Annotated in this window: 218 protein-coding genes, 1 tRNA gene, 1 other RNA gene, 2 pseudogenes and 1 other annotated feature (1 of these 223 only partly in view); of the genes and pseudogenes, 107 read left to right on the forward strand and 115 right to left on the reverse strand. The window is 55.9% G+C overall.

Going from position 1 to position 230,075, the window contains the following annotated elements; all coding sequences use genetic code 11:
* From Q1L34_RS19835 to Q1L34_RS19850, 4 genes are all read left to right on the forward strand, one after another.
* A protein-coding gene (locus Q1L34_RS19835; RefSeq protein ID WP_004859034.1) for a carbohydrate porin crosses the window boundary here: on the forward strand, positions 1-432 show its 3' portion. It extends 1,086 nt beyond the left edge of the window; only the last 432 of its 1,518 coding nucleotides appear in the window; its start codon lies beyond the left edge, outside the window; the stop codon is at positions 430-432.
* Between the two features lie 136 nt (positions 433-568).
* Positions 569-1,939 carry a sucrose-specific PTS transporter subunit IIBC gene (locus tag Q1L34_RS19840; RefSeq protein ID WP_004859031.1) on the forward strand — a complete coding sequence of 457 codons (1,371 nt, stop codon included), beginning with the start codon at positions 569-571 and terminating at the stop codon, positions 1,937-1,939.
* On the forward strand, positions 1,939-3,339 hold the full coding sequence (locus Q1L34_RS19845; RefSeq protein WP_327204252.1) for a sucrose-6-phosphate hydrolase: 1,401 nt from the start codon (positions 1,939-1,941) through the stop codon (positions 3,337-3,339). Before Q1L34_RS19840 ends, Q1L34_RS19845 begins: the two co-directional genes overlap by 1 nt.
* 30 nt (positions 3,340-3,369) lie before the next feature.
* Complete coding sequence (locus Q1L34_RS19850) at positions 3,370-4,374, forward strand: LacI family DNA-binding transcriptional regulator (protein WP_004859026.1); 1,005 nt, start codon at positions 3,370-3,372, stop codon at positions 4,372-4,374.
* Between the two features lie 196 nt (positions 4,375-4,570).
* Here the strand turns inward: Q1L34_RS19850 and licT are convergent, their stop codons facing one another.
* From licT to Q1L34_RS19870, 4 genes are all read right to left on the reverse strand, one after another.
* Complete coding sequence (gene licT / locus Q1L34_RS19855; RefSeq protein ID WP_004859023.1) at positions 4,571-5,410, reverse strand: BglG family transcription antiterminator LicT; 840 nt, start codon at positions 5,408-5,410, stop codon at positions 4,571-4,573.
* Entirely contained in the window at positions 5,407-6,831 is a 1,425-nt protein-coding gene (locus tag Q1L34_RS19860; RefSeq protein WP_004859020.1) for a glycoside hydrolase family 1 protein, read from the reverse strand. The genes licT and Q1L34_RS19860 overlap by 4 nt, the downstream gene beginning before the upstream one ends.
* Positions 6,828-8,708, reverse strand: a complete 1,881-nt coding sequence (locus Q1L34_RS19865) for a beta-glucoside-specific PTS transporter subunit IIABC (protein WP_015584973.1) — start codon at positions 8,706-8,708, stop codon at positions 6,828-6,830. The genes Q1L34_RS19860 and Q1L34_RS19865 overlap by 4 nt, the downstream gene beginning before the upstream one ends.
* 211 nt (positions 8,709-8,919) lie before the next feature.
* Positions 8,920-9,849 (reverse strand): LysR substrate-binding domain-containing protein, encoded by a 930-nt coding sequence (locus Q1L34_RS19870; protein ID WP_004859015.1) that lies wholly within the window; start codon positions 9,847-9,849, stop codon positions 8,920-8,922.
* A 207-nt stretch (positions 9,850-10,056) separates the two neighbouring features.
* On the opposite strand from Q1L34_RS19870, the gene Q1L34_RS19875 reads away from it, so the two are divergent.
* The 8 genes from Q1L34_RS19875 to Q1L34_RS19910 all read left to right on the forward strand — a co-directional run bounded on the left by Q1L34_RS19875 (position 10,057) and on the right by Q1L34_RS19910 (position 18,472).
* On the forward strand, positions 10,057-10,971 hold the full coding sequence (locus Q1L34_RS19875) for a branched-chain amino acid ABC transporter permease (protein WP_224262546.1): 915 nt from the start codon (positions 10,057-10,059) through the stop codon (positions 10,969-10,971).
* 10 nt (positions 10,972-10,981) lie between these two features.
* Positions 10,982-12,088 carry a branched-chain amino acid ABC transporter permease gene (locus Q1L34_RS19880; protein WP_004859008.1) on the forward strand — a complete coding sequence of 369 codons (1,107 nt, stop codon included), beginning with the start codon at positions 10,982-10,984 and terminating at the stop codon, positions 12,086-12,088.
* On the forward strand, positions 12,085-12,852 hold the full coding sequence (locus Q1L34_RS19885; RefSeq protein WP_015584976.1) for an ABC transporter ATP-binding protein: 768 nt from the start codon (positions 12,085-12,087) through the stop codon (positions 12,850-12,852). The genes Q1L34_RS19880 and Q1L34_RS19885 overlap by 4 nt, the downstream gene beginning before the upstream one ends.
* Complete coding sequence (locus tag Q1L34_RS19890) at positions 12,845-13,564, forward strand: ABC transporter ATP-binding protein (protein ID WP_004859000.1); 720 nt, start codon at positions 12,845-12,847, stop codon at positions 13,562-13,564. Before Q1L34_RS19885 ends, Q1L34_RS19890 begins: the two co-directional genes overlap by 8 nt.
* 25 nt (positions 13,565-13,589) lie before the next feature.
* Positions 13,590-14,747, forward strand: coding sequence for a branched-chain amino acid ABC transporter substrate-binding protein (locus Q1L34_RS19895; RefSeq protein WP_004858995.1), 1,158 nt, complete (start codon positions 13,590-13,592; stop codon positions 14,745-14,747).
* 17 nt (positions 14,748-14,764) lie between these two features.
* A complete protein-coding gene (locus tag Q1L34_RS19900) occupies positions 14,765-15,247 on the forward strand; it encodes an L-2-amino-thiazoline-4-carboxylic acid hydrolase (protein WP_004858992.1) in 483 nt (160 codons plus the stop codon).
* On the forward strand, positions 15,244-16,470 hold the full coding sequence (locus Q1L34_RS19905) for a Zn-dependent hydrolase (protein WP_015584979.1): 1,227 nt from the start codon (positions 15,244-15,246) through the stop codon (positions 16,468-16,470). Before Q1L34_RS19900 ends, Q1L34_RS19905 begins: the two co-directional genes overlap by 4 nt.
* Before the next feature lie 304 nt (positions 16,471-16,774).
* Positions 16,775-18,472 (forward strand): GGDEF domain-containing protein, encoded by a 1,698-nt coding sequence (locus Q1L34_RS19910; RefSeq protein WP_032716796.1) that lies wholly within the window; start codon positions 16,775-16,777, stop codon positions 18,470-18,472.
* A gap of 100 nt (positions 18,473-18,572) precedes the next feature.
* Here the strand turns inward: Q1L34_RS19910 and Q1L34_RS19915 are convergent, their stop codons facing one another.
* Genes Q1L34_RS19915 through Q1L34_RS19925 form a run of 3 tightly spaced genes read right to left on the reverse strand, consistent with a single transcriptional unit; the run spans position 18,573 to position 22,056 of the window.
* Positions 18,573-19,595: an ABC transporter permease gene (locus Q1L34_RS19915; protein WP_172418225.1), complete on the reverse strand. Its 1,023-nt coding sequence runs from the start codon at positions 19,593-19,595 to the stop codon at positions 18,573-18,575.
* Between the two features lie 19 nt (positions 19,596-19,614).
* Positions 19,615-21,099 carry a sugar ABC transporter ATP-binding protein gene (locus Q1L34_RS19920; protein WP_004858981.1) on the reverse strand — a complete coding sequence of 495 codons (1,485 nt, stop codon included), beginning with the start codon at positions 21,097-21,099 and terminating at the stop codon, positions 19,615-19,617.
* Between the two features lie 33 nt (positions 21,100-21,132).
* On the reverse strand, positions 21,133-22,056 hold the full coding sequence (locus Q1L34_RS19925) for a sugar ABC transporter substrate-binding protein (protein ID WP_004858977.1): 924 nt from the start codon (positions 22,054-22,056) through the stop codon (positions 21,133-21,135).
* Positions 22,057-22,756: 700 nt separating this feature from the next.
* Here Q1L34_RS19925 and Q1L34_RS19930 point away from each other — a divergent pair.
* Complete coding sequence (locus Q1L34_RS19930; protein WP_044352453.1) at positions 22,757-23,287, forward strand: phospholipase D family nuclease; 531 nt, start codon at positions 22,757-22,759, stop codon at positions 23,285-23,287.
* A gap of 72 nt (positions 23,288-23,359) precedes the next feature.
* On the opposite strand, the gene Q1L34_RS19935 is transcribed toward Q1L34_RS19930, so the two are convergent.
* The 3 genes from Q1L34_RS19935 to Q1L34_RS19945 form a co-directional block, all read right to left on the reverse strand.
* Positions 23,360-23,773, reverse strand: a complete 414-nt coding sequence (locus Q1L34_RS19935) for a hypothetical protein (protein ID WP_004858972.1) — start codon at positions 23,771-23,773, stop codon at positions 23,360-23,362.
* A 62-nt stretch (positions 23,774-23,835) separates the two neighbouring features.
* Positions 23,836-24,795 (reverse strand): LysR substrate-binding domain-containing protein, encoded by a 960-nt coding sequence (locus tag Q1L34_RS19940; protein ID WP_004858969.1) that lies wholly within the window; start codon positions 24,793-24,795, stop codon positions 23,836-23,838.
* A 156-nt stretch (positions 24,796-24,951) separates the two neighbouring features.
* Positions 24,952-25,446, reverse strand: coding sequence for a DUF1097 domain-containing protein (locus tag Q1L34_RS19945; protein WP_044352006.1), 495 nt, complete (start codon positions 25,444-25,446; stop codon positions 24,952-24,954).
* 257 nt (positions 25,447-25,703) lie between these two features.
* Here Q1L34_RS19945 and Q1L34_RS19950 point away from each other — a divergent pair, with 257 nt between their 5' ends.
* From Q1L34_RS19950 to Q1L34_RS19975, 6 genes are all read left to right on the forward strand, one after another.
* Positions 25,704-26,309 (forward strand): ankyrin repeat domain-containing protein, encoded by a 606-nt coding sequence (locus Q1L34_RS19950; protein WP_004858963.1) that lies wholly within the window; start codon positions 25,704-25,706, stop codon positions 26,307-26,309.
* Positions 26,310-26,348: 39 nt separating this feature from the next.
* Positions 26,349-27,212, forward strand: coding sequence for an oxamate carbamoyltransferase subunit AllH family protein (locus Q1L34_RS19955; RefSeq protein WP_069476168.1), 864 nt, complete (start codon positions 26,349-26,351; stop codon positions 27,210-27,212).
* Positions 27,202-28,749, forward strand: a complete 1,548-nt coding sequence (fdrA, locus tag Q1L34_RS19960) for an acyl-CoA synthetase FdrA (protein ID WP_086817154.1) — start codon at positions 27,202-27,204, stop codon at positions 28,747-28,749. The genes Q1L34_RS19955 and fdrA overlap by 11 nt, the downstream gene beginning before the upstream one ends.
* A complete protein-coding gene (locus Q1L34_RS19965) occupies positions 28,749-30,167 on the forward strand; it encodes a YlbE family protein (protein WP_004858953.1) in 1,419 nt (472 codons plus the stop codon). The genes fdrA and Q1L34_RS19965 overlap by 1 nt, the downstream gene beginning before the upstream one ends.
* A 100-nt stretch (positions 30,168-30,267) precedes the next feature.
* Positions 30,268-31,218, forward strand: a complete 951-nt coding sequence (locus tag Q1L34_RS19970) for a carbamate kinase family protein (protein ID WP_015584985.1) — start codon at positions 30,268-30,270, stop codon at positions 31,216-31,218.
* Between the two features lie 30 nt (positions 31,219-31,248).
* On the forward strand, positions 31,249-32,637 hold the full coding sequence (locus Q1L34_RS19975; RefSeq protein ID WP_327204253.1) for an amidohydrolase family protein: 1,389 nt from the start codon (positions 31,249-31,251) through the stop codon (positions 32,635-32,637).
* 173 nt (positions 32,638-32,810) lie between these two features.
* Here the strand turns inward: Q1L34_RS19975 and lysS are convergent, their stop codons facing one another.
* The 7 genes and pseudogenes from lysS to Q1L34_RS20005 form a co-directional block, all read right to left on the reverse strand.
* On the reverse strand, positions 32,811-34,328 hold the full coding sequence (gene lysS / locus Q1L34_RS19980; protein ID WP_004858943.1) for a lysine--tRNA ligase: 1,518 nt from the start codon (positions 34,326-34,328) through the stop codon (positions 32,811-32,813).
* 9 nt (positions 34,329-34,337) lie between these two features.
* Positions 34,338-34,427: pseudogene (locus Q1L34_RS28505) on the reverse strand (hypothetical protein); the annotation flags it as partial.
* 292 nt (positions 34,428-34,719) lie between these two features.
* Positions 34,720-36,195 carry a dipeptide permease DtpD gene (dtpD, locus tag Q1L34_RS19985; RefSeq protein ID WP_004858940.1) on the reverse strand — a complete coding sequence of 492 codons (1,476 nt, stop codon included), beginning with the start codon at positions 36,193-36,195 and terminating at the stop codon, positions 34,720-34,722.
* 57 nt (positions 36,196-36,252) lie between these two features.
* Positions 36,253-38,400: a lysine decarboxylase CadA gene (gene cadA / locus Q1L34_RS19990; RefSeq protein WP_004858936.1), complete on the reverse strand. Its 2,148-nt coding sequence runs from the start codon at positions 38,398-38,400 to the stop codon at positions 36,253-36,255.
* A gap of 82 nt (positions 38,401-38,482) precedes the next feature.
* A complete protein-coding gene (cadB, locus tag Q1L34_RS19995; protein ID WP_004858934.1) occupies positions 38,483-39,820 on the reverse strand; it encodes a cadaverine/lysine antiporter in 1,338 nt (445 codons plus the stop codon).
* Between the two features lie 365 nt (positions 39,821-40,185).
* Positions 40,186-41,718: a lysine decarboxylation/transport transcriptional activator CadC gene (cadC, locus tag Q1L34_RS20000; RefSeq protein ID WP_015584987.1), complete on the reverse strand. Its 1,533-nt coding sequence runs from the start codon at positions 41,716-41,718 to the stop codon at positions 40,186-40,188.
* Positions 41,719-42,263: 545 nt separating this feature from the next.
* Complete coding sequence (locus tag Q1L34_RS20005) at positions 42,264-42,902, reverse strand: CatB-related O-acetyltransferase (protein ID WP_015584988.1); 639 nt, start codon at positions 42,900-42,902, stop codon at positions 42,264-42,266.
* 261 nt (positions 42,903-43,163) lie between these two features.
* On the opposite strand from Q1L34_RS20005, the gene Q1L34_RS20010 reads away from it, so the two are divergent.
* Entirely contained in the window at positions 43,164-43,331 is a 168-nt protein-coding gene (locus tag Q1L34_RS20010; protein ID WP_155075085.1) for a hypothetical protein, read from the forward strand.
* A gap of 40 nt (positions 43,332-43,371) precedes the next feature.
* On the opposite strand, the gene Q1L34_RS20015 is transcribed toward Q1L34_RS20010, so the two are convergent.
* From Q1L34_RS20015 to Q1L34_RS20030, 4 genes are read right to left on the reverse strand one after another with little or no spacing between them, the layout of a single operon-like run.
* Entirely contained in the window at positions 43,372-44,781 is a 1,410-nt protein-coding gene (locus Q1L34_RS20015; RefSeq protein WP_127673494.1) for an amino acid permease, read from the reverse strand.
* A gap of 11 nt (positions 44,782-44,792) precedes the next feature.
* On the reverse strand, positions 44,793-45,986 hold the full coding sequence (locus Q1L34_RS20020; RefSeq protein ID WP_015584990.1) for an amino acid aminotransferase: 1,194 nt from the start codon (positions 45,984-45,986) through the stop codon (positions 44,793-44,795).
* A 54-nt stretch (positions 45,987-46,040) separates the two neighbouring features.
* The gene (locus tag Q1L34_RS20025; RefSeq protein ID WP_004858918.1) at positions 46,041-46,412 is read right to left on the reverse strand and encodes a RidA family protein; all 372 of its coding nucleotides are present in this window, start codon (positions 46,410-46,412) and stop codon (positions 46,041-46,043) included.
* A complete protein-coding gene (locus tag Q1L34_RS20030; RefSeq protein ID WP_015584991.1) occupies positions 46,400-47,203 on the reverse strand; it encodes an alpha/beta hydrolase in 804 nt (267 codons plus the stop codon). The genes Q1L34_RS20025 and Q1L34_RS20030 overlap by 13 nt, the downstream gene beginning before the upstream one ends.
* A gap of 396 nt (positions 47,204-47,599) precedes the next feature.
* Between Q1L34_RS20030 and Q1L34_RS20035 the strand changes: the two genes are divergently transcribed.
* Positions 47,600-48,466 carry a GNAT family N-acetyltransferase gene (locus Q1L34_RS20035; RefSeq protein ID WP_004858913.1) on the forward strand — a complete coding sequence of 289 codons (867 nt, stop codon included), beginning with the start codon at positions 47,600-47,602 and terminating at the stop codon, positions 48,464-48,466.
* Between the two features lie 110 nt (positions 48,467-48,576).
* Here Q1L34_RS20035 and Q1L34_RS20040 read toward each other — a convergent pair whose 3' ends face one another.
* Positions 48,577-48,741, reverse strand: coding sequence for a YnfU family zinc-binding protein (locus Q1L34_RS20040; protein ID WP_213672526.1), 165 nt, complete (start codon positions 48,739-48,741; stop codon positions 48,577-48,579).
* Between the two features lie 471 nt (positions 48,742-49,212).
* On the opposite strand from Q1L34_RS20040, the gene Q1L34_RS20045 reads away from it, so the two are divergent.
* On the forward strand, positions 49,213-49,485 hold the full coding sequence (locus Q1L34_RS20045; protein ID WP_004858909.1) for a hypothetical protein: 273 nt from the start codon (positions 49,213-49,215) through the stop codon (positions 49,483-49,485).
* Between the two features lie 9 nt (positions 49,486-49,494).
* Here Q1L34_RS20045 and Q1L34_RS20050 read toward each other — a convergent pair whose 3' ends face one another.
* The 3 genes from Q1L34_RS20050 to ymcF all read right to left on the reverse strand — a co-directional run bounded on the left by Q1L34_RS20050 (position 49,495) and on the right by ymcF (position 50,355).
* A complete protein-coding gene (locus Q1L34_RS20050; RefSeq protein WP_004858906.1) occupies positions 49,495-49,707 on the reverse strand; it encodes a hypothetical protein in 213 nt (70 codons plus the stop codon).
* A 141-nt stretch (positions 49,708-49,848) separates the two neighbouring features.
* A complete protein-coding gene (locus Q1L34_RS20055; protein ID WP_004858901.1) occupies positions 49,849-50,079 on the reverse strand; it encodes a hypothetical protein in 231 nt (76 codons plus the stop codon).
* A gap of 87 nt (positions 50,080-50,166) precedes the next feature.
* Positions 50,167-50,355, reverse strand: a complete 189-nt coding sequence (ymcF, locus tag Q1L34_RS20060) for a cold shock small protein YmcF (RefSeq protein ID WP_071824640.1) — start codon at positions 50,353-50,355, stop codon at positions 50,167-50,169.
* 554 nt (positions 50,356-50,909) lie between these two features.
* On the opposite strand from ymcF, the gene Q1L34_RS20065 reads away from it, so the two are divergent.
* The 3 genes from Q1L34_RS20065 (at position 50,910) to Q1L34_RS28435 (ending at position 51,743) form a co-directional block, all read left to right on the forward strand.
* Entirely contained in the window at positions 50,910-51,143 is a 234-nt protein-coding gene (locus tag Q1L34_RS20065) for a hypothetical protein (RefSeq protein WP_032716782.1), read from the forward strand.
* Positions 51,144-51,353: 210 nt separating this feature from the next.
* Positions 51,354-51,590 (forward strand): hypothetical protein, encoded by a 237-nt coding sequence (locus Q1L34_RS20070; protein WP_004858894.1) that lies wholly within the window; start codon positions 51,354-51,356, stop codon positions 51,588-51,590.
* A 39-nt stretch (positions 51,591-51,629) separates the two neighbouring features.
* On the forward strand, positions 51,630-51,743 hold the full coding sequence (locus Q1L34_RS28435) for a YnaM/YnfT family protein (protein ID WP_350340430.1): 114 nt from the start codon (positions 51,630-51,632) through the stop codon (positions 51,741-51,743).
* 189 nt (positions 51,744-51,932) lie between these two features.
* Here the strand turns inward: Q1L34_RS28435 and Q1L34_RS20075 are convergent, their stop codons facing one another.
* Entirely contained in the window at positions 51,933-53,219 is a 1,287-nt protein-coding gene (locus Q1L34_RS20075; protein WP_044349758.1) for a citrate synthase, read from the reverse strand.
* 172 nt (positions 53,220-53,391) lie between these two features.
* Here Q1L34_RS20075 and Q1L34_RS20080 point away from each other — a divergent pair, with 172 nt between their 5' ends.
* Positions 53,392-53,742 carry a DUF1304 domain-containing protein gene (locus Q1L34_RS20080; protein WP_004858886.1) on the forward strand — a complete coding sequence of 117 codons (351 nt, stop codon included), beginning with the start codon at positions 53,392-53,394 and terminating at the stop codon, positions 53,740-53,742.
* A gap of 294 nt (positions 53,743-54,036) precedes the next feature.
* A complete protein-coding gene (locus Q1L34_RS20085; protein WP_065905924.1) occupies positions 54,037-54,315 on the forward strand; it encodes a hypothetical protein in 279 nt (92 codons plus the stop codon).
* Between the two features lie 152 nt (positions 54,316-54,467).
* On the opposite strand, the gene Q1L34_RS20090 is transcribed toward Q1L34_RS20085, so the two are convergent.
* Complete coding sequence (locus Q1L34_RS20090; protein ID WP_044349760.1) at positions 54,468-54,653, reverse strand: hypothetical protein; 186 nt, start codon at positions 54,651-54,653, stop codon at positions 54,468-54,470.
* A gap of 42 nt (positions 54,654-54,695) precedes the next feature.
* Here Q1L34_RS20090 and Q1L34_RS28400 point away from each other — a divergent pair.
* Positions 54,696-54,886 (forward strand): annotated as a pseudogene (locus tag Q1L34_RS28400) (integrase); the annotation flags it as partial.
* Positions 54,887-54,903: 17 nt separating this feature from the next.
* On the opposite strand, the gene Q1L34_RS20095 reads toward Q1L34_RS28400, so the two are convergent.
* A tRNA-Arg gene (locus tag Q1L34_RS20095) sits at positions 54,904-54,980 on the reverse strand.
* A gap of 356 nt (positions 54,981-55,336) precedes the next feature.
* On the opposite strand from Q1L34_RS20095, the gene folD reads away from it, so the two are divergent.
* Positions 55,337-56,203 (forward strand): bifunctional methylenetetrahydrofolate dehydrogenase/methenyltetrahydrofolate cyclohydrolase FolD, encoded by an 867-nt coding sequence (gene folD, locus Q1L34_RS20100; protein WP_327204254.1) that lies wholly within the window; start codon positions 55,337-55,339, stop codon positions 56,201-56,203.
* Position 56,204: 1 nt separating this feature from the next.
* Positions 56,205-56,417, forward strand: a complete 213-nt coding sequence (gene ybcJ / locus Q1L34_RS20105) for a ribosome-associated protein YbcJ (RefSeq protein ID WP_004858878.1) — start codon at positions 56,205-56,207, stop codon at positions 56,415-56,417.
* An 89-nt stretch (positions 56,418-56,506) separates the two neighbouring features.
* Here ybcJ and cysS read toward each other — a convergent pair whose 3' ends face one another.
* Positions 56,507-57,892, reverse strand: a complete 1,386-nt coding sequence (cysS, locus tag Q1L34_RS20110; RefSeq protein WP_004858875.1) for a cysteine--tRNA ligase — start codon at positions 57,890-57,892, stop codon at positions 56,507-56,509.
* Between the two features lie 174 nt (positions 57,893-58,066).
* Here cysS and ppiB point away from each other — a divergent pair, with 174 nt between their 5' ends.
* The 5 genes from ppiB to mnmH all read left to right on the forward strand — a co-directional run bounded on the left by ppiB (position 58,067) and on the right by mnmH (position 62,242).
* A complete protein-coding gene (ppiB, locus tag Q1L34_RS20115; protein WP_004858873.1) occupies positions 58,067-58,561 on the forward strand; it encodes a peptidylprolyl isomerase B in 495 nt (164 codons plus the stop codon).
* Between the two features lie 3 nt (positions 58,562-58,564).
* The gene (lpxH, locus tag Q1L34_RS20120) at positions 58,565-59,287 is read left to right on the forward strand and encodes a UDP-2,3-diacylglucosamine diphosphatase (RefSeq protein WP_004858872.1); all 723 of its coding nucleotides are present in this window, start codon (positions 58,565-58,567) and stop codon (positions 59,285-59,287) included.
* A 119-nt stretch (positions 59,288-59,406) separates the two neighbouring features.
* Complete coding sequence (gene purE, locus Q1L34_RS20125) at positions 59,407-59,916, forward strand: 5-(carboxyamino)imidazole ribonucleotide mutase (protein ID WP_004858870.1); 510 nt, start codon at positions 59,407-59,409, stop codon at positions 59,914-59,916.
* Positions 59,913-60,980 (forward strand): 5-(carboxyamino)imidazole ribonucleotide synthase, encoded by a 1,068-nt coding sequence (gene purK, locus Q1L34_RS20130; protein WP_015585002.1) that lies wholly within the window; start codon positions 59,913-59,915, stop codon positions 60,978-60,980. Before purE ends, purK begins: the two co-directional genes overlap by 4 nt.
* 185 nt (positions 60,981-61,165) lie before the next feature.
* On the forward strand, positions 61,166-62,242 hold the full coding sequence (gene mnmH / locus Q1L34_RS20135; protein WP_004858865.1) for a tRNA 2-selenouridine(34) synthase MnmH: 1,077 nt from the start codon (positions 61,166-61,168) through the stop codon (positions 62,240-62,242).
* A 104-nt stretch (positions 62,243-62,346) separates the two neighbouring features.
* Here the strand turns inward: mnmH and Q1L34_RS20140 are convergent, their stop codons facing one another.
* Positions 62,347-63,492: a porin gene (locus tag Q1L34_RS20140; protein WP_044346317.1), complete on the reverse strand. Its 1,146-nt coding sequence runs from the start codon at positions 63,490-63,492 to the stop codon at positions 62,347-62,349.
* 209 nt (positions 63,493-63,701) lie between these two features.
* Here Q1L34_RS20140 and Q1L34_RS20145 point away from each other — a divergent pair, with 209 nt between their 5' ends.
* Positions 63,702-64,010 (forward strand): monooxygenase, encoded by a 309-nt coding sequence (locus Q1L34_RS20145; RefSeq protein WP_004858861.1) that lies wholly within the window; start codon positions 63,702-63,704, stop codon positions 64,008-64,010.
* Positions 64,011-64,161: 151 nt separating this feature from the next.
* Here Q1L34_RS20145 and ybbP read toward each other — a convergent pair whose 3' ends face one another.
* Positions 64,162-66,576 carry a putative ABC transporter permease subunit YbbP gene (gene ybbP, locus Q1L34_RS20150; RefSeq protein ID WP_104895451.1) on the reverse strand — a complete coding sequence of 805 codons (2,415 nt, stop codon included), beginning with the start codon at positions 66,574-66,576 and terminating at the stop codon, positions 64,162-64,164.
* Positions 66,573-67,259, reverse strand: coding sequence for a putative ABC transporter ATP-binding protein YbbA (gene ybbA, locus Q1L34_RS20155; protein WP_032716774.1), 687 nt, complete (start codon positions 67,257-67,259; stop codon positions 66,573-66,575). The genes ybbP and ybbA overlap by 4 nt, the downstream gene beginning before the upstream one ends.
* Here ybbA and tesA point away from each other — a divergent pair.
* From tesA to Q1L34_RS20170, 3 genes are read left to right on the forward strand one after another with little or no spacing between them, the layout of a single operon-like run.
* Positions 67,230-67,853, forward strand: coding sequence for a multifunctional acyl-CoA thioesterase I/protease I/lysophospholipase L1 (tesA, locus tag Q1L34_RS20160; RefSeq protein ID WP_032689237.1), 624 nt, complete (start codon positions 67,230-67,232; stop codon positions 67,851-67,853). The genes ybbA and tesA overlap by 30 nt on opposite strands.
* A complete protein-coding gene (locus Q1L34_RS20165; protein WP_160873212.1) occupies positions 67,843-68,652 on the forward strand; it encodes an SDR family oxidoreductase in 810 nt (269 codons plus the stop codon). The genes tesA and Q1L34_RS20165 overlap by 11 nt, the downstream gene beginning before the upstream one ends.
* A gap of 58 nt (positions 68,653-68,710) precedes the next feature.
* Positions 68,711-69,565, forward strand: a complete 855-nt coding sequence (locus tag Q1L34_RS20170) for a co-chaperone YbbN (protein WP_004858849.1) — start codon at positions 68,711-68,713, stop codon at positions 69,563-69,565.
* Between the two features lie 113 nt (positions 69,566-69,678).
* Here Q1L34_RS20170 and fetB read toward each other — a convergent pair whose 3' ends face one another.
* Entirely contained in the window at positions 69,679-70,461 is a 783-nt protein-coding gene (gene fetB, locus Q1L34_RS20175; RefSeq protein WP_044346325.1) for an iron efflux ABC transporter permease subunit FetB, read from the reverse strand.
* Positions 70,448-71,125: an iron efflux ABC transporter ATP-binding subunit FetA gene (gene fetA / locus Q1L34_RS20180; protein WP_065905912.1), complete on the reverse strand. Its 678-nt coding sequence runs from the start codon at positions 71,123-71,125 to the stop codon at positions 70,448-70,450. Before fetA ends, fetB begins: the two co-directional genes overlap by 14 nt.
* 139 nt (positions 71,126-71,264) lie before the next feature.
* On the opposite strand from fetA, the gene Q1L34_RS20185 reads away from it, so the two are divergent.
* Positions 71,265-72,182 (forward strand): SPFH domain-containing protein, encoded by a 918-nt coding sequence (locus Q1L34_RS20185; protein WP_004858844.1) that lies wholly within the window; start codon positions 71,265-71,267, stop codon positions 72,180-72,182.
* Positions 72,179-72,643 (forward strand): NfeD family protein, encoded by a 465-nt coding sequence (locus Q1L34_RS20190; protein WP_004858842.1) that lies wholly within the window; start codon positions 72,179-72,181, stop codon positions 72,641-72,643. The genes Q1L34_RS20185 and Q1L34_RS20190 overlap by 4 nt, the downstream gene beginning before the upstream one ends.
* Here the strand turns inward: Q1L34_RS20190 and cueR are convergent.
* Positions 72,640-73,050 (reverse strand): Cu(I)-responsive transcriptional regulator, encoded by a 411-nt coding sequence (cueR, locus tag Q1L34_RS20195; RefSeq protein WP_004858840.1) that lies wholly within the window; start codon positions 73,048-73,050, stop codon positions 72,640-72,642. The two genes, Q1L34_RS20190 and cueR, sit on opposite strands and share 4 nt — an antisense overlap.
* Positions 73,051-73,342: 292 nt before the next feature.
* Between cueR and Q1L34_RS20200 the strand changes: the two genes are divergently transcribed.
* The 7 genes from Q1L34_RS20200 to ybaK all read left to right on the forward strand — a co-directional run bounded on the left by Q1L34_RS20200 (position 73,343) and on the right by ybaK (position 81,766).
* Positions 73,343-74,737 carry an MFS transporter gene (locus tag Q1L34_RS20200; RefSeq protein ID WP_004858838.1) on the forward strand — a complete coding sequence of 465 codons (1,395 nt, stop codon included), beginning with the start codon at positions 73,343-73,345 and terminating at the stop codon, positions 74,735-74,737.
* Positions 74,738-74,843: 106 nt separating this feature from the next.
* The gene (locus tag Q1L34_RS20205) at positions 74,844-75,875 is read left to right on the forward strand and encodes a LacI family DNA-binding transcriptional regulator (RefSeq protein WP_004858836.1); all 1,032 of its coding nucleotides are present in this window, start codon (positions 74,844-74,846) and stop codon (positions 75,873-75,875) included.
* Between the two features lie 10 nt (positions 75,876-75,885).
* The gene (locus Q1L34_RS20210) at positions 75,886-76,869 is read left to right on the forward strand and encodes a nucleoside hydrolase (RefSeq protein ID WP_015585007.1); all 984 of its coding nucleotides are present in this window, start codon (positions 75,886-75,888) and stop codon (positions 76,867-76,869) included.
* A 60-nt stretch (positions 76,870-76,929) separates the two neighbouring features.
* Positions 76,930-77,643, forward strand: a complete 714-nt coding sequence (locus Q1L34_RS20215) for an MgtC/SapB family protein (RefSeq protein ID WP_004858832.1) — start codon at positions 76,930-76,932, stop codon at positions 77,641-77,643.
* A gap of 93 nt (positions 77,644-77,736) precedes the next feature.
* The gene (gene copA, locus Q1L34_RS20220) at positions 77,737-80,238 is read left to right on the forward strand and encodes a copper-exporting P-type ATPase CopA (protein ID WP_015585008.1); all 2,502 of its coding nucleotides are present in this window, start codon (positions 77,737-77,739) and stop codon (positions 80,236-80,238) included.
* A gap of 51 nt (positions 80,239-80,289) precedes the next feature.
* Complete coding sequence (locus Q1L34_RS20225) at positions 80,290-81,084, forward strand: TraB/GumN family protein (RefSeq protein WP_004858828.1); 795 nt, start codon at positions 80,290-80,292, stop codon at positions 81,082-81,084.
* Positions 81,085-81,286: 202 nt separating this feature from the next.
* Positions 81,287-81,766 (forward strand): Cys-tRNA(Pro)/Cys-tRNA(Cys) deacylase YbaK, encoded by a 480-nt coding sequence (gene ybaK / locus Q1L34_RS20230; protein ID WP_004858826.1) that lies wholly within the window; start codon positions 81,287-81,289, stop codon positions 81,764-81,766.
* Positions 81,767-81,906: 140 nt separating this feature from the next.
* Here ybaK and ushA read toward each other — a convergent pair whose 3' ends face one another.
* The gene (gene ushA / locus Q1L34_RS20235; RefSeq protein ID WP_004858825.1) at positions 81,907-83,559 is read right to left on the reverse strand and encodes a bifunctional UDP-sugar hydrolase/5'-nucleotidase UshA; all 1,653 of its coding nucleotides are present in this window, start codon (positions 83,557-83,559) and stop codon (positions 81,907-81,909) included.
* 163 nt (positions 83,560-83,722) lie between these two features.
* On the opposite strand from ushA, the gene Q1L34_RS20240 reads away from it, so the two are divergent.
* Together Q1L34_RS20240 and ybaL are read left to right on the forward strand one after the other, a co-directional pair.
* Positions 83,723-84,943, forward strand: a complete 1,221-nt coding sequence (locus Q1L34_RS20240) for an MFS transporter (RefSeq protein WP_004858822.1) — start codon at positions 83,723-83,725, stop codon at positions 84,941-84,943.
* A gap of 347 nt (positions 84,944-85,290) precedes the next feature.
* Positions 85,291-86,967, forward strand: a complete 1,677-nt coding sequence (ybaL, locus tag Q1L34_RS20245) for a YbaL family putative K(+) efflux transporter (protein ID WP_004858820.1) — start codon at positions 85,291-85,293, stop codon at positions 86,965-86,967.
* A 95-nt stretch (positions 86,968-87,062) separates the two neighbouring features.
* Here the strand turns inward: ybaL and Q1L34_RS20250 are convergent, their stop codons facing one another.
* The 9 genes from Q1L34_RS20250 to Q1L34_RS20290 form a co-directional block, all read right to left on the reverse strand.
* Positions 87,063-88,367, reverse strand: a complete 1,305-nt coding sequence (locus Q1L34_RS20250; protein ID WP_327204255.1) for an inosine/guanosine kinase — start codon at positions 88,365-88,367, stop codon at positions 87,063-87,065.
* Between the two features lie 63 nt (positions 88,368-88,430).
* Positions 88,431-89,393, reverse strand: coding sequence for a ferrochelatase (gene hemH / locus Q1L34_RS20255; RefSeq protein ID WP_015585010.1), 963 nt, complete (start codon positions 89,391-89,393; stop codon positions 88,431-88,433).
* Positions 89,394-89,520: 127 nt separating this feature from the next.
* A complete protein-coding gene (adk, locus tag Q1L34_RS20260; RefSeq protein WP_004858815.1) occupies positions 89,521-90,165 on the reverse strand; it encodes an adenylate kinase in 645 nt (214 codons plus the stop codon).
* 208 nt (positions 90,166-90,373) lie between these two features.
* Positions 90,374-92,248 (reverse strand): molecular chaperone HtpG, encoded by a 1,875-nt coding sequence (htpG, locus tag Q1L34_RS20265; protein ID WP_004858812.1) that lies wholly within the window; start codon positions 92,246-92,248, stop codon positions 90,374-90,376.
* Between the two features lie 111 nt (positions 92,249-92,359).
* Entirely contained in the window at positions 92,360-92,965 is a 606-nt protein-coding gene (gene recR / locus Q1L34_RS20270) for a recombination mediator RecR (RefSeq protein WP_004858810.1), read from the reverse strand.
* Entirely contained in the window at positions 92,965-93,297 is a 333-nt protein-coding gene (locus tag Q1L34_RS20275; protein ID WP_004858807.1) for a YbaB/EbfC family nucleoid-associated protein, read from the reverse strand. Before Q1L34_RS20275 ends, recR begins: the two co-directional genes overlap by 1 nt.
* A 57-nt stretch (positions 93,298-93,354) precedes the next feature.
* Entirely contained in the window at positions 93,355-95,265 is a 1,911-nt protein-coding gene (gene dnaX / locus Q1L34_RS20280; protein ID WP_327204256.1) for a DNA polymerase III subunit gamma/tau, read from the reverse strand.
* Positions 93,961-94,025, reverse strand: a sequence feature (DnaX frameshifting element). Its footprint overlaps the gene before it by 65 nt.
* Before the next feature lie 92 nt (positions 95,266-95,357).
* Positions 95,358-95,909, reverse strand: a complete 552-nt coding sequence (gene apt, locus Q1L34_RS20285) for an adenine phosphoribosyltransferase (RefSeq protein WP_004858802.1) — start codon at positions 95,907-95,909, stop codon at positions 95,358-95,360.
* A gap of 150 nt (positions 95,910-96,059) precedes the next feature.
* Positions 96,060-96,437, reverse strand: coding sequence for a DUF454 family protein (locus tag Q1L34_RS20290; RefSeq protein WP_004858799.1), 378 nt, complete (start codon positions 96,435-96,437; stop codon positions 96,060-96,062).
* A gap of 69 nt (positions 96,438-96,506) precedes the next feature.
* Here Q1L34_RS20290 and priC point away from each other — a divergent pair, with 69 nt between their 5' ends.
* Positions 96,507-97,034 (forward strand): primosomal replication protein N'', encoded by a 528-nt coding sequence (priC, locus tag Q1L34_RS20295; RefSeq protein WP_004858796.1) that lies wholly within the window; start codon positions 96,507-96,509, stop codon positions 97,032-97,034.
* Positions 97,035-97,048: 14 nt separating this feature from the next.
* On the forward strand, positions 97,049-97,225 hold the full coding sequence (rsmS, locus tag Q1L34_RS20300) for a pleiotropic regulatory protein RsmS (RefSeq protein WP_004858795.1): 177 nt from the start codon (positions 97,049-97,051) through the stop codon (positions 97,223-97,225).
* A gap of 50 nt (positions 97,226-97,275) precedes the next feature.
* Here the strand turns inward: rsmS and mscK are convergent, their stop codons facing one another.
* Together mscK and acrR are read right to left on the reverse strand one after the other, a co-directional pair.
* Positions 97,276-100,623: a mechanosensitive channel MscK gene (gene mscK / locus Q1L34_RS20305; protein WP_004858793.1), complete on the reverse strand. Its 3,348-nt coding sequence runs from the start codon at positions 100,621-100,623 to the stop codon at positions 97,276-97,278.
* A gap of 132 nt (positions 100,624-100,755) precedes the next feature.
* Entirely contained in the window at positions 100,756-101,406 is a 651-nt protein-coding gene (gene acrR, locus Q1L34_RS20310; RefSeq protein ID WP_004858790.1) for a multidrug efflux transporter transcriptional repressor AcrR, read from the reverse strand.
* Positions 101,407-101,548: 142 nt separating this feature from the next.
* Here acrR and acrA point away from each other — a divergent pair, with 142 nt between their 5' ends.
* The 5 genes from acrA to maa all read left to right on the forward strand — a co-directional run bounded on the left by acrA (position 101,549) and on the right by maa (position 107,776).
* Entirely contained in the window at positions 101,549-102,742 is a 1,194-nt protein-coding gene (acrA, locus tag Q1L34_RS20315; RefSeq protein ID WP_004858789.1) for a multidrug efflux RND transporter periplasmic adaptor subunit AcrA, read from the forward strand.
* A 22-nt stretch (positions 102,743-102,764) separates the two neighbouring features.
* Complete coding sequence (acrB, locus tag Q1L34_RS20320) at positions 102,765-105,911, forward strand: multidrug efflux RND transporter permease subunit AcrB (protein WP_004858787.1); 3,147 nt, start codon at positions 102,765-102,767, stop codon at positions 105,909-105,911.
* Positions 105,912-106,438: 527 nt separating this feature from the next.
* Positions 106,439-106,813: an Hha toxicity modulator TomB gene (gene tomB / locus Q1L34_RS20325; RefSeq protein WP_004858785.1), complete on the forward strand. Its 375-nt coding sequence runs from the start codon at positions 106,439-106,441 to the stop codon at positions 106,811-106,813.
* 26 nt (positions 106,814-106,839) lie between these two features.
* On the forward strand, positions 106,840-107,058 hold the full coding sequence (gene hha / locus Q1L34_RS20330; RefSeq protein WP_004858783.1) for a hemolysin expression-modulating protein Hha: 219 nt from the start codon (positions 106,840-106,842) through the stop codon (positions 107,056-107,058).
* A gap of 151 nt (positions 107,059-107,209) precedes the next feature.
* Complete coding sequence (gene maa, locus Q1L34_RS20335; protein WP_004858781.1) at positions 107,210-107,776, forward strand: maltose O-acetyltransferase; 567 nt, start codon at positions 107,210-107,212, stop codon at positions 107,774-107,776.
* Here the strand turns inward: maa and Q1L34_RS20340 are convergent.
* Positions 107,748-107,882 (reverse strand): hypothetical protein, encoded by a 135-nt coding sequence (locus Q1L34_RS20340; protein WP_223306663.1) that lies wholly within the window; start codon positions 107,880-107,882, stop codon positions 107,748-107,750. The two genes, maa and Q1L34_RS20340, sit on opposite strands and share 29 nt — an antisense overlap.
* On the opposite strand from Q1L34_RS20340, the gene Q1L34_RS20345 reads away from it, so the two are divergent.
* A complete protein-coding gene (locus Q1L34_RS20345; RefSeq protein ID WP_004858780.1) occupies positions 107,876-108,346 on the forward strand; it encodes a YlaC family protein in 471 nt (156 codons plus the stop codon). The genes Q1L34_RS20340 and Q1L34_RS20345 overlap by 7 nt on opposite strands.
* On the opposite strand, the gene pdxR is transcribed toward Q1L34_RS20345, so the two are convergent.
* A complete protein-coding gene (gene pdxR, locus Q1L34_RS20350; RefSeq protein ID WP_088911991.1) occupies positions 108,321-109,772 on the reverse strand; it encodes a MocR-like pyridoxine biosynthesis transcription factor PdxR in 1,452 nt (483 codons plus the stop codon). The genes Q1L34_RS20345 and pdxR overlap by 26 nt on opposite strands.
* Positions 109,773-109,876: 104 nt before the next feature.
* On the opposite strand from pdxR, the gene Q1L34_RS20355 reads away from it, so the two are divergent.
* Entirely contained in the window at positions 109,877-110,587 is a 711-nt protein-coding gene (locus tag Q1L34_RS20355) for a GNAT family N-acetyltransferase (protein ID WP_015585015.1), read from the forward strand.
* On the opposite strand, the gene ykgO is transcribed toward Q1L34_RS20355, so the two are convergent.
* From ykgO to Q1L34_RS20370, 3 genes are all read right to left on the reverse strand, one after another.
* Complete coding sequence (gene ykgO / locus Q1L34_RS20360; RefSeq protein ID WP_003859006.1) at positions 110,584-110,724, reverse strand: type B 50S ribosomal protein L36; 141 nt, start codon at positions 110,722-110,724, stop codon at positions 110,584-110,586. The two genes, Q1L34_RS20355 and ykgO, sit on opposite strands and share 4 nt — an antisense overlap.
* Positions 110,725-110,726: 2 nt before the next feature.
* Positions 110,727-110,987, reverse strand: a complete 261-nt coding sequence (locus Q1L34_RS20365) for a type B 50S ribosomal protein L31 (RefSeq protein WP_004858777.1) — start codon at positions 110,985-110,987, stop codon at positions 110,727-110,729.
* Positions 110,988-111,104: 117 nt separating this feature from the next.
* Positions 111,105-112,178 carry a LacI family DNA-binding transcriptional regulator gene (locus Q1L34_RS20370; protein WP_004858776.1) on the reverse strand — a complete coding sequence of 358 codons (1,074 nt, stop codon included), beginning with the start codon at positions 112,176-112,178 and terminating at the stop codon, positions 111,105-111,107.
* A gap of 269 nt (positions 112,179-112,447) precedes the next feature.
* Between Q1L34_RS20370 and Q1L34_RS20375 the strand changes: the two genes are divergently transcribed.
* A complete protein-coding gene (locus Q1L34_RS20375) occupies positions 112,448-113,719 on the forward strand; it encodes a maltoporin (protein ID WP_004858775.1) in 1,272 nt (423 codons plus the stop codon).
* A 139-nt stretch (positions 113,720-113,858) separates the two neighbouring features.
* Here the strand turns inward: Q1L34_RS20375 and Q1L34_RS20380 are convergent, their stop codons facing one another.
* The 6 genes from Q1L34_RS20380 to Q1L34_RS20405 form a co-directional block, all read right to left on the reverse strand.
* Positions 113,859-114,173 carry a PTS sugar transporter subunit IIB gene (locus Q1L34_RS20380; RefSeq protein ID WP_015585016.1) on the reverse strand — a complete coding sequence of 105 codons (315 nt, stop codon included), beginning with the start codon at positions 114,171-114,173 and terminating at the stop codon, positions 113,859-113,861.
* Between the two features lie 69 nt (positions 114,174-114,242).
* On the reverse strand, positions 114,243-116,300 hold the full coding sequence (locus tag Q1L34_RS20385) for a beta-galactosidase (RefSeq protein WP_015585017.1): 2,058 nt from the start codon (positions 116,298-116,300) through the stop codon (positions 114,243-114,245).
* A 31-nt stretch (positions 116,301-116,331) separates the two neighbouring features.
* On the reverse strand, positions 116,332-117,534 hold the full coding sequence (locus Q1L34_RS20390; protein WP_064357433.1) for a glycoside hydrolase family 53 protein: 1,203 nt from the start codon (positions 117,532-117,534) through the stop codon (positions 116,332-116,334).
* A gap of 4 nt (positions 117,535-117,538) precedes the next feature.
* A complete protein-coding gene (locus tag Q1L34_RS20395; protein WP_004858771.1) occupies positions 117,539-118,390 on the reverse strand; it encodes a sugar ABC transporter permease in 852 nt (283 codons plus the stop codon).
* A gap of 10 nt (positions 118,391-118,400) precedes the next feature.
* Complete coding sequence (locus tag Q1L34_RS20400) at positions 118,401-119,708, reverse strand: carbohydrate ABC transporter permease (RefSeq protein WP_004858770.1); 1,308 nt, start codon at positions 119,706-119,708, stop codon at positions 118,401-118,403.
* Between the two features lie 120 nt (positions 119,709-119,828).
* Positions 119,829-121,061: an extracellular solute-binding protein gene (locus tag Q1L34_RS20405; protein ID WP_015585019.1), complete on the reverse strand. Its 1,233-nt coding sequence runs from the start codon at positions 121,059-121,061 to the stop codon at positions 119,829-119,831.
* Positions 121,062-121,415: 354 nt separating this feature from the next.
* Between Q1L34_RS20405 and Q1L34_RS20410 the strand changes: the two genes are divergently transcribed.
* From Q1L34_RS20410 to Q1L34_RS20420, 3 genes are all read left to right on the forward strand, one after another.
* Positions 121,416-122,525 carry an ABC transporter ATP-binding protein gene (locus Q1L34_RS20410; RefSeq protein WP_004858768.1) on the forward strand — a complete coding sequence of 370 codons (1,110 nt, stop codon included), beginning with the start codon at positions 121,416-121,418 and terminating at the stop codon, positions 122,523-122,525.
* Between the two features lie 261 nt (positions 122,526-122,786).
* The gene (locus Q1L34_RS20415) at positions 122,787-124,370 is read left to right on the forward strand and encodes an EAL domain-containing protein (protein WP_064367774.1); all 1,584 of its coding nucleotides are present in this window, start codon (positions 122,787-122,789) and stop codon (positions 124,368-124,370) included.
* Positions 124,371-124,385: 15 nt separating this feature from the next.
* Positions 124,386-124,931, forward strand: a complete 546-nt coding sequence (locus Q1L34_RS20420) for a flavin reductase family protein (RefSeq protein WP_015585021.1) — start codon at positions 124,386-124,388, stop codon at positions 124,929-124,931.
* 47 nt (positions 124,932-124,978) lie between these two features.
* Here Q1L34_RS20420 and Q1L34_RS20425 read toward each other — a convergent pair whose 3' ends face one another.
* A complete protein-coding gene (locus tag Q1L34_RS20425; protein ID WP_004858763.1) occupies positions 124,979-125,332 on the reverse strand; it encodes a DUF1428 domain-containing protein in 354 nt (117 codons plus the stop codon).
* A gap of 92 nt (positions 125,333-125,424) precedes the next feature.
* Complete coding sequence (yczE, locus tag Q1L34_RS20430; protein WP_004858761.1) at positions 125,425-126,039, reverse strand: membrane protein YczE; 615 nt, start codon at positions 126,037-126,039, stop codon at positions 125,425-125,427.
* A gap of 92 nt (positions 126,040-126,131) precedes the next feature.
* Here yczE and yczR point away from each other — a divergent pair, with 92 nt between their 5' ends.
* Entirely contained in the window at positions 126,132-127,559 is a 1,428-nt protein-coding gene (gene yczR, locus Q1L34_RS20435) for a MocR-like transcription factor YczR (protein ID WP_044351770.1), read from the forward strand.
* 132 nt (positions 127,560-127,691) lie between these two features.
* Here the strand turns inward: yczR and Q1L34_RS20440 are convergent, their stop codons facing one another.
* From Q1L34_RS20440 to ffs, 3 genes are all read right to left on the reverse strand, one after another.
* The gene (locus Q1L34_RS20440) at positions 127,692-127,907 is read right to left on the reverse strand and encodes a hypothetical protein (RefSeq protein ID WP_004858752.1); all 216 of its coding nucleotides are present in this window, start codon (positions 127,905-127,907) and stop codon (positions 127,692-127,694) included.
* Positions 127,904-128,161, reverse strand: a complete 258-nt coding sequence (locus Q1L34_RS20445) for a hypothetical protein (protein ID WP_015585023.1) — start codon at positions 128,159-128,161, stop codon at positions 127,904-127,906. Before Q1L34_RS20445 ends, Q1L34_RS20440 begins: the two co-directional genes overlap by 4 nt.
* A 394-nt stretch (positions 128,162-128,555) precedes the next feature.
* Positions 128,556-128,652, reverse strand: an RNA gene (gene ffs, locus Q1L34_RS20450) — signal recognition particle sRNA small type.
* Positions 128,653-129,134: 482 nt separating this feature from the next.
* Here ffs and Q1L34_RS20455 point away from each other — a divergent pair.
* Positions 129,135-129,446: an MGMT family protein gene (locus Q1L34_RS20455; RefSeq protein WP_004858749.1), complete on the forward strand. Its 312-nt coding sequence runs from the start codon at positions 129,135-129,137 to the stop codon at positions 129,444-129,446.
* A 37-nt stretch (positions 129,447-129,483) separates the two neighbouring features.
* Here Q1L34_RS20455 and Q1L34_RS20460 read toward each other — a convergent pair whose 3' ends face one another.
* Complete coding sequence (locus Q1L34_RS20460) at positions 129,484-129,996, reverse strand: YbaY family lipoprotein (protein ID WP_004858747.1); 513 nt, start codon at positions 129,994-129,996, stop codon at positions 129,484-129,486.
* Positions 129,997-130,215: 219 nt separating this feature from the next.
* On the opposite strand from Q1L34_RS20460, the gene tesB reads away from it, so the two are divergent.
* The gene (tesB, locus tag Q1L34_RS20465; RefSeq protein ID WP_004858746.1) at positions 130,216-131,079 is read left to right on the forward strand and encodes an acyl-CoA thioesterase II; all 864 of its coding nucleotides are present in this window, start codon (positions 130,216-130,218) and stop codon (positions 131,077-131,079) included.
* A 98-nt stretch (positions 131,080-131,177) separates the two neighbouring features.
* On the opposite strand, the gene amtB is transcribed toward tesB, so the two are convergent.
* The 5 genes from amtB to Q1L34_RS20490 form a co-directional block, all read right to left on the reverse strand.
* Positions 131,178-132,464: an ammonium transporter AmtB gene (gene amtB, locus Q1L34_RS20470; protein WP_004858745.1), complete on the reverse strand. Its 1,287-nt coding sequence runs from the start codon at positions 132,462-132,464 to the stop codon at positions 131,178-131,180.
* Positions 132,465-132,497: 33 nt separating this feature from the next.
* On the reverse strand, positions 132,498-132,836 hold the full coding sequence (gene glnK / locus Q1L34_RS20475; protein WP_004858743.1) for a P-II family nitrogen regulator: 339 nt from the start codon (positions 132,834-132,836) through the stop codon (positions 132,498-132,500).
* 242 nt (positions 132,837-133,078) lie between these two features.
* On the reverse strand, positions 133,079-134,857 hold the full coding sequence (locus Q1L34_RS20480; protein WP_032716758.1) for a SmdB family multidrug efflux ABC transporter permease/ATP-binding protein: 1,779 nt from the start codon (positions 134,855-134,857) through the stop codon (positions 133,079-133,081).
* Positions 134,850-136,622, reverse strand: a complete 1,773-nt coding sequence (locus Q1L34_RS20485; RefSeq protein WP_069476200.1) for a SmdA family multidrug ABC transporter permease/ATP-binding protein — start codon at positions 136,620-136,622, stop codon at positions 134,850-134,852. Before Q1L34_RS20485 ends, Q1L34_RS20480 begins: the two co-directional genes overlap by 8 nt.
* 42 nt (positions 136,623-136,664) lie before the next feature.
* On the reverse strand, positions 136,665-137,123 hold the full coding sequence (locus Q1L34_RS20490) for an Lrp/AsnC family transcriptional regulator (RefSeq protein WP_004858739.1): 459 nt from the start codon (positions 137,121-137,123) through the stop codon (positions 136,665-136,667).
* Between the two features lie 115 nt (positions 137,124-137,238).
* On the opposite strand from Q1L34_RS20490, the gene Q1L34_RS20495 reads away from it, so the two are divergent.
* The gene (locus tag Q1L34_RS20495; protein WP_069476201.1) at positions 137,239-138,291 is read left to right on the forward strand and encodes a PLP-dependent cysteine synthase family protein; all 1,053 of its coding nucleotides are present in this window, start codon (positions 137,239-137,241) and stop codon (positions 138,289-138,291) included.
* 45 nt (positions 138,292-138,336) lie between these two features.
* Here the strand turns inward: Q1L34_RS20495 and cof are convergent, their stop codons facing one another.
* Positions 138,337-139,155, reverse strand: coding sequence for an HMP-PP phosphatase (gene cof / locus Q1L34_RS20500; protein WP_004858732.1), 819 nt, complete (start codon positions 139,153-139,155; stop codon positions 138,337-138,339).
* 837 nt (positions 139,156-139,992) lie between these two features.
* Between cof and Q1L34_RS20505 the strand changes: the two genes are divergently transcribed.
* Positions 139,993-141,693: an SgrR family transcriptional regulator gene (locus tag Q1L34_RS20505; RefSeq protein WP_327204257.1), complete on the forward strand. Its 1,701-nt coding sequence runs from the start codon at positions 139,993-139,995 to the stop codon at positions 141,691-141,693.
* Positions 141,694-141,759: 66 nt separating this feature from the next.
* Positions 141,760-142,455 (forward strand): 7-cyano-7-deazaguanine synthase QueC, encoded by a 696-nt coding sequence (gene queC, locus Q1L34_RS20510; RefSeq protein WP_004858727.1) that lies wholly within the window; start codon positions 141,760-141,762, stop codon positions 142,453-142,455.
* A gap of 215 nt (positions 142,456-142,670) precedes the next feature.
* Here queC and Q1L34_RS20515 read toward each other — a convergent pair whose 3' ends face one another.
* From Q1L34_RS20515 to bolA, 9 genes are all read right to left on the reverse strand, one after another.
* Positions 142,671-143,072 carry a YbgC/FadM family acyl-CoA thioesterase gene (locus Q1L34_RS20515; protein WP_004858725.1) on the reverse strand — a complete coding sequence of 134 codons (402 nt, stop codon included), beginning with the start codon at positions 143,070-143,072 and terminating at the stop codon, positions 142,671-142,673.
* A 110-nt stretch (positions 143,073-143,182) separates the two neighbouring features.
* A complete protein-coding gene (locus Q1L34_RS20520) occupies positions 143,183-143,551 on the reverse strand; it encodes a helix-hairpin-helix domain-containing protein (protein ID WP_004858724.1) in 369 nt (122 codons plus the stop codon).
* A gap of 148 nt (positions 143,552-143,699) precedes the next feature.
* On the reverse strand, positions 143,700-145,574 hold the full coding sequence (ppiD, locus tag Q1L34_RS20525; RefSeq protein WP_004858720.1) for a peptidylprolyl isomerase: 1,875 nt from the start codon (positions 145,572-145,574) through the stop codon (positions 143,700-143,702).
* Between the two features lie 213 nt (positions 145,575-145,787).
* Positions 145,788-146,060 (reverse strand): nucleoid-associated protein HU-beta, encoded by a 273-nt coding sequence (gene hupB, locus Q1L34_RS20530; protein WP_002444653.1) that lies wholly within the window; start codon positions 146,058-146,060, stop codon positions 145,788-145,790.
* 207 nt (positions 146,061-146,267) lie between these two features.
* Positions 146,268-148,622 carry an endopeptidase La gene (gene lon, locus Q1L34_RS20535; protein ID WP_004858717.1) on the reverse strand — a complete coding sequence of 785 codons (2,355 nt, stop codon included), beginning with the start codon at positions 148,620-148,622 and terminating at the stop codon, positions 146,268-146,270.
* A gap of 183 nt (positions 148,623-148,805) precedes the next feature.
* Positions 148,806-150,080, reverse strand: a complete 1,275-nt coding sequence (gene clpX, locus Q1L34_RS20540; protein WP_004858716.1) for an ATP-dependent protease ATP-binding subunit ClpX — start codon at positions 150,078-150,080, stop codon at positions 148,806-148,808.
* 132 nt (positions 150,081-150,212) lie between these two features.
* A complete protein-coding gene (gene clpP, locus Q1L34_RS20545) occupies positions 150,213-150,836 on the reverse strand; it encodes an ATP-dependent Clp endopeptidase proteolytic subunit ClpP (protein ID WP_004858713.1) in 624 nt (207 codons plus the stop codon).
* Positions 150,837-151,194: 358 nt separating this feature from the next.
* The gene (tig, locus tag Q1L34_RS20550) at positions 151,195-152,493 is read right to left on the reverse strand and encodes a trigger factor (protein ID WP_004858711.1); all 1,299 of its coding nucleotides are present in this window, start codon (positions 152,491-152,493) and stop codon (positions 151,195-151,197) included.
* Positions 152,494-152,835: 342 nt separating this feature from the next.
* Positions 152,836-153,153 carry a transcriptional regulator BolA gene (bolA, locus tag Q1L34_RS20555; RefSeq protein ID WP_015585028.1) on the reverse strand — a complete coding sequence of 106 codons (318 nt, stop codon included), beginning with the start codon at positions 153,151-153,153 and terminating at the stop codon, positions 152,836-152,838.
* A gap of 427 nt (positions 153,154-153,580) precedes the next feature.
* On the opposite strand from bolA, the gene Q1L34_RS20560 reads away from it, so the two are divergent.
* The 7 genes from Q1L34_RS20560 to cyoE all read left to right on the forward strand — a co-directional run bounded on the left by Q1L34_RS20560 (position 153,581) and on the right by cyoE (position 160,946).
* Positions 153,581-154,159 carry a lipoprotein gene (locus tag Q1L34_RS20560; RefSeq protein ID WP_004858708.1) on the forward strand — a complete coding sequence of 193 codons (579 nt, stop codon included), beginning with the start codon at positions 153,581-153,583 and terminating at the stop codon, positions 154,157-154,159.
* Between the two features lie 43 nt (positions 154,160-154,202).
* Entirely contained in the window at positions 154,203-155,678 is a 1,476-nt protein-coding gene (gene ampG / locus Q1L34_RS20565) for a muropeptide MFS transporter AmpG (protein WP_004858707.1), read from the forward strand.
* A 480-nt stretch (positions 155,679-156,158) separates the two neighbouring features.
* A complete protein-coding gene (gene cyoA, locus Q1L34_RS20570; RefSeq protein ID WP_004858705.1) occupies positions 156,159-157,106 on the forward strand; it encodes a cytochrome o ubiquinol oxidase subunit II in 948 nt (315 codons plus the stop codon).
* A gap of 19 nt (positions 157,107-157,125) precedes the next feature.
* Positions 157,126-159,117, forward strand: coding sequence for a cytochrome o ubiquinol oxidase subunit I (gene cyoB, locus Q1L34_RS20575; RefSeq protein ID WP_004858703.1), 1,992 nt, complete (start codon positions 157,126-157,128; stop codon positions 159,115-159,117).
* Positions 159,107-159,718: a cytochrome o ubiquinol oxidase subunit III gene (locus tag Q1L34_RS20580; RefSeq protein WP_004129790.1), complete on the forward strand. Its 612-nt coding sequence runs from the start codon at positions 159,107-159,109 to the stop codon at positions 159,716-159,718. The genes cyoB and Q1L34_RS20580 overlap by 11 nt, the downstream gene beginning before the upstream one ends.
* The gene (locus Q1L34_RS20585) at positions 159,718-160,047 is read left to right on the forward strand and encodes a cytochrome o ubiquinol oxidase subunit IV (RefSeq protein ID WP_004858696.1); all 330 of its coding nucleotides are present in this window, start codon (positions 159,718-159,720) and stop codon (positions 160,045-160,047) included. Before Q1L34_RS20580 ends, Q1L34_RS20585 begins: the two co-directional genes overlap by 1 nt.
* A gap of 11 nt (positions 160,048-160,058) precedes the next feature.
* Complete coding sequence (gene cyoE / locus Q1L34_RS20590; RefSeq protein WP_004858694.1) at positions 160,059-160,946, forward strand: heme o synthase; 888 nt, start codon at positions 160,059-160,061, stop codon at positions 160,944-160,946.
* 51 nt (positions 160,947-160,997) lie between these two features.
* Here cyoE and Q1L34_RS20595 read toward each other — a convergent pair whose 3' ends face one another.
* Entirely contained in the window at positions 160,998-161,756 is a 759-nt protein-coding gene (locus tag Q1L34_RS20595) for an IclR family transcriptional regulator domain-containing protein (RefSeq protein WP_004858693.1), read from the reverse strand.
* 152 nt (positions 161,757-161,908) lie between these two features.
* Between Q1L34_RS20595 and Q1L34_RS20600 the strand changes: the two genes are divergently transcribed.
* The 9 genes from Q1L34_RS20600 to Q1L34_RS20640 all read left to right on the forward strand — a co-directional run bounded on the left by Q1L34_RS20600 (position 161,909) and on the right by Q1L34_RS20640 (position 172,882).
* Complete coding sequence (locus Q1L34_RS20600) at positions 161,909-162,730, forward strand: shikimate dehydrogenase family protein (protein ID WP_327204258.1); 822 nt, start codon at positions 161,909-161,911, stop codon at positions 162,728-162,730.
* Complete coding sequence (locus Q1L34_RS20605; RefSeq protein ID WP_327204259.1) at positions 162,727-164,421, forward strand: FAD-dependent oxidoreductase; 1,695 nt, start codon at positions 162,727-162,729, stop codon at positions 164,419-164,421. The genes Q1L34_RS20600 and Q1L34_RS20605 overlap by 4 nt, the downstream gene beginning before the upstream one ends.
* Positions 164,418-164,738 (forward strand): NIPSNAP family protein, encoded by a 321-nt coding sequence (locus tag Q1L34_RS20610; protein WP_327204260.1) that lies wholly within the window; start codon positions 164,418-164,420, stop codon positions 164,736-164,738. Before Q1L34_RS20605 ends, Q1L34_RS20610 begins: the two co-directional genes overlap by 4 nt.
* Positions 164,739-164,748: 10 nt before the next feature.
* Complete coding sequence (locus tag Q1L34_RS20615; RefSeq protein WP_327204261.1) at positions 164,749-166,452, forward strand: FAD-dependent oxidoreductase; 1,704 nt, start codon at positions 164,749-164,751, stop codon at positions 166,450-166,452.
* Between the two features lie 66 nt (positions 166,453-166,518).
* Entirely contained in the window at positions 166,519-167,337 is an 819-nt protein-coding gene (locus tag Q1L34_RS20620; protein ID WP_004858682.1) for a sugar phosphate isomerase/epimerase family protein, read from the forward strand.
* A gap of 10 nt (positions 167,338-167,347) precedes the next feature.
* Positions 167,348-168,712, forward strand: coding sequence for an MFS transporter (locus Q1L34_RS20625; RefSeq protein ID WP_004858680.1), 1,365 nt, complete (start codon positions 167,348-167,350; stop codon positions 168,710-168,712).
* A complete protein-coding gene (locus Q1L34_RS20630) occupies positions 168,709-169,737 on the forward strand; it encodes a Gfo/Idh/MocA family protein (protein ID WP_015585033.1) in 1,029 nt (342 codons plus the stop codon). The genes Q1L34_RS20625 and Q1L34_RS20630 overlap by 4 nt, the downstream gene beginning before the upstream one ends.
* Positions 169,738-170,182: 445 nt before the next feature.
* Positions 170,183-171,361 (forward strand): Gfo/Idh/MocA family protein, encoded by a 1,179-nt coding sequence (locus tag Q1L34_RS20635; protein WP_004858665.1) that lies wholly within the window; start codon positions 170,183-170,185, stop codon positions 171,359-171,361.
* Positions 171,362-171,517: 156 nt separating this feature from the next.
* Positions 171,518-172,882 carry an MFS transporter gene (locus Q1L34_RS20640; protein ID WP_004858655.1) on the forward strand — a complete coding sequence of 455 codons (1,365 nt, stop codon included), beginning with the start codon at positions 171,518-171,520 and terminating at the stop codon, positions 172,880-172,882.
* Between the two features lie 69 nt (positions 172,883-172,951).
* On the opposite strand, the gene Q1L34_RS20645 is transcribed toward Q1L34_RS20640, so the two are convergent.
* A complete protein-coding gene (locus Q1L34_RS20645; protein ID WP_004858653.1) occupies positions 172,952-173,443 on the reverse strand; it encodes a YajQ family cyclic di-GMP-binding protein in 492 nt (163 codons plus the stop codon).
* A gap of 198 nt (positions 173,444-173,641) precedes the next feature.
* Between Q1L34_RS20645 and panE the strand changes: the two genes are divergently transcribed.
* Both panE and yajL read left to right on the forward strand, forming a co-directional pair.
* Complete coding sequence (panE, locus tag Q1L34_RS20650) at positions 173,642-174,553, forward strand: 2-dehydropantoate 2-reductase (RefSeq protein ID WP_064368311.1); 912 nt, start codon at positions 173,642-173,644, stop codon at positions 174,551-174,553.
* Positions 174,516-175,109: a protein deglycase YajL gene (gene yajL, locus Q1L34_RS20655; protein WP_004858649.1), complete on the forward strand. Its 594-nt coding sequence runs from the start codon at positions 174,516-174,518 to the stop codon at positions 175,107-175,109. The genes panE and yajL overlap by 38 nt, the downstream gene beginning before the upstream one ends.
* A 66-nt stretch (positions 175,110-175,175) precedes the next feature.
* Here yajL and thiI read toward each other — a convergent pair whose 3' ends face one another.
* Positions 175,176-176,624 carry a tRNA uracil 4-sulfurtransferase ThiI gene (gene thiI / locus Q1L34_RS20660; protein ID WP_004858647.1) on the reverse strand — a complete coding sequence of 483 codons (1,449 nt, stop codon included), beginning with the start codon at positions 176,622-176,624 and terminating at the stop codon, positions 175,176-175,178.
* Between the two features lie 302 nt (positions 176,625-176,926).
* Here thiI and xseB point away from each other — a divergent pair, with 302 nt between their 5' ends.
* From xseB to Q1L34_RS20680, 4 genes are all read left to right on the forward strand, one after another.
* A complete protein-coding gene (gene xseB, locus Q1L34_RS20665) occupies positions 176,927-177,169 on the forward strand; it encodes an exodeoxyribonuclease VII small subunit (RefSeq protein WP_004858644.1) in 243 nt (80 codons plus the stop codon).
* Positions 177,170-178,069 (forward strand): (2E,6E)-farnesyl diphosphate synthase, encoded by a 900-nt coding sequence (ispA, locus tag Q1L34_RS20670; RefSeq protein WP_004858640.1) that lies wholly within the window; start codon positions 177,170-177,172, stop codon positions 178,067-178,069.
* Between the two features lie 16 nt (positions 178,070-178,085).
* Positions 178,086-179,948, forward strand: a complete 1,863-nt coding sequence (gene dxs / locus Q1L34_RS20675; RefSeq protein WP_044347619.1) for a 1-deoxy-D-xylulose-5-phosphate synthase — start codon at positions 178,086-178,088, stop codon at positions 179,946-179,948.
* Positions 179,949-180,015: 67 nt separating this feature from the next.
* A complete protein-coding gene (locus Q1L34_RS20680) occupies positions 180,016-180,990 on the forward strand; it encodes an aldo/keto reductase (RefSeq protein ID WP_004858633.1) in 975 nt (324 codons plus the stop codon).
* 49 nt (positions 180,991-181,039) lie between these two features.
* Here the strand turns inward: Q1L34_RS20680 and pgpA are convergent, their stop codons facing one another.
* From pgpA to nrdR, 6 genes are all read right to left on the reverse strand, one after another.
* The gene (gene pgpA, locus Q1L34_RS20685) at positions 181,040-181,507 is read right to left on the reverse strand and encodes a phosphatidylglycerophosphatase A (protein WP_004858630.1); all 468 of its coding nucleotides are present in this window, start codon (positions 181,505-181,507) and stop codon (positions 181,040-181,042) included.
* Positions 181,508-181,535: 28 nt separating this feature from the next.
* Positions 181,536-182,510 carry a thiamine-phosphate kinase gene (thiL, locus tag Q1L34_RS20690; RefSeq protein WP_004858626.1) on the reverse strand — a complete coding sequence of 325 codons (975 nt, stop codon included), beginning with the start codon at positions 182,508-182,510 and terminating at the stop codon, positions 181,536-181,538.
* Positions 182,511-182,586: 76 nt separating this feature from the next.
* Positions 182,587-183,006 (reverse strand): transcription antitermination factor NusB, encoded by a 420-nt coding sequence (gene nusB, locus Q1L34_RS20695; protein ID WP_004858621.1) that lies wholly within the window; start codon positions 183,004-183,006, stop codon positions 182,587-182,589.
* 22 nt (positions 183,007-183,028) lie between these two features.
* Complete coding sequence (gene ribH / locus Q1L34_RS20700; RefSeq protein ID WP_004858618.1) at positions 183,029-183,499, reverse strand: 6,7-dimethyl-8-ribityllumazine synthase; 471 nt, start codon at positions 183,497-183,499, stop codon at positions 183,029-183,031.
* Positions 183,500-183,711: 212 nt separating this feature from the next.
* Positions 183,712-184,815: a bifunctional diaminohydroxyphosphoribosylaminopyrimidine deaminase/5-amino-6-(5-phosphoribosylamino)uracil reductase RibD gene (gene ribD / locus Q1L34_RS20705; RefSeq protein ID WP_064357448.1), complete on the reverse strand. Its 1,104-nt coding sequence runs from the start codon at positions 184,813-184,815 to the stop codon at positions 183,712-183,714.
* Positions 184,816-184,818: 3 nt separating this feature from the next.
* Positions 184,819-185,268 (reverse strand): transcriptional regulator NrdR, encoded by a 450-nt coding sequence (gene nrdR, locus Q1L34_RS20710; protein WP_004858609.1) that lies wholly within the window; start codon positions 185,266-185,268, stop codon positions 184,819-184,821.
* 148 nt (positions 185,269-185,416) lie between these two features.
* On the opposite strand from nrdR, the gene Q1L34_RS20715 reads away from it, so the two are divergent.
* Both Q1L34_RS20715 and Q1L34_RS20720 read left to right on the forward strand, forming a co-directional pair.
* Complete coding sequence (locus tag Q1L34_RS20715) at positions 185,417-185,959, forward strand: SadB/YajI family lipoprotein (protein ID WP_004858607.1); 543 nt, start codon at positions 185,417-185,419, stop codon at positions 185,957-185,959.
* A 292-nt stretch (positions 185,960-186,251) separates the two neighbouring features.
* Positions 186,252-187,136, forward strand: a complete 885-nt coding sequence (locus Q1L34_RS20720; protein ID WP_004858604.1) for a nucleoside-specific channel-forming protein Tsx — start codon at positions 186,252-186,254, stop codon at positions 187,134-187,136.
* A 51-nt stretch (positions 187,137-187,187) separates the two neighbouring features.
* Here Q1L34_RS20720 and Q1L34_RS20725 read toward each other — a convergent pair whose 3' ends face one another.
* The 8 genes from Q1L34_RS20725 to queA all read right to left on the reverse strand — a co-directional run bounded on the left by Q1L34_RS20725 (position 187,188) and on the right by queA (position 195,362).
* On the reverse strand, positions 187,188-187,883 hold the full coding sequence (locus Q1L34_RS20725) for a helix-turn-helix transcriptional regulator (RefSeq protein ID WP_032716748.1): 696 nt from the start codon (positions 187,881-187,883) through the stop codon (positions 187,188-187,190).
* A 47-nt stretch (positions 187,884-187,930) separates the two neighbouring features.
* Positions 187,931-188,308, reverse strand: coding sequence for a VOC family protein (locus Q1L34_RS20730; RefSeq protein ID WP_015585038.1), 378 nt, complete (start codon positions 188,306-188,308; stop codon positions 187,931-187,933).
* An 87-nt stretch (positions 188,309-188,395) separates the two neighbouring features.
* Positions 188,396-189,787 (reverse strand): M24 family metallopeptidase, encoded by a 1,392-nt coding sequence (locus Q1L34_RS20735; RefSeq protein ID WP_327204262.1) that lies wholly within the window; start codon positions 189,785-189,787, stop codon positions 188,396-188,398.
* 113 nt (positions 189,788-189,900) lie between these two features.
* Positions 189,901-190,872 (reverse strand): protein translocase subunit SecF, encoded by a 972-nt coding sequence (secF, locus tag Q1L34_RS20740; RefSeq protein ID WP_004858587.1) that lies wholly within the window; start codon positions 190,870-190,872, stop codon positions 189,901-189,903.
* A 10-nt stretch (positions 190,873-190,882) separates the two neighbouring features.
* On the reverse strand, positions 190,883-192,730 hold the full coding sequence (secD, locus tag Q1L34_RS20745) for a protein translocase subunit SecD (RefSeq protein ID WP_015585040.1): 1,848 nt from the start codon (positions 192,728-192,730) through the stop codon (positions 190,883-190,885).
* A gap of 25 nt (positions 192,731-192,755) precedes the next feature.
* Positions 192,756-193,088, reverse strand: a complete 333-nt coding sequence (yajC, locus tag Q1L34_RS20750; RefSeq protein ID WP_004099423.1) for a preprotein translocase subunit YajC — start codon at positions 193,086-193,088, stop codon at positions 192,756-192,758.
* 22 nt (positions 193,089-193,110) lie between these two features.
* The gene (gene tgt, locus Q1L34_RS20755) at positions 193,111-194,238 is read right to left on the reverse strand and encodes a tRNA guanosine(34) transglycosylase Tgt (protein WP_044347607.1); all 1,128 of its coding nucleotides are present in this window, start codon (positions 194,236-194,238) and stop codon (positions 193,111-193,113) included.
* A 53-nt stretch (positions 194,239-194,291) separates the two neighbouring features.
* Positions 194,292-195,362, reverse strand: a complete 1,071-nt coding sequence (gene queA, locus Q1L34_RS20760; RefSeq protein ID WP_032689270.1) for a tRNA preQ1(34) S-adenosylmethionine ribosyltransferase-isomerase QueA — start codon at positions 195,360-195,362, stop codon at positions 194,292-194,294.
* A 252-nt stretch (positions 195,363-195,614) separates the two neighbouring features.
* On the opposite strand from queA, the gene acpH reads away from it, so the two are divergent.
* The 7 genes from acpH to fba all read left to right on the forward strand — a co-directional run bounded on the left by acpH (position 195,615) and on the right by fba (position 201,596).
* Positions 195,615-196,196: an ACP phosphodiesterase gene (acpH, locus tag Q1L34_RS20765; protein WP_004858570.1), complete on the forward strand. Its 582-nt coding sequence runs from the start codon at positions 195,615-195,617 to the stop codon at positions 196,194-196,196.
* Between the two features lie 169 nt (positions 196,197-196,365).
* Complete coding sequence (locus Q1L34_RS20770) at positions 196,366-196,968, forward strand: peroxiredoxin (RefSeq protein ID WP_004858569.1); 603 nt, start codon at positions 196,366-196,368, stop codon at positions 196,966-196,968.
* A 428-nt stretch (positions 196,969-197,396) separates the two neighbouring features.
* Positions 197,397-197,852, forward strand: coding sequence for a PTS sugar transporter subunit IIA (locus tag Q1L34_RS20775; RefSeq protein ID WP_004858568.1), 456 nt, complete (start codon positions 197,397-197,399; stop codon positions 197,850-197,852).
* A complete protein-coding gene (locus tag Q1L34_RS20780; RefSeq protein WP_004858566.1) occupies positions 197,846-198,133 on the forward strand; it encodes a PTS sugar transporter subunit IIB in 288 nt (95 codons plus the stop codon). Before Q1L34_RS20775 ends, Q1L34_RS20780 begins: the two co-directional genes overlap by 7 nt.
* A 168-nt stretch (positions 198,134-198,301) precedes the next feature.
* Entirely contained in the window at positions 198,302-199,693 is a 1,392-nt protein-coding gene (ulaA, locus tag Q1L34_RS20785; protein WP_004858563.1) for a PTS ascorbate transporter subunit IIC, read from the forward strand.
* 62 nt (positions 199,694-199,755) lie between these two features.
* The gene (locus Q1L34_RS20790; RefSeq protein WP_327204263.1) at positions 199,756-200,718 is read left to right on the forward strand and encodes a carbohydrate kinase family protein; all 963 of its coding nucleotides are present in this window, start codon (positions 199,756-199,758) and stop codon (positions 200,716-200,718) included.
* Positions 200,719-200,735: 17 nt separating this feature from the next.
* Complete coding sequence (gene fba / locus Q1L34_RS20795; RefSeq protein ID WP_004858561.1) at positions 200,736-201,596, forward strand: class II fructose-1,6-bisphosphate aldolase; 861 nt, start codon at positions 200,736-200,738, stop codon at positions 201,594-201,596.
* 89 nt (positions 201,597-201,685) lie between these two features.
* On the opposite strand, the gene Q1L34_RS20800 is transcribed toward fba, so the two are convergent.
* The 3 genes from Q1L34_RS20800 to Q1L34_RS20810 form a co-directional block, all read right to left on the reverse strand.
* Positions 201,686-203,554 (reverse strand): amidohydrolase, encoded by a 1,869-nt coding sequence (locus Q1L34_RS20800; RefSeq protein ID WP_015585046.1) that lies wholly within the window; start codon positions 203,552-203,554, stop codon positions 201,686-201,688.
* A 24-nt stretch (positions 203,555-203,578) separates the two neighbouring features.
* A complete protein-coding gene (locus Q1L34_RS20805) occupies positions 203,579-204,124 on the reverse strand; it encodes an antibiotic biosynthesis monooxygenase (RefSeq protein ID WP_004858556.1) in 546 nt (181 codons plus the stop codon).
* A 182-nt stretch (positions 204,125-204,306) separates the two neighbouring features.
* Complete coding sequence (locus Q1L34_RS20810) at positions 204,307-204,948, reverse strand: hydrolase (RefSeq protein ID WP_004858552.1); 642 nt, start codon at positions 204,946-204,948, stop codon at positions 204,307-204,309.
* A gap of 337 nt (positions 204,949-205,285) precedes the next feature.
* On the opposite strand from Q1L34_RS20810, the gene Q1L34_RS20815 reads away from it, so the two are divergent.
* Complete coding sequence (locus Q1L34_RS20815) at positions 205,286-206,188, forward strand: LysR substrate-binding domain-containing protein (RefSeq protein ID WP_004858549.1); 903 nt, start codon at positions 205,286-205,288, stop codon at positions 206,186-206,188.
* On the opposite strand, the gene malZ is transcribed toward Q1L34_RS20815, so the two are convergent.
* The 5 genes from malZ to phoB all read right to left on the reverse strand — a co-directional run bounded on the left by malZ (position 206,179) and on the right by phoB (position 213,375).
* Positions 206,179-208,002: a maltodextrin glucosidase gene (gene malZ / locus Q1L34_RS20820; protein ID WP_327204264.1), complete on the reverse strand. Its 1,824-nt coding sequence runs from the start codon at positions 208,000-208,002 to the stop codon at positions 206,179-206,181. The two genes, Q1L34_RS20815 and malZ, sit on opposite strands and share 10 nt — an antisense overlap.
* Positions 208,003-208,138: 136 nt before the next feature.
* On the reverse strand, positions 208,139-209,512 hold the full coding sequence (gene proY / locus Q1L34_RS20825) for a proline-specific permease ProY (protein WP_004858545.1): 1,374 nt from the start codon (positions 209,510-209,512) through the stop codon (positions 208,139-208,141).
* A gap of 122 nt (positions 209,513-209,634) precedes the next feature.
* On the reverse strand, positions 209,635-210,954 hold the full coding sequence (gene brnQ, locus Q1L34_RS20830; RefSeq protein ID WP_004858542.1) for a branched-chain amino acid transporter carrier protein BrnQ: 1,320 nt from the start codon (positions 210,952-210,954) through the stop codon (positions 209,635-209,637).
* 414 nt (positions 210,955-211,368) lie between these two features.
* Positions 211,369-212,664 carry a phosphate regulon sensor histidine kinase PhoR gene (gene phoR, locus Q1L34_RS20835; RefSeq protein ID WP_004858536.1) on the reverse strand — a complete coding sequence of 432 codons (1,296 nt, stop codon included), beginning with the start codon at positions 212,662-212,664 and terminating at the stop codon, positions 211,369-211,371.
* A 21-nt stretch (positions 212,665-212,685) separates the two neighbouring features.
* Complete coding sequence (gene phoB, locus Q1L34_RS20840; RefSeq protein ID WP_004204861.1) at positions 212,686-213,375, reverse strand: phosphate response regulator transcription factor PhoB; 690 nt, start codon at positions 213,373-213,375, stop codon at positions 212,686-212,688.
* 209 nt (positions 213,376-213,584) lie between these two features.
* On the opposite strand from phoB, the gene sbcD reads away from it, so the two are divergent.
* The 3 genes from sbcD (at position 213,585) to Q1L34_RS20855 (ending at position 218,630) form a co-directional block, all read left to right on the forward strand.
* Complete coding sequence (sbcD, locus tag Q1L34_RS20845; protein WP_213894750.1) at positions 213,585-214,787, forward strand: exonuclease subunit SbcD; 1,203 nt, start codon at positions 213,585-213,587, stop codon at positions 214,785-214,787.
* Entirely contained in the window at positions 214,784-217,942 is a 3,159-nt protein-coding gene (sbcC, locus tag Q1L34_RS20850; protein WP_327204265.1) for an exonuclease subunit SbcC, read from the forward strand. The genes sbcD and sbcC overlap by 4 nt, the downstream gene beginning before the upstream one ends.
* A 325-nt stretch (positions 217,943-218,267) precedes the next feature.
* Positions 218,268-218,630 carry a hypothetical protein gene (locus Q1L34_RS20855; protein ID WP_004858526.1) on the forward strand — a complete coding sequence of 121 codons (363 nt, stop codon included), beginning with the start codon at positions 218,268-218,270 and terminating at the stop codon, positions 218,628-218,630.
* A 48-nt stretch (positions 218,631-218,678) separates the two neighbouring features.
* On the opposite strand, the gene mak is transcribed toward Q1L34_RS20855, so the two are convergent.
* A complete protein-coding gene (gene mak / locus Q1L34_RS20860; protein ID WP_015585050.1) occupies positions 218,679-219,584 on the reverse strand; it encodes a fructokinase in 906 nt (301 codons plus the stop codon).
* Positions 219,585-219,675: 91 nt separating this feature from the next.
* Between mak and rdgC the strand changes: the two genes are divergently transcribed.
* Positions 219,676-220,587, forward strand: a complete 912-nt coding sequence (rdgC, locus tag Q1L34_RS20865) for a recombination-associated protein RdgC (RefSeq protein WP_004858522.1) — start codon at positions 219,676-219,678, stop codon at positions 220,585-220,587.
* Between the two features lie 65 nt (positions 220,588-220,652).
* Here rdgC and ppnP read toward each other — a convergent pair whose 3' ends face one another.
* The 4 genes from ppnP to aroL form a co-directional block, all read right to left on the reverse strand.
* Positions 220,653-220,937, reverse strand: coding sequence for a pyrimidine/purine nucleoside phosphorylase (gene ppnP / locus Q1L34_RS20870; protein WP_002890284.1), 285 nt, complete (start codon positions 220,935-220,937; stop codon positions 220,653-220,655).
* Between the two features lie 87 nt (positions 220,938-221,024).
* Positions 221,025-221,702 (reverse strand): AroM family protein, encoded by a 678-nt coding sequence (locus tag Q1L34_RS20875; protein ID WP_004858517.1) that lies wholly within the window; start codon positions 221,700-221,702, stop codon positions 221,025-221,027.
* Between the two features lie 251 nt (positions 221,703-221,953).
* A complete protein-coding gene (locus Q1L34_RS20880; protein ID WP_004858514.1) occupies positions 221,954-222,145 on the reverse strand; it encodes a YaiA family protein in 192 nt (63 codons plus the stop codon).
* Between the two features lie 98 nt (positions 222,146-222,243).
* Positions 222,244-222,801, reverse strand: a complete 558-nt coding sequence (aroL, locus tag Q1L34_RS20885; protein ID WP_004858511.1) for a shikimate kinase AroL — start codon at positions 222,799-222,801, stop codon at positions 222,244-222,246.
* A 334-nt stretch (positions 222,802-223,135) separates the two neighbouring features.
* Here aroL and Q1L34_RS20890 point away from each other — a divergent pair, with 334 nt between their 5' ends.
* Positions 223,136-223,837 carry a DUF2076 domain-containing protein gene (locus tag Q1L34_RS20890; RefSeq protein WP_004858508.1) on the forward strand — a complete coding sequence of 234 codons (702 nt, stop codon included), beginning with the start codon at positions 223,136-223,138 and terminating at the stop codon, positions 223,835-223,837.
* On the opposite strand, the gene Q1L34_RS20895 is transcribed toward Q1L34_RS20890, so the two are convergent.
* Positions 223,834-224,292, reverse strand: a complete 459-nt coding sequence (locus tag Q1L34_RS20895; protein ID WP_004858502.1) for a YaiI/YqxD family protein — start codon at positions 224,290-224,292, stop codon at positions 223,834-223,836. The two genes, Q1L34_RS20890 and Q1L34_RS20895, sit on opposite strands and share 4 nt — an antisense overlap.
* A gap of 116 nt (positions 224,293-224,408) precedes the next feature.
* Here Q1L34_RS20895 and proC point away from each other — a divergent pair, with 116 nt between their 5' ends.
* Entirely contained in the window at positions 224,409-225,218 is an 810-nt protein-coding gene (proC, locus tag Q1L34_RS20900) for a pyrroline-5-carboxylate reductase (protein WP_004858499.1), read from the forward strand.
* 75 nt (positions 225,219-225,293) lie between these two features.
* Here the strand turns inward: proC and psiF are convergent, their stop codons facing one another.
* From psiF to Q1L34_RS20925, 5 genes are all read right to left on the reverse strand, one after another.
* Positions 225,294-225,614 (reverse strand): phosphate starvation-inducible protein PsiF, encoded by a 321-nt coding sequence (psiF, locus tag Q1L34_RS20905; RefSeq protein ID WP_004858496.1) that lies wholly within the window; start codon positions 225,612-225,614, stop codon positions 225,294-225,296.
* A 91-nt stretch (positions 225,615-225,705) separates the two neighbouring features.
* Positions 225,706-227,136, reverse strand: coding sequence for an alkaline phosphatase (phoA, locus tag Q1L34_RS20910; protein WP_032724335.1), 1,431 nt, complete (start codon positions 227,134-227,136; stop codon positions 225,706-225,708).
* An 87-nt stretch (positions 227,137-227,223) separates the two neighbouring features.
* Complete coding sequence (gene iraP, locus Q1L34_RS20915; protein WP_004858488.1) at positions 227,224-227,484, reverse strand: anti-adapter protein IraP; 261 nt, start codon at positions 227,482-227,484, stop codon at positions 227,224-227,226.
* Positions 227,485-227,713: 229 nt separating this feature from the next.
* On the reverse strand, positions 227,714-228,706 hold the full coding sequence (gene idnR, locus Q1L34_RS20920) for a DNA-binding transcriptional regulator IdnR (RefSeq protein ID WP_004858486.1): 993 nt from the start codon (positions 228,704-228,706) through the stop codon (positions 227,714-227,716).
* Between the two features lie 65 nt (positions 228,707-228,771).
* On the reverse strand, positions 228,772-230,061 hold the full coding sequence (locus tag Q1L34_RS20925) for an MFS transporter (protein WP_015585052.1): 1,290 nt from the start codon (positions 230,059-230,061) through the stop codon (positions 228,772-228,774).
* Positions 230,062-230,075: the final 14 nt, after the last annotated feature.

Raw genomic sequence — 230,075 nt, forward strand, 5'->3', positions numbered from 1 at the left:
AGCTACGGCACCACGCCGCTCAGCGAGAACTGGTTTATCGCCCCGGCGGTGCTGGCGCAGAGCAGTAAAGATCGCTATGTCGATGGCGACAGCTACCAGTGGGCGACGCTCAACCTGCGTCTGATTCAGGAGATCACTCAGAACTTCGCCCTTGCTTACGAAGGCACCTACCAGTACATGGATCTCAAACCCGAAGGCTACAACGACCGCCATGCGGTGAACGGAAGTTTCTATAAACTCACCTTCGCCCCCACCTTTAAGGTCGGTAGCATTGGCGATTTCTTCAGCCGTCCGGAGATCCGTCTCTACACCTCGTGGATGGACTGGAGCAAAAAACTGGATAATTACGCCAGCGATGATGCCTTAGGCAGCAGCGGTTTTAAATCAGGCGGTGAATGGTCGTTCGGTATGCAAATGGAAACCTGGTTCTGACGGTTAGCGCCTGATGCCAGAAACACCGGGGCGGCGGCGAGTCGGCCATCGCCCCGGACACAATAACGACGCAGAGACTGCGCCCCCGTAAACCCGGGACCACAACACGATAATTATTACGCATTCAGAGGGTACTATGGATTTTGAACAGATTTCCCGCTCGCTGCTTCCGCTTCTGGGAGGTAAGGAAAACATCGCCAGCGCCGCGCACTGCGCCACGCGCCTGCGTCTGGTGCTGATCGATGATGCGCTCGCCGACCAGCAGGCTATCGGCAAAATTGAAGGCGTAAAAGGATGTTTTCGCAACGCCGGACAGATGCAGATTATTTTTGGCACCGGGGTGGTGAACAAAGTTTACGCCGCGTTTATTCAGGCCGCCGGCATCGGCGAATCCAGCAAGTCGGAAGCCGCCGATATCGCGGCGAAAAAGCTTAATCCGTTCCAGCGTATCGCCCGTCTGCTGTCAAACATCTTTGTACCCATTATTCCGGCTATCGTGGCCTCCGGTCTGCTGATGGGCCTGCTCGGCATGGTGAAAACCTACGGCTGGGTCGACCCGAGCAACGCTATCTACATTATTCTGGATATGTGCAGCTCGGCGGCGTTTATTATTCTGCCGATCCTGATTGGCTTTACCGCCGCCCGCGAATTTGGCGGTAACCCCTACCTTGGCGCGACGCTCGGGGGCATTCTGACCCACCCGGCGCTCACCAACGCCTGGGGCGTGGCCGCCGGTTTCCATACCATGAACTTCTTCGGCCTTGAGATTGCGATGATCGGCTATCAGGGTACGGTGTTCCCGGTGCTGCTGGCGGTATGGTTTATGAGCATTGTTGAGAAGCAGCTGCGCCGCGTCATCCCCGATGCGCTGGACCTGATCCTGACGCCGTTCCTGACGGTGATTATTTCCGGTTTTATCGCCCTGCTGATTATCGGTCCGGCGGGCCGCGCGCTGGGAGACGGCATCTCATTCGTGCTCAGTACGCTGATTACCCACGCCGGTTGGCTGGCTGGGCTGCTGTTTGGCGGTCTCTATTCGGTTATCGTGATTACCGGTATTCACCACAGCTTCCACGCTATCGAAGCCGGACTGCTGGGCAACCCCGCCATCGGCGTCAACTTCCTGCTGCCGATTTGGGCGATGGCCAACGTTGCTCAGGGCGGCGCCTGCCTGGCGGTGTGGTTTAAAACCAAAGATGCCAAAATCAAAGCCATTACCCTGCCATCGGCGTTTTCTGCCATGCTGGGTATCACCGAGGCGGCGATTTTTGGTATCAACTTACGCTTTGTGAAGCCGTTTATTGCAGCGCTGATCGGCGGCGCAGCGGGCGGCGCATGGGTCGTCTCCATGCACGTCTATATGACCGCGGTCGGCCTGACGGCGATTCCAGGCATGGCTATCGTGCAGGCCAGTTCGCTGCTGAACTACATTATCGGGATGGTCATCGCCTTCGGCGTTGCCTTTGTCGTCTCCCTGCTGCTGAAATACAAAACGGACGCGGAATAATGTCACTTCCATCACGCCTGCCTGCGATTTTGCAGGCCGTTATGCAAGGCCAGCCGCGCGCGCTGGCCGACAGCCACTATCCCCGCTGGCACCACGCGCCGGTCACCGGGCTGATGAACGATCCCAACGGCTTTGTCGAATTTGCCGGGCGCTATCACCTGTTCTATCAGTGGAACCCGCTCGCCTGCGATCACACCTTCAAATGCTGGGGGCACTGGAGTTCTGCCGATCTGCTGCACTGGCGGCATGAACCGATTGCGCTGATGCCGGACGAAGAGTATGACCGCAACGGCTGCTACTCAGGCAGCGCGGTGGATAACAACGGGACGCTGACCCTGTGCTACACCGGCAACGTCAAATTTGCAGACGGCAGCCGGACCGCCTGGCAGTGCCTGGCGACGGAAAATCCCGACGGCACCTTCAGCAAAACCGGCCCGGTCCTGCCGCTGCCAGAGGGCTATACCGGCCACGTGCGCGACCCGAAAGTCTGGCAGCATGAAGGCCGCTGGTACATGGTGCTGGGTGCGCAGGATCGGCAAAAGCGCGGCAAGGTGCTGCTGTTCAGCTCCGCAAATCTCCATGAGTGGACGAGCGAGGGCGAAATCGCCGGCGCCGGCATCAACGGACTGCACGATGCCGGTTATATGTGGGAGTGTCCGGACCTGTTCCCGCTTGGCGACCAGCATATTCTGATTTGCTGCCCGCAGGGGATTCCCGGCGAGGAAGCGCGCTACCTCAACACCTATCCGGCGGTGTGGATGGCCGGCGGCTTCGATTACGCCAGAGCCGCCTTCACGCACGGCGAGTTGCACGAGCTGGATGCCGGATTTGAGTTCTATGCCCCGCAAACCATGCAGACAGCCGACGGCCGTCGGCTGCTGGTTGGCTGGATGGGCGTACCGGACGGCGAGGAGATGCGCCAGCCGACGCGGGCCAACGGCTGGATCCACCAGATGACCTGCCTGCGCGAACTGGAGTGGGTGGACGGCAAACTCTATCAGCGCCCGCTGCGCGAACTGAGCGCCCTGCGCGGCGAAGTCCGCAGCTGGCAGGGCAACGTTCTGCCGCTGGCCCCGCTGGAAATCGCCCTCGATACCGCCGCTGACGACGCGTTTAGCCTCGATTTCGGCGGCGCGTTGACTCTCGAGCGCGATAGCCACGGCCTTCGTCTGGCGCGGCGCAGCCTCGCCAGCGACGAAATGCTCTATCGCTATTGGCGCGGCACGGTTCGCTCGCTGCGGATCTTCATCGACCAGTCGAGCGTGGAGATTTTCATTAACGACGGCGAAGGGGTGATGAGCAGCCGCCTCTTCCCGGACTATCCCGCACAGCTGGTTTTCAGCGGCGCGACGCCGGTAACATTCTGCTACTGGTCGCTGGAGCCATGCATGGTAGAATAAGCGTTTTAAATTCAGGCGCATGTTGTCGTGATGAAAACCAAACGCGTTACCATTAAAGATATCGCCGAGCTGGCGGGTGTCTCGAAAGCCACCGCCAGCCTGGTGCTGAACGGTCGTGGCAAAGAACTCCGCGTGGCGCAGGATACCCGCGAGCGCGTGCTGGCCATCGCGCGCGAACAACATTATCAGCCCAGTATTCACGCCCGCTCGCTGCGCGATAACCGTAGCCACACCATCGGTCTGGTGGTGCCTGAAATTACCAACTACGGGTTTGCCGTCTTCTCTCATGAGCTGGAAATGCTCTGCCGCGAGGCGGGCGTTCAGCTGCTGATCTCCTGTACCGACGAAAACCCCGGCCAGGAAACCATGGTGGTCAATAATATGATTGCCCGCCAGGTTGACGGGCTGATCGTCGCCTCCTGTATGCACAACGACGCCGATTACCTCAAGCTCAGCGAACAGCTGCCGGTGGTACTGTTTGACCGCTGTCCCAGCGACAGCACGCTGCCGCTGGTGATGACCGACTCCATCAGCCCAACGGCGGATCTGATTTCCCGCATCGCGCCTCAGCATCGCGACGAGTTCTGGTTTCTCGGCGGGCAGCCGCGTCTGTCGCCCTCCCGCGATCGTCTGGCAGGGTTTACTCAGGGGCTGGCAAACGCCGGTGTCGAACTGCGTCCCGAGTGGGTGATTAACGGCAACTATCATCCGAGCTCCGGCTACGAGATGTTCGCCGCTCTCTGCGCGCGTCTCGGGCGGCCGCCAAAGGCGCTGTTCACCGCCGCCTGCGGTCTGTTGGAAGGGGTGCTGCGCTATATGAGCCAGCACCATCTACTGGATTCCGATATTCATCTGGCGAGCTTTGACGATCACTATCTCTACGATTCGCTATCGCTGCGTATCGACACCGTCCAGCAGGATAATCGTCAGCTGGCCTGGCACTGCTACGATCTGATAAGCCAGCTGATCGACGGCAACACGCCTGAGCCGCTACGGCGCTACCTGCCCGCGACGCTGCAGTTCCGCCATCGTTGATTCGCCAGGCGTTTTTTAAATCACCAACTTGAATGAGACCGTGCGCGCGTATCTCTGCCGGGTGGCGGCTAACGCCTGACCCGGCCGACGAAAACCAAACACCGACCCGGCAAGGCATTAGCGCCACCGGGTGATAGCAGAGAGGGTCTCTTGAATGGAACATCCCTGGCCTTTACCTCCCGTTAATAGAACACGCTCACGCATCCAGCCCGCTAATCCGCACCAGATGCACGGTGAGCCACAGCAGCTCGTTGCCGCCGAGGGTGATATCGAGCTGGGCCTTGACGTAATCGCGGATCCGCAGCGCGCAGCGGTAGGCCTCCGGATACTCCTTAATCACCTGCACCAGCAGAAAACTGTCCCGCGCGTCGTCCAGTTCCCCCTCCTGTAAACGCTGGAGGAAGAACTGCATATGGACCAGAAAGCGCGAGTAGTTAATCGATTCGGTGTCTATCTGCTGCTTAAAGTGGTACTGCACGAGATTAAAAATATCCTTCAGCATCTTCACCGACTGCATGGTCTGCGCCACGTCGTCACCCTCGCTCTGGCCGTTAACCAGATGAAAAGCGATATTTCCGGCCTCCTCCTCCGGCAGTTCAATCCCGTACTGCTGGCGAATAATCGTCACCGCGTCGCTGGCGACGCGGAACTGCTGCGGATAAAAACGTCTCACTTCCGGCAGCAGACGGTTTTGAATGGCGATCCCTTTGCGGCTGCGTTCGATGGCGAAGGTCAGGTGGTCGGCGAGGGTAAAGAAAATCTGCTCGCGAACCTTGCTGGCAAGCTGCATATTGGCGCGGGAAATAATCATCGCGGCCATTTCGATGACCTCGTCCGGGATGGCGGAGAGCGCCTCGAGATAGCCGCTGCGCGCGCCAAGCGCCTGGGTCACGAATCGCTTCTCTATCTTCTCCGGATCAATCTCATCCCCGGGTCTGCTGTTGAAGCCAATGCCTTTCCCCATGACGATAACCTCCCGGTCATCGTCATCCATAGAGAGCACGAGGCTATTATTGAGCACCTTCTGAACAATCATCTCTGCGACTCATCGTGGTTGCCGTTTTGCGCGATGACATCCTTATACCACCAGAAGCTGCGTTTACGGATCCTTTGCAGACGCTTCAGGTCATCCTCACCGCGATCGACATAAATAAAACCGTAGCGCTTGGCATATCCCTGATGGGTGCTGACCACGTCAATTGCCGCCCACGGGCAGTAGCCCATCAGCTCGACGCCGTCGGCAATCGCCAGGCGCATTTGCTCAATATGCGCCTGTAAGAAGGCGATGCGGTAATCGTCATTCACCGTCCCGTCATGCTCGAGTTTATCCGGCGCGCCCATGCCGTTTTCGCTAATCAGAACTGGCAGACCGTAGCGCTCGCACACTTTGCGCAGCGTCAGGCGCAGCCCCACCGGGTCGACGACCCAGCCGTAGGGGGTTTTGCCGACCCACGGGTTTTCCGCCGGGCGATAAACCCCCTCTTCGCCCAGCATAATTTGCTGGTCGCCCGCGCGAGGCGCAACGTCTGCACCGTCGCCCCGACTGGCGGCAATAGTGGCGGTGGAGTAGTAGTTAATGGCGATAAAGTCCGGCCGCCCCTGCTGCAAAATCAGCGCATCCTCTGGCTGCACTTGCGGCGCGAGGCCGCGATCCTGCATATAGGCCCACGCCAGGGCGTTGTAGCGGCCATGCACCGCCACATCCAGAAAGCTCCAGCAGCGCAGTGTCTCCCAGTTATGCGCGGCAATGGCATCCTCCGGTTTACAGCTTTCGGCGTACATCGAGGTGGTATTTATCGCCGGGCCGATACGCACTCCGGGAAACTCGCGGTGGCACAGGGCGAAGATCTGCGCCTGGGCCAGCATCATATGGTGATTTTGCTGGTACAGCGCCTTCTTGTCCGGCAGTGGGCGATCGGCGGGCACGCCAATCGCCCCGGGGTGGAGGATCATGGTGTTTTGTTCGTTAATCGTCAGCCAGAGCGGGACTTTAGCGGCAAACTCGCTGAACAGCAGCCGGGCATAGCGCACGAAGGCCTCCCCGGTGTTGCGGTTCAGCCAGCCGCCTTTGAGCTCCAGCGCCCACGGCAGGTCGAAGTGGTACAGCGTCACAATGGGGGTGATCCCGTGGCGCGTCAGGGCGTCGATCAGCCGATGATAAAAGGCCAGCCCGCCCGGATTCACCGGGCCGTCGCCGTCCGGGATCACCCGCGACCAGGCTACCGAAAAGCGGTAGGCCTTCAGCCCCATCTCCGCCATCAGCGCGACGTCCTCCTCCACGCGATGGTAGTGGTCGCTGGCGATGCGGAAGTCCGCCGTTCCCGGCGGATGGCTGAGCATATCGACCACCGACGGCCCTTTACCGTCTTCATTCCACGCGCCCTCAACCTGATAAGCCGAAGTGGACGCCCCCCACAGAAAACCATCCGGGAACCGGGCCTGCTGTTGATAAATCATGCCTGCGCCTCCTTAGCGGATTGCACCATCAGCGGTTCACCGTAATCCACCTGCGCGGCGGCGGTGAGGCGCAGAGAGTGCCGCTCATCGCCGTTGACCACAATCACCGGGGTAATCAGGTCGTACCCGGCCTGCTCGATGGCCGAAATATCGAAGCGGATCAGCGCCTGCCCGGCCTCCACGCTATCGCCCACCTTCAGCGCCGAGCTAAAGTGCTGGCCGTTAAGATTGACGGTGTCGATACCAATATGGATCAGCAGCTCAAGACCGCTGTCGCTCTGCAGGCCAACCGCGTGGCAGGAGGGCAGAAACATCATCACCTTGCCGCTAAACGGCGCGCGCAGCACCCCTTCCTGCGGACGAATCGCCACGCCCTCGCCCAGCAGACCGCCGGAAAAAACATCGTCGTTCACTTCGCTGAGCGCTACCACCTGGCCGCGCAGCGGGCTTAATACTTCAAACTCGCCCTCGCTTTTCGCGCTGACCGCGGGCTGCGGCGCCTCGCTCACCTCCTCTTGCTCCTGCGGAACCTCTTTGAAGGCGATAAACCAGGTCAAGGTAAAGGTCACCACGATGGAAATCGCGCAGGTCACCAGCGCATGGACGATATTCATCGGGTTTTCGCCGATAAACGCCGGCAGCGCCGCCAGTCCCGGGGAAACAAAAGCGTAGCGTACCAGCCCGCTCACCCCGGCGTAGACCCCGGCACAGCCGCCGCCGATCATCGCGGCAATCAGCACCCGGCGGAACTTGAGCAGCACCCCGTACAGCGCCGGTTCGGTGATCCCCAGCAGCGCGGTAAAGCCCGACGAAGAGGCCAGCTGGCGCAGGTTGCTATTTTTGGTTTTCAGCGCCACGCACAGCGTCGCCGCGCCCATCGCCACGTTTGATGCCAGCATCCCCGGCCCGTTAATCATCTCGTAACCGCTTTTACTCAGCTGACCGGTGGCGATCGGCGTCATCGCCCATGCGGTACCGGTAATGATCAGGAAGGGCTGCAGGGTGCCCATCAGCATCGGGATCAACCAGCTGGCGTGGCGATCGATAGCCCCCGCCCCCGCGGCAACCAGGTCGTTAAGCAAAATGCCCGCCGGGCCGACAACCACCAGCGCCAGCGGCGCGGTAATCAGCAGAATCAGCATCGGCTTGACGAAAAACTTGATAATCGATGGCGACACTTTTTCGGCAAAACGCTCCACCCACGACATCAGCCACACGGTCAGAATGATCGGCAGCACCGACCCGGCGTAATCGGAAAGCAGGACGTTGATACCGACAAAATCGACCGCTTTACCGGCCGCCAGCATCTGGCCGATGCCGGGATGCAGCAGCACGCCCGCGAGAGTCATCGCCAGAATCGGGTTGCATTCAAACTTCAGCGACGCCCCGTAGGCCAGCAGCACCGGCAGGAAGAAGAAGGCGGCGTCGGCAATGATATTGAGCAGTTGCCAGGTCGAGCTGGTTTCGCTAATCACGCCGGTAAGCTTGAGAATGGCCAATAGCGCTTTAATCATCCCCGCGCCGGTGATCGCCGGGATTACCGGAGTAAACGTGGTCGAGATGACGCTGATAACCCGCGCAACAATGCCGGTCGGTTTGGCGTTTTTATCGCCGCCGGTCGGGCTTTTCTTCTCAGGCAGGGCCTTATTGAGCAGGCGATAAACCCGCTGCACCTCATTGCCGATAACAATCTGGAACTGGCCGCCCTTCTCCACGACGCTGATCACGCCGGGGATAGTGCCAATCTGCGCATCGTTAACCTTCGCGCGGTCGTTGAACTCCATGCGCAGCCGGGTCGCGCAATGGGTGAGCATGCGGATATTCTCCGCACCGCCCACCGCGTGGAGGATTTTGTCTGCTGTTTCGTTATAGTTCATAGTGTTCCCTGGTGTTGGGGCAAAAAAAAAGACCAAAACAGAGACGCTCCCCTTGGCGGGAGAGCATTTCTATTTTGGTCTTGCCTGCTTTCGCAGTAGCACGCCATCATAAAAATGGGTTATTTCGGCGGATTATCTAAGCGTCCCTGCGCAATGACAACGGCGACCGGACAAAAGTGTGAGCTGGATTAAGTAAATTCTTAAGTGAAGTTCATCCGAGGGCCTGCTGACGCAGCCAGCTCTGTAATAGCTTACCGTTGGGGGTCATATCGCTATCCTGACGCACGCAGAGATAGTAATCCCGGCCATCATCTATCGCCGTATCGAAGATTTTCACCAGCTCGCCGCTCTTCAGATAGGGGGCGATCAGCGGCTCGCGCATCAGCGCACAGCCCAGCCCGGCCTGCACCCCCGCCAGGGTCAGCAGGCCATCTTCAAACAGCGGCCCCGTCGAGCGCGGCGGCCGTTTAACCCCCTGCTGCACAAACCACTGGTTCCATGTCGTGCGCTCCTCGTCGTGCAGCAGCGGCATCTGCAGCAGCTGCTCCGGGGTATCGATATGCCCGTGCAGACGCAAAAAGGCCTGACTGCATACCGGCACCATTTTACCGGAAATCAGCTTTTCGCTTTGATAGCCCACCCAGTGACCGTTGCCAAAGCGAATCGACATATCGGAAGCATCGCTAAGGTAGTTGCGGTGGTTCGCGTAAACCACGTTGATTTCAGTATGCGGATTGGCGTGCACGAACGACGGCAGACGGGGAATAAACCAGCCCATGCCAAACAGCGGGATCAGGCTGATCGTCACCTGCTGGGTTTGCACCTGATCGACCAGATGTTCGGTGGCCTGGCGCAGCACGTTAAACGCCGCGCGGATCGAGCGGTAATACTCCCGCCCCTGCTGGCTGAGGGTCAGCCGCCGCCCCTGGCGTTCGGTAAGCGGGATCTGCAGATAGCCTTCCAGCACCTTCAGCTGGTGGCTTACCGCCGAGGGTGAAATCGCCAGCTCCTGCGCCGCCAGGGTCACGCTGCCCAGGCGGGCGATCGCCTCGAAGGCGCGCACCGCCCGCAGCGGCGGATCGTTGGCTAACGTACTCTCAGACCAGCTAACCGGCCCCTCTGACTGTTCTGTTTTTTTCATATATTGATTTTCTTAGCGTATTTCACTACTCGATGCTTTATTTAATTATATTAAAAATCATAAAGATAGTTAACAACGCATTTATCATAAGAAAGAATATATGCGTATTTTACAATTTAATTCATTTGTTGGATGGTAGCTATTATTTGAGCATCTTGTCGGAAGAACCAGTTGGACACACTCATACAACAAATCATCAACGGGGTCATGCTCGGCAGCATCTACGCCCTGATCGCGCTCGGCTACACCATGGTGTACGGCATTCTGCGCATTATTAACTTTGCCCACGGCGATATTCTGATGGTCGGCGCGTTAACCACCCTTTCCGGGATGAACGCGCTGAATGCCCATTTCCCCACTCTGCCGCCGCTGGCGCAGCTGGGGCTGGCGCTGCTGCTGGCCATGGCGGTCTGCGCCCTGCTGGCGATGGCGGTCGAGCGCTTTGCCTACCGCCGCCTGCGTAACGCTCCGCGCCTGGCGCCGCTGATCTCCGGGATCGGCGTCTCGGTACTGCTGCAAACCGTAGCGATGATCGTCTGGTCGCGCAATCCGCTGATGTTCCCGCAGATCCTGCCGATGGATCCGATCGCCGTGACCCGCGGCAGCGAAGCGCATCCTCCGGCGCTCATTACCGTCACCGGTATCGTCACCGTCACGCTGGCTCTCGCGGTAATGCTCGGCCTGTGGCTGCTGGTGGAGTACACCCGCTTAGGTCGCGGTATGCGCGCGGTGGCGGAAAATCCGCGCATCGCCACGCTGATGGGGGTGAACCCCAACGCGATTATCATCCTCACTTTCGCCATCGGCGGCGTATTCGCCGCGCTGGCTGGCGTGATGATGGCCAGCAACTACGGCAGCGCCAGCTTCTCCATGGGCTTTCTGCCCGGCATTAAAGCTTTCACCGCCGCGGTGCTCGGCGGCATCGGCAATATTCGCGGCGCGATGGTCGGCGGCCTGCTACTGGGCCTGATCGAATCCCTGGGGGCCGGCTATCTCGGCGACCTGACCAACGGCGTCTTTGGCAGCAACTACCAGGATATCTTCGCCTTTATGGTGCTGATTCTGGTGCTGGTCTTCCGCCCTGCCGGTTTACTCGGCGAACGCGTCGCGCACCGGGCCTAGGAGAAATATTATGACAACGGCACAACTCGATACGCCCGTCGTCTCCCGCCGCTTCTGGTCCGGGATGACCCTGTTCGTCTGCGCGCTGCTGGTGGCGCCGATGGTCGCCAGCCAGCTCGGCGGCAACTACTGGGTGCGGGTCATCGACTTCGCCCTGCTCTACATCATGCTGGCGCTGGGGCTGAATATCGTGGTCGGCTACACCGGCCTGCTGGATATGGGCTTTATCGCCTTCTATGCCGTCGGCGCATACCTGGCCGCTCTGCTGGCCTCGCCGCATCTGCTGGAGGTGTTCCCGCTGTTAAATAACCGGTTCCCGGACGGCCTGCACACCTCGTGGCTGGTGATTATTCCGCTTGCCGCGCTGGTGGCGGCAGGCTGCGGTATCGTGCTGGGGGCGCCGACGCTGAAGCTGCGCGGCGACTACCTGGCCATTGTCACGCTCGGTTTTGGTGAGATTATCCGCATCCTGATGCGCAACCTCGACCGCCCGGTCAACATCACCAACGGCGCAAAAGGCATTTCCGGGGTCGACTCGCTGAACCTGTTCGGGCTGAAGTTTAGCGGCGTCTATCACTGGTTTGGTTTTAAAGTCCCGGCGCTGTGGCTGTGGTACTACCTGCTGATGCTGGTGATTGTGGCGATTATTTTCGTCTGCCTGCGGCTACAGCATTCGCGCATCGGCCGCGCCTGGCACGCCATCCGCGAGGATGAAGACGTCGCCCGCGCAATGGGCATCAATCTGCGTAACTACAAACTGCTGGCTTTCGCTATCGGCGCCTCGTTCGGCGGCGTGGCGGGGGCGCTGTTCGGCGCATTTCAGGGCTTCGTTTCGCCGGAATCCTTCACGCTACAGGAGTCAATTGCGGTACTGGCGATGGTGGTGCTGGGCGGAATGGGTCATATCCCCGGGGTGATCCTCGGCGCGGTGCTGCTGACCGCGCTGCCAGAGCTGCTGCGCAGCCAGGCGGCGCCGCTGCAGCAGGCGCTGTTTGGCGAAGTGCTGATTGACCCGGAAGTGCTGCGCCAGCTGTTCTACGGCCTGGCGCTGGTGCTGGTCATGCTCCTGCGCCCTCAGGGCATCTGGCCCGCACGTCATCAGGGAGTCAAAGCATGAGTCTGTTAAGCGTACGCCACATGTCAAAACGCTTTGGTGGCCTGACGGCGGTCGATGACGTATCGCTGACCATTAATGAAGGTGAAATCTACGGCCTGATCGGCCCCAACGGCGCGGGGAAAACCACCTGCTTTAACCTGATTACCGGGCTGTACCCGGCGGACAGCGGCGAGTTCGCTATCGCCGGAGAGCCCTACTTCCCGAAGAATATCGAGAAAGTCACCGCCGCCGGCATCGCCCGCACCTTCCAGAACGTGCGGCTGTTTAACCAGATGTCGGTACTGGAGAACGTGATGGTCGGCCGCCACGTGCGCACCCGCAACGGTCTGTGGGCCGCGCTTACCCGCCATAAACGCGCCCGCGCCGAAGAGGCGCAGACCCGCGAGCTGGCATGGCACTGGCTGGACTACACCGGCATTGCGCAGTTCGCCCACTACCGCGCCTGCGACCTCGCTTACGGCCACCAGCGGCGGCTGGAGATTGCCCGTGCGCTGGCTACCGATCCGCGCCTGCTGGCGCTGGATGAACCGGCGGCCGGGATGAACGCCGCCGAGAAGATGGCGCTGGGCGAACTGCTGCTGCGCATTCGCGATGACGGCAGAACGCTGCTGATGATTGAGCATGACGTCAAGCTGGTGATGGGGATCTGCGATCGCCTGATGGTGCTGGATTACGGCAAAACATTAACCAGCGGCACGCCGGAGACCGTGCGCCGCGATCCGGCGGTGATTGCCGCCTGGCTGGGAGGCAATGTCCATGTCTGATCTGTTAACCGTAACCGGCCTCAGCGTGCACTACGGCGGCATCCAGGCGGTACGCGACGTCTCATTCAGCGTTAAAGCGGGTGAGCAGACGACGTTGATCGGCGCCAACGGCGCGGGAAAAAGCTCCACCGTCCGCGCCATTACCGGGCTGGAACCCTTTAGCGGCGAGATTATTTTCAACGGTCAACCGGTTCGTCGACGCAAAGCGGAGTCGCTGCTGCGCGAAGGGCTGGTGATGGTACCGGAAGGCCGCGGCATCTTTACCCGCATGACGGTACTGGAAAACCTGCAGATGGGCGCCTGGCTGCGTCGCGATAGCGCGGCGGTCCGACAGGAGATGGACGAGATCTTCGCCAACTTCCCGCGCCTCGCCGAACGCCAGCACCAGCTGGCCGGGCTGCTCTCCGGTGGCGAACAGCAGCTGCTGGCGCTCAACCGCGCCCTGCTCAGCCAGCCGCGCCTGCTGATCCTCGATGAGCCCTCGATGGGGCTGGCGCCGCTGATGGTCGAGAACGTTTTCCGCGTGATCGCCACTCTCCGTCAGCGCGGCGTGGCGCTGCTGCTGATTGAGCAGAACGCGCGTCTGGCGCTGGAGGCCACCGACAGCGCGTGGGTGATGGACAGCGGCAGCATTGTGGAACGTGGTGCCTCGCAGGCGCTGCTGGCCGACGACCGTATCGCACAGATTTATTTGGGCGAAGTGCCCGCATAACACTAACCAGCATCAGGGAAAAACAATGAAAACAGTCAAAATCAGTGCGCTCAGCGCCGCTATTCTGCTCAGTGGCTTCGCCTCATCCGCCGCATGGTCTGCGGCCAGCGAAACCGTGATTATCGGCCTGGCGGGCCCGCTGACCGGCCCTTCCGCGCGTATCGGCAAGGATCTCGAAAACGGCGCGCAGCTGGCGATTGACGATATCAACAAGCAACACCCGACCATCGGCGGCAAGGCGGTAACCTTTAAACTGCAATCTGAAGACGATCAGTCCGACCCGCGTACCGCCGTTGCCGTCGCTCAGCGTCTGGTGGATAGCGGCGTCGCCGGCGTCGTCGGCCACTGGAACACCGGCACCAGCATTCCCGCCGCACGGGTTTACCACGATGCCGGCATCGCCCAGGTCGCGCCGGTCGCTACCGGACACGCCTATACCAGACAGGGTTTCGACACCAGCTTCCGCGTGATGGGCCACGACGATGACGGCGGCCAGTTTGCCGGGCAGTACGCGGTACAAACCCTGAAGGCCAAACGCATCGCGGTGATCGATGACCGTACCGCTTTTGGTCAGGGGCTGGCGGACGAGTTTATTAAGTCGCTGGACGCGCAGGGGATCAAAATCGTCGATCGCCAGTATGTTGACGACAAAACGGTGGACTTCAGCGCCGTACTGACCGCCATCCGCAGTAAAAATGCCGATCTGATTTTCTTCGGCGGCGTCGATAGCCAGGCCGCTCCGCTGGCGCGTCGTATCAAACAGCTGGGCATGAACGCCACCCTGATGGGCGCCGGCGGTTTCGTCAGCCAGACCTTCCTGCAGCTGGCGCAAAAAGAGGGTGACGGCGTGGTGGCGCTGGAGCCGGGACTGCCGGTTGAACAGATGCCGGGCGGCAAAGCCTTTGAGCAGGCCTACCAGGCGCGCTATCACACCCATATCGAGCTGCACGCGCCGTTCGCCTATGACGCCACCCGCGTGCTGGTGGCGGCGATGGAAAAAGCTGACTCCGTCGACCCGGCCAACTATCTGCCCGCGCTACGCGCCATTAACTACTCCGGGGTCACCGGACACATCGCCTTTGATAAAGAGGGCAACCTGAAATCGCCAACCTTTACCGTCTACAAAGTCGTCGACGGCAAATGGCAGCCGCAAACCGTACTCGGCGGCGCAACAACGAAGTAACGCAGTGAGGCAATGTGATGAGTGATAATAATGAGCTGGGCATTCTCGCCCGCCGCAAAATTGAAGCCGAAATTATTAAGCCGATTTACGACATCCTGGTGCGCGAGATAGGTAAAGCTCGTGCCCAGGCGGTCATCGGCGAAGCCATTGAAAACGCCGCGATTGAGGCGGGAAAAACGTTTGCCCGCCAGGAGCCGAACGGCGCGAACATCCAGAGCTTTGTCGCCCTGCAATATCTGTGGGAAAAGGACAATGCCCTGGAGGTCAAGGTGCTGGACGCCGATGACCAGCAGTATAACTACAACGTCAACCGCTGCCGCTACGCCGAGATGTACCACGAGATGGGCCTCGGCGAGATTGGCCACCTGCTCTCCTGCGCCCGCGACGACAAGTTTATCGTCGGCTACGCGCCGGAGGTGGAGCTGACCCGCACCACCACCATCATGCAGGGCGGAAAGTGCTGCGACTTCCGCTATCGCGTGAAGAAGGACAAGCCATGATAGCCATCAACGCTGAACGTCTGTGGTCAACCCTCAACGAGATGGCGAGGATTGGGGCGACGCCGGCCGGCGGCGTCACCCGGCTGACGCTGAGCGACGAGGACCGCCAGGCGCGCGACCTGCTGCGCCAGTGGGCACAAGAAGCCGGTTTTCCCTGCGCAGTCGATAGCATGGGCAATATGTTTATCCGCCGCGCCGGAAAAAATCCGCAGCTGGCTCCGGTATTGACCGGTTCGCACGTCGATTCCCAGCCGCTCGGCGGCCGCTATGACGGGATTTACGGCGTGCTCGCCGGGCTGGAGGCGCTACGCACGCTGAACGAACGCGGCATTGAGACCGAACGCGATATCGTGCTGGTGAACTGGACCAATGAAGAAGGGGCGCGCTTTGCCCCGGCGATGCTGGCATCCGGCGTCTGGGCCGGGCAGTTCAGCGAAGCTTTCGCGCTGGCCCGCAAAGATCGCGACGGCATCAGCGTCGGCGCGGCACTGGAGGCGATCGGCTACCGCGGCGAGCGTCCGACCGCCGCGTTCCCGGTTCATGCCTGTTATGAGGTGCATATCGAACAGGGACCGATTCTGGAAGAAGAAGACGTTGATATCGGCCTCGTCCACGCGGCAATGGGCCAGCGCTGGTTCAACGTCACGCTGGAGGGCTTTTCCGCCCACGCCGGCACCACGCCGATGGGCAGCCGCCGCGATGCATTGACCGCTTTCGCCGAGCTGGCGCTGGCGGTGGAGCAAATCGGGATCGCCCACAACCCCGACGGACGGGCGACCATCGGCATGGCGCAGGTGATACCGGGATCGCGCAACGTGGTGCCGGGGCGCGTCGAATGCAGCGTGGAATTCCGCCATCCGCAAAGCAGCGCGCTGGAGGCAATGGAACAGGCGTTGCGTCACGCTGCCGACACGCTGGCCAGACGCGGGGTGCAGGCGCAGATCGAGCGCATTTTTGACTACGCGCCAATCGCCTTCAACGCCCAGTGTCTGGCGCGCAGCGAGCAGGCGGTTCAGATGCTCGGCTACAGCGCCAGACGCATGGTCTCCGGCGCCGGCCACGATACCTGCTATATCAGCAAGGTCGCGCCCGCCAGCATGATTTTCATCCCCTGCGAGAAGGGAATTAGCCATAACGAGGCGGAGAATATTCTGCCCACGTGGGCAGAAAAAGGGGCCAACGTACTGCTGCATAGCGTACTGCTCGCCGCCGGGGAAAAGTAAGCGCCCTTCTGCTGGTCGTTCTGGCGCCGCGCGGTGCCAGAACGACAGCTCACCGCCGTGACGGTACGCCGGCTCCTTCCGGGAAGGAGATAACTGCAGGCATAACCAAATTAAAACAATATCTTAGATTGTTTACCCGCGCGGACAAAAAGCCATTTATTTGTGGATTATCTGCTAAAATCAGCCAATAGATCGCATAGAGCAGGCAGGTATGCGGACATAACGGCATGACATTCCGTTGTATTTCAGTTCAATTCAATGATTTTCGAATCGCTTCTTTTTTACTGCTGACGCCCGGGTACGTGTGAAAACGAAAAAGAGATCCTCAGCATCGTCCAATATTCTCCGCTATATCTGGGGATCCGCGCTGGCGACGATTTTTTTAACCACCATTCTCTCCTTCTGGCTGCTTTCCGGCTCGTGGGGAACGTGGAAAAGCGCGCATAACAATGTTACCCAGTTCGATATTTTCTACCGGGTACTGCAGGTCTCTAATGACCTGGCCGGTGAGCGCGCCTTCGTTAACGAGCTGATATTAAGCTCGCCTGAGGAGAAAGAGTCACGCTGGCAGGCGCTGGTCGCCCATCGCGACATCACCGACCGCGACATGCAAAAGATCCCGAAAAACCTGCTCTCTCCGGCGCTGATGGGCGAAATGATGCAGCAGCTGGAGCGTTCCCGTCGTATTGCCGACCGCTTTCGCACCCAGGTGCTGAGCGACCCGCAGTCCGCAGATTTGGCCATTCACGATATGGTGGTGGCAACGGATTTCTATCATAAGGCGCTGTTCGAGCGCACCACCGAGTTTCTGCTGCTGGAGCCCAGCGCGCTGGGTCCGATTCTGCGCGCGCAGGCGCTGGGCGAGCTGCGCGATGCAACGGGTCGACTCGGTTCTCAGGTGCTGATTCCGCTGGCCACACACACCCCGATTCCGCGGGCCAACCGGGAAGGATTGATTCGCGGTATCGAACGGATCAATACCGCGTGGTGGCTGCTGCAAACGCAGGGCAATGAGGCCACCTATCTTCCCCACTTCCAGAAAACGCTGGAAAACACGCGCCGGGACTTTGAACATCAGGGCATTGCGTTAATCAATCAGTTAAGCGCTGAGAGCGACAGCGGTAAGCCCTATAGCGTGAGCGCCGAACAGTTTGCCGTCGATTATCACGCCAGCCTCAGTTCGTTTGATGATCTCCTCAATACCTATATGAACGGAGTAAAGGAGCACTACACCGCCGCCGAACATCGGGCCTTAGAGAATTTCCTGCTACGGCTGGTGGTGCTTGGGCTGGTGTATACCCTGACCATTGCGATGATTTTCTATATTCGCTCTCGCGTTTTACGCCCCATTCTGCGCTTAAATGAGCTCGCCGCGGCGCTGATTGCCGGAAAACAACTCCACGTCCAAATCGATGACGATACGGCAGAAGAGGTGCAGAGCCTGTTTTCATCCCTCGGGACCCTCGGGAAAAAACTCCGTGAAGATGCCCGCATCAGCCGCCAGTACCAGCGCCAGTCGGAAGAGGATCCGCTGACCCATCTGTTTAATCGCCGGGCATTTAACGCCCGGGCTGATGCGCTATTAAGTCAGTCCAGCAAGGCGCTTCCGGCCTGGTTAGTGATGCTCGACGTTGACCGCTTTAAGTCGATAAACGATAACTGGGGACACCCGATGGGTGACGAGGTGCTGGTTGCCCTGGCCAAAACCCTGAGTAAGTTGAGCCGCCCGGAAGACGTGGTGGGGCGCCTCGGCGGAGAAGAGTTCGCGGTCCTGTTTCTGGCCGCTTCGTCAGACGAAGTCGCCAGCTATACCGCGCGGATTCAGCAGGAAATCCGCAAGCTGACCCTCCATACGACCGGCGATATCACCTTTAAGATCACCGCCAGTTTCGGGGTAGCTAAAGGCTGGCAGTGCCCGCTGCAAGAGCTGATGTCGCGGGCCGACAGGGAGCTGTATAACGCCAAGAACAGCGGGCGTGACCGGATTTGCGGCCTCTCCTGAGCGCACCGGCGCCTGCGTGCCTTGCCATTTTAATCATCCCCCGGTTTAACAGCGCGAAGAGATAACCCTGATATCACCTCAGGGCTCTCTCTGCATTCGCTTAGTGCTTCTTACGGTTACGGCGCATGTCTATCGTCACCGCCGCAACAATAATAATCCCTTTGATAATATCCTGAACGTAAGCGTCGACGCCGACGAAGGTGAAGCCGCTTTTGATTAAGCCGAGAATCATCGCCCCAATCAGGGTGCCGGTGATGCGGCCTACGCCGCCCATCAGGCTGCTGCCGCCGATAACGGCCGCGGCGATAGCGTCCAGTTCGTAGGACATCCCCATACTGGACTGCCCGCTGCTGACGCGCGCCGCCAGCACAACCCCGGCCAGCCCCGACAGCGCGCCGGCGATGGTGTAGACGATAACCAGATACTTATTCACATTGATGCCGGATACTTTTGCCGAGGTCATGTTGCCGCCGATGGCGTAAACATATTTACCGTAGCGGGTATGTTTCAGCGCGATGTGAAACAGAGCGGCAATCACGAAGAAAATAATCACCGGCATCGCCCCCTGACCAATCGACGTAAAGCTATCGGACAAGAAACTGATGGGATTTCCCTGGGTGTAATATTGCGCCAGACCGCGGGCAGAGACCATCATCCCGAGAGTGGCGATAAACGGCGGAATCCCGGTACGGGTGACCAAAAAGCCGTTGGTTAATCCACAGATCAGCCCGACGCCAATCCCGGCGCAAATGGGAATGACCGCCGGTAGGTTAACCAGTGACGGGAACATCGGCGACAGGCTATCCGAGGTTTGTGCCAGGCTTGCCGCCACCACGGCAGCAAGGGCAATGACCGAGCCGGAGGAGAGGTCAATCCCGGTAGTGATAATGACCTGCGTGACGCCGACGGCGATAATCCCGATAATGGCGACCTGCAGGACAATCAACACCAGGCGGTTGGTGTTCATCAGGAAAGACTGGTCGCGGACAAACCAGCCGGCAATTTCAAAGGTCAGGGCGATGACCACCATAACAATAAAGATACCGGTATCTTTCGGTAATTTATGCCGTAAATTACCAAGGAAAGAGGATCGCGCATTTGCAGCTGTTGCGGTCAGTTTCATATTGCTCATTCTCTACACCTCAGTGGGATGCCAACGACAAAATGGTTTCCTGATCGGCCTCGTCTTTGTCGAGGATGCCGGTAATACGTCCTTCGTGCATGACCATAACGCGATCGCTCATGCCCAGAATTTCCGGCAGTTCAGAAGAGACCATAATCACCGCAACGCCGCGATTCGCCAGTTCGCTAATCAGGTGATAAATTTCAGCTTTCGCCCCCACGTCAATCCCGCGGGTTGGCTCATCAAGAATTAATATTTTGGGCTGCGCTAAAAGCCAGCGGGCAATTAAGACCTTTTGCTGATTACCGCCGCTCAGGTTATTAATAATCTGATCCATGGTCGGGGTTTTAATATTCAGACGACGGATCTGTTCCATGCAGTCTTGCGCCATCTTCATATGTTTGACAAACCCGCTCTTGCCGATATATTCCGGCATATTGACGATACTCATGTTTTCCATCACCGAGAGCACGAGGAACAGTCCGGACTTTTTGCGGTCTTCGGTCAGCAGCGCCATCCCTTTTTCGATGGCCACGGAAGGCGAGTCGATGATCACCGGCTGGCCGTCAATCAACACTTCGCCACTGTCAAAGCGCTCCATCCCGAACAGGCTCTCCATCACTTCACTGCGCCCGGCGCCAACCAGACCCGCAACGCCGAGAATTTCGCCACGGCGGACGCTGAAATTCACCTCCTCAAAATAGCCTTTGCGCGACAGATTACGGACCGTCAGCACCTCTTCGCCAATGGTATTATTGAATTTCGGGAACAGCTGAGTTAATTCGCGGCCCACCATCTGGGTAATAAGCGACTGACGGGTAAATTCGCCCGTCTGCCGGCTGCCCACCCAGGTCCCGTCGCGAAAGACGCTAATTTCATCGGTAATCGCGAAAATCTCATCCATCTTGTGGCTGATATAAATAATGGCTTTACCCTGTTCGCGTAAATCGCGAATGATGGTGAACAGGTGGGCCACTTCACTTTCCGTCAGTGCCGAGGTGGGTTCATCCATAATGACAATATCCGCGTTCCACGATACCGCTTTGGCTATTTCCACCATTTGCTGGGCGGCAATGCTGAGCTCGCCCACCAGCCGGTCGGCGGATAAACGGATATTCAGTTTATTGAGCAGTGTCTGCGTCTGGCGGGCCAACTGTCGATGGTCGACAAAGCCGTATTTCATCGGCTCGCGCCCCAGCCAGATATTTTCTGCCACCGTCATATGCGGCACCAGATTCAGCTCCTGGTGGATCATGGAGATCCCCGCGCGCAGCGCATCCATCGTATCCTGGAACTGCACCGGTTCGCCCTTCACCCGGATCGCGCCCTTATCGGGACGGTAAATCCCGATAAGGCACTTCATTAACGTCGACTTTCCCGCACCATTCTCCCCCATCAGGGCGTGCACCGTCCCCGGGCGCACGCGTAATGAGACATTATCGAGCGCCTTCACGCCAGGAAAGAACTTACTGATACCTTCGGCTTCAAGTGCAAAAGCGTTCATACCTCCCCCTCCGTACCGCTGAGCCAGAAATGATTATTTTTGATTACGGCTGACAAATTCAGACATATTCTCTTTGGTAATCAGCTGGTAAGGGACATCGATGACTTTTTCGACTTTTTCCCCGTTCGCCAGTTTGACGGCTGCATCCACCGCCCCTTCCCCCTGGCCTTTAGCATCCTGGAAAATGGTGGCGATCATCTTGCCGTTTTTCAGCATCTGCAGTGCGTCAGGGGTCCCATCGACGCCGGCAATCAGAATGTGCTTCGGATTGCTCCCCAGCGCCTGCAGCGCGCCAATCGCCATTTCATCGTTATTGGAGGCGATCGCCTGAATATCTTCCCCACTGGTCATCCAGTTACTCACCACATCTACGGCATCGTTACGCATGAATTTCGCCGTCTGCTTCTGAACGATCTTGATATCCGGGTATTTCGCAACCACCTCTTCTACGCCTTTGGTACGATCGCGAGTTGATTCGTTCGCCAGGTCGCCCAGCAGAATCGCCACGTTGCCTTTGCCGTTCATCGCCTTCGCCAGCGCTTCCATCTGCAGACGGCCGGCCAGCACCGAATCCGAACCGACATAGGCCATTTTGTCGGTCAGCGTAATCTGCGGACGGCGGTTAACGAAGACCAGCGGAATGCCGGCTTTGGTCGCCTGATCGATAATCGGCTTCACGGCGTTGGTATCGACCGGGTTGACGATGATGGCATCGACGCCCTGACCAATAAAGTTCTGCACCTGCTGCAGCTGCTGCGCGACATCACCCTTGGCATCCTCTACCTGCGACTTCACCCCCTCTTTTTGCATCTCTTTTTGCATCGCGGTACGCAGGATAGTCAGGAAGTTATCGTCGAAAAGCGCCATGGAAACGCCGACGGAGAGATCTTTTGCCATCACCGCAGCGGGCAACATACAGACTAACAAAGAGGCAACAATCGTTTTCTTGATGTTCATAGTTGTTCCTTGGGGTTCAGTGATATGCCAGTTCATTGAGATGAAATGAAAGATTCATTTCGTAAATGCGTGTTGCTGATACCTGCCGGATCGCCAGCCAGAAGTTTCACTTCTGAGCGCGCTGTTTTTGCACATGTTTATCAGAACCACCTAATTCAGTGGTTTTTTAGTGAATTATTAAAACAGTAGTTCATAAAACATACGATTTATCACCCGGAAAATTTCAGACGTTTTATTTCATTAACAACACATATGAAACTTTTATAATTAAATAACTGAAATGAAAATTTTAAAACTGTCTGATAACAGAACTTTGACAGATATCTAACATTGCGGCATAAACGCGCAAAAAATGAGAGGCGCCCAGCAGTTTGCAGACAAGTCACAGGCCCGCCGCTGGCAATCCGCCAGAGAAGATTTTCCGCCTAAAGAAGAGGGGGATTTGAAACGTCAGCGATCCTTTCAGGAGGGCCGTTACAAATTGATCCGATTTTCACTCCCGTCATGATGAGAGGAAAAGAGCGCCCGCTTTGTCATCCGCTGCCGGTATCAGGCTAACGGTTTCAACATGTTAGCGTGATGACCACGCTCACCTGGCTCGCACACGCCGCCGTGTACCGCCCGGCAGGTCTATTCCCATGACCATCGCAGGGGCATAGACTGCTCACATCTTTCATTGTGCCCCGCAAGGCAACCCGATATGTCGCGTCTCCTTTCGCTGAAATTCGCCCTTCCGGCGCTCGCACTTTCCCTCTCTTCGCAGGTTGCGGCGGCGCCCGATATAGAGGTAGGTTTTTCCCCCGAAGGCTCTGCCCGCCAACTGGTATTAGAGACCATTAATCAGGCACAAACCTCGATCCAGATGATTGCCTACTCTTTTCAGGCGCCTGATATTGCGCGGGCGCTTGTCGCCGCCCATGACCGCGGCGTCAAGGTGCAAATCGTGGTCGATAAAAGACGCAACGCGGTGGAAGCCAGCCAAAAGATAATGAAGTATGTTGCGGAGCACGGGGTGGCATTACGTATTGATGGCCACTATCACATCCAACACGATAAGACGATTATTGCCGATGGGGCGACGGTTGAAACCGGGTCATTTAACTATGCTCCGTCCGCCGAAACAAAAAATAGTGAAAACGTCGTGGTGATACGTCATCAGAAAGCCGTGGCCTGCCAGTATATCGCCCACTGGCAGTCGAGATGGGAGCTGGGTGTCCCTTATGCGGGGTAAATACGCGTAAAAAACGCCGTCTTCACCCGGCCCGCGGCGCAGCGTGAAGACGGCGGTTGCATACTGGAAAAGTCAGTCCGTGACTTTCAAGGCCAGCTCATAGGCACTGGTTTTTCCTTCATCGCGCGCGCCGCCCATCTGATACACGCGGACGGTATATTTTCCGTTGGTTTCGAGGCGCTGCTCAAAAGCACCTTCTGTCATCGAGCCATTAAAAATGGTTTCGTTCGCGGGGTTGATCACGTTGAAATAAGGATGGGGCCATTTGCTCTTCATGGTGACGTGCATTAGCTGACCAGCTTTCGCCACCAGCGTGTAATCTTTCACATCGGCGCCGCTCAGGGCATTTTTAATGGTGGTTCCGCTGGTACCTTTATCGAAATGAACCGGGATTGTATTTATCTTATAACCCGCCATGACAGATAATGGTGCGAATAAACAACCAGCGCAGATCAAGCTACCAACAATTAACTTTAAATTTTTCATTTAATTAACACCTTATGTTTTTATATCTGGTGTTATAACACATAAGGTATTCCAGAAAAATTTCAGGAAATAGATTGAAACGATTTCATCGTCGTCTCGCGGTGAAGTAAATCGCTATAGATAGCAGTTAATATCCCACCGGGGCGAAACTCTTTCTTTATCCACTGCGTCACCTGCCCACTGGCCGCATGCTGGGTCGCCAGCAGCATTCCTGAATCCTGGCGTGGGTTATGAATCTGGCGGGTAATCAGCCGGTTTTCCGCCATGGCCTCACGAACCATATAATCCGGCAGAAAACCAATGCCTTCACCGAGGATCTGGCACTGGCATTTGGTATTAAAGTCCGGCACCAGAATCGCCTCCTGCCCGTGCAGTAACCAACCCACTTTCTTATTAATGGTGCTGGCGGTGTCCTCCACCATAATATTGGGGTAAAGCCGTAGCTGGCTTTCCGCTATGGGTTCCGGCATAAACGCCAGCGGATGATCCGGGGCAATGGCGAAGACCCAACGAATGGCACCAATTTCAGTGTAGTCAATGCCGCCGCCGTCGAGCAGCGTATCCGGTGCGCCAATCGCGATATTAGCCTGCTGATTAATTATCGCATCCCAGACGCCGTTATACACCTCCGTGGTAACGGTAATCTGGCAGGTTGGAAACTGTTTTTTGAGCACCTGCAACAGACGCGCCGTGTGCCGCGGCGTATAAAGCAGCTGGTTGATGCAGATACGGACCCGGGCCTCAATCCCCTGGGCTATGGTATCTATGCTGCGCTTGATGGCATGGAAATCATTGAGCAAATCCGTGGCCTTACGGAAAAGATAGTAGCCGGACTCGGTCAGCTCGATGCTACGGGTATTACGGGTAAACAGCACCACGTCCAGCCCCGTCTCCATGCGCTTGATGGTGTAGCTGATGGCTGATGTCGTCAGCCCCAGCTCGTCTGCGGCTTTGCTGAAACTGCCAAAGCGCGCCGCCGTGGTAAACGCCAGCAGATTTTCTTCAGTAAAAATTGAGTTCATTGGCCCGCTCCTGCTTTCGTCAACCGCTCATTAGCCCCACTCTGCAATCGACTCTATTTCCTGTCCCTGCCATCGGGCAATCATTTTTGAATATCTTTTAACACCATGCGAATTGTCGGCCCGCGCGGGCCGCGAAATTCTCCGCGGCGTCATGGTTCAGCGCGAGCTTTTTGAGGTTGCCTCGCTCAGTTTACGACCGGTATATTCGGAAATCAGCCCCACGCCGTTGCCGGCCAAAAAACCCAGCAGCGTCACCGGCCAGTTCATCCCGGAGGCGAAAAACAGCGTCATGCCAAGAAAGCCGCCGGGAATAAACGCGGTGAGGGAAAAGCGCCCCTGCCAGACAATCACCGCGGAGAACGGCACCGTGGTGATAACGCTGGCCCAGAAGGATGATATCCCGGTGGCGGCAGTCAGCCCACCCGCGGCCATCGCCGCCAGAAATGCCCACGCGGCGCCGGTGTAGTTGACAAAAAGACTCTTCACAAACCCCTCTTTACCGCCGCCTGCCGCATAAAAACTGCAAAAGGCGACAAAGCCGATCGTGCCAAGCAATCCCCAGCGCGGATCAAGCCCAACCTGCGAGGAGATCAACTGCCAGATCCCGGCACAAATGCCGACAGTAATCCCCGTTGCGGTGAGTCCGTTCATCTCTTCCCCCTCGTGATAGTGGTCGTGGAAATTGGTTTCGTTCGGGAACTATATAGAAATAATCCCCTCTTGAATTACGGGAAATCGCATGCAAGAAACAAACATTGCACTGCCGCACAGTCTGCATCCATTATTAAAAAATATTCAACAATGAGTGGGGTTATCGCGAATAAAATTTAAACGGGTTCTTTTATCTATTTTTGGTTGCTATGCTCAGGTCATCAAAAAGTCTCAGCCGCCACCACAGGAGTAAGATGATGACCACGGAAAATATTATTGCTGAATATCTTTTGGCTGCGGAGCAAGGCAATGTCGAACAATTAAAAACCTGTTTAGCCCGTGGCGTCGATATTAATGCCAGCAATCGCCAGGGGCGAACCGCTATTACTCTGGCCAGCCTGAATAAACATTATGCCTGCGTGTCTGTGCTCATTGCCGCTGGTGTCGATATTGATAAGCAGGACCAGACCTGTTTTAACCCGTTCTTACTGAGCTGCCTGAATAATGACGTCGAGCTGCTGCATTTAATTCTGCCAGCGAAACCTGACCTTACGCGTTTAAGCCGTTTCGGCGGCGTCGGTCTGACGCCGGCCTGCGAAAAGGGTCATCTTGAGATCGTAAAAATTCTGTTGACCGAAACCGATATTAACGTCAACCACACTAACTTTGTCGGCTGGACGCCGCTGCTGGAAGCGATTGTTTTAAACGATGGCGGCGCAACGCAGCAGGAGATCGTTAAGCTGCTGCTGGACCACGGCGCCAATCCCCATATGACCGATAAATATGGCAAAACGCCGCTGGAACTGGCGTGGGATAAAGGCTTTGCTGAAATCGCCCACCTGCTGGTTGCCGCCGGCGCCTGAGGAAGGAGAACGGCCATCGACACCTCCTTACGGCGGTGTGTGCAAGCGCTAACTGCGGATGAGAGCTTTCTCACTCAACGCGGCGGCGGACGGGTCGAGCAGGTCTTCTCGCGTGCGGTCAACCTGCAGATTCCCGACAAGCCAGGGCTCCTGACGCTGCTGTGCGCCGCATATGACAATGCGCCCAACAGCTGTAGGTTAGCACTCACCTACTTTGACAACCTGTTCCGGCCAGGGGAAAGCGTCCGGTTCACCGATTCAGGAATGTATATTGGCAATGATAAATGGATAGACCTCCAGCGCTGTGAGCGCTGGCAAATGCCAACGGCCGTATTAAGCGCGGCAGCATTGACCCGGATAGCCTGGCGACGCTGGCAAAACATTATCATTGAGCAACTGCATGAGGACGATACCTTATTTCTTTATCGCGGCGACAACCCGTTTTATAAAGCGATGGGGCGCGAATTACAGCATCGCCGGAAAACATTATTTAACGCCCTTCGGCAAAATAAAAATATCAGTGCCGCCATCGCTAATATGCTCGGACTAGGTATTGGCCTGACGCCATCGGCGGATGATTACCTGGTAGGCCTTAGCGTTATTTTATTTATTAACGGACATCCGGCTAATCAATACCGGGATGAATTTTTAGCGGCGCTGCAGTGTGCCAGACATAACACCACGCCGCTCAGCGCGATTACGCTGGAGGCAGCTATTAATCAGCGCTATCGCGAAAGTATCGCCGGATTGATTAACCTCATGATTAATCAACCGACAATCTTTTCTATTGCGGCAATTGCCAATATTAAAAATATTGGCTCAAGTTCCGGCAGCGACATGCTATTGGGCATGGCGGATGCCTGCGCGCTGAGCCAAACGTATGGAGGGAATTATGTCAGTTAAAATAGTCGTGAAGAAGAATACCTATTTTGATTCCGTCTCATTAATGTCGATATCCACCCGCGCCAATAAGATCGACGGCGTAGAGCAGGCATTTGTCGCGATGGCGACCGAAATGAACAAAGGAGTCCTGAAGAATCTGGGACTGCTGACGCCGGAGCTGGAAGCAGCGAAAAACGGCGACCTGATGATCGTCATTAATGGCCAGGACGGCGCCGATAACGAGCAAATTCTCGCCGGGATCGAAGCGCTATTTAGCCAAAAAGCGCAAAGCGGCCAGCACGAAGCGCGCTATGCCACCCTCGCCAGCGCTAAAAAACATCTTCCGGACAGCAATATGGCGGTTATCTCAGTCAACGGACTGTTCGCCGCCCGCGAAGCACGACAGGCGTTACAAAACGGTCTCAACGTGATGTTGTTTTCCGATAACGTCTCTCTCGAGGACGAACGCGCGCTGAAACAACTGGCCCATGAGAAAGGTTTGCTGCTGATGGGGCCAGACTGCGGGACCGCCATCATTAACGGCACCGGTCTGTGCTTCGCAAATGCGGTACGCCGCGGCAACATCGGTATTATCGGCGCCTCTGGCACCGGTAGCCAGGAGCTGAGCGTGCGTATTCACGCGTTCGGCGGCGGCATATCACAACTTATCGGCACCGGCGGTCGCGACCTGAGTGAAAAAATCGGCGGCATGATGATGCTCGATGCCATTCAGATGCTGGAAGCGGATCCGCAAACGGAAATTATCGCCCTCGTCTCCAAGCCGCCCGCCCCGACCGTGGCGAAAAAAGTGCTGGAGCGCGCACGCGCCTGCCGTAAACCGGTTGTCGTGTGCTTCCTGGGCCGCGCCGAACCACCGGCCGATGAGCAAGGTCTGCAGTTTGCCCGCGGCACCAGAGAAGCGGCGCTGAAGGCGGTACTGCTGAGCGGCGTTAAGCAACAAAATCTCGATTTGCCCCCGCTGGACCCGGCATTGATTGCTGAAATTCGTGCACAGCTCACGCCGCAGCAGAAATACATTCGCGGCCTGTTCTGCGGCGGCACGCTGTGCGACGAAACCATGTTCGCCGTCCTGGAAAAACAGGCCGAAGTTTACAGTAACATTCAGCCGGATCCGGCTTATCGCCTGAGCGATATCAACCACAGCATCAAGCACACCTTCCTCGATTTCGGCGATGACGACTTCACCAATGGTAAACCGCACCCGATGATCGACCCAACCAACCGCATCAGCCGCCTGCTTCAGGAAGCGCGCGATCCAGAAGTTGCGGCGATCGTGATGGACTTCGTGCTGGGCTTTGGGTCGCATGAAGATCCGGTCGGGTCGACGATCGAGGCGATCAAAGAGGCAAAAGCCATTGCCGCCGCCGATGGCCGTCGGCTGACGATCCTCGCTTACGTTTTAGGCACCGATATCGATACGCCATCGCGGGAACAACAGCGCCTGATGCTTAGCGAGGCGGGCGTCATTCTGGCCAACAGCAGTACCGAGACCGGCCTGCTGGCGCGTGAACTTATCTGCAAAGGGGAGAACGCCTGATGAATCAGTCACTATTCAGCCAGCCGCTGAACGTTATTAATGTCGGGATCGCGATGTTCAGCGATGATCTGAAAAAGCAGCATACGGCGGTGACCCAGCTCGACTGGACGCCGCCAGGCCAGGGCAATATGCGGGTGGTCAATGCCCTCGACGCGCTTGCCGACTCCGCGCTGGCGGATAAAATCGCCGCCGCCAACCAGCAGGCGCTGGAACGCATTATCCAGTCGCATCCGGTCCTCACGGGCTTCGACCAGGCCATCAACGTGGTGCCTGGGATGACGGCAAAAACCATTCTCCACGCCGGGCCGCCGGTAACGTGGGAAAAGATGTGCGGAGCGATGAAAGGTGCGGTCACCGGCGCGCTGGTATTTGAAGGGCTGGCAAACGATCTGGCTGATGCCGCCGAACTGGCCGCTTCAGGTGAAATCACCTTCTCGCCATGTCACGAACATGACTGCGTCGGGTCTATGGCCGGCGTCACCTCCGCCTCCATGTTTATGCATATTGTCGAGAACAAAACCTACGGCAACATCGCTTATACCAACATGAGCGAGCAGATGGCGAAGATCCTGCGCATGGGGGCTAACGACCAGAGCGTTATCGACCGTCTGAACTGGATGCGTGACGTCCAGGGGCCGATGCTGCGCGACGCCATGAAGGTGATTGGCGAAATCGATCTGCGCCTGATGCTGGCGCAGGCCCTGCATATGGGCGATGAGTGCCACAACCGCAACAATGCCGGTACCACGCTACTGATCCAGGCGCTGACGCCGGGCATTATTCAGGCCGGCTATCCGGTCGAACAGCAGCGTGAAGTCTTTGAATTCGTCGCCAGCAGCGACTATTTCTCCGGCCCGACGTGGATGGCGATGTGTAAAGCCGCGATGGATGCCGCCCACGGCATTGAGTACAGCACCGTCGTTACCACCATGGCGCGTAACGGCGTCGAGTTCGGTCTGCGAGTCAGCGGGTTGCCGGGAGAGTGGTTCACCGGCCCGGCGCAGCAGGTGATCGGCCCGATGTTTGCCGGTTATAAGCCGGAGGATTCCGGTCTCGATATCGGCGATAGCGCGATTACCGAAACCTACGGCATTGGCGGTTTCGCTATGGCAACGGCACCGGCCATCGTCGCACTGGTTGGCGGAACGGTGGACGAGGCCATCGATTTCTCCCGCCAGATGCGTGAAATCACCCTCGGTGAAAACCCCAACGTCACTATCCCGCTGCTCGGGTTTATGGGTGTGCCGACCGCTATCGATATTACCCGCGTCGGCAGCAGCGGTATTCTGCCGGTGATCAATACCGCCATCGCCCACAAAGATGCGGGCATCGGTATGATCGGCGCCGGCATCGTCCACCCGCCGTTTGCCTGTTTTGAAAAAGCCATTTTGCGCTGGGTCGAACGTTACGGCGCTTAAAAACATCCCCGGCCCGGGGCGAAAGCGCCCTGGCCGGGCTGACCGGGCGATAAATCTGATAACAACAACGCCATTACCTTCTGTACCGGGAACCTACACGATGAAAGAACTTGTGGTCGTTGCCATTGGCGGCAACAGTATCATCAAAGATAACGCCAGCCAGTCAATTGAACATCAGGCTGAAGCGGTCAAGGCCGTGGCGGATACGGTGCTGGCCATGCTGGCGTCGGACTACCATCTTGTCCTGACCCACGGCAACGGGCCGCAGGTCGGACTGGATTTACGCCGCGCTGAAATCGCTCATGAGTGCGAAGGTCTGCCGCTGACGCCGCTGGCCAACTGCGTTGCCGACACCCAGGGTGGAATCGGCTACCTGATTCAGCAGGCGCTCAATAATCGCCTGGCCCACCGCGGCGAACAAAAAGCGGTGACCGTCGTCACCCAGGTCGAAGTCGATAAAAATGACCCCGGCTTTACCCACCCGACGAAACCGATTGGCGCTTTTTTTAGCGAAGCCCAGCGCGATGATCTCCGGCAGACGCATCCGGACTGGCACTTCGTCGAAGATGCCGGGCGTGGCTATCGGCGGGTGGTCGCCTCGCCGGAACCCAAACGCATCGTGGAAGCCGAAGCCATTAAAGCGCTGACCCGACAAGGGTTCGTGGTGATCGGCGCCGGCGGCGGCGGCATCCCTGTAGTCCGCTGCGCGCAGGGAGATTATCAGAGCGTTGATGCGGTGATTGATAAGGATCTCTCAACCGCGCTACTGGCACGGGAGATTCACGCCGATATCCTGGCCATCACCACCGGCGTTGAAAAAGTGTGCATTCACTTTGGGCAGCCCCGGCAGCAGGCGCTGGGGACGGTCAATATCAGCGATATGACCCGCTATATGCAGGAAGGTCACTTTCCGGCCGGCAGCATGTTGCCCAAAATCGTCGCCAGCCTCGCGTTTTTAAAGCACGGCGGCAAGCGGGTGATTATCACCACGCCGGAGTGTTTACCCGCTGCGCTGCGCGGAGAGACCGGTACCCATCTTGTGCACGACTGAGCAAATGAAAAGAAAGAAAAAGGAAGATTCATGAATAAAGACAATAGCCGTCGCGAATTTCTCAGCCAGAGCGGAAAAATGGTCACCGCCGCCGCCCTGTTTGCCGCCGCCGCACCCGTCGTTTACGCCGATGAGCGCTCGATATCCGCGACGACCTGCGACAACCAAAAGGTTATCAGCCCCGACGACACCCACTACTATCTCGATAATGTCCTGCTGGAAAGCGGCTTTGAGTATGAAAATGACGTAGTAGTACACACTCGTACCGAACGGCAAACCCTCGAGATTGCCGACGGCAAAATTATCGCGCTCCACAACCATCGCAGCCACCCTGATGCCTCCCTGCCCCGCTATGATGCCGGCGGTAAGCTGATGCTCCCGGCGATGCGCGATATGCATATCCATCTGGATAAAACCTTTTACGGCGGCCCGTGGCGTTCACTCAACCGCCCGGCGGGCACCACGATTCAGGACATGATTAAGCTTGAGCAGAAGCTGTTGCCTGAGCTCCAGCCGTACACCCGCCAGCACGCGGAAAAACTGATCGACCTGCTCCAGTCAAAAGGGTCAACGATAGCCCGCAGCCACTGCAATATCGAACCCACCTCCGGGTTGAAAAACCTCGAAGATCTGCAGGCAGTCCTCGCGCACCGCCAGCCGGGTTTCGCCTGCGAGATTGTCGCTTTTCCGCAGCACGGACTCCTGCTGTCAAAATCAGAACCGCTGGTACGTGAAGCCATGCAGGCCGGCGCACACTACGTCGGTGGCCTCGATCCGACCAACGTTGATGGAGCGATGGAGAAATCCCTCGATACCATGTTCCAGATAGCGCTGGATTATAACAAAGGGGTCGATATCCATCTCCACGAAACCAGCCCGGCGGGCGTCGCGGCGATCAACTATATGGTAGAGACCGTAGAGAAAACCCCGGCGCTAAAAGGCAAGCTGACAATCAGCCACGCTTTTGCGCTGGCGACATTGAACGAACAGCAGGTTGAGGCCATTGCCAGCCGCATGGCGGCCCAGCACATCACCATCGCCTCCACCGTGCCGATCGGTACCCTGCACATGCCGCTGCAGCAGCTGCGGGATAAAGGGGTATTTGTAATGACCGGCACCGACAGCGTGATTGACCATTGGTCGCCATACGGCCTGGGCGACATGCTGGAAAAAGCCAATCTCTACGCCCAGCTCTATATTCGCCCCAACGAACAGACCCTTTCGCGTTCGCTGGCAATTGCCACCGGCAACGTACTGCCGCTCAACGATCAAGGCCAGCGCGTCTGGCCGAAAGAGCAGGATGAGGCCAGCTTTGTGCTGGTCGATGCCTCCTGCTCCGCCGAAGCGGTGGCACGCATTTCACCGCGTACCGCGACCTTCCACAAGTGCAAGATGGTTTGGGGCAGCATCGGCGCCTGAACATGACCGCATAAAAAGCCCCGGTAAACCGGTGCTTTCGCCCGGCGGCGCTACGCTTACCCAGGCCTCGAGGCTGAATGCGGTCGACAGGCCGGGCAAGGCGCAGCCGCCACCCGGCAAATAAACACAAAACCCCGGCACCGGGCCGGGGTTTTATTTTTCACATCTCGCGGTTATTTCTGCGGACGCATCGCCGGGAACAAGATCACGTCGCGGATGGTGTGGCTGTTGGTAAACAGCATCACCATCCGGTCAATCCCGATGCCCAGACCGGCGGTCGGCGGCAGACCATACTCCAGCGCGGTGACGTAGTCTTCGTCGTAGAACATCGCTTCATCATCCCCGGCGGCTTTCGCATTCACCTGGTCCTGGAAGCGCTGCGCCTGGTCTTCCGCGTCGTTGAGCTCGCTGAAGCCGTTACCGATTTCGCGGCCGCCGATAAAGAACTCAAAGCGGTCGGTAATTTCCGGATTCACGTCATTACGGCGCGCCAGCGGAGAGACTTCTGCCGGGTATTCGGTGATAAAGGTCGGCTGAATCAGGTGCGCTTCCGCCACTTCATCAAAGATTTCCGTGACGATACGACCCAGGCCCCAGCTCTTCTCAACGTGAATACCGATGGACTCCGCAAGGGCTTTCGCCGCGTCGAAGTTATCGAGATCCGCCATCTCGGTTTCCGGACGGTATTTCTTGATAGCCTCACGCATGGTCAGCTTTTCAAACGGTTTGCCGAAGTCGAAGATCTGGTCGCCGTATGGAACTTCTGTTTTACCCAGCACGGTCTGCGCCAGGGTGCGGAACAGGGATTCGGTCAGCTCGATCAGATCTTTGTAATCCGCGTACGCCATATAGAGTTCCATCATGGTGAACTCTGGGTTGTGACGCACGGAGATGCCTTCGTTACGGAAGTTACGGTTGATTTCGAATACGCGTTCGAAGCCGCCCACAACCAGACGCTTCAGATACAGTTCCGGCGCGATACGCAGGTACATGTCCATATCCAGCGCGTTGTGATGGGTGATGAACGGACGGGCAGACGCGCCGCCGGGGATCACCTGCATCATCGGGGTTTCGACTTCCATAAAACCGCGGCCTACCATGAACTGGCGCATCGTCGCGAGGATCTGCGAACGGACTTTAAACGTGCGGCGGGATTCGTCGTTGGCGATCAGATCCAGATAGCGCTGACGGTAACGGACTTCCTGATCCTGCAGGCCGTGAAATTTGTCCGGCAGCGGGCGCAGAGCTTTGGTCAGCAGACGCAGCTCAGTACAGTGGATAGACAGCTCGCCGGTTTGGGTTTTAAACAGCTTACCGCGGGCGGCAATAATGTCGCCAAGGTCCCACTTTTTGAACTGTTCGTTATAGACGCCTTCCGGCAGATCGTCGCGCGCAACGTACAGCTGAATACGCCCGCCGACGTCCTGCAGAGTGACGAAAGAGGCTTTCCCCATGATGCGACGGGTCATCATACGACCAGCAACGGAGACTTCAACGTTCAAGGAGGTGAGTGCTTCGTTATCCTTGTCATCGAATTCAGTGTGCAACTGGTCAGAAGTATGGTCACGACGAAAATCATTCGGGAACGGGATACCCTGCTCACGAAGCTGAGCCAGCTTTTCACGACGGGTTTTCAGTTCATTATTAAGGTCAATTGCCTCATCGGCACTTTGTGCTTGTTGTTCAGACATGTTGGTTCCTCATAACCCTGCTTTCAAACTTGCTTCGATAAATTGCGCCAGGCCACTATCCAGCGCGGCCTGGTCAGTGCGGGTCTCTACACCAGTGCGCGGCCGATCGTTGACGTTATCGCCAAAGACCGAACGATAGAATCATAAATAACCTGGCCTTACTTAAGGCTGATATCACTCAGCAATAGCCAAACTAAAGTTTTTTTCATCGATGGATTGCCATCTATCAAGAATATCCTCCTCCTAACAGTCAAACGATGCAAGGCGCTGTTTTCGCACCTGCGTCGGCCATGTATTGATCCTTTCACTCGGCGACATATCCCGGCGGCGCGCAGCGTCTGAGCGGGCGACGAGCCCGTAACGCCCGGGTTTTGCCGCCCGGAAACCATGGCTACGCGCCCCCTCCGGGAAGTTCACCGGTCGCGGCGCGGCGCTTGCCGACGCTGCAGGCGGCAGCGAAGGCCAGGATGACAATCACCGTTACGCAGCCCAGCGTCCACTCCCCCATCTGGGAGAAGAAATGCTGATACGCGGCGATCGCCGTTTCGCTAATCTGTGATTCGGTGGTCTGCTGCGCGACGATACCCGCCAGCCAGTTGGCCACCGCGCCGGTCGCCAGCATATAAATTCCGGTCAGTACCCCGGTCACGCCCGGCATATTCAGGCGCGTGATCTGCGCCATCGCCACCGGGTCGATAAACAGCTCGGCGAAGCCCATCAGCGCCAGTCCGCCGACCATCAGCCCCATTGATGCCTGGCCATCGACGGCGCCATGACGTGCGTTCAGGGCCAGCACAATAAAACCGCAGCCCATCAGCACCAGGCCAAAAGCAAATTTCAGCCACACGCGAAGCACCGATCGCGTGCTGCCTTCCGGGCGCATCAGCCAGGCCAGCGCCACGCCTGCCGCCATCACGGCAACGGCATTCACCGACTGGAAGAGAGCCGTCGGCACCTCAATGGTGAACAGTCGGCGATTAACAAAGCGATCGATAAACAGGCTGATAGAGCTACCGCCCTGCTGCGCCAGAACCCAGAACAGCGTACCGGTCAGCATTAGCAGTACGATTTGCCACAGCGCGCGACGGTGCTGCGGAGAGTTCACCATAATGCGCGCCACCATTTGGGCGGCGAAGACGCAGACAATAGCCAGCAGATAGCCCGACCAGTTATTTTCCAGCAGCAGCGTGAAGAACACCGGCGCCACGCAGAGCATGACAACCAGCCAGCCCCAGGTCGGCAGCACAAATTTCACCGCGCACAGCGCCTGCCTGTCGACGCCGCGGGTGTGGCTGAAGTGACGATGGCCGCTGAGGAAAATCAGCAGGCCGATAAACATGCCGATCCCCGCCAGCGCAAAACCGATATGCCAGCCATACCACTGCGCCGCCAGCCCGCAGGCGATGGGTGCCGCGATGGAGCCGACGTTGCCGGCGGCGTACAGCAGCGAGAAACCGCCGTCGCGGCGATGGTCATCAACGGCGTAAAGCTCGCCCAGCAGGCAGCTGATGTTGGATTTGAACAGGCCGTAGCCGCAGATAATGATCGCCAGCGCGAGGTACAGACTCCAGGTTGCATCAGATTCAACGCCCAGCACGACGTGGCCGAGCGTCATCAACAGCGCGCCGGCAATGACCGCCGTGCGATTGCCGAGCAGGCGGTCGGCAAGCCAGCCGCCGAGAATGGGGGTAACGTAAACCAGGGAAGCGTAAGCGCTGAACAGACTGATGGCGTGGCTGTCATCAAAGCCAAGCTGATGGGTGAGGTAGAGGATAAGTAAGGCACGCATGCCGTAAAAGCTGAAATATTCCCAGATTTGGATCGCTACGATGTAATAGATCGCGCGCGGTTGTGAGGGTGTTTTCATGAGGTCTCCTGCAGCGTGAAAAAGGGAAGTGGCACGCCACTTCCCCTGGAGCTTCAATTACTTGTTGTTTTCTTCTTTCAGCACTTTAACGGTGTAGCGACCATCCGCCTGACGATATGCGCCGTGGATATCGGTTTCGAAGCCCGGGTAGTGGGCGCCGATTTCGCACAGCATCTGCAGGAACTCCAGCACCGGACGGCTCTCTTCGGTGATCATTTCACCCGGCATCACCAGCGGAACTCCCGGAGGATACGGCAGGATCATGTTGGCGTTGACACGGCCCACCATCTCTTCGAGATAGACCTCTTCCGTCTGACCGTGCAGCTCTTTCTGGAACGCAGCGTACGGCGTGATCATCATGGTCGGCAGCACTTCGAAAGCGCGGAACATCAGATCCGGCAGGTTGTGATGCGCAATCAGTTTGTGAATATTCTGCGCCAGTTCCTGAACTCGCATGTTTTCATAGAACTCCGGATCTTCACGATACAGAGACGGCAGCATGTTTTTCACGCGCAGGTTCAGGTCGAAGGCACGTTTAAAGTCGGTCAGCGCGCGCAGCAGGCTCAGCGCTTTGGTTTTGTCGATACCGATGCTGAACAGGAACAGCAGGTTGTACGGACCGGTTTTCTCTACCACGATGCCGTGTTCGTCGAGATATTTCGCCACGATGCTTGCCGGAATACCGAACTCATCCATGGTGCCGTCTTTCTTCATCCCCGGAGTCAGCAGCGTGACTTTGATCGGGTCGAGGTACATGTGTTCGTTATCGATGTTTTTGAAACCGTGCCATGCGCTATCAGAACGCAGCGGCCAGCATTCCGGGCCATCGATATGTTCCGGCTGCCAGACGTCGAAGAACCAGCCTTCGGATTCGCCTTTCAGACGTTTGATCTCTTTACGGAACTTGATAGAACGTTCGATAGAGCCATCGATCAGACGCTTACCGGCATTACCTTTCATCATCGCCGCGGCCGTTTCCGTCGAGGCAACCACGCCGTAGTGCGGAGAGGTGGTAGTGTGCATCATGTAGGCTTCGTTAAAGGTCTCTTCGTTAACATCGCCTTTAACGTGAATCATCGAAGCCTGAGAGAACGCCGCCAGCAGTTTGTGCGTGGACTGGGTTTCATAGATCACCTTCCCTTCCACACGGCCACCGCTCATCCCGCATTTACCGGCATAGATTGGCGAGAAGTTGGTGTAAGGCACCCACGCAGAGTCAAAGTGGATAGATTTCACATCCAGCGTTTTCTTGATGAAGTCGGTGTTATACAGCAGACCATCGTAGGTGGAGTTGGTGATAACCGCGTGCACCGGCCAGGTGGCGTTCGGCGTCTCTTTGACGCGTTTGGCGATAGTGGCGTGCTGGAATTCGCTCTGCGGAATACCGCCGAGGATGCCGTAGGCGTTACGGGTCGGACGGAAGTAAATCGGCGTAATATCGCTCATCATCATCAGGTGAGTCAGCGATTTGTGACAGTTACGGTCAATCAGCACGGTGCTGCCAGCAGGCGCAGAGTACATACCGACGATTTTGTTCGCCGTTGAGGTGCCGTTGGTCACCATGTAGCTGCGTTCGGCGTTAAAGACACGCGCAATATACTCTTCAGCTTCTTTATGCGGGCCACTGTGGTCCAGCAGGGAACCCAGTTCAGAAACCGAAATGGAGATATCGGATTTCATGGTATTTGAACCAAAGAAATCATAGAAGATGCTGCCTACCGGGCTTTTCTGGAAGGCGGTACCGCCCATATGGCCTGGAGTACAGAAGGTGTATTTACCTTCACGCACATATTTGAACAGCGCTTTGGTCAGCGGCGGCAGAATGGTATCGATGTATTCATCGGTATTCTGTTTGATTTTATCGGCAATGTCGTCGGCCGCACCCAGCGCATATTCGAAGAAGCGCACCTGCATACGCAGATCGTTCAGGCTAACGTCCAGCGTCGAGTAGGTGTTGGCGAAAGCGTACAGCGGCATATATTCGTTCAGCTTGCTGATCTCTTCGCACAGTTCAAGATTGTATTTATCCCAGTCGAAGATCACGCCGCACAGACGGGCATTGTTTTCGATCAGTTTCAGTAAATCTTCGCGGTCGTTCGGATAGACAATACGGAAGTCCAGGCGTTCAAGGGCGCGATGCAGTTCACGGATAGGCTCTTCTTTAAAGTAGACGCCCATGTGATTCATGATTGCGATAACGTTCATAGTCGAATCTCCAGATATGGAGAGCCCCTCCCGTCACGTGGTGACAGGTGCAGGAAGGAGCTCCAGGAAAAGGGGTTACGGATTAATGCGCGCTGGCGGCAGAGCTGTCAGTGGTGTCGTTTTCGTGCTGACGCTGATGCATTTTGCGACCGTAGAACATCAGGATAATCAGGCTGACGATAAAGGTACCGGCCAGTTCGAAGGAGCTTGCCCCCATCAGGGCGATGAAGCAGAACGCACAGCCCAGGACGGAACAAATCAGGCTGACAAGGTTGCGAATGTTAATGCCTTCGAAACGAATCAGGTCAACGCAGGAGTAGAAGTAAGGCAGCATGGTCAGCAGGACGGCGATACCGGTCAGTTCACCGAACAGGTCAGACGCTTTACCACCGCTGGAGTTCATCAGGGTAATCAGCACCATCAGCGCGGTCATTTTCACCGCCGCCAGCAGCAGGCCTTTTTTCGGAATACCGTTGTTATCCACTTCACCGTACACTTTCGGGAAGTTGCCATCGTTAGCGGCACGGACCCCGGCCTGACCAACCAGCATCATCCAGGAGCCCAGAGAAGTCAGGCAGGCAAATGCGGTGAAGGCAGAGACGACCGGCGCAGCCCAGCCGCCAAGAATTGTTGAGGCGCTGATAGCGAACGGCGCACCGGAGGCAGCCATCTGAGCCGCAGGGTACATCCCGGCGATAACCTGAGTCGCAGCGATATAGACCACGCCGGCCATCGCGGTTCCCAGCATGGTTGCCAGCGGAACGGTACGTTTCGGGTTTTTCACCATCCCGGTGCTGACGGCGGCAGACTCAACGCCGACGAATGCCCACAGGCAGAGCAGAATACTTTTGATTACCGCATGGCTGTCTGGCGTGCTGGAGGTGTTCCAGTTTGCCTGATAGGTCGCCGCATCAAACCAGTGCCAGCCGATAACCGCGGTCATCACTACCGGAATTAATACCAGCACCAGACCAATGGTGGTCAGACGGCTTACCCAGGTCCCGCCGAGCATATTAACGAAGGTGAATATCCAGACGATCGCAATACACGCGATACCGGCTGGAATGGGGTTATTCAGAATCGGGAAGAAAGTAGACAAATAAGAAACGGCGGTAATACCGATGGCCAGGTTACCAATCCAGTTTGCATGATAATAAAGGACGCCGGTCTGGAAACCGAACGCGGGAGATATTTCCCCGGCATAGGCAATTGGACCACCCTGCTGTGGGTTCTTGGTCGCCAGTCGGGCATAAACATAAGCCAGAGACATCGCACCAATAATAGAAATAACCCATCCCCAGATAGCAATACCACCGATGCTGGCGAGGTTCGCAGGTAATAATGCAATACCGCTCCCCATCATATTACCAGCGACGACGCCGGTACAGGCAAATAGCCCTATCTTCTTGGCAGAACTCATGTTTGCTTTTCTCCTAAGTTTATTTGGGAGGTACAGATCATGATATAGAACCTTTAATTGACCCGACCAACTGCCAACAAGATTACTGATTCAAAGAAGATAAGTCCTAAAGATAAAGTGAAATAACAACAAACATCAGACAAATGATATTTTGACCTTTTTCAATTAACATATCAGGATGACATGTTGATATCATAAAAAGATAAACATCGTTGTTTTACAGTAGGTTATAACCGATTCCGCGTGTTGAATTTGTGTTGTATTTCGCCATTGTGGCGTTAAATATATATAACAATCAGGGTGCTCATGAGAAACATAAAATTAACCTCACCACACTCAATATCCTGAGTATGGTGAGGGTTTACTTATTCTGAAGAGAGGAAATTATCGAGGTACGGGACCACGCGGGTAACCGAGGTCTGGAATACTGCATTTTCAATCCAGTAAAAGGTGTTCTCGCCTGGGCGTAAATTAAAGGCCGTCAGATAAGCATCCGCAGCTTCCCGGTTCTCCCCTTTCATCTCGTAGACTTTACCCAGCAGCACGTAATTCATCCACGACATCTCAAGGTCGATCCCGGTATTAATCGCGTTATACGCTTCATCGACTTTACCCTGGCCCAGCAAATCCACTGTTTTAATTTGGTAAAATACCGCCGTATCTTTGATCCCCGGCATATCGCCAACCCGAGTGATTTCAGCGTACAGCGCGTTGAGCTGCTCTTTATTTAACGGCTGCTGCGAATGACGTAAAACATCCACCAGCGTTTTTTCCGCATAGGCGTAAGCAAACTCAGGCGAGTCTTTAATCACATCATCAAGCAGCGCGCTGGCCTTACCTAAGGAATCGACATCACCGTTCATTAATAACTGATGCGACTCGTAGAAATGGGTCAGCGCCGTGCTGTGCGACGGTTGATACTGTTTCAGCATCGCCTGCATGCGTTCCGACCACGGCTGCTTTAAGGCCTCCGATAAGCTGCTCAGCAGATCGTTTTGAATCGCCAGCTGGTTGTCGCTGGTAATGAAATAACGTTTGTCCATCATCGTTGAACCGTCGGCGTTATCCACCATCTGCACGGACATAAAGCACTGCTGCGCGCGATAGTGCCGCTGGTTGACGAACTCAATCGTCAGCGTTTTACCTGAACTGCTTGGCTCATTAATGTTGTAGTTGGTTTTGTCATGCACCATAAAGGTCGAGAAGGTGTTGAGCGACGTGGTCACCAGACTGCCCAGGCCCACCGCATACGAATGCTGCGATGCCCAGTTGGTGCAGGAGTTACCTTTCAGCAGATGGATATCGATATCGCGCGGGTTCAGCAGCAGGCGCGCTTTATTCACCGGTGGCCGCGACTCGATCGACGACAGCGCCACCAGGGCCACGCAGGAACCCAGCGCCAGCAGGAACAGGATCCATACCCAGAAGGTAGTAATACGTCGGCGCTTCTCCGGTTTTGCGGACGGCGTCTGGCCTTGCTCAATCTCGCCGGCAGCGCGCGTCGGGGTCGTCAGGTCAGGCGTCGCAGCGGGGACCGCTGGGGAGATCGCCATCGCGGGCTCTTCCCCCTCTTCCGTGCACCAGATGACCGGCACCGTGAGCTTATAGCCGCGCTTGGGTACCGTCGCAATATATTCGAGGCTACTATCATTGCCATCTTTCAACGACTTACGTAGCTCGGAAATACTCTGCGTGACGACGTGGCTGGTGACCACGTTACGTGTCCAGACATTATCAATAAGCTCGTCCCTGCTGAGCACTTCACCAGGGTGACGGGCAAAGAAGACCAAAAGATCGATTAAGCGCGGTTCCAGAGTAAGCTGGCGCCCCTTCCGGCTGATTTGGTTAACAGAGGGTGTAACCAGCCATTCTCCCACGCGAACAACAGGTTGTTGCATAAAAAAGAGCCCAAAACGAAAAGGGAAAGGCGCGATGATAACACATTTCCCCTCCCTATTTATGATAGGGGTCATTACCTTGAACGCGTTATATCATTCTGCACTTATTTCGCTTAGCCAGTTTTTATTTCTAAACAAAACCGGCAATGGTTTATTAACATCTGCGTCATTACTTCAGAAAAATGAAGGCCTGTTGTGCCTCTGACGTTTCGGGAAGCCCCCCGAGCGGCAGACTATTCATGGAGACACATGCTGCTATTCCCCCCGGCTCTCTACCGACATTGCCCAGGAAAAAGCGGATGATGATGCCCAATGCTCCGCTCATGCGGCGGGACAAGCTACGTCGCCGCACAGACCGAGAAGTATTACGCCCAGCGCAGCGACTGATTTTCCGCAGGACGCGGACTATTCCGGGAAACACCCGCACGCGGGCGCATTAAAGAGGCGTGCTTCAGCGGCGGTAAAGCCGGTTATCTGGACTCCCCGCCGTCGCCACGCAACAGAGCCGCGGCCCCGGCAGGGACGAGCCCCGGCTTTCAGGCGGATTAAGCGCGATCCTGTCGATGCTGCGCCACCGCCTGCTCCAGCGCGCTAATATCCGGGCTGGAGAGCAGCGGCTGCAGGTTCAACAATGTCTCTTCCTCTAATTGATAGAGATCCAGCTTCAGCAGTCGCTCAATGTCCGGTTCGGGGAAACGATACTTAATAAAGGTAGCCGGATTTCCGCCGACGACGGCATATGGCGGAACGTCTTTGGTGACCACCGCTCCCGCCGCCACCACGGCGCCTTCGCCAATTGTGACGCCCGGCATAATCATCGCCCGCATGCCAATCCAGCAACCATCTCCGAGCACGGTATCACCGCGATGCTGATAGGCTTCGTTAACGCATGATACAAACGGATAGAGGCTGATCCAGTCCATCCGGTGCGTGCTGTTGCCGCCCATCAGGATCACCACTTCCGGCGCGATACAGACAAAATTACCAATAAAGAGCTTATCTACATGACCTAAGGGCTCCCACCCTTCGCTGACGGCATCGCCGTGCAGGTAGCGCACCACGCAACGTTCAAATCCGCGATCCCAGCAGTCGCTGTAGTAGCTGTGGCTGCCGCGAATGATCACATTCGGGTTGGTTACCGTCAGATGCAGGCGTTCGGTGATTGACCAGTGTTTATCGGCCATCGAGGCATTCCTTCTTGCGTTAATATATCCGCTTGCTGACCCGTTATCATAACCCGGAAAAACTCAATACCGGAGCAACCGCTGTAAGCGTTGCTGGCATCATGATGGCTGACTCAGGGAATATTTTGTTGAGAATAAACTGACAGGCATTATGTTTATTTTCTCGCGCCGCCATTATCCATAATTAAACAAAATAGCTCCACCCCGATCATATTCTTAATGATAAAAACGGGCACTTCCCCCACGCTGCCAGGTTTTTCTGTGTCCAGACTTCTTATTCTTACTTTAGTGTTACCGCTGACCGCCTGCGCGGGGTATTTTTCACCGCCGCCAAAAGAGACGGAAGGTGACAACGCCGGACAGTCCAGTTCGCTCCCTGACTGTCGTAGTCGTCACCACGTTATTATCTGCGACTGGGGGAAAGCGTAGCGAATAACCGCTCGCCTGCGGCCAGAGGCGAGCGGTTATCTTATGGCGCCCGATCGGCTTCGGGCGGATGAATCGTCGATAAGATGGGCCGGGAACGGCGGCTATAAAAATAGAGCCCGGTCAGCAGCAGCGTCAACGGAATGCCAAACCACAGCGTCATGCGGAAGAAATCGGTAAACGCTGTTGAAATCAGCAGCGCCAGCATCAGAGCAGCCCCCAGCAACGGGCTCCAGGGATAGCCCCACAAGCGAAATTTGAGCACCGTTTGCGTATGCTGGCGGCGGAAAAACAGGTGGGTGATAAAGATCATCAGCCAGGTGAAACAGGCTCCATAGACCGAAATAGACATCATCGCGGCAAACGCCTGCTGCGGGTAGAGCACGCTCAGGACAATAGAGACCATGATGCCGACGCAGGAGAGGGCCAACGCATTCACCGGGATCCCGCGCGCGCTGATCCGACCGAACGCAGCCGGTGCCTGCCCGGCACGCGATAGCGAGAACATCATCCGCGTGGTGATATACAGCTGGCTGTTCATGGCCGAGAGCGCCGCGATCAGGACGATAAAGTTAAAAATACCGCCGGCATACGGCAAGTGAATCACGTTCATCGCCACCAGGAAGGGGCTTTCGCTGGTGCCGGACTGACGCCACGGCACAATCGCCAGCATGAGCGCAATCGACAGCATATAGAAAATAAACAGGCGCAGGATGGTCCCTTTAAACGCAGACTTCACCGCCACCACCGGGTTTTTCGCCTCGCCTGCCGCCACGGCGATCATTTCAATACTCAGATAGCTGAAGATAGAAACAATGGTCGCAAACCACATGCCGCTGATCCCAAACGGCATAAACCCACCGCCATCGGTAAAATTATGCAGGCCGTAGGTTGGGTTGGCGGAGAAGGCCAGGATCCCCAGGCCGATGACGATAAAAGCCACGATCGCCAGAACCTTGATCGTCGATAGCGCATACTCCACCTGTCCGAACCATTTCACGCCAATAACGTTGATCACCATCACCAGGGCGGAGAACAGCAGCACCCAGGGCCAGACCGGCGTATGCGGGAACCAGAACTGCATATACATTCCAATGGCCGTCACCTCGGTACCCACCGCCAGCACCACGCAGGACCAGTAGGAGTAGCGCACCAGGAATCCACACAGCGGACTGAGATAAAACTCGGCATAGTCACCGAATGAGCCGGGGGTCGGATGCTCTGAAGTCATCTCCGCCAGGCAGCCCATCAGCAGCAGCGCAATCACCCCCCCTATCAGATAGCTCAGCAGCACCGACGGTCCGGCCATCTGAATGGCGTAGGCGCTCCCCAGAAACAGCCCGGTACCAATCGCGCCGCCGATCGCCAACATCGACATTTGCCCGGCGGTAAGCTGTTTCTTCAGCCCGCCCTGGCGCTGTGCAATCTCATCAAAACGCTTGCGATCTTTCATTCGTTCCTGCCTTAGCGAGCGGCGGTGGTCACATCGAGAATAGCGGCGGTGACATAATCAATGTTGTCACCATTAAGACCGGGTAGACACATCCGTCCCGGTGCCACCAGATAAATGGCATAGCGCTGGCGCAGCTCGCTCACCTGCCGTTCGTCCAGACCGGTATAGCTGAACATCCCGCGCTGATCGCGGATGCGCCGGTAATCCAGCTGAGAACCGCCCTGCTCCAGGCCGGCGGACAAACGCAGGCGCATCTGCTGGATCCTCTGACGCATGGCCGCCAGCTCTTCCTGCCACAGCTGGCGGAGCTGCGCGTCGGCTAACACCATGTCGACGATCCGGCTGCCGTGGGTCGGCGGACAGGAATAGCTACGGCGAATTAAGGTCTTTAAGGCCCCCTGGACGTTGGCGGCGGTCTGCGCGTTGGCGCAGCGCACGGTTAATCCCCCGACCCGCTGGCCGTACAGGGCGATATTTTTCGAAAAAGAGTTGGCGACGATAAAATCCAGATCGCTTTCCAGCGCCAGCCTCAGCGCATAGCAGTCCTCTTCCAGCCCGGCGCCAAAACCCTGATAGGCGATATCGAAAAATGGCAGCAGTCCCTGCGCCTGAACCACGCCCAGAAGCGTCTGCCACTGGCTGTGGCTCAGATCGGTCCCGGTTGGGTTATGGCAGCATGGGTGCAGCAGCACCGCCGTGCCGGCGGGTAGCGTCTGCAGGGTCGCCAGCATGTCGGCAAAGCGCAGTTCGCCGCGGAGATTGTCAAAATAGGGATAGCTGTTCACCTGCAGCCCTGCGCCGGAAAAAATCGCCTGATGGTTGGCCCAGGTTGGATCAGAGACCCAAATCTCTTTACGCTGTAAAAAGTGAACGAGAAAATCGGCCGCCAGCTTCAACGCCCCAGAACCGCCAACGGTTTGCACCGTCGCCAGCGCATGCTCCGGGGCGGCAGGCCCCAGCAGCAAGGTCTGTATCTGGCTGGCAAAGCTTACGCTGCCTTCAATCGGCGGATAGCCGTGCGGCAGCTGCTGCGCCAGCAGGCGCTGTTCTGCCAGCTCGACGGCCCGCATCAGCGGTACCTCCCCTCGCTCGTCATAATATAAGCCGATGCCCAAATTCACTTTCCGCGGATTGCGGTCCTGCAAATAGGCTTCCATTAACGACATAATAGGGTCGGGAGTCGACGGTTTAATTTCTGCGAACATAGGTATCCTTAGCCATAATAAATATGACTGGCAGGTGAATATTTATTTTTATTTTCAGGCCGTAGCGCTGACGGTAATTTCTATTTTCATTCCCGGCACCACTAATTTATCAACGATCACCGTCGAACGATTAGGATAAGGGGCATTGAAATAGCGCTGGTAAATATCATCAAGGCGTGCAACATCATTGACGTCAGTCAGATAAATAATAACCTGGAGAACATTATCGCTATGGCTCCCGGCCGCCTGTAGCGCCTGGGTGAGATTATCGAAAGTCAGGGCGATCTGCTGTTCCGCCGGGCCGGTTTCAATGGTGCCATCAGCCCGAACCGGGCCATGCGCGGTAAAGAGCATCCCGCCGCCGCGTGTCGCCCAGGAGAACGGCTGACCGATATCCGGAAGGCCGGTGTGAATTACGTCTCGCATAAAGGATTCTCGTCGTGGTAAAGCTGGCTGAAAAGTGCGCCATCGGTGGCAAACAGCGCGTCAAGGATGGTGTAGTGGTTAGCTCCCGGCAGGGCTATTACGTCAACCGGCCTCCCCCGCTGGCGCAACCGCTGAGCATAGTTTTCACTCTGCGCGATAAGCTCGGTTCGCTCGGCGGTGCCGTAAAACAGCGTCAGAGGGGAGATCTTCTCCGCTAAATGACGCAGCGGACTGAGGTCGTTCACCTCCGCGGGCGTCAGCTGCAGTGACCGGTTGACCGCCGTACTCAGCAAAGGCTCAAGCTCATAAATCCCGCTGATTGCCAGGACCGCATCGGCGACCGGATGCGCCTGCCAGCAGGCTGCCAGATGGCCGCCTGCGGAGTGCCCACTCAGATAAACCGGGCTGCACAGACCCGGCTGGCGGCCAATGGCATCCAGCGCCGCGCCAATCTGCCGATGGATCTCTGTTAACGTCGTCTGCGGTGCTAACGTATATTCCACCAACATCACATCAAACCCGCGGGCCAGCGGCCCGGCAGTAATAAAAGCAAAATCCTCTTTATTACAGGATTGCCAGTACCCGCCATGAATAAATATTATCGTGCCCATTTTACTGGCGGCAGAAATAAACCAGTCAATACGTTCCCGTGGACTTTCACCATAACAAAAAGTCATGATATTTTCGCCGCACTGATATGCCTGCTGACTTCGCTGCTGAAAGTCAGCCAGTATTTCTGCCTCATTATCTACGGTTGTGCTGTTGTCATAACTCCCGACGCTGAGTTTCATATATTAAACTTTGTTTATTATTTAAGATGTGGCTTAACTATTAGCAATGAGAAAATATGTTGTCAAGCTTGTACAAAGTGGAATGCGTGAGAGTTAATAGAAATTAAATCTCAGGGCTAATAAGTTTTACCAGTGAAACTTTTATCGGCAAATGCGCTCGCAAAAATGATGGCGGTCAAGGATCGGCGCTCACCTGTCCGCGCATTCGTCTGCTTCTCCCCCCTTCCTGCCCGGCGTACTGTGACCGAGCCAACGTCCTGAGAAACCACTGAGGGGACAAACTGTACAAACATCGTGAAAAGTTCATACTCAACGCTATAAGTGAGTCAATATTTTGCTATTAAAATGGTCGTCGTCGTGTCAGGTCTCAGAACTTATAAAAAGGAATACAGACCAATGAAATACAAATTAGTCAAGCAGGTTGTCCATGATGATGTGTTAAGAAACAGCTTCATTAATTTGGCAATTAAGACCTTTGACCTCTCTTTTAAAGAGTGGTACAAAAAAGGCTACTGGACCGAGTCCTATATTCCTTATGCGTTTGTTGATCATAATAAAGTGATTGCCAATGCGTCGGCTAACATTATCGATCTAATGTGGCAGGGGGAGCCCAGGCGCTATATCCAGATTGGGACCGTGATGACCGCCACCGATTATCGCGAAAAGGGTCTGGCCAGCCAGCTGATTAACCATATTCTGGCTGACTGGCAGGATCAGGCCGACGGTATTTTTCTCTTCGCTAACTCCACAACCGTTGATTTCTATCCTAAATTCGGCTTTGAACAGACCGACGAATACCAGTACGCCCTGCCGGTTACGCCCGTTGCCGGGGATTTTCGCAAGCTGGATATGGATAAAGAGAGCGATGTGAATATTCTCAAGTACTATTATCAGAAAGCCAACCCGTTCTCCCGCCTCTCGGCACACAATAACTTCGGTCTGCTGATGTTCTACTGCTCGGCGTTTATGAAGCACTTTGTCTATTACTCGGAGAAAAATAATGCCGTGGCGATCGCCATGCAAAACGATCATGCATTGCTCTGTTTTGATATTTTCTGTGACAGCACCAGTTCGATGACCAGGATCGTGAATGAACTTGCGGCGCAACATACCCGCCAGGTTATTTTAGGCTTTACGCCCAGGGAAGACCGGGCAGGTGAATACGAAAAAATTGAAATTGATGATTTTCTTTTCATCTATGCGGCAAAAGAAAATATCTTTAAAGAGCGTAAGCTGATGTTCCCGACGCTCTCGCATGCCTGATTCTCCTGGCCATATCGCCACTGGCGCAAGCTCGTAGCGACGCTGAAGCCCAGGCGGCAGCCGCCTCTCCCGCCATGCCCCACCGGGGCGTGACGGAAGAGGTGAAAGCATTATTTAGTGGCAATAAACAGGGACTTGCAGCGCGGACACATTAATGTCGCCCCTTTTTTAATTTTGTTCACCGGCTGCCGTGATTTATGCCCGCATTGCGGACAGGTTACCGTGGTATCAGAGGTGGAACTCAAGCGCTTCACTGCGTTGTCGAAGAATGACATAGACCTTTACCCGCTGAATGAATGTGGTCTATCATACCACTAACTGATTAAAAAACACACAACCTCAGGGCGCATCGGGAAATGACCATGATGAGGATTTTATCGGGTTTTAATCCGCTATTTACCTGATAGCATCGCGTTGCGCTGAAATCAGGATGCTTCATTCCTGATTTTCTGTTCATCTCTCGCGATGGTGATACTCCATCGTCAGATATTATTAACCGCATCCATATAACACCGGTTTTACTTATTTGTCGGAAGGTATCCCGCTGGTGGCAAACTCGGATTGAGGTATCATGATGCGCAAATTCAGGTGTTTTCACTAAAAACAGCACAATCACCCTATTAAATGCAGAAATCCCGATAAAAATAAGATAAATAGTATGAGTCTTAATTTAACGCTTATATGATGAATGAGATATGGTAATGTTTATTCATATCGAATGATTACAGACAAACAAGAGATAAGAAATGACTGAAAACTCAACAATTCACGCTCAAAATTGTCGTACCGATATCGGGATTGGGAAACAGGTCACGGCCAGCGTAAAAGGTTACGTCGATGGCCATCTCTATATGATTGACATCACCGTTCATCCTGTTGAGATCACATTTGATTTTGGTGAAGAAAAAATTATGCGCGGGTCTTATTTTAGTTCTAAGAATCAGGAGATGGTGTGGGCGGCGGAAAGAAAAGAGCTGACCATCTCCGATGAAAAAGGATCTTTTACAATAGCCTTTTAATGTTCAGGTTCAATGTCGATAAAACGTGCCGTCGCTATGCCCTGAGCCAATACGGCCCGCTTCAATTAAGATTTCATCGATAACATCTTCCAGGCACGCCGAACCATGATTCTCACAAATCATATGAACCTGTTTCAATATTTCTTCCTGGGACATCTCTCCGCGTAAAGCGGAGGTCAGCATCACCGATGCCCAGCGCCGAACTTCCGGGTGCGTAATCATACAACTTTACCTCGAATAGCAACACACGCCTTTAAATTATAGGCGCTCACCGGACATTCACCCATTAAATCATGCTGTCGCCCCTGTCGGCGCGGCATAGAAGTGGACTCATCCTGCCGCGGGCGACCGGCTATCGCCGCGCTATGACAACAGTTTTATCGCCGCGTTTTGAATCTCGGCTGAGGTTAAATCGCGATCGGAGGCAACATGCACAATGCGATGATCGCCCGTCAAGGAAGGAAATTCAGCAGACATGATCTGCAGCTGTTTTTGTTCACCGTTAGGATACTCACGTAATATTGTTGTTACCCCCGGCACTATTTTCGCGACAACTGCCGGTAATGCATTGAAAAAAACAATAACTTTCTTCATGAGTCTACCACCTGGCTGAAAGCATAATGATGGCGATGCCATCCATTGGGTGATGAAAAAGAAAAGGCCCCGTCCGGGGCCCTTTCGTTATTTCCGACACGCCATTGTCGCCGCGCCGTTGGAAATGTAAGGAGCAATATTATCAAATGTAATCATTGATGTTTTACAAAAGATACATTTTGCGCCAAAGGGATTTTTTTCCGTCACATCGTAATTCGATGTTCTGTATTGTGACCCATGACAACACGGGCATCTGAAATGAATGTATTCAGTCATAATGTTAACCTTTATGTGTGACAACATTCACTACCGCAGGGACTAGAGGTTATACTCTGGTGAAAACTCATCTGTGGTTTTCAAGGATAGTGCGGAAATCACCGTGCTGAACAGCAGGCCAAGAATACGCTTTCTTTTGCGACCGTTCTCTGCATGATTAATCTGAGGTTTTTCACCAACTTAATCATGACTTATTTTAGTGATTGTCTAAGATATGTTGTTCGTTTTTTTAATTTGCCCTTGGGCATATCTGGTCTGCAAAAAAACTTATCGAAGAGAAAAATACCCAAAAGGAGATATCAGAAGATAAATGCGATGAGAAAATTCCAGGAACTGTTGCAGATAATTTTTAAGACTCAAACCGTTGAGGCCATTAACGCACGTAAACCAGCCTTTGGCAAGCATTATTTTTCACAGCTTTTTAACAGTATTTTTTGCCAGTAAAACTATGCGCAAACTGACTATAACTGACAACTTTATCAGGCGCTTATTCCTGCCGGCACCCCATGTTACGCGTATTTTGTGGTATTCTGTCTCTCCCGGAGATTTTTGCTATGAAATCGGAAGACATCCTCGACTGGTACCCAGCCCAGCTCCCGCCCGTTAAAATCATTCTGGGTAATGCCGTGCTTGAAGTCGGAAAGCTTGGCCGCCCGATCAACGCCAGAACGCTACGTGAGTATCTGCAGGTGCTTCAGCGCACGCAAAAAAGCCGCGATGATAAAATCGCCCTGCAAACCGCAATCGACGTTTTGTCGGATAATCAACGCGTAAACGGAAAATTATAATGGTCACGGCGGCTGCACCGCTGTAAGACTCACTATCCCCTTCAATAACTTAAGTTTTTTTTAAATGTTCTCTGAAGGGAATTAATTTGTATCTTTCGCCTGTAAAAAGGTGCATCGTCGTAGGTGGCCCACAATGATATGCAGAGTCATTTGCCTGAGCCAACGTAAGAGCCAGCAACTCGCGCCGAACGCGTCCTTCGAGGTTTCAACATGAAAGCGGCAAACACTTTTTTTTGCCTTCCATCCGAGCTACCGACGGTCAGAGCGATTATCGGGGACGCCGTGCTTGAAATTATCAGAAGCGGTGCGCCTGTGGGTGCTGCAGGACTGCTGACGCTGCTGAAAAGCCCGGGAGCCAGGAAGAACTGGTCCGATGAAGGCCCCCTCTTGCAGATTGCGATTGATGCTCTGGAAGAGAGCTTATCGATTGATTTCAAAAAAATATAACCCACACAGATTAACCACACCGAAGGTCACACTATGTTTATGACATTATTTATTTATCTCGGAATTATCGGTTCCGTCGCCGCGCTGGCTTTATTTTCCCTGTCCCTGCTATGGATTGCCGTTTCAAATAACCCGGATAACACGGATATATAAACTTCAGCGCAATTTACTCTTCCGATAAAGGCCAGCCCCTCGACGCTATCTCTTCCTCAGACATCCTGTTGCATCGCTACCGGCTGCGTTTCAGATAGCATAACGACGTATCTCCGGCCAACCGCTCCCTGTCCTGCCCCGCATGTGGAAAGTCCGGCAATGCCTTTCATCACCGGACCGGGCATGCGCTTATTTTATCCCGCGACGCGAAACGTAATCCCGCGCCGCTTGTCCGGTGTAAATCTGACGTGGACGGTAAATATTCAGCGGCGACTCGTGCATTTCATTCCAGTGCGCGACCCACCCCAGCGTACGTCCCACCGCGGTCATAACGACAAACATCGACGAAGGTAGCCCCATCGCTTTCAGGATCACGGCGGTATAGAAATCGACGCTCGGCGAAAGTCCATTCTCCACAAAGTAGGGATCGTTGAGCGCCACCTCTTCCAGAGCCATTGCCACCTGAAGCAGTCGGTCCGACATCCCCAGCTCTGCCAGCACCTTATGGCAGGTTTCGCGCAGAATGGCCGCCCGGGGATCGAGATATTTGTAGCGCGAGTTGCCAAAGCCCAGCCGGCGGAAAGCCAAAGGATCCCTTTTCACCTTACTGATAAACGCCGGGATCTGTTCGACGCTCTCAATATCCCCCAGCATTTGCATACTGGCCTCGTTGGCGCCACCGTGCATCGGCCCCCACATCGACGCCAGACCGGCCGCCACGCAGGCGAAGAGATTCGCCCCGGAGGAGCCGGCCGCACGCACCGTTGTGGTCGATGCGCACTGCCCGTGATCGGCATGGAGCACCATAATCTGGTTCAACGCCTGCTCAATAACCGGGTTCACCTGGTACTTTTCCGCTGGAACCGCAAACAGCATATGCAGGAAATTCCCGGCATAAGAGAGATCGTTTCTCGGGTAGACCGCAGGTTGCTCGATGGAAAACTTATAGCTCATCGCCGCAAGCGTAGGCATTTTGGAAAGCAAGCGGGTGGCGGCCAGCGCACGATGCTCGGGGTTTTCGACATCCAGCACATCGTGATAGAACGCGGCCAGTGCGCCCACCATGGCACACATCAGCGCCATCGGATGGGAGTCGCGCCGAAATCCGCTGCACATTTTCGACATCTGCTCATGCACCAGGGTATGGCGGGTAATTTTTTCCCGGAAGACCTGATAACGCTCCTCATCGGGCGCCTCGCCGTGCAGCATAATGTACGCCACCTCCAGGAACTCACACTGCCGGGCCAGCTGGTCAACCGGGTAGCCACGGTGCAGCAGGACGCTATTTTCCGTATCGATATAGGAAATCGCCGACTCACACCCGGCGGTATTGCTGAAGCCCGGATCAAAACTGCACATTCCTGAATTCGCGAGCGCGCGGAGATCAATACCGAGGTGACCCAGCGTCCCGGACACCGTATTCAGAGGGATGGCCTCTTGTCCATCCAAAGAAAGTATTAACGGTTTCGTTCCCATCCTGTAAATTCCCCTCAACAGCCAACGCATGATCACCCTGAAGACATTCTCCAGGCCGAATTTCCAACATAGCCAGGGTGATGCGGCTATTCTTTGATATAAACGGTTAAACACGCGATAAAAAGCGGGTTTTACCAGGGCTTCCTGTGCTCTAACCTGAATAAGGACTACCGTGTTAGCCAATACGCTTATTTTTGTCGTCGCCGCCATCCATATCTACATTCTGATTCTGGAGATGTTTTTGTGGGAGAGTAAAACCGGGCGCCGGGCATTCGGCCTTAGCGCCAGTTTTGCCCGTGAGACCCGGGTGATGGCAGCCAATCAGGGTCTGTATAACGGTTTTCTGGCCGCCGGTTTGCTGTGGGGACTGTGGAGTCCAGAGAGCGGGTTTGAGTTTAAAGCGTTCTTTCTGATCTGCGTGGTGATCGCCGGGCTGTTTGGCGCCGCAACCGCCAGTCGAAAAATACTGTATGTGCAGGCACTCCCGGCAACGGTGGCGCTGATAGCGCTGTACGTCAGTTAACCGAGAGCCCGGAAAAGACCGCCGCCGGCATTGACGGCGGCGGGACGTTAATCAATCCCCAGGCGGTAAGTGCCGGGATGCTTCCCAGGCCATTGGCGAAAGCACCCATATGCTCGCTACTTTATGGACCCGCGCATCGGACATCGCTGGCCCGATACTCAGCAGCGAAGCCATAAGTAACAGCAGATACACTCCTTTTCTCTTCATCTCGGTAATTCCTCATCGTTGCGCACGGAATGTAGTGCCGGATTATGTCGTTCAATCATCGACAGGCAGCCTACCAGTACAACGATAATGGCCCCGAAGATCAGGCTGACGACGTTGGCGCCAAAGGCAGGCAAAATAAACCGCCAGAAACTTACACAACTAACGGACATGGCCGAAGAGATATTGTCGCAAATTGATAACGGCGCTGAAGAAGGCGATGAAGGGCTAAAACCGATGATCGGCGACTGGAACAGCCGGGTTATCCACCCACAAACATTCTCTGATTTCCGGGATTTTTCCTCACGGACCAGTGCAAATAACTTTACCCGGATGGCATTTAATCAGGAAAAATTCATTACGGATTAAATCTGGGGTGAGCTCATTCAGATAATCAATTTCATGTACAGTGCTGAAGGTAAGGAATCTGAACACAGCCAGGCTCTGGATTGCTGGAGAACAAGGTTGATGCCAATCCGTCCGACCTCATCGACTGGCCTACTGATGAGGGGGGTATGATTCTACATATAACGTTCAAACTGCCACGCTGCGATGGCCACCAGCATGCACAAAACGATGAGGACAACGCCCAGCACCCTGCGTCTCGAACAGAGAGCCACCCCTGCAGAAAGACCAAGTAATGTCAGCGTGACGGGCCAGCCAGCAATTGCCGTCAGGTAGGCCACAATCAGGTAGTCCTTTATCAATTCACTTTCCTCTAACTAGATTGTCTGGTCGAACCGATGGCCGCCAGTTGGCTAATTCAGTCTGGCGTTCCGCTTTCTGTTCTACAAGCAGTGGGAACACGTAGAGATGATACGCAAAGATGCCACCTGACACCTCACCATTTCACGGAGCTGAGCGATAAATTGACGCCATTTTTGCAGAAGATGTCCCAAATATGTCCCACGAGGAAAAATCAGCGACTGGAGGAAGTTGATAACTGTTGATTTTGAATGGTACGCCCTACAGGGTTCGAACCTGTGACCTACGGCTTAGAAGGCCGTTGCTCTATCCAGCTGAGCTAAGGGCGCACTGAAATGCGGATGCTTCGACGAGTGAAACCGCCTGGAATTATACGGTCAACGCTCAGTGAGTCAATGCATTTTGCCATCAAACTGCGGCAGCATAACTAACTTGCCTACATATAAAACAAAGGTTGTGCAAAGATCGCCCGGCGCCGGTTTTCAGTACTGATACATCGGCGATAACAATAAAGAGTCCTAACGCCCCCAAAATGCCCCCAATAGCCCTTTAAACAGCGGTGTTTTTAGCCCTGAGTTTGCTCAAAGAGGGATAAAAACTCAAACGAGGACTGACAGCGAGGCTGGCTTCTGACAAAATATCCGCATCCCCCTTTCGATACGATACAGATGGAATCCTCTCTCTGATGGCAGCAAAAATTATTGACGGTAAAACGATTGCGCAGCAGGTACGCTCTGAGGTTGCGGAAAAAGTGAAGGCCCGCACTGCGGCCGGAAAACGCGCCCCAGGGTTAGCCGTTGTACTGGTCGGCAGTAACCCGGCGTCGCAGATTTATGTCGGCAGCAAGCGCAAAGCGTGTGAAGAGGTGGGATTTGTCTCCCGCTCATACGATCTCCCGGAAACCACCAGCGAGGCGGAATTACTGGAGCTTATTGATACGCTGAATGCCGATACCACTATCGACGGTATTCTGGTACAGCTGCCGCTGCCTGCCGGAATTGATAACGTGAAAGTACTGGAGCGTATCGCCCCGGACAAAGATGTTGACGGTTTCCACCCCTACAACGTCGGCCGCCTGTGCCAGCGCGCCCCGCGTCTGCGCCCGTGCACACCGCGCGGAATCGTCACTCTGCTTGAGCGTTACAATATCGACACCTATGGCCTGAACGCCGTGGTGATTGGCGCATCGAACATCGTCGGCCGTCCGATGAGCATGGAACTGCTGCTGGCGGGCTGCACGACTACCGTGACCCACCGCTTCACCCGGAATTTACGTCAGCATGTCGAAAATGCTGACCTGCTGATTGTTGCGGTCGGTAAACCGGGCTTTATTCCGGGCGAGTGGATCAAAGAAGGCGCCATCGTTGTGGATGTCGGTATTAACCGTCTGGAAAGCGGCAAAGTGGTCGGAGACGTCGTCTTTGAAGATGCCGCAGAACGCGCGTCATACATTACGCCAGTCCCGGGCGGCGTTGGCCCGATGACCGTTGCTACACTGATTCAAAACACGCTACAGGCGTGCGAAGAATATCACGGCATTCAGGAGGCCTGAGATGGCGAATTTTTCTCTGGGCAAACACCCACACGTTGAACTGTGCGATCTGCTGAAGCTGGAAGGCTGGAGTGAGAGCGGCGCGCAGGCAAAAATAGCGATTGCCGATGGCCTGGTGAAGGTGGATGGCGCGGTAGAAACCCGTAAACGCTGCAAAATCGTCGCCGGTCAGACGGTGAGTTTTGAAGGCCAGAGCGTCACCGTTACCGCCTGATCCTGCTTAATGAACGATCGCCACCTCCACAGGAGGTGGTTTAAGATTGATCATAAAAACGCCCGGCAAGCCGGGCGTTTTTTTATTGCTTACTTCCGGCGCCAGGTGGTTCCCTGCGGGCCGTCCTCCAGCACAATCCCCATCTCATTGAGACGGTCACGCGCCGCATCCGCAGCGGCCCAGTCTTTCGCTTTACGCGCATCCAGACGCTGCTGAATCAGCCGCTCGATTTCCGCAACTTCACCGTCGTCAGCCTGCGCACCGCTTTGCAGGAAGACATCCGGCTCCTGCTCAAGCAGCCCCAGCACGCCGGAGAGCTTGCGCATATGTGCGGCCATGGCGTTAGCCGCGGCGACATCTTCCGTCTTCAGGCGGTTGACTTCACGCGCCATATCGAACAGCACGGAATAGGCTTCCGGGGTGTTGAAATCGTCATCCATCGCTTCAATAAAGCGCGCTTCGAAGGCGTCGCCGCCGGCCGGCTCTACCGATTTGTCGGTACCGCGCAGCGCGGTATACAGACGCTCCAGCGCAGAACGCGCCTGCTTGAGGTTTTCTTCGCTGTAGTTCAGCTGGCTACGATAGTGGCCGGACATCAGGAAATAGCGAATGGTCTCCGCATCGTAGTACTTCAGCACGTCGCGTACGGTAAAGAAATTGCCCAGCGATTTTGACATTTTCTCGCGGTCAACCATCACCATCCCGGAGTGCATCCAGTAGTTAACGTATTCCCCGTCGTGAGCACAGGTGGACTGGGCTATTTCGTTTTCATGATGCGGGAACATCAGATCCGAACCGCCGCCATGGATATCAAAATGGTTGCCCAGCTGTTTGCAGTTCATCGCCGAACATTCAATGTGCCAGCCAGGACGACCGTTGCCCCACGGCGACGGCCAGCTTGGCTCGCCCTCTTTCGACATTTTCCACAGCACGAAGTCCATCGGGTTACGCTTGACGTCAACGACATCCACGCGGGCGCCGGCCTGCAGCTGGTCCAGATCCTGGCGCGACAGCTGCCCGTAATTCGGATCGGTCGGTACCGAGAACATCACATCCCCGTTGTCCGCCACGTACGCATGACCGCGGGCGATCAGTTGTTCAGTGATTTCAATGATCTCGGGAATATGATGGGTGGCGCGAGGCTCCATATCCGGACGCAGAATATTCAGCGCATCGAAATCATTGTGCATTTCGGCAATCATGCGATCGACCAGCGCGACAAAGCTTTCGCCGTTCTCATTAGCACGCTTAATGATTTTATCGTCGATATCGGTAATGTTGCGCACGTACTTCAGCTTATAACCGAGAAAACGCAGGTAGCGGGCAACCACGTCAAAAGAGACGAAAGTACGGCCATGGCCGATGTGACAGAGATCGTAAACGGTAATTCCACACACGTACATGCCCACTTCCCCGGCATGGATAGGCTTAAACTCTTCTTTTTGGCGCGTCAGTGTATTAAAAATTTTTAACATCGAAGATTCCGTGTAGACGTGTGTGAATATCAGGTCGCGTATTCTAACCTTAATTCAACCCCGAAGCAGCACACAATGCAAGGTGATCGAACCCGGCGGTTATGCTATAACAGCCCCCTATGTCACGCCCAACTTTGGGTTTAAGCACCACAATCATCGGAACAGGATGCAAAAATGGTTACTTTCCACACTAATCATGGCGATATCGTCATCAAAACCTTTGACGACAAAGCGCCGGAAACAGTTAAAAACTTCCTGGATTACTGCCGCGAAGGTTTCTACAACAACACCATTTTCCACCGTGTTATCAACGGTTTCATGATCCAGGGCGGCGGCTTTGAGCCAGGCATGGAGCAGAAAACCACCAAATCCCCGATCCAGAACGAAGCCAACAACGGTCTGAAAAACACCCGCGGTACTCTGGCCATGGCCCGTACTCAGGCACCTCACTCCGCCACCGCGCAGTTCTTCATTAACGTTGTCGATAACGACTTCCTGAACTTCTCCGGTGAAAACCTGCAGGGTTGGGGCTACTGCGTATTTGCCGAAGTGGTTGAAGGTATGGACGTGGTCGACAAAATCAAAGCGGTGGCTACCGGCCGCAGCGGCATGCATCAGGATGTGCCGAAAGAAGATGTGGTGATCAAAAGCGTCACCGTCAGCGAGTAATTCGTGGCGACACTTTTTATTGCGGATTTGCATCTGCAAACAGAAGAACCGGCGATCACCGCCGGTTTTCTACGCTTTTTAGCCGGCGAAGCCCGCGAGGCAGACGCGCTGTATATCCTTGGCGATCTGTTTGAAGCCTGGATTGGCGATGACGATCCGAACCCGCTGCATCAGCAAATCGCCTCGGCAATCAACGCATTAACTCAATCCGGCGTGCCCTGCTATTTTGTTCACGGCAACCGCGACTTTCTCGTGGGCCAGCGCTTCGCACGCGCCTGCGGGATGCGGCTGCTGGCGGAAGAAAACGTGCTCGATCTGTATGGCCGTCGGGTCCTGATCATGCACGGCGATACGCTGTGCACCGACGATCCGGGCTATCTGGCTTTTCGTGCCAAAGTCCATACACCGTGGATTCAGCGTCTGTTCCTTGCCCTGCCGCTGTTTATTCGCCGCCGTATCGCCGCCAGAATGCGCGCCGACAGCAAAGCGGCCAACAGCAGCAAGTCGCTGGAAATCATGGATGTCAATCCGCAGGCCGTGGTCGACGCGCTGGAAAGACATCAGGTGCAGTGGCTGATTCACGGTCACACGCATCGCCCTGCCGTCCACCCGCTAGAGGCCAACGGCAAACCGGCATTTCGCGTCGTCCTCGGCGCCTGGCACAGCGAAGGGTCGATGGTCAAAGTCAGCAAAGACGACGTTGAGCTGATCGCATTCCCGTTTTAATTTCCAGCGCATTTTCACCCCATCACCGGTGACGCAACCGTTTTCCTTGCCGAAAGATCATGTTATTCTCTGTGGCCTCTAAAGCAGTGTGAAGCACACCCACAGGAGTTTTAAGACGCATGTCTTCCCGCAATAATTCGGCGCGTATCGCCATCGTGATGGGGTCCAAAAGCGACTGGGCTACCATGCAGTTTACCGCAGAAATCCTTGATGCCCTGAACGTTCCGTACCATGTTGAAGTGGTCTCCGCACACCGGACGCCCGATAAGCTGTTTAGCTTTGCCGAAGACGCGGAAAGCAACGGTTATCAGGTGATTATTGCCGGCGCGGGCGGCGCGGCGCATCTACCGGGCATGATTGCGGCGAAAACTCTGGTGCCGGTATTAGGTGTGCCGGTGCAAAGCGCGGCGTTAAGCGGCGTAGACAGTCTCTACTCTATTGTTCAGATGCCGCGCGGAATTCCCGTCGGCACGCTGGCCATCGGCAAAGCCGGTGCCGCCAATGCGGCCCTGCTGGCGGCGCAGATTCTGGCGGTGCACGATGCCGAACTGCATCAGCGCCTGAGCGCCTGGCGCCAGGCCCAGACCGATGAGGTGCTGGAGAATCCGGATCCGCGGGGTGCGGCATGAAGCAGGTTTGCATCCTTGGCAACGGCCAGCTAGGCCGGATGCTGCGCCAGGCCGGTGAACCGCTGGGTATCGCCGTCTGGCCAGTCGGTCTGGAAGCCGATCCTGAAGCGGTGCCGTTTCAGCAAAGCGTGATCACTGCCGAAATCGAACGTTGGCCGGAAACGGCGCTCACGCGTGAACTGGCGCGCCACCCGGCGTTTGTTAACCGCGATGTGTTCCCGATCATTGCCGACCGTCTGACGCAAAAACAGCTGTTTGATAAGCTGGAGCTCGCCACCGCGCCGTGGCAGCTGCTGGCAGATAAAAGCGAGTGGCCGGCGGTATTCGCACGTCTGGGCGAACTGGCTATCGTTAAGCGTCGCGTGGGCGGTTACGATGGTCGCGGCCAATGGCGACTGCGCGAAAACGACATTGCGCAGCTGCCGGATGAAAACTATGGCGAATGTATTGTTGAGCAAGGCATCAACTTTTCCGCCGAAGTGTCGCTGGTTGGCGCCCGCGCGCAGGATGGCAGCACGGTGTTCTACCCGCTTACCCGCAACCTGCACCAGGAGGGCATTCTGCGTACCAGCGTCGCCTTCCCGCAGGCCAATGCCCGCCAGCAGGACCAGGCGGAAAGCATGCTTACCGCCATTATGAACGAGCTGAACTACGTGGGCGTGATGGCGATGGAGTGTTTTGTCACCGCTGACGGCCTGCTGATTAACGAGCTGGCGCCACGCGTGCACAACAGCGGTCACTGGACCCAGAACGGGGCCTCGATCAGCCAGTTCGAACTGCATCTGCGGGCGATTACCGGCCTGCCGCTGCCGCCGCCGGTAGTGAACAGCCCTTCGGTGATGATCAACCTGATCGGTAGCGATCTGAACTACGACTGGCTGAAGCTGCCGCTGGTGCATCTGCACTGGTACGACAAAGAAGTGCGTCCGGGGCGCAAAGTGGGTCACCTTAACCTGACCGACAGCGATACCGACCGCCTGAGCGCCACGCTGGAAGCCTTAAAACCTATTCTGCCGCCGGAGTACGCCAGCGGTATCTTCTGGGCGCAATCCCAGCTGGCTTAACCCTCCTGACACATTCTGGCGCCCGGCGCATCCGCCGCCTGTGCGCCCGAATGAAAACGGCTATTTGCCGGGGAATTGATCTTCGCCCTTCCCCGGCAGACATTCAGGCGCGTAGAATCCCCTCCTTGCTTTAAAGATTTTCTTATTTTAAAGACGCTTTCAGTTTGACTTCAGAAGGATGACCCATGAAAAATGGGACGGATTACCGCACCATTCTCACGGCGGACACGCCAATCATTGACGTCCGCGCCCCGATCGAATTCCGCCAAAGCGCACTTCCTGCGGCACTGAATCTGCCGCTGATGGACGACGCCGAACGCGCCGCCGTCGGCACCTGCTATAAACGACACGGCGCGGACGCGGCATTAGCGCTGGGCCATCAGTTAGTCAACGGCGAGGTGCGGGAAAAGCGTCTCGCCGCATGGCGTGATGCCTGTTTACGTTATCCGCAGGGCTATCTGTGCTGCGCCCGCGGTGGCCAGCGTTCGCACATCGTGCAACAGTGGCTACATGAGGCCGGCATCGAGTACCCGCTGATCGTCGGTGGCTATAAGGCGCTGCGCCAGGCCGCTATCCAGTTCACCGAAGAGCTGGTCCAACGCCCGATAGTGCTGATCGGCGGCTGTACCGGCAACGGCAAGACCCAGCTGGTCTGCTCCCGACCCGACGGTATCGATCTGGAGGGGCTCGCCCACCATCGCGGCTCATCGTTCGGCCGCACGTTGCGTGACCAGCACGCCCAGGCAACATTTGAAAACCATCTGGCGGTGGCGATGTTGAAAAAAGCCGGGCAGCATCGTCGCTGGGTGCTGGAAGATGAAGGACATATGATCGGCGCGAACCACCTGCCGGAATGCATGCGTGAGCGCATGGCGCAATCGCCGCTGGCGGTAGTGGAAGACCCGTTTGAGATCCGCCTGGAGCGCCTGCGGGAAGAGTATTTTGACCGTATGCACCGTGATTTTATTGATGCTTACGGTGAAGAGAAAGGCTGGCAGGAGTACAGCGAATACCTGCATCACGGTCTGTTTGCCATTCGCCGTCGCCTGGGACTACAGCGTTTTGCCCAGCTCACCGCCCTGCTTGACGAGGCGCTGGCTTCGCAGCAGCGAGATGCTACGACCGATGCCCATTTTGCCTGGCTGGTGCCGCTGTTGAAAGAGTACTACGACCCGATGTATCGCTATCAGCTGAGCAAAAAAGCGGAAAAAATTATCTTTCGCGGCAGCTGGAATGACGTCGCCTCCTGGTTGACGAAGTAATCAAATTCCCTACAGCCCCGGCTTGCGGCGTCGACGCCTTAGCCGGGGCTACGGGTGAGCCTGTAACCCCGGTAAGCGCAGCGCCACCGGGGAGTCGCAGCCGCTTAGAAGTCGTAGCGCAGACGCACCAGGTTCATATCGCCCAGGTTGTCGGTGCTGGACGTAAAGACGTGCTCATAATCAACGCGGAAACCGTAATCCAGCTGGAAGCTGATCCCCAGCCCGTTATCAATTCGCTGATAGTTACGGCCGTTGACGTACTCCAGGCGATCGCCCATAAAGTACGGCTGAATCGTTTTCACCGCGTACTGACCAATCGGGAAGGTATAACCGGCGAAGTACTCAATCCCCCAGGCATCCCCGGCGAAATAGTCGTAAACATCGGTTTTCTTCGTGGTCATAAAGTTCTGATACCAGCCGCCACCGAAGGAGAAGGTCCAGTTATCCGGTTTCCAGCTCAGCGCCGTACCGAGGATATTCTGATCATAGGTTTTGTTGTCTGCTGTTGACGGGTCGCGCATCTCGGCACGGGTGTAGTTCCACGCGGTCCCCCAGGTCAGGTCCTTAGTGATGTGATAATCCACGCCCACGGAACCGCCGCCTTTACGTTTATAGCGCAGGCCATTGCCCGGCAGATATTCATTATCTTCAAACAAATAAGAAGCATAGAGGTCAACGTCACCCGCCGTTTTCTTATATTTCAGCATATTACGGGAACGATACGAACCATCGTAGTCGCCGTTAATGCCGTTACCCGGCGCCTGGGCGATCATGTCGTAATCCCAGATATCGGTTTTCGCCCCAACCACATCGTAGTAAATACTGTTTTGCTGACCGTAGGTTAGTGTCCCCCAGGTGTCGCTCTTCAGCCCGGTGTACAACATACGGCGGCTCGTATTATTGGCGCCTTCCGCATAGTGGTTATCCCAGTCAAACAACGCCGGAATATTGACCCCCAGCTCGTAATAGCTGATCCAGCTAATATCATCAAACAGATAATAATCAGCGGCGAAGCGGAAACGGGTCCCGCCATCAAAACCATTACGTTTATAAGACCCTTTATCGCCGTCGCCGGACATCATGTTGAACTGCGGACGAATACTCCCGCCGACGGTAAAGTTGAGGCGGCTCAGCGGATCTCCGGCCTGCGGGTCCTGTTTCAGTAGCGTAATCTCAGCCTGGGATGCGAAAGAGGTTAACGCCAGTGCTGCGCCGATCGTCACCGCCAGCGCTTTTATTTTATGTGCCATGCTTTTTCCTTGAGTAATAAGCAACCTTATAGTTTCCAGCTGAATATTAACCGTGATTTGGCATGACGTGTTGTTGGGTTTTTAATGTTTAGTGCTGTTAAAAATCAGTGAGTTATCATTTTGTGCGTTTAAAAAGTCAGCGATTATCATTTCATCGTTCTGTCATTAAAATGAAGTACTGCCGCTCAAACATTATCCATGGAGGAAGCATGTCGAAAAAACTACTGCAGCTGCACTTTGCCTTTAACGGCCCCTTCGGCAGCGAGATGTCCCGCCAGCTCGTGGAGCTGGCCGAGTCCATCAATCAGGAGCCGGGGTTTATCTGGAAGGTCTGGACTGAAAGCGAAAAGAACCACGAAGCGGGCGGGATCTATCTTTTCGAGGATGAAGAGACCGCCCTCGCTTATCTCAATAAGCATACCGCGCGCCTGAAATCACTCGGCGTTGATGAGGTTATCGGCAAAGTTTTCGACGTCAATGAACCGCTCACCGCGCTGAACCACGGTCATCTGCAATAGCGTTTATTTCGCGATAGCGCGCGTATTTTGCCGGGCGGCGGCTGACGCCTGACCCGGCCTACGGTTCCAATATATCAACAGGCTCTATTTTCCCGTCGGTTCGGGCAAGCGCAGCATCGCCAGGCGCTTGCCCGATGAGGTCTCCCTCCAGTCACTGGCTGAACTGGCGAAACAAGGCTTTGCCTTTTAACAGACGCAACCCCAGCCAGCCGCCGCATAACGACAGCAGGAGCGCGCCGCACAGCGGTAACATCACCCACAGTCGCCAGTCCGGCGACCACGGAAAATCAAACACTTTGGTTTGTAGCATCGCCAAAGCCACCTCCGCGCCGATGGCCGCCACTATTCCGGAAACCACCCCCAGCAGCGCAAACTCCGCCCACAGCGTGGTACGCAACAGCGACTTTCCGGCCCCCAGCGTGCGCCAGACCACCAGCTCCTGATAGCGCTGGCGCATACCGACCTGAACCTGCGCCAGCAGCAGCAAAATGCCGCACGCGGTCACCAGCACCACCATCACCTCCAGCGCCCGACTGACCTGCGTCAACACCTGACCCACCTGACGGAGAATCGCGCCAATATCCAGCAGGCTGACGGTGGGGAATTCGCGGTTAAGCTGCGTCAACAGCGTATTGCCGTTATCCCAGCGGAAGCTGGTCAGCCAGCTCTGCGGCTGCTCGTCAAGCGCATTCGGCGGGAAGATAAAGAAGAAGTTTGGCCGCAGACTTTCCCAGTCAACTTTGCGTACGCTGGTGACCGTCGCGCTGAACTCCTGAGTATCGCCGGTAAAGGTCACGCTATCGCCGGTTTTGATCGCCAGCCGCTGCGCCAGTCCTTCCTCGATTGACACCTCTCCGGCTTTGGGCGGCCAGCTGCCGGCCACCAGCGGATTATGATCCGGCCGCTCGCTGCGCCAGGTCAAATTCAGCTCACGGTTCAACGCTTCGTCTTTATTGCTCTCCGCCGCCTGGCCGTTAATTTGCGTCAGGCGGGCGCGCACGATCGGGTAAAATTCGGTCGCCGTAACATGGTGTCCGGCGAGGAACGTTTTCACCGCAGCGACCTGCTCCGGCGCAATATTGATCAAGAAGTAATTGGGGCTTTCCGGCGGCAGCTGCTGCTGCCAGCGATCCAGCAGATCGCCGCGCAGCACCAGCAGCAGCGCCAGTAACATAAACGACAGCGAGAATGCCGCCAGCTGACTCAGGGTTGACCACGGCTGGCGCAGCAGACGGTTCACCGCCAGACGCAGCGGCAGCGCTTTCAGCGTCAACCGCTTCAGCATCCACAGCAGCCCCCAGCCCAACGCGCCGCACAGCAGCGCCAGCACCACGGCCCCGGCCAGTACCGCCCATAGCAGCGGGCTTCCGCCCATCAGCCAGGCCAGCAGAAGCACCACCACCGCACACACCAGCGGAATATAGAATTTCAGCGGCCAGACGTTGGCAACGATATCCTGACGCAGAACCCGCAGCGGCAGCGTTGCCAGCAGCAGGCGATAAGGTCGTAACCCCACCAGCAGCGAAATCACCACCATCGCGCCGATCGCCCACAGCCACGGCCAGCCGCTGGCCGGCGGTAAGGCTACCGGTAGCACCGGTTTTAGCATCAGCAGCAGAATCTGCTCTAGCCCCACCCCCATCGCGCCGCCGGCCACCGCCGCCAGCGCCAGTAGCATCAGCCACTGGCCGACAATAAGCTTACGCAGCTGCGCGCGTCCGGCGCCCAGGGTTTTCAGGATCGCCACCAGATCATAGCGGCTGCGGCAGTAATGGCTCATTGCCACTGCCACCGCGGCCACCGCCAGTAACAGAGTCAGCAGCGCGGACAGCAGCAAAAACTGCTGCGAGCGTTCCAGCGATTTGCCTAAGGCGCTGTCGTCCTGCTGCAGGCCGATCCAGCGATGTTCAGGCCCCAGCTTCGGCAGGAGCCACTTTTCATAGTCCGCCAATTGCTGCGGGGTTCCGGCGTACTTATAGCGCCAGGAGACGCGGCTGCCGGGCTGTACCGCGCCGGTTTTCGCCACATCGGCGGTGTTCATCATCAGCCGCGGCGCCATCTGGAAAGGGTTGAAGCCGGCATCCGGCTCTTGTATCACCTCGCCAGCAATGCGCAGCGTGGCATCGCCGACATCGAGTGTATCGCCGATTTTTAAGTTCAGCAGCGCCATCAGGCGCGGAGCCAGCAGCACGCTTCCGGCCTGGGGTTTCAGGCCCGGCGGCTGCGTCTCCAGCTGACCGTAGAGCGGATAGGTATCGTCGACCGCCTTCACGTCCGCCAGCTGCGGCGTATCGCCGGCAAAGGTCATGGTGGCGAAGCTCAGCTGCTCTCCGACGGTGAGCCCGAGCCTGCGCGCCTCGTCAATCCACTCCGCAGGCACCTCGCGCGAGCTGCGCAGCGTCCGGTCCCCGGCCATAAATTCGCGGCTCTGCTGGCTGAGCCCCTTTTCCATTCGGTCGCCGATCGACCCCAGCGCCAGTACGCAGGCCACCGCCAGGCTCAGCGCCAGCCAGACTATCAGCAGCGAGGGCGAGCGCCATTCGCGCCAGAACCAACGGGCAATCATGCTTCCTCCCGCAGCTGGCCGTCCACCAGACGCAGCCGCCGATCGCAGCGCGCCGCCAGCAGCGGATCGTGGGTCACCAGAATCAGCGTGGTACCATGCTCTCGATTAAGGGAGAACAGCAGATCGGCAATTTTGTCGCCGGTATGGCGGTCAAGATTGCCGGTAGGCTCATCGGCAAACAGCAGCTCAGGCCGGCCGTTAAATGCGCGGGCGAGCGCCACCCGCTGCTGTTCGCCGCCGGAAAGCTGCGCCGGCAGATGATGGAGACGTTTCCCCAGCCCCAGCTGCTCCAGCAAAGCCCGGGCGCTGCCACGGCTTTGGTTATCGGTCTCACCGCGAAGCAGCGCCGGAAGCTCGACATTTTCCAGAGCATTAAGGGTTGGAATCAGCATAAATGACTGAAAGACAAAGCCGACATGTTTAGCACGCAGCCGCGCCCTCGCCTCTTCATCCATCGTATGCAGCGGCTGGCCGAGTAAGGAGACCTCGCCGCTGCTGCCGTCATCCAGCCCGGCAAGGATCGCCAGCAGGGTCGATTTCCCCGAACCCGACTCACCAATCAGGGCGATGGTCTGCGCCGGTTTGACAACCAGCTCAACTCCGGTAAGGATGGAAAGCTGATGCTCTCCCTGACCGACGGACTTCTTAAGATGATGAACTTCAAGTATGTTTTCCGCTGGCATTTGCCTTTCCTGTTTCTGATTTTTTTTGCCTGCCGCGCCATGGCCGCAGACAAGCTATTGGTTCTTGGCGATAGCCTGAGCGCCGGTTATCGCATGGCCGCCAGCGCCGCCTGGCCTGCGCTACTCAACGATAAGTGGCAGACCACAACGCCGGTCATCAACGCCAGCATCAGCGGCGACACCTCGCAGCAAGGACTGGCAAGACTCCCGGCGCTGCTCAAACAGCATCAGCCGCGCTGGGTGCTGGTCGAGTTGGGGGGCAACGACGGGCTGCGCGGCTTCCCGCCCCAGCAAACCGAGCAGACTCTGCGGACGGTGATTCAGGATATCAAAGCCGCCAACGCTCAGCCGTTGTTGATGCAAATTCGCCTGCCCGCGAACTATGGCCGTCGTTATAATGAAGCCTTCAGCGCCCTGTACCCGGCCCTGGCCAAAGAGTTTGATATTCCTCTGCTGCCCTTTTTTATGGAAGAGGTCTATCTGAAACCCCAGTGGATGCAGGATGATGGCATCCATCCCAATCGCGATGCCCAGCCTTTTATTGCCGACTGGATGGCAACCCGGCTGGCACCCTTAGTTAATCATGACTCCTGATCTTCAGGCGTCGCTTGCAGGTAAAGTTATGCAAAAATCGGTTTTAGTTACAGGCTGTTCCAGCGGTATTGGTCTTGAAAGCGCCCTCGATTTAAAACGCCAGGGCTTTAACGTCCTGGCCGCCTGCCGTAAAGCGGATGACGTGGCGCGGATGCAGGAGCTCGGGCTGACCGGTATTTTGCTGGACCTCGACGACCCGCAAAGCGTTGAACGCGCCGCTGCGGAGGTCATCGCCTTGACCAATAATCGCCTGTACGGGCTGTTTAATAATGCCGGATACGGCGTCTATGGCCCGCTCGCCACCATTAGCCGTCAACAGATGGAGGCGCAGTTTTCCGCCAACTTTTTTGGCGCACACCAGCTGACGATGTTACTTCTGCCGGCAATGGAGCCGCACGGCGAAGGGCGTATCGTCATGACCTCCTCGGTCATGGGGATCATCTCCAGCCCCGGTCGCGGCGCCTACGCGGCCAGCAAATATGCGCTGGAAGCCTGGTCCGATGCGCTGCGTATGGAGCTGCGCTATAGCGGCATTAAGGTCAGCCTGATTGAGCCCGGTCCTATCACCACCCGTTTTACCACCAACGTCAACCAAACCCAGCGCGATAAGCCGGTGGAGAATCCGGGTATCGCCGCACGCTTTACCCTCGGCCCGGAAGCGGTGGTGGAAAAAGTGCGCCATGCTTTTACCAGCGACAAACCGCAATTGCGCTATCCGGTGACCCTTGTCACCCACGCCGTGGCGCTGCTCAAACGCCTGCTGCCGACGCGACTGATGGACAAAATTATCCAGGGCTGAGTTGAAGCTCCGGCCGTCGCCCCCATGTATACCCAAAATCGACTAAAGAGATGCGCTCATGTCAGTACAGAATGTTATCAATATTACCGAAGCTAACCTGCACCAGACGCTGGAGCAATCCGTTACTGCGCCGGTGCTGTTTTATTTCTGGTCAGCGCGCAGCCAGCACTGCGAGCAGCTGACGCCGGTTCTGGAAGGGCTGGCTGCGCAATACAACGGGCAGTTCACGCTGGCGAAAGTGGACTGCGACGCTGAGCAGATGCTTGCCTCACAGTTTGGCCTGCGCTCAATCCCGACGGTTTATCTGTTCCAGAACGGCCAGCCGGTAGACGGTTTCGAAGGCCCGCAGCCGGAATCAGCCATCCGCGCGCTGCTGGATAAAGTCCTGCCCCGCGAAGAGGAGCTGAAAGCTCAGCAGGCGCTGGCGCTGATGCAGGAAGAAAAATATCTTGAGGCTCTGCCGCTGCTGAAAGACGCGTGGCAGATGTCGAACCAGGACAGCCAGATTGGCCTGCTGCTGGCGGAAACGTTGATCGCGCTGCAGCGTTCCGACGAAGCCGAAGCGGTGCTGAAAACCGTTCCGCTGCAGGATCAGGATACCCGCTATCAGGGGCTGGTCGCGCAGATTGAGCTGCTGAAACAGGCGGCCGATACGCCGGAAATTCAACAGCTGCAGCAGCAGGTTGAACAGCATCCAGAAGACGCCGCGCTGGCCGCTCAGCTCGCGCTGCAGCTGCATCAGGTTGGCCGTAACGAAGAAGCGCTGGCGCTGCTGTTCAGCCATTTGCAGAAGGATTTAGGCGCCGGAGACGGCCAGGTCCGCAAGATGTTGCAAGAGATCCTTGCCGCACTGGGTACCGGCGATGCCTTAGCGGCGAAGTACCGTCGCCAGCTCTATTCGCTGCTGTACTAATCCCCTTATCCGCCTCAGTCCCCCCGGTCGCGCAGCGCTGACCGGGGCCGAGGGCGGTACTGTCAGATAGCCCGGAGAAGGCGCACGCGCCGCCATCCGGGGAATTATCTCGTTTATGCGTGCTTTTTCAACTGCGTCACCACCAGCTGATGGCGGGCGTTAAAGAACTTCCGGTAGGTCAGATAGCCGGCGATAATCGTCGACAGACTGGCGGTGGAGAGCAGCATAAACGTCACCATTATCTGATACTTAATGGCCTTCACCGGATCAATCCCGGCAAAAATCAGCCCTGACATCATGCCGGGCAAACTCACCAGCCCCACCGTTTTAGCCGAATCAATGGTCGGGATCAGCGACGCGCGAATACTGTCGCGAATTAGCCCGGCAGCCGCCATTTTCGGCGTGGCGCCCAGACTGAGCTTCTCCTGAATTTGCTGCTGCTCGCTGTTAAAGCGCTGTCCCATATTGTTGTAGCACAGCCCGACCGCCACCATCGCGTTTCCGGCCACCATCCCGGCGATCGGAATCACCTGCATCGGCACAAAAGCAATGGAGCCGGAGAAGACCAGCACCGCCAGGGTCAGCCCTGCGCCGGTGGTAATGGCGATAAACGATGAGATGAAGGCCTTATCGATATATTTGCTGCGCTTTTGCGCGTTCCACGCCGCGTTAAAGCAAATAAACAGCACCATAAGCAGCGTCAGCAGCGCGTGGTTAACGTTGAAGATATATTTCAGGACGTAGCCGACAATAATCAGCTGCACCACCGCCCGGCAGATACTCCAGACGATATCTTTTTCCAGCGCCAGTTTTTCCCGGTAGCTTACAATAATCGCCACCAGTACCAGCACCATCGAAAGCGCCAGTGATTCGTTAGTAATATTATGCCCGTTCATGAGATACCTCCTGAGCGTTGCCGCCGGCGGGCTGCAACGTAATCACCTCATCAGCATGGGCAATTTCATTGCGATCGTGGGTGACCCACAGCACCGCAATATTTTTTTCCGTCACATAACGATGAATAATATCGTTGACGTTGTGTTTATTACTTTCGTCCAGCGCACTGGTAATTTCATCGAGCAACAATACCTGGGGCAAAAATTGCAAATTACGGATCAGCGAAACCCGCTGTTTTTCTCCCCCAGAAAGCTCATTGATTGATTTTTCCAGCGTATTTTCCGCAAGACCAAAGCGTTGTAAATCAGCAATCAGCGCTTTAGGATCCGGCTGCTGACGGCGAATCTGCCAGGGAAAAATCAGATTGTCATAGACCGAGTCACCAAACAGCGCCGGGGTCTGCGCGCAGTAGGAGACCTGCTGGCGGTAGGTTTCCGGCGACAGCGTCGTAATATCGCGTTCGGCAAAAAAAATCTGCCCGGAGGTGGGGCTCAGCAGCGAGGCGATAATTTTCAGCAAGGTGCTTTTTCCGCAGCCGGAAGGCCCGGTAATCAGCTTAAATTCTCCGGCCTGCAGCTGGAGGTTTATATTATTAAGTATGATCGTCTCGTCGACCTGAAAGCCAACATGCTCAAGACGCAAAATAGCGTTATTTTCCTTCATTATTGTTCCACTTTTTTCCCACAACCCAGCTAGTTTACTCCAGTTTCCTTTCGCCTGGATGAGGAGAAAGATATACTCAATTTAAACCTGCGTCATTTTTTCTGGCGCCTCATCAGGCAATAAAACAGGAGGTTTTTTGATGCTGATCTTTATCCCCGTACTCATTTTCGTCGCGCTGGTTGTCGTTATGGCGGGCGTTAAAATCGTCCCCCAGGGCTTCCAGTGGACCGTTGAGCGTTTCGGCCGCTACACCATGACGCTGCAGCCGGGTTTAAGCCTGGTGGTACCATTTATGGATCGCATTGGCCGTAAGATTAATATGATGGAGCAGGTGCTTGATATTCCCTCCCAGGAGGTTATTTCACGCGATAACGCCAACGTGACGATTGATGCAGTGTGCTTTATTCAGGTCATTGATGCGCCAAAAGCGGCTTATGAGGTCAGCAATTTACAGCAGGCGATCGTTAACCTGACGATGACCAACATTCGTACCGTTCTTGGCTCGATGGAACTTGACGAAATGCTCTCTCAGCGCGACAGCATTAACACCCGCCTGCTGCATATTGTCGACGAAGCAACGAACCCGTGGGGCGTCAAAATTACCCGCGTTGAAATTCGCGACGTGCGCCCGCCGGCTGAACTTATTGCCTCGATGAACGCCCAGATGAAAGCCGAACGAACCAAACGCGCCTATATTCTTGAAGCCGAAGGGATACGCCAGGCCGAAATTCTCAAAGCCGAAGGGGAAAAGCAGTCGCAGATCCTGAAAGCGGAAGGGGAACGCCAGTCGGCATTCTTACAGGCTGAGGCCCGCGAACGTTCTGCGGAAGCGGAAGCCCGCGCAACGCAGATGGTCTCGTCCGCTATCGCCTCCGGCGATATTCAGGCGATTAACTACTTTGTCGCCCAGAAATACACCGATGCGCTGCAGAAAATTGGTTCCGCTAATAACAGCAAAGTGGTGATGATGCCGCTCGATGCCAGCAGCCTGATGGGCTCCATCGCCGGTATCAGCGAGCTTATTAAAGAAGGTTCTGGCGAACGGAAAAAATCATGATCGCGCTCATTCTCGCCCATCCGCATATTTTCTGGCTGAGCCTCGGCGGGCTACTGCTGGCCGCTGAAATGCTGGGCGGCAACGGCTATCTGCTGTGGAGCGGCATCGCCGGCGTGGTCACCGGACTCCTCTCCTGGGCTCTGCCCTTCGGCTGGGAGTGGCAGGGCACGCTGTTCGCCGCGCTGACTTTGCTGGCCGCCTGGCTGTGGTCACACTGGCTGCGCAGACAGGTCGCGCGCCAGAAACCGGCCGACGCGCAGCTCAACCAGCGCGGCAAGCAGCTGGTCGGCCGCGTCTTCATGCTGGAAAGCCCGCTGATCAACGGCCATGGTCACGTGCGCGTCGGCGACAGCTCGTGGCCGGTGGTGGCCGATGAGGACCTTGCCGCAGGCAGCCACGTAGAGGTACTGGCCGTCGAAGGTATTACGCTGCGCGTGCGGGCCACCGCGCCACGCCGCTAAGCCTGCGTCTTGCGGTGACAGCAGCCGGAAAGGTTGTCGATAATTGGGCAATCGGCGCCGTCATCGCCGGGACAGGATTCCGCCAGCGCCAGCAGATGCCTGCGCATATTTTGCAATTCGCTGATATGGCGCTCAATATCCGCAACTTTATCCAGCGTTCTGCGCTTAACGTCCGCACTGTGCCGCGACGGATCGTTAAACAGAAAGATCAATTCGCGGCACTCCTCAAGATTAAAGCCGACCTGCCGCGCCTGGCGCAGTAAGGTCAGTTCATCCAGGTGTCGTTGACTGTAGCTGCGATAGCCGTTCTCACTACGCAGCGGCGGCGTGACCAGTCCCTTCTCTTCATAAAAGCGAATCGCTTTACTGGTTAAGCCGGTTTTTTTTGCCACATCGCTGATATTCACGAGTCCTCCGTCGATTGGCGCCTACAGAGCATCATTATAACCCACTTCCCTTCATCGCCTACCGGCGACGCCTCAGGAAACTCTCTTCCTTGCAGCGTAGCGCGTCCGGGGAATCATTTTCTGTAACAATTGCCTGTTATAAGTGATCGCTTTCGCAATCCTGACTCTTTCATCTTTTAATTCTACGCGGGTAGATCTATTAATTTACCGAAGAAATATAATATCTACGCGAGTAGAACATGAGGCGTTAAAACCTGCGGCTTTTGTCGACAGCTTACTTCAAGGAGTTCTTATGAACACGCATTCATCCTCTGTTCCCCTGACTGACGGCCAGCAGGCTGCCCAGGAGCGCATGGAAACCCCCGAAGGGCGCCGCGAATTCTGGCGAGCGACGTTTTCCTGCTGGTTAGGCACCACGATGGAATATGCCGATTTTGCCCTCTACGGACTTGCCGCCGGCATTATCTTTGGCGATGTCTTTTTTCCGCAGGCTACCCCTGTCATGGCGCTTCTCTCCAGCTTTGCCGCCTATTCCGTTGGTTTTATTGCGCGCCCCATCGGCGCGCTGTTGTTTGGCTGGATAGGCGACCGGCACGGGCGGAAAATTGTCATGGTGATCACCATCGGCCTGATGGGATTCTCAACCATGCTAATCGGCTTAATTCCCAGCTACGCCCAGATTGGCGTATGGGCGCCGGTGTGCCTGGTTATTCTGCGATTCTCTCAAGGGCTGGGGGCCGGAGCAGAACTCTCAGGCGGCACCGTGATGCTCGGAGAATACGCCCCCGTGAAGCGCCGCGGGCTGGTCTCTTCCATTATCGCTCTCGGCTCCAACAGCGGCACTTTACTCGCCTCTCTGGTGTGGCTCGTCGTCTTACAAATGGACAAAGATGCGTTGCTCAGTTGGGGATGGCGCATCCCTTTCCTCAGCAGCATTCTCATCGCCGCGACGGCGCTGTTCATTCGCCGCCATATCCGTGAAACGCCGGTCTTTGAACGGCAAAAAGCGCTGCTCAAGGCCGAACGTGAAAAATCGCTGCGCCGCGGCCAGGTAATGAAACAACACGACACCCGTAGCTTCTGGCGACGCACCCGAGCGTTCTGGACGATGGTCGGCTTACGCATCGGCGAAAATGGCCCTTCCTACCTCGCCCAGGGCTTTATCATTGGCTATGTCGCCAAGGTTCTGATGGTTGATAAATCGGTCCCGACGGTGGCGGTGTTTATCGCCTCGATTCTGGGATTCGCCATTATTCCGCTGGCGGGCTGGCTTTCCGATCGCTTCGGTCGACGCATCATCTATCGTTGGTTCTGCCTGTTACTGATCCTGTACGCATTTCCGGCTTTTATGCTGCTCGACTCCCGTGAGCCGTGGATTGTTATCCCCACTATTATTACCGGCATGGGGCTCGCTTCGCTGGGTATTTTCGGTGTCCAGGCGGCCTGGGGCGTTGAGCTGTTTGGCGTGACTAACCGCTATACCAAAATGGCCTTCGCCAAAGAGCTGGGCTCGATTATGTCGGGCGGTACCGCGCCGCTGGTGGCCTCGGCGCTGCTCTCGTTCTACGGGCACTGGTGGCCTATCGCCGTCTATTTCTCGCTGATGGCCGCCATCGGTCTGGTGACCACCTTTTTCGCTCCGGAGACGCGCGGGCGCGATCTCAATTTACCTGAGGACGCGATTTGAGTACGGAGAACGGCGAGTGCGCGTGCGTTACCAAAGATTTTTGGCTGACAACACCTTATGCTGTGCGGAAAAGAGAATGCTCTGAACTCAACCAGGTAGGTGCCCCGTGACCCAATCACATTCACAGCGCGTAACACGTTCCGATGTCGCAAAGGAGGCGGGAACATCTGTCGCGGTCGTGAGTTACGTTATTAATAACGGTCCACGCCCCGTTGCTGAAGCGACCCGACAGCGCGTGCTGCAGGCGATTAAGAAAACCGGTTACCGGCCCAATGGTATCGCCCGCGCGCTGGCCTCGGGGAGCACGCAAACATACGGGCTTGTGGCCCCGGATATCTCAAACCCGTTTATTGCCTCCATGGCGCACGCCCTGCAGCGCGAAGCGTTTGCTGACGGTAAGGTGCTCCTGCTGGGGGATGCGGGAGATAACAGCGGACGAGAGCGTGAACTGATCAACAACATGCTCAATCGCCAGGTCGACGGCCTGATTTATACCAGCGTTGACCGGCATCCGTATATTGAGTTAATTGCAGAGAGCGGCACGCCCTGCGTGATGTTGGATCGCGTCGATGCCGGATTAAACGTCAGCGTTATTCAGGTGGATGAACAGCTGGCGGCCTGGCAGGTGACGAAACATCTTATCGATCACGGCTACCGCGATATCGGCATCATCTGTGGTCCGCGTGAAATGCTCAACACCCAGGATCGTATTCGGGGATGGCAGTTAGCGCTGGAAGAAGCGTCGCTTGCGGTCACCCCTGGCTGGATTTTTTCGACCAATTACACGCGGGCAGGAGGCTATGAGGCGACAAAACGTATGCTGCAGGGTAAGCCGCCGCGCGCGCTGTTTGCCACCAATGAACAGCAGGCGCTGGGCTGCTTACGCGCATTGGCAGAGCACGGGCTGCGTGTGCCCCAGGATGTGGCGCTGGTCTGCTTTAACGCTACACAAGAATCGGCTTACAACGTCCCTTCCTTAACGGCCGTCCGCCAGCCCGTCGACAAAATGGCCCGGGCGGCGATCGACATGCTGAAAAACTGGGACGGCAAGGTTCGCCGCGTTGAATTTGAGTTTTATTTACGAGTGGGAGAGTCGTGTGGCTGCCAGGGACATGAAGTACAACCTGAGACAAGATGAAAATGAATCCATGCGCGTGATTATCGACTGCGACCCGGGGAACGGCGTTCCGGGCGCCAATATCGATGACGGCCTGGCGCTGGCGCTGGCGATTGCCGCCCCGCAAATCACCCTGGAAATGATCACCACCGTGGCAGGCAATACGCCGGTAGAAACCGGCTATGCCGTCGCCAAAGCCCTCGTCCGACAGTTGGATATCCCCGTTCCGGTCTACCGCGGCGCCGCCCGCGCCCTCAGAGAAGACCCGCAGCCCTGGCGCGAAAAACTCGATCGTGGCGTCGATCGCGCTGGCTTACGTCAGCTATGGTCGGACGTCCCTGCGCCGCCAACGTGTCAGGCCGCGCAGCCTTTGGCACCGCAGGCCATCGGTGAGCTGATCTGCAACCATCCCGGCGAGATAACGCTGATTGCCACCGGGCCACTCACCAACGTGGCGATAGCGCTGCAACTCTATCCCGAAATCGTTCATACGGTTAAAAACATCGTGATCATGGGCGGGGTGTTCAACGTTGCCGGCTATATCAAAGACACCAATTTTGGTTTGGATCCTGAAGCGGCACACGCCGTACTCACCAGCGGCGCGCCTGTCACGCTGGTGCCGATGGATGTCACCACGAAAACGCAAATGCTTCATCGCGATCTGGATCGTCTGACTTCGGTAAAAAACGGGCTTAGCCGTTACCTGGCCCAGACTGTTCGCCCGTGGATCGCCTACTCGATGCAGACCCGCAACCTGCCCGGATGCTGGATCCATGATGTTGTAACCGTTGCCTGGTTGCTCGATCCGACGATGGCGACGACGACAGAAGATTACCTCGACGTCTCTCTGGAAGGCATCACTCGCGGTATGACCTGCCGCTACGGCCGCGACGGCCTGCGCCTGGACGTAGGGGTTCCCGAGCCGCAAGGCGCGACAGTACGCATCCTCGAAAGTATCGATAACACCCATCTTCTGGCGCTGCTCGAACACTATATTCACCGTTACCGCGCCTAACATTCCGGCACTAGCAAGAGGAATACCATGGCTTCGCGGGCAGGGTTTTGCGGAGGAAAAATGAATACGTTGGCGGTCATTTTATCTGGCGAGGGAGAATCTGTTTTCATTACGCTATGCAAAATTGGCGTGGCTTTCATTCTCGGCGGCATCATCGGTCTGGAGAGAGAATCAAAAGGTAAACCGGTTGGCTTTAAAACCTGCGTGATTATTTCCGTAGCCAGCTGCGTCCTGACGATTGTCTCGATCCAGTCAGCGGAGTATTACGCTGAGATCTCCGCCAATATCCGCAGCGATCCGATGCGCCTGGCGGCGCAGATCATCAGCGGCGTCGGGTTTCTCGGTGCGGGCGTGATCCTCCACCGCCATGACGATGCGATTTCCGGGCTGACGACAGCGGCAATCGTATGGGCTTCCGCAGGGGTAGGCATTACCAGCGGCGCCGGTTTTTATCTGCATGCTCTTCTCGCCACCGGATTATTTCTGCTGGCGATCAAGCTCAGCTATTGCGTCATTTTTTTACAAACTAAAAATCAGTCACCCGGTAAAGTAAAAATCCGCATTATTCTTGATGAAAAATCCGGCTTAGAAACGCTAATAGCGAGTATTACGCAGCAAAAAAATATTATCGAAACCATCACCATTCGTGATTTAAAAAAGGGAAAAATAGAGGTCAACCTCAAGATGGTGGTGAGAAAAAAAATGACCCTACCCGAACTGTACAGCAGCCTTTCCTCTCTGGAACATGTCTGCGCGATTGCGCTGGAACACTAAACACGCCGTCGCAAATAAACACCTTGACCTTCCCCTTGCTGGAAGGTTTAACCTTTATCACAGTCAGTCATCCCTGTCATAAAGGAGTGTGTTATGTCTCAAACCATCGACCTGGCCCTGGACGGTTTGTCCTGCGGTCACTGCGTCAAACGCGTAAAAGAAAGCCTCGAACAGCGCCCGGACGTTGAGCTAGCTGAAGTCACCGTCACCGAAGCACACGTGACCGGTAGCGCCAGTGCAGAAGCGCTTATCGAAACGATCAAGCAGGCCGGTTACGGCGCAGAGTTAAGCCACCCAAAGGCTAAACCGCTGGCGGAGTCATCAATCCCGTCGGAAGCGCTGACAGCGGTCTCTTCTGAGCTTCCGGCAGCGACGGCTGATGATGAAAGCCAACAGCTGCTGTTAAGCGGCATGAGCTGCGCCAGCTGTGTTTCCCGGGTACAAAACGCGCTGCAAAGCGTACCGGGCGTCACGCAGGCACGGGTAAATCTCGCGGAACGCACTGCGCTGGTTATGGGCAGCGCGTCCGCCGCAGAATTAGTTCAGGCGGTGGAGAAGGCAGGCTACGGTGCCGAAGCGATCGAAGATGATCTGCAACGCCGCGAACGCCAGCAGGAAACCGCTATCGCCACCATGAAACGCTTCCGCTGGCAGGCGATTGTTGCCCTGCTGGTGGGGGTGCCGGTCATGGTCTGGGGAATGATCGGTGACAATATGATGGTCAGCGATGATAACCGTTCCCTGTGGCTGGTTATCGGGCTTGTCACCCTCGCGGTGATGGTCTTCGCCGGCGGCCATTTCTATCGCAGCGCATGGAAAAGCCTGAAAAACGGTACCGCCACCATGGATACGCTGGTGGCGCTGGGAACCGGCGTAGCATGGCTCTATTCCATGAGCGTCAACCTGTGGCCGCAGTGGTTCCCGATGGAAGCTCGCCATCTCTACTATGAAGCCAGCGCAATGATTATCGGCTTAATTAACCTCGGCCATATGCTGGAAGCCCGCGCCCGTCAGCGCTCCTCAAAAGCGCTGGAAAAACTGCTCGATCTGACGCCGCCCTCGGCGCGAGTGGTCAGCGAAGAGGGGGAAAAAAGCGTGCCGCTGGCCGACGTTCAGCCGGGGATGACCCTGCGCCTGACTACCGGCGACCGGGTTCCGGTTGACGGCGTTATAAGCCAGGGCGAAGCCTGGCTGGATGAGGCGATGCTGACCGGCGAACCTATTCCCCAACAAAAAACGGATGGCGACACGCTGCATGCCGGCACCGTGGTCCAGGACGGCAGCGTTCTGTTTACCGCCAGCGCCGTCGGCAGCCAGACGACGCTTGCTCGTATCATCCGCATGGTGCGCCAGGCGCAAAGCAGCAAACCGGAAATCGGCCAGCTGGCGGATAAAATCTCCGCCGTATTCGTGCCGGCCGTGGTGGTTATCGCCCTGTTCAGTGCGGCAATCTGGTACTTCTTCGGGCCGGCGCCGCAAATTGTCTATACCCTGGTGATCGCCACCACGGTGCTGATTATCGCCTGTCCCTGTGCTCTGGGTCTGGCGACGCCGATGTCGATTATCTCCGGCGTGGGTCGCGCGGCGGAATATGGCGTGCTGGTTCGCGATGCGGATGCGCTGCAGCGCGCCAGCCAGCTCGATACCATCGTCTTTGATAAAACGGGCACCCTGACCGAAGGTAAACCGCAGGTTGTAGCGGTAAAAACCTTTGCCGATGTTGATGAGTCCACCGCGCTACGTCTTGCGGCGGCACTGGAGCAAGGCTCCAGTCACCCGCTGGCGCGGGCGATCATCGAGAAAGCCGCCGATAGCCAGCTGCCGGTAGTCAACAACTTCCGCACCCTGCGCGGGCTCGGCGTCAGCGGCGAGGCCGAAGGCCATACTCTACTGCTCGGTAACCAGGCGCTGCTCAATGAGCAAAAGATTGCCACCGCCGCCGTCGAAAACGAGATCGCCGCCCAGGCATCACAAGGGACAACGCCGGTGCTGCTGGCGATCGATGGTCAGGTCGCGGCACTGTTCGCTATTCGCGACCCGCTGCGTAGCGATAGCGTCGCTGCGCTGGCTCGCCTGCATCGCCAGGGTTATCGTCTGGTGATGCTGACCGGGGATAACCCCACGACCGCCAACGCGATTGCCAAAGAAGCAGGCATCGACGAAGTGATCGCCGGCGTGCTGCCGGACGGTAAAGCTGACGCTATCAAGCGCCTGCAAAGCCAGGGGCATCAGGTGGCGATGGTCGGTGACGGCATCAACGACGCGCCGGCGCTGGCCCAGGCCGACGTCGGGATTGCGATGGGCGGTGGGAGCGATGTAGCCATTGAGACAGCAGCCATCACCCTGATGCGTCATAGTCTGAACGGCGTGGCGGATGCGCTGGCAATTTCAAAAGCCACGCTGCGCAACATGAAACAGAACCTGCTGGGGGCCTTTGTGTACAACTCGCTGGGGATCCCCATCGCCGCCGGGATCTTATGGCCGCTGACCGGAACGTTGCTTAACCCGGTGGTAGCCGGGGCCGCTATGGCGCTCTCTTCCATTACCGTGGTCAGCAACGCAAACCGGCTGCTGCGCTTTAAACCGAAAGACTAGATGTTATGACCCATACGCGCTAGCATGAAGGCTTCACACTACGGAGCGCGTATGGGCCTGTTAAACCGAATAAAAATGCTGTGGCGTGCCGCCGTCGGCGCGTCTTATTCCTGGCCCGCACTGGATATTACCCTTCCCGGAGAGCGCTATTTGCATCTGGTCGGCAGTATTCATATGGGCACCCGCGACATGTCCCCTCCTCCCGCCAGGCTGCTGAAAAAAATTCGTCAGGCCGACGCCCTCATCGTTGAGGCGGATATCACCGGGAACGAAACGCCCTTTGCAGACCTCCCCCCCTGTCCGCCGCTGGCCGAGCGTTTAAACCCGCAGCAGCTCGTCGAGCTGGAGAGCCGGGCCGCGGAACTCGGGCTGTCGACGGCGTTGTTTGACAGTCAGCCGCTCTGGCAGGTCGCCATGGTGTTACAGGCGACGCAGGCCCAGAAGCTGGGTCTGCGTGCGGATTACGGTATTGACTACCAGCTGCTGATGGCGGCGCGCGAGAGCAACGTGCGGGTAATGGAGCTGGAAGGCACCGACAGCCAGATAGCGCTGCTGCGCAATCTGCCGGACGGCGGGCTGGCGCTGCTGGAGGATACGTTGACCCACTGGCGCACAAACGCCCGTCTTTTGCAGGTGATGATCGGCTGGTGGCTGGAGCAGCCGCCCGCCAAAGGCGTCACCACGCTGCCGACAACCTTTAGCCAGTCGCTGTACGATGTATTGATGCATCAGCGCAATCAGGCGTGGCGCGAGACGCTGCTGGCGCTGCCGCCGGGGCGCTATGTTGTCGCCGTCGGTGCGCTGCATTTATATGGTGAAGGGAATCTGCCCGATATGCTGACGTAAAAAAAATGGCCAATATTTCTATTGGCCCGTCAAAGAGGAATTTCATCATTATTATTATCCCGGAATTTGCATTCCGGATCGTTCGATTGTCGCTCAAAGTGACCATCACTGCCAATACTATTGCGCAAGATGGTACTATTTTTTACACATTCAACAGGCGTATGCTGACAGCACGTGAGATCGGTTGGTAAGAAGGATAAGTATGACTCCCGCCGTTAAGTTACTCGAAAAAAACAAAATTGCTTTTAAGATCCACAGCTACGATCACGACCCCAATGAAACCAACTTCGGCGACGAAGTGGTGCGCAAACTGGGGCTGAACGCAGACCAGGTTTATAAGACGCTGCTGGTCGCGGTCAACGGCGATATGAAACATCTGGCCGTGGCGGTGACGCCGGTGGCCGGGCAGCTGGATTTGAAAAAAGTGGCCAAAGCCCTGGGCGCGAAGAAGGTGGACATGGCAGATCCCATGGTCGCCCAGCGTACGACGGGCTATCTGGTCGGCGGCATCAGCCCGCTCGGGCAGAAGAAACGGCTACCGACGCTGATTGATGCCCCGGCCCAGGCGTTTAACGCCATTTATATTTCTGGCGGCAAGCGCGGGCTGGATATCGAACTGGCGGCCAGCGATTTAGCGAAGATTCTCGACGCCAAATTCGCCGATATCGCCCGCCGCGATTAATTGCGCCTCGGCGCACAGGGACCTGTAAACCGGAACTATCCCGAAGGCGGCGCGTCGCGCCTGACCAGGCTACTCATCCACCAAATCGTGGCGAACCGGTAGCCCGGTCAGCGCAGCGCCACCGGGCTCATCCTCACGCGTTACTGCCAGCTCACCTCGCCTTTCGGCTCATAGGCGGCCGCGTCCAGCGGTGAGTTTTTCTGGATATACTCTTTCAGCACTTCGGCATCGATAAAACCGGTATTCACATAACCCGGCTTAGTGTCGATATGCGGATAGCCGTCACCGCCGGTCCCGTTAAAGCTCAACGTCGCCATCCGGTAGGTCTTCGTCGGATCGACCGGTTCGCCTTTGATTTTCAGATCGTTCAGCTTGCCGTCTTTCGCCACGAAGCTGACGTTGGCGAACTGCGGATAGGCGCCGGAGTCAGGTTTCATCTGCGCCACGGCGGTCAGATATTCCGTCACTTCCTTACCGCTCATATCGACATACACCAGCACGTTACCGAACGGCTGCACTTTCATGACATCTTTATAGGTAATATCCCCGGCTTCGATGGAGTCACGAATACCGCCGCCGCTCATCACGGCAAAATCGGCATTGCTACGCGCCATTTGTGCCGCCAGCAGCAGGCGTCCCATATTAGTCTGCACAAAACGTACCTTGCTGCGATCGCCTTCAAGATGCCCATTCACGCTGCCAATTTTGACCTGAAGCTGCGCTTTGCCTTTATTCTGGAATGGCGTCAGCAGCGACAGCATCTGCGGGTTTTCCGGGATTTGCGGCGTATAGAGCACGCGTTCGCTCTGACCGTTATCATAGGTCACCTTCTTCTTCAGATTGACCGGGATCAGCTGATAATGCACCAGCTTCATCTCGCCGTTGCGGAACTCAAAATCCGCGCGACCGACATATTTACCCCACTCGTGCGCCTGAACGATCCAGATACCGTTCTGTCTGTCCGGCGCACAGGGCGTGCCCGGTACATAATCGACCTGTTTTTTATTCTCCGAGGCCATACAGACCGGATCCTGCGAATGACCGCCGACGATCATCGCCAGCGATCCTGCCGGCAGGCTGCGCGCCATTTCGACATCGCCAGGGGCGTTAGAACCATGATTTCCGTTGTCATAATGGCCCATATGGGTGGTCGCCAGAATCACATCCGGTTTTTCATTCAGCTGCAGTTCCTGGATAACCAGTTTGGCCTCGTCCGCCGGTTTGCGGAATTCAATGTCGGTGAAATATTCCGGGTTACCTATCTTCGCCGTGTCATCGGTAGTCAGGCCAATGACCGCGATTTTTAATCCCCCGCGTTTAAACAGCGCCCAGGGTTTAAACAGACGCTCGCCGGTGCTTTTTTGGTAGATATTGGCGGAGAGGAACGGAAACTTTGACCACTTTTCCTGCTGGCGTAGCACGCTGAGCGGATTATCAAACTCGTGGTTGCCCACTGCCATCGCATCATAGCCAATCAGGTTCATACCGCGAAAATCTGGCTCTGCATCCTGTAAATCCGACTCCGGCACACCGGTATTAATATCGCCGCCGGACAACAGCAGAACGCTGCCGCCCTCAGCGGCGACCTCTTTGCGGATCCCGTCGACCAACGTCTTTTGCGCCGCCAGACCATATTCACCGTAATCATTACGCCAGAAGTGACCGTGGTGATCGTTGGTATGCAGGATGGTGATTTTATAGGTTTTATCCTGCTCATATGCCTGTGCGGATAAGCTTCCCAGAGACAGCGCGGTAAATAGCCCCAGCGCCACCGCCCGTTTTAAAAAATGCATATTTCTCTCCCTGACTTAATAAACAAGTGCCGAAAGTATAGCGAGTTACGTCGACAGACAAATATGTTTTCCGAATTGAGACTTCCTTCAAACCTTAGTGGCAGGTATGTTAGTCAGATAATAATTCCACCTGCATCCACAATAACACGCTCAAAGTGAACCTATGGCGACGAATCAGACCGTTCAACCCTTATCCGGCCCCGCTGCTGCGCCGCAAAAAGCACGCACCTCGTTTGGTATTCTGGGCGCAATCAGCCTTTCCCATTTACTGAACGATATGATCCAGTCGCTGATTCTGGCGATTTACCCGCTGCTTCAGTCGGAGTTCTCCCTGACCTTCGTGCAAATCGGGATGATCACTCTGACCTTCCAGCTGGCCTCCTCGCTGCTTCAGCCGGTGGTCGGCTACTGGACCGATAAACACTCGATGCCATGGTCGCTGCCGATCGGCATGTGTTTTACGCTCTGCGGCCTGGTTTTACTGGCGCTGGCGGGGAGCTTTGGCACGGTCCTGCTTGCCGCCGCGCTGGTGGGTACCGGTTCTTCGGTATTCCATCCGGAATCGTCGCGCGTGGCGCGGATGGCCTCCGGCGGCCGTCACGGACTGGCGCAGTCGCTATTCCAGGTTGGCGGTAACTTTGGCAGTTCTCTGGGCCCGCTGCTGGCGGCGGTAATTATCGCGCCATATGGCAAAGGTAACGTCGCATGGTTCGTCCTGGCCGCGCTGTTAGCCATCGTCGTGCTGTCGCAAATCAGCCGCTGGTATGCCGCACAGCATCGAATGAATAAAGGTAAACCGAAGGCCGTCGTCGCCAGTCCGCTGCCGAAAAACAAAGTTATTCTTGCGGTCGGCATCCTGTTGATGCTGATTTTCTCGAAATATTTCTATATGGCGAGCATCAGCAGCTATTACACCTTTTATTTGATGCATAAATTCGGATTATCGATCCAGAATGCGCAGGTTCATCTGTTTATTTTCCTGTTTGCCGTTGCCGCAGGAACGGTGATTGGCGGGCCAGTTGGCGATAAAATTGGGCGTAAATATGTAATTTGGGGCTCGATCCTCGGCGTGGCTCCCTTTACCCTTGTTTTACCCTACGCGACGCTGGAGTGGACGGGAATTTTGACCATGATTATTGGATTTATCCTCGCATCGGCATTTTCGGCTATCCTGGTCTACGCCCAGGAGCTGTTACCGGGGCGTATCGGCATGGTTTCCGGTCTGTTTTTCGGCTTCGCATTTGGTATGGGTGGCCTCGGAGCCGCCGTTCTGGGGCTGTTAGCGGACCACACCAGTATCGAGCTGGTTTATAAAATCTGTGCTTTCCTGCCACTTCTCGGCATATTGACGATATTCCTTCCTGACAACCGCCAAAAACCCTGATTATCTGGCGGCTAAAGTGAAACTTTGGCCGCCGTAATCCCTTATGCTGACAGCACTCCCGCTCATTAGCTGCCGTAGTTTTCCGATCTGTGCCTTTTTGCGGGTTAATTCCATTTTTCTGCATAATTCAACAATTATTCATAAACAAAACAGCGAAAACTGTCATAAACTATTACTCGGTTTTTTAGGTTTAGACACAGCTTCATCCGGGTTGCCGCAAAGTAGCGCGAGTGACTGCCTGGAGCAGGGATGATTCGGTGAATGCGCGAAGCTAACGCAGAAGCAGCCTGAAGGATGGCGTGTTTAATACTGAAAATGGATTGGCTCACCACATACAAGGAGACGGAATGCACCACGCAACACCGCTTATCACCACCATTGTCGGTGGGCTCGTACTCGCTTTTATCTTCGGCATGATTGCCAATAAGCTGCGCATTTCGCCACTGGTGGGCTATCTATTAGCAGGCGTGTTATCCGGCCCCTTTACCCCTGGCTTCGTTGCCGATACCAAACTGGCGCCGGAGCTGGCTGAGCTGGGCGTCATATTGCTGATGTTTGGCGTCGGGCTGCACTTCTCCTTAAAGGATTTGATGGCGGTAAAGTCGATCGCCATTCCCGGCGCGATTGCCCAGATAGCCGTGGCAACGCTGCTGGGTATGGCGCTTTCTGCCGTGTTGGGCTGGTCGCTGATGACCGGCATCGTATTTGGCCTGTGTCTCTCTACCGCCAGTACCGTGGTGCTGCTGCGCGCGTTGGAGGAACGGCAGCTTATTGATAGCCAGCGAGGGCAGATTGCCATCGGCTGGCTCATCGTCGAAGATTTAGTGATGGTTCTGACGCTGGTTCTGCTGCCGGCCGTCGCCGGTATGGCGGAGAAAGGCGATGTTGGCCTGGCGTCGCTGGCCGTCGATATGGGGATCACCATCGGCAAAGTGATCGCCTTTATCGCCATTATGATGCTGGTGGGTCGTCGTCTGGTACCGTGGATTATGTCCCGCAGCGCCGCAACCGGCTCCCGCGAACTGTTTACCCTGTCGGTTCTGGCCCTCGCTCTCGGGATCGCCTTCGGTGCGGTTGAGCTGTTCGACGTCTCCTTTGCGCTTGGCGCATTTTTCGCCGGAATGGTACTGAACGAATCCGAACTCAGCCACCGCGCCGCGCACGACACGCTGCCGCTGCGCGATGCGTTCGCGGTGCTGTTCTTTGTCTCCGTGGGAATGCTGTTTGATCCGATGATCCTGCTGGAGCAACCGCTGGCGGTGCTGGCTACGCTGGCGATCATTATCTTCGGCAAGTCGGTGGTCGCCTTTTTCCTCGTGCGGATGTTCGGCCACTCGCCGCGCACCGCGCTGACCATCGCCGCCAGCCTCGCGCAAATCGGTGAGTTCGCCTTTATTCTTGCCGGGCTTGGCATGGCGCTGAATCTGCTGCCGCAGGCCGGACAAAATCTGGTACTGGCCGGGGCGATTATCTCTATCATGCTTAACCCGGTGCTCTTCGCAGTGCTGGAAAAATACCTCGATAAAACCGAAACGCTGGATGAACAGACCTTCGAAGAAGTGCTCGAAGAAGAGAAGCAGATTCCGGTCGATATTTGCAACCACGCGCTGCTGGTGGGCTTTGGCCGCGTCGGCAGCCTGCTGGGCGAAAAGCTGATGGCCCAGGGTATTCCACTGGTGGTTATTGAGACGTCGCGTACCCGCGTCGATGAGCTGCGCGCGCGCGGTATTCGCGCGGTGCTGGGCAATGCGGCGAATGAAGAGATCATGAATCTGGCGCATCTGGACTGCGCCCGCTGGCTGCTGCTGACCATTCCTAACGGCTATGAGGCTGGGGAAATCGTCGCTGCCGCCCGCGAGAAATGCCCGAATATCGAGATTATCGCCCGGGCGCATTATGACGATGAAGTGGATTACATTACCGAACGCGGCGCGAATCAGGTGGTGATGGGCGAGCGAGAAATCGCACGCGCTATGTTGCTCCTGCTGGAGACGCCGCCGGCGGGTGAAGTCGTTACCGGATAATCCCCTACCATGGCGCCTCCCGGACAGCGAGAGGCGCTCAGCCAGCCTTTGCTACTGTTGCGTTCTCCCCCCGCAGCGCAAGAGGAGAAACGGGCTTAACGCTCCCAGTATGCCTCTTCCAGACTATCTTCTCGCTCCGGCAGGCCGCGGGTTAAACGCGGGGAGTGCTGGTTCAATACCTGATAGCTGACGCGGTTGGCATATTTGCACACCTGCGCCAGTGACGAGTAGGTCAGCCACTTGCACTTGTGTTTGCTGGAGTTCGGAACGTTATTGCGGTGGTAGTTATTGGCGGTGATATCATGCAGCAGCGCCGCCAGCGCCCCGTCACCGGCACCGTTGGTATTCATGATTTTCTCAGGCCCACCCATGTACGGCGCAATATGCGAGTAAATCCGTAAGGGGTTCACGCAATCCTGATGACGCATTGCGCGGCTAAACTCATACTGGTTGAATTCGGCAATCGCCCCCGGCAGCAGCGGATGCTGAGTTTTACGTTTGGCTTCGTCTTCCGTAAAGCTGGCCATATACAGCCCCGCAGGTCCGGCGGTACACAGTACCAGGTCCACCCACTCCAGCGCCTTATCCGAAGCCAGCAGCGGATCGGATACCCCGGTCAGCGCTTCGGCTTCTTCTTCATTCATCGCCAGAATAGAGACATTCTCCTTGAGGAACTGCTGCCACCATTCCGGGTTATCGGCAATGACATACTTCGTTCCCAGCGTCAGCACCACCGGCACATCATGCTTTTTGGCATACTCGATGGCTTTCATCGTCGCATCCGGCATCGGCTCGCCGGGCTTGCAGCGCACCAGATACGAGGTCAGCACCAGCGCAGAGGCACCGGCAATCACCTCTTCCGGAATGCTTTCCGGACGCAGCTTATTCATGTGGCCCGGACTGATGGCAAAGGTTCGTTCGCCCGCGTCGCTAATCAGGGTAAAGCAGCGCCCGATGGCTCCGTCCACTCCTTGCAGATAGTTCAGGTCAGTCCGGCTGGAGGTGTTGCACAGATAGCGATAGGCGTAGCCGCCGATTTCGATATTGCTGCACATGACCCCCAGCAATACCGAGCGGTCATCTGCCAGCACCGAATAATTGTGCATGGTATTGCCGATCGTTCCGCCGGCAAACTGGTGGGTAATTAAATGATTCCGTACCAGCTCCTGGTAGAGCGTTTCGGCGACATCATCTTCGATGACCAGCGAATGGCCGGCGCTGAGGCCGTAGCGCACGATAAACGCCTCATCTACTTTGGCTTCGATATCAACCAGCGTCTGATCGATACCGACCACCCACGCGACGTTGGCTTCATTTTCCGGCTGCGTTTGCTGCAGCAGCGGATCGCGGGCATTAACGGGAAAGTAGTGTTTGGATTTGCGTTTACCGGGAAATTTCATAGTGGCGATTTAATGGCAGTGAACAAGCGGGGAATAATAGCATATTCCCCCTGCCACACGCGATTAGCGATACGGCGCCGTCAGGTTCACCATCATTTCGATATGCGCCCTGTCCGCATTAAGCGCCGGGATATATTCATATTTCTGCCCGCCGGCTTCGAGGAAGACTTCCCGGTTCTGCACCGCAATCTCCTCCAGCGTTTCCAGACAATCTGCCGCAAAGCCCGGGCAGATGACCTGAATATGCTTCACCCCCTTCTCGCCCAACATTTTCAATGTTTCGTCGGTGTAAGGCGTCAGCCACGGCTCGCGGCCAAAGCGCGACTGGAAGGTCATCATGGCGCGATCCGGCGAAAGTCCCAGCGCAGAGACCAGTTCGCGGGTGGTATCGCGGCAGCGCTGCGGGTAATCATCGCCTTCGTGGGCAAAGCGTTGCGGTATGCCGTGATAAGAAAGCAGCAGCACATCCGGTTCGCCGTGCACGGCAAACGATGCGCGAACGCTGGCGGCCAGCGCATCGATATAGCTGGCATCATCGGCATAATCACGAATAAAAGAGATCCCGGGGATGGCCCGTTTTTTAGCCAGGATTCGCGCCAGCTCATCCCATACTGCCGCCACGGTGGAACAGGAGTATTGCGGATACAGCGGCAACACCACGATATGGTCAACATCCTGAGCCAGCAGTTCATCCACCGCGCTTTCCAGCGCAGGTGAGCCGTAGCTCATGCCTAAGGCAACCGGGGTATCGGGGAGACGCGCGGCCAGAGCCTGCTGCTGTCGACGGCTGTAAACCATCAGCGGCGAGCCTTCCTCCATCCACACGGACTGATAAAGTTTCGCGACCCGCGGCGCGCGCAGGGGCAGTATCACGCCGCGCAGAAGCGGCCACCACAGCAGACGGGGCGTATCAACCACCCGCTTGTCGCTGAGAAATTGTCGCAGATAGCGCTTCACCGCATCGGGCGTGGGCGCATCGGGAGTGCCTAAGTTGGCTAACAAGATACCTGTTTTCGTCTGATGCATTACCGCCTCTTAACCATTTGAATCGCAGCCAATTGTAGCTGAAATGGCGCTAAACGGAACCAATCAGAGAAAAAGGTAGAATGAGAGATGTTCTCATCCCGCCGCGGCAGGATGAGAACCAACGGGATTAACCGAGGATTTTTTCCAGTTCAGCGCGGACGTCGGAAACGGCTTTCGTACCGTCAACCTTCGCGTAGCGGGTGTTGCCCGCTTCAGCTTCTTTCTGATAGTAACCGATCAGCGGCGCCGTCATCTGATGGTATTCCACCAGACGCTTACGTACGGTCTCTTCCTGGTCATCTTTACGGGTGGTCAGCTCTTCGCCGGTCACGTCATCTTTGCCTTCAACCTTCGGCGGGTTGAATTTGATGTGGTACACGCGACCGGAAGCGGCGTGTACGCGACGACCAATGATACGGTCAACGATCAGTTCGTCCGGTACATCAAATTCCAGAACGTAATCAACGGCGATGCCCGCTTCTTTCATGGCGTCAGCCTGCGGAATGGTGCGCGGGAAGCCGTCGAGCAGGAAACCGTTACGGCAATCTTCCTGGGTGATACGCTCTTTAACCAACGCAATCACCAGTTCGTCGGTCACCAGCTTGCCGGCATCCATAATGTCTTTTGCCTGTTTGCCCAGCTCGGAGCCAGATTTCACCGCAGCGCGCAGCATGTCACCGGTAGAGATTTGCGGAATTCCGTATTTCTCCATGATGAACTGAGCCTGAGTTCCTTTACCCGCGCCCGGAGCGCCAAGCAGAATAATACGCATTACGAAAATCCCCTCAAAAGTCGATTCAATTTTTCAAAAACGCTAAACCATACCACCAGAATGCAGATGGCTCAAGGAAGGCGGAGCGGCTGAAACGGTTAATGGAAGGTTTATTTTGCTTGAAAGGCGGATTTTACGCCATCAGAGGGGCGTCCACCCCGGCCCGCGCGTAAGGTGCGCAGGCCGGGGTGGACCAACAGCGAAGCGATCAGGAAGCCAGCAGCTGGTTCATGCGGCGAATAAACTGGTTAGGATCTTCCAGGGTACCGCGTTCAGCCAGCAGGGCCTGATCGAGCAGCAGCTCGACCCATTCGCTAAACCGGGCCTCATCCTGCGTGTCCGCCGTGCGTTTCACCAGCGGGTGAGCCGGGTTGAGTTCGAAAATGTACTTCACTTCCGGTGCAGACTGGCCCGCAGCGGCAAACAGTTTCGCCATCTGGGTGCTCATTTCGTCCGCGTCGGTGGTGACGATAGCCGGCGTATCGGTCAGGCGGTGCGTCAGACGAACCTCCTTCACCCGCTCGCCCAGCAGCGTTTTCACACGCTCAACGAACGGTTCCAGCGCCTTTTCGGCCTCTTTAGTGCTTTCGTCGACTTCATCCGCCAGCTTATCCAGCGATTCGTCGGCTTTCGCAACCGACTGGAACGCCTTGCCGTCGAACTCGGTCAGGTAGCTCATCATCCACTCGTCGATGCGGTCAGAGAGCAGCAGAACTTCGATACCTTTCTTACGCAGCAGCTCGAGGTGCGGACTGCTTTTCGCCGCGGCATAGCTGTCCGCAGTGATGTAGTAGATCTTCTCCTGCCCTTCTTTCATACGAGAGACATACTCTTCCAGCGACACGGTCTGCGCGGCGGAATCGGTATGGGTAGAGGCGAAACGCAGCAGCTTAGCAATCGTCTGCTGATTCGCGCTGTCCTCCGCCGGGCCTTCTTTCAGCACCAGGCCAAACTGCTGCCAGAAGGTCTGATATTTTTCCGCATCGTCTTTGGCCAGTTTTTCCAGCATCTGCAGCGCGCGTTTGCTCAGCGCGGTGCGCAGGTTGCGGGTAACGCTGCTGTCCTGCAGAATTTCACGCGACACGTTCAGCGGCAGATCGTTGGAGTCGACGAGGCCGCGGACAAAGCGCAGATAGTTCGGCATGAACTGCTCGGCGTCATCCATGATAAACACGCGCTGCACGTACAGCTTCAGGCCATGCTTGTGATCGCGGTTCCACATATCCCACGGCGCCTGCGACGGGATATACAGCAGGCTGGTGTACTCCTGCTTGCCTTCCACGCGGTTGTGGCTCCAGGTCAGCGGGTCGCTGTAGTCGTGGGCAATGTGTTTATAGAATTCGTTATATTCGTCGTCTTTGATTTCCGACTTATTACGGGTCCACAGCGCCTGGGCCTTGTTGATTTTCTCCCAGGAGATCACCGTTTCACCGTCAACCTCTTCGCGCTTTTCAATCTCTACCGGCAGCGCGATATGATCGGAATATTTGCTGATAATCGAACGCACGCGCCAGTCGTTGAGGAAGTCATCTTCACCTTCGCGCAGGTGCAGGGTAATTTCAGTACCGCGATCGGCTTTGGTGATATCGGCAATGGTGTAGTCGCCTTCGCCGGCAGATTCCCAGAACACGCCGTTTTCCGCGCTATCGCCCGCCGCGCGGGTACGCACGGTGACTTTATCGGCCACGATAAACGCTGAGTAGAAGCCGACACCAAACTGACCAATCAGCTGGCTGTCTTTTGCCTGATCGGAACCCATTGATTCGAGGAAAGATTTTGTCCCGGATTTGGCAATCGTGCCGAGATGGTCGATCGCTTCCTCACGGTTCATCCCGATACCATTATCGGCGATGGTCAGCGTGCGGTTGTCTTTGTCAAAAGAGACGCGCACGCGCAGCTCGCCGTCGCCTTCATACAGGTCCGGCTGGGACAGCGCGCGGAAACGCAGCTTGTCGGCCGCATCGGAGGCGTTGGAAATCAGTTCACGCAGGAAAATTTCTTTATTGGAATAAAGAGAATGGATCATCAGGTGCAGAAGCTGTTTAACCTCTGACTGAAAACCACGAGTTTCTTGTCCTTTCATCTAAATCAACCTCAACAATGCCATTGTTAATGGTAAAAAAACCGTTGAAGGGGAGATGGGGACTGGAGGGGAAATTTTCAAGCGGAGGCGCCAAAAAGCGCCTCCGTTTGATTAAAAACGAATCTTGTGCCGGCCGGCAAGGGAGTGCGACAGCGTGGTGCCGTCAACCATCTCCAGCTCGCCGCCTACCGGTACGCCGTGGGCGATACGGCTGGCTTCTACGCCATACTGCGCGCAAAGTTCGGCAATGTAGTTGGCGGTCGCCTCGCCTTCCACCGTCGGGTTGGTGGCGAGGATCACTTCCTGCATTGATTCGTCGCGCAGACGCTGCTCCAGACGATCGAGCCCGATATCATCCGGCCCGATGCCATCAAGCGGCGACAGGTGGCCCATCAGGACAAAGTAGCGCCCGGAAAACTGCCCGGTTTGCTCAATGGCGTAGATGTCCGCGGGGCTTTCCACCACGCAAATCTGACCATTTTCACGACGGCGCGGATTGCTGCAAATATTGCACACCTCCTGCTCGGTGAAGGTGCGGCAATCGGCGCAGTGGCCGATTTCCGACATCGCGCGCGTCAATGACTGCGCCAGACGCATCCCGCCGCTACGATCGCGCTGAAGTAGCGTAAACGCCATGCGCTGCGCTGACTTCGGGCCAACGCCCGGCAGACAGCGCAATGCTTCCATAAGCTGAGTTAACAGCGGGCTGGTTTGCATCAGAACGGCATCTTAAAGCCAGGCGGCAGTTGCATGCCGGAAGAGACGGAAGCCATCTTCTCTTTCTGGGTCTCTTCAATACGGCGCGCCGCATCGTTGAACGCCGCAGCGACGAGATCTTCCAGCATATCTTTGTCGTCTTCCAGAAGGCTCGGATCAATCTCCACGCGACGGCAGTTATGCGCACCGTTAATGGTCACTTTAACCAGACCTGCGCCAGATTCGCCGGTCACTTCCAGCTGCGCGATCTCTTCCTGCATTTTCTGCATTTTGTCTTGCATCTGCTGGGCCTGCTTCATCAGGTTACCCAGGCCGCCTTTTCCACCAAACATAGGCTTCTCTCTCAGTAAGTCATCGTTAAGGATGCTGACCGCAAGTCAAACTTGCAATCAAATGGGGCGAATACTCTCTTCATCCAGATCCGCATCGAAGAACCGGCGCAGCGTCTGAATGTTGTTATCCGCAATAATCGCTTCGCGCGCTTGCGCGAGCTTCTCTTCATAAATTGCCTGCCGCCACTCCAGCGGCGTGCGCATCGCAGGATTATCGTCTTCCACGATGGTCAATTCAACCGGTGAACCGTACAACACGCCGAGCGCTTCGGCCAACTTTTGCTGCGCGCCGGCGGAATTAAGATGCCGCTGGCTCGGGCGCAGATGCAGACAGATACGGTTACCGTCCTGCTCTTTCCACGCATTCAGCGCCACCTGCTCTACCAGCTTCGGCACCGCCAGCTGATTAACCTCTGCCGCCCAGCCGTCGCGTTCGACCGCTTCCAGCGCCAGTTTTGCCGCCAGCTCCGGCGTTTTTTCATGCTCCAGCGCTTTCTTCAGCGCCTTCGGCGTCGCGACCTCTTCCTTCACCGTTTCGACCATCGTCGTCGCTTTCCAGCGATAGGCTTCTTTTTTGGCCGGAACCTTTTCCTGCACCGCAGCGACGGCCGGGCGAGCCTGCACGCGCTCGGTTATTGAACTCAGTCGCTCCAGCGCAGCGTTATTCACCGGCCGCGCGCGGGATGCGGCTGCCGGTTCACTCTTTTTTGGGGTGGGTGCTCCCTGGCTACGCTGCAGCTGGCTGCGTGCCGCCAGTACCTGACTGGTGGTTTGCGGCAGATTCTGCGGCGGCGGCACCGGCGAAGCGGATACCGGCGCCGCCTGTACAGGCGCGGCCAGCGTTGCCGGTTGCGGCTTCACCTTCGGTTCCGGCAGCGGCGCTTGCGGATGGAATGCCAGCGCACGCAGCAGCGTCATTTCCACACCCATGCGCCGATCCGGCGCATACGGCAGCTCTTTGCGGCCAATCAGGAGCGTCTGATAGTACAATTGTATATCGGTGGGCGGCACGGTGCGCGCAAGTTCACGCATACGCAGCTCTACCGCGGCCATATCGGCGCCCAGCGCCGAAGGAGAGAGCTGGACCATCGCAATCCGGTGCAGCAGACTCTGCATTTCAACCAGCAGCGCTTCCCACTCAACGCCGCGGGAGGCCGCTTCGTTAACGCCCGCCATGACGCGTTCGCCATCGGCTGCCACCAGCGCCTCAATCAATGACAGCGCCTGATCGTCGTCGAGCGTGCCGAGCATGGTACTGACCGACTCCGCCGTCAAACGACCATCGCCGCTGGCAATCGCCTGATCGGTCAGGCTTAAGGCATCGCGCAGGCTGCCGTCCGCCGCGCGCGACAGCAGCTGCAGCGCGCGGGATTCAAAGGTAATCTGCTCTTCGCCGAGAATATGCTCAAGCTGATGGCGGATCTGTTCGACATCCAGCGCCTTGAGATGGAACTGCAGACAGCGCGACAGGATCGTCACCGGCAGCTTCTGCGGATCGGTGGTCGCCAGCAGGAATTTGACGTGCGCAGGCGGCTCCTCCAGCGTTTTTAACAACGCGTTGAAGCTATGGCGTGACAGCATGTGGACTTCATCGATCAGATAGACCTTAAAGCGGCCACGGGCCGGCGCGTACTGGACGTTGTCCAGCAGGTCGCGGGTGTCTTCGACTTTGGTACGGGAAGCGGCATCAATCTCAATCAGATCGACAAAGCGCCCCTGCTCTATTTCGCGGCAGTTATCACACACGCCGCACGGCGTGGCGGTAATACCGGTTTCACAGTTCAACCCTTTTGCGAGCAAACGTGCGATGGAGGTTTTCCCCACGCCGCGGGTGCCGGAAAAGAGATAAGCGTGATGAATGCGCCCTAACGATAAGCCGTTCGCCAGTGCGGTCAGCACATGTTCCTGGCCGACGACGTCAGCAAAGGTTTGTGGGCGCCATTTACGGGCTAAGACCTGATAACTCATGGGCTGGCTCTGAAACGCTGGAAGGTGAAATCACGAGGGGGTCATGCTATCACAGCCCCGCTCAATCAGCGAGGCTATGTGGAGGGATTTGCTTAGTGACCCGGGAAAGGGACCAGGCTAAAGCAGTTGATTCCCAGTTTTTCCAGACGCTGCTCGCCGCCCAGATCAAACAGATTGATCACAAAGGCGGCATCGTGCACTTCGCCGCCCAGACGGCGAATCAGCTTCACGGTTGCATCGATGGTGCCGCCGGTCGCCAGCAGATCGTCAACGACGAGAACTTTATCGCCTTCTTTGATCGCATCGACATGAATTTCCAGCTGATCGGTACCGTATTCCAGCTCGTAGCTCTCGGCAATGGTTTCACGCGGGAGCTTGCGCGGTTTACGTACCGGCACAAAACCCACGCCCAGCGCCAGCGCAACCGGTGCGCCAAACAGAAAACCACGCGCCTCGGTGCCCACCACTTTAGTGATGCCGGCGTTTTTATAACGCTCGGTCAGCAGCTCAATGCTCAACGCATAGGCTTTCGGGTCTTCGAGCATGCTGGTGACATCGCGGAAAAGAATACCCGGTTTCGGATAGTCCTGAATGCTTTGGATGCTGTTCTTTAGATATTCAAGCTGCTGTGCAGTTGCGGTCATAAGTTTATGCCTGATAAAAACGGTGTTACTCACGGGCAGGCCAAACGGGTCAAAGAAACATTTGATTAACCTTTGACCAGGCGTACCCGCGCTCGAAAACGCTCGAATTTACTGTCTGTAAGCGACAATTGCAACACTCATTATGGCGCATCAGTGCTTTTGTTGCGTCGCGTCAACAACCGGAATACGCCACATAAATATCAACAGACAGGCCAGAATCACCAGCAGCATGATGCGAACCCACGTAAGCTTAACCAGCCACAGCGACACGGCGAAGGTCAGCAGAATCATCACAATCGCCCGCGGCTTGGCGCCGGGCGGCATCGCACGATATTGCTGCCAGTGACGAAGATAGCCGCCGAACCAGGAACGATACAGCAGCCAGTGGTGAAAACGCGGTGAAGAACGGGCAAAACACCAGGCCGCCAACAGAATAAACGGGGTGGTCGGCAATAAGGGCAAAAAGACGCCCAGCGTCCCCAGCGCTACCGCCAGCCAGCCTATGATGATTAAAATGATACGTGGCATAATGCGAATCGTTATCAAGCAGATATGGCTACTGTAGCACAGTTGCCTATCAGACCAGGGAGGAGTTATTTGAAAACAACGCGGCTTTTACAAACGCTGGAAAATCAGTTGGCCCAGCTGGCCGCGCAGGTTGCGCCGCTGGCGCATCATGCCACGCTCAGCGCCCGCTTCGATCGCCAGCTGTTCCGTACTCGTAGCACCCTGATGCAGGACTGTCTCGAGGAGGCGCAGCAGCACTTTACTGAACTGCGGCAGGCCGTTGAACAGCAGCAGCTTCCGCAGGTCGCCTGGCTGGCGGAGCGGCTGGTCGCGCAAATCGCCGCCCTCAGCCGGGAGGCGGCGACCTGGTCGCTGCGTAGTTGGGACAGCGCCTCCCCCGCAATAAACCGCTGGCAGCGGCGGCGACTTCAGCATCAGGAGTACGAACGACGACTGCTGGCGATGCGAAACGATCGCCAGCGCCAGCTGGCGCTGGCGACAACGCTTGAGGAACAGCAGCGGCTGGCGAAAGAGGTCGAGGCCTGCGCCGGACGTTTAGCACGCTGTCGCGATGCGCTGGAAAAAATAGAGGGCGTGCTGGCACGCTTAACGCGCTAACAGAAGGAGTCACTATGTCGCTGGAAAACGCCCCGGATGAGGTCAAACTGGCCGTTGATTTGATTATGCTGCTGGAAGAGAACCAGGTGTCAGCGCAAACCGTCCTCGGGGCGCTGGAGATCATTAAACGTGACTATGAAAACAAACTCAACCGCAGCGGGCAGACGTCAGATGAAGCGGATACACGCTAACCGACGGCCCGTCGGAAACGGGGCGGCGCACTGGCCGCCCCTGCTGAGTCTTATCCAATAGCCGGAGACGGATCGTCTCCTTTGACCTCACGTTTGAGCTCCGTCACTTCATCCCCTTTTTCGTTACGCAGATGGACTTCCAGCTGGTTGAAGGCGATGTTGATGTCGTTTTCACGGCACAGGCGATCGATCGCCCGGTTCAGTTCATCGACGGTATAGCTGCGATCGCGCAGTTCGCGCACATATAAACGCAGCTCATGATCCAGCGTGCTGGCGCCGAAGGTGGTGAAGAAGACCGACGGCGCAGGCTCCTGCATCACTTTCGGATGCTCATGTGCCGCCTGCAGCAGAACCTCCTTGACCTTATCCAGATCGGAACCGTACGCCACGCCGATACGGATCACCACGCGGGTCACGGTGTCGGACAGCGACCAGTTGATCAAACGCTCGGTCACAAACGCTTTGTTCGGGATGATCACCTCTTTACGGTCAAAGTCGGTAATGGTGGTGGCACGAATGCGGATCTTGCTGACGGTACCGGAGAAGGTCCCGATCGTCACCGTATCGCCGATGCGCACCGGGCGTTCGAAGAGGATAATCAGGCCGGAAACGAAGTTCCCGAAAATCTCCTGCAGGCCAAAGCCCAGACCCACCGACAATGCGGCCGCCAGCCACTGCAGCTTGTCCCACGAGACGCCCAGCGCGCCAAATACCGTCATCGCACCGATCGCGATAATCGCGTAGTTGAGGATCGAGGTAATGGCGTAGGACGTCCCCTGGCGCATGTTGAGCCGAGAGAGGATCAGCACTTCCAGCAGCCCCGGTAGGTTGCGGATCAACGCCCAGGCGACCATGGAGGCGACAATCGCAAACAGCAGGCTTCCCATCGTCACGCTTCTTACTACGCTGGCTCCAGCTTCGGTGCCGTTGTAGTGCCACAAGGTGATACTGTCGAGATAGGCGAAGACGGTGATGAGATCGGACCAAATCGCCCAGAACACAACGCCAAACAAGGCGACCATCACCAGCATGGTAATGCGCAGCGTTTGTTGGTTGACCTGCTCCAGGGCGATGGTCGGCTCTTCCTGCGGTTCAGCCCCTTCAGCCCCCTCTTTGACCATATGCTGGCGACGGGCCAGCGCACGCCGCCAGGCGATACGCCGTGCGGCAACGCTCAGGCCGCGCAAAACGGTCTGGTACAGCAGATTCCACAGCATCACCAGGTAGACGGTTTCAATCCAGCGGCCGGCCAGACGCAGGGTGGTATAGAAGTAGCCGGTAGCCGTCAGCACCATCAGCGCGACAGGCACAATCGAGAGTACGGTGACGGTAAGAAGACGCAGGCTGTGCGACTCTTTATCACGCCAGCTCTCGCGACACATCGGCCACACCAGTACCGCGATCAGCAGCAGATTGAGGAAGATAACGAACTGCCCCAGCACATCATCCATCAAATTCAGCGGCGACAGTTCAGAGACCACCGACCAGAAATTCAGCGGCAGCAGCGCAAGACTGACGCGCACAATTTGCCGACGCCAGTGGCTGGTCAGCTGCGGTGGCATATTAAAGTGGCTTACCGCCACGCCGTCTTTTTCCAGCACCTTCCAGCACAGGCCAAACACCAGCCAGAACAGCGCCAGTTTTTTACTGTATGCCCACAGCAGTTCGCTGATGTTCAGCTGCATCGTCAGCAGAATCAAACCTACCGCCAGAATCAGCAGTACGACAGGCAGTGCGCGGATCAGGTCGATCAGAATCGCTTTGGGCGTATGGAGCTGCGTGTCGTTACGCAGCTGACCGACCTGCGAGGCCAGCCGGGCCTGGTAATTACGCAACCACTGCAGGCGCCAGCGGATCAGGCCAGCAATCAGCAGCAGCGGCAGACCGGCAAGGAAGGCAACAAACACCGCCGGCCACGCTTTCTCCCAGTTTACGGTGATTTTCATCGCCTTAAACTGCCCTTTCAACGCTTCCGGGAAGGATTTAATCCAGTCCCAGTCCATCGGTTTGTTGCTATTCACCCAGAAAATCTGCTGGGTCAGGATGGCTTTCAGATTGCTTGAGACGCTCATTAACTGCTGCTGGTTGATCTGCAGGTTAATGGCCATCATCAGCTGATTGCCGAGCTGCTTGTTAAACTGATCGAGCAGTTCGCGGCGCATATCCACGACGTCCAGCAGAGCATTATGTACGTCAGGGGTCACTTCATTGCTGTGCCCTTCTTCCAGTTTGGCGACGAACGCATCGCTCTGGAACAGCGCATCACGCTGCTGGTTGACCTCAAACTGTTCAAGACGCAGATCGGCAATACGGTTGGTCATATCTTCCAGCTCGTCCGCCGACGGGAGCGTCTGCTGCTGCTGGTAAAGGATGCGCGACAGTAACAGGCTCCCTTTGAGGACTGAAATCTGCTCTTTGATATCACGTTCAGATTGCAGCGCCCGATCGAGCCAGTTTTTCACTTTAATGTTGCGCTGCACCAGCTGGTTGCCGTTCTCAGTCGCCGCGATGAGCTTCTGACTCAGCTGATGGTTAATATCCAGCTCTTGTTTGACCAGCGGGTTGGACTGGATACGCGCCGTCTCATCCGGCGTGACCGCTTCCTGAGCGGTTTTTTCCGTTAGCGTCAGGCGTTTGCTGTTAACCGCTTCCTGCAGCAGCTGCAGCTGATGTTCGAGACGATTACTGTTGGCGCTGACGTAATCACGTTGCTTTTGCAGCGTATCCTGCAACACGGTGTTACCTTCGAGGCTCTTACGCTGCTGCTCAATTTGCGCGTTAAGCAGCGCCTGCTGCGCCAGCAGCAATCCCTGCTGGCTCGGGCGCAGGGCTTCGTCGCCCGTGGTGGTGGTGCCGTTCAGACGGTTGCGTATCTGCTGTAGCTGCTGGGAAGCCGCGTACATCGCATTTTGCACGCGTTCCGGCTGGGTTTGCAGGGAGACCAGCTGACTGTTGTAGGTCGCCAGATCGTTTTGCGCGGTTTGCAGATCGTCCAGCGTCTGGGAGAGACGAGATTCCAGCTGTCGCAAAGAGAGCGTGCTGAGCGTTTTCCGCGTCGCCTCATCATCAGGCACCTCGCTTAAGGCGTTGAGGCTATCGACCGCCTGACGCATCTTCGCTGGCGCCTGCTCAACCTGTTGCCGCAGCTGAGTCGTTTCCGACTTAATCCGCTCGATTTTATCGAGTGCTTCCAGGGTCTGCACCAGGTCTTGCTGAACCAGCTTATCCTGTGGCGTCAGTTCCTTTTGCTTATTTAGCGTATTGAGTTGATTCTGAATATCAGATCGGTCAGGGACATCGGCAGCCAGAGCCTGATTAATGCTAAGACAGCCGACAAATAACAACAGTACAATTACAAAAGCGGAAGTGGCATTTCGCCAACGGATAGTATGCAGCATAGTGTTAACATGAGTGGTTGCAATAGCCGGAGAATACCGGGGGTCGTCGCAGCCCGCAGAATAGCACTTCTGCAATCGCACGAATAGCCGCGACCATCAGCAAATACTCACCTTTTTTATTTTGCCAGTACGTTAATTCTTAGCTTCCGAGGGAGCCCGGAGCGTAGGGCAAAACTGATACATTTCAAGAAGAATGGCAACATAGTCGCGCGCTTCTTTTTCAAGATCGAAGGAGTCCGGTGCAAAGAGCCAGTTTTCCATCAGCCCGGAGAGGTAGCTGCGCATTAAAACCGCCGCCCGGCGGGTTAACAAATTGGCCGGCAGCATGTTGGCCGCAATGCACTCTTTTAGCGTGTGTTCGATACGTTCATAGCTCTCAAGACATAAGCTGCGCTGGGCTTTCTGCACCACCGCCATCTCACCGACAAACTCACATTTATGGAAGATAATTTCCATCATCAGCCGCCGCCGCTCTTCTGTCACGGTGGCTTCAAGAACATGGACTAAGATCCCCCTGACAACTGACAGTGGATCGTTGGGGAATTTTGCCCGATACTCAACTTCAAGATCGCTAATACTTGCGTCCGACAACACCCATATTTCATTAAATAAATCTGATTTATTCTTGAAATGCCAGTAGATAGCCCCCCTCGTTACCCCGGCAGCTTTTGCAATTGCTGCCAACGAGGTAGATGATACGCCTTGCTGCGAAAACAAACGCAGAGCAACATCCAGAATGTGTTGCCGGGTTTCAAGTGCCTGTTGTTTGGTTTTTCGTGCCATAGGTCGATGAGTTTACAGAGGTTACGTTTACATACATTTATGAATGTATGTACCATAGCATGACCATAATAGAAACACAGTAGTGGGTTTGTGGTCGTTTGAGCCACTGAACAATTTGAAATTGGACACTCGAGGTTTACATATGAACAAAAACAGAGGGTTAACGCCTCTGGCGGTCGTTCTGATGCTCTCAGGCAGCTTAGCGCTAACAGGATGTGACGACAAACCGGCTCAGCAAGGAGCCCAGCATATGCCGGAAGTCGGTATTGTGACGCTCAAATCCGCACCTCTGCAAATCACCACCGAGCTACCGGGCCGCACCAGCGCCTACCGTATTGCAGAAGTCCGTCCTCAGGTAAGTGGCATTATTCTGAAACGTAACTTTACGGAAGGTAGTGACATCCAGGCTGGCGTGTCCCTTTATCAGATCGATCCGGCAACTTACCAGGCCAGCTACGAAAGCGCAAAAGGCGATTTAGCCAAAGCACAGGCCGCGGCCAATATCGCGCAGCTGACGGTTAAACGTTATCAGAAACTGCTCGGCACCAAATACATCAGTCAACAGGATTATGATACTGCCGTCGCCGACGCTCAGCAGAGCAACGCCGCCGTTGTAGCCGCGAAAGCCGCTGTGGAAACGGCGCGTATTAACCTGGCTTATACCAAAGTGACTTCGCCTATCAGCGGACGAATTGGTAAATCCGCCGTGACCGAAGGCGCACTGGTGCAGAATGGTCAGGCTACTGCGCTGGCCACCGTTCAGCAGCTGGACCCTATCTATGTTGATGTGACCCAGTCGAGCAACGATTTCCTGCGTCTGAAACAAGAGCTGGCAAACGGAACGCTGAAACAAGAAAACGGCAAAGCCAAAGTCGAACTGGTTACCAACGACGGGCTGAAGTATCCGCAGGGCGGTACGCTGGAGTTTTCTGATGTCACCGTTGATCAGACCACCGGTTCTATCACTTTACGCGCTATCTTCCCGAACCCGGATCACACCCTGTTACCAGGGATGTTCGTCCGCGCTCGTCTGCAGGAAGGGACCAACCCGGATGCACTGCTGGTTCCACAGCAGGGCGTAACCCGCACGCCGCGTGGTGATGCCAGCGTTATGGTTGTCGGTGAAGGTGATAAGGTCGAAGTTCGTCAGGTTACTGCAACGCAGGCGATTGGCGATAAATGGCTGGTCACCAGCGGAGTGAAATCCGGCGATCGCGTGATTGTTACCGGACTGCAAAAAGTCAAACCAGGCGTGCAGGTTAAAGCGCAGGAAGTAGCCTCTGACGATCAACAGCAAGTTGCCAGCAACGCTCAGTCAGAACAAACCAAGTCTTAACTTAAACAGGAGCCGTTAAGACATGCCTAATTTCTTTATCGATCGCCCCATATTCGCATGGGTGATCGCCATAATCATCATGCTTGCCGGGGGACTTGCGATCCTGAAGCTGCCTGTTGCGCAATATCCAACGATTGCGCCGCCGGCGGTCTCGATCACCGCAACCTACCCGGGTGCTGATGCGAAAACGGTGCAGGATACCGTGACGCAGGTTATCGAACAGAACATGAACGGTATCGATAACCTGATGTACATGTCCTCCAACAGTGACTCAACCGGTACGGTACAGATCACCCTGACCTTCCAGTCTGGTACGGATGCGGACATCGCGCAGGTACAGGTGCAGAACAAACTGCAGCTCGCCATGCCGCTGCTGCCGCAGGAAGTACAGCAACAGGGCGTGAGCGTGGAGAAATCCTCCAGCAGCTTCCTGATGGTTGTCGGCGTTATCAACACCAACGGCACCATGACGCAGGAGGATATCTCCGACTACGTTGGCGCCAACATGAAAGATGCGATCAGCCGTACGTCCGGCGTGGGTGACGTTCAGCTGTTTGGTTCCCAGTACGCGATGCGTATCTGGATGGATCCGAACAAACTGAACAACTTCCAGCTGACGCCGGTCGATGTGATCAGCGCGATTAAAGCCCAGAACGCCCAGGTAGCAGCCGGTCAGTTAGGCGGTACGCCGCCGGTTAAAGGCCAGCAGCTGAACGCCTCTATCATCGCGCAGACCCGTCTGAAATCCGCTGACGAATTCAGCAATATTCTGCTGAAAGTGAACCAGGACGGTTCGCAGGTTCGTCTGCGTGACGTAGCGAAAGTTGAGCTTGGCGGTGAAAACTATGACATCGTCGCGAAGTTTAATAACCAGCCGGCTTCCGGTCTGGGTATCAAACTGGCGACCGGCGCCAACGCCCTGGATACCGCCAACGCCATTCGCGCTGAACTGGCGAAAATGGAGCCCTACTTCCCGTCAGGCCTGAAGATTGTTTACCCGTATGACACCACGCCGTTCGTGAAAATCTCGATTCATGAAGTGGTTAAAACGCTGGTCGAAGCGATCATTCTGGTCTTCCTGGTTATGTATCTGTTCCTGCAGAACTTCCGCGCCACGTTGATTCCAACCATCGCGGTACCGGTCGTCTTGCTGGGTACTTTCGCCATCCTGGCCATTTTTGGCTTCTCGATAAACACCCTGACCATGTTTGGTATGGTGCTTGCGATAGGTCTGCTCGTCGATGACGCCATCGTGGTGGTGGAAAACGTCGAGCGTGTCATGGCGGAAGAAGGCCTGCCGCCGAAGGAAGCAACCCGTAAATCCATGGGCCAGATTCAGGGCGCACTGGTCGGTATCGCGATGGTGCTTTCTGCGGTATTTATCCCGATGGCCTTCTTCGGTGGTTCAACGGGTGCGATTTATCGTCAGTTCTCCATCACCATCGTTTCGGCGATGGCGCTGTCGGTGCTGGTTGCATTAATCCTGACCCCGGCGCTGTGCGCCACGATGCTGAAACCTATCGCTAAAGGCGGTCATGGCGAGCACAAAGGCTTCTTTGGCTGGTTTAACCGCATGTTCGATAAGAGCACGCACCATTACACCGATAGCGTAGGTAACATTCTGCGCAGTACCGGTCGTTACCTGGTGCTGTATCTGATTATCGTCGTCGGAATGGCCTGGCTGTTCGTCCGTCTGCCGAGCTCGTTCCTGCCAGATGAAGATCAGGGCGTATTCCTGAGCATGGCGCAGCTTCCTGCCGGCGCTACGCAGGAACGTACGCAGAAAGTGCTGGATGAGATGACGGACTACTACCTCACGAAAGAGAAAGCCAACGTCGAATCTGTGTTCGCCGTTAACGGTTTTGGCTTCGCGGGTCGTGGTCAGAACACCGGTATTGCGTTCGTTTCACTGAAAGACTGGAGCGAACGTCCGGGCAGCGAGAACAAGGTTGAAGCGATTACCGGTCGTGCGATGGCCCGTTTCTCGCAGATTAAAGACGCGATGGTCTTCGCCTTTAACCTGCCGGCTATCGTCGAACTGGGTACCGCAACCGGCTTTGACTTCCAGCTGATCGACCAGGGCGGCTTAGGTCACGAAAAACTGACTCAGGCACGTAACCAGCTGTTTGGTGAAGTGGCGAAGCACCCTGACCTGCTGGTCGGCGTTCGTCCTAACGGCCTGGAAGATACGCCGCAGTTCAAGGTGGATATTGACCAGGAGAAAGCGCAGGCGTTGGGCGTTTCTATCAGCGACATCAATACCACGCTGGGCGCAGCCTGGGGCGGTAGCTACGTCAATGACTTCATCGACCGCGGTCGCGTGAAGAAAGTGTACGTCATGTCCGAAGCGAAATACCGTATGCTGCCGGAAGATATTGGCAACTGGTACGTTCGCGGTAGCGATGGACAGATGGTGCCGTTCTCAGCCTTCTCCACCTCACACTGGGAGTATGGTTCACCGCGTCTGGAACGCTATAACGGTCTGCCGTCGATGGAAATCCTCGGTCAGGCGGCTCCGGGCAGAAGTACCGGTGAAGCGATGACGATGATGGAGGAGCTGGCCAAAAAACTGCCTTCGGGTATTGGTTATGACTGGACCGGTATGTCCTATCAGGAACGTCTGTCCGGTAACCAGGCGCCGGCGCTGTATGCCATCTCGCTGATCGTGGTATTCCTGTGTCTGGCGGCGCTGTATGAAAGCTGGTCGATACCGTTCTCCGTTATGCTGGTTGTCCCACTGGGGGTTATCGGTGCACTGCTGGCGGCAACGTTCCGTGGTCTGACGAACGACGTTTACTTCCAGGTAGGCCTGCTGACCACCATTGGTCTGTCGGCGAAGAACGCGATACTTATCGTAGAATTCGCCAAAGATCTGATGGATAAAGAAGGCAAGGGTCTGATTGAAGCGACCCTGGAAGCGGTACGTATGCGTCTGCGTCCAATCCTGATGACCTCACTGGCGTTTATCCTCGGGGTTATGCCGCTGGTCATTAGCTCCGGCGCAGGTTCCGGCGCACAGAACGCCGTAGGTACCGGCGTAATGGGCGGGATGGTGACGGCAACGGTTCTGGCTATCTTCTTTGTTCCGGTCTTCTTTGTGGTGGTTCGCCGCCGCTTCAGCAAGAAATCGGAAGACATTGAGCACAGCCATCCGACTGAGCATCATTAATCTCTCCACTGAGGGCCGCATCAGCGGCCCTTTTTTTCGCCTGCGCCCCCGCTCGCTTCGGGATTCGTTGAGGAAATTTTTCGGATAGCGTATATTGAAACGCACGCATTGCTACGGTTTACTTTGTATCCTGATATACAATTTCCGGCGATAAGTTTTTACTTTGTTTTTATCAGATTATTCTTTTGCCGCTTTACCCTTATCTTAACTAAGAATATTCTTAACCCAGTGTTATCTGGGGGGTGAGAACTGGTGTCAAAGAAAAGTGCCTGCTAAATCAATGATCCATAAGCTTTGCTTTCGCAGAATCACCACATTGATTGCCGTGGCATAATAAGTTCAGATATTTTTAAGATAAATTAACGGCGATAATTGTAATTTTTCGTAATAGCACGGTGAAATCTTTTTAAGAGTGGATTATAGTTAAAACAACAGGATTACAATGTATGTGTCAGGTCTGTTAGTCGTGTTCATCCCACAACGGTGCTTGTTAGTCGTCGTTTAAACCACTAAAAAGGGGATGCGTTATGGACGAATACTCGCCAAAAAGACATGATATCGCGCAGCTTCGATTTCTTTGCGAAACCCTGTATCATGACTGCCTTGCAAACCTGGAAGAGAGTAACCACGGGTGGGTGAATGATCCAACGTCGGCTATCAATCTTCAACTTAATGAATTGATCGAACACATAGCCACGTTCGCGCTTAATTATAAAATTAAGTATGCTGAGGATAATAAACTGATCGCTCAGCTGGACGAATACCTGGATGACACTTTTATGTTGTTCAGCAGTTATGGCATTAACACGGCCGATCTACAGAAATGGCGCAAATCGGGAAATCGGTTATTCCGATGTTTTGTCAACGCCAGTCGGGAAAATCCGGCAAGTCTTTCTTGTTAGTATTATTACAATCAAAAGGTGAAGTTATGTCTGGTGAACCATTAACCAAAACAGACTATTTGATGCGCTTACGTCGCTGTCAGACAATTGATACGCTGGAACGCGTAATTGAAAAAAACAAATATGAACTTTCAGATAACGAACTGGCTGTATTTTACTCAGCGGCCGACCACCGTCTTGCTGAATTGACCATGAATAAGCTCTACGACAAAATCCCGACATCGGTGTGGAAGTTCATTCGCTAATTCATTTCACATCTCAGTCAGACGGTTAACCGGGTCCTCCCCTACTCTGGGTATAATTGTGATATTACTCGCATAAGTCACTAAAGCGCGCTCATGAAACCGGTTTCTTTTTTATACTGTGACGCCTACCTACCTTAATCAGGAAAGCATCATGAGTGAAGAGAAACGTAAAATGATCGCCGGTGAACTGTATCAGGCTGGTGATGCCACGCTACGGGCAGACCGCCTGCGCGCCAGGCAATTGCTGCATCGCTACAACCATTCGGCTCCGGACGAGCGGGAATGGCGGAAAATATGTCTGACTGAACTGTTTGGCCGGGCAAGCGATGCTTATATTGAACCCACTTTCCGCTGTGATTATGGTTACAATATTTTCCTCGGCACCAATTTCTACGCAAACTTTGATTGCGTGATGCTTGATGTCTGTCCGATTCACATCGGTGATAATTGCATGCTGGCGCCCGGCGTCCACATCTATACCGCCACGCATCCCTTAGATGCCGCCGAACGCAACAGCGGTAAAGAGTACGGTAAACCCGTTACTATCGGCCATAATGTGTGGATTGGCGGTCGGGCGGTCATTAATCCCGGGATTACTATCGGCGATAATGCCGTTATTGCATCCGGTGCCGTGGTCGTGAAAGATGTTCCGGCCAATGCCGTGGTCGGCGGCAACCCGGCGCAAATCATTAAGATGCTGACAGCGGAAAAAGCGTAACTGTTATGCTTTTCTGCAACTGATCTGTTACTTTCCCGAGAGATTCCCGCAACATAAAATAGCCTTCAGGCTGAGCCTTAGCAGAATTCGGGGACCAAGATGACAGAAATACAGCAACTGCTGACAAACACGATTGATGAGCTCAATGTGAAAGAGAAGCGCGACAACCGTCCGCGCTTTAGTATCAGTTTTATTCGCAATCATCCGTGGCTGTTCGTCGCAATGTACGCCGCGTTCCTCGCGACGTTCGTGGTCATGCTGACATCGGAAACGCTGGCCGATTCAGTTTGGCTACTGGTGGTTCTGTTCGCCCTGTTAAACGGCTTCTTCTTTTTTGACGTCTACCCGCGCTACCGCTACGAAGATATCGATGTCCTGGATTTTCGCGTTTGCTACAACGGGGAGTGGTACAACACGCGATATGTCCCTCAGCAGCTGATCGAACGCATTATGCAGTCACCCCGGGTGGCCGGCGAGCAGAAAACCCAGCTACAAAAAATGGTGGCGACGAAAGGTGAACTCTCGTTCTACGATATCTTCAGCCTCACCCGCGTCGATACCGCTCAATAAGACGATTCAACGTCCGCACCGCAGGGCCAAAATGCGAGGCGGACGTATTGCCATATCCCAGCACCAGCCCGCTTCGCGCGCGTTGTGTATCAAGGTAAAACCGGCTTAATGCCGCCGGTGCTTGTTGATACTGCCGCGCCTGTTCCACCACCGCTCCATCGTCTATCCCGTCAATGGCTACCGCCAGGTGCAGTCCGCCCTCGCCACCGAGAAGAGCAAAAGGTTGCGTCAGCTCCGCTGCCAGCACCTCACGGAGCTGCAGCTGTCGCCGGCGATACAAGCGCCGCATCGCCGCCAGATGACGCGCGTAATGCCCCTCTTCGATAAACAACGCCAGCGCTCGTTGCTCAGCCCGGTGACCACCGCGCAGCAGCGATCCCACGAATCCCTGAGCGGCTTGCGCCAGGGCGGGAGGCATCACCACGAAACCAATGCGCAGCGCCGGAAACAGCGTCTTGCTGAAGGTGCCGATATAGACCACCGGCGCCTGTTTCATCATCCCTGACATGGCCGGAACAGGTTCCCCGCTATAGCGAAACTCGCTGTCGTAATCATCTTCAACAATCCATGCATCATGCTGGCGGGCATATTCCAGCAGCGCCAGACGCCTGCCTGCGCTCATCACCGCGCCACAGGGATATTGATGCGAAGGCGAGGTAAAAATCAGCCGCGGCGGCAGGTTCTCGTCCATGTCCGGACACATCCCTTCACTGTCTACCGGCATCCCTTTTACCTGTAACCCGGCCTTCATAAATACGCTCTTCGCGCCGGGATATCCCGGCTCTTCAACCCATGCGGTGTCACCCGCTTCGCTCAGCAGATGGGTACAGAGGTTGACGCCTTCGAGCGCGCCTTCGGTAATCACGATTTGCCGGGCGTCGCAGCGGATCCCGCGAGATAGCGCCAGATGACGGACAATCGCTTCCCGCAGCGCGGGTTCCCCTGCCGCCTCTCCGTAACCCAGCAGCGCGCTGCCCTCATCACGCAGCACCTTGTCGAGCAGCCGCCGCCAGAGCGGTAAAGGAAAATAGTTAATCGCCGGCGTGCCGGGAGTAAATATCAGCGTCGGCGAATCGCGACGGGTGCCGGGAGGTAGCGCGATCAGCCGCTCCGGCAACGCAATGGTCAGCGGTAGCCCTTCCCGCTCACCGGAGGCGGTCAGCGTCGCCACATACGTCCCCTGGCGGCTGCGCTGCAGGTAGCCTTCCATGGTCAGCTGCTCCAGCGCCCCGTTAATCGTATTACGCGACAAATTGAGCCGCGTCGCGATAGCACGTGAACCCGGCAGCCGACTACCGCCTGCCAGCGCTCCCTGTAAAATCGCCTCGCGCAGCGCACGATACAGCGTGCGCTGAAGGGTTTCATGACCTCGCCGGGACAAGGTGTGTTCCAGTAGGGTGAAGAAGGCATCATCAGGAATATTCATCTCGGCTCCTCGTGGCACCATCAAAACATACTCTGATGGATCTTTTTATGGAACCAGTAAAACTTTAGTCTCACGCTATTCCCCCGCAGATAAGGAGCCCCCCCATGCAGCAACATAATTCGTTCGGACAACCCGTTGGCCAGGCCCTGCCCGACTGGCAGCCGCGCCCGTTTCCGCAACGTCAAATTCTACAGGGACGTTATTGCCGCCTGGAGCCGCTGACTGCCGCTCACGCCAGCGCGCTCTTTGCCGCACATCAGCTGGCCCCGGATACCCGAAGCTGGACGTGGTTATTGCGCGAACCGGACAACTGCGTAGAGACGTTCAGCGCCTGGATAACCAGCGTGGAAAAGCTCAGCGATCCTCTCCATTTCGCCGTCGTGGATGAACGCACCCGACAGCCCGTCGGCTCCCTGGCGCTGATGCGTATTGATGCCCAAAATGGCGTGATCGAAGTCGGACACGTGCACTTCTCGCCGCTGCTCAGTCGGACCGCAATGGCGACGGAAGCCCAGTGGCTTCTGATGCGCTACGTCTTCGATACGCTCGGCTATCGCCGCTATGAGTGGAAATGTAATAGCCTGAACGAACCCTCGCGCCGGGCGGCGCAACGATTGGGGTTTCACTTTGAGGGACGTTTTCGCCAGGCGTTAGTGATAAAGGGCCACAACCGCGACACCGACTGGTTTTCGATAATCGACAGCGAGTGGCCACTGATAGATAAAGCGATGCAGCGATGGCTGGCCAGCGGAAACTTTAGCCCCGATGGTCAGCAGCGCGCCACGCTGGAGAGCTTCCGTACATCAGGAGATTAGCGTCTCTTCTTACGTCCCTGCACGGCTTTAAAACGAGGATTGCTTTTGCAGATAACGTACAGCCGCCCTTTGCGTTTCACAATCTGACAATCGGGGTGGCGCTGTTTCGCACTGCGCAACGAGTTGAGTACCTGCATCCTTAGTTCCTTTTAGCATCAATAAAGCCGCCGAAACGCTGGCGGAAACGTGCAGTGCTGCCTTCGCTGTTGAGAGCTTTCTGCTTACCGGTGTAATACGGGTGCGATTTGGACGACACATCGAGGGTGACATAAGGATAGGTCTCCCCATCCAGTTCAATTACGCGCTCGGTCTTGATTGTCGATCCCACTTTAAAATATTCATTCACGCTGGTGTCATGGAACACAACGGTACGGTAATGCGGATGGATATTGTCTTTCATGATAACCTCAACAGATATGTTATAACATAACAATAAGGTTACGCCGCAAAAAGACAAAGATCAACCATGAGAAGCTCAGGGATGTAAAATCGAGCGGCGCGAACCGCCCGTGAGAGATTAAGGATTCAGTTGATGTGCAAGCGCACGCAGCTGTTCTGCAATAGCCTGTAGGTCTTTACCCTGCTCCGTTTTTGGCCCGGTAGAATGACGCACGACCAGCCGGGCAGGCAGGATTGAAGAGGTATGCGACGTTTCGCCATCGCCGCTAGCAAGAATACGGCGTACGGCCTCTTTACCCTGCAAATCCAGATCCAGCGACACGGTGGTCAGCGCCGGATAGAAGAATGAGCTTTCATACGTATCATCATAGCCAATCACCGACTTCTCACCGGGAATCGGTACCTGATGCTGATGAAATGCGCTCAGTACCCCCAGCGCCATCTGGTCATTCCCCACCAGCACCGCCGTAAATTTCGGCGTCTCACGCAACATCTGCAGCGCGCCCGCATAGCCGCTCTGCGCGTCCCAGTTCCCGCGAATCACCGTCACCGGCTGTAGCCCATAGCCAGCCAGCGTCTCTATCCAGCTCTTCAGACGCAATTTTGCCGAGACGGAGCTTTCCGGCCCGGCCAGCAGCGCAATATCCCGATGACCCATTTCATACAGATATTTGACGCTCGCGCGGGTGCCGTCAGCCGGGTTAAACGAAACGTTAAACACGGAGCTATAGGGATCGACGTCGAGGAAGAGACAAACGATATCATCATTGTCAGCCGCGATTTTCTGGGCTTGTTCGGTCTCCAGAGGCACGTTGATGATCACCTTATCAACCAGCTGGGACTTCAGCTCATTGATGGATTCCTGAATACTTTGATTGACGCTCTCATCAATCATAGAAATGAGCACCTGATAACCTTCCACATTCGCATAGCGTTTTACCGCTGCGGCAACCTGAGAAGGCGCGTGCAACGACAGTGAAATTGTCACCAGACCGACGGTCCGACTTTGCTTGCCCACCAGCTGTTGAGCCAGGCGGTTAGGGACATACCGCAATAGCTCAATGGATTTCTCCACCTTACGACGCGTGGCCTCGGATACATTAGCAGATTTATTGAGCACCCTGGACACGGTCTGATAGGAGACGCCTGCATGACGCGCGACATCTTCTAAGGTTGCGCTTTTCGACTTCATGGTCCGGTTCCTTATGTTGTTATCCCTGGATTGTAACAGGGGCCATTTAAAAAAACGCGCCCTGCAACGTTCCCATGCTAAAAAATGACAATAAAAGTATTACGCTCACAATACATCAAATTGTGAATGGACTCACTGACCGTAACAAATTACGCCATTTTATTTGCACTTAATCACACTATCACGATCATTAAATTGCCTGAAGTTACGTTTAGGCATTTCATGACACCGTTAATGTGAACGTAATACAAAACAATAAGAGGATAGACATGAACACTACGCTGCGCACAGTCTCTGTTGCGTTGGCCGCCGCGCTGATTTCACCATCCGTGCTCGCGGCTTCCGCCTCTGTTCCTGGAATTGATTTTCATGGTTATATGCGTGCCGGGGTTGGGGTCTCCGGGGATGGCAGTCTGGCCGAATGGCAAAAAAACAAAATTGGTCGTCTGGGTAACGAATCTGATACCTATGGCGAGCTGGAGTTGGGTTCTGAGGTGTATAAGAAGGATGACGTCAGCTTCTATCTCGATAGCATGGTCAGCATGGTCTCTGACGGTTCTAACGATAACGAAACCACCCTCAATGACGATGCGCAGTTTGGCCTGCGTCAGCTGAACCTGCAAATTAAAGGCCTGATCCCCGGCGATCCTAACGCGGTCATTTGGGGCGGCAAGCGCTACTATCAGCGCCACGATCTGCACATCATCGATACCAAATACTGGAACATCTCCGGTTCCGGTGCCGGGATCGAAAACTATACCTTAGGCCCAGGCGCCGTTTCACTTGCCTGGATCCGCGGTGATGCAAACGACGTCGATTACCGCGTCGACGGCGACAGTAACGTCAATATCAACTATGTCGATCTGCGCTATGCGGGCTGGAAACCGTGGTCCGGCGCCTGGACCGAATTTGGTATCGATTACGCGATGCCCAACACCACCAAAAAACAGGATAGCTACGGCGGGCTGTACGATGCCGATAACGGCGTGATGCTGACCGGCGAAATCAGCCAGGATATGCTGGGCGGCTACAACAAGCTGGTTCTGCAGTATGCAAATAAAGGGCTGGCGCAGAACATGGTCTCCCAGGGCGGCGGTTGGTACGACATGTGGAACTATGTCAACGATGCCACCGGCTATCGCGTGATCAACACCGGTCTGATTCCGATTACCGACAAATTCTCGATTAACCATGTGCTGACCTGGGGCTCCGCCGACGACATCACCGATTACACCAATAAAACGCGTTTACTCTCTCTGGTCGCACGCGGACAGTATCAGTTCACCGAGTATGTCCGTCTGATTGGCGAAGTCGGCGGTTTCTACCAGAAAGACAGCTATAAGAACAATACCGACTACAAACAAGCCGGCGAGAAATACACCATTGCGCTGGGTCTGGCCGATGGCCCGGACTTTATGTCACGCCCTGAATTACGTATTTTTGCCTCCTATCTCAATGATTCCGAGAATGGTAAACCGTTTGAAGATCAAACCGCCAGCAATACGTGGAACTTCGGCGTCCAGGTCGAAGCCTGGTGGTAAACGTATTTTTGTTATCTGAAGCTTTTTATCTCCAGCTGTAAGGTCGTAATTACCCTCCGGTAATGATTATTGCCATTGTTTTCTTTGTCTTGTTTTGGGGATAACTCTATATTGAGTTATCCCTTTTTATTTATGAATTTTATTTACGGCTGGTAAAATGCTCATCTAATAGTTGACGTAAGGTATCAGACTGCTTGCCAAAAATAGCGTGCACCTGTTGCCCGATAATAATTACACCCAGCGCCCCTTGCTGCTGTAGCGCCTGAGAATCGACAATAGCCAGATTATTCACCGTGACCCGTAAACGCGTAATACAGGCGTCGACATTAACAATATTTCCCTCCCCACCAAACGCCTGAATTAAATCCTGTAGCTGTTGCTTTTCAACATCACTTAACGGCACCGGTTGGCGAGGCTGGGCGAAATAATGCAGAAAGGATTTTAAACTTACCATCATGCACTCCTGATAATATCAAGGTAAAAAAAAGCCTGCTCGCAGGAGCAGGCTCGGATAACGCAGTGATTACGCTTTACGACTGAGAATACGGCAGTCCCATGCGGTTAAGGTCAACGGCGCGCTAATGGCCGCACCGGAGAGACTGTCCTGATAGCCCTGCGGCAGGCTTACGCTGTGCTGCTGAGCGCTGTAGTTCTGCAAGAAAACATAGGTCGTTTCGCCATCGGTGCGGGCCGTGGCGACCACGCCCGGCGGAAGCTCACTCTCGATCGCCCGCGGTAAGGCCAGCTCCCGGCTGATAACCGCGAAGAAATCGCGCTGGAAAGCCAGGTCGTTGCGTGAGGCGACATGCCAGGCCTTCCCCTTGCCGAAATGATTAACGGTCACCGCCGGGCGGCCGGCGTAGAAATCATCACGATAGGTTGCCAGCGGCCGGGCGCTTTCGGCATGAATCAGCTCGCACAGATGGCGCACCTGATACGGCCCCTGTAACCCGCCTTCGTTGCCTGCCAGCCCCTGAACCAGGTTGCGCTCGCCGTCATTCAGGCAATCAATCTCCTCCGCCCAAATCCCCAGCAGGTTGCGCAGCGGTCCCGGGAAACCACCAAGGTGGCAAAGATCGGATTCATTAACGATCCCCGTCCAGTAAGTGGTCACCAGATGGCCTCCGTCGGCGACAAACGCTTCGGCGCGCGCGGCAAACCCATCGCGAACCATATACAGCATCGGGGCGATAACCAGCTGGTAGGCGCTCAGGTCGCCATCGGCATCGATGATATCGACCGCAATACCCTGCTCCCAGAATGGCCGGTAGTGTTCATTAACGGTATTTTCATACTCCATCCCGAGATTACGCGGGCCCTGCGCATCATCCAGCGCCCAGCGGTTTTGCTGGTCAAAGATAATCGCCACTTTCGCATCGGTGCGACAGCCCACCACGCCAGGCAGACGACTGAGCATATCACCCAGCCGGCTGACTTCGCGGCCGACGCGGGTATCCAGATGACCAACGTGGTCAATGACCGCGCCGTGGAATTTCTCCACCGAGCCACGGCTCTTACGCCACTGGAAATACTGAACTGAGTCTGCCCCGTGGGCGACAGCCTGCATGGAGGAGAGAATATGCATCCCCGGTTTTTTCAACTTACTGGTCGGCTGCCAGTTGGTGGCGCTCGGCGTTGATTCCATCAGCACGAACGGCTTGCCGCCCTTCAGACTGCGCATCATGTCATGGTACATCGCGGTATAGCAGGCCAGCGTGGTTTCATCTTTGTCGCGATGCCACATCGGATAGCTATCCCAGGAGATGAAATCCAGCGCCTGCGCCAGCTGCCAGTAGTCGTAATCGTAGAAGTACTCCATGAAGTTGGTGGTCACCGGCAGGTCGGCATTCGCCGCCTTCAGCGGGGCAATCTCATGGCGGCAGAAGTCCGTGACCTGCGCCGTGTTAAAGCGACGCCAGTCAAGGTTCAGCCCGTGAATGGACACTTCCCCCTGCGGTGCCGGCGACTCAATCTGCGACCAGTCGCTGTAGGTATGGCTCCAGAAAGTGCTCCACCAGGCGTGATTGAGATTATCCAGCGTTTGATAACGCGCTTTCAGCCAGTCGCGGAACCGCGCCTGACAGCGTTCACAATGGCAATCTCCGCCATATTCATTGGAAATATGCCAGCCGAGAACCGCCGGATGCTGTGCGTAGCGTTCCGCGAGCAGGCTGTTGATTTTAAAAATCTTCTCCCGATAAACCGGTGACGTCATACAGTGGTTATGCCGTCCGCCGTGCAGCGCCGGTACCCGGTCGCGCCCCACTCGCAGCACCTGCGGATAGGCCTGCGACATCCAGGCCGGGCGTGCGCCGCTTGGCGTAGCCAGAAATACGTGAATACCGGCGGCGTACAGCTTATCCAGAATGCTGTCCAGCCAGCCAAATTCAAATACGCCTTCCTGAGGTTCAAGTTTGGCCCAGCTGAAAATCCCCACCGACATGACATTGCATTTAGCCTGCTGCATCATGGCAATATCTTGATCGATAATACCGGGATAATTTTCCCACTGTTCCGGGTTATAGTCAGCGCCATGCAATAGCGCATTGACCTTCGGACTCAAAGGCGCAAATTTATTCATAATAAACATCCTGAAGTGTAAAACTTAACGATTAATTAAAGACTTTTGCTGAAGGTAATACTTTCCCCTGGCAATCAAACAGCGCCTGATTTTCCCGGGCATTACCCTGCTTCCATTCATCGTGGATATATTTCATTCCCGCCGGTGTAGCCCAGGTATTTCCCGGCACGGCGATCCAGGTCGGTTCCCAATAAAAAATACCTTTCCCGCGCTGGTCGGGAACATCGGCAACGGCCTGCATTAAATCGTGGATATAATTATATTGTCCCTGTACCGTGGCCGGATAACCGCCCTCTTTTTCTTCTTTGGCCTGGAAACTGTTTTCCGCGTTATCGCAATTTTCCAGGGTATAGGCATAGGCGGCTTCCACGACGATCACATCTTTGTTATAGCGCCTGCTGATATCATCCATATTCGCTTTCAGCGCACTAATCGGGCCGTTCCAGTAGGTGTACATCGACAGACCGATGATGTCGTACGGTACGTTGCGCTTACTGATTTCATCAAACCACCAGCGGAAGGTATCGTTCTTAGTGCCTTCAGCCAGATGAAGCATGATTTTCACCTGCTCGCCATTCTGCAGATTCTCTTTCAGGCCGTCGATTGCCGCATTCAGCAGGCCAGCCAGACGGTCAAATTCACCGCCGCCCTGCCCCCAGCTTTTGCCTTCCGGCCACAGCATGCCGCCATTTATCTCATTGCCAATCTGCACCATATCCGGCAGAACGCCTTCCTGTTTAAAGCGGGCGATGGTGTCACGGGTGTAGTCGTGAATGGTCGTTTTCAGCTGCGGATAATCCATTTTTTCCCAGGCTTTCGGTTTGAATTGTTTACCCGGGTCGGTCCAGAAATCGCTGTAGTGGAAATCCAGCAGCAGCTTCATACCCTGCGCTTTTGCCCGCTTCGCCAGCACCAGCGTCGCCGCCAGATCGTTATCACCGCCGCCGTAGCCCTGACCCTGCGCATCTTTCGGGTCTACCCACAGGCGCAGGCGGACATAGTTCACGCCATCGGCCTTCAAAATGGCGATCGGATCCTGCTGCTGGTTGTTGTGGTTATAAAACTTTGCCCCGTGCTTTTCCGCATCCAGCAGCGTAGAGATATCAGCGCCTTTAATAAAATCCGCAGGCAGCGCGCGAAATGCGCGCGTTTGCAGCGCCTCGGCGGCCAGTGCAGCGGGGGAAAAACTGCATGCCAGACAAACAGCAAGCAACGCGGGTGTTAATCTTTTCATGGGGTTATCCTTTTGTACTGCCAGAGGTCAGGCCGGAAACAAAGTATTTTTGTAATGCCAGGTAGAGAATCGCGACCGGAACGGCAATCAGCACCGCTCCTGCTGCGTAAGTGGTGTAGCTGGCGCCCATTTTTTGCGCCACCAGGTTGTACAGGCCAATCGGCAGCGTGTATTTGTCCGGCGTACGCAGGATGGTGCTCGACAAAATAAAATCGCCCAGCGGACCGGTGAATGAAAACAGCGCCACCACCGCGAGAATCGGTTTTGACAGCGGCATAATGATCTCAAAGAAAATACGGAAGCTGCTGGCACCGTCCATTCTTGCCGACTCATCCAGATCTTTCGGGATCGCGTCGAGATAGCCCTTCATCAGCCAGGTATTCATCGGGATCATGCCGCCAACGTAGATCAGCACCAGCGCCAGATGGCTGTTGATCAGTCCCAGCAACTGCGAGAGCACGAAGATCGCAATCAGCGCAGAAAACTGCGGGATCATCTGCAGCAGCAGGAACAACATCAGTCCATTCTGCCGCCCTTTAAAACGAAAGCGGGAAAAGGCGTAGGCGGTAAAACTGACGCTGATTAAGGTCAGCACCATGGTCATGAAGCTGATTTTCATCGAATTCCAGTACCAGGTGAGGTAGTTCACATTGCCGTTGAACAGGTCGGCATAGTGCTGGAATGACAGGTTCTCCGGAATAATCGAGGTGCTGAGCAGGCTGTTTCCGGCATTCAGCGACGCGCCGACGGTCCAGACCAGCGGATAGATAATCACCACCGAGACCAGGATAACAATCAGCCAGGTGAGTGACAGGCGAATCCACTTTTCGCGTTTAATACTGGGTGATTTAGCCATGTTGCTTCCCTTACGCCATGTCATCGTTTTTGAAGGATTTTGTGGCGCGGAACTGCCACAGTGCCAGGCCGACGACAAATATCGACAGCAGGATAGTAATGGTCGCCGCAATGGCATATTGCGAAGACGACATCGTCAGTTTGTAGATCCACGACACCAGAATGTCCGTCCCGCCGGCGTTCGAACCGGCGACCGCTGGACCGCCGTTGTTGAACAGGTAAATGATGTTGAAGTTGTTAAAGTTGAAGGTGTACTGGGTGATAATGATCGGCGCGATCGAGTACAGCACCAGCGGTAACGTAATGGTCCGCAGGCGGGTAAAGGCGCTGGCGCCGTCCATGGTCGCAGCTTCATAAAGATCGTCAGGAATCGCCTGCAGCACGCCGGTGGTCATGGCAAAGACAAACGGAAAACCCAGCCAGGTTTGCATCATGATCAGCGCGGTCTTCGTCCAGAACGGATCGGTCAGCCACGCCTTCGGGCCAATGCCAAAGAACGACAGAATCGCGTTGTTGATCACCCCAAACGAGTCGTTAAACATCCCCGCAAACACCAGGATCGTGACAAACCCCGGAACCGCCCACGGCAGGATAAAAATAGTGCGAATCATCGGTTTAAAGCGCAGATCTTTCTGGTTCACGAGGATTGCCAGCAGCACACCGACGGTGCATTGCAGAGTCGTTGCCAGCAGCGTCCACACCACCGTCCACTGCAGCACGTCAAAGAAGGTCGAGCGCCAGATAGAGAGCGTGAAAATATTGATAAAGTTTTTAAAACCCACCCAATCCACCAGCTTCGCCGGCGGCGTGTGGTAGAGGTTGTAGTTAGTGAACGCGATGGCAAAGCCAAAAAGAATCGGGAAGATGACAACGAACACCAGCAAAATAAAGCCGGGGCTGATCATCAGATAGGGAAACCCCTGGTTCAACAGCATCTGATACTGTTTGCGCACGCTGTTCAGCGCCACGCCTTCATCGCGCTTTCTGCCGTTAACCCAGGCGTCGCGCAACGAAAGAGAGTAAATGAGCAGGCCAAAAGCGACGATCAGCACGCTGATGATCCCTTCCGCCAACAGGAAAATGGAGTTATCCCTCGGGACTTCCTCGCCCAGGGTGTAGAGCCCCCACAGGCCTTCCTGCAGGAAGTCATAAAAAACCCCCATGAAACTGCTCAGCAGGACCAGGAAGACAAGCCCCTTCAGCCACTGGCGATGATAAAACTGGCCAAAACCCGGCACGACAGCCAGCAGCAGGCCGCACCACGCATGACGTCCTGCGCCGCGCGACTCGGCAATATTTTCGCTGGGATTGATAATCACACACCACTCCTTCTGAAAACGGGAGGTCCTCCTCCCGCTTCTTTACATCTATGCCCTGATAATCCGGGTAACAGGTCAGCGGCCAACGCGCCTGTCACCTTAAAATGACGGACATCACGATTACTGGTTGCTGGCCTGCATAGCCTCGATCTGCATCTTGATCTGTTTCTCGGCATTATCGAGCGCCGCCTGCGGCGGCTGTTTGCCGGTCAGGCTGAGCTCCAGCGCCGCGTTCGCCGGCCCCCACACTTCGCCCATTTCCGGGATACCCGGCATCGCCGTGGCGCGAGCAGATTGCACCGCCACCGCGCTGGCTTTCTCGTCATTCTTGATAAGCGGATCGTCAATCATTGCTTTCAGCGCCGGGATCTCGCCGGTTGCCACATAGCGCGCCTTCACGTACTGAGGCTGGTTGATAAACTCAATAAACTGCTGTGCCAGCGCTTTGTCTTTGCTCCAGGTCGACACCACGTACCCTTTTACGCCAAGGAACGAGCTCATCGGTTTGCCGTCTGGCAGCATCGGCAGCGGCGCAACGCCGTAGTTAATCCCCGCCGCTTCGTACGGCTGGAACGCCCATGGACCGTTGATCACCGCCGCCGCTTTCTTCTCCGTGAATAACGAATCGATAGCATTCAGCCCGTTATCTCCGAGGATCCCCGCCGGGAAGACCTTGTCGCTATAGAATTTTTTCAGGAAGGTAACGGCTTCGACCGCGCCGGGTTTATTCAAACCGACGTCCTGCGGATTAAAACCGCCCTTCTCGTTTTTGCCGAAGATATAGCCGCCCATCGGGCCAATCGCCCCCCAGCTGTAATAGATCTGATCGAACTTGGCCAGCAGGCCATATTTGTTCTGCGCCCGCTGCGCTTTCGAATAGTCAAACCACGCCTGCAGGCTATCCAGCGGTTTGTCGATCAGCTCTTTGTTGTAAATCAGCACCAGGGTTTCCACCGCTTTCGGCACGCCATACAGCACGTTATCCAGCCGGAAGGCATTAATTGACGCCGGGGTGAATACCTCCTGCTTCGCCTGATCCAGCGTCAGCGGCGACAGCAGCCCCTGCACAACCGCCCCCCCGAGCTGGTCATTCGGGATCACCAGCACATCCGGGCCAATCCCGGCCGGACCATCAAGGCGCAGCTTTTCCAGCTGCTGTGCATAGGGCATCTCCTGCACGTTGACCTTAACGTCGTACTGTTTTTCAAAATCGCCGATCGCGGCTTTAATCCCGTCGGATTTCTTGATGTCTTCCCAGACGTTCAGCTGACCGGCGGCGTGCGCCTGCAGGCTGACAAGCTGCCCGGCAGCCAGAGTTGTGAGGATAAGTGCAGCAAGGATGTTCTTTTTCATTATCAACCTCATGTGAAGGTATAACAATTTATTGGTTTTTATTTGATGAATTCATTTATCGCTGTGTTTGAATCAACTGATAAATGGCGACTTACAACGCTAAATCCAGATATTCCTGATTTGTTATACGCTACGCTTTGAAGGCGTATAAAACTACACCAGACTACCAGTTGTGTGATCGTGATTGCAGAAATGAAACATCGATGTAGGGCTCAAAAATACTGGAAGTTATAGTCATCCCATGATTTCAGCGCTGTTGAGCATTGTTCAGCCTGGTTGTTACACGTAATACAAAAAACCACTGCAACCCTAATCCCAACGGCAAATAACGATTACTAACCCCGGGGAATGTTGATGTCCAATATACGACTGAGGAATGTCACCAAACGGTTTGGTACTACCGTGACGCTGCACCAGGTCAATCTTGATATCGAAGACGGTGAATTTGCGGTCTTTGTCGGGCCATCCGGCTGCGGGAAATCGACCCTGCTGCGGATGATCGCCGGACTTGAGGAGGTCAGCGATGGCGAGGTGCTGATCGGTGATGAGGTGATGAATGATGTGGTGCCCGCCCACCGCGGGGTGGCCATGGTTTTCCAGTCCTATGCGCTCTATCCGCACATGACGGTGGCGGAAAATATGGGCTATGGCCTGAAAGTCAATAAAGTGCCAAAGGACGAGATTCGTCGTCAGGTCGAAATGGTGGCTAAAACGCTACAGCTGACCCATCTGCTGGACCGCAAACCGAAACAGCTCTCCGGCGGCCAGCGCCAGCGTGTGGCAATCGGCCGCGCCATCGTACGTAACCCGCGGGTGTTTATGTTTGATGAACCGCTCTCGAACCTGGATGCGGAGCTGCGCGTCGAGATGCGTCTGCACATCGCCAAACTGCACCATGAGCTAAAAACCACGATGGTGTATGTCACCCACGATCAGGTGGAAGCGATGACCCTGGCCGATAAAATCGTGGTGATGAACTACGGGAAAGTCGAGCAGATGGGGTCGCCGATGGCGCTGTACTACAACCCGGTCAACCGGTTCGTCGCCGGTTTTATCGGCTCACCGAAAATGAACTTCCTGCCCGCCACGGTCAGTGCCTGGCAGCCGGGGCAGCTCACCGTACAGATGGCGCAGCATCATAGCCTGACGCTGAATATCACCACCTCGCCGCTGCAACCCGGTGATGCGGTGACGCTGGGGATTCGCCCGGAACACCTGTCGACCGACGTTCGCAGCGGCACGGTCGTGGAGTTTCAATGTGAAGTGGTTGAACGCCTGGGGAACAACACCTACCTGTTCGGCCAGTGCTATGGACATGACAACGTAAAAATTCTGCTGCCCGGCGATGTTCACTTCCGCCCGTGGCAGAAAATCGACGTCGCCTTCGACGACCGCTTCTGTATGGTTTTCGATGAAAACGATCTGCGGATCAGCGCCGATATTACTGCGCCGGATGCTCATTAAAAAACATCTGGCTGTCATGATTACGCGGTAAACTGAACCCGGATGCTGATAACGCAAGCTATCGGCATCCAGCTCCAGCCCTCGTTTTAATTCGCACCGCTCATTGCCTCGACCGCTGCGGATCATCCACTGTTAGCCCGATATCCGCGCCATGTCGTGATTCGGGCATTTTTTAAATCCAATAATAATTGTCGCTCGTCTGCGACCTTTCTCCGCTATCGGATATACTCATCAAAACCCCAATAACATAAGGACATGCGCATGACGACCAGGAATCTGGTGAGTCTGGTGACCGGGGTATTGATACTCGCCGTTATTGTACCGATTGCCTTAAGCATCTGGCTGGCGACCAGCCAGGCAACAATACTGTTTTATTCCGAACTGGATAACTACTCTTCCCGCGTGCTGATGCGCATTCAGCAGGTGGCGAGCCAGGCAAGAGAAGCGCTGCAGGAAGCCGATGCCCACAGCGCTGCCGCCTGCAGCCCACAGCATCTGCTCGCGATGCGCCGAATCGCCTATACCCATCGCTATGTGCAGGAGGTACTGTGGCTCAAAGGTTCGGTACCGCAATGTTCTTCTCTTGAAGATCGCAGTACCCCGGTCTCCTTTCCAGCCCCCGACCACCTCACCACCGACGGCTATCGGGCCTGGCTCACTACGGTCAACGATCTCGGTCTGAAGCACAAAATGACGGCGTTAGGCAGTCAGAATCATGTCGTGATGATCGATCCCGCCTCATTTATCGATATCATCTCGCCCGGCCATGAAAATATTCACGCCATTCTGTTTGGCATGAAAGAAAAGCAGGTCATTACCAGCAGCGAACCTCTCGACCCGGTGGTCTGGGAGCAAATCAAGCACCTGGATGGCCAGACGCTCACCGTCGATAACACGGTTTATCGCCTCCATCGTATTCCTGAACTGGGGCTGGCTATCGCCACCTGGTCATCCACGCTACCGCTGCAGGAAAAATTCCGCCATCAGCTGGTGCTGTGGCTTCCCCTCGGCCTGTTTATCAGTCTGCTGACCTCATTTTTGCTACTGCGACTGCGCCGCACCTTACGCTCGCCGCGCTATGGGATGCTGGATGCGCTGCACTCCGACGCGATTCGGGTCCATTACCAGCCCATCGTCTCGCTGAAAGATGGCAAAATCGTCGGCGCCGAGGCCCTGGCGCGCTGGCAGCAGCCCGACGGCAGCTTTTTATCGCCGGATATTTTTATTCCGCTTGCCGAAGAGACCGGGCTCATTACCCATTTAACCGAAGATATTGTGCGGAAAATTTTCGCCGAACTCGGCCGGTGGCTGCACATGCATCCGGAACTCCACATTTCGATTAATCTGTCGGTCGACGATCTGCGCTCGCCTACCCTGCCAGCCCTTCTGGCCGATCTGTTGCGGCAGTGGGAGATCGCGCCGGCGCAAATTACGCTTGAGCTGACGGAGCGCGGTTTCGTCGATCCCGAGACCACTCTGCCGGTGATCGCCCGCTATCGTCAGGTGGGGCACAGTATTTCAATCGATGATTTCGGGACCGGCTATTCCAGCCTCAGCTACCTGCAAAAACTGGATGTCGATATCCTGAAAATTGACAAATCCTTCGTCGATACCCTCGAATATAAGCCGCTGACGCCGCATATCATCAAAATGGCAAAAGCGCTCCATCTGGCCACCATTGCCGAAGGCGTCGAAACAGCAGAACAGCGCGACTGGCTGTGTCAGCACGATGTGCTCTACGCCCAGGGCTGGCTATACAGCCCGGCCTTGCCGAAAGAGCAGTTTATTCTGTGGGCGGAAAATAACCTTAAAGCGCATTGCGCTACGCTTAAGGTAAATCCATGAAGGGAGACGTCCCAGATGCAAAAATATCCCTGGCCTTTACACGATGTGCGCCACTGGCTGGAACCCGGTGCCGTCGTCTTAATCAGCAGCCGCTGGCAGGATCGAAATAATATCATGACCCTTGGCTGGTATACGGTGCTGGAGTTTTCCCCCTCGCTGGTAGGTTGCATGATTTCCGCCGGCAATATCAGTTTCGACATGATTCGCCGCAGCGGGGAGTGCGTTATCAACCTGCCAGATGCCGCAATGGCGGAGACGGTCGCCAGAATCGGGAACTGTGACGGTGACGCGGTGGACAAGTTTGCCGCCTTCCGGCTCACCGCGGAAGCCAGTGAACAGGTCTCCGCGCCGTCCATTGCCGAATGCCACGCCAGCTTTGAATGCCGGCTCTTCGACGATGCGCTGGTGGACAGCTATAACTTCTTTATTTTTGAAGTGGTGGCGGCACGCGTAAAACCGCAGCCCAGGTGGCCGCAGACCCTGCACTATAGCGGCGGCGGTCTGTTTCGTACCGACGGCGAGGTGCGCGATTATCGCCATCTGTTTACCAAAGTATCCTGACCCCGCCCCTGCCGTCCCCTTGCACAGGAAAGGGACGGCAGGACAGATTATTCATCCAGTAATGGCAGGAAGCCGCCGAAAATCATTCGTTTACCATCAAACGGCATGCTATCGCCGAACGCTTTCATCCTTGGGTCGGCCATCATGGTGGCATTCGCCGCGTCGCGCACCTCTTTTGACGGATATTCTATCCAGCTGAACACGACCTCTTCGTCGCTCTCGGCTTTCACCGCCATGCGAAAATCGGTGAGCTTACCGTCCGGCACATCGTCCGCCCAGCACTCCACCACCCGTAGCGCACCAAACTCTTTAAACAGCGGCGCGGCCTTTGCTGCCAGCTCGCGATAGGCCTCCTTATTTTTCGCGGGCACGGCAACGACAAAACCATCAACGTACTTCATGAGTATGATCTCCGAAGTGAACAGCGCGACCGGCGAACCCGGCCGCATCTGTAAGGCTAAGTTTAGCCCTCATCCCTGGTCACGGGATAAAATCAGGAGACGACCTCACCGGTAGCGTTGACCGCTTTGCGCACCGTCGGCTGGCGAAACCAGGGTAAACACAGCTGGATGAGCGGCCCAATCGTCAGCGCATAAAGCACGGTGCCGACGCCAACGGTACCGCCCAGCGCCCAGCCGATCGCCAGGACCGATAGCTCAATGACGGTGCGGATCCCCCGCAAAGACCATCCAGTACGGGCATGCAAACCGGTCATCAGCCCGTCACGCGGTCCGGGGCCAAAACCGGCGCCAATATACATCCCCGTGGCCAGAGCATTCAGCACGATAGCGCCGATCAGCATCAGACCGCGCAACACCAGCGACTCCATCGGCGGCAGAACGGCCAGCGTGGCGTTTGCCGCCAGCCCCAGCACGATCACATTGCTGACCGTTCCCAGACCCGGCATTTGACGCAGCGGGATCCACAACAGCAGTACCGCAGCCCCGGTCAGAATAATCACCGTGCCAAAATCGAGGCCAAACTGCTTACCCACGCCAAGATGAAAAACATCCCACGGATCGGCACCCAGATTGGCATGAACAAACAACGCGGTCGACACGCCGTACAGAACAAGACCGATATAGAGCTGCACTAATCGACGTAACATTTTTTATTTTACCTCTGGATGATTGCGGACCTCGCCATCATCAGCAAAAATGGATTGATAATTAATGGCCAGTTTTTTAAAAGTGGATCGCTATGGTTTCTCGTCGCTTCGGTACGCAATCGCTGGTACGCCTGCTGGGCCACTGGCAAGAGTCTTCGACCCGAACGCCGCTCTGGCGCCAGCTGGCGGACGCCCTGCGTCTGCTGATTCTCGATGGTCGCCTGACGCTGGAGACGCGCCTCCCGGGCGAACGGGAGCTGGCCGCGGCCCTGAACGTCAGCCGCACCACTATCGCCAGCGCGCTCGGCCAGCTGCGTGAAGAGGGATATCTTTACAGTCGTCAGGGAAGCGGTTCGCGTATCGCGCTGCCGGAACGAGCGGACACGGTGACAAAAGTGGACTTCCGTCCCTCATCGGTCAATCTGGCCACCGCCGCTCTGAGCGCCGGACCTGAGATTCACCAGGCCTATCATCAGGCCCTGACAATGCTGCCGCAGCATCTGTCCAATACCGGTTACGATCAGCACGGTCTGCCGGTATTGCGGGAGGCGATAGCCCGCCGCTACTGCGAACGAGGTCTTCCAACCCGCAGCGAGGAAGTGATGATTGTGAACGGCGCACTGAGCGCATTTTCGCTGGTGCTTCGCCTGCTAACCGGACCAGGCGACCGGGTGGTGATTGATGCGCCATCCTATCCCATGGCGATCAGCGCCATTCAGGGCGCCTCCTGCCGGCCGGTCGGCGTCGCCCTGCCGCAGCACGGCTGGGACTGCGACGGACTGGCGGCAACCATTGCGCAAACCGCGCCGCGGCTGGCATGGCTGATGCCTGATTTTCATAACCCGACCGGTCGCTGTATGGATAGCGCCACCCGTCAGCGGGTGGCCGATATGGCGGCACAAACGCGTACGACGCTGGTGGTCGATGAGACAATGGTGGACTTATGGTACAACGCTCCGCCGCCGCCGCCGCTGGCGACCTTCAATCCCGAGGCGCCGGTGATCACGATTGGCTCGGCCGGAAAAAGTTTCTGGGGGGGATTGCGTATCGGCTGGATCCGCGCCTCCTCACGTACCATTGCCTCGTTAGTTCAGGCCCGGGATTCACTCGACCTGGGCACCCCGCTGCTTGAACAGCTGGCCTGCAGCTGGCTGCTCGAAAACGATCGCACCTGGCTCCCGGCGCGTCGAGCAATGTTGGCCGCGCGCCGCGATATGTGTGGCGCGCTCATGACGGAATACTTTCCCCGCTGGCGCTTCACATCGCCTGAAGGCGGACTGTCGTTTTGGGTAGAATTACCGGGCATGCTGGCGACGATCTTCTCAGCAAGAGCGGAGAGTCTTGGGATTCATATTGGTACCGGGACACGCTTCGGTCTGGCTGGCGCCTTTGACCGCTACTTGCGTTTACCTTTCACCCTCGACGATGAGGAGTTGCGCAATGCGTTTACAACCCTGCAGCCAGTGTGGGCGGGTCTGACGCAACAGAGTGAAAATACGCGAATGCGTAAAATAATATAATAAAATATCGACGGGCTGGGTTCAGCCCGTCAAAAGTCATCATCCATGACGCATATGAGATGTTTTTTATAAATTGCACTTCATGATGTCATTGCTATATGTCAGCCCGATGACATCAATGAATAAATTTCATTAATGCTGGCGTGGGATAGGAAAGCTTTTTAACGAGATAATAAAACCATCTTCATCTTTTTTTATTTTCGCCCCGGTATCACACCAGTCGGAGGCAATGCGAAAGAACTCATCACTACCGATATTCCAGTTGAGGCGAACATGCTTAACATACCCTGAACGTAACAAGTCGCAGGCTTCGCTATAGTTGCTGGCTGTAGAGAGTTGTTGTTTCATTTTTTCTTCTTCAGAATTTTTCTTAATGCTTTGATTTCTTTAGGGGTTAATGGAGAAGCTTCCTCTTCGGTATGCTGGCTATCGATATCCTCTTCCGAAACCCCCGCCTCACCTGCTGAATCTGCTATTTGAAATGCCAGCAGCAGCAGTTTCTCCGTTGCAGTACCCAGATTCTCGTTATTTACTTCCGCATAATGACGCAGCTTTTCTTTTAACTCCGCATCAATTTTTACGTTCAAAACTACTGTAGTCATCGTCATGCTTCCCGTGCAATAAATTTATCATAATTAATACACGAAGTTAACAAACTGATCCAGACATATATTTTCAGCTGCCGATCGGGCAATAAATTCCCAGAGATAATCTGCCAGTTATTTGTGACATGAAAATGACATTAATATTTCATTATTATTTCAAATTTATGACATATGTTTTTAAAGCATAAACCGAGGGGGTTTTTAGAGGCGGTACTGGCAGGCACGATGATCCGCAAACTTTCCGCTACTTCTCGTGCTGGCACGATTCGGGAGCACAATAATCAGGGAAAAACAGTCCAACATGCAGAGTGCGAAAGCGGGTCTTTTTGCTGTACGCTGGAGCATGGGAAAAACAAGGAAAGAGACAGGGATCCCCAGAATTGGGTGGGGGCCCTGCCAGCTACATCCCGGCACACACGTCGTCTGCTCTGGCTGCTTCCTTCCGGATCTGACCTGGTAAACAGAGTAGCGTTGCGGGAGAACCAACAGAGCCCCCATTGAGAGCGTCGTTATCCAACGCGCAGCCGCATTATCCCTACTGGACCAACGAATTGCAAGCTCACCCCAACCGGATGCTGGTTTATTGTGCAGCGACGGGCGAAAAGCTTGTCTAACCCTGGCGAGACCGGCAACGCGACGTCGCCCCGGCTGCGGTGCTCTATTCCACGGTCGGCGTCCTGCGGCGTAGTGATTTACGCAGACGGCCCTTCGAAGCCCGCGGCCGCCTCGTCTGCCCGATTCTCTCACAGCAGCGCGCTTCTATGCGGGCCACGCTGATTATCAATCCTCGTTCCCGGTACCTGAAATTTTTCGAAAGCTTGATAGCCATCGGTTCGCACGGCAACGTGCACGGGATGTCGATTTCTGGCCTCGCGCTCGATTTCACTATCGTCAACCCCGTACAGCCCCACGCTGTACAGCCACTCAGTCAGCGCTTATTCTGAGCCTTTCCCGGTTTACAGGACGCACGATGGATTCTCACGACACTTTTCCCCGGCGGGTCTGGCAAATTGTGGCCTCAATTCCGGAAGGTTACGTCGCCACCTATGGCGATATAGCACGGCTGGCGGGTTCACCCCGTGCGGCGCGCCAGGTTGGCGGGGTCCTCAAGCGCCTGCCTGAAGGCTCCACGCTTCCCTGGCACCGGGTGGTCAACCGCCACGGCGACATTTCCCTTACTGGCCCGGATCTGCAGCGCCAGCGCCAGGCGCTGCTGGCTGAAGGTGTCCAGGTGTCCGGCAGCGGCCATATCGATCTGCAGCACTATCGCTGGATTTACTGAAGGTAAAAAAATGCCCCTCGACAGGGGCATAGATGGCTTACTGCGCGGCAGGAGCATCGCTGCTGGCGACCGGTACGGCCGTCTGCTGTACCGGCACCAGAATCAGGTCGGCCCGGTTCCCTCCCCCATTCACCACCGTCTGCACGGTATCGGTGATAAACATCATCTGACCGTTAACCGTAATGGCCGAGCTCAGCAAAATGCGGGCATTCGGTTTAATATCCGCCGGGTTGTAAGGCAGGACAAAGTTATACGGCGGCTGCTGACCTTCGGTACGAACCGTTTTCTGCGCCAGGACATGCGCCGGCGCATCGGCCAGTGACGCATCCGATAAGGTGACAGTCAGTACCGCATCCGGCGGTAGGGCGACTCTCTGCCGGATCGAGATAGTCCCTGATACATTAGGCTGCTGCTGCGAAGAAGTCAGTGACGCAATGCCATATGGATCGGGGGCAGCCGCGTTATTGGCCGTCGTGGCGCCGTGATTATTCGCGCAGGCGGTCAACGCGGTTGCAACGGCTAAAGCACTTAACATATAGGCAAATTTCATTATGTTCTCCTTTTCATCCCTTTACTTGCAGGAGTATGTCCTGCCGACTGGCGAGCAGTAACATTGGCATCGTGGATAAGTGTGGCACAGATCTCAGTTCTCTTCCTGCAAATGGCCCTTTATTCAGATTATTACACCCATCGGACCACTTGCGATTCCAGGTTATACTTGGCCTCAATACGCGCTGCGCAAGGCAGTTATCATTGATTGAGGGTAAATATGAGTCAGGCACTAACCAATCTGCTGGCATTATTGAATCTGGAAAAAATTGAAGAAGGGTTATTCCGCGGGCAGAGTGAAGATCTGGGTTTACGTCAGGTTTTTGGCGGCCAGGTCGTCGGTCAGGCGCTGTACGCGGCGAAAGAAACCGTGCCTGCCGAGCGTCTGATCCATTCATTCCACAGCTATTTCCTGCGCCCTGGCGATAGCCAGAAACCGATTATTTATGACGTCGAAGTGCTGCGCGATGGTAACAGCTTCAGCGCCCGTCGGGTCGCGGCCATTCAAAACGGGAAACCCATTTTTTATATGACCGCCTCTTTCCAGGCGCCAGAACCCGGCTATGAGCACCAGAAATCGATGCCGGCCGCCCCTGCGCCGGATGGTCTGCCTTCCGAAACCGACATCGCGCGCAAGCTGGCGCACCTGCTGCCGCCGCAGGCCAGAGATAAGTTCCTCAGCGACAAACCGCTGGAAATCCGCCCGGTTGAGTTTCACAACCCGCTGAAGGGCCACGTTGCGGAGCCGACCCGTCAGGTGTGGATCCGCGCTAACGGCGCGGTGCCGGAGGATATTCGTATCCATCAATATCTGCTGGGCTACGCTTCCGATTTCAATTTCCTGCCGGTGGCGCTCCAGCCGCACGGCGTCGGGTTCCTGGAGCCGGGGATGCAGGTAGCGACGATCGACCACTCGATGTGGTTCCATCGCCCGTTCAACATTAACGACTGGCTGCTGTACAGCGTTGAGAGCACTTCTGCGTCCAGCGCCCGGGGCTTCGTTCGCGGTGAGTTTTATACTCAGGATGGCACGCTTGTGGCATCAACGGTGCAGGAAGGGGTCATGCGTAACCGTAACGCGTAAGATGTCATGGGCGAGGGATAACGCCTGATGCTGTCCCTCATGACGAAAAAAAGCCTCCCGACGGGAGGCTTTGCTGCTACTGGAGATGACTCAATTTATCAGGCGTTGTAGGCGTTTTCGCCGTGGCTGTTGACATCCAGACCTTCGCGTTCCTGCTCTTCCGGAACACGCAGACCTACGGTCATATCCGCCACTTTATAACCGATGAAGGCCACAATGCCGGACCAGACGATAGTGATGCCGATACTTTCCAGCTGTACCAGCAGCTGATGGCCCATGGTAACGCCTTCCGCATAGCCGACGCCGCCCAGAGAGGTTGCGGCAAAGATACCGGTCAGGATACAGCCCACGATACCGCAGACACCGTGTACGCCGAACACATCGCACGGGTCATCAACACGCAACCAGCGTTTCAGAACCGTTACCCCCCACAGACCCGCCAGGCCGGAGGCGAGACCCACAATCAGTGAGCCGCCTACACCGATGTAACCACATGCCGGGGTAACGCCAACCAGACCAGCAATCGCCCCGGAACAGGCACCTAACAGAGAAGGTTTACCGCGGGTCGCCCATTCGCCGAAGGTCCAGGCCAGAATAGCCGCAGCGGTCGCCACAACGGTGTTGACGAAAGCCAGCGCGGCAATTTCGTTCGCCGCACTCGCGGAACCGGCGTTAAAGCCAAACCAGCCAACATACAGGATTGCCGTCCCGGTGAAGACCATCGGCAGGTTATGCGGTTTGAACGCTTCTTTGCCAAAGCCAACGCGTTTGCCCATCATATAGGCGCCCACCAGACCAGCAACGGCGGCGTTGATATGCACTACGGTACCACCGGCGAAATCCAGCGCGCCGTGCGTCGCCAGCAGACCACCGCCCCATACCATGTGTGCAATCGGCACATAGGAGAGCGTCATCCAGACGACGACGAAAATCAGCACCGCGGAGAAGCGAATACGTTCAGCCAGCGCGCCCACGATCAGGCCAACGGTGATGCAGGCGAAGGAGCCCTGGAAAGCGACGTGGATGTACTGATAGAAGGTCCCCATCAGCGCTTTCAGCTCTATGTTTTTCAATAATACCCAGTCGAAGCTGCCGAAGAAGCTGCCGCCGGTACCAAACGCCAGGGTGTAGCCATAAACCACCCACAGCACACATACCAGCCCAAAGGTGACGATGACCTGGGTCAGCATAGAGAGCACGTTTTTACCGCGAATCAGGCCACCATAGAACAGCGCAATGCCCGGAATGGTCATAAACAGCACCAGCGCGGTGCAAATCATCATAAAGGCGTTGTCGGCTTTATCTGCCACCGCCGGTGCGGCCATCGCCAGCCCCGGAAGCAGTGCCAGCGAACCCAGACCCGTTTTCATTGTTGCTATTTTCATTTTCTCGATCCCCATCACTGTGTGGTCTGGACGTTACAGTGCCGCTTCGTCGGCTTCGCCGGTGCGGATGCGAATAACGCGTTGCAACTCGGCGACGAAAATTTTGCCATCGCCAATTTTTCCGGTGTAGGCCGCTTTACTAATCACATCAACGACCTCATCAAGCTGATCGTCGGCAATCGCGACATCAATCTTCACCTTTGGCAGAAAATTGACGCTGTATTCGGCACCACGGTACAGCTCGGCGTGGCCTTTCTGACGGCCAAACCCTTTTACCTCAGTGACCGTCAGGCCCTGAATGCCGATGGAAGATAACGCTTCACGCACATCTTCCAGTTTGAATGGTTTGATTACCACGGTAACCAGCTTCATAAGTCCCCTCCGCTCTGAATTCGTAATGGCAGCAGCTAACACACAGGGAATAAAGCAAGGGCTATGCCAGAAATGAAAAAGGGCCGCATAGCGGCCCTTTTAACGAAGAAAACAGCACAACAGTGGCAGAAGGTAGCGGAAAAACGCCGACCACAGCCAAAAACGCACCATTTCAGTGCATCAGGCGTTGCATTTTTGCACCATGCTAAACCGCGCCAGCACGGGTGCTTGCTTATAGTGCATCAGGCGATCAGCGACTCTTCCTGCGCGCTGGCAGCCAGCTCTTCGCCGGCCAGCTGCAGCTGATACATTTGCCAGTAGCGCCCTTTTGCTGCCAGCAACTGCTGATGATTGCCACGCTCAACCGCCTGCCCACGGTGGAGCACCAGAATGGTGTCGGCATCAACAATCGTCGACAGACGATGTGCAATCACCACCAGCGTGGTGTGCTGACGAACTTTAGCCAACGCTTGCTGAATCGCCTGTTCGGTGCCGGAATCGATATTCGCCGTCGCTTCATCGAGAATCAAAATCTGCGGGGTATCCACCAGCACCCGCGCCAGCGCCAGCAGCTGCTTCTGTCCCACCGACAGATTATTCCCCTGCTCGCCCAGCTGCGTATAAATCCCCTCGCTCATTCCGCGCGCCAGTTCTGCCAGCTGCACCGACTCCAGCGCCTCCCAGACCTGCGCCTCGCTGATATCGCGACCGAGCGTGACGTTGGCATAAAAGGTATCCGCCAGCACCACCGGATCCTGCTGCACCATGGCAACGCCCTGGCGCAACGCGCTGTGGCTCAGTGAAGCGAGCGGGCGACCGTCGATACGAATTTCCCCTTTGCTCAGCGGGTAGTAGCCCATCATCAGACTGGCCAGGGTGCTTTTACCGCTGCCGGTGTGCCCCACCAGCGCCACAAAACCACGGGACGGAATATCCAGGTTAATGTCCTGCAGTACCAGACGATCGCCACGATAAGCAAAAGAGAGATTCTCAATTGACACGGTGCCGCTGCGCAGCGGCGCACTGTCCTGGCCCCACGCCTGACGCGGGCGATCCATCAGTTCGAAGACGCGCTCGCCGGCGACGACCGCCTGCTGAAGCATCGACTGCTGGGTTGTTAGCTCGATCAGCGGCTCATTCAGGCGCCCCAGGTAGCTGATAAAGGCGTACAGCACCCCGACTTCAATTGTGCCGGCCGAGCTGAATCCAAACAGCATCAGCAGCCCGCAGAGCACCAGCGTTGAGAACAGGCTCAGCAGCGGACGCAGCAGGAAACCATCGAGGCGCAGCGTTTGCATCCGCGCCAGATAGTGCGCATAGCTGGCTTCGCGCATCCGCTCGCCAAAACGCGCCTGCTGGCGGAACTGCTGGATCACACCCATCCCGTTGATGACTTCATTAAAGCCGTCGTTGATATCGGCCAGCCAGGCCCGTACCCGACGCACGATCGGCGTGCTGTAGCGTTGATAAATCATCATCACGATCAACACCGCCGGGAAAATAGTCAGCGCCACCAGCGCCATGCGCCAGTCAAGGCTGAACATCGCCACCAGCATTGCGCCTATCAGCGCCGCGCTACGCAGCACCGTCGCCACCACCGTGACGTACAGATCGCGGATCACTTCCGTGTCGTTGGTGACGCGGGAGATCAGTTGCCCGACCGGCTGGGTATCAAATTCGCTCAGCGGCTGGCGCAGCGCGGCATCCATCACATCACTGCGCAGCTGCTGCACCACGCCAACGGCGGCGCGGTTAAACAGCAGCGACTGGTTATAGTGCAGGGTCGCCGCAAGGATCTGCAGGCCGAGGTAGGCCGCGGCAAGACCGCAGACCAGCTTCAGCGGCACCGAGTTCTTCGCCACCATATTATCGATAAAGTAGCTGATCAGCAGCGGACCACTGACCTCGGCGGCCGCGGCAATCCACATCATCACCACCGCGATAATCAGCGGTTTACGCCACGGGGAACCGTAGGCCAGCAGGCGTTTTAACGTCGGCCAGAGCTCGGAAAAACTACGCATCAGCGGCCTCCTCGTGATCCTGCGGCGCATCGTCCAGCGCCGCTTCCAGCTGTTGATAGCGATACATATCGCGATACCAGCCGGGCTGCGCCACCAGTCCATCGTGACGACCGCGCTGGACAATATGCCCGTGTTGCATCACCAGAATCTCGCTGGCCTCAGTCAGTGCCGACAGGCGATGGGCGCTGATAATAACCGTTCGCCCCTCTCCCCACTGCCGCAGATTATGCAATATCTGATGCTCGGTCCGGCCATCCACCGCCGACAGCGCATCGTCAAGAATCAGAATCTCGGCTTCCAGCAACAGCGCGCGGGCGATGGAAATGCGCTGTTTTTGCCCGCCGGACAGCATCACGCCGCGTTCGCCGACTTCCGTTTCATATCCCTGCGGCAGGCGCAGAATATCGTCGTGCACGCTGGCCAGCCGCGCAACATGCTCAATTTGCTCCGGCGTTGCATCGGGCCTGCCGAGCGCGATGTTGTTGGCGACGGTGTCGGAAAACAGAAACGGCGTCTGGTTCACTACCGCCAGCCGGGCGCGCCAGCTATCGAGCTGCAGCCGCGTCAGCGGAATATCATGGAAGCGAATATCCCCTTGCGTGACGTCAAAGTGGCGCTGAATCAGCGCCAGAATCGTGCTTTTCCCTGCGCCGGTTGGCCCGCAAATGCCCAGCATTTGCCCAGGCTGGAGCACGAAGTTGACCTTCTCCAGCGAGGCCTTATTCGCCTGCGGATAGATAAATTCGCGTACGGCGACGTTCAGCGCACCGCGCCCTTCCGGGGCCAGCTCATGACCATCGTTGACGGTCGGCGCCTCCTCGAGCATCGTGCGGATCCGACTGTAGGCCGCGCTGCCGCGTTCCACGATGTTAAACATCCATGCCAGCGCCAGCATCGGCCAAATCATCAAACCGAGATACATCACAAAGCTGGTTAGCTGGCCGAGGGTCATACTGCCCTGCAGCACCATCCAGCTCCCGCCGCCGATCGCCAGCAGGTTAGCCGTGCCAATCGCGATATAGATAGTCGGATCAAAGCGCGCATCAATCCGCGCCACGCGCATGTTTTTCCTGCCGGTATCCGCCGCATCGGCAGCAAACTGCGCCGATTGCCGGTCCTCCAGGCCAAAGGCCTTAATCATGCGGATGCTGGTCAGGCTCTCCTGAGTACGATCGTTGAGGCTGGAGAATGCCGCCTGCGCGACGCGGAAGCGTTCATGGAGCGCATCACCGTTACGCTTGATAACCAGGGCCATCACCGGCATCGGCAGCAGCGCCAGCAGGGTGAGCTGCCAGCTGATTTGCGTCGACATCACGATCAATACCGCACAGCCCATTACCATCGAGTCCACCAGCGTCAGCACCCCTTCCCCCGCAGCAAAAACCACTCGATCAACATCGTTGGTGGCGCGCGCGATCAGGTCGCCGGTGCGGTGGCGCAGGTAAAAAGCCGGATGCTGACGGCTGAGCTGACGGTAAAAGTCCTCCCGTAGCTCCACGGCCAGCTGATAAGAGGCACCAAAAAGCAGCACGCGCCAGACGTAGCGCAGCAGATAGACCATCACCGCGATCAGGACCAACGCGCCGATCCACATCCACACCTTCTCCGCGGTGTAATGTTGTCTGGTGACGCCGTCAACCACGATTCCCACCACCTTTGGCGGAATCAGCTGTAAAACGGCGATAATGGCCAGCAGGGCAATAGCACCGAGATAACGGCGCCACTCCCGGCGGAAGTACCAGCTAAGTTGAGCAAATAATCGCAAGCAGTTAAATCCTGAGTGTATAAATCGTCGCGGCAAACGCCGTTAATCAATAGGTAAGGCAGTGGTGTATTTTATCTGTTCCATCGCGAAACTCGAAGTGACATCAGACAGCCCGGGGACGCTGTTCACCAACCGTTTATAAAAATCATCGTAGCGTTTCATATCCGCCACCTGCACCCGCAGCAGGTAATCATACTCTCCCGCCATACGCCAGAAACCGAGGACTTCCGCCATCTGCGTGACTTCGCTGACGAAGCGGCAGTACCAGTCGCTGCTGTGATGCTGGGTCTTAATCAGTACAAATGCCGTCAGACCGAGCCCCAGCTTTTCGGCATCCAGCAGCGCCACGCGGCCGAGCAGGATCCCCTCATCTTCCAGCCGCTTCAGCCGTTTCCAGCAGGGCGTGGTGGTCAGATTAACGGCATCAGCCAGCGCCTGCAAAGAGAGGGTGCAGTCAGTTTGCAGTAAAGAAAGCAGCTTACGGTCAATTTTATCTAGCATGAGGCACCTCCGGAGAAAAATTTTCTCCCTTCATTGTAATTGAAAGGCTAAATAGCAACAATTTTTCCTCACACTTCCGTTAAGCTGGGCACAAAATGACAAACAGGAAATGACGATGAATAGCGCCTGGGTAAAACACGCAATCAGTGAAATCAACGCCGATTATCAGCGTTCCGCCGACACGCACCTTATTCGCCTCGCGCTGCCCGGGTTCCCGGGTATTCAGATCTACCTGAAAGATGAGAGCACCCATCCTACCGGCAGCCTGAAACACCGCCTGGCGCGCTCTCTGTTCCTTTACGGCCTGTGTAACGGCTGGATTAAGGAAGGGACGACGATTATCGAAGCCTCTTCCGGCTCGACGGCGGTTTCTGAAGCCTACTTTGCGCGTCTGCTCGGTCTGCCGTTTATCGCCGTCATGCCTTCCTGTACGGCAAAACGCAAAATTGAGCAGATTGAGTTTTATGGCGGACGCTGTCACTTTGTCGAGAGCGCGTGTGAAATCTATGCCGCCTCCGAAAGACTGGCTCGCGAACTGAACGGCCATTATATGGATCAGTTTACCTTCGCTGAACGGGCGACGGACTGGCGCGGCAATAACAATATTGCCGACAGCATCTTCCGGCAGATGACCCATGAACCGCATCCGCAGCCCTCATACATCGTGATGAGTGCGGGGACCGGCGGGACTTCGGCCACGATTGGCCGCTATATCCGCTGTCAGGGCTATGATACGCAGCTGCTGGTGGTTGATCCGCAAAACTCGGTGTTCCTCGACTACTGGCAGAGCCGCGATGCCGGCCTGCGCAGCCCGGTCGGAAGCAAAATCGAAGGTATCGGTCGTCCGCGCGTCGAGCCATCATTTATTCCTGATGTCGTCGATGAGATGCTGCGGGTCCCGGACGCGGCCAGCGTCGCCACCGCCCTGTGGCTGGAAACGCTGCTTGGTCGCAAAGTCGGCGCCTCCACCGGCACCAATATGTGGGGCGTGCTTGAGCTTGCCGTGCGTATGCGCGCTGAGGGCCGTACCGGTTCTATCGTCACTCTGCTGTGCGACAGCGGCGAACGCTATCTGGAAAGCTATTACAACCCGCAGTGGGTCGCGAGCCAGATCGGCGATATCACTCCGTGGCAGGCAAAAATCGCGGAGATGGTGAACACCCAATAAAAAAAGCCAGACACCAAGGGTGTCTGGCTTGCTGGAAGGGTCTGTTTATTCGGGGGAATAAGGAAGATCGGGATTATCCAGCCAATGAGTTAAAAAATGGGAGACCGCTTCATGGCGACAGTCTCCAATAACCGGTAAATGCGGCAGTTCAGCTTTGAGCTGCGGCATTGCGTTACCCATAATGACCCCGCGCCCCACGCTACCGAGCATTTCGCGGTCGTTCATGGCGTCGCCAAACGCCATACAATCCTGCATCGACAGGCCCAGATGCTGGCTGAGTACCGCCAGCGCAGCGCCTTTATTACAACCATTCGGCAGCACTTCCAGGCAGTCGAACGCTGAAAAACAAATATGCGCGCGATCCCCGAGTGCTTCAGCCAGCTGAACGTTGAGCCGCTGGAGATCGTCGTGATCGCCGCAGAAGCAGACTTTGGTGACGTTATCCGTCGGCATCCGCCTGGGATCGTATATCTGATAGCGGAAGCCGCTGAAAATATGCGCTTTGAGCAACTCGGGCATCGCTTGCCCGGTAAACCAGCCACCGTCGTTAAAGACGTGCATACTGGCCGCCGTATCCCAGCGACGGTGGAGCACCGCTTCCGCGACGCCAGGATCAAGATCGCTACGGTGCAGTTCTTCACCATCCAGCGCGTGAATCCGCGTACCGTTGCCGGTAATTAAGTAAGCATCCAGCGAGAACTCACCGATGACGTGGCGCATTTCCAGCGCATGGCGTCCCGTGGCAAAGGTCAGGGTAATGTCACGATCGCGCAGGCGCTTCAGCGTTGAGAGCGTTGACGTTCCCAGACGATGGTCCGGCAGCAGCAGCGTGCCGTCCATATCAAAAGCAGCGAGTCTTGCCATGTGAGCTCCCAAAAGCACGGTGAGTTTTACTTGAGTTCCAGTATCACCTGAGATATACGGAAGTAATAGTGAATAGATAAATTTTATTGTTCCGGTTTTACAAACCGCGCTCGCGCAGGCTCCGAAGGGGCGAGGCCGAAGGACAGCCTGGGTAACAAGTGTGAATAAGCGCAAGCAGCGCAGAGGCAGTCTTGTCAGGTGAGATGAATATACACAAGATCATTCGGCCTGCATCAAGGCGGCAAGTACGCAAATCCCCGGTCACTTACTCCAGTAAGTGACCGGGGTGAGCAAGCGCAAGCAGCACAGAGGCAGTCTTGTCAGGTGAGGTGAATATACACAGAATCATCCGGCCTGCATCAAGGCGGCAAGTGCGCGAATCCCCGGAAGCTTACTCCAGTAAATGACAGGGGTGAGCAAGCGCAAGCAGCGCAGAGGCAGTCTTGTCAGGTGAGATGAATATACACAAAATCATCCGGCCTGCATCAAGGCGGCAAGTGCGCGAATCCCCGGGAGCTTACTCCAGTAAGTGACCGGGGTGAGCAAGCGCAAGCAGCACAGAGGCAGTCTTGTCAGGTGAGATGAATATACACAGAATCATCCGGCCTGCATCAAGGCGGCAAGTACGCGAATCCCCGGGAGCTTACTCCAGTAAATGACCGGGTGAGCAAGCGCAAGCAGCGCAGAGGCAGTCTTGTCAGGTGAGATGAATATACACAAAATCATTCGGCCTGCATCAAGGCGGCAAGTGCGCGAATCCCCGGGAGCTTACTCCAGTAAGTGACCGGGGTGAGCAAGCGTAGCCAACGCAGAGGCAGGTTGAAGGATGAAGTGTATATGAGATTACTGAACCGGCTGAACCAGTACCAGCGCCTGTGGCTCCCCTCCTCCGGCGCGCCACAGCAGGTGACCGTAAGTGAGCTGGCAGAACGCTGTTTTTGCAGCGAGCGCCATATTCGAACGCTGCTTCGCCAGGCGCAGGAGGCCGGCTGGTTGAGCTGGCAGGCGACTCCCGGGCGCGGAAAACGCGGCACGCTGATTTTTCACACCGCGCCAGACGCCTTACGTAATGAGATGATGGAGCTGGCGCTGAATAACGGCCAGCAGAAAAATGCGCTGGAGCTGGCTCAGCTGGCGACGGAAGAGCTGAAGGCGCTGCTGTCACCTTTTCTTGGCGGTCAGTGGCAAAACAATACGCCGACTTTGCGCATTCCCTACTATCGCCCGCTTGACGCTCTGCAGCCGGGGTTTTTACCCGGTCGCGCCGAACAACATCTTGCCGGGCAAATTTTTTCTGGCCTGACGCGCTTTGGAGCACAAAATAGCGCTCCGGCCGGTGATTTAGCCCACCACTGGCAGGTATCGCCGGACGGCCTGCGCTGGCAGTTTTATATCCGCTCAACGCTGTTCTGGCATAATGGCGATCCGATAGAAACGCTGCAGCTTCGGCGGCGGCTGCTGATGTTGCTGGAGCTGCCCGCCCTGCGTACCCTGTTTGCCAGCATTAACCGAATTGATGTCACGCATGCGCAGTGTCTGACGATTACGCTGCATCGCCCGGATTACTGGCTACCGTTCCGCCTCGCCAGCGACGGCAGCTTACTGGCTCATCCCGATGAACCCACGGTCGGTAGCGGGCCGTTCCGTCTGAAACTGTTCAGCCCGGAGCTGGTGCGGCTGGAGAATCATCCGCGCTATCATCTGAACCACCCGCTGATCCAGGCGGTGGAGTACTGGATCACTCCCCAGCTGTTTGAGCAGAATCTGGGCACCAGCTGCCGCCACCCGGTGCAGATTACCATTGGCGATCCGGACAAGCTGGCAAATCTTCGTCAGGTCAGCAATAGCATCAGCCTCGGGTTTTGCTACCTGGCGCTGCGTCAGAGCCCTCGCCTCAGCAAAGCTCAGGCGCAACGTCTGGTATCGCTAATTCACCGCTCTTCACTGCTGAAGACGCTTCCGCTCGACGAAGATTTGATTACCCCCAGCAACGAGGTGTTGCCCGGATGGACCATTCCCCAGGGGCCAGAGAATCAGGATATTCCTCTGCCCGAACAGCTTACGTTGCTGTATCACCTGCCGGTCGAACTGCACACGATGGCAGAACAGCTCCGCCTACGGCTTGCCGCCCTCGGCTGTGAACTGAAGCTCATTTTTCACGACGCCAAAAACTGGCACTGTTGCCAGGAACTGGCGCAGGCGGATTTGGTCATGGGCGATCGGCTGATCGGCGAAGCGCCGGAATACACGCTGGAACAGTGGCTGCGTTGCGATACGATGTGGCCTCATTTATTGACCGGGGCACAGTATGCTCATCTGCAGGCCACCCTCGATGCCGTCCAGGCGCAGCCTGAAGAACGCAGCCGCAACGAAGCGTTGCGCAATGTCTTCAATATCCTGATGGACGATGCCATCATGACGCCGCTATTTAATTACAATTATCGCATCAGTGCCCCACCGGGCGTAAACGGCCTGCAGCTTAACGCCCGGGGCTGGTTTGATTTCACCAGCGCCTGGCTACCGGCATCGCCGCCGTGATGAAGCTGGTCGCCGCGCCCATCAGGCGCTACCATATCGCTTTCACTTTGATTGTCAGGAATTGCCATGAAACGCGCCGTAGTTGTCTTCAGCGGAGGACAAGATTCAACGACCTGCCTGGTGCAGGCTCTGCAACAGTACGATGAAGTGCACTGCGTCACTTTTGATTATGGCCAACGCCACCGCGCAGAAATTGACGTCGCTCGCTCTCTGGCGTTAAAGCTGGGCGCCGTTGCCCATAAGGTGCTCGACGTGACGTTGCTTAACGAGCTTGCCGTCAGCAGCCTGACCCGCGATAACATCCCGGTGCCGGACTATGAGCCGGAAGCCAGCGGTATCCCGAATACCTTCGTGCCCGGGCGTAATATCCTGTTTTTAACCCTGACGGCGATTTACGCCTACCAGGTTAAGGCAGAGGCGATCATTACCGGCGTGTGCGAAACCGATTTTTCCGGCTACCCGGACTGCCGCGACGAGTTCGTGAAAGCGCTACACCATGCCGTCAGCCTCGGAATGGCGAAAGATATTCGCTTCGAGACGCCGCTGATGTGGCTTAACAAAGCCGAGACATGGGCCTTAGCCGATTACTGGGGCCAGTTAGCACTGGTGCGCCATGAAACCCTGACCTGCTATAACGGCATTAAAGGCGACGGCTGCGGACAGTGCGCGGCCTGTAACCTGCGCGCCAACGGGCTAAGCCAGTACGAGGCCGATCGGCCGGGTATTATGGCAGTGATGAAACAGAAAACCGGGCTACAGTAACCGGTCATTTCCCGGTAGCGGCTGACGCCATACCGGGCCTGTAAGATCCGCGCATGACATCAAGCCCGTAGCCGGTCAGCGCAATTCCAGTACCAAATCCGCAACGCACCGTCGGCCGGGTAAGGCATCAGCCACCACCCGGCATTTTCTCTATGGCCGTTAGCTGAGACGGATGCGCGATAGCGCATCCGGGACACATGCCTCCGACTGGCCTGTCAGCAAGGCTCCAGCTGAATCAGTTTCTCGCGCAGTTCCCCCTCCAGCGGCAGCGCCTTCTGCGTTTTAAGATCGATGCAGACAAAGGTGATTAGCGCATCGGCTACCCCTTCGCCGTTAGGATTGAGAGTTACCACCTGGCTTAATGTTCCGCTTTTCCCGTTCAGCTGTTCCAGTTTGCTGGTGACGGTAAGCACATCGCCTAACACCGCCGGGCGGCGATAATTGATATTGATATTCACCACCACGAAGGCGATGTTGCGTGCGGTCATCCAGTGAAAAGCCGGGCTGCTTTCCAGGCCGTCCCAACGCGCCTCTTCGAGAAATTCCAGATAACGCGCATTATTGACGTGCTGATAGACGTCGAGATGATAGCCGCGAACTTTGATTTGTGTCTGCATAGCGCACATGCCTTATCTTTCATTGTTGTTTTGAGGTCAGAGGTCACACCACTTATGTGACCTCTTCATTCTGGCAAATAATGACGACTGTGCAAACTTGTGCTGAAAATTTATAACTTCAGATGTGACAGATTTCTCTCCACCAGCGAGTGCCCCATCCCCGGGACCTGCTTAAGATCGTCAACGGTTTTAAATGGTCCGTACTCTTCGCGATAGCTCACGATTGCCTGCGCTTTCTTCAGACCGACGCCATTCAAAGCCTTTGCCAGCTCCTCTGCGCTGGCACTATTGATACTCACCCTGATTCCATCACTCTCAGTCGCGTTTAACGTCTCAGGCACCTTCGCCTGCGGCGTCTGCACGCTCTCCTTTGCCGTCGCCGACGTTTTCCCGCTGGAAGGGGCGGCAAGTACACCCTGATGTCCTGCCGCGCAAACCAGTACGGCGGCGGCAATAAGCGTTTTCAATCCACGTTTCATGCTGTTATCTCCTTGTTTGTAGACAGCGGGATCACAATAGCGAGGGTGGAAATGGAGTACAAAAGACAAACCGCAGAAATGGAAAAGGCCGCGAAAGCGGCCTTTGAGGATTACATCACGTTACTGATTTTTGCGAAGCGTCACGAAATTATTGCTGTTGGTCGATAGCATCGCCGAGTTTAATTTTCGCGGACTTACGCAGGTTGCTCATCAGCGCTTCGAAAGCAATCTGAGCATTGTTCTGCGTGATGCCTTGCACCATGGCTTTTTTCTGCGCTTCCGGCATGTCGCCGGCTTTGACCTCATCCAGCGCCAGCAGCACCACGTTGCCTTTGATGTCGCTACCCATACCGTAGACAGGTTTACCCTGCTGCGGCAGCGGCAGAGCAAACGCCGCCTGGCTCAAGGGATCCTGACCGGTACGTGCCAGCGTCTGCGCCGGGCCGAAGCTTAAACCTGCGGCTTTCATCGCCTCGTCACCTTTACCATCTTTGAGCGCGGCCAGCAGCTTGTCTGCATCCAGCTTCGCCTGCTGTTCAGCTTTGGTATGTTTGACGATATCGATAACCTGCGCTTTCACATCTGCCAGTGGCTTCACGGCTTCCGCTTTGTGCTCGCTGATACGCAGAACAAAGGCGCGATCGCCATCGACGGTGATGATATCGGAGTTGCTGCCCGGCGTACCGTTCTCGCCCACCAGACCGCCGTTGAAGATAGCATCGGCAACCGGTTTAAAGTTCAGCTCTTCTGGCAAATTGTCACGCCCAAACCAGCCGGTTTCGGTCACTTTCACATTCGCAGCCTGTGCGGCGCTGGCCAGCGATTCGTTATCATTGCTGGCGGCATCGCTCACTTTCTGCTGCAGCGCGTAGTAAGCATCCAGCGCTTTTTCCTGCTTCACTTTCGCCGCGATATCATCGCGAACTTCGGCCAGCGGTTTAACCTTCGCCGGCTGAACATCATCAAGACGGACAACCAGGAAACCAACGGAAGATTTAATCACGCCAGAAAGCTGGCCTTTTTCTTTCAGACCGGCATTTTTCAGCTCTGGTACCGTCGCAGCATCGTCCATCCAGCCCATATCGCCACCGTTGCGGGCAGAGATAATGTCGGTAGATTTTTCTTTCGCCAGGGTGGCGAAATCGGCCCCTTTCTTCAGCTCATCCAGAACCGTCTGGGCATCGGCTTCGGTCTTGGTCTGAATCACGCTGTAGCGGTTACGCTGCGGCTGCGTGAACTGATCCTGATGCTGATCATACCAGGACTGGATTTCCTCGTCAGAGGCGTTCTCCTGCATGCCAGCCGCATCCATTTTGATGTAGCTCACGCGGAACTGCTCCGGCGCCATGAAACGGGCCTGGTTTTGCTGGTAGTAAGCGTTGACTTCCTCATCGGTCACCGTCTGCTTCGCCGCCAGTGCATTGACATCGATGGTGGCTTCACGCACTACGCGTTGCTGGGATACCAGCGCAGCCAGCTGATCGGATTCACCGGGCAGCATAAAGTCAGTACCGGCAATGGCATTAATCAGCTGCTGAGTTGTCAGCTGGTTGCGCAGCGCCTGCGCGTACTGATCGGTGGTCATGCCCATTTGATTCACGATACCGCTAAAACGTTCGTTATCAAATTTGCCGTCAGTCTGGAAAGCCTGAGTCTGGAAGATAGCCTGTTTGACTTGAGCATCGCTGACGCTCAGTCCGAGTTCGCGGGCGTACTGGTCAAGCAGCGACTCGTCAATCAGACGGTTCAGCACCTGCTGACGCATGGTTTTCATGTAGTTTTCGTTGGCCGCCAGTTCAGAGAACTGATCGCCAAGCTGCTGCTGCATACGGTTACGTTCGCTGGCAACGGCATTTTCAAACTGTGAGCGACCAATTTCCTGGTCGTTAACTTTCGCGGCATAATTGTTACTGCCGCCAATCAGGTAACCACTCACCCCGGTCAAAATGAACGAGATAATGATGATACCGAAAATAATCTTGAGCACGACGCTATTGGCGGCCGTGCGTAGGTTGTCCATCATGGTGTAACAACGCTCCGCTGTAGATGACTTTAGCTCGCGCAGCATAGCACGTGATGGCTGCCGCGCGTGAGGACCTATTTTGACAAGAAAATGGGGTAATTGTCAGCCCACAAGTGCGTACAAACACACATAAAGTCGGGTTCCGGGCAAATAAAAAAGGCACATCTCGCGATGCGCCCTTGTACTTCGTCACATTCCCTGATGGGAAGCCGATCAGTTTACCGCGTCTTTCAGCGCTTTACCGGCACGGAAACCCGGCACTTTGGCAGCAGCGATGGTAATTTCTTTACCTGTTTGCGGGTTGCGACCAGTACGGGCAGCGCGCTCTTTCACAGCAAAGGTACCAAACCCGACCAGCGCAACGTCATCTCCAGCCTGCAGAGATTCAGTAACAGAAGCAATTAAAGCATCTAACGCACGTCCGGCTGCAGCTTTAGAAATGTCCGCACCCGCAGCAATTTTGTCAATCAGTTGAGATTTATTCACTGTTCTCTTCCTCTCTTTATAATTTATATCGCACCAGAATCCTTCGTGGTGCGACCGCGCAGCAGTTATATCAGGACTGTCATGCCCTTACAACAGAGTTGTAGATGACCCCCTGCCAGCGATCTAAGTTAGCTACACAAAAAAAGGCTGGCAAGTACGAATTTACTTCCCAGCCCCACTTTTCTTAGCGCTATTTGCGCGAAATCACTATTTTGCCGTGACGACCTGCATGCCGAATGGTTCGTTCTGCAACGCAAGTGTCAGAACTTCTTCGATTCGTTTCACCGGATGGATATCTAAATCGGCAATAACGTTATCTGGAATTTCTTCAAGGTCACGTTTATTTTCATCAGGAATCAGAACAGTCTTAATGCCGCCGCGATGTGCCGCCAGCAGTTTTTCCTTCAGACCGCCGATTGGCAGCACCTGACCACGCAGGGTAATTTCCCCCGTCATCGCGACGTCAGCGCGTACCGGATTCCCCGTCAGACAGGAGACCAGCGCGGTACACATCGCAATACCGGCGCTCGGACCGTCTTTCGGCGTCGCCCCTTCCGGAACGTGAACGTGAATATCACGTTTTTCGTAGAAATCCGAATTAATTCCCAGCTTATCCGCACGCGAACGGACCACGGTCAGCGCAGCCTGAATAGACTCCTGCATCACTTCGCCCAGCGAACCGGTATAGGTCAGCTTGCCTTTACCCGGCACACAGGCGGTTTCGATGGTCAGCAGATCGCCGCCCACTTCCGTCCATGCCAGACCGGTGACCTGGCCGACGCGGTTTTCGCTATCCGCACGACCGTAGTCATAGCGCTGCACGCCAAGGAAATCATGCAGGTTATCACCATTAATCGTGATGTGCTTCAGTGACTTATCCAGCAGCAGCTGTTTAACCGCCTTACGGCACAGCTTGGAAATTTCACGCTCCAGCCCACGCACGCCCGCTTCACGGGTGTAATAGCGAATAATCCCGACGATCGCGCTGTCCTCTACGGTCAGCTCGCCTTTCTTCAGCGCATTACGCTCAATCTGCTTAGACAGCAGGTGACGTTTGGCGATGTTCAGTTTTTCGTCTTCGGTATAACCGGACAGACGAATCACTTCCATACGATCCAGCAGCGGCGCCGGAATGTTCATGGAGTTAGAGGTCGCCACAAACATCACATCGCTCAGATCGTAGTCCACTTCCAGATAGTGGTCGTTAAACGCCACGTTCTGTTCCGGATCTAACACTTCGAGCAGCGCTGAGGCCGGATCGCCGCGCATGTCGGAGGACATTTTGTCGATCTCATCCAGCAGGAACAGCGGGTTTTTCACCCCCACTTTCGCCATTTTCTGGATCAGTTTGCCCGGCATTGAGCCGATGTAGGTCCGGCGGTGACCGCGGATTTCCGCTTCATCACGCACGCCGCCCAGCGCCATACGCACGTACTTACGGCCGGTGGCTTTAGCGATGGACTGGCCCAGCGAGGTTTTACCCACCCCCGGCGGTCCAACCAGGCACAGAATCGGCCCTTTCAGCTTGTTGACGCGGCTCTGTACTGCGAGATACTCAAGGATACGATCCTTCACGCGCTCCAGGCCGTAATGGTCGGTATCGAGGATCTCCTGAGCCTGACGCAGATCTTTTTTGACCTTGCTGCGCGCGCTCCACGGCACCTGTACCATCCAGTCGATGTAGCCGCGTACGACGGTCGCTTCTGCCGACATCGGCGACATCATCTTCAGCTTTTGCAGTTCCGCTTCGGTTTTTTCTTTCGCCTCTTTCGGCATTTTTGCCGCGTCGATCTTGCGCTTCAGCGCTTCGTTCTCGTCCGGGGCATCGTCCATCTCGCCAAGCTCTTTCTGGATGGCCTTCATCTGCTCATTCAGATAGTACTCACGCTGAGACTTTTCCATCTGCTTTTTCACGCGGTTGCGAATACGCTTCTCAACCTGCAGCAGATCGATTTCCGATTCCATCATCGCCATCAGATATTCCAGACGTTCGTTAATGTCGGACATCTCGAGGACGGACTGCTTATCTGCCAGCTTAAGCGGCATGTGCGCAGCAATGGTATCAGCCAGACGCGCAGGATCGTCGATGCTGTTGAGCGACGTCAGCACTTCCGGCGGGATTTTCTTGTTCAGCTTGATGTAGCCTTCAAACTGACCGATCGCGGTGCGCACCAGGACTTCCTGCTCGCGTTCGTCGATCGCCGGCGATTCCAGGTACTCTGCTTTCGCTGAAAAATGCTCGCCGTTATCAGACAGTGCAGAAATACGCGCGCGCTGCAGGCCTTCAACCAGCACTTTGACGGTGCCATCAGGCAGCTTCAGCATCTGTAAAATTGACGCCACGGTCCCGACGGTGAAAAGATCATTTACACCCGGCTCATCCGTCGAAGCTTCTTTCTGCGCAACCAGCATGATTTTTTTATCATGGTCCATAGCCGCTTCAAGACAACGGATAGATTTTTCCCGCCCTACAAACAGGGGTATGACCATGTGCGGATAAACCACCACATCGCGCAACGGCAATACGGGGATTTCAATGCGTTCAGAACGCTCAGGATTCATAGAGCTCTCTCTTAGTTTAAAGTCCGCCAGGTAGCCAGCGGCACGACTCGTCATCGCGACGCCGTTAATATGTAATCCAGTATATGGGGATGTATTCCACACATTCAACGGCGGGAATGCAGGAAAAATAAAAGGGGAGATAAAATCCCCCCTTTTTGTTAACTGCTTGAGTAAGTTGGCTAATTATTCACCAGACGCCTGCTGCGCTTCCGGTTTGCCATAGATCAGCAACGGCTTGCTTTGTCCGTCGATAACGGAAGCATCGATGACCACTTTTTCCACGTCTTCCATTGACGGAAGATCGTACATGGTATCGAGCAGCGCGGCTTCAACGATGGAACGCAGACCACGAGCACCGGTTTTACGCGCCATCGCTTTTTTGGCGATCGCGTCCAGCGCTTCATCGCGGAACTCCAGCTCAGCGCCTTCCAGGTTAAACAATGCCTGATACTGTTTGGTCAGGGCATTTTTCGGCTCTTTCAGGATCTGAATCAGCGCTTCTTCGCTCAGCTCATTCAGCGTTGCAACGACCGGCAGACGACCGATGAACTCCGGAATCAGACCAAATTTGATCAGATCTTCCGGCTCAACCTGAGACAGCAGCTCACCTTCGCTCGCTTTGTCAGATTTGGCTTTTACCGTCGCGCCGAAACCAATACCTGAACCGGTTTCGACACGATGGGAAATAACCTTATCCAGACCGGCAAACGCGCCGCCGCAGATAAACAGAATCTTGGAGGTATCAACCTGCAAGAACTCCTGCTGCGGATGCTTACGCCCGCCCTGCGGTGGTACCGCGGCAACGGTTCCTTCGATAAGCTTCAGCAGCGCCTGCTGCACGCCTTCGCCGGAGACATCGCGGGTAATCGACGGGTTATCCGATTTACGGGAAATTTTGTCGATCTCATCGATGTACACGATACCGCGCTGCGCTTTCTGTACGTCGTAGTCACATTTCTGCAGCAGCTTCTGAATGATGTTTTCGACGTCTTCACCGACATAACCGGCTTCGGTCAGGGTGGTGGCGTCCGCCATGGTGAACGGTACATCCAGCAGACGCGCCAGCGTTTCCGCCAGCAGCGTTTTACCGGAACCAGTCGGCCCGATCAGCAGAATGTTACTTTTACCCAGCTCAACACCGTTGCTGGTATCACCATTGCGCAGGCGTTTGTAGTGGTTGTATACCGCAACGGCCAGCACTTTTTTCGCCGGCTCCTGGCCGATAACGTAATCGTCCAGGTGGTGGCGGATTTCGTGCGGAGTCGGCAGCGCACTGCGTTCACGATGCGGCGCGACTTCTTTAATCTCTTCGCGAATGATGTCGTTACATAAATCAACGCATTCGTCGCAGATATACACGGATGGCCCGGCGATCAGCTTACGCACTTCATGCTGGCTTTTGCCGCAAAAAGAGCAATACAACAGTTTGCCCGAACCATCTTTGCGTTTATCTGTCATGAGTCCAAACCTCTTATTAAGTTCTTTGTGCCGCACACGACGACGCAAATGCCATTCTCAGGCGCAAGTCGCTGATAAGCGTTGTGCCGCCCTACTCCAGACAAGTATAGCGGCCCCCTTGCGCCAGGGGCATCAATTACGATGGGTCAAAATGGAATCGACCAGGCCGTATTCCACCGCTTCGGAGGCTGACAAGAAACGGTCACGCTCGGTGTCGTTCTCAATCTGCGCAAGGGATTGACCCGTATGGTGTGCCATCAGTTCATTCATCCGCCCTTTCACTTTCAGGATCTCGCGGGCGTGAATTTCGATATCCGTCGCCTGACCCTGATAGCCGCCCAGCGGCTGGTGGATCATCACGCGGGAATTCGGCAGGCAGAAACGCTTGCCTTTTGCCCCTGCGGTCAGCAGGAACGCGCCCATCGATGCCGCCTGGCCCATACAAATGGTGCTCACGTCAGGCTTGATGAACTGCATGGTGTCGTAAATCGACATCCCGGCGGTGATCACCCCGCCCGGAGAGTTAATGTACAGATAAATGTCTTTTTCCGGGTTCTCTGCTTCCAGAAAAAGCATCTGCGCCACGATCAGATTCGCCATGTGGTCTTCCACCTGGCCGGTCAGAAAGATGACGCGTTCCTTGAGCAGACGGGAGTAGATATCAAAAGAACGTTCACCGCGCGAGGTCTGTTCAATGACCATCGGCACCAGGGCCATATGGGGTGCAAAGTTATCTCGTTCGCCACTGTATGACATTTCCGTCTCCTGGATTAATTTTGAATAAACCTGCCGCACTGATTGTAACCTTATGGACGGATTATCAGCCAGAGTCTTCTGTCCGTCATCGTTCAAATTACCTGGATATCGGCCTTACGCCCGTAACCTGAACAAATCCCGACAGACACGCTTCGTCATTATGCATGATTTCACGCGTGCAGTTTCGTCTCCTCGTTGTGGGGACGATGCAATCATAATTCAAGCATAACAAGCTTTTGCCGTAACGCTATCATTGATATCGCGTTTTCGCACTCATCCTGAAGCTATTGCTGCGATAAAAAAAAACCCGCCGCCTCTCGGCAACGGGTTTTACCTGAACGTTAAACCGTGGGCGAAATTACGCCTGCTGGTTCATCAGTTCATTGAAGGTCGTGGCTTTTTCAGACACTTTCGCTTTTGCCAGAACGGCTTCAACAGCCTGCTCTTCCAGCGCGACGTTACGCATGTTGTCCATCAGTTCGTTGTTTTTGCTGTAGAACTCAACAACTTCTTTCGGATCTTCGTAAGCGGAAGCCATCTCTTCGATCAGGCCTTTAACACGCTCTTCGTCAGCTTTCAGCTCGTTGGTACGAATCACTTCGCCCAGCAGCAGACCGACAACTACACGGCGTTTAGCCTGCTCTTCGAACAGTTCGCGCGGCAGTTCCAGAGCCTGCTTCTCATTGCCACCGAAACGCTGAGCAGCCTGACGACGCAGAACGTCGATTTCGCTGTCGATCAGGGCAGCCGGCACGTCGATGTCGTTCGCTTTAACCAGACCTTCGATAGCCTGAGACTTCACGCGGTTACGCACGGCGCCTTTCAGCTCGCGATCCATGTTTTTACGCACTTCAGCGCGCAGACCTTCTACGGAACCATCTTCAACGCCGAAACGTTTGATGAATTCAGCAGTCAGTTCCGGCAGCTCGCGCTCTTCAACTTTCTTCAGGTTGATAACGAACTTAGCCGCTTTACCTTTCAGGTTTTCTGCGTGGTATTCTTCCGGGAAGGTCACATCGATAGTGAACTCTTCGCCCGCTTTGTGGCCTTTAATACCATCTTCAAAGCCTGGGATCATACGACCCTGGCCCATCGCCAGTACGAAGTCAGTCGCTTTGCCGCCTTCGAACTCTTCGCCGTCAACAGAACCGGTGAAGTCGATGGTTACGCGGTCTTCTGCATCAACAGCGCCATCTTTGTCTTTCCAGTTAGCCTGCTGCTTACGCAGCGTGTCCAGCATGGTGTCGACATCAGCTTCGGTCACTTCAACAACCGGTTTTTCAACTTCGATAGTTTCCAGACCCTGCAGCGCAACTTCCGGATAAACTTCGAACTCTACCGCGTAGGTGAAGTCTTCACCCAGCTTGTATTCGCCCGGAACGTAGTTCGGTGCGCCGGCTGGATTGATTTTCTCTTTGATGATCGCGTCAACGAAGTGACGGCTCATCAGGTCGCCCAGCACGTCCTGGCGAACGGATGCGCCATAACGCTGAGCAACAACATTCATCGGCACTTTCCCTTTACGGAAGCCGTCAATGCGAACTTTTTTCGCCACGTTGACCAGCTCGCTTTTGACAGCATTCTCGATGCTGTCAGCGGCGATAGTAATCGTTACACGGCGCCCAAGGCCCTGAGTGGTTTCAACTGAAACTTGCATCTTGTTACCTCAAAAAAATCACAGTGCTCGGTCAACTCTGGAAGCGCGTGTACGTTGCTTCGCAGAACCGGGATGCCCTCTTCAATCAGAAACACATTCCCTGTCGCCAGAATCATCCCGAAGACATTCATATAAGACGCGGCATTATAGCGGCATCACTTTTGTGAGTCGAGAACGGTTGTCGCCCACGGCTGCGGCATTTTTCACAATTCCCGCGCAAATTTGTCTTTAAAAGCGCCCACTGCACACATTTTCAGACAAAACAAAACGGCCCGCAGGCCGTTTTTTGATAAATCTTCACGCAACATACTGGAAAAGTTCCCGCGGTTGCAAATACGATTTCTAGGCGATACTTCCCGCACCGCGACAAGGAGGAGATGCAAATACCGTGTCCTGAAGCCCTTCCCACTCTTTAATCGTATAGGTATGCAGCGCCAGCGCATGCACAGTGCTCGACAGCTCCTCAGTCAGCGTACCGTAGATCATACGGTGACGGTTCAGAAAACGCTCGCCGGTGAAACGATCGCTCACCAACACCACTTTAAAATGACTTTCAGAGCCAGCCGGGACATTGTGGCGATAACTTTCATCCACGACTTCGAGATACACGGGGTCGAACGCTGCCCTAAGTTTTGCTTCGATCTGTTCACGTATCATCATGAATTTTCTCCTCCGACAACGCTGAGATGCCGCCATTCCTTTTAAATGTTAGCCGCTTTTACCGCTTCCATTAGGGGAAAACAACAAAAAATTAGCATTCTTCTGATATTTTCATTCAAAAGTATCAAGTTTACTCACTCTCTCCCCCAGAACGTCCGCCTGGATCGCGATAAAAATGGGAGGCGGCGATAAAATGTACAACGCGATGAATTTACATGCGTTGCCACTTCCCCTCGCCGTTGGCGATGTTATGATGGCGGTAATTTTCCTCAATGACCCGAAATAGATTTGAGCGACGGAAAGGCTACAAACGGGAGAGTCCTCAGGCGCTTGCTGAAGCGAGTGACGAGGGCGAACAAGAGCCGCTAACGCAACCGTTGCCTGAAGTATGACGGGTATAACAACACCATGCGCTGAGACCCTGAACATGTTTAAGAAAATTCTTTTCCCGCTGGTCGCGATGTTTATGCTGGCAGGATGTGCGACGCCTCCGACTACCATTGATGTATCGCCGAAAATGAGCCTGCCGCAGCAGGACCCAAGTCTGATGGGCGTCACCGTCAGCATTAACGGTGCGGACCAGCGTCCGGATCAGGCGCTGGCGAAGGTCACCCGCGATAACCAACAGGTTACGCTGACCGCCTCCCGCGACCTGCGCTTCCTGCTGCAGGAAGTGCTGGAAAAACAAATGACCGCGCGCGGTTATATGATTGGGCCGAACGGCGCAGTCGATCTGCAGATTATCGTGAATAAACTGTATGCCGACGTTTCCCAGGGCAACGTGCGCTACAACATCGCCACGAAGGCAGATATCGCGATTATCGCCACCGCCGCGAACGGCACCAAAATGACCAAAAACTATCGCGCAAGCTACTCTGTTGAAGGCGCCTTCCAGGCCTCCAACCAGAATATCGCCAATGCGGTGAACAGCGTCCTGACCGATACCATCGCCGATATGGCGCAGGACACCAGCATTCATGATTTCATCAAGCAAAACGCGCGTTGATCGTTCGCCAACCCGGCCTCGCGCCGGGTTGGCGCCATAAGCCATGTCCAACCACTACTTACGCATTTTCCAGCAGCCTAAATCAGCTATTTTGCTGATCCTAGGGTTTGCTTCCGGCTTGCCTCTGGCGCTGACCTCCGGCACGCTCCAGGCGTGGATGACCGTTGAAAATATCGATCTGAAAACGATCGGCTTCTTCTCGCTGGTTGGCCAGGCTTACGTCTTTAAGTTTCTCTGGTCGCCGTTAATGGACCGCTACACGCCGCCGTTTCTTGGCCGGCGCCGCGGCTGGCTGCTGACCACGCAGTTTCTGCTGCTTATCGCCATTGCCGCCATGGGATTCCTTGAACCTTCGACCCAGCTCCGCTGGATGGCCGCATTAGCGGTTGTTATCGCCTTCTGCTCCGCATCGCAGGATATCGTCTTCGATGCGTGGAAAACCGATGTGCTGACGGCAGAGGAGCGCGGCGCTGGCGCGGCCATCAGCGTGCTGGGCTATCGCCTGGGGATGCTGGTCTCCGGTGGCCTGGCGCTGTGGCTGGCTGACCGTTGGCTCGGCTGGCAGGGAATGTACTGGCTGATGGCCGTGTTGCTAATTCCCTGCATTATCGCCACCCTGCTGGCGCCAGAACCGAGCGATGTGATTCCGGTACCAAAAAGCCTCGAACAGGCGGTCGCCGAACCGCTGCGCGACTTCTTCGGACGTAACAACGCCTGGCTGATCCTGCTGTTAATCGTCCTTTATAAGCTCGGCGATGCCTTTGCGATGAGTCTGACCACCACGTTTTTGATTCGCGGAGTCGGTTTTGATGCCGGCGAGGTGGGAATGGTCAATAAAACGCTGGGACTTTTCGCGACGATTGTTGGCGCACTTTACGGCGGCGTACTCATGCAGCGCCTCACCCTGTTTCGCGCCCTGCTGATTTTCGGCGTGCTACAGGGCGTATCCAATGCCGGCTACTGGCTGCTGTCGATTACCGATAAACATCTTTACTCCATGGCGACGGCGGTCTTTTTCGAAAACCTGTGCGGCGGTATGGGCACGGCGGCATTTGTCGCCCTGTTAATGACCCTGTGTAATAAATCGTTTTCCGCCACCCAGTTTGCTTTGCTGTCCGCGCTATCGGCAGTCGGTCGCGTGTACGTCGGGCCCATTGCCGGCTGGTTCGTCGAAGCTCACGGTTGGCCGACATTTTATCTGTTCTCTGTCTTTGCCGCCGTCCCGGGAATTGTGCTCCTGCTGCTCTGCCGGCAAACCCTGGAGTACACGCAACGCACCGGAAGCTTTATTCCGCGCACGGACTATCCACAGACCTATACGCTGGCGCTGCTGATTCTGGCCGTGGGTTCGCTGATGCTGGGCATATGGCTGCTGTTGCTGATACTCAATGCCCTCGACTTCACCTCTTTTTCCTTCCTGCCCACGCTACTGGAAATTGCGGCCCTCACCGCCATCGCCGGCGTTGTGCTCGGAAGTCTGCTGGATTATCTGGCGTTACGGAAGAGTGCGCTGATTTAACGCATCATTGCACTGTTATTAGCCGTTGTAATCACCGATCGTAATTATAACGGCTTATTAACGATTTTATATTGTTCATTTTTCATTTGTTGTTTTGTGCGCTTTACATTTTTGGAAGTTATTGACAACTTTTATTCAAAACATTAAATAATTTAACCGATTCAGCAAAAGCGATTTATTATCGCCACCGCGCAATGTCTTTTATTTGATAATTAATTGTTAATTAGTTGTGTTATTTTTCGGGTGTTTATACTCATTACCCCATAAGCCCATCCATTCTTATCCCTTTCGTTATAGATCCTGCATATAACGTGCTTTGCAAGCATCAGCGTCACACTCGGTTACATATGTGACAAAGCGAGCAGAACCCGCTAACACAGAACTGACACAGCCCCAATCATGTTTACAGTAATGCAACCTTCCCGTAAAATGCCCGTACACTTTAAGCGCCACCAGATTCCGTGGAATTGAGGTCGTTCAATGAGACTTAGGAAATACAATAAAAGTTTGGGATGGATGTCATTAATCGCAGGTACTGTATTACTCAGTGGTTGTGATTCTGCGCTCCTTGACCCAAAAGGACAGATTGGACTGGAGCAACGTTCTCTGATACTGACGGCCTTTGGCCTGATGATGATTGTCGTTATTCCCGCCGTCTTAATGGCAGTAGGATTTGCCTGGAAGTATCGTGCGAGTAATAAAGATGCGAAGTATAGCCCGAACTGGTCACACTCCAACAAAGTTGAAGCTGTGGTCTGGACGGTTCCTATTCTGATCATCCTGTTCCTGGCCGTTCTGACCTGGAAAACCACTCACGCACTTGAGCCAAGCAAACCGCTTGCTCACGAAGAGAAACCGATCGTCATCGAAGTTGTTTCGATGGACTGGAAATGGTTCTTCATCTATCCGGAACAGGGTATTGCTACCGTCAACGAAATCGCCTTCCCGGCGAACGTACCGGTACACTTCAAAGTGACCTCTAACTCCGTGATGAACTCGTTCTTTATCCCACGTTTAGGCAGCCAGATTTACGCAATGGCCGGGATGCAGACTCAGCTGCACCTCATCGCGAATGAAACTGGCACTTATGACGGTATCTCCGCAAGCTATAGCGGCCCGGGCTTCTCTGGTATGAAGTTCAAAGCTATCGCCACGCCGGATCGTGCAACCTTCGATCAGTGGGTAGCGAAAGCGAAACAGTCGTCGAACACCATGGACTCCATGGCGGCCTTCGACAAACTGGCTGCGCCTAGCGAATACAACAAAGTGGAATACTTCTCTGACGTGAAACCGGATTTGTTTAAAGATGTTGTGAACAAATTTATGTCTCATGGCAAGAGCATGGATATGTCCCAACCTGAAGGCGAGCACGCAGCGCACGAAGGGATGGAAGGCATGGACATGAGCCACGCGGAAACCGCTCACTAAGGGGCCGAGGAAGAAAACGATGTTCGGAAAACTTACACTGGATGCAGTGCCCTACCACGAACCCATTATTGTGGTTACGGTGGCTGCGATTATCATCGGGGGACTGGCGCTTCTGGCGGCAATCACTTACTTCGGTAAGTGGTCCTACCTTTGGAATGAGTGGCTGACTTCGGTCGACCACAAACGACTCGGTATCATGTATGTCATCGTAGCAATCGTGATGTTGCTGCGTGGCTTCGCTGACGCCGTTATGATGCGTAGCCAGCAGGTGCTGGCCTCGGCCGGGGAAGCAGGGTTCCTGCCGCCTCACCACTACGATCAGATCTTTACCGCCCACGGCGTTATCATGATCTTCTTCGTAGCGATGCCGTTTGTTATCGGTCTGATGAACCTCGTGGTTCCGCTGCAGATCGGTGCGCGCGACGTTGCCTTCCCGTTCCTCAACAACCTGAGCTTCTGGTTCACCGTTGTGGGCGTGATTCTGGTTAACTTGTCTCTGGGCGTCGGTGAATTCGCTCAGACCGGTTGGCTGGCCTATCCGCCGCTGTCGGGAATCGAGTACAGTCCGGGCGTTGGGGTCGATTACTGGATCTGGGCTCTCCAGCTATCCGGTATTGGTACGACGTTAACCGGTATTAACTTCTTCGTGACCATTATCAAGATGCGTGCCCCTGGCATGACGATGTTCAAGATGCCAGTATTTAGCTGGGCATCTCTGTGCGCCAACATCCTGATTATCGCCTCCTTCCCAATCCTGACCGTCACCGTCGCGCTGCTGACCCTGGACCGCTACCTGGGCACCCATTTCTTTACCAACGATATGGGTGGCAACATGATGATGTACATCAACCTGATTTGGGCCTGGGGCCACCCGGAAGTGTATATCCTGGTTCTGCCGGTCTTCGGGGTGTTCTCCGAAATCGCTGCAACCTTCTCGCGTAAGCGTCTGTTTGGCTACACCTCGCTGGTATGGGCAACAGTGTGTATTACCGTTCTGTCGTTCATCGTTTGGCTGCACCACTTCTTCACCATGGGTGCCGGCGCGAACGTCAACGCCTTCTTCGGTATTACCACCATGATTATCGCCATCCCGACCGGGGTTAAGATCTTCAACTGGCTGTTCACCATGTACCAGGGCCGCATCGTCTTCAACTCAGCCATGCTGTGGACTATCGGCTTCATCGTGACCTTCTCTGTTGGTGGTATGACCGGCGTTCTGCTGGCGGTACCGGGCGCGGACTTCGTGCTGCACAACAGTCTGTTCCTGATTGCCCACTTCCATAACGTCATTATCGGTGGTGTGGTATTCGGTTGCTTTGCTGGTCTGACCTACTGGTGGCCGAAAGCCTTTGGCTTCACGCTGAACGAAACCTGGGGCAAACGCGCTTTCTGGTTCTGGATCATCGGCTTCTTCGTTGCATTTATGCCGCTGTACGTGCTGGGCTTCATGGGGATGACCCGTCGCCTGAGCCAGCAGATTGACCCGCAGTTCCACCCGATGCTGGTTGTTGCGGCATGCGGTGCGGCGCTGATTGCCTGCGGTATCCTCTGCCAGCTGATTCAGTTCTACGTGTCTATCCGCGATCGCGAACAGAACCGCGACCTGACCGGTGACCCGTGGGGCGGCCGTACTCTGGAGTGGGCAACCTCTTCTCCGCCTCCGTTCTACAACTTCGCTATCGTTCCTGTCGTTCACGAACGTGACGCGTTCTGGGAAATGAAAGAAAAAGGCGAAGCGTATAAGAAACCGGCTGGCTATGAAGAGATTCATATGCCGAAAAACAGCGGCGCGGGCATCGTTATTGCTGCTTTCGCAACGGTGTTTGGTTTCGCGATGATCTGGCACATCTGGTGGATGGCGATTGCAAGCTTCGTCGGTATCCTGGTGACCTGGATTATTAAGAGCTTTGACGAGGACGTGGATTACTACGTGCCGGTTGCAGTAGTCGAAAAACTGGAAAATCAGCATTTCGATGAGATTAACAAAGCAGGGCTGAAAAATGGCAACTGATACTCTTGCGCATAACGCCCACGCGCATGAACACGGGCACCACGATACAGGGCCGATGAAGGTATTCGGCTTCTGGATCTACCTGATGAGCGACTGCATTATCTTCGCCACCCTGTTTGCTACCTATGCCGTTCTGGTGAACGGCACGGCTGGCGGACCGACCGGTAAAGATATTTTTGAACTGCCGTTCGTTCTGGTTGAAACCGCGCTGCTGCTGTTCAGCTCCATCACCTACGGCATGGCGGCTATCGCCATGTACAAAAACAACAAGAGCCAGGTTGTCTCCTGGCTGGCGCTGACCTTCCTCTTCGGGGCAGGGTTCATCGCGATGGAACTCTATGAATTCCATCACCTGATTGTTGAAGGTATGGGCCCGGATCGCAGCGGCTTCCTGTCAGCGTTCTTCGCGCTGGTCGGAACCCACGGTCTGCACGTCACCTCCGGTCTGATCTGGATGGCGGTGCTGATGGTTCAGGTTTCACGTCGTGGCCTGACCAACACTAACCGCACCCGTATCATGTGCCTGAGCCTGTTCTGGCACTTCCTGGACGTTGTGTGGATCTGCGTGTTCTCGGTTGTTTATCTGATGGGGGCAATGTAATGAGTCATTCTAGCGATCATAACGGCGCTTCTCACGGCAGCGTAAAGAGCTACATGACAGGGTTCGTCCTGTCGATCATTCTGACGGTTATTCCGTTTGCTATGGTTATGAGTGGCTCCGCATCGCATGCGGCTATTCTGGGAACTATCCTGGTCACTGCTGTTGTGCAGATTCTGGTACACCTGGTGTACTTCCTGCACATGAACAGCAAGTCTGACGAAGGTTGGAACCTGACCGCGTTTATCTTCACCGTAATCATCATTGCTATCGTTGTTGTTGGCTCCATCTGGATTATGTGGAACCTGAACTACAACATGATGATGCACTAAGAGCGGCAAGTATGTTTAAGCAATACCTGCAAGTAACGAAACCTGGCATCATTTTTGGCAACCTGATCTCCGTGATCGGCGGTTTCCTGTTGGCCTCCAAGGGCCACATCGACTATCCGCTGTTTGCATGGACGCTCCTTGGGGTGTCCCTGGTGGTCGCCTCGGGTTGTGTATTCAACAACTACATCGACCGTGACATCGATCGTAAGATGGAACGGACGAAAAACCGGGTGCTGGTCAAAGGGCTGATCTCGCCACAAGTTTCGCTGGTATACGCCACCTTGCTGGGTATTGCTGGCTTCATGCTCCTGTGGTTTGGCGCTAACCCTCTGGCCTGCTGGCTGGGGGTGATGGGGTTCGTGGTTTATGTCGGCGTCTACAGCCTGTACATGAAACGCCACTCCGTCTACGGCACGCTGATTGGTTCTCTCTCCGGCGCTGCGCCGCCGGTGATTGGCTACTGTGCGGTGACCGGTAATTTCGATAGCGGCGCGGCGATTCTGCTGGCTATCTTCAGCCTGTGGCAAATGCCTCACTCCTACGCCATCGCGATTTTCCGCTTCAAGGATTATCAGGCGGCGAACATTCCGGTTCTGCCGGTCGTGAAAGGTATTTCCGTGGCGAAAAACCACATTACGCTGTACATCGTGGCTTTTGCTGTCGCTACGCTGATGCTGTCGCTGGGTGGCTACGCCGGGTATAAATACCTGGTCGTTGCGGCCGCGGTGAGCGTCTGGTGGCTGGGGATGGCGCTGCGCGGTTACAAAGTGGCGGATGATAAAGTCTGGGCGCGTAAGCTGTTCGTCTTTTCTATCGTCGCCATTACCGCGCTGTCGGTCATGATGTCCGTCGACTTTATGGTGCCGGATTCACACAATCTGCTGGCCTACGTCAGATAAGATTGTCGCTCTGACAAACCCCGCTCCGGCGGGGTTTTTTATTGCCCGGAGTTATCCCACCAGCATCGCCTGCGCGCTATACAGCAGATCCAGATGGTCGCGACACAACGCATCCAGCGAAGTCCGCGACTGATGAGAGGTCAGGCTCAGCGCCCCCCAGTACATCCCTTCCCTGTCGGATAGAGGCACCGCCAGAACCAGCATCCCAATTTCAAACTCCTGCTCGATAGTGGCAAACCCCTGGCGCCGCACCAGCGCAATTTTGTCCATCAGCATCGCCACGTCCGTCACCGTATACGGCGTGCGCTGTTCGCGTTTGATTCGCCGCAAAATCATCTCGCACTCGTCTTCCGGCAGCGAGGCCAGCCAGAGTCGCCCGCCGGCGGTGCAGAATATTGGCACCCGCTCCCCTAACCGCACCGAGGTCGAGTTAAACGGCGTATGTTTGCTGCGCGCGATATACACCAGTTCATCTTCATCAATCACCCCTACCGACGCATGCTCTTCCGTGCGGCTGGCAATGTACTCAACGATGGGGCGGACCATGCGCGGGAACTGGGCCGAATCAACATAGGCCTGCCCCAGGCGCAGCGCTTTTGGCGTCAGCCAGTAGTAGCGCCCGTCGGTCTGTACATAGCGTTCGTGCAGCAACGTCAGCAGAAAACGTCGCGCGGCGCTCTGCGTCAGGCCACTCATTTTCGCCGCCTGAGGCACGCTGAGCCGGGGAAAATCTTTGGAAAAAAGCTGGATCAAGGCCAGTCCTTTTTGCAGACCGACTATCAAATCGCGCGGATGTATTGTGTTTTGCATATCAGCTCACATTTCTGCAACATTGCCATCGATTCACTGCGATTATCGCAGTGGTGGTGCGATTAACAACCAATACGTCCGAATTCTGCGTTGTCGCTCTCAGGTTCCGCTGAAATACTTTCACAACATTCATTTAACAAATGAGGTTTGAAATGGTCAGTGGATTCACGCAGGTCGTTGCCGTTATCGGCCATCCGATTACTCAGGTTAAATCACCGGAAAACTTCAACCGCTACTTCGCCGACCAGCAGATGGACAGCGTGATGATCCCGGTCGATATCGCCCCGGAAGCGGTGGCGGATTATTTGCTGGCGTTACGCGGATGGCTGAACATGAGCGGTGTACTGGTCACCGTGCCGCATAAACAGCGCGCCGCCACGCTGGTGGATGAGTTAACGCCGCGTGCCCGCCATCTCAACGCGGTGAATGTCATTCGCAAACTGGCGGATGGTCGTCTGCAGGGCGATATGCTGGATGGCGTCGGTTTCTATCTGGCCGCGGCGGCCCACGGTTTTCAGGCTGAAGGAAAGAGCGCGCTGCTCTCCGGCTGCGGCGGCGTCGGCAGCGCCATCGCCTGGGGGCTGTGTGAAGCCGGTATCCGCCAGCTGGCGCTACACGACCAGAATCCGACCACGTTGCAGCTGCTGCATAACCGCCTCGCCACCCATTTCCCCCAGGTCCAACTCACCGCGCTGCCTGACACCCTGAACGGTCTCGATCTGCTGGTAAACGGCTCTCCGGCCGGGATGGCAAACTTCGATCCGCTGCCGCTGCCGCAGGCTTTACTGGAAACCCTCACCCCGACAACCCATGTCGCGGACGTCGTTACCGCACCGGCAATCACGCCGCTGCTGACTTTCGCCCAGGCGCGCGGCTGCGTGGTACAAACCGGCCCCGAAATGGCGCTGGCGCAGATGAAGCTCATGGGGCAGTTCATCGGAGCCATCCCGCAGGAACAGGGGGCCGCGGCATGAAAAGCTGGGATGTGATTGTCATCGGTAGCGGCGCCGGCGGATTTGCCGCCGCGGTCACGGCCTGTTGCAAAGGGCTGTCGGTGCTGATGCTGGAAAAAGCGCCGCAGTTTGGCGGTACCTCGGCAATCTCCGGCGGAGCGGTATGGATCAACGATACCGATCAGGCGCGTGCGCAGGGGAAAAGCGGCGCGGCGGACGCGATCAAAACCTACCTGAAAACGATCGTCGGCGAACAGAACTATCGTCCGGACATCGTCGATGCGTTTGTCGCTTCCGGGCGCGAGGCGCTGGCGTTCCTCGAAAAAGAGGGCGCGGTGAAGTACAGTCTGCGCCCCCTCTCACCGGACTATTATCCTGATGAGCCGGGCGCCGTTGATTGCGGACGCGCGCTGGAGGTTGTGGAGTACGACGGGCGCCAGCTCGGCGATCGCTTTCGCGATCTGCGCGCTCCCCCACCGGGAATGTTGTTATTTGGCGGCATGATGGTCAACCGCGTGGATATCCAGCATTTTCTGGACATGCGCCGCTCGCTGCGCTCGTTATCGCACTGCGCGAAGCTGCTGCTACGCTATGCGCGCGACCGCATCAGCCACCCGCGCGGTACCCGGCTGGCGATGGGTAACGCCCTGATTGCCCGCATGGCCACCGTGGCGCTGCGCAAAGGCATGACGCTCCGGCTGAACGTCAACGTCCTTTCTCTGATTGAGCACCAGGGCGCGGTCACCGGCGTCAATATTGAATGCGACGGCCGGCAAGAGACCTTACAGGCGCGCTGCGGCGTGGTGCTGGCCGCCGGCGGCTTTGCCGCAGGAGAGCTGGCGGCACGCTACCGGCCGCATACCCGCGAGCATTACTCCATGTCGCCAGCCGGCAATGATGGTGCCGCCTTCCGTCTCGCCAGCGCACTCAACGCCTGCGAAGGCGCCGACCTGCCGTCCAATTTTTTCTGGGCGCCGGTCTCGGTACTGCGCCACGCCGACGGGCGCGAAGAACGCTTCCCGCACCTGGTCACCGACCGGGCCAAGCCGGGAGTTATCGCCGTCAACCAAAAGGCGGAACGTTTCGTCAACGAATCAAACTCTTACCACCACTTCGCCAGCGCCATGCAAAGCCTACCCGAAAACGCCCCCTGTTTTCTGATCTGCGATGCCCTGGCGATGAAACGCTACGGCCTCGGTCTTGCGCGGCCCGCGCCGGTTAACAACGATGCGCTGATCGAGGCCGGCTACCTGCACAAAGCGGACTCCCTCGCCCGGCTTGCTCAACAGCTGGGACTTGACGCACAAGCGCTCGCCGGGACGGTGGCCCGCTACAACCGCGATGCCGCGCAGGGAGAAGATCCGCAATTCGCCAAAGGCGGCAACAGCTATAACCGCGCGATGGGCGATCCGGGCCATCAACCGAACGCCTGCAATGCCCCGCTGCTGAAGGCTCCGTTTTATGCCATCACCCTCTACACCGGAGATTTAGGCACGTCGCGAGGCCTGGTCACCAGCGAGAATGCCCAGGTTCTTAATCAACAACGTCAGCCGATCCAAGGCCTTTATGCCGTTGGTAACGATATGGATTCCATGATGGCGGGCACCTACCCCGGTCCCGGCATTACGCTCGGCCCGGCGCTGACCTTCGGCTATCTCTGTGCCCGTCATATGACACACCAACTAACCCCATCAACAGGAGAAACATCATGATCTATGAAAAACGCACCTACACCCTCAATCCGCTGAAAATGGCCGACTGGCTGGCGCTGTACAAAAGCGATGCTTACGCGGTCCAGACCGAGCACCTCGGTAAGCTGATCGGTTTTTTCTTCACCGAAATCGGCGTCATGAATCAGGTGGTGCATATCTGGGCTTACGAGAGCCTCGACGATCGCCTGGTACGCCGGGCGCGCATGGCGCAGGACGAACGCTGGCTGACCTTCTCGCGTAAAAACCGCGAACTGGCGGCCGTTGAGCGGCTGGAGTCGGTCCTGCTGCGTCCTGTTGATTTTTCACCACTGCAATAAGGGGCCGGAGATGAGCGGGCATAAAAAGGTGGATGTGCTGGTCGTCGGTTCCGGCGCGGCGGGGCTTTCCGCCGCGGTGACCGCCGCCCTCAAAGGCGCCAGCGTCCTGCTGGCCGAAAAAGAGTCGGTCATCGGCGGCACCAGCGCCTGGTCAGGCGGCTGGCTGTGGATACCGCGCAACCCGCTCGCCCGCGAAGAGGGCATTCAGGAGCAAGAGGACGCGCCGCTAACCTATCTGCAGCATGAAATGGGTGGTCAGCCCGCCGATGCCCGCCTGCTCACCTTCCTGCAGCAGGGCCCGGAGATGATCGATTTCTTCCGCCGCCATACGGCGGTGCAGTTTCTCTCCGGCAGTAAGATGCCGGATTTTCACATGTCACCGGGCTACGCCCAGGGGGGGCGTTCGGTGACGGCACAACCGTTTGACGGACGCTTGCTTGGCGACTGGCTGCATCGTCTGCGCCCGCCGCTGGAAACCATCAGCCTCGCCGGCATGGGCATCGCCGGCGGTAGCGACATGGCGCACTTTTTTAATGCAACCCGCTCCCCGCGATCGGCGCTGTATGCCGCCCGGCGTCTGCTGCACCACGGCTGGCAGCGACTGCGAACTGGCCGCGGGCAGTATCTGGTTAATGGTAACGCGTTGATGGGCCGCCTGCTGCGTTCGGCGCTCGACGCTGGCGTCAGTATTCAATTGAATGCCCCCGTCGCTCGCCTGCTGACATCATCGACCGGGGTCAGCGGCGCGGTACTGCGTAGCGATGATGGCGATATTGAGGTTCACGCCGGCGCCGTGATCCTCGCCTGCGGCGGCTTTCCACACGATCGCCAACGCCTGGCGCAGCAGGTTCCCCACGCAGCGGACGGCTATGGCCACTTCTCCGCCGCGCCGCCGGGTAATCAGGGGGACGGTATCCGGCTCGGGGAGTCGGTCGGCGGTCAGTTCGACGCCTCGCTCAAACACGCCATGGCCTGGGCACCGGTCTCCCGCGTCACCCTCGCAAGCGGCCTGCAGCTGGTCTTCCCGCACCTGGTTGAACGCGCGAAGCCGGGGTTTATCGCCGTATTGCCCAATGGAAAGCGTTTTACTAATGAAGCCGACTCCTACCACGACTTTATTGCCGCGCTGCTGGCCGCAACGCCTGCGGGAGAGCAGCCGACAGCGTGGCTGCTGGCCGATAGCCGGACGCTGCGCCGCTATGGTCTGGGCCACTCCCGCCCCTTTCCATTTTCGCCGGCAGCATGGCTGCGCACGGGCTATCTCCACTCGGCCCCCACGCTGGCGGCGCTGGCGGAACATTGCGCCATCGATGGCGGGCAGTTGGCAGAGACGGTGGCGCGTTTTAACGACTACGCCGCGCGAGGAGAGGACCCGGAATTTCAGCGCGGCGTCTCGGCCTATAACCGGGCCCAGGGGGATGCCAGGCATCCTCATCATCCAACGCTGGGTCCGCTGCGCCATGCGCCCTTTTATGCGGTGCGTATTTTACCGGGTTCGCTGGGCTCTTTTAGCGGGCTGAAAACCGATGAACAGGCGCGAGTGCTGGATGCGCATCAACAGCCGATCGCTGGCCTCTACGCCATTGGCAATGATATGTCGAGCGTGATGCAGGGGTACTACCCCAGCGGCGGTATTACGCTCGGTCCGGCCATGACCTTTGGCTATCTGGTGGGGAAAACACTGGCCGCCAATATAACAAAAACAGCATCGTAACCGACATCTTACCAGGGACGGCAGTACACATAACAACAATCACCTGCAACTGTACCGGAGTCTTTTATGAACATGCGAACCCTGTCCCTCGCCGCGCTCACCGTGCTCGACGTTCCGCCACCGGAACAGGTGCGGATCGCGGCACAAAGCGGCTTTACTCATGTCGGCCTGCGTCTGCTCCCTGCCACGCCGACCGATCCTGACTACGATATGCTCGGCGATACCGCGACCGTTCGCGCAACGCTCTCTGCGCTGATGGAGACCGGTATTCGCGTATCAGATGTCGAAATCGTGCGTCTGACGAGCGACTTTTCGCTTAATGCCCGCCTGGAAAGCTTCCTTGAAACCGCCGCGCGCCTGGGCGCTCGTCAGGTGCTGGTGGCCGGCAACGATAACCACCTGACCCGCAGCGCTGAAAATCTTGCCGCGCTCGCCGAAGCCGGCCGGGGGTATGGCTTAACCATGAATCTGGAGCCCATGCCGTGGACCCAACTGCGTACTATCGCTGACGCCAGGCGGCTGATTTCGGCCAGCGGGCGAGCGGATATTGGGATTCTGATTGACGCCATCCACTTCTGGCGCGCGGGAGAGTCGCTCTCCAGCCTCGCCGACCTGCCGCCAGAGTGCCTCAACTATATGCAGCTGTGTGACGCTCCGGCGCAGATTCCCGATAACGAACAGGAACTGATCCACCAGGCCCGCGCCGCGCGGAAGGTGCCGGGCGAAGGCGGGCTGGATCTGCATGGGCTGATGTCCGCGCTGCCGACGACGCTACCGGTATCGCTGGAAGTCCCGTTAAGCGGCGCCCAGGGCGCTCTGCCCGCCCTCAACCGCGCGCGGTTGCTGTTCAATGCCGCGCAGTCTTACCTGCACACCTGCGCATAAGGAAAACCCTATGACTCAGACCCAACGCCTGGATGTCAGAGAGTTAATCAACGGTAATCCGCTCAGCCGTTTCCAGAAACTGGTGGTTTTCTTAGGCTTTTGCGTGATTGCGCTCGACGGTTTTGATATTGCGATTATGGGGTTTATCGCCCCGACGCTGAAGCATGAATGGGGGGTAACCAACTACGAGCTCGGCTTCGTCATCAGCGCGGCGCTGATTGGCCTGGCTCTGGGGGCGCTCCTCTCCGGGCCGCTCGCCGACTGGTTGGGGCGAAAGAAAATCATCGTCAACAGCGTCTTTTTCTTTGGCTTCTGGACGATCGTCACCGCCTTCTCGCAGAACATCGAACAGATGATTTTCTTCCGTTTTATGACCGGACTGGGACTCGGTGCGGCGATGCCCAATATCGGCACGCTGGTATCGGAGTATGCCCCCGAGCGCCAGCGCTCATTTCTGATTACGGTGATTTTTTGCGGCTTTACCTTTGGCGCGGCGGCGGGCGGCTTTTCCGCCTCGTGGCTGATCCCGCGCTTTGGCTGGCATTCGCTGATGGCGCTCGGCGGGATTCTTCCGCTGCTGTTCGCGCCGTTGCTTATCTGGCTGCTGCCGGAGTCGGTGCGCTTTCTGGTGGTTAAACGCGCGCCGGCGGCACGGATCCGGGCGATATTACAACGGCTCTATCCGGGGCAAATTGCGGATAACGCTGAATTCACGCTCCCGGCGCAGCCCGCCAATACCAACGCCATGCGCCTGGTCCTCTCGCGCCACTACCGCCTCGGCTCACTGATGCTATGGCTGGTCTATTTTATGGGCCTGTTTCTGGTTTATATCCTCGGCAGCTGGCTGCCGACGCTGGTCAAAGAGGTGGGACTGACCGTCAGCCAGGCGGCGGTGATGACGGCGATTTATCAGGCCGGCGGCACCGTAGGCTCTCTGTTTGCCGGCTGGCTAATGGATCGCATCAATCCCCATCGCGCGCTGGGGCTGATTTATGCCATCGGCGGCCTGTTTACGATGGCCATGGGCTACGCTGCCGCCAGTTTTGCGCTGCTGTGCCTGCTGGCCTTCGTCAGCGGCGCTTGCCTGAACGGCGCGAATACCGGCATGAATGCGCTCTCCGCCCGCTATTATCCGACCCAGGCGCGCGCTACCGGCTCCAGCTGGATGCACGGCGTCGGCCGAATGGGCGCCATCCTCAGCGCCTTTGCCGGCGCGGAAATGATGGCGCTCAATCTCAGCTTCGAAAACGTCTTTTTAATCCTTGGGATCCCGGCGGCATTAACCGTCGTCGGTCTGGTGGTAAAGGGGCTATTTGCCAGCGATGCTGAATCTACCTCCCCTGCCCCGTCCCCCACGCTGAGGAGTCTGTCGTGAGCAAAATTCGTCTTGCCGTCATTGGCGCGGGCGCCATCGGACGCAAACATATTGCGGTGATCCGCGCTAACCCACGGGCTGAGCTGGTCGCTCTGGCCGATCCTTCACCTCAGGCGCAGGCGCTGGCGCAATCGCTGGGTATCGCAGGGTATGACAACGTTGAAACCATGCTGGACGCGGTCCAGCCGCAGGGGGTGATTAACGCCACGCCCAATATTCTGCACCTGCCCTGCGCTCTGGCCTGCATCGAACGCGGGATCCCGGTGCTGGTCGAAAAACCTGTCGCCGACTCGCCGCAACGCGCCCGGGAACTGGTCGACGCCGCTGCTCGCCATCAGGTTCCGGTGCTGGTGGGGCACCACCGGCGGCACAACGCGCTGATCGCCGCGGCAAGGACATTGATCGACAGTGGCGAACTCGGGCAAATCGTCACCGTCTCCGCGCACTGGGTACTGCAAAAGCCGGATGATTATTTTGACGTTGCCTGGCGCCGTGAACCCGGCGCGGGACCGCTGCTGGTCAATCTGGTCCATGATATTGACCTGATGCGCTACCTGTTTGGTGAAATCGACCAGGTGCAGGCCTTTACCTCCCATGCCGTACGCCGCTTCGCCAACGAAGACAGCGCGGTGGTAAACCTTCGTTTCGCCAGCGGAGCATTAGGTAGCGCGGTACTCACCGATTGCGGCGTCGGCCCCTGGAGCTGGGAGATGAACTCGGGAGAAAATGCGATCTACGCCCACGCGCCGGAAAACTGCTATCTGATTTCCGGTACCCGCGGCGCGCTGGCGATCCCGCAGATGCAGTGGTGGCGCTATGGCGAAGCGCGCGGCTGGCTCCACCCGCTGCTGAGTGACAGGCTTCAGGTCGAAGCTATCGATCCCTTCATGCTGCAGCTTGACCACTTTTTGCAGGTCATCACCGGCGAGGAGAAACCGCTGATCGATGCTGCCGATGCGCTGCGTTCCCTGGAGATCGTTGCCGCCATTCAGCGGGCGGCAGGCCAGGCGGGCCAATCCACATAAACAGATGTCGGCGTAATCCCCCGTTGCGCCGACTTTTCCGCTGTCTTTATTGCGGAGAAAAAGAAAAATAAATTTCATTTAAATACTAAATGAAATAATATTGCTCATTATCTCAGCACATCCCCTCGCACGCTCACACATCCCTGTCCATAAACATCAATAAAACCAGGGTTAATCATCTAATTTGATACGCTTTTAGCCAAATCGTCGCTTTTCAGCGCCCCACTGGACGGTGAGGATAATCTTGATAATTTTTCGATCCCTCTCTCATAAATAAAAATTTAATTTCATATAATATCAAAAATGAAATAAATATTTTTAATCTATCTTGCCATTCCTCAGGCGACAGTTTCGTCGCCAGGAGTGGCGCCAGGGTCCTGTCCCGCTTCCTGGAGCAGGGAGCGAATCTCATCAGACATCCGTACTTTGTATCAAGGAGAACACCATGTTAAACGGCATGAAACCCCTGTCCCGCTCCCTGCGCTGGGGAATGGTCGGCGGCGGAGCCACCAGCCAGATCGGCTACAGCCACCGCTCGGCCGCGCTGCGTGACAATGTCTTTACCTTGCTGGCCGGCGCTTTTGATATTGATGCCGAACGCGGACGTCAGTTTGGTGAACAGCTCGGGATCGCGCCGGGGCGCTGCTATGCCGATTATCAAACGCTGTTCCGCGAAGAGGCCCTGCGCCCTGACGGTATTGAAGTGGTATCGGTAACCACGCCGAACAATACCCACTTCGCCATTACCAAAGCGGCGCTGGAAGCCGGACTGCACGTCATCTGCGAAAAACCGCTCTGCTTTACCGCCGCGGAAGCCCAGGAGCTGCGGGAGCTGAGCATCAAGCATAACAAAATCGTCGGCGTCACTTACGGCTATGCCGGGTATCAGATGATTCAGCAGGCGCGCCAGATGATTGCCGACGGGCTGCTCGGGCAGATTCGAATTATCAATATGCAGTTTGCCCACGGTTTTCATAATGAAGCCGTTGAGCTGCAGGCGGAGTCAACCCGCTGGCGCGTTACGCCGAAGTATGCCGGACCAAGCTACGTGCTGGGCGACCTGGCAACGCATCCGCTCTTTGTGGCCGAAACGATGGCACCGCACCTCAACATTCGCCGTCTGATGTGTTCCCGCCAGAGCTTCGTTGCATCGCGCGCGCCGCTGGAAGATAACGCCTTTGTGCTGATGGAATACGATAACGGCGCCGTCGGCTCAATGTGGACCAGCGCGGTCAATAGCGGCGCGATGCACTCGCAGAAGGTGCGGATCGTCGGTGAGAAAGCCAGCATCGAGTGGTGGGATGAGCATCCTAACCAGCTCAGCTACGAGGTACAAGGTGAGCCGGCGCGGGTACTTGAACGCGGCATGCCGTATCTCAGCGCCGCGGCCCTGGCAGACGATCGTATCGGTGGCGGCCACCCGGAGGGGCTGTTTGAAGCGTGGGCAAACCTCTACCGGCGCTATGCGATAGCCATCGATGCGATGGATCGGGGCGATCGCGCGTTTCTGGAGAGCTTCTGGTACCCGGACGTTGAAGCAGGTCTGCACGGCGTCTACTGGGTGGAGCAATGCGTGAAATCCGCCGATGCCGGCAGCCAATGGGTTGACTTTAATTTACAATAAATGCCATTAACCAGTGGAGTCTTCTCCACTGGTTTCTTTGTTTTCCCCGCGTTTACCTCATCATGCAACACAGCGGTAATATCTGTTAAACAAACATTTATTTACGCTTCTGGCTACCACCACTACACTAGTCGCAGTTTTTAGATTGAGGTGGTAATGAACGACAATAAAATGACGCCAGGTGAACTGCGCGCGACCTGGGGTCTGGGGACCGTATTCTCGCTGCGTATGCTCGGCATGTTTATGGTTCTGCCGGTTTTGACCACCTATGGCATGGCGTTACAGGGCGCCAGCGAAGCGCTGATTGGCCTGGCCATTGGTATCTATGGCCTGGCTCAGGCCGTATTCCAGATTCCGTTCGGCCTGCTCTCCGACCGTATTGGTCGTAAACCGCTGATTGTCGGCGGCCTGTTAATCTTCGTTATCGGTAGCGTAATCGCCGCGCTAAGCGACTCCATCTGGGGCATTATTCTTGGACGCGCGCTGCAGGGTTCCGGCGCTATTGCCGCAGCGGTCATGGCGCTACTCTCCGATTTAACCCGCGAACAGAACCGCACGAAGGCGATGGCCTTTATCGGCGTCAGTTTTGGCGTCACCTTTGCCATCGCCATGGTGCTGGGACCGATTATTACTCACCAGCTGGGCCTGCATGCGCTGTTCTGGATGATCGCCGTCCTGGCGACGATCGGCATCCTGCTGACGCTGTGGGTGGTGCCAGACAGTCACAACCACGTCCTGAACCGCGAATCGGGTATGGTAAAGGGCTGTTTCAGCAAAGTACTTGCCGAGCCGAAACTACTGAAGCTCAACTTCGGCATTATGTGCCTGCATATCATGCTGATGTCCACCTTTGTGGCCCTGCCAGGGCAGCTGGAAGCCGCCGGTTTCCCCGCCGCCGAACACTGGAAAATTTACCTGGTCACCATGCTGATTTCGTTTGTCTCGGTGGTGCCGTTTATCATCTATGCCGAAGTGAAGCGCAAGATGAAACACGTGTTCCTGTTCTGCGTCGCGCTGCTGCTGGTGGCCGAAATTGTCCTGTGGGGGGCAGGCGGCTATTTCTGGGAGCTGGTCGCCGGCGTTCAGCTGTTCTTCCTCGCCTTCAACCTGCTGGAAGCCCTGCTTCCCTCTTTAATCAGTAAAGAGTCGCCGGCGGGCTATAAAGGTACCGCGATGGGCATATATTCGACCAGCCAGTTCCTTGGCGTGGCGATTGGCGGCGCGCTGGGCGGCTGGGTAGACGGCTTCTTTGATTCACAAACCGTATTCCTGCTTGGCGCGCTGCTGGCGATGCTGTGGCTGCTGGTTGCCGGGACGATGAGCGAACCGCCGTACGTCAGCAGCCTGCGGGTCGAAATTCCCGATGAGGTGGTGGCCGATGGCGCGCTGCAAGAGCGTCTGCAGCGCACAGATGGGGTCAAACAGGTTCTGGTGGTGCCCGACGAACGTTCGGTGTATATCAAAATCGACAGCAAGGTGACCAACCGCTTCGAAATTGAGCAGGCCATCAAAGGGGTATAAAAAAAGCGGGGAATGCCCCGCTTTTTTATTGGCTGACGTTTACAGATGATACGCCAGCGCACACCCGACTTAGTCGCGGAAGTTTTTGAACTGGAACGGCTGTCCCAGGTCGCCGCCGCGCACCAGCGCCATAACCGCCTGCAGATCGTCGCGCGCTTTACCGGTGACGCGAATCTCTTCGCCCTGAATTTGCGCCTGCACCTTCAGCTTGCTGTCTTTGATCAGCTTGACGATTTTTTTCTGCGTCGCGCTCTCAATCCCCTGCTTCAGCTTCGCATCGACAAACCAGGTTTTCCCGCTGTGTACGAACTCATCCGGCACTTCGATAGAACTGCCTTCAATGCCGCGTTTTAACAGCTTCGCACGCAGAATATCCAGCAGCTGGTTAATCTGGAAATCAGATTCGCTGAGGACCTTGATGGTCTCGTTTTTTTCGTTCAGTTCGAAGCTCGCTTCAACGTTACGAAAATCAAAACGCGACTCCACTTCACGGGTCGCATTCTCTACGGCGTTTCGAACTTCCTGAAGATCGACTTCAGAGACAATATCGAAAGATGGCATCTTTTCCTCTCCTTCTGTTTCTTTTGCGTTGCATAATACCCGCAACGCGACATAACTCAACTGGTTATCCCGCAAGCATAGCCGATGTTCAGATGCGCAATGCCCGCCAGGCCACCGCGGTGTGGGCTGCAGCCGGTAGCGCAACGAGTATATACTTTAGCTATAAATGCCTGGGGTAGTCGCAGGTGAGGAGGAACAATGAAAGTAACCGTACTCGGATGCGGTGCGCTGGGGCAGCTGTGGCTAACCGCGTTATGCAAACACGGACACGATGTCCAGGGCTGGTTACGCGTCCCACAACCCTTTTGTAGCGTCAATCTGATCGAGACTGACGGGACGATTTTTAATGAGTCGTTAACCGCCAACGATCCTGACTTTCTCGCCAGCAGCGACCTGCTGCTGGTGACGCTAAAAGCCTGGCAGGTCTCCACCGCGGTAAAAAATCTGGCGCACACTCTACCCGCCGCGTCTCCGATCCTGCTTATCCATAACGGGATGGGGACCATTGATGAACTGAAAGGCGTGCAGCAGCCGCTGCTGCAGGGCTCGACAACCCAGGCCGCACGCCGCGACGGCAACGTCATTGTGCACGTCGCCAACGGCACGACGCATATCGGCCCGGCGAAAGACTATCCGCAGGATTACAGCGACCTGGCTGATACCCTGCAACGCGTCCTGCCGGACGTCGCCTGGCATAATAATATCCGCCCGGCAACGTGGAGCAAGCTGGCGGTCAACTGCGTGATTAACCCGCTGACGGCGCTGAAAGAGTGCCGCAACGGCGATTTGCGCGACTACCCGCAGGAAGTTGAGGTCATCTGCCGGGAGGTCGCTGCGGTCATGGAGCGCGAAGGTATTCATACTTCACCGGAAAACCTGTTATTTTATGTCCATCAGGTAATTGAAAGTACGGCAGAAAATATCTCTTCGATGTTGCAGGATATCCGCGCGCAGCGTCGTACGGAAATCGACTATATCACCGGTTTTCTACTGAAGCGCGCCCGCGCTCACGGCCTTGCCGTACCGGAAAACGCCCGTTTGTTTGAACTGGTAAAGCGTAAGGAGAATGAATATGAGCGCGTCGGCACTGATTTGCCTCGCCCCTGGTAGCGAAGAGACCGAAGCGGTCACCACAATGGATTTACTGGTCCGCGGCGGCGTGCAGGTCACCACGGCCAGCGTCGCCAGCGATGGCAGCCTGACCATCGTCTGCTCGCGGGGCGTCAAGCTGCTGGCGGATGCGCCGCTGGTAGCGGTCGCCGACGGTGATTATGACATTATCGTTCTTCCCGGCGGGATAAAAGGCGCGGAATATTTCCGTGACAGCCCGCTGCTGGTAGAAACGGTCCGCCAGTTTCATCTTTCCGGACGCATTGTCGCCGCCATCTGCGCGGCGGCGGCGACCGTACTGGTGCCACATAACCTTTTCCCGATCGGCAACATGACCGGTTTTCCGGCCCTCAAGGATCGCATCCCTGAAGAGCAGTGGCAGGACAAGCGCGTGGTCTGGGATCCGCGGGTCAACCTGCTCACCAGCCAGGGGCCTGGAACATCCATCGATTTTGCACTCAAAATGATCGACCTGCTGGTCGGGCGTGAAAAAGCCCATGAGGTTGCGTCACAGCTGGTCATGGCGGCGGGAATTTATAACTACTACGAAGCCTGATTTGCCGAGGCGGTCGCCCGGACAAGGCAGAGAGCCTTATCCGGGATGACCGTGATTGTTCGCGGTTTACGGGCGGTAAACCTTCACGTTCTCAAAGCCCTGCTCACGCAGGTACAGCGCCTGCAGACGGCTCATCACGCCACGCTCGCACCACAGCAACCAGGTTTTGCTCTGGTCGAGATTGCCGAACTGGGTGCTCAGCTTGTAGAACGGCAATGACACAACGTCAACGCCTTCAACCTTCAGCGGCTTCTCATCCTGTTCGTCCACGGAACGAATATCCAGAATGACGTCGTTCGGGCTAAAGCCGGTCACGGTTTCAACTTCCACCACGTCCTGCTGAGTCTGCTGGGCGATATCGCGAATATCCACGTTATTCGCTTCCGCCACCACTTTATCGAGGATGCTAAAGTCGAAGTTCTCTTCTTCTGCTTCAATCTTCGCCTTCACCGCTTTCACGGTCGGGCTCTTCGAAATCACACCGCAATATTCCGGCATGGTGCGGGCAAAATCTTCGGTGCCGATTTCACGGGCCAGGTCGATGATGTGCTCTTTATCGTGCGAAATCAGCGGACGCAGAATCAGGGTGTCGGAGACATTATCAATCAGACGCAGGTTGGTCAGGGTCTGGCTGGACACCTGGCCCAGCGCTTCGCCGGTCACCAGCGCCTGCACGCCATAGCGCTCGGCGACTTTCGACGCCGCGCGGATCATCATGCGCTTCAGCACCACGCCCATCTGACCATCGTCGACTTTTTCGAGGATCTCCCCCACGACCGGTTCGAAGTTAATCGCCACGAAACGAACGCGGTGCGAACTGCCGAAGCGGTTCCACAGGTAGTGCGCCACCTGACGAACGCCAATTTCATGCGCGGCGCCGCCAAGGTTAAAGAAACAGTAGTGCACGCGACAGCCGCGGCGCATCAGCATGTAGCTGGAGACGCCGGAGTCGAAGCCGCCGGAAATCAGCGACAGCACATCTTCCTGCGTGCCGATCGGGAAACCACCGATGCCTTCGTAGCGCCCTTTTACCAGCAGCAGACGATCGTTTTCAATTTCCAGATTGACCGTAATGTCCGGGTCAGTCAGCTTCACGCGCGCCGTTTCGATATGCTGGTTCAGGCCACCGCCGACGTAGCGTTCCACTTCGATAGAGGTAAACTCATGCTTGCCGCGACGTTTTACGCGCACGCAGAAAGTCTTGCCTTCCAGCGCTTCGCGCCACAGCGGCAGCGTTTTCTCAAAAATATCGTGCAGTGAGGTAAACGGGACGTCTTCGACTTCCAGAATATGGTGGATACCCGGGATTCGGGTCAGCGCATCGCGAATAACCGGACGCTGATTTTCGTCTTTCGCGCGAACTTCGATATGATCCCAATGACGAACGACGGCAAGCGTCTCATCATAGTTTTTGAGAACGTTACGAATGTTCCCGGTTAAGATCTTAATGAAGCGCAATCTCACGGATTGGCTTTTGATGGTGATTTCCGGGAACAATTTAATGATAAACTTCATGGCGACAATAGTTCGTTGGCAAGCCCGACGGGGCTTTAAGCAAAAGTTGTACTGCAGAGCACCGCGGTGCCTGCATCCAGGGAGCGCAGTATATCACCATTGAGTACATTGCGCCTCGCATTGCGCGTTTTACATAAAATCATTCAGGATGCCCACGCGCGACGGGGGCATAACCCACTTGTCAGCCACCCGTTTGCGCGCTTTCGGCAACGATTCCGCGAAAGGATGAGGTGTATATTTGCTTAACCACGTGACTTCGTTACCATATTGGTGTCGCGACATTACAAGAGTCTATATTCACTATGCCAAAGAAAAATGAGGCCCCGGCCAGCTTTGAAACCGCCCTGGGCGAGCTGGAGCAGATTGTTAATCGTCTGGAAAGCGGCGCGCTGCCGTTAGAAGAGGCGCTCAGCGAATTTGAGCGCGGCGTACAGCTGGCGCGTCAGGGGCAGGCCCGATTGCAGCAGGCCGAACAGCGCGTCCAGATTCTGCTGGCCGACAGCGAGGATAGCCCGCTGACGCCGTTTACACCGGATGCTGAATAAATGGACTTCTCGCAACAATTACACGCTTGCGTTGAGCAGGCCAACGACGCGCTACGCCGTTTCCTCGCTCCGCTGCCTTTTCAGAACACTCCACTGGTTGAAGCCATGCAGTACGGCGCACTATTAGGCGGTAAACGCCTGCGTCCGTTCCTCGTCTATGCTACCGGCGAAATGTTCGGCGTCAGCCGGACAACGCTGGACGCACCGGCCGCCGCCGTTGAATGCATCCATGCTTACTCTCTGATGCATGACGATCTGCCCGCCATGGACGATGACGATCTGCGCCGCGGTCTGCCGACCTGCCACATTAAATTTGGCGAAGCGAACGCAATTCTTGCCGGAGACGCCCTACAAACGCTGGCATTTTCTATACTGAGTGATGCGCCGATGCCTGAAGTGCCGGACAGCGATCGTCTGGCGATGGTTTCGACGCTGGCCCACGCCAGCGGCGTCGCCGGAATGTGCGGCGGACAGGCGCTGGATCTGGAAGCCGAAGGCCACCAGGTTGACCTGCAGGCGCTGGAGCGTATTCATCGCCACAAAACCGGCGCGCTGATATGCGCCGCGGTGCGCATGGGCGCGCTGAGCGCAGGTGAACGCGGTCGTGCGGCCCTGCCGGCGCTCGATCGCTATGCGCAAAATATCGGTCTCGCCTTCCAGGTCCAGGATGACATTCTTGACGTGGTAGGGGATACTGCGACCCTTGGCAAACGTCAGGGAGCTGACCAGCAGCTAGGCAAAAGTACTTATCCTGCGCTTCTGGGACTTGAACAAGCGCGTAAAAAAGCGCACGACCTGATTGAAGATGCCCGTCAGTCGCTGAGTGAGCTGGCCGCGCAATCTCTGGATACTACGGCACTGGAAGCGCTCGCGAATTACATAATTCAGCGTGATAAATAAACAATAAGAGTCTCTGATGAGTTTTGATATTGCCAAATACCCAACCCTGGCACTGGTGGATTCCACCCAGGAGTTGCGTCTGTTGCCGAAAGACAGCCTGCCGAAACTGTGCGACGAACTCCGGCGCTACCTGCTGGACAGCGTCAGCCGTTCCAGCGGGCATTTTGCCTCCGGCCTCGGCACGGTCGAACTGACCGTGGCGCTTCACTACGTCTATAACACGCCTTTTGACCGTTTGATCTGGGACGTGGGCCACCAGGCCTACCCGCATAAAATTCTGACCGGGCGCCGCGATAAAATCGGCACCATTCGGCAGAAAGGCGGGCTGCATCCGTTCCCGTGGCGCGGCGAAAGTGAATATGACGTGCTGAGCGTCGGCCACTCATCGACCTCCATTTCTGCGGGTATCGGGGTGGCGATTGCCGCGGCGAAAGAAGACAAACAGCGACGTGCGGTCTGCGTCATTGGCGACGGCGCCATTACCGCAGGTATGGCGTTTGAGGCCATGAACCATGCGGGCGATATCAAACCCGATCTGCTGGTGGTGCTGAACGACAACGAAATGTCGATCTCCGAAAATGTCGGCGCGCTGAATAACCATCTGGCGCAGCTGCTCTCCGGAAAACTGTACTCCACGCTGCGCGAAGGCGGCAAAAAGGTCTTCTCTGGCGTGCCGCCGATTAAAGAGCTGCTCAAACGCACCGAAGAACATCTCAAAGGGATGGTCGTTCCCGGAACCCTGTTTGAAGAGCTGGGCTTTAATTACATCGGCCCGGTTGACGGTCACGATGTCCTCGGTCTGGTCAATACGCTGAAAAATATGCGCGACCTGAAAGGACCGCAGTTCCTGCATATTATGACCAAAAAAGGTCGCGGCTATGAGCCGGCGGAAAAAGACCCGATTACCTTCCACGCGGTGCCGAAATTTGACCATACCAGCGGGGTCCTGCCGAAAAGCAGCGGCGGCCTGCCCTCCTACTCGAAAATTTTTGGCGACTGGCTGTGCGAAACCGCGGCGAAAGACAGCAAGCTGATGGCCGTTACGCCGGCTATGCGCGAAGGCTCGGGGATGGTCGAGTTTTCCAGAAAATACCCTGACCAGTATTTCGATGTGGCGATTGCGGAACAGCACGCGGTGACGTTCGCCGCCGGCCTGGCGATCGGCGACTACAAGCCGGTGGTGGCCATTTACTCCACCTTCCTGCAGCGCGCCTACGATCAGGTGATCCACGATGTCGCTATCCAGAAGCTGCCGGTTCTGTTTGCCATCGACCGCGCGGGAATCGTCGGCGCCGACGGACAAACGCATCAGGGAGCATTCGATCTCTCCTTCCTGCGCTGTGTTCCGGATATGGTGATCATGACGCCGAGCGACGAAAACGAGTGCCGTCAGATGCTCTACACCGGCTATCACTACAATCAAGGGCCGAGCGCGGTTCGCTACCCGCGCGGGACCGGCACCGGCGCCACGCTGGAGCCGCTGGCTTCATTGCCGATCGGCAAAGGCGTGGTGAAACGCACGGGCGAAAAAGTGGCGATACTCAACTTCGGCACTCTGCTGCCGGAAGCGGCGCAGGTGGCGGACAAGCTCAACGCCACGCTGGTCGATATGCGTTTTGTCAAACCGCTCGATGATGCGCTTATTTTGCAGCTTGCCGCCGATCACGATGTGCTGGTGACGGTGGAAGAGAATGCCATTATGGGCGGTGCGGGCAGCGGCGTGAATGAGCTGCTGATGGCTCATCGTCGTGTGGTTCCGGTGCTGAATATCGGCCTGCCGGACTTCTTTATTCCCCAGGGAACCCAGGAAGAAGTGCGCGCCGACCTCGGCCTTGATGCCGCCGGTATCGAAGCCAAAATCACCGCCTGGCTGGCCTGAACCCTCTCCGCTAACGGCGCCTGCTATGCTTAAAGGATACCCTTTATGTTGATAGCAGGAGCCGTTCATGCACTACATCACACCTGAAGCAACCCACCTGCGGGTCTCCCGACTTTGCCTCGGCTGTATGACCTTTGGCGAGCCGGATCGGGGCAAGCACGCCTGGACCCTACCTGAAGAGAGCAGCCGTCCGCTCATTCAACGTGCGCTGGAAGGCGGCATCAACTTTTTTGATACCGCCAACAGCTACTCTGACGGCAGCAGTGAAGAGATTGTCGGCCGTGCGCTGCGCGATTTCGCCCGCCGTGACGAAGTAGTGGTGGCCACAAAGGTGTATCACCAGGTCGGGGATCTGCCGGAGGGCCTCTCGCGTGCGCAGATCCTGCGCTCTATCGATGACAGCCTGCGCCGCTTAGGTATGGAATATGTCGACCTGCTGCAGATCCATCGTTGGGACTACAGCACGCCGATTGAAGAGACCCTGGAAGCGCTAAATGAGGTTGTTAAGGCCGGGAAAGCACGCTATATCGGCGCCTCATCGATGCACGCCCGCCAGTTTGCGCAGGCGCTGCAGCTTCAGGAGAGCAACGGCTGGGCGCGCTTTGTCACCATGCAGGATCATTACAACCTGATCTATCGTGAAGAAGAGAATGAGATGCTGCCGCTGTGCCATCGTGCTGGCGTATCGGTCATCCCCTGGAGTCCGCTGGCGCGGGGTCGCCTCACCCGTCCGTGGGGCGAAACCACTGCCCGCCTGGTCTCTGATGAGTTTGGCAAATCGCTCTACAGCGCAACCGATGAAAACGATGCGCAGATTGCGCAGAATCTTGCTGAAGTGGCGGAAGAACTCGGCGCCAATCGCGCCCAGGTGGCGCTGGCCTGGCTGCTGAGTAAACCCGGCGTCGCGGCGCCAATCGTCGGAGCCTCCAGACAGGAGCAGCTCGACGACCTGCTGGGCGCGGTGGATTTAACGCTGACGCCTGAACAGGTAGAAAAGCTGGAAGCGCCGTACCAGCCGCATCCGATTGTGGGTTTTAAATAAGCGGGCCGCCCGGGCCACTGGCCCGGGCAAACTCACCCGAGGAGTGAGCTCAGAAAAGACCAATCGGCCAGTGATGGCCTATGACATACAGCACGCCCGCCGAAATCACGCCGGCGACGATATCATCGACCATGATCCCCATCCCGCCGTGGATATTGCGGTCAAACCAGCGAATCGGCCACGGTTTCCACATATCAAAAATGCGGAAGATCACAAACCCGGCGGCGACCCATTGCCAGTCAAGCGTCGGTAGCGCCATCAAGGTGATCCACATCCCGACAAACTCGTCCCAGACGATGCTCCCGTGATCGTGGGTACCCATATCTTTCGCCGTGCGATGGCAGATATAAACCCCGATACAAATGCCCATCATCACCACCAGCGAATAGAGCTGCCAGGGAAGAAAGGTCATCAGATACCAGAACGGAATCGCCGCCAGCGAGCCCATTGTGCCAGGCACCACGGGGCTTAACCCGCTGCCAAAACCGGTCGCCAGCAAATGCCAGGGATTCAGCATATTGAGGCGGCTTTTTGCGATATCTTTACTACGCACCAAAGTGATCGTACCCCTGTAAATCCAGCTGGACCGGTTTACCGGATTGCATCAACTGCAAACCGTCCGCCTCGGCGCTAATCTGTCCAATGCAGGTAAAGCGCGCCCCAAGCTGGCCGATAGCCACATCAAGCGCGCCGCGGTTAAGTTCAGGCACGGTAAAGCACAGTTCGTAGTCTTCACCGCCAGAGAGCGCCCAGCGCAGCGCCTGCTCCCTCTCTGCATGGCGCAGCAGCGCATCGGATAACGGCATTGCGTCAAGATCGATCCGCGCGCCGCAGCCGCTGGCCTTCAGAATATGCCCCAGATCGGAAATCAGACCGTCGGACAGATCAATGGCCGAGCTGGCCAGATCGCGCAGCGCCTGTCCTTGCAATACGCGCGGCATCGGGCGCAAATGGCGCGCCAGCAGGTAGTCGGCATCAGCGGCTGACGCCACCACCAGACGATCCTGCAAAATGGCCAATCCTGCGGCGCTGTCGCCGGGGGTGCCGGTGACGTATATCCAGTCGCCAGGTTTCGCCCCGGAACGCTTCAAAGCGCGCCCAGGCGGGACAAAACCGTGAATACCCAGGGTCATCGACAGCGGACCGCGAGTGGTATCACCGCCGATCAGCTGCATATCGTAATAGTTGAGCTGCATGAACAGGCTGTCGCTGAACGCTGCCAGCCACGCTTCATCCGCTTCCGGTAGCGTTAACGCCAGCGTCAACCACGCCGGTTCGGCGCCCATCGCCGCGAGGTCGCTCAGATTGACCGCCAGCGCCTTGTAAGCCAGATCGGCAGGATCGATATCAGGTAAAAAATGGTTGCCCGCCACCAGGGTGTCGGTGCTGATTGCCAGCGTTTTTTTCTCGGGAATGTTCAGGAGAGCGCAGTCGTCGCCGATGCCGGTTTCCACATCGAGACGCATGCTTTTTACGCGATCAAAATAACGGGCAATCAGGGAAAATTCGCCGCATGCCATACGTTATGCCTCAGCAAAAGAAAAGAATAAGGCCGGACCTTGCGTGGATGACATCCCGCGAGACCCGGCCTGGAGTTTACTTTTTGTTGGGACGAATTGCCGGGGCTGCTTTGTCCAGCACGCCGTTAACAAACTTATGACTGTCTTCGGCGCCAAAGGTTTTCGCCAGTTCGATAGCTTCGTTAATCGCAACTTTGTACGGAACATCGTCACGTTTAGACAGCTCGAACAGGGCGATACGCAGTACCGCTTTCTCCACCTGACCCAGCTCTTCAAGCAGGCGGGACAGGTACGGCTTCATCAGGCCGTCGAGGTATGCGCTGTTAGTCGCCACTCCGGACAGCAGTTCGCGGAAATACAGAACGTCGACATCTTTGACATCCTGTTCCGCCAGGAACTGGTATTCAACATCAGCGATGTCGTTCTGGGACAACTGCCAGGAGTAAAGCGCCTGGACGGCACACTCACGGGCGCGGCGACGAGCAGCAGGTTTCACGGAATTCCCCTTACAAAAAAATTCAGGCCTTGATGGCTTTCAATACGTTAATCATTTCCAGCGCGGTCAGCGCAGCTTCTGCGCCTTTGTTACCGGCTTTGGTACCAGCGCGTTCGATGGCTTGTTCAATGCTTTCTGTCGTCAGAACACCAAAGGCTACCGGGATTTCGCTGTCCTGCGCGACATGTGCGAGGCCATTGCTTGCTCCGCCAGCCACATATTCAAAGTGCGCGGTACCACCACGAATCACCGTACCCAGAGCAATCACTGCGTCATATTTACCGGTTTTAGCCAGCACGCCAGCCGCCAGCGGCAGCTCATACGCGCCTGGAACCCAAACAACGGTAATATTTTCATCTTTTACCTGACCGATGCGCTTGAGTGCGTCAATAGCACCTTCCAGCAGGCTGTCATTGATAAAGTTGTTGAAACGCGCAATGGTGATGGCGACGCGAGCGTCCGGGGTAGCAACGTTAGCTTCAATAATGTTCATACTCTTCCTTCGGGTTCATATAGCCCCGCAAGGGGGGCGGATTCTATCATAATAATTTATACACTTCATCCTTCAAACTGCCTCCGCGTTGGCTGCGCCTGTCGATCCCGCTTGCTTACCGCTGTAAGCAAGCGGGGGTTCTCGGGTTGGCTGCCTCGACGCATCTTGAATGATTTCGCGTAGCGATGCTGTTTTCCCTTGCCAGGGGGAGATCATGCGCCCACTAAATGCAGGCAAAGATCGGGGCCTACCTGGCGTATCTCGTTGAATTTGAAATGGGGGGCATCGGCCAGTTTCTCAAGCCCCGGCAGCACGCATAGCCCGCGTGCGTCGCTGCCTAACAGTTTAGGCGCAATATAGACGATAAGCTCGTCCACCAGTCCGGCCTGCAACAGCGCGCCGGCGAGCGTCGGGCCCGCTTCCACCCAAATGCTGTTAACCTGCTGTTTGCCAAGCTGCATCATCAGTAACACCAGATCGAGATGGCCGTTATGTTCCGGCACGATCAGCGTTCGCACGCTTTCCGGCCAGCTGCGATCATCGGCCTGAGTGCGGGCAAACAGCGTCTCTCCCGCCTGCTGCACGATGCGGTGCTCAGGAGTAACGCGATTATGGCTATCGATCACAATACGCAGCGGCTGACGCAGATTTTCCTGCGGGTAGCGGGCGCGAATATCGGCATCGAGCTCTTCCCAGCGTACGGTTAATGCCGGATCGTCTGCCAGGACGGTCGCGCTGCTGGTCAGGATCGCATGGCTTTGCGCACGCAGGCGCTGCACGTCGCGTCGCGCCTGCGGCGAGGTAATCCACTGACTTTCGCCGCTGGCCATCGCGGTGCGACCATCCAGCGAAGCGCCCATTTTTAGCTGTATGTAAGGGAAACCGGTGCGCATCCGCTTAAGAAAGCCTTTGTTCAGCGCTTCGGCTTCGCCCATCATCAGGCCGTGGCTGACGTCAATTCCTTCCTGCTGCAGGCGATACAGGCCGCGCCCGGCCACCTGCGGGTTAGGGTCCTGCATGGCGGCCACGACGCGGGTAACGCCCGCGGCAATCAGCGCGTCGCAGCACGGCGGCGTTCGGCCGTGATGACTGCAGGGTTCCAGCGTCACATAGGCAGTGGCGCCCCGGGCTTTTTCGCCGGCCATGCGCAGCGCATGAACTTCCGCATGCGGCTCGCCGGCACGATAGTGAAAACCTTCGCCGACAATCTCGCCGTCCTTGACGATCACACAGCCGACATTCGGATTGGGATGGGTCGTAAAGCGCCCGCGCTGCGCCAGCTTAAGCGCTCGCGCCATGTACATTTCATCATGCATGGCTTAGTCCTGTAAGCGGGCGATCTCTTCGCCGAACTCTTTGATATCTTCAAAACTGCGATAGACGGAAGCAAAGCGGATATAGGCAACTTTATCGAGCTTTTTCAGCTGCTCCATCACCAGGTTGCCGATCATTTTGCTCGGGACTTCGCGCTCGCCGGTACCGCGTAAATGGGTTTTGATATGATTGAGCGCCATTTCCACATCATCGGCGCTGACCGGCCGTTTTTCCAACGCTTTCAGCATTCCGCTGCGCAGCTTATCTTCATTGAAGGGCTCCCGCACATCGTTGCTCTTGACCACACGCGGCATCACCAGCTCTGCCACCTCGAAGGTGGTGAAACGTTCGTTACAAACCAGGCACTGCCGACGACGACGCACAGAAGAGCCCTCACCCACCAGACGAGAGTCGATCACTTTGGTATCTACGGCGAAACAGAAAGGGCAATGCATAGCGCGTCCTGACAGGAAGTTAAACTGACGGGTAGTTTACCGCGAAGTGCCCCGACAACAAAGAAAGAGCTTTTGAGACAAAGGATCTATGGCTCGTGGACGGAGACGATCTACCATAAAGTATCCCCTGAAAACGGAATCCATGACCATGACAAGACGTTATTTGAAGCTGGCGATGCTGACCACGCTGTTCACACTCAGCGCCTGCGCTCAGCAAAGCGAAGTCCGTCAAATGCATGAAAGCGTAAGCACCTTGAGCAAAGAGATGACTCAGCTTAATCAGCAGACGGTGAAAATTAGCCAGCAAAACGCTCTGAATGCGAAATCCACCAGCGGCGTTTATCTTTTGCCCGGCGCCAGGACTCCGGCGCGCCTCGAAAGCCAAATCGGCACATTGCGTATGTCGCTGCGTGATATTGCCGCCGACGCCGACGGTACCCGCCTGACGCTGCGTATTCAGGGGGAATCAAACGACCCGCTACCGGCGTTTAGCGCCACCGTTGCCTGGGGGCAAATCAGCGGCACCACGCAGAATTATCAGGAAGTTAACGTGCACGATCGGTTGATTAGCGCCCCCGCCAGCATCCTGGCGCCGAGCGACGTTGATATTCCGCTACGTCTGAACGGCATCACGCCGGAGCAGCTCGGCTTCCTGCGCATTCACGATATCCAGCCCGCCACCGCACAATAATCCCCTTCACCGGGTGTCGCCGACACCCGGGCCCCCGTCCAGAAATCCATTTACAATTTTTCTAAACAGTTCAGTAAAAATTGACTGTATGGATGAATTTCAGTGGCATTCTGTCAGGAAATGCATAGAATCGTGAACGCAATCGATTACGTATGTTTACGTTATGTGAAACAACACGTATTTTTGTGAGCAATGATTTCTATAATAGACCCCCACAGAAAGACGAAATATTTAGAAACGCTTCGGCAACGTTCTTAACGCCTTTTGGCTTAATTTAAACAGTGGCATCATTATGAAAAAAACATTACTGGCAGCAGGCGCCGTACTGGCGCTGTCCACATCGTTCACTGCTGGCGCGGCAGAAAACGAAAAACCGCAGTACCTGTCTGATTGGTGGCACCAGAGTGTAAACGTGGTGGGTAGCTACCACACCCGTTTTGGACCGCAAATCCGTAACGATACCTATCTGGAATACGAAGCGTTTGCTAAAAAAGACTGGTTTGATTTCTATGGCTATATCGATGCGCCGGTGTTCTTTGGCGGCAACAGCACGGCAAAAGGTATCTGGAACAACGGTTCTCCGCTGTTTATGGAAATCGAACCGCGTTTCTCTATCGATAAGCTGACCAACACCGATCTCAGCTTCGGCCCGTTCAAAGAGTGGTATTTCGCGAACAACTATATCTACGATATGGGTCGTAACGATTCTCAGGAGCAGAGCACCTGGTATATGGGTCTGGGTACCGATATCGATACCGGTCTGCCGATGAGCCTGTCTCTGAACGTCTATGCGAAATATCAGTGGCAGAACTATGGCGCATCCAACGAAAACGAATGGGACGGCTACCGTTTCAAAGTGAAATACTTTGTCCCGCTGACCGACCTGTGGGGCGGCTCGCTGAGCTACATCGGCTTCACCAACTTTGACTGGGGTTCCGATCTGGGCGATGACAACTTCTATGACATGAACGGCAAGCACGCGCGCACCAGCAACTCCATCGCCTCCAGCCACATCCTGGCGCTGAACTACGCGCACTGGCACTACTCCGTTGTGGCCCGTTACTGGCATAACGGCGGTCAGTGGGCCGATGATGCGAAGCTCAACTTCGGCGATGGCGACTTCAACGTACGCTCTACCGGCTGGGGTGGTTACTTCGTGGTGGGTTACAACTTCTAATCCTGCCTGATGGTCCCCGGCCTCTGCGCCGGGGATATCGATTGACGCGCATTATGGCTCACGCTCCTCGCACCTCACCTTACGCAGAAAATCACTCAATGAACGGTCGGCCCGCTCGCTGAAAAGGCGCCCGGTAGCAGCCACGTCCAGGCAGCGATCGAGACGAAAGCAGCGGTAATCGTCGCGGAGCTCGCACCAGCTCACCAGCAGCCAGCGTTCGCCCCAGAAAAAGAGCCCCAGCGGCAGCACTTCGCGCTGCGACACCTTTCCCGCTTCGTCGCGGTAGTGCAGCGCCAGCACCCGCTGACCGGAAACCGCCCGATGCACCAGATCAAACTGTGCCTTACTGTAGCCCTGGGCGCCAAAATCCGGCGCAAATAGCCGCGATTGTTCGGCCTTACGCCGACTCTCCTCAGGTAAAATCGCGAGCATCTTTTCCCGAGCCGACTCCAGTGCCTGGGACAGCGATTCGCCCCCCCAGGTTTGCAGCAGCCGAATCGCGGCCACCAGCGCTTCCGACTCCTGGGTCGTCAGCATCAGAGGCGGTAAGCTGTAGCCTGCCAGCAGGCGATATCCGCTTCCGGCCTCACCCTCCACCGGCACGCCGGAGAGCGACAGGTCGCGGATATCCCGGTAGATGGTGCGCTCCGATACGCCGAGCCGCTCCGCCAGCAGTCCGGCGGTGGTTAATCTTCTCCCCCGCAGGATCTGCACGATTTGAAAAAGGCGGTCGGCGCGTCGGCTCATTTTTAGCTTATCTCATGGTCAGGCCCGTCCCGCAGGCGTCAAACGCATTAATGGGACAGGTATTTAGGTTGATGGAGGCCAATCCGGTTACCTTCGCTATCCATAAACAGCGCGATGGTGCCAATATCGTTCGACAGCTCAAGCGGGCCAAAGACGCAGCTCCCGCCAGCGGAATTCACGCGGTCGAGCGTGGCGGCCAGATTGTCAGTATGAAGATAGATAATACATCCCTGATCGGCAGGTTTAACCCCGTCAAACTTCGCCAGCGCGCCGCCGGGGGCCGGATCCTGATACGGAAAAACGGCCATTTCGGCACAATCCATATTTTCCCGACGCAGCGTCACCTGCAGCACCGGCTCGTAAAACGCCACGGCACGATCCATGTCGGCGACCGGAATTTCAAACCAGTTAATTACGTTGTTCATACATCCTCCTGTCCATTGTTTGGGTTCAGGAGGAGTGTATGGCAGGGCTCCTGACAGCGTACTGTCAGGAGCGATCGCCGTCTGCGATTAACCCGCCGAGCAAACCAGGGCCCGCTGCTTATCCAGCAGCCAGGGACGTAAATAGCCAACGGTATTCGATAGCGGCAGGACCTCCTCCGGCAGGACAATCCCCAGCTGCTGGCGAATATAGGCCCGCCGGGTAACGATGCGCTGCCAGAGAGCCGGCCAGTTCTCCGCCAGCTCCTCACGTAGCGCCTCATCCGCAACCGCTACGGTATCTTCAATACTGGCCCCGGCATAGCCCGCCCGTGAGGGGATAATATCGATTTGCAGCAGCATGCCGCTGCGGATACTGGCCTGAGAGTCCGGCCCTACAGGAGAACACAGCCACTCTTCGTCGGCGACCAGATGGCCGGGGTTCAAATGCCAGTGATACTCTGCTTTCGGTAACACCCGCTCGATAAGATCATACATCTCACCGCCGCGCATACCGATACGCAGGTTCTCCAGCCAGCTGACTACCGCCCGGAAATAGGGCTTCGCCACCACATCGAGGTAGTCCGCCACCTCCGGCGCCAGCTCCGTTTCATCGCCGACTACATAGGCTGCCCGGCTGCTTAAGCCGCCTTTAAACCCGGTAGTGAGCGAAAACTTATCGCCGCGACGGATAACCTTATCGCCAGGATAGAGACGGGCATCGGCGAAACGATCGCCGGTAGCGGCAATCATCACCACGCTGTTGGGCTGGCCTTCTGCTGCCAGCAGCGCGCCGATCTGTTTTTCCGTTTTCCCCGGCTCGATGGCATTCAAAGCCGTGAGGATCGCCGTCGACGCCAGGTTGGCGCCATATTCATAATGCGCCAGCTCATTGGCTGAATTTACCGTTCTCACTCCGCCATCTGGCGCGATAAATATTGCCGTGGCATTGACCACAACCGCCTGCGGCCCTGCAGCCTGCCGAATGGCGTCAACGATAAAAGCAGGCAGATCGAACATCTGTGAACGGTCGTCAGCGCTGCCGGTGAATAGCTTCCAGCCTACCAGGCCCAGCGTTTTCCCGCTGCTAATACCGGCATCCTGCAGCAGCTGAGGCAGACTCTTTTCATTGCTCATGGGTTGATTCGGCAACGAGAACCACGGCGCATGGATCACCCGGTTTTCCAGCCGGGCAAAGGCCGCCAGCTTGAGGTTTTCATTGCCCAGCACCAGCACCGCCTCCCCTTCGCGATGCAGTACCAGCAATGCTTCTTCAAAACGAGGGATAAAGCCGGTGAGATATTCGAAGTTTCCGCCGTGCTCTTTATCGGCATACACGATCAGCGTGTCGTAGTCATGCCGGCGCATTTGCGCAAGTACCCTGGCTTTACGCTGGCGTAGCGTTTGATCGCTGAGCGTAACGGAAGGCACATCGTGCCAGACGGTGGGTTCGGCGACGGCAGAAAGGACTATGGCGGACATGGGGGATCTCCATCTCATTAAGCTAATGAGTGGAGAGTAGCGAAATTTGGCCGGGCTGTAATAAAAAAATCCCGGCCTTGCGACCGGGATTGCTTTATCGGAACGCGCCGGATTTACGGCAGAATTGACGGCTGATCCGCCCCTTCTTTTTCTACCTTCTGCTGCAGCATATGCTCACGCTTCATGCCCAGCTTCAGCGCCAGTGCGGACGCCACGTAGATAGACGAGGCCGTACCGATGGAGACACCGATCAGCATGGTCAGCGAGAAGCCTTCCAGAACCGGGCCACCAAAGAGATACAGCATCAGGATCACCACCAACGTGGTTCCGGAGGTGATCAAGGTACGATGCAGCGTCTGGGTCAACGACACGTTGAAGATCTCATACGGCGTACCGCGGCGGATCTTACGGAAGTTTTCACGGATACGGTCAGATACCACGATGCTGTCGTTCAGCGAGTAGCCGATAACCGACATCAGCGAGGCGACGATAGTCAGGTCAATCTCGATATGGAACAGCGAGAGGATGCCCATCGTAATGACCACGTCGTGCGCCAGAGCGATAACGACCCCGGCGGCAAGACGCCACTCGAAACGGAAACCAACGTACACCAGGATACAGATTAATGCCGCCAGCAGCGCCAGCGCGCCGCTTTGCGCCAGGTCAGCCCCGACGCTCGGCCCCACGAACTCGATTCGCTTAACCGTCGCGGACTGGCTGGTCGATTCGTTAATCACGTTAACGACCTTGCTGCCCAGCTCCTGACTGATGTTGGCATCATGTACCGGCGGCATACGTACCATAATGTCGCGGCTGCTGCCGAAGTTCTGCACCTGCGGCTCTTCAAAGCCCGCCTTCTGCAGCGCCTGGCGCATCTGGTCCAGTTCGGCCGGTTTTTCGAGGGTAATTTCGATCACCGTACCGCCGGTGAAATCCAGACCCCAGTTAAAACCGCGCACGCCCATCACGACAATGGCGGCAATCAGCAGAAAACCTGAAATGCCGAAAGCCCAGTAGTCCCAGCGCATAAAGTCATAGACTTTACGGCCGTGGTTCAATTGTTCAACAGTATATTCCTGTGCCACAACGCACTCCTCAGATAGACAGCTTTTTAACGCGCTTGCCGCCGTACAGCAGGTTCACGATGGCACGGGTGCCGACGATAGCGGTAAACATCGAGGTTGCCACACCGATACCGGTAGTAATCGCAAACCCTTTAATTGCACCGGTACCGACCGCGTACAGGATGATAACTTTGATCAACGTCGTAATGTTCGCATCGAAGATCGAGCTGAATGCGCCCCGGTAACCTTCATCAATCGCCTGCTGAACGGAACGTCCGTTGCTCAACTCTTCTTTAATACGTTCGTTGATCAGTACGTTAGCATCGACCGCTACCGCAAGGGTTAACACGATACCCGCAATCCCCGGCATACTCAGCGTGGCCCCAGGAAGCAGGGACATGATACCGACGATCAGCACCAGGTTAGCCACCAGCGCAGAGGTCGCGATCAGACCGAATTTCTTATAGAAGAAAATCATGAACAGGATAGACACCACCAGACCGGCCAGACACGCTTCCAGACCCTGCTTGATGTTCTGCATACCCAGAGTCGGGCCGATGGTACGTTCTTCAACGATCTGAATCGGCGCAATCAGCGCACCCGCACGCAGCAGCAGAGAGAGCTGACGCGCTTCATTTGGGTTGCTGATACCGGTAATACGGAAGCTGTTACCCAAGCGAGACTGGATGTTGGCGATGTTAATCACCTCTTCCTCTTTCACCAGAATGGCACGACCGTTGGCATCTTTCTTACCGCTGTCTTTGTACTCCACGAACAGGGTCGCCATCGGTTTGCCGATGTTGTCCTTGGTGAAGTTAGACATGATGTTGCCGCCGGCGCTGTCCAGCGAGATGTTAACCTGCGGCTGGTTGAACTCGTCCATGCTGGAAGTGGAGTCGGTGATATGGTCACCGGTCAGAATCACGCGCTTGTACAGCACAACCGGCCGACCTTCACGGGTATCTTTCACTTCAGAGTCGCCAGGGACACGACCGGAAGCGGCTGCGGCGCTGTCAACGTTGCTGTTAACCAGACGGAATTCCAGCGTCGCCGTAGCGCCAAGAATTTCTTTCGCCCGAGCGGTATCCTGAATACCCGGCAGTTCAACCACGATACGGTCGGCGCCCTGACGCTGTACCAGCGGCTCGGCAACACCCAGTTGGTTAACACGGTTACGCAGAATGTTGATGTTCTGCTGCACGGCGTATTCGCGGGCTTCTTTCAGGCGCTCATCGGTCATCACCGCTTTCAGGCCAGTAGCGCCCTGCGTGGAGATAACCAGATCGCGGTGACGCGGGCTCAGCCAGGAGATGGCCTGATCGCGTGCGGCGCTATCGCGAAAAGCGATGCTCAGACCATAATTGTCTTCCTTACGCACGGTGGAGTAAGGGATGCCTTTTTCACGCAGCTCGCTGCGCAGGCTGTCGATATTTTGTTCCTGCAGTTTTCCCAGCGCGGTGTCCATATCCACTTCCATCAGGAAGTGTACGCCGCCGCGCAGGTCAAGACCCAGCTTCATCGGCTCGGCATGGATAGCCGCTAACCAGCGAGGAGTCGCCGGAGCTAAGTTCAGCGCCACGACGTATTTATCACCTAACACGTCCACCAGCACTTCACGTGCGCGCAGCTGGACATCGGTGGTGTCGAAGCGCGCAAGGATTGCGCCCTCTTCCAGTGCCACAGACTTAGCGGTAATTTTTTCTTCTTGTAACGTTTTCTGGACCTGGATCAGCGTTTGCTCACTGGCGGCGACACCGCGCGCGCCAGTGATTTGAACGGCCGGATCCTCACCATACAGGTTGGGGAGCGCATACATCAGGCCGACGATAATGACGACGACCAGCATGATGTACTTCCACAAAGGATAACGGTTTAACACGGCAGTTCCCTTAGGGAAAAGTGGATTACAGTGCCTTCATGGTGCCTTTCGGCAGAACGGCAGCGACGAAGTCACGTTTGATAACCACTTCAGTGGTATCGTTCAGCGCGATAGCAATGTATCCGCTTTCAGCCACTTTCGTGACGCGACCTACCAGGCCGCCATTCGTCAGCACTTCATCGCCTTTGGCGATAGAGTTCATCAGATTTTTATGTTCTTTGGTGCGCTTCTGCTGTGGGCGCAGGATCATGAAGTAGAAAATCAGACCGAACACCACCAGCATCAGAATCAGAGACATCGGGCTACCCTGCGCCGCGCCACCGGTTGCTGCTACCGCATCAGAAATAAAAAAGCTCATTCAAATTCCCTCATTATTAAAATTAATCAACGTTCAAAGGAGGAACAGGTCGCCCCTGACGTTGGTAAAAATCGGCCACGAAGCCCTCTAATTTACCCTCTTCGATAGCCTTACGTAAACCAGCCATTAAACGCTGATAGTAGCGAAGGTTATGAATGGTATTGAGGCGCGCGCCCAATATTTCGTTGCAACGATCGAGATGATGCAAGTAAGCGCGTGAATAATTGCGACATGTATAGCAATCACACTCGGCATCCAGCGGCGCGGTGTCGCTTTTATGCTTCGCATTACGAATCTTCACCACGCCATCGGTGACGAACAGGTGGCCGTTACGCGCGTTGCGCGTTGGCATGACGCAGTCGAACATGTCGATACCGCGACGCACCCCTTCAACCAGATCTTCTGGCTTGCCGACGCCCATCAGATAGCGCGGTTTGTCGGCCGGGATCTGCGGGCAAACGTGCTCCAGGATACGGTGCATGTCTTCCTTCGGCTCACCGACAGCCAAACCGCCGACAGCGTAGCCATCAAAGCCGATATCTACCAGACCTTTAACGGAGATATCACGTAAATCTTCGTAAACGCTGCCCTGGATAATGCCGAACAGCGCATTTTTATTGCCAAGAGAGTCAAAACGGTCGCGGCTGCGCTGCGCCCAGCGCAGCGACATTTCCATCGAGCGCTTAGCGTAATCCCAGTCCGCCGGATACGGCGTACATTCGTCGAAGATCATCACGATATCGGAACCGAGATCGTACTGAATCTCCATCGATTTTTCCGGATCGAGGAAAATGGGGTCGCCGTTAATCGGGTTGCGGAAGTGGACGCCCTGCTCGGTAATTTTGCGGATATCGCCGAGGCTGAACACCTGGAAGCCGCCGGAATCGGTCAGGATAGGCCCTTTCCACTGCATAAAATCATGCAGGTCGCCGTGCAGCTTCATGATTTCCTGGCCCGGACGTAACCACAGGTGGAACGTATTGCCGAGGATAATTTGCGCGCCGGTGGCTTCAACTTCTTCCGGCGTCATCCCTTTTACGGTGCCGTAGGTACCAACGGGCATAAAGGCTGGCGTTTCAACCACGCCGCGATCAAACACCAGGCGGCCGCGGCGGGCGCGTCCGTCGGTGGTATCCAGTTCAAATTTCATTTTAACTCCTGCGTCAGAAAAACAGTCTGACGTTAAACACTCATGTCGCGGAGTTATTCCCCGACACGCTCAAAAATAGCCTGCGGATTGTACGTGATAAACATCGCGTCCCCGTAGCTAAAAAAGCGATATTTTTGTTCTACCGCAGCCTTGTAGGCATTCATGGTGTGCTGATAGCCAGCAAAGGCGGAAACCAGCATAATCAGAGTTGATTCAGGGAGATGGAAGTTGGTCACCAGCGCATCAACCGCTTTGTACTGATACCCCTGATAGATAAAAATCTGCGTGTCGCCGAAAAACGGCTCAATCAGGTCGTTTTTCGCCGCCTGCGCCGCGCTCTCCAGCGAACGGACGGAGGTGGTGCCTACCGCGATGACCCGGTTGCCGCGCGCTTTCGCCGCCAGCACCGCATCAACGACCTCCTGCGGCACTTCGGCGTACTCGGAGTGCATGATGTGATCTTCAATGGTCTCCACGCGCACCGGCTGGAATGTCCCCGCGCCAACGTGCAGCGTCACAAACGCCATTTCAATCCCTTTCTCGCGCAGCTTCTCCAGCATCATATCGTCAAAGTGCAGGCCTGCGGTCGGCGCGGCCACGGCCCCCGGCCTGGTGCTGTAGACGGTTTGATACAGTTCGCGGTCGGCGTCTTCGTCCGGACGATCGATATACGGCGGCAGCGGCATATGGCCGATGCTGTTGAGGATATCCAGTACCGGACGTTCATCGTTAAATTCGACTTCAAACAGCGCGTCGTGACGTGCCACCATCGTGGCGTTGATGCTTTCATCATCGCCCAGCAGCAGCTCGGCGCCCGGCTTCGGTGCTTTAGATGCGCGAATGTGCGCCAGAATACGTTTGTCATCCAGCATGCGCTCGACCAGCACTTCAATCTTGCCGCCGCTGGCTTTTCGGCCGAACAGGCGCGCCGGGATCACCCGGGTATTGTTAAAGACCAGCAGATCGCCCGGGTTAAGTTTGTCGAGTAAATCGGTGAAAGTCCCATGCGTCAGCGCTCCCGTCGGACCGTCTAACGACAGCAGGCGACAGCGACTGCGCTCCGGCTGCGGGTAGTGGGCAATCAGGGATTCGGGCAGTTCAAAGGAAAAATCGGTAACGCGCATGACGGTGGCTCAGACTAAATAAAGAGGCGGGTAGTCTAGTGCCGGGGCGTCCTCCCTGCAACCTTTACCCCTCTGGACGAATAACATAATCTATACACAAAACCATTCAAGATGCATCGACGCGGCAGCTGAATGACAAATTCGTCAGGAACAGATTTGAACGCCGCGGAGTGGCGGTCCGAGAGGACGAGGCTCAAAGATGAGCCGGGAAGCTGAAGCCAATAAAGAGGCAGTTTGAAGGATAAAAGGTATATGAATTTTCTTGCACACCTGCACTTAGCCCATCTCGCCGACAGCTCCCTGCCCGGCAATCTTCTGGCAGATTTCGTTCGCGGCAATCCCCAGGCGGACTACCCGGCTGACATTGTCGACGGTATTTTTATGCACCGGCGCATCGATGTCATGACCGATAATCTGCCGGAAGTCAAAGCAGCGCGCGACTGGTTTCGCCCGCAGACCCGCCGCGTGGCGCCCATTACGCTGGATGTGATGTGGGATCACTTCCTGTCGCATCACTGGGCGCGTATTTCACCTGATATGCCGCTCAACGAGTTTGTCCGCTATGCCCAGGCACAGGTCACGCCGGTATTACCCGATTCGCCGCCGCGCTTCGTGAATCTCAATGCCTATTTGTGGTCGGAGCGCTGGCTTGAACGCTATGAAGATATGGACTTTATTCAGCGCGTCCTCAACGGCATGGCCAGCCGTCGTCCGCGCCTTGATGCCCTGCGCGACTCCTGGCAGGATCTGGATACGCACTACGATAAACTCGAGCAGCAGTTCTGGCATTTTTATCCGCGAATGATGGCGCAGGCCACCAGGCGCGAACTATAAAGATTGCGCTTTCTCACAGAAAGGCTATTCTGAACACCGTTTTCCGATATAAATTGATAGGCAAAACCTATCTCATTGATTGTCAACGTCACGTTGAGTTCGCATGAACCTGTCCCTATACTTGCCCGCGTTGCGTTCCAATTAACCTTATTATTAACAGGAGAATCATATGGTTCTGGTCACTCGTCAGGCTCCGGATTTTACCGCAGCAGCTGTTTTAGGTAACGGCGAAATCGTTGAGAAATTCAACTTCAAACAACACACCAACGGTAAAGCAACCGTCCTGTTCTTCTGGCCGATGGACTTCACCTTCGTTTGCCCGTCTGAGCTGATCGCTTTTGACAAACGTTATGAAGAATTCCAGAAGCGCGGCGTAGAAGTCGTTGGCGTCTCCTTCGACTCTGAATTCGTTCACAACGCATGGCGTAACACCCCGGTAGACCAGGGCGGTATCGGTCCGGTTAAATACGCGATGGTTGCTGATATCAAACGTGAAATCCAGAAAGCTTACGGTATTGAACACCCGGACGAAGGCGTGGCGCTGCGCGGCTCGTTCCTGATCGACGCTAACGGCGTAGTTCGCCACCAGGTGGTTAACGACCTGCCGCTGGGTCGTAACATCGACGAAATGCTGCGTATGGTTGACGCGCTGCAGTTCCACGAAGAGCACGGTGAAGTTTGCCCGGCACAGTGGGAAAAAGGAAAAGAAGGTATGGCCGCTTCTCCGGAAGGCGTAGCTAAATACCTGACCGAGAACGTGTCCAGCCTGTAATCGGCCCATGTTCAGAAAAAGGCTCGCGCATGCGGGCCTTTTTTATCTCCTGCCGCAGCACATTTTGCGCTCTATCGCGCAGTCGCCGCTCCCTCATGCTTTTCAGATGGCTTTTTTTGTTAGCAAACTCAAACTTTGATAAAAAACTGCCATGATATTTGTGATACGCAAAACACTTCTAAAAAATAAATCGCTCTTATTTTTAATCTTTCCCACCTGATATTATTTCAATAATTGAATACAAAATTATAACTAATTGATAATTAACATAATAATAAATGTTATTTTCCCTAAAAAAATAACGCAAAAATCATTTCGCTGTGATCAACTTCAAGGTTTAAAAATTCAAATGTGATCTGAACCATGATTTCCTGTGTTCTATTTCGTCATGATTTAACTCAGAAAATAAATGCGTTAAGGATTGGATTATGGAAATCATTTTTGATCGCCGGTTAATCGCACTTGATCAGAACATTACCAGCGCCAGTCAGGCTATCGAATTATCCGGGACGCTACTTGCCCGCCAGCAAATTTGTCGCCCCGAATACATCACCGCGATGCTCGACGTCTATAAGGATTTTGGTCCCGCCATTGTTATTGATAGCGGCCTGGCGATGCCCCACGCGCGCCCCGAAAAGGGGGCCATCCGCACCGGCTTTTCTTTAATCACCACCCGCCAGCCGCTTCACTTTGGTCACGAAGAGTTTGACCCGGTGAGCGTCATTATCGGTATCGCCGGCGCCGACGCCGATAACCATATAAAAATGATCCAGATAATCGCCACACTGATTGAATCAGATATTGTGTCGTTCCTTCGCGAAGAGCATGACATCAATGCCGTATTCAATTTCATCCACAATAAAATGGAGTCGTCATTATGTTAGTTATCAGAACAGTTTGTGGTAACGGGATTGGCAGTTCATTAATGGCCGCAAGCAATGTCAAAAAAATATGTGATGAATTAGGGATCAAAGCTGACGTCGCCTCTGTTGATTTTGCTAATGCCGTCGGAGAGAAAGCCGATCTCTATATCACCATCAAAGAATTAGCCAATCAGTTCCCTGCGCATTGTCAGGTCGCCATTATTCGCAGCTATGTACATAAAGCAAAAATTGCTGAAGATATTACCGACGCTCTGACAAAAATTGCTGCAACTCATTCTTAATCATTATTAAGAGCCTACCCCAGCAGGCGTACATTGTTGCAGCCAGTTTGGACACGGACAGCGCGGAAAAACCGGAGCGTACACGCAGTACGTGAGGATTTTGAGCACTGCCCAGGGCCAAAATGGCAAATAAAATAGCCTAATGGGATAGGCTCTAAGGATACGATCATGCAGGCTATACTTACATTCTTATCAGAAATATTCAGCCAACCCGCATTTCTGATGGGGATTATCGCATTTGTCGGTTTAGTGGCACTGCGCTCCCCCGGAAATAAACTTCTCACCGGTACCTTAAAGCCCATCCTCGGTTATTTAATGCTCAGCGCCGGTGCAGGGGTTATCGTTGCCAACCTCAATCCGCTCGGCGGAATTATCGAAGCCGGATTTAATATTCGTGGCGTTATTCCTAACAACGAGGCTATTGTTTCCGTCGCCCAGAAGGTACTGGGTGTTGAAACCATGAGTATATTGCTGTTAGGTTTTATTTTTAACCTGCTTATTGCTCGCTGCACTAAGTATAAATATATCTTCCTTACCGGTCACCACTCATTCTTCCTCGCCTGTCTGTTCTCTGCGGTACTGCAGGCGGCAGAATTCCGCGGCTGGATGCTGGTACTGATTGGCGGGTTCTTACTCGGCTCCTGGTCGGCGATCTCCCCGGCAATCGGTCAGCGCTATACCAAGCAGGTCACCGAAGATGGCGGCATTGCGATGGGGCATTTTGGCTCTCTGGGGTATTACATCTCGGCGTGGATCGCCAGCAAAACCGGCAACCCGGCGAACTCTTTCGCCGATACCGAAATCTCTGAAAAATGGGGCTTTCTGCGCGATACCACGGTCACTACCGGGATCGTGATGTTCGTTATCTACTTTGTCTGTAGCGCCGTGGCCGGCACCGAATACCTGCGGACAATCACGGATCAGAACATGCTGATCTTCTCTATCCTGACCGGGCTGCAGTTTGCCGTCGGCGTCGCCATCGTCTACAACGGCGTGCGTCTGATCCTTGGCGATCTGGTACCGGCATTCCAGGGGATTAGCCAGAAGCTGATTCCCGATTCGATTCCGGCCGTAGACTGCGCGGTATTCTTTACGTTTAGTCCAACGGCGGTGGTCGTCGGTTTTATCAGCTCCTTTATCGGTGGTCTGGTGGGAATGCTGCTGCTGGGCGCCTTCGGTATGGCGCTAATCATTCCCGGCATGGTGCCGCATTTCTTCTGCGGCGGGACCTCCGGCGTCTTCGCCGACAAGCTGGGCGGCAAGCGCGGCTGCGTCATTGCCTCGTTCATTGGCGGCATCTTCCTCGCCTTCCTGCCGGCGATGTTGCTCCCGGCTTTAGGCAGCCTGGGCTTTGAGAACAGCACCTTTGCCGATTTCGATTTCGCGGTATGGGGCATCATTATCGGTAATGCGTTTACCCAGTTTGGCCAGATAACCATCTATTTGATTTGCCTCGCCCTGCTCATCGCTCTGCTGGTGCCTTTCTGCTTCCGCTCAGTGCGCGTGGTAGGAGATACGCTCAGCTACGAAGCGCTCACGGCGAATAAGAAAAATGAATAGGGTTTCATTTTTCCCTGCGGGAAGCATTCTTCCCGCAGCTGACGACATTATCAGGAGTAGTTATGGCTATATTGTCCATAGGATTTTCATGTTTTGATCAGTTCTTCTTTCTGAATGAGTGGCCGCAGGAAAACACCAAAAACTTCTGCCACGACTTTATTGAAAGCGGCGGCGGTCCGGCGGCAAATGCCGCATGGCTGCTGGGATTATGGGGCGAGGATGTCTATTACATCGGTCATCTCAATGCGGATATTTACGGTCAGCGTATCGTCGATGAATTTGCTCAGGCCGGAGTCGATACCAGCCACATCGTCTTTTCCGATGAGATGATCACCCCGCTGGCATCGGTGCTGGTTAACCGTTTAACGGGCTCGCGAACCATTATTACCCGTAAAATGCAAACGCCACCTTCGTTGACCTACGATCAAAAACTGAAACTTGACGATCTCGCACAGCGCCTTATTGCTTCAGAAGAACCGGTGACCCTGTTAATTGATGGTCATGAAGCGGAAATCAGCGAGTATTTAATTAAAAAACTCCCCGCGGCCCGCGTGGTCATGGATGGCGGCTCCTTACGTGCCAGTAATATCAAACTGGCGGCCTGGACTGATTATTTCGTCGTCAGCGAACATTTCGCCAGAGACTATATGAGCTACCGCGAGCTGAGCACTGAGAAAGAGCTAAAAACAGCCCTGCTCGAACTGAATAAAATCTGCCGGGGTGAGGCTTTTATTACTCTTGGAGAAAAAGGCTGTGCCTTTTTAAAGAGCGGGATGCTGCACATTGTCCCCGCCTGGCAATGTCAGGCCGTCGATACGACCGGCGCCGGCGATGTTTTTCATGGTGCTTTCACTTACGGCGTTCATTATTCATGGCATATCGATAATATTATTCTTTTTGCCAGCCTGACCGCCGCAATCTCTATTGAGAAAAAAGGTGTTCGTGAATCCATGCCGGATCTTGCCGTTGTTCATAATGCATTAAACAGCTACGAAAGAAACTTAACGCAGTATTTTGATGAATAATTGATTCCGAGGTGATTATGTTAGTTTCTATGAAGGACATGCTTCAGCATGCCCTACGGGACGGTTATGCCGTAGGGCAGTTCAATATTAATAATCTGGAATGGGTTGGCGCCGTATTAAGCACCGGGCAACAGCTCCGCTCACCCATTATTTTGGGGGTCTCCGGCGGTACGGTAAAACATATGCTGGGCCTGAAATGCATTCATGACATCGTGGTCAATGCGATGGACTATCTACAGATTGATATTCCTGTCGCATTGCATCTCGATCACGGGACCACGCGCGAGGCCTGCGAAGCGGCCATTGAAGCCGGCTTTAGCTCGATTATGTTTGATGGCTCCCATTTGCCGTTTGCGGAAAACCTGGCGATCACCCGCCATCTGGTCGACCTGGCGCACAGCAGAGGCATCTCCGTTGAAGCCGAGCTGGGAACCATTGCCGGCAGTGAAGATGGCATCGTGAATTCTGAGGTTATCTATGCCGATCCGCAGGAGTGCTTTACCCTGGTCAGCGAAACGCAGGTAGACTGCCTCGCGGCAGCGCTCGGTTCTACGCACGGGCTTTATAAAGGGAAGGCTAAACTCGGCTTTGCCGAAATGAAAGCCATATCAGAGCTTGTTAAAGTACCGCTGGTACTTCACGGCGGGACCGGTATTGCTGACGACGATATGCGCAAAGCAATTGCCTGCGGTACGGCAAAAATTAACGTCAACACCGAGAATATGTACGCCTGGTGCGAAGCCGTGAAAGCGCTGTTCGCCGCCGATAACGGTCACGATATTAACGATCCGCGCAAAGTTATCCGCCAAGGCTTGCTGCCCGTGCGCGAGATGGTCGCCCGCCGGATCCAGCTATTTGGCTCTCAGAACCGGGGCTAAGCCCGGCATATCGTTGATGCGTCATCAGGTGGTCGCGCTCCGCGCTCCCCCGGCGGCCTCGCCGGGGGAGCGCGTTAACCTGTCAGAAGCTAAAACGCAAAGCAGGAACAGCCCATCACGCCCCAGAACGCCTGCTCGTCCGATACTGGCACCGACGACTGACGGGCAATATCATGCTGATGACCGTGCACGCCGCAGCTGCCGCAGCACTGGTGCATCTGGACTATCGCCCCGATTTTCGCCGCCGCAGGCGGAGCGGAACGATAGTGGCCCGGCACCTTGACCACCGGAGACCACTCCGGCAGAACAGGAATCGGCGGCGGCGCCAGCGGCGAAAAATGCCCTGCGGCATAAACCACTTTGCCATCGACCACCGTCAGCACCGACTCAATGCCTTTGATCTCCTCTTCCGGCACGCTGAAATAGTCTTTGGACAGCACCACCAGATCGGCCAGCTGATCTTTCTCAATACGCCCTTTTTTACCTTGTTCACTGGAGAACCAGGCGCTGCCCGCGGTCCACAGCTCCAGCGCCACCTCGCGCGGCAGACGGTTGCTGTCGTCATACATCGCCATGCCGCCCACGGTACGCCCGGAGACCAACCAGTAGAGCGCGGTCCACGGGTTGTAGCTCGCGACACGCGTCGCATCGGTCCCCAGTCCCACCGGCACATCCAGCGCCAGCATTTTCGCCACCGGCGGCGTATGCTTAACCGCCTCTTTGCCATAGCGATCGACAAAATATTCGCCCTGGAAAGCCATTCGGTGCTGTACCGCGATACCGCCGCCGAGCGCCTTCACGCGTTCAATATTCCGCTCGGTAATGGTCTCCGCATGGTCAAAGAACCAGTGCAGGCCGTTAAACGGAATATCGCGGTTCACCTTCTCAAAAACATCCAGCATCCGGCTGATGGATTCATCATAGGTGGCATGCAGGCGGAACGGCCAGCGGTGTTCCACCAGATGGCGTACCACCCGCTCCAACTCGTCTTCCATCCCTTCCGGCAGGTCCGGACGCGGCTGCAGGAAATCTTCAAAATCCGCCGCCGAGAAGACCAGCATTTCGCCGGCGCCGTTGGCACGGAAAAAGTCGGTCCCCTGTCCCGGTTTCAGCATATCGGTCCAGCGTTCGAAATCATCCAGCTCCTGTTTTGGCCGCTGGGTAAACAGGTTATAGGCAATACGCACGGTCATCTGCTCTTGCGCATGCAGCTGTTCAATAATTTCATAATCTTCCGGGTAGTTCTGGAAACCGCCCCCGGCATCAATCGCACTGGTGAGGCCAAGCCGGTTCAGCTCACGCATAAACTGGCGCGTCGAATTGACCTGCAGCTCCAGCGGCAGCTTCGGCCCTTTCGCCAGGGTCGCATAGAGAATCATCGCGTTAGGTTTGGCGATCAGCATCCCGGTGGGGTTACCGCGGCTATCGCGCACGATTTCACCGCCGGCCGGATCCGGCGTCTCTTTGGTGTAACCCACGGCTTTCAGCGCCGCACGGTTCAGCAGCGCGCGATCGTAGAGATGGAGGACAAATACCGGCGTATCCGGCGCCGCCGCGTTCAACTCCTCGAGGGTGGGCATGCGCCGTTCGGCGAACTGAAATTCACTCCAGCCGCCGACAACGCGCACCCATTGCGGAGACGGCGTGCGATCGGCCTGATCTTTCAGCATGCGCAGCGCGTCCGCCAGCGACGGAACCCCCTCCCAGCGCAGCTCGAGATTATAATTCAGCCCGCCGCGGATCAGGTGCAGGTGGGAATCGTTCAGGCCGGGGATCACCGTATGGCCTTGTAGATCAACGATCTGCGTCCCTTGCGCAGCAAAACTCATGATCCGATCGCGGCTGCCGGTGGCGAGGATCTTGCCGTTGGCGATCGCGATCGCCTCGGTCAGCGGGTTCGTGCGGTCGAGGGTATGAATTCGGCCGTTGGTCAGGATCAGTGTGGCAGTTTGCGACATAACGCTCTCCTTCAGGAGGCTGACTCAGTTTTTCTTTAACCAGCCAGCAAACAGACGGGTCACGATGGGCATCCAGAACCAGACCACCAGCGCGACCACACAGGCATCATTTATCAAATGCAGCAGCAGGCTTCCCCGCAACGAGGGAAGGAACATCCCGGTCAGCCAGGGCACCAGGTTAGTACTGGGAAAGATCACCAGCAGCGTCATCAGAAACTGCTTCCAGCGTAGCGGCTGGCGTACATTCGCTGCCGGTGGAGTGAACCAGAATGCGGGTTCGGTCCGCACTTCCGTGCGATCGCCTTCATTGAGCAGCGGCGCAATTTCCGCAACCAGTTCGCGACGCGTTTCTGACTGCGTCCAGGCATAGAGGTGTTCAATGGTGTCAAAACGAATAATGACGCTCCACAAATTCTGCCCGGCGGTCGGGCGAATCACGTTAGCGCCCAGATGGCCGGGAAACTCTGCCGCGACAGGCATAATTTTGCCTAACCACTGCTCATAGCGTTCCCCGTGCTCGGGATCGAGCGTATGGCTTATTACCAGGGTCACCGATTTCTGTTGCGTCATGACCGGGCTCCTTGCTGCGGAGAATGGCGGAAATTGCCGTTATTCTCCATCAATGACAATACACAAAATCATTCATGCTGCCTCGAGGCGGCAAGCTTGTACGTCCCCGGGAACTGACATAATTCAGTGACCGGGCGGGCCAACGAAGCCAACAAAGAGGCTGCCTGAAGGATGAAGTGTATTCAGGCTTTACGTTCCGGCGCACCGTGCACCATGGTGTAGGCGTAATCCACGCCCATCCCGTAAGCGCCGCTGTGTTCGCGAACCAGATCCATGACCGCGTCATACGTCTCTTTGCGTGACCAGTCGCGCTGGTATTCCAGCAGGACCTGCTGCCAGGTGACCGGAACTGCACCGGCCTGCACCATGCGGTCAATTGACCGTTCATGGGCGTCAACGGAGGTGCCGCCGGAGGTGTCGGTAACCACGTAGACTTCAAACCCCTCTTCCAAAGCCATCAGCGCCGGGAAGGTCAGGCACACTTCGGTCCACAGCGCAGAAATAATCAATTTTTTGCGTCCGGTGGCTTTGACCGCCTCAACAAAAGCGGCATCTTCCCAGGAGTTCATCGATGTACGTTCAATCGGTTTAACCTGCGGATGGACCGCCAGTAATTCTGGCCAGATATAGCCGCTAAAACTTTTGGTCTCAACGGAAGTATAAATAACCGGAACATTAAAAATTTTGCCGGCTTTAGCCAGGGCAACGGTGTTGTTTTTCAGCGTCTGGCGGTCAATATTGGCAACGCCAAACGACATCTGCGGCTGATGGTCAATAAAAATCAGGGTCGAGTTGGTTGGATCGATCAGTTCCCGAATAGACATGACATACCTTCTTAATCAATGAGTTAAAGAGATATAAAACAAGTTGCTGTGGGTCTGAATCGTGACGGATAAAGCCTGCTGAGTATAGTCAGTTATTTCTAACGAGTTATTAAAGAAATTCTCCGTGCTATTGCTAAATACATAAGCTACGGGCGATAAATTTCAGAGGTATGAAGGCGGAAAGAGAGCAAGACCATCGGGTCAAAATATAAAAAGTTGGCTGTTTGGTTAGCAATACTAATCAAAAATTTACGCGAAAGGGTTCTAAATTATTCACTGGCATTGACCATCCGGCTTCGGTAAAACTGAGTCACCCTTGTTAACCGGTAAGTAATGGATGCGCTTAAACCTTGATGTTCTGCTGATTCTGGACGCGTTAGATACCCACGGATCTTTCGCCACCGCCGCAGAGTCGTTGTATAAGACCCCTGCCGCCCTGAGCTATATGATCCAGAAGCTGGAAAGCGATCTGGATATCACCCTGCTGGATCGCAGCGGTCATCGGGCGAAGTTTACCGATACCGGCAGAATGGTGCTCGAGAAGGGGCGTTTGCTGATTAACGCCGCAAAAGATCTGGAAAAACAGGCCGTACAGCTGGAAGCCGGCTGGGAGCGGGATCTGGCTATCGCGCTCGATGCCTCTTTCCCTTTTGAACGTCTGCTGCCGCTGATCGACGCTTTTTACGCGCAAAATCCGCAAACCCGGCTCAACTTTACCCACCATACGCTGGCCGGATCCTGGGAAGAGCTGACCCGCAACGGCGCAGATATTATGCTCGGCGCCATCAACGAACCGCCCACCTCCGCCGAATGGTCGTGGAAAATGGTCGGTGCGCTGGATAATGTCTTCGTTGTCGCTCCCGTTCACCCGCTCGCCGAGGCGACGCAGCCGCTCAATAACAAGCAGCTGAGCCTGCATCGCGCGGTGGTGATTAGCGACAGCGCCCGCTATTGCCATCCGCTCAACAGCAATCTCCTCGCCGAACAGCCGCAAATTCGCGTCGACGATTTTGCCAGTAAGGTGGCGCTGCTGCGCGCCGGGCTGGGCTGCGGTTTTTTACCTCGCCATATCGCGCAGCCGTGGCTGGAGAACGGAGAGCTGATAGAAAAGCCGGTCCTCTCCTGCCGCGAGAAAGATCTCACCTATATCGCCTGGCGCAGCGACAACGACGGCCTCGCCCAGCGCTGGTGGCGGGAGGCGATTCTCCGCGACCCGTTCCTGAACCAGCTCTACTCCTGACGGCTGAACCAGACGCTGGCGGAAATAGCAGGCAGGCTCAGCACACCATCATGCAACGTGCCGGCGCCCTCTTTCACCTGCCATTCGCCAACGTCCAGCAGCGGCGAATCCTCGACAACGACTTCGCAGGCTTCGCCGCGGTTGATGGCCACCAGCACACGCAGCTGCTTATACACGCGAGCAAATACCACCACGTTCTCTTCGGCATAAATCACCTGGCAGCCGCCGTATCGCAGTGCCTTATTGGCTTTGCGCAGCTTCGCCATCCGCTTATACAGTCCCAGCAGCACGGTATCCTGCAGGGCAGGATCCCACGGGAAGGGTTTACGACAGAAGGGATCGTTGTTGCCATCGACGCCCACTTCATCGCCGTAGTAGATGCAGGGGACGCCCGGCCAGCAAAACAGCCATACGACCGCCAGCGGCAGGCGTGCGACATCTTTGCCCAGCAGCGACTTAAAGCGCGCGGTATCGTGACTGTCCAGCTGGTTAAACATCCGCAGCTGCTGTTGATGCGACAGCCCGGCGCGATAGTTATCCATCCAGGCGACGCAGGTCTGCGCGTCAATCTTCTGCGGATCGTAAGAGATATCGGTATTGGCGAGGAATCCCCACAGCGGGAAGGTAAAACCGCGGTAGTTCATGGCGGCATCTTCAGCGTCCGCCTGGAGCCACTGGCGGGCGTCGCCAAAGTGCTCGCCGAAGACAAAGGATTCGGGCTGCGTCTGCTTCGCCGCCGCGGTAATACCGGCAATATGGCGCAGGTTGTTGCGCGCCCCGCCGCCTTCACCCAGCATATGCACCACGTCCAGCCGCCAGCCGTCCATGCTCCACGGCACTTTCAGCCAGTGGCGGACAATGCTGTCTTCTCCGGCGTAGATTTCATTCACCAGGCTTGCGGACTGATAATCCAGCTTAGGCAGGCTGGCGTAGCCCAGCCAGCTATGTGCTTCCCCTTCAGGAGAGATGGTAAACCAGTCGCGCCACGGCGAATCGGCATGGTGACACGCCCCGCTGCTGCCGCGCTGGTGGCGGTCAAACCAGGCGTGCGAATCGCCGGTATGGTTAAACACACCGTCAAGAATCAGACGCATCCCTTCTCGCTGCGTGTTGTGGCGCAGACGCAGCAGCGCACCGTCGCCACCGAATTGCGGATCGACGCGGCGATAATCTTCGGTATCGTATTTATGCACGCTGGGGGCGACGAATACCGGGTTCAGATAGAGCGCGGTCACGCCAAGCTGCTTGAGATACGGCAGTTTCTCGCTGATCCCATCGAGGTCGCCGCCAAAAAACGTCGACCCGCCCGCTTCGCCGGTTAACGGCTCATCCCACGATTTCCGGACAATATCGCGCCCGGCGGCGTGATGATGATAGACCCGATCCTGTTCCGCTTCTCGTGTCTCGCTGCGCGCAAAACGGTCAGGGAAAATTTGATAAAAGACCTGATCGGCCACCCACTGCGGGCCGCTATCCGGCAGATCGACGGCGAACTGTTCCAGTCGCGCCGGCGGAAAACGGTTAAAGCCCTGCGGCGTGAACCAGCGCTGACGATCCGCCCACAGCAGCTTAAAACTGTAGCGCCGACGCGGCTGGCCGCTGGCAAGATTGATTTCGCCCCGCCACGCCACGACGCCCGGATGCGGCTCCTGGCGCAGTCGGTGCATCGGCAGCGAGAGCTCTTCATTATCTTCTTCCGCACGCAACGTCACCCGCTGCGGCAGATCGTCGCCACTGAGCCATAAAGTGATAAAGAGTCGTTCCTGCTGCTCCTTGATAAACGGAGCCACAGGCAGGTGCCATGCCTTCAACATCGTCATTCCTCTCTCTTTAGAATGGGCACACCTTGCCACAGCCCACCGGCGTATGACTCATCATCACAGGAATTATTGGGGGAGGATAATGGGGGTGGAGAACGCGCCTGCCAAATCCGGCAGGCGCGGGGAAGCGTTACTGTGCCTGCGCCAGCTGGCGGTCGCGGCGAGTTTTCAACTTCCAGCCAGCCAATAGCAGCACAATCCAGGCGAAACCGACGTACAGCGAGATACGGGTATCCGGATGGTAGCCAATCAGCGCAATAATAAAGACGAGGAATACCAGACCCACGGCCGTCGTGGCGACGCCACCCGGCACCTTAAACTTCAGCGCTTTCGCCTCTTCCGGCGACAGGCGACGGCGGAAGGCAATCTGCGACAGCAGGATCATGATCCACACCCAGACGGTGGCGAAAGTGGCCAGTGACGCAATCACCAGGAAGACGTTTTCCGGCATGATGTAGTTAAGATAGACCGCAAACAGCAGCGCAACGGTCATCACCATCACCGTCACCCACGGGATCCCGCGACGCGAGGTTTTGGCGAAAATCTTCGGCGCGCTGCCCTGCTCGGCCATGCCGTGCAGCATACGTCCGACGCCGAAGACGTCGCTGTTAATCGCCGACAGCGAGGCGGTCAGCACCACAAAGTTAAGGATACTGGCGGCAAACGCAATGCCCATATGCTGGAAGGTCAGCACGAACGGGCTGCCGTCAGTGCCCACCTGATTCCACGGATAAATGGACATAATCACAAACAGCGTGCCCACATAGAACACCAGAATGCGCATTGGGACCGAGTTAATCGCGCGCGGAATGGATTTCTCCGGGTCTTTCGCTTCACCGGCGGTGATACCGATGATCTCTATCCCGCCGTAGGCGAACATCACCATCTGCAGCGACATCACCATTCCCAGCCAGCCGTTGCTGAAGAAGCCGCCGTGACTCCACAGATTATGGATGCCGGTAGGCTGTCCGCCGTTGCCGATACCCCAGATAATGATGCCGAAACCGGCAATAATCATGATGATGATGGTGGCAACTTTAAAGAACGAGAACCAAAACTCCAGCTCGCCGAAGACCTTAACGCTCATCAGATTGACGGCGCAGATAATCAGCACCACGCTGAGCACCCAGATCCAGTGCGGTACCGTCGGAAACCAGACGCCCATATAAATTCCGAAAGCCGTCACGTCGGCAATCGCGACAATCAGAATTTCAAAGCAGTAGGTCCAGCCGGTGATATAGCCCGCCAGCGGGCCGAGATAATCCTGCGCATAGCGGGAAAATGAGCTGGCGGCAGGGTTATGTACCGACATTTCGCCCAGCGCGCGCATAATAATATACGCGGCCGCGCCGCCGATAATATAGGCCAGCAGGACGCTCGGGCCCGCCATTTTAATGGCGTCAGCTGAACCATAGAACAGGCCGGTACCAATTGCGGATCCCAGCGCCATAAAGCGGATATGCCGGGTACTTAGCCCGCGCTTAAGTTTGTTACTACTTTCCATCGTATTCCATGCCGTTTTTCTCTTCAGGCCTTCGCCGGAGCAGGCGCAAAAGAGGATTACCTGAAAAACAAAAAACCACGGGACCCAAAGTCCCGTGGCTTAACACTGATTAAAACCGTCGGTTAATGCGCGCTGGAAGTCACCTGACGTCCTGCCGCACGGTCCCAGATCACTGCCAGAACCACCATCACGGCGGTAGGCATCAGCCAGGCAAGACCCTGTTCAGCCAGCGGCAGACGCGAGGTCCAGGCCGGTAACATGTCCGCGAATGCCGACGATTTAATGCCGTCAATGATACCAAACATCAGGCTGATAAACATGGCCGGCGCAATGACGCGGGACGAATTATGCCACCAGTTGCGGGTAAAGCTTAAGACCACCAGGGCGATACATGGCGGATAGATAGCCGTCAGTACCGGAATCGAAATCTGAATCAGATGGCTCAGCCCCAGGTTGGAGACCGCCATCGAGAAAATACCGAGGATAAACACCAGCGAGCGATAGGATAACGGCAGATACTGCGCGAAGAATTCAGCGCAGGCGCAGGTCAGGCCCACCGCAGTGACCAGACAAGCGATGAAAATCAGCGCCGCCAGCATAAAGCTCCCCGCGCCACCGAAGGTGTGCTGGACATAGGCATGCAGAATCGCCGCGCCGTTAGCGGATTGATCCACCAGTGTCGCGCTATCAGACCCGAGGCGGAACAGCGCCAGATACAGCAGCGTCAGCCCCACGCCGGCCATCAGTCCGGCCCAGACGGTGTAGCGAGTCAGCAGGCGCGCTTCACTTACGCCGCGGGAGCGTGCGGCGTTAACAATGACGATACCGAATACCATGGCACCCAGCGTATCCATGGTCAGATAGCCGTTGACGAAGCCGTTAGAGAACGGCGCGGTGCGGTAAGCTTCCAGCGCATTGCTGATCGGGCCAGCCGGCCAGATAACTGCCGCAACGGACAAAATGATCAGCGCAATAATTTTCAACGGGGCGAGGAAATTGCCCACCGTATCCAGCAGCTTACCCGGATAGAGCGAAACCAGGATCACCAGCGCGAAATAGATCACGCTGTAAATCATCAGCGGCATCGCGCCGTCGCCGGTCAGCGGGGCAATCCCGACTTCAAAAGAGACCGTTGCGGTACGCGGGGTCGCAAACAGCGGGCCAACGGCCAGGTAGCAGACCACGGCCAGCAGGATGCCGGCCACTTTGCCGATCGGCGTACTCAGGCTTTCCACGCCGCCGCCGACTTTCGCCAGCGCCACGACCGTCAGCACCGGTAAACCCACGGCGGTAATCAGAAAGCCAATAGCGGCGGTCCAGACGTGTTCACCAGCCTGTAAACCCACCATCGGAGGGAAGATAATGTTGCCTGCGCCAACGAACAACGCGAAGGTCATAAAGCCCAACGCGATAATGTCGCGAGATTTTAACTGATGGGTCATAAATTCATTACTGCCTGTGGATGTGGTGTTGTTAACAAACGGAAAATACCGTGTCTTCCCCTGAGGGAGGATACAGCGGTGGTTGCCGGAAAAATCAGCGGGATATGCTCCCGAACACGCGTGGGAAAGAATTGTTTTTTGAATTACCACGCAAAAACAGTCTGTCTGCGACTGCATGGGGGGCAATTTAAACGCTTATAACGTTTTAATGCAAGGCGGGATCGCAAAAGCAGATGATTATGCTAAGTCTATTTTTATGAGCGGGATTATTGACCATATCTAAGGAAAACCTCCGGCTAATCATGCGAACAAAAAAGCAGCAGGCGTTCATTAATTACGCGGCTAAAAAGTGACTGCAAACGAAAATGACCAGCCGAAGCTGGTCATTGGCAAGTCATGTTGACAAGGGTGCGTTCAGGCGCTTTTTTTGGCAATTAAACGTTCCGGGAGTAAGAAACTAAAACGCGTCCCTTGGCCTACCGTACTCTCAATTTCCAGACGACTGTCGTGATGATTCACCGCATGTTTGACGATCGCCAGCCCAAGACCGCTGCCGCCGGTTTGCCGCGAACGCGCCTTATCCACGCGATAGAATCGCTCGGTCAGACGCGGAATGTGCTCGGGCGCAATCCCCGGACCGTTATCCTCGACGCTGAACAACGCGCCATGCGGCGCCCGTTGCCAGCTGACGGTAATCTCTGTCCCCGCTGGCGTATGGTTGATTGCGTTATACACCAGATTGGAGATCGCGCTGCGCAGCTGCTCTTCGTTGCCCAGTACCACCAGCGTCTCATCGACGTGGAAGTGGAGCGTCTGCTTCTGCTGGCTTAGCGTCTGGGCTTCCCGCTCCACCACCCGCAGCATCATCGGCACGTCGATTTTGTCATTCATGGCCAGCGTCGGCGCCGCTTCAATCCGCGACAGCGTCAGCAACTGCTTGACTAACCCCTCCATGCGCTGGGTTTGCTCGCGCATCGTATGCAGCGCTTTTTCGCGCGTCATCCCTTCCAGCACCTGCTCCTGCATCATCTCCAGATAGCCCTGCAGTACCGTTAACGGCGTGCGAAGCTCATGGCTGACGTTGGCAAAAAAGTTGCGCCGCGCGCCTTCCAGCTGGTGCATCTGCGTGACATCGCGCGCCACCATCAGCCACTGTTTGTCGCTGTAGGGCATGACGCGGATCTCCAGATGACGAGCAGTATTGAGGACCAGATTGAGCGGCTTTGAGAAATCCCTGTTTTTGAGGTAATGGGCAAATTCAGGGTAGCGCAGGAGGTTGAGAATATTTTGTCCGCTGTCGTCCGGCCAACGCAAATTGAGGATCTGCTGGGCCAGGCCATTACACCAGAAGATGGCCCCCTCCTCCGTCGTCAGCACCACCGCATCGGGCAAAGACTCAGCCCCGCTACGAAAGCGTTTGATCAGACTACCCAGTTCGCGTCTGCGCTTTTTATTGCGCATCTGCATCTGGTGAAGGCCGTAGAGCAGCGGTTCCCAGCTGCCTCTTCCCGGCGGTGGCGTCATGCTACGGTCGACCCATAGCCACCATGAAAGACGTAATAAATTCCAGAAATGCCAGATGAGAAGTCCGGTTACTGCCGCCAGTAAAAACCACGGCAGATAACCCACCACCGCCCCAAGAATCAGGGCCGGGATACAACATAAGAAAAGCTCAAGCGCCAGCCTTTTCCATGACAGCCGTTCCAGCACGGTTCACACTCCTGTCGAGATTCAGAAACGGGCGGAGAAACGATATCCCGTGCCGCGGACCGTTTGTACCATCCGGTCATGGCCGCTATGTTCCAGCGCTTTACGCAGACGGCGAATATGCACATCCACCGTTCTGTCTTCTACATACACATTGGTCCCCCAGACGTGATTCAGCAGCTGTTCGCGGCTGTAGACGCGTTCCGGGTGAGTCATAAAGAAGTGTAGCAATTTAAACTCCGTCGGCCCCATGTCCAGCGGACTTTCACCGGTCATCACGCGGTGGGAGGAAGGGTCAAGGCTAAGCCCTTGCATTTCAATCACTTCTTCCACCGCCATCGGCGAAATACGGCGCATCACCGCTTTGATTCGCGCCACCAGCTCTTTCGGTGAAAAAGGCTTAGTGATGTAATCATCGGCACCGGTTTCCAGACCACGTACGCGATCCTCTTCTTCACCGCGAGCGGTGAGCATGACGACCGGAATATCGCGGGTCATCGCCTCACGCTTGAGCAGCTTGATAAACTGGAGACCCGATCCGCCCGGCAGCATCCAGTCGAGGAGAATCAAATCAGGCCAGGGTTCATTGAGTTGATTCACCGCACTGTCATAATCTTCCGCCTCGACGGGCTGAAAGCCGTTTTGCTCAAGAACAAAGCAGACCATTTCGCGGATCGGAGCTTCATCTTCAACGACCAGAATTCTTCTCGCCATTATTTACCCTGTATTTTTTAGCCATCAGTATAGAGTGCGGCGCCATTATGCGTCAGTTTTGTGACAGATTTATGAAGAAAATGACCGTCATATGATAGCGGATTTTTAATAATGACAAGGAGTAACAATCGATCCTGCTGGCGTTAAAGGGGCAACCTGCGGGATGACAGGTATATAATGCGCCTATGCTTTTTCGCCAGGGAATACTTATGCGCATCATCCACACCTCTGACTGGCACCTTGGCCAGAATTTTTACAGCAAGAGCCGCGCCGCCGAACACTCGGCCTTTCTCGACTGGCTGCTGACCAGCGCGCAGGCGCACGAGGTCGATGCCATTATTGTCGCCGGCGACATCTTTGATACCGGCTCACCGCCAAGCTACGCCCGCGAGCTGTATAACCGATTCGTGGTTCAGCTTCAGCAAACCGGCTGCCAGCTGGTGGTGCTGGCGGGCAACCACGATTCGGTGGCGACGCTAAATGAATCCCGCGATATTCTGGCCTTTCTGAAAACCACGGTGGTGGCCAGCGCCGGCCATGCTCCCTTTATTCTGCCGCAGCGCGACGGCACGCCCGGCGCCATATTTTGCCCGGTCCCCTTCCTGCGCCCGCGCGAGCTGGTCACCAGCCAGGCCGGACACTCCGGCGGCGAAAAACAGCAGCTGCTGTTGAACGCTATCAGCGACTATTATCAGCAGCAGTACGAAGCCGCCTGCGCCCTGCGCGGCGATCGTCCGCTGCCGATCGTCGCCAGCGGCCACCTGACCACCGTTGGCGCCAGCAAGAGCGATGCGGTGCGCGATATCTACATCGGCACGCTGGAGGCGTTCCCCGCCAGCCATTTTCCCCCCGTTGATTATGTTGCCCTCGGCCATATTCACCGGGCGCAGAAGATCGGCGGCAGCGACCATATTCGCTACAGCGGCTCGCCCATCGCCCTCAGCTTTGATGAGACGGGCAAAAGCAAAAGCGTCAATCTGGTGACCTTCAGCGACGGGCACCTGGCGGAGGTGCTTCCTCTGACGGTGCCGGTGACGCAGCCGCTGGCAGTGCTGAAAGGCGATTTCTCCAGCATCAGCGAACAGCTTACCCAGTGGCGGGACGCCCCTCATGAGCCGGTCGTCTGGCTGGATATTGAAATTACCAGTGACGAATATCTCCATGATATTCAGCGAAAAATTCAGGCCCAGACCGAAGATCTGCCGGTGGAAGTGCTGCTGGTTCGCCGCAGCCGCGCCCAACGTGAACGCATCCTGGCGGGAGAGCGGCGGGAGACGCTGAGCGAACTGCAGGTCGAGGAGGTGTTTGAACGCCGGCTGGCGCAGGAAACGCTGGAAGAGGCGCAGCGGCTACGCCTGACGCAGCTGTTCAACGAAACGCTGCATAGTCTGAATGGTGAGGAGCACCTGTGAAAATTCTGAGTTTGCGCCTGAAAAATATCAACTCGTTAAAAGGCGAATGGAAAATCGACTTCACCGCAGAACCGTTCGCCAGCAACGGGCTGTTTGCCATCACCGGCCCCACCGGCGCCGGGAAAACCACTCTGCTGGACGCGATCTGCCTCGCGCTGTATCACGAAACGCCCCGTCTGAGCAGCGTGTCGCAATCGCAAAACGATCTGATGACCCGCGATACCGCCGAGTGTCTGGCGGAAGTGGAATTCGAGGTCAAAGGGACGGCCTATCGCGCCTTCTGGAGCCAGAACCGCGCCCGCAATCAGCCGGAGGGCAACCTGCAGGCCCCGCGCGTTGAGCTGGCCCGCTGCGACGATGGGCAGATCCTTGCCGATAAAGTCAAAGATAAGCTCGAACTGACCGCTTCGCTCACCGGACTGGATTACGGTCGCTTTACCCGCTCAATGCTGCTGTCACAAGGCCAGTTCGCCGCGTTCCTCAACGCCAAACCAAAAGAACGCGCTGAGCTGCTGGAAGAGCTGACCGGCACCGAAATCTACGGCCAAATTTCAGCACAGGTGTTTGAAAAGCATAAGCTTGCCCGCAACGAACTGGAGAAACTTCAGGCCCAGGCCTCCGGCGTTCTGCTGCTGAGTGATGAGCAACAGCAGGCGCTACAGCAAAGTTTGCAAGCACTTACTGATGAAGAGCGTCTACAGCTTTCGGAGCAAGCCCGCCTGCAGGCCGCGCAGCAGTGGCTGCTGCGCCAGCAGGAGCTCAGCGCGGAAGCCTCGCAGGCTCAGGTCCGGCTGCAGGACGCGCAGCAGGCGCTGGATCAGGCCCAGCCGCAGCTTGCAGCGCTGCTCAACGCGCAGCCGGCAGAGCAGCTTCGTCCGCTGTGGACCCGACAGCAGGAACAAAGCGCCGCGCTGGCGCAAACCCACCGCCAGGTGGAGGAAGTGAATACTCGCTTACAGGACAGGCTGCGGCTGCGCGCCGGGATCCGCCTTGCCGCCAGCCGGCAGATGACCCGCTTGCAGGATGCCCATCACGCCCTCAACCTGTGGCTTAACGAACACGATCGCTATCGCCAGTGGGGAAACTCACTGGCGGGCTGGCGGGCCGTCTTCCAGCAGCAGGCGAGCGATGCCCGGCAACAGAACGTCGTGCAACAGAGCCTGGCGGAAATCGCCCGCAAGCTGGCAGAGCTGCCGCCTGCGACGCTGACGCTGGATGCCGACCAGGTCACCGCCAGCCTGGCGCAGCACGCCGCCGCCCGCCCGTTACGCCAGCAGCTTTCGACGCTGCATAGCCGCCTGTTGCCGCTTCGCCAGCGTCAGCAGCAGCTGCAAACCACGGAGCAGGCCCGTCGTGAGGAACAGGAAAAGCTGGAAACAACCCTGGCCCAGCGCCGCCTGGCCTACAAAGAAAAACATCAGCAATTCAGCGATGTGAAGGCTATTTGTGAGCTGGAAGCGCGCATTGTCGGGCTGGAGGAAGAGCGCGCTCGCCTGCAGCCCGGAGCCCCTTGTCCGCTCTGTGGTTCCAGCGAACACCCGGCCGTCGCACAATACCGGGCGCTGGAGCCCGGCGTGAATCAGGCCCGCCGGGATAGTCTGGAGCGTGAAGTCAAACAGCTGGCGGAAGAAGGCGCCCAGCTGCGCGGCCAGCTTGAGGCACTGCTTAAACAACAGGTTAAAGAGAAAGAAGAGCTGGACTCTCTCCTTCAGCAGGAGCAAGCGCTCACCTCACAATGGCAGACAACCGTCAGCGGACTCCATTGCGACCTGCAGCCGCAGGATGATATTCCCGGCTGGCTGGCGGCCCAGCAAGAGAGCGAACAGCAGCTGTATCAGCACCAGCAGCGACTGGCCTGGCAGGCCCGGCAGCAGGCGGGCGAGCAACAGCTCAGGCAGCTCCAGCAGGAGCAGGAACAACGGCGCGCGCAGCTGGAGACAGAACTCTCGCCCTTCGCGCTCAGCGTTCCGCAGGCCGATCGGACGGCGGAGTGGCTGGCGCAGCGGGAAGCCGAGAGCCGCCTGTGGCAGGAACAACAGAACCAATCCGTCGCGCTTCAGGAGCAGCTTCAACAGCTGACGCCGCTGCTGGAAACACTTCCACCGACAGAGCCGGAGCCCCTTCCGTCAACGGACGAGATAGCCGATCCGGCGCCGCTGACGGGCTGGCGTCAGGTGCATGACGACTGTCTGGCATTGCAAAGCCAGTGGCGGACGCTGAGCCAGCAGGAGAGCCAGCAGCAGGAAACGCTGCGGGAGACGCAAACCCGCTTCGCTGCCGCCCTCTCCAGCAGCCCGTTTGCCGACCAGCAGGCCTTTCTCGCCGCTCTGCTCGACGAAGAGACGCGCCAGCGGCTGGAGCGGCTTAAACAGGCGCTGGAAAATGCCGTACAGCAAAATAACGCTCTGGCGCTGCGCGCTCGCGACGCGCTCGCCCGACATCAGCAGCAACCGCCGACAGACGTCGACCTCACCCTACCGCTGGAACAGGTCCAGGTCCGTCTGCTCCAGCTGGCGCCGCAGCTGCGGGAAAACAGCGCCCGCCAGGGAGAGATCCGCCAACAGCTGAAACAGAATGCCGGAAACCAGCAACGCCAGCAGGCATTGCATCAGGAGATCGCGCTTGCCGGGCAGCAGCTCGAGGACTGGGCATGGCTTAATGCGCTAATCGGTTCTAAAGAGGGCGATAAGTTCCGCAAATTCGCCCAGGGGCTAACGCTGGATAACCTGGTCTGGCTGGCGAACCATCAGCTCAATCGCCTGCACGGGCGCTACCAGCTCCAGCGCAAGGCCAGCGAAGCACTGGAGCTGGAGGTGGTTGATACCTGGCAGGCGGATGCGGTACGCGATACGCGGACCCTCTCCGGCGGTGAAAGTTTCCTTGTCAGCCTGGCGCTGGCGCTGGCGCTGTCCGATCTGGTGAGTCACAAAACGCGCATCGATTCGCTGTTCCTTGATGAAGGGTTCGGCACGCTCGATAGCGAAACGCTCGATACCGCGCTGGATGCGCTCGACGCCCTGAATGCCAGCGGTAAGGTGATCGGCGTAATAAGCCACGTTGAAGCAATGAAAGAGCGCATTCCGGTGCAGATCAAAGTTAAGAAAATCAACGGTCTTGGCTACAGCCGGCTGGATAAAATGTTTTCCATCGAGTAACCCCCGAGCCTTTCCCCTGCGCAGACCTTTCCTTTCGCGGAAAGGTCGCACTTCTCCGGTGCATTATCCTTGCCGCAATTTCACGAATCATCTTGATAATGCATGAATGTGCGTGATAGTTTCGTTTTATTTTCTAAAGAGAGAATAAACAGGCATCAACATGACGTTTAAACCACTAAAAGCGGAAAAAATCTATTATCACCGCCATTCGTGCACAAACGTGCAGAAGCAATGTCCCCGACAGATACGCGCCAGGTAAAAACGCCTTTGCGGATATCCATCGGGTTTCCCGTCTTCCCGCTCACATATTAAGAAGGTCTGAGAGATGAAAAGTTGTCTTATCCTGGTTGCGGGTCCCGTCCGCAGCGGCACCAATGATCGCCCGGAACTGATTGCTGCCAACCTGAACGCCATGGCACAGGTTGCGCTGAATATTTATCGTAAAGGGCATATTCCCGTGATTGGCGAGTGGCTCGCTTTACCTCTGGCCAAAGCCGCTGGTTCAAAGGAAACAGGCGATCCGATCAGCGAAGAGTTTTTATATCCCGTCGCCCATCGTTTGATTAGCCGCTGCGACGCGATTTTGCGTATACCGGGGGAGTCCCGGGGCGCCGATCTTGATGTCGAGGAAGGGAAAAAAAGAGGGCTGACGATTTACTCTCACCTGGATGAGATCCCCGCTCTGTGATTAACTCCTCGTTGCCCCAGCTGACCAGGGCAACGGGGTCACGCTGATTTACAGCGGCCACAGCCAGGCCGCGCCGCGCACGCCGCTGGAGTCGCCGTGTACGGCTTTTCGAATCGGCGTCTCGCACTCCCCGCCGAATACCCATGATTTCACCAGTTCAGGAACCGTCTGGTAGAGGCGTTCAACGTTGCTCATCCCACCGCCGAGGACAATCACATCCGGATCGAGGATATTGACCACGTGGGCCAGCGACTTCGCCAGACGCATCTCGTAACGCTTCAGCGCCTGCTCGGCCAGCGGATCCTGCTCGCTAACCCGCTGCATAATCGCGTTGCCCGTGAGCGACTGGCCGCTCAAACGCTGGTAGTCCGTGGCAAAACCGGTCCCGGAGATAAAGGTTTCAATACATCCCTGCTTACCGCAATAGCACGGCACTTCGGCGCGATAGCGTAGTTCATCATCATCCATCCACGGTAGCGGGTTGTGACCCCACTCCCCGGCGGTGCCGTTACCGCCAATATGGGAACGGCCCTGTATCGCCACGCCGGCCCCGCATCCGGTACCGATGATCACCGCAAACACGGTCTGCGCCCCGGCGGCGGCGCCGTCTACCGCTTCGGAAACCGCCAGACAGTTGGCATCATTCGCCAGGCGTACTTCGCGGTTTAAGCGCTGGCTCAGATCGTTATCAAACGGCTGACCGTTGAGCCAGGTGGAGTTGGCATTCTTCACTACCCCGGTATAGGGCGAAATCGACCCCGGGATCCCGACGCCAACGCTGCCGCGCTGCCCGGTCGCGTCCTCCGCCATCCCGACCAGCGTCGCGATATTCTCTATTGTTTGCCGATAATCCTCGCGTGGAGTCGGCAAACGGTGGCGGAATAACTGCTCTCCCTGGTCACTCAGAGCAATGACTTCTGTTTTTGTGCCGCCCAGATCAATACCAATACGCACTGTAAGCTCCTCTCCCCGATTAACAATGCAAGCATAGCGACAATTCGCTATCATGCCCGCTGGATTTAACGACAACGCCGTGGAAATTATCATGCTGTGGTTCAAAAATTTAATGGTTTACCGTCTCAGCCGCGAGATTTCATTGCGTGCCGAGGAGATGGAAAAACAGCTGGCCGGGCTGACATTTACCCCTTGTGGTAGCCAGGATATGGCGAAGACCGGTTGGGTATCGCCGATGGGTTCGCACAGCGATGCGCTGACGCATACCGCAAATGGTCAGATCGTGATCTGCGCACGTAAAGAAGAGAAGATCCTGCCGTCACCGGTGATCAAACAGGCGCTGGAAGCAAAGATCCTCAAGCTGGAAGCCGATCAGGGCCGTAAGCTGAAAAAAACCGAGAAAGATTCGCTGAAAGACGAAGTGCTGCACTCGCTGCTGCCGCGCGCCTTCAGCCGTTTCAGCCAGACAATGATGTGGATCGATACCGTCAACGGGCTGATCATGGTCGACTGCGCCAGCGCCAAGAAAGCGGAAGATACGCTGGCGCTGCTGCGTAAAACCTTAGGTTCTCTGCCGGTCGTTCCGCTGGCGCTGGAAAATCCGATCGAGCTGACCTTGACCGAATGGGTCCGCTCCGGGAGCGTCGCTCAGGGTTTCCAGCTGCTGGATGAAGCCGAACTGAAAGCCATGCTGGAAGACGGCGGCGTCATTCGGGCGAAGAAACAGGATCTGGTCAGCGATGAAATCGCCGTGCATATTGAAGCCGGGAAAGTCGTGACCAAACTGGCGCTCGACTGGCAGCAGCGTATTCAGTTCCTGATGTGCGATGATGGTTCAATCAAACGTCTGAAGTTCTGCGACGAACTGCGTGACCAGAATGAAGATATTGACCGGGAAGATTTCGCTCAGCGTTTTGACGCCGACTTTATTCTGATGACCGGCGAACTGGCGGCATTGATTCAGAATCTGGTGGAAGCTCTCGGCGGAGAAGCACAGCGCTAATCAGCGCCGGATGCGCTCGACAAAGCGGGCAACATGCCTTCCTGCCGCGGCAGGAAGGCGAGGAATCACAGATAGCGGCACAGATAAGAGGTTGGCTCAGCCACCTGCAGATGAAACTCGCTGTTGCCTGGTACATTGAACACTTCACCGGCGGCATACACTTTCCACTCGGTTTCCCCCGGCAGCAGCACATTCAGCGCACCGCTCACCACCGTCATCTCTTCCGGCTGCGCGGTACCAAAGGTATATTCCCCTTCTGCCATCACCCCGACGCTCGCGCGGCCGGTGCTGCTGCTGGTGAAGCCAATCGATTTCACTTTTCCGTCGAAGTATTCATTGCTTTGAAGCATAAACAAGCCCTTATGATCTTTTGTTGAAGCCTCAATATAGGGGGCGCTCCTTGCCCCTGTCACGTAAAATTAATCTATCGGACCATGTTAAACTAATAGTTCTGCAGCCAGCCGGGAAACCAGCACATTTGACAGCAGAACCGGCACATCCAGCGCTTTTTGCAATACGTCGCGATGATGCTGGTGGTAACCCAGGCAGTCCAGCACCAGCACGTCGGCGCCCTGCTCCAGCAGCGCCCGTCCGGCGCTCAATAAATCACTATCGCTGCCGCTGATCGGGTTGGCCAACGCGTAGTAAGGCGCGTTTTCTAACGAAAGCCACTTTTGCTGCTGCATGGGCAGCACCTCCTCAACGGGAACGATAACCCCGACCTGATGCCCGTCAACAATCGATGCCACCAGCGGCGGAATAATCCGCTGCGGCTCCAGTAAAATGGCATTGCGCGCCGTGAGGCCGCTGAGCATTTCGGAACTCAAAAACAGAATGACATCATATTCTTGCCTGTCGAGCATCGCGATAATATGCTTTAAATCACGCTCGACCTTCTGGCGCGAAACCTCGGCCGGCTGGTTATCATTCAATAACGTCAGCAGGCGTTCATCGCCGGAATCAAGGGCATAATCTTCCATAACATCTTCACGCGTCATTTTGCCTAACAGGCTAATATGAGTGATCTGCTCTTCCCTGATATGTTCGGTTAAAAGCGGCAAAACTTCAGCCACCGGTACCACGCCAACGGTTAAAATAGCCATCGTTGTACTCATATCACGTACCTTTTCACTACCACTGCTTCAGCACAGGCTTACTGCACACCACTTCGCCCCCCCGTTGACTAAAAATCAACCGTCCAGAAGCGTAGCAGCTTACCGCCGCCGTTGAATGTAAAGATTGATGTGGCCTCAGGCGCATGCCTGAAAAATCCGTACCTTAGGGAATCATCAGCAGCGCTGATGAATTAAAAATGTGATGGAGGCCCGGAATTGCTCTGAGCAAAGAGAATACCGGGCGGGCGAGATTATGATTTATCCGGGTCTTCGTAGCGCTGTTTCGCGTCCAGCGCTTCCTGTTCCGTGGGGTGTTCGCTGATCAGTGAATCGGGAGTCGGGAAATCGGCACGCAGCTGATACCAGGTCTCCCCCTGGCCTGCGGGACCTTTCGCAACGGCAACAATACGCGCTTCTCTCGGATATGGAGGTTGGGTTGGCATAGCTCTTCCTTCTTCGGCCATCAGAGCTATTAAGTATAGGGGCCCCTGCGTCGTTTACCGTCAGTAAAGTCTTAACTCACAGCGCGGCCGGCGTCCCGTTACTCTCTTGCGGCCTCGACGCATTGAGCCTCTTGCGGCGCGAAGACATTCTGTAAGGTCGCCAGAATGTGTCCGACGACGTCATCCGGCGTCGCGGTGGCATCAATAATATGATGCGCGGTTGCGCGATAGAGCGCTTCCCGCTGCGCCAGCACTTCGCCGACTTCATCGCGCACCGGTTTACCGGTCAGCGTCGGGCGCTGCTCGGTTTTCGGATAGGCTTCAAGGCGTTCGATCAGCGCCGAAACCGGCACCTGCAGGTAAATCACCACGCCGTTTTCGCGCATGAACTGGCGGTTAGCTTCAGCCAGAATAATGCCGCCGCCGGTCGCCACCACCGTCTCCGGTCGCGCGGCCGCTTTCAGCGCCTCTGACTCCAGCTCACGAAAACGCGCCCAGCCCTCCTGCTCAACAATAGTCGCGACCGTACGCTGCTCGCGCTCCTGCAGCGCATGATCGGTATCGGTGAACTGGTAATGACGCGCCCGCGCCAGCGCATGGCCGATTGTCGTTTTACCACAGCCGCGTGGCCCGATGAGAAAGATTGGCAATGTCATTACCGAAGACCCCCTGGTTCCGCATATCGCGGGAAAATGAATACGAATAGTCAGCAATGGTACCGGCAAAATCGCCGGCAATAAGCGTAAAACAAACGTTACATTGCTCTAGCAAAACCTGCTCATCACAGGCAACAAAAGGATTTATCGCGTAAACCTATCATTGCATTAAGTGTGATTCCAGATTTACTTATTCAAAAAGATTATTTTTCAGCCGCTGGCTGGCGTAAACGGTAACACATTTATGCATAGCTTTACGCATCAACATATTTACAACATGGCATGTTCGGTCGCACTCTGACGCTAAACGACCAGTATGACAGAGGAAAGTACCATGCAATCTGAAGAACAACGCCTTATTGATGGACTGTTTTCCCGCCTGAAAGAGGCCGGAACGCAGAGCGCTTCGCGCGATGCCAGCGCCGAGGAGCGGATTGCGCAACACATCAAAGAGCAGCCCGCCGCGCCCTATTACATGGCGCAAACGATACTGATCCAGGAAGCCGCCATCAAGCAGCTCAACGATCGTATCCAGGCGCTGGAAAGCCAGGTGACGCAGCTACAGGCGGCAAAACCGAGCAGCGGCGGGTTCCTCTCCGGGCTGTTTGGCGGCGGTCAGAGCCGCGGCTCCGACCCCATTCCCGGGGCAGAACAATATGGTCGCCCTCAGGCCAGCGCACAGCCGCAGTATGCGCCGCAAATGCCGCAGCAAAACTATGCGCCGCAGGCGGCGCGCAGCGGCGGCGGCTTTATGGCCGGTGCGCTGCAAACGGCGGCAGGTGTGGCAGGCGGCGTGGTGCTGGGCAATATGTTGACCAATATGTTCAGCGGCTCGCATCCGCAGGAGATCGTCAATATTATTGAAGAAAAACCGCAGCCCGACCTCAACCAGACGCAGGAACTGTCCGGCGCGGAGGATCCGTTCCGTCAGGACGATAATCAGTTCCTCGCGGATAACAACACCTGGAACTCTGACTTCGACGCCGGGATGGGTAACGACGACGATTTCGGCGGCGATGACGACAGCTGGGTTTAACCCTGCGGGCGTTTTGTCTCTGACAGCCACTTCTCCAGCGCGGCGGCGAATTGTTGCCGATCGCGCTGCGACAAACTATCCGGGCCGCCGGTTTGTACGCCGCTGGCCCGCATCGTTTCCATAAAATCACGCATCGTCAGACGTTCGCGAATAGTCGCATCGCTGTAGCGCTCACCGCGCGGATTTAAGGCTGCGCCGCCCTTGGCCAGCACTTCCGCCGCCAGCGGTATATCGGCGGTAATCACCAGGTCGCCCGGTTCACACAGGCGGACGATTTCGTTGTCGGCCACATCAAATCCCTGCGGCACGCGCAGCGTGCGGATCACCCGCGACGGCGGCACCCGCAGCGGCTGGTTGGCAACCAGCGTCAGCGAGGTCTGTGTACGCTCGGCGGCGCGGAATAAAATCTCTTTAATGACGTTCGGACACGCGTCCGCATCAACCCAAATAGCCATTCCGGCTCCTGTCGACGAAAAAGGGAGGCATCATTGTCACCTGCTTTTGTCCCCCGGGGAAGCGCTGGAGTGATAAGCTAGAGAACTCACGACAAAATAAGCAAAGGGGAACGGTGATGGAGAAGAAAATTGGCTTTATCGGCTGCGGCAATATGGGTAAGGCCATTCTGGGCGGTCTGATCGCCAGCGGACAGGTGCAGCCTGGGCAAATTTGGGTCTACACCCCGTCGCCGGACAAAGTGGCGGCCCTGCACGACCAGTACGGCATCAATGCCGCGCAGAGCGCACAGGAAGTCGCTCAGGTCGCCGATATCATCTTCGGCGCGGTCAAGCCGGGGATCATGATTAAAGTGCTCAGTGAAGTCGCCTCCAGCCTGAATAAAGACTCGCTGGTTATCTCAATTGCCGCTGGCGTCACGCTCGATCAGCTGGCACGGGCGCTGGGCCACGATCGCAAGATCATACGCGCGATGCCGAACACCCCATCGCTGGTTAACGCCGGGATGACCTCAGTGACACCTAACGCGCTGGTGACCAGCGAAGAGGTCGCCGAAGCGCTGACGATTTTCCGCTGCTTCGGTCAGGCTGAAATTATCGCTGAGCCGATGATCCACCCGGTGGTGGGCGTGAGCGGTTCCGCGCCGGCCTATGTCTTCATGTTTATTGAAGCGATGGCAGATGCTGCCGTTCTCGGCGGTATGCCGCGCGCTCAGGCCTACAAATTTGCCGCTCAGGCGGTCATGGGCTCGGCCAAAATGGTGCTCGAAAGCGGAGAACATCCGGGGACGCTGAAAGATATGGTCTGCTCGCCAGGCGGGACTACCATCGAAGCTGTGCGGGTACTGGAAGAGAAAGGATTCCGCTCTGCGGTCATCGAGGCCATGGTCAAATGCATGGAAAAATCAGAGAAGCTTAGCCGCTCCTGATCCCCGCCTCGTGTCGATATCGGGTGAGGAGTCTCCTCACCCGTTTTTACCCCATCAGCTTCGACCCGCGCCCGCTTATCCCTGTTTCTTCAGGCAGGCACTCATAAACTTATTACGATCGTCCCCTTTCAGAGACTGCTGGGTCGCCTGACCGTTGCACTCGCGCATTTTTTGCTGCTGAGGCGTCAGCCCTTTACTTTCCGGCGCCGGCGCATCTTTTTTGAGGCACTGACTCATAAATGCTTTACGCTCATCCCCTTTCAGCGATTTCGACGAGGCCTCTTTGTTGCAGGTCGTCATTTTTTGCTGCTGGGGCGTGGGCGTTTTTTCCGCGGCATTCACCGCCGTCACAAAGATAAGACCAAAAAGCAGAGTTACCAACAATGTTATTTTCATCACACCATCCTTTTGTCAGTCAATCTCTGTAAGTCTGGTCGCTGATGGGAAAAAAACCAGCCGATGGCCACAATTCACCATCGGCAGCGGCTTATTTCAGACCCAGCGCGGCTTTCATGGTGTAGAACAGATCGGTCTGATCGGTTAAGCCCACCACGTTTGCGGCATGCGGACCGTAGGCGGCAATGCGCAGCTGCGTGCCGGTATGTTCCATCGACTCCTCTTCCGAGTTGCCGTAGCTAATGACCATCACCGAGCCGTCTTTGGTCGTCAGCGCCTGAGTCAGGCCCGGAGCTTTGGAATCGGCCGGAATAATCTGGCTGGCGTGCGCATGGTCAGCGGTGACAACGACCAGCGTGTTACCCTCTTTTTTGGCAAACTCCAGCGCTTTTTGTACCGCTTCATCAAGGTCGACGGTTTCGCCAATCTGACCGCACGGATTCGCCGCATGATCCTGTTTATCAATGGAGGCGCCCTCAACCTGCAGGAAGAATCCTTTCTCGTTGCTGCTCAGAAGACCGATCGCTTTCTCGGTCATCTGCGCCAGCGTCGGAACGGAAGCGTCACGTTTGCCGTTCGGGGTGCAGGTTATCGCCGGCTTATCAATATTTCCGTGGTAAGAGGCTTTCGGCCCTTCCCAGCGCACCGGCATGTTGCCGTCGGCGAAAAGACCCAGCAGCGGTTTGCCCTGGTTGGCTTCGCTGACCGCGGCCAGCGAGCTGGCATCGGTGACAATCTGGTAGCCGCGGGCAATGGCCTGCTCATGCAGCGTTTTGCCCTGCCATTCACCGGCCGTCGCGGTTTCGGCGAAAGTTTTGGCCCCGCCGCCTAAGGTCACGTCCGCACGGGCATTCAGCAACTGCTCGGTAATTGAGCCTTTACCGCCCTTTTCCAGCGCGTTGCCGGGACATTTTTCGCTGGTGACGCTCGGGCCATAGCATTTACGCGAAGTCACGTGTGCGACCAGCGCCGCTGGCGTGGCATCCTGCAGCTCTGCCGTGGAGACATTGCCGGTGGCAAACCCTGCGGCTTTCGCCAGTTCGAGGATGGTCTGATGATCTTTTTCATGGATATCAACCCCCAGCGCGCCGTTATAGCTTTTTACGCCGGTGGTCCAGGCGGTCGCGGACGCGGCGGAATCGGTGACGTAATCCGGTTTGCCGGTTTTCTTATCCAGAGAATAATGTGTGTACTGACCGGTCAGCGGCAGCGCATCAATGCCCTTAAAGAAACCGCCGGCGCCTTCGGCATAATTGCGCGCCGCCGTAATTTCAGAGTCGCCCATCCCGTCGCCAATCAGCAAAATAATATTTTTTGCGGGTTTGTTGATTAACGAAGCCTGCAGCGCGGCAGTTTGATCGCCGCTTAAGCGGCGCGCGCCGCCGGGCGTGGTGATATCGCCCTGAGCGGCACGATTTTCCAGAACCGGGGCAGCCGTGGTTTCTGCATGAATAACCGGGGAGCCCAGCAGAGGTAACAGGGCAATAAAGAGGGCGTTTAATTTCACTTTTGTCGTCTCCATGTAAAAATACTTAAAAAACAAAACGAGGGAGACTTTATAAAAGCGAGATGACAGTAAAATGACAGCATCCATGTCCTGTCAAAAGAACTAACTACGCGGATGCCGTAACAGCTTTTTTATATATTGCTGCAGCAGCTGAGCGTCGCGATCGTCCACCAGCGGACCGGGGCTCGCCTGCTCAATAGCGTGCTCAATATCGTTAATTAGTGCCTGCTGCGCATCCTGCGCCATATGGCGAAGCAGCGCCGTCACGACAACTTCCAGCGCCTCAACCTGCACCGTCAGTTCCTTCGCTTCTTCCTCCTTTTGCGCCAGGTTTACCAGTAGTTCAGCAATCAGATTCTTCACAGCACTGTATCCTTATGCGGGTTCCATTATTTGCTAGTTATGTCATACATTCGCCATCGGATACCAGTATTATTTTTTAAAAATGGTTGTTTATCTCTCAATATAATAAGCGAAACGTTTTGCTCATTCGACGATCGCCACCAGGAATAAACTCAAGGCAAGAACAATACCTTTCATAACTAAATTCAATAGATAATAATAAAAAAGAATATTGCTATTCCGGTAATAATTATAACGTATCGCCATAATATATCTGATAGGCCAAATTCACGCTATCTGGCGCGTCTTTCCCCGCCAGACGGGCAATCAGGATTTCACTCGCCGTTTTACCGATGTCATAACGAGGAGTAATGACGCTGGCGATTTTTTGCAGCCGCGCGCGACCAATTTCCAGCCCGTGGAAGCCGGCAATCGCTATCTCCTGCGGCACCGCAATGCCCTGCGCCTGACACTCCAGCAGCACGCCGACCGCCAGATCGTCATTGGTACAAAAAATCGCGTCGATATCCGGGTGCGACTGCTGCATTTGCAGGAACATCTGCCGGCCCAGCGCCACCGAGGAGATGGTACGCGGCGTGATGTGATACGCCTGCAGGCCACAGGCCGCCACCGCCTGTTCAGTCCCGCGGAAACGACTCACATCGCGGGGATCGTCCATCGAACCAAAAAAGGCGATTTTTCGTTTGCCGCTTTCGAGAAACGCATGAGCCATATCCCAGCCGGCTTTCTCGTTATCAAATCCCACCTGGATATCGAGCGGCTGCCCGCCGATGTCCATCAGCTCCGCGACCGGGATACCGCTGGCGCGGACATACTGGATCATGCGGTCAGTGTGCTGCTTGCCGGTGAGAATCAGCCCATCGATATTGTAGGAGAGTAAATTGAGCACTTCGCGCTCTTCACGCTGCGGATCGTAGCCGTAATTGGCAATCAGGGTCTGATACTGGTGGGCAGAAGTGACGGATTCAATACCGGCGAGCACATCGGCGAATATCTGGTTACGAAAGGAGGGAATCAGCACGCCGATGGTTTTACTGCGGGCATTGAGCAGAATTTCCGGCGCCCGGTTAGGAATATAGTTGTTCTCTTCCATGACCTTAGCGATCAATTCACGGCTACGCTGCGATACCTGGCCTGGGTCTCGTAAATAACGGCTGACCGTCATTTTATTAAGCCCGGCCAGGTTCGCGATATCCTGTAATGTCATCCGGTTGTTTTTCATCGGGTTCTCTGCGACAAACGACTCATATGCTCGCGGAGAACCTTACCACAGCAGCTTCGATTCTGTTAACCCGCAAGCTTTTTTGTCGTCATCAGCGCAGCCGTTCGATCGTCGTTGGCCCGCACGTTGTACATCAGCACCACCGATGCCAGCAGCGCAATGGCCATAAAGGTGTACGACGCGCCAGGCCCGCCCATGATGCCATTCAGATATCCCACCAGCCAGGCGCCAAGGAACGCACCGAGCGCGCCGAAGCTATTAATTAATCCCATCGACACCCCCGACACGTTGCGCGGCAGCAGCTCCGGGATCAGCGCGAAAAAGGGACCATACGGCGCATACATACAGGCGGCGGCGATAACCAGCAGCCCGTAAGAGAACCAGAAAGACTGATTGCCGATCATCCAGGAGCCGAAAAACGCCACGGCGGCAATCAGCAACAGCGGCCAGATGAACAGTTTACGATTCTGGAATTTATCCGACAGCCAGGAGACCGTCAGCATCAGACAAATCGCCGCCAGATAGGGAACCGCCGCCAGCCAGCCGACGGCAACGATATCCATCTGCGCGGCATTTTTCAGAATTGACGGCATCCACATCATGAAGCCATAAACCCCGATACTCCACAGCGCATGGACGGCGCACAGCATGATTACGTTTCGTGAACGCAGCGCCTCGCCATAGTTGCGCACCGGTTTGATATGGCTCTGTTCGCTATCCATCGCCTGTTGCAGAACCTGCTTCTCCTGCGCATTCAGCCAGGAGACTTCCGACGGTTTATCCCGCACCAGAATCCACCAGCAGATAGCCCATAGCACCGCCGGAATGCCTTCGATAATAAACATTTCCCGCCAGCCCCAGGACTGAATCAGGTAGCCGGAGACAATCGACATCCACAATACCGTCACCGGGTTGCCAAGAATCAGGAAGGTATTGGCGCGTGAACGCTCGGTTTTGGTAAACCAGTTGCTGATATAAATCAGCATCGCCGGCATCACCGCCGCCTCGACGATCCCGAGCGTAAAGCGAATAACCATTAACATCGGAATATTGCTGACAAACCCGGTGGCCGCCGCGCAAAAGCCCCATAATACCAGGCTGAAGAAAATCATTTTTCGTACGCTGCGTTTTACGGCGTACATCGCACCGGGAACCTGGAAAAAGAAATAGCCCAGGAAGAACAAAGCGCCAATCAGTGATGCCGTTCCTTTGGTAATACCTAAATCACTTTCAATACCGGCAGCGGCGGCAAAACCATAATTCGCACGATCGAGATACGCCAGACTATAAGTAATAAAAATTACCGGCATTAAATACCACCAGCGACGCGCTGGTAATTTCGCGAGCATTTGCATATGCCATCCTCAGA

The organism is Klebsiella ornithinolytica (assembly GCF_030505655.1).
Taxonomy (GTDB): domain Bacteria; phylum Pseudomonadota; class Gammaproteobacteria; order Enterobacterales; family Enterobacteriaceae; genus Klebsiella; species Klebsiella ornithinolytica.

Excerpts from the sequence above, each read along its gene's own strand:
- Q1L34_RS20855 (WP_004858526.1), top strand. The coding sequence starts at position 218,268 with ATGAAAAGTTGTCTTATCCTGGTTGCGGGTCCCGTCCGCAGCGGCACC.
- Q1L34_RS20185 (WP_004858844.1), top strand. The coding sequence starts at position 71,265 with ATGCTGATCTTTATCCCCGTACTCATTTTCGTCGCGCTGGTTGTCGTT.
- Q1L34_RS20520 (WP_004858724.1), bottom strand. The coding sequence starts at position 143,551 with ATGAAACGTGGATTGAAAACGCTTATTGCCGCCGCCGTACTGGTTTGC.
- cadA (WP_004858936.1), bottom strand. The coding sequence starts at position 38,400 with ATGAACGTTATCGCAATCATGAATCACATGGGCGTCTACTTTAAAGAA.
- Q1L34_RS20005 (WP_015584988.1), bottom strand. The coding sequence starts at position 42,902 with ATGGCCGATAAACACTGGTCAATCACCGAACGCCTGCATCTGACGGTA.
- rdgC (WP_004858522.1), top strand. The coding sequence starts at position 219,676 with ATGCTGTGGTTCAAAAATTTAATGGTTTACCGTCTCAGCCGCGAGATT.
- Q1L34_RS20625 (WP_004858680.1), top strand. The coding sequence starts at position 167,348 with ATGACTCAGACCCAACGCCTGGATGTCAGAGAGTTAATCAACGGTAAT.
- Q1L34_RS19840 (WP_004859031.1), top strand. The coding sequence starts at position 569 with ATGGATTTTGAACAGATTTCCCGCTCGCTGCTTCCGCTTCTGGGAGGT.
- Q1L34_RS20275 (WP_004858807.1), bottom strand. The coding sequence starts at position 93,297 with ATGTTTGGTGGAAAAGGCGGCCTGGGTAACCTGATGAAGCAGGCCCAG.
- Q1L34_RS20890 (WP_004858508.1), top strand. The coding sequence starts at position 223,136 with ATGCAATCTGAAGAACAACGCCTTATTGATGGACTGTTTTCCCGCCTG.
- Q1L34_RS19900 (WP_004858992.1), top strand. The coding sequence starts at position 14,765 with ATGAGTGATAATAATGAGCTGGGCATTCTCGCCCGCCGCAAAATTGAA.
- acrB (WP_004858787.1), top strand. The coding sequence starts at position 102,765 with ATGCCTAATTTCTTTATCGATCGCCCCATATTCGCATGGGTGATCGCC.
- glnK (WP_004858743.1), bottom strand. The coding sequence starts at position 132,836 with ATGAAGCTGGTTACCGTGGTAATCAAACCATTCAAACTGGAAGATGTG.
- Q1L34_RS19935 (WP_004858972.1), bottom strand. The coding sequence starts at position 23,773 with ATGAAAAATTTAAAGTTAATTGTTGGTAGCTTGATCTGCGCTGGTTGT.
- Q1L34_RS20140 (WP_044346317.1), bottom strand. The coding sequence starts at position 63,492 with ATGGCACATAAAATAAAAGCGCTGGCGGTGACGATCGGCGCAGCACTG.
- phoA (WP_032724335.1), bottom strand. The coding sequence starts at position 227,136 with ATGGAGACGACAAAAGTGAAATTAAACGCCCTCTTTATTGCCCTGTTA.
- Q1L34_RS20065 (WP_032716782.1), top strand. The coding sequence starts at position 50,910 with ATGAAATCGGAAGACATCCTCGACTGGTACCCAGCCCAGCTCCCGCCC.
- lysS (WP_004858943.1), bottom strand. The coding sequence starts at position 34,328 with ATGTCTGAACAACAAGCACAAAGTGCCGATGAGGCAATTGACCTTAAT.
- apt (WP_004858802.1), bottom strand. The coding sequence starts at position 95,909 with ATGACCGCAACTGCACAGCAGCTTGAATATCTAAAGAACAGCATCCAA.
- Q1L34_RS20735 (WP_327204262.1), bottom strand. The coding sequence starts at position 189,787 with ATGTCCGCCATAGTCCTTTCTGCCGTCGCCGAACCCACCGTCTGGCAC.
- Q1L34_RS20445 (WP_015585023.1), bottom strand. The coding sequence starts at position 128,161 with ATGACTACAGTAGTTTTGAACGTAAAAATTGATGCGGAGTTAAAAGAA.
- ybbA (WP_032716774.1), bottom strand. The coding sequence starts at position 67,259 with ATGCCAGCGGAAAACATACTTGAAGTTCATCATCTTAAGAAGTCCGTC.
- Q1L34_RS19925 (WP_004858977.1), bottom strand. The coding sequence starts at position 22,056 with ATGAACATCAAGAAAACGATTGTTGCCTCTTTGTTAGTCTGTATGTTG.
- Q1L34_RS20210 (WP_015585007.1), top strand. The coding sequence starts at position 75,886 with ATGCGCGTGATTATCGACTGCGACCCGGGGAACGGCGTTCCGGGCGCC.
- tomB (WP_004858785.1), top strand. The coding sequence starts at position 106,439 with ATGGACGAATACTCGCCAAAAAGACATGATATCGCGCAGCTTCGATTT.
- Q1L34_RS19860 (WP_004859020.1), bottom strand. The coding sequence starts at position 6,831 with ATGATTTATCAACAGCAGGCCCGGTTCCCGGATGGTTTTCTGTGGGGG.
- Q1L34_RS20615 (WP_327204261.1), top strand. The coding sequence starts at position 164,749 with ATGAGCGGGCATAAAAAGGTGGATGTGCTGGTCGTCGGTTCCGGCGCG.
- Q1L34_RS20170 (WP_004858849.1), top strand. The coding sequence starts at position 68,711 with ATGTCAGTACAGAATGTTATCAATATTACCGAAGCTAACCTGCACCAG.
- Q1L34_RS19920 (WP_004858981.1), bottom strand. The coding sequence starts at position 21,099 with ATGAACGCTTTTGCACTTGAAGCCGAAGGTATCAGTAAGTTCTTTCCT.
- Q1L34_RS20875 (WP_004858517.1), bottom strand. The coding sequence starts at position 221,702 with ATGAGTACAACGATGGCTATTTTAACCGTTGGCGTGGTACCGGTGGCT.
- Q1L34_RS19865 (WP_015584973.1), bottom strand. The coding sequence starts at position 8,708 with ATGAACTATAACGAAACAGCAGACAAAATCCTCCACGCGGTGGGCGGT.
- Q1L34_RS20620 (WP_004858682.1), top strand. The coding sequence starts at position 166,519 with ATGAACATGCGAACCCTGTCCCTCGCCGCGCTCACCGTGCTCGACGTT.
- lon (WP_004858717.1), bottom strand. The coding sequence starts at position 148,622 with ATGAATCCTGAGCGTTCTGAACGCATTGAAATCCCCGTATTGCCGTTG.
- Q1L34_RS20055 (WP_004858901.1), bottom strand. The coding sequence starts at position 50,079 with ATGAAGAAAGTTATTGTTTTTTTCAATGCATTACCGGCAGTTGTCGCG.
- thiL (WP_004858626.1), bottom strand. The coding sequence starts at position 182,510 with ATGGCATGCGGCGAATTTTCCCTGATTGCCCGTTATTTTGATCGCGTA.
- Q1L34_RS20480 (WP_032716758.1), bottom strand. The coding sequence starts at position 134,857 with ATGCGTAGTTTTTCCGAGCTCTGGCCGACGTTAAAACGCCTGCTGGCC.
- fetA (WP_065905912.1), bottom strand. The coding sequence starts at position 71,125 with ATGAAGGAAAATAACGCTATTTTGCGTCTTGAGCATGTTGGCTTTCAG.
- Q1L34_RS20505 (WP_327204257.1), top strand. The coding sequence starts at position 139,993 with ATGAGATTACTGAACCGGCTGAACCAGTACCAGCGCCTGTGGCTCCCC.
- Q1L34_RS20805 (WP_004858556.1), bottom strand. The coding sequence starts at position 204,124 with ATGACGCAACAGAAATCGGTGACCCTGGTAATAAGCCATACGCTCGAT.
- acrA (WP_004858789.1), top strand. The coding sequence starts at position 101,549 with ATGAACAAAAACAGAGGGTTAACGCCTCTGGCGGTCGTTCTGATGCTC.
- Q1L34_RS20895 (WP_004858502.1), bottom strand. The coding sequence starts at position 224,292 with ATGGCTATTTGGGTTGATGCGGACGCGTGTCCGAACGTCATTAAAGAG.
- maa (WP_004858781.1), top strand. The coding sequence starts at position 107,210 with ATGAGTGAAGAGAAACGTAAAATGATCGCCGGTGAACTGTATCAGGCT.
- Q1L34_RS20040 (WP_213672526.1), bottom strand. The coding sequence starts at position 48,741 with ATGTCATTCTTCGACAACGCAGTGAAGCGCTTGAGTTCCACCTCTGAT.
- tgt (WP_044347607.1), bottom strand. The coding sequence starts at position 194,238 with ATGAAATTTGAACTGGATACCACCGACGGACGCGCCCGCCGCGGCCGC.
- Q1L34_RS20355 (WP_015585015.1), top strand. The coding sequence starts at position 109,877 with ATGCAGCAACATAATTCGTTCGGACAACCCGTTGGCCAGGCCCTGCCC.
- Q1L34_RS20370 (WP_004858776.1), bottom strand. The coding sequence starts at position 112,178 with ATGAAGTCGAAAAGCGCAACCTTAGAAGATGTCGCGCGTCATGCAGGC.
- cyoA (WP_004858705.1), top strand. The coding sequence starts at position 156,159 with ATGAGACTTAGGAAATACAATAAAAGTTTGGGATGGATGTCATTAATC.
- Q1L34_RS19880 (WP_004859008.1), top strand. The coding sequence starts at position 10,982 with ATGACAACGGCACAACTCGATACGCCCGTCGTCTCCCGCCGCTTCTGG.
- ulaA (WP_004858563.1), top strand. The coding sequence starts at position 198,302 with ATGCAGGCTATACTTACATTCTTATCAGAAATATTCAGCCAACCCGCA.
- Q1L34_RS20075 (WP_044349758.1), bottom strand. The coding sequence starts at position 53,219 with ATGGGAACGAAACCGTTAATACTTTCTTTGGATGGACAAGAGGCCATC.
- Q1L34_RS20380 (WP_015585016.1), bottom strand. The coding sequence starts at position 114,173 with ATGGTAAGTTTAAAATCCTTTCTGCATTATTTCGCCCAGCCTCGCCAA.
- Q1L34_RS20560 (WP_004858708.1), top strand. The coding sequence starts at position 153,581 with ATGTTTAAGAAAATTCTTTTCCCGCTGGTCGCGATGTTTATGCTGGCA.
- Q1L34_RS20085 (WP_065905924.1), top strand. The coding sequence starts at position 54,037 with ATGGCCCCGAAGATCAGGCTGACGACGTTGGCGCCAAAGGCAGGCAAA.
- Q1L34_RS20495 (WP_069476201.1), top strand. The coding sequence starts at position 137,239 with ATGAATAGCGCCTGGGTAAAACACGCAATCAGTGAAATCAACGCCGAT.
- Q1L34_RS20030 (WP_015584991.1), bottom strand. The coding sequence starts at position 47,203 with ATGAAACTCAGCGTCGGGAGTTATGACAACAGCACAACCGTAGATAAT.
- Q1L34_RS20165 (WP_160873212.1), top strand. The coding sequence starts at position 67,843 with ATGACTCCTGATCTTCAGGCGTCGCTTGCAGGTAAAGTTATGCAAAAA.
- fdrA (WP_086817154.1), top strand. The coding sequence starts at position 27,202 with ATGTCAGTTAAAATAGTCGTGAAGAAGAATACCTATTTTGATTCCGTC.
- Q1L34_RS20800 (WP_015585046.1), bottom strand. The coding sequence starts at position 203,554 with ATGTCGCAAACTGCCACACTGATCCTGACCAACGGCCGAATTCATACC.
- Q1L34_RS19940 (WP_004858969.1), bottom strand. The coding sequence starts at position 24,795 with ATGAACTCAATTTTTACTGAAGAAAATCTGCTGGCGTTTACCACGGCG.
- Q1L34_RS20190 (WP_004858842.1), top strand. The coding sequence starts at position 72,179 with ATGATCGCGCTCATTCTCGCCCATCCGCATATTTTCTGGCTGAGCCTC.
- ykgO (WP_003859006.1), bottom strand. The coding sequence starts at position 110,724 with ATGCAGGTACTCAACTCGTTGCGCAGTGCGAAACAGCGCCACCCCGAT.
- Q1L34_RS20045 (WP_004858909.1), top strand. The coding sequence starts at position 49,213 with ATGACTGAAAACTCAACAATTCACGCTCAAAATTGTCGTACCGATATC.
- fetB (WP_044346325.1), bottom strand. The coding sequence starts at position 70,461 with ATGAACGGGCATAATATTACTAACGAATCACTGGCGCTTTCGATGGTG.
- purK (WP_015585002.1), top strand. The coding sequence starts at position 59,913 with ATGAAGCAGGTTTGCATCCTTGGCAACGGCCAGCTAGGCCGGATGCTG.
- cadC (WP_015584987.1), bottom strand. The coding sequence starts at position 41,718 with ATGCAACAACCTGTTGTTCGCGTGGGAGAATGGCTGGTTACACCCTCT.
- Q1L34_RS19970 (WP_015584985.1), top strand. The coding sequence starts at position 30,268 with ATGAAAGAACTTGTGGTCGTTGCCATTGGCGGCAACAGTATCATCAAA.
- hemH (WP_015585010.1), bottom strand. The coding sequence starts at position 89,393 with ATGCATCAGACGAAAACAGGTATCTTGTTAGCCAACTTAGGCACTCCC.
- Q1L34_RS20715 (WP_004858607.1), top strand. The coding sequence starts at position 185,417 with ATGACAAGACGTTATTTGAAGCTGGCGATGCTGACCACGCTGTTCACA.
- Q1L34_RS19885 (WP_015584976.1), top strand. The coding sequence starts at position 12,085 with ATGAGTCTGTTAAGCGTACGCCACATGTCAAAACGCTTTGGTGGCCTG.
- tig (WP_004858711.1), bottom strand. The coding sequence starts at position 152,493 with ATGCAAGTTTCAGTTGAAACCACTCAGGGCCTTGGGCGCCGTGTAACG.
- pdxR (WP_088911991.1), bottom strand. The coding sequence starts at position 109,772 with ATGAATATTCCTGATGATGCCTTCTTCACCCTACTGGAACACACCTTG.
- Q1L34_RS19965 (WP_004858953.1), top strand. The coding sequence starts at position 28,749 with ATGAATCAGTCACTATTCAGCCAGCCGCTGAACGTTATTAATGTCGGG.
- Q1L34_RS20725 (WP_032716748.1), bottom strand. The coding sequence starts at position 187,883 with ATGAGCCGACGCGCCGACCGCCTTTTTCAAATCGTGCAGATCCTGCGG.
- Q1L34_RS20635 (WP_004858665.1), top strand. The coding sequence starts at position 170,183 with ATGTTAAACGGCATGAAACCCCTGTCCCGCTCCCTGCGCTGGGGAATG.
- yajL (WP_004858649.1), top strand. The coding sequence starts at position 174,516 with ATGAGCGCGTCGGCACTGATTTGCCTCGCCCCTGGTAGCGAAGAGACC.
- Q1L34_RS20375 (WP_004858775.1), top strand. The coding sequence starts at position 112,448 with ATGAACACTACGCTGCGCACAGTCTCTGTTGCGTTGGCCGCCGCGCTG.
- dxs (WP_044347619.1), top strand. The coding sequence starts at position 178,086 with ATGAGTTTTGATATTGCCAAATACCCAACCCTGGCACTGGTGGATTCC.
- Q1L34_RS20455 (WP_004858749.1), top strand. The coding sequence starts at position 129,135 with ATGGATTCTCACGACACTTTTCCCCGGCGGGTCTGGCAAATTGTGGCC.
- Q1L34_RS20025 (WP_004858918.1), bottom strand. The coding sequence starts at position 46,412 with ATGCGAGACGTAATTCACACCGGCCTTCCGGATATCGGTCAGCCGTTC.
- Q1L34_RS20250 (WP_327204255.1), bottom strand. The coding sequence starts at position 88,367 with ATGAAATTTCCCGGTAAACGCAAATCCAAACACTACTTTCCCGTTAAT.
- hha (WP_004858783.1), top strand. The coding sequence starts at position 106,840 with ATGTCTGGTGAACCATTAACCAAAACAGACTATTTGATGCGCTTACGT.
- thiI (WP_004858647.1), bottom strand. The coding sequence starts at position 176,624 with ATGAAGTTTATCATTAAATTGTTCCCGGAAATCACCATCAAAAGCCAA.
- Q1L34_RS20775 (WP_004858568.1), top strand. The coding sequence starts at position 197,397 with ATGGAAATCATTTTTGATCGCCGGTTAATCGCACTTGATCAGAACATT.
- ybbP (WP_104895451.1), bottom strand. The coding sequence starts at position 66,576 with ATGATTGCCCGTTGGTTCTGGCGCGAATGGCGCTCGCCCTCGCTGCTG.
- Q1L34_RS20585 (WP_004858696.1), top strand. The coding sequence starts at position 159,718 with ATGAGTCATTCTAGCGATCATAACGGCGCTTCTCACGGCAGCGTAAAG.
- Q1L34_RS20770 (WP_004858569.1), top strand. The coding sequence starts at position 196,366 with ATGGTTCTGGTCACTCGTCAGGCTCCGGATTTTACCGCAGCAGCTGTT.
- Q1L34_RS20815 (WP_004858549.1), top strand. The coding sequence starts at position 205,286 with ATGCGCTTAAACCTTGATGTTCTGCTGATTCTGGACGCGTTAGATACC.
- Q1L34_RS20605 (WP_327204259.1), top strand. The coding sequence starts at position 162,727 with ATGAAAAGCTGGGATGTGATTGTCATCGGTAGCGGCGCCGGCGGATTT.
- ampG (WP_004858707.1), top strand. The coding sequence starts at position 154,203 with ATGTCCAACCACTACTTACGCATTTTCCAGCAGCCTAAATCAGCTATT.
- Q1L34_RS19945 (WP_044352006.1), bottom strand. The coding sequence starts at position 25,446 with ATGAACGGACTCACCGCAACGGGGATTACTGTCGGCATTTGTGCCGGG.
- ribH (WP_004858618.1), bottom strand. The coding sequence starts at position 183,499 with ATGAACATTATTGAAGCTAACGTTGCTACCCCGGACGCTCGCGTCGCC.
- Q1L34_RS20345 (WP_004858780.1), top strand. The coding sequence starts at position 107,876 with ATGACAGAAATACAGCAACTGCTGACAAACACGATTGATGAGCTCAAT.
- clpP (WP_004858713.1), bottom strand. The coding sequence starts at position 150,836 with ATGTCATACAGTGGCGAACGAGATAACTTTGCACCCCATATGGCCCTG.
- tesA (WP_032689237.1), top strand. The coding sequence starts at position 67,230 with ATGAACTTCAAGTATGTTTTCCGCTGGCATTTGCCTTTCCTGTTTCTG.
- cyoB (WP_004858703.1), top strand. The coding sequence starts at position 157,126 with ATGTTCGGAAAACTTACACTGGATGCAGTGCCCTACCACGAACCCATT.
- Q1L34_RS20425 (WP_004858763.1), bottom strand. The coding sequence starts at position 125,332 with ATGAAGTACGTTGATGGTTTTGTCGTTGCCGTGCCCGCGAAAAATAAG.
- xseB (WP_004858644.1), top strand. The coding sequence starts at position 176,927 with ATGCCAAAGAAAAATGAGGCCCCGGCCAGCTTTGAAACCGCCCTGGGC.
- ppiD (WP_004858720.1), bottom strand. The coding sequence starts at position 145,574 with ATGATGGACAACCTACGCACGGCCGCCAATAGCGTCGTGCTCAAGATT.
- malZ (WP_327204264.1), bottom strand. The coding sequence starts at position 208,002 with ATGTTGAAGGCATGGCACCTGCCTGTGGCTCCGTTTATCAAGGAGCAG.
- Q1L34_RS20415 (WP_064367774.1), top strand. The coding sequence starts at position 122,787 with ATGACGACCAGGAATCTGGTGAGTCTGGTGACCGGGGTATTGATACTC.
- acrR (WP_004858790.1), bottom strand. The coding sequence starts at position 101,406 with ATGGCACGAAAAACCAAACAACAGGCACTTGAAACCCGGCAACACATT.
- Q1L34_RS20405 (WP_015585019.1), bottom strand. The coding sequence starts at position 121,061 with ATGAAAAAGAACATCCTTGCTGCACTTATCCTCACAACTCTGGCTGCC.
- rsmS (WP_004858795.1), top strand. The coding sequence starts at position 97,049 with ATGTCGCTGGAAAACGCCCCGGATGAGGTCAAACTGGCCGTTGATTTG.
- cof (WP_004858732.1), bottom strand. The coding sequence starts at position 139,155 with ATGGCAAGACTCGCTGCTTTTGATATGGACGGCACGCTGCTGCTGCCG.
- Q1L34_RS19915 (WP_172418225.1), bottom strand. The coding sequence starts at position 19,595 with ATGAAACTGACCGCAACAGCTGCAAATGCGCGATCCTCTTTCCTTGGT.
- Q1L34_RS20035 (WP_004858913.1), top strand. The coding sequence starts at position 47,600 with ATGAAATACAAATTAGTCAAGCAGGTTGTCCATGATGATGTGTTAAGA.
- Q1L34_RS19845 (WP_327204252.1), top strand. The coding sequence starts at position 1,939 with ATGTCACTTCCATCACGCCTGCCTGCGATTTTGCAGGCCGTTATGCAA.
- Q1L34_RS20880 (WP_004858514.1), bottom strand. The coding sequence starts at position 222,145 with ATGCCAACCCAACCTCCATATCCGAGAGAAGCGCGTATTGTTGCCGTT.
- tesB (WP_004858746.1), top strand. The coding sequence starts at position 130,216 with ATGAGTCAGGCACTAACCAATCTGCTGGCATTATTGAATCTGGAAAAA.
- Q1L34_RS20720 (WP_004858604.1), top strand. The coding sequence starts at position 186,252 with ATGAAAAAAACATTACTGGCAGCAGGCGCCGTACTGGCGCTGTCCACA.
- Q1L34_RS28435 (WP_350340430.1), top strand. The coding sequence starts at position 51,630 with ATGACATTATTTATTTATCTCGGAATTATCGGTTCCGTCGCCGCGCTG.
- Q1L34_RS20600 (WP_327204258.1), top strand. The coding sequence starts at position 161,909 with ATGGTCAGTGGATTCACGCAGGTCGTTGCCGTTATCGGCCATCCGATT.
- pgpA (WP_004858630.1), bottom strand. The coding sequence starts at position 181,507 with ATGCTGAATCCCTGGCATTTGCTGGCGACCGGTTTTGGCAGCGGGTTA.
- Q1L34_RS20790 (WP_327204263.1), top strand. The coding sequence starts at position 199,756 with ATGGCTATATTGTCCATAGGATTTTCATGTTTTGATCAGTTCTTCTTT.
- Q1L34_RS20925 (WP_015585052.1), bottom strand. The coding sequence starts at position 230,061 with ATGCAAATGCTCGCGAAATTACCAGCGCGTCGCTGGTGGTATTTAATG.
- mnmH (WP_004858865.1), top strand. The coding sequence starts at position 61,166 with ATGAAAAATGGGACGGATTACCGCACCATTCTCACGGCGGACACGCCA.
- ybcJ (WP_004858878.1), top strand. The coding sequence starts at position 56,205 with ATGGCGAATTTTTCTCTGGGCAAACACCCACACGTTGAACTGTGCGAT.
- ppnP (WP_002890284.1), bottom strand. The coding sequence starts at position 220,937 with ATGCTTCAAAGCAATGAATACTTCGACGGAAAAGTGAAATCGATTGGC.
- ushA (WP_004858825.1), bottom strand. The coding sequence starts at position 83,559 with ATGCATTTTTTAAAACGGGCGGTGGCGCTGGGGCTATTTACCGCGCTG.
- adk (WP_004858815.1), bottom strand. The coding sequence starts at position 90,165 with ATGCGTATTATTCTGCTTGGCGCTCCGGGCGCGGGTAAAGGAACTCAG.
- proC (WP_004858499.1), top strand. The coding sequence starts at position 224,409 with ATGGAGAAGAAAATTGGCTTTATCGGCTGCGGCAATATGGGTAAGGCC.
- Q1L34_RS20050 (WP_004858906.1), bottom strand. The coding sequence starts at position 49,707 with ATGATTACGCACCCGGAAGTTCGGCGCTGGGCATCGGTGATGCTGACC.
- Q1L34_RS20225 (WP_004858828.1), top strand. The coding sequence starts at position 80,290 with ATGGGCCTGTTAAACCGAATAAAAATGCTGTGGCGTGCCGCCGTCGGC.
- ribD (WP_064357448.1), bottom strand. The coding sequence starts at position 184,815 with ATGCATGATGAAATGTACATGGCGCGAGCGCTTAAGCTGGCGCAGCGC.
- licT (WP_004859023.1), bottom strand. The coding sequence starts at position 5,410 with ATGATTGTTCAGAAGGTGCTCAATAATAGCCTCGTGCTCTCTATGGAT.
- Q1L34_RS19975 (WP_327204253.1), top strand. The coding sequence starts at position 31,249 with ATGAATAAAGACAATAGCCGTCGCGAATTTCTCAGCCAGAGCGGAAAA.
- proY (WP_004858545.1), bottom strand. The coding sequence starts at position 209,512 with ATGGAAAGTAGTAACAAACTTAAGCGCGGGCTAAGTACCCGGCATATC.
- Q1L34_RS20515 (WP_004858725.1), bottom strand. The coding sequence starts at position 143,072 with ATGCAGACACAAATCAAAGTTCGCGGCTATCATCTCGACGTCTATCAG.
- Q1L34_RS20680 (WP_004858633.1), top strand. The coding sequence starts at position 180,016 with ATGCACTACATCACACCTGAAGCAACCCACCTGCGGGTCTCCCGACTT.
- bolA (WP_015585028.1), bottom strand. The coding sequence starts at position 153,153 with ATGATGATACGTGAACAGATCGAAGCAAAACTTAGGGCAGCGTTCGAC.
- yajC (WP_004099423.1), bottom strand. The coding sequence starts at position 193,088 with ATGAGCTTTTTTATTTCTGATGCGGTAGCAGCAACCGGTGGCGCGGCG.
- Q1L34_RS20440 (WP_004858752.1), bottom strand. The coding sequence starts at position 127,907 with ATGAAACAACAACTCTCTACAGCCAGCAACTATAGCGAAGCCTGCGAC.
- Q1L34_RS20015 (WP_127673494.1), bottom strand. The coding sequence starts at position 44,781 with ATGAAAGATCGCAAGCGTTTTGATGAGATTGCACAGCGCCAGGGCGGG.
- recR (WP_004858810.1), bottom strand. The coding sequence starts at position 92,965 with ATGCAAACCAGCCCGCTGTTAACTCAGCTTATGGAAGCATTGCGCTGT.
- sbcD (WP_213894750.1), top strand. The coding sequence starts at position 213,585 with ATGCGCATCATCCACACCTCTGACTGGCACCTTGGCCAGAATTTTTAC.
- folD (WP_327204254.1), top strand. The coding sequence starts at position 55,337 with ATGGCAGCAAAAATTATTGACGGTAAAACGATTGCGCAGCAGGTACGC.
- Q1L34_RS20730 (WP_015585038.1), bottom strand. The coding sequence starts at position 188,308 with ATGAACAACGTAATTAACTGGTTTGAAATTCCGGTCGCCGACATGGAT.
- Q1L34_RS20200 (WP_004858838.1), top strand. The coding sequence starts at position 73,343 with ATGAACACGCATTCATCCTCTGTTCCCCTGACTGACGGCCAGCAGGCT.
- Q1L34_RS20020 (WP_015584990.1), bottom strand. The coding sequence starts at position 45,986 with ATGTTCGCAGAAATTAAACCGTCGACTCCCGACCCTATTATGTCGTTA.
- Q1L34_RS19930 (WP_044352453.1), top strand. The coding sequence starts at position 22,757 with ATGTCGCGTCTCCTTTCGCTGAAATTCGCCCTTCCGGCGCTCGCACTT.
- Q1L34_RS19890 (WP_004859000.1), top strand. The coding sequence starts at position 12,845 with ATGTCTGATCTGTTAACCGTAACCGGCCTCAGCGTGCACTACGGCGGC.
- Q1L34_RS20640 (WP_004858655.1), top strand. The coding sequence starts at position 171,518 with ATGAACGACAATAAAATGACGCCAGGTGAACTGCGCGCGACCTGGGGT.
- mscK (WP_004858793.1), bottom strand. The coding sequence starts at position 100,623 with ATGCTGCATACTATCCGTTGGCGAAATGCCACTTCCGCTTTTGTAATT.
- Q1L34_RS20420 (WP_015585021.1), top strand. The coding sequence starts at position 124,386 with ATGCAAAAATATCCCTGGCCTTTACACGATGTGCGCCACTGGCTGGAA.
- clpX (WP_004858716.1), bottom strand. The coding sequence starts at position 150,080 with ATGACAGATAAACGCAAAGATGGTTCGGGCAAACTGTTGTATTGCTCT.
- ispA (WP_004858640.1), top strand. The coding sequence starts at position 177,170 with ATGGACTTCTCGCAACAATTACACGCTTGCGTTGAGCAGGCCAACGAC.
- Q1L34_RS19850 (WP_004859026.1), top strand. The coding sequence starts at position 3,370 with ATGAAAACCAAACGCGTTACCATTAAAGATATCGCCGAGCTGGCGGGT.
- psiF (WP_004858496.1), bottom strand. The coding sequence starts at position 225,614 with ATGAAAATAACATTGTTGGTAACTCTGCTTTTTGGTCTTATCTTTGTG.
- Q1L34_RS19870 (WP_004859015.1), bottom strand. The coding sequence starts at position 9,849 with ATGAAAAAAACAGAACAGTCAGAGGGGCCGGTTAGCTGGTCTGAGAGT.
- ppiB (WP_004858873.1), top strand. The coding sequence starts at position 58,067 with ATGGTTACTTTCCACACTAATCATGGCGATATCGTCATCAAAACCTTT.
- Q1L34_RS20810 (WP_004858552.1), bottom strand. The coding sequence starts at position 204,948 with ATGTCTATTCGGGAACTGATCGATCCAACCAACTCGACCCTGATTTTT.
- Q1L34_RS20580 (WP_004129790.1), top strand. The coding sequence starts at position 159,107 with ATGGCAACTGATACTCTTGCGCATAACGCCCACGCGCATGAACACGGG.
- dnaX (WP_327204256.1), bottom strand. The coding sequence starts at position 95,265 with ATGAGTTATCAGGTCTTAGCCCGTAAATGGCGCCCACAAACCTTTGCT.
- yczR (WP_044351770.1), top strand. The coding sequence starts at position 126,132 with ATGGTTTCTCGTCGCTTCGGTACGCAATCGCTGGTACGCCTGCTGGGC.
- phoB (WP_004204861.1), bottom strand. The coding sequence starts at position 213,375 with ATGGCGAGAAGAATTCTGGTCGTTGAAGATGAAGCTCCGATCCGCGAA.
- Q1L34_RS20460 (WP_004858747.1), bottom strand. The coding sequence starts at position 129,996 with ATGAAATTTGCCTATATGTTAAGTGCTTTAGCCGTTGCAACCGCGTTG.
- Q1L34_RS20145 (WP_004858861.1), top strand. The coding sequence starts at position 63,702 with ATGTCGAAAAAACTACTGCAGCTGCACTTTGCCTTTAACGGCCCCTTC.
- Q1L34_RS19905 (WP_015584979.1), top strand. The coding sequence starts at position 15,244 with ATGATAGCCATCAACGCTGAACGTCTGTGGTCAACCCTCAACGAGATG.
- Q1L34_RS19950 (WP_004858963.1), top strand. The coding sequence starts at position 25,704 with ATGACCACGGAAAATATTATTGCTGAATATCTTTTGGCTGCGGAGCAA.
- Q1L34_RS20395 (WP_004858771.1), bottom strand. The coding sequence starts at position 118,390 with ATGGCTAAATCACCCAGTATTAAACGCGAAAAGTGGATTCGCCTGTCA.
- nrdR (WP_004858609.1), bottom strand. The coding sequence starts at position 185,268 with ATGCATTGCCCTTTCTGTTTCGCCGTAGATACCAAAGTGATCGACTCT.
- panE (WP_064368311.1), top strand. The coding sequence starts at position 173,642 with ATGAAAGTAACCGTACTCGGATGCGGTGCGCTGGGGCAGCTGTGGCTA.
- idnR (WP_004858486.1), bottom strand. The coding sequence starts at position 228,706 with ATGAAAAACAACCGGATGACATTACAGGATATCGCGAACCTGGCCGGG.
- aroL (WP_004858511.1), bottom strand. The coding sequence starts at position 222,801 with ATGACATTGCCAATCTTTCTCATCGGGCCACGCGGCTGTGGTAAAACG.
- Q1L34_RS19875 (WP_224262546.1), top strand. The coding sequence starts at position 10,057 with ATGCTCGGCAGCATCTACGCCCTGATCGCGCTCGGCTACACCATGGTG.
- acpH (WP_004858570.1), top strand. The coding sequence starts at position 195,615 with ATGAATTTTCTTGCACACCTGCACTTAGCCCATCTCGCCGACAGCTCC.
- Q1L34_RS20490 (WP_004858739.1), bottom strand. The coding sequence starts at position 137,123 with ATGCTAGATAAAATTGACCGTAAGCTGCTTTCTTTACTGCAAACTGAC.
- Q1L34_RS20595 (WP_004858693.1), bottom strand. The coding sequence starts at position 161,756 with ATGCAAAACACAATACATCCGCGCGATTTGATAGTCGGTCTGCAAAAA.
- dtpD (WP_004858940.1), bottom strand. The coding sequence starts at position 36,195 with ATGAAAACACCCTCACAACCGCGCGCGATCTATTACATCGTAGCGATC.
- Q1L34_RS20215 (WP_004858832.1), top strand. The coding sequence starts at position 76,930 with ATGAATACGTTGGCGGTCATTTTATCTGGCGAGGGAGAATCTGTTTTC.
- brnQ (WP_004858542.1), bottom strand. The coding sequence starts at position 210,954 with ATGACCCATCAGTTAAAATCTCGCGACATTATCGCGTTGGGCTTTATG.
- cadB (WP_004858934.1), bottom strand. The coding sequence starts at position 39,820 with ATGAGTTCTGCCAAGAAGATAGGGCTATTTGCCTGTACCGGCGTCGTC.
- Q1L34_RS20780 (WP_004858566.1), top strand. The coding sequence starts at position 197,846 with ATGTTAGTTATCAGAACAGTTTGTGGTAACGGGATTGGCAGTTCATTA.
- ybaL (WP_004858820.1), top strand. The coding sequence starts at position 85,291 with ATGCACCACGCAACACCGCTTATCACCACCATTGTCGGTGGGCTCGTA.
- Q1L34_RS20290 (WP_004858799.1), bottom strand. The coding sequence starts at position 96,437 with ATGCCACGTATCATTTTAATCATCATAGGCTGGCTGGCGGTAGCGCTG.
- ymcF (WP_071824640.1), bottom strand. The coding sequence starts at position 50,355 with ATGACTGAATACATTCATTTCAGATGCCCGTGTTGTCATGGGTCACAA.
- fba (WP_004858561.1), top strand. The coding sequence starts at position 200,736 with ATGTTAGTTTCTATGAAGGACATGCTTCAGCATGCCCTACGGGACGGT.
- queC (WP_004858727.1), top strand. The coding sequence starts at position 141,760 with ATGAAACGCGCCGTAGTTGTCTTCAGCGGAGGACAAGATTCAACGACC.
- Q1L34_RS20410 (WP_004858768.1), top strand. The coding sequence starts at position 121,416 with ATGTCCAATATACGACTGAGGAATGTCACCAAACGGTTTGGTACTACC.
- Q1L34_RS20645 (WP_004858653.1), bottom strand. The coding sequence starts at position 173,443 with ATGCCATCTTTCGATATTGTCTCTGAAGTCGATCTTCAGGAAGTTCGA.
- purE (WP_004858870.1), top strand. The coding sequence starts at position 59,407 with ATGTCTTCCCGCAATAATTCGGCGCGTATCGCCATCGTGATGGGGTCC.
- copA (WP_015585008.1), top strand. The coding sequence starts at position 77,737 with ATGTCTCAAACCATCGACCTGGCCCTGGACGGTTTGTCCTGCGGTCAC.
- htpG (WP_004858812.1), bottom strand. The coding sequence starts at position 92,248 with ATGAAAGGACAAGAAACTCGTGGTTTTCAGTCAGAGGTTAAACAGCTT.
- yczE (WP_004858761.1), bottom strand. The coding sequence starts at position 126,039 with ATGTTACGTCGATTAGTGCAGCTCTATATCGGTCTTGTTCTGTACGGC.
- Q1L34_RS20240 (WP_004858822.1), top strand. The coding sequence starts at position 83,723 with ATGGCGACGAATCAGACCGTTCAACCCTTATCCGGCCCCGCTGCTGCG.
- Q1L34_RS19895 (WP_004858995.1), top strand. The coding sequence starts at position 13,590 with ATGAAAACAGTCAAAATCAGTGCGCTCAGCGCCGCTATTCTGCTCAGT.
- Q1L34_RS20610 (WP_327204260.1), top strand. The coding sequence starts at position 164,418 with ATGATCTATGAAAAACGCACCTACACCCTCAATCCGCTGAAAATGGCC.
- cysS (WP_004858875.1), bottom strand. The coding sequence starts at position 57,892 with ATGTTAAAAATTTTTAATACACTGACGCGCCAAAAAGAAGAGTTTAAG.
- Q1L34_RS20385 (WP_015585017.1), bottom strand. The coding sequence starts at position 116,300 with ATGAATAAATTTGCGCCTTTGAGTCCGAAGGTCAATGCGCTATTGCAT.
- amtB (WP_004858745.1), bottom strand. The coding sequence starts at position 132,464 with ATGAAAATAGCAACAATGAAAACGGGTCTGGGTTCGCTGGCACTGCTT.
- queA (WP_032689270.1), bottom strand. The coding sequence starts at position 195,362 with ATGCGCGTTACCGATTTTTCCTTTGAACTGCCCGAATCCCTGATTGCC.
- Q1L34_RS20070 (WP_004858894.1), top strand. The coding sequence starts at position 51,354 with ATGAAAGCGGCAAACACTTTTTTTTGCCTTCCATCCGAGCTACCGACG.
- Q1L34_RS20365 (WP_004858777.1), bottom strand. The coding sequence starts at position 110,987 with ATGAAAGACAATATCCATCCGCATTACCGTACCGTTGTGTTCCATGAC.
- cyoE (WP_004858694.1), top strand. The coding sequence starts at position 160,059 with ATGTTTAAGCAATACCTGCAAGTAACGAAACCTGGCATCATTTTTGGC.
- ybaK (WP_004858826.1), top strand. The coding sequence starts at position 81,287 with ATGACTCCCGCCGTTAAGTTACTCGAAAAAAACAAAATTGCTTTTAAG.
- Q1L34_RS20390 (WP_064357433.1), bottom strand. The coding sequence starts at position 117,534 with ATGAAAAGATTAACACCCGCGTTGCTTGCTGTTTGTCTGGCATGCAGT.